The sequence below is a fragment of the Cobetia sp. 10Alg 146 genome (assembly GCF_029846385.1).
Classification (GTDB): domain Bacteria; phylum Pseudomonadota; class Gammaproteobacteria; order Pseudomonadales; family Halomonadaceae; genus Cobetia; species Cobetia marina.
On sequence record NZ_JARWKT010000007.1, the window covers coordinates 57672 to 227469 of the forward strand.

Consider the following 169798-nt stretch of genomic DNA (forward strand, 5'->3'; position numbering starts at 1 on the left):
TGGGCTGTGCCTTTCTGCTCTCGGCCTTCTTCGACCTGATTCATATCTTCAGCTATGACGGCATGCCGAACTTCGTCAGTGAGGCGTCGGTACAGAAAGCCATCCACTTCTGGCTGGCGGGGCGGACGGCCTTCGTCGTGGCGCTGCTGGCACCCTGCCTGATCACCTCACGCCCGATGACGCGCCGCCGGCTGCCACTGGCGTTCGTCTTGACGCTTGTCATTGGCCTGCTGGTCAGCTGGGTAGGGCTCTATCATCTTGACTACCTCCCCGCGACCTTCATCCCCGGAAGCGGCCTGACGGCGTGGAAGATCGGTTACGAATGGGTACTGGCGATCGGATCCCTGATCGCCGCGATCCTGCTGCTCAGCTCCCGACGTCTGCCCGAGGGCACCAACATCAGCTGGCTGGCCGTCGCCGCGCTTGCCACTGGCCTCTCGGAGCTCTGCTTCACCCTGTATGCCACTGCCCACGACGTCTTCAATCTCCTGGGGCACCTGTACAAGGTGGCCGCCTACGGCATGCTCTACCACGCCATCTATTCCTCACGCCTGGTCTACCCCTACCAGCGACTCAAGGACATGAGCAGTGCGCTGGCAGAAGCGGAACAGCGCTGGCAGTTCGCGCTGGAAGGTTCAGGCGCCGGTGTCTGGGACTGGAAGCAGGACAGCGATCAGGTCTTCTACTCTCCGCAGTGGAAAGCGACGCTGGGCTATGAAGAAGAGGACATTGGCAGCAGCTTCGACGAATGGAAATCGCGCATACACCCTGACGACATGCAGCGGACGCTGGAAGACCTCAAGCAACACTTCGAGGGGCACAGCGTCGAGTACCGCAACGAGCATCGCATGCTGACCCGCAGCGGCGAATGGAAGTGGATTCTGGATCAGGGAAGAGTCGTCGAACGCTCACCGGACGGTCGACCATTGCGCATGATCGGCACTCACAGCGATATCGACTGGATCAAGGAACAGCAGCAACGCCTGATCACCAGTCGGGCACGGCTGCGCTCCATCTACCATTCGGCCCCCGTGGGCATCATCGTGGCAGATTGCAGCGGCACCATCGTCGATGCCAACTCCGCCATGCACAACCTGCTGGGCAGAGGTGAAGCCGAGCTCTTCCAGCAGTCCCTCTGGGGGCTGTTCTCCCTCGAGGAAGTCAGTCGCCTGAAGCGTGCCTGGGGGCAGCTCCAGCGCGAGGGCGGCAACTTCCAGGACGAATACCACATGCAGACCGCGCGCGGGCATCTGTTCTGGGCGGAAGTCACCCTTACTCCGCTTGAAGGCGAGGATCGCACCCTGGTGCTGGTCAACAACATCGAGGACCGTCGCCGCGCCATCGAATTGCTGGAGGAGAACGCGACGCTCTACCAGGAAGTCTTCAGTACCGGCAACGCCATCAAGCTGCTGATCGACCCGGAACTGGCTGAAATCATCGATGCCAACCCGGTCGCCGCCGATTTCTACGGCTACAGCATCGGTGAGATGTGTGGCATGCCCCTGGGACGCATCAACGTGCTGGCAAGCCAGACGCTCTCGAAGCGCATCCGTTCGGTGGTCAACCGTACTGACAACCACTTTGAAGCCAGCCATCAGCTGGCCAACGGCGAACTGCGTGACGTCGAGATCTTCACAGGCCCGGTTGACCTCAATGGCCGCACGCTGCTGTTTTCGATCGTGCACGACATCACGGATCGCAAACGCGCGCAACGAGACCTCCAGATCGCCAATCTCAAGCTGTCGCGCCTCTCGGAGAGCCGCACCCAGATCCATCATCTTTCGGAACGCCTGCTGACCTGCTCACGACTGGACGAGATCGTCACCCAGCTCAATGTGCGCCTGCCCAGCCTGTTCGCCGGCTGCGAGGGCACGCTGCAACTGGCAGATCCGGCGGATCACCAGCAGAAGACACATATCCAGTGGGGGACGGCTCCCACGGAAGTCTGCGTACTCAATCACTCACTGAGCGTCGGGGATACGGTGATCGGCAACTTCACGCTGCAGATCCCTTCTGACAGCGAGAGTCAGGAACACCTCCGCCCGCTGGCAGAGGACGTCTGTCAATTGATCATGCTGGCGCTGGCTGACCTGCAACTGAAACAGGGGCTGGCCCATGAGGCACGTCGGGACACCCTCACTCGACTCTACAATCGCCGGCATCTAGATGAAGTGCTGCCACAGAAACTGGCAGAAGCCAGCATCGGCAACCCCCTTTCACTGGTAGTTCTGGATCTGGACAACTTCAAACAGGTCAACGATACCTACGGTCATGAGATGGGGGACCAGGTTCTGTCTCGCCTCGCCAGCATCATCCGCGAGTCGCTGCGCAGCTCGGATGAAGCCTGCCGTTATGGTGGGGAAGAGTTCGTCATTCTGATGCCGGGGGCCAGCGCTGCCGTGACACGCGCACGCGTCGAAGCCATCCTTGAAGCCTTCCGGGAAGAAAGTTTCGAGCATGACACCCTGGGACAGCTGACAGGGCTGAGCTTCTCCGCCGGCGTCGCCAATGCTCCCCACGACAGCCAATCGACCGACACGTTGTTCAGCATGGCCGACAACGCGCTCTATCAGGCCAAGCGCTCGGGCCGTCAACGCGTTCTGTGCTTCAACAATCTGCCCCCCACCGAAGACCGTCGAGTCACGTCCTCTCCCAGATGAGGCCTCGTGATATTGCAGCGCTCGAGTTCAGCCTCTTTCCGCTGACCCCGCACACGACACCGCCGGCCATGATGGCCGGCGGTGTCGTGTGCGGGGTCTTGTCACATTCCTGCATGGCTCTGGACAGGCGATGCTTCAAGTCGCCCCCCAGCGGGAGTCAGTCCCAGTCAACACGCGTCGTCTTGCAGCCAAGGCAGCGCGCGAAGGTTGCCTGCGCCGGTGTAGCCACCAGCACACGAGCAGTCTCATCGATATTCTGCCCCATGGCCGCGAACGGAGCCGAAACGACAAACAGCGCTGCCCCCACGACCGTCGTCGCCAACAGCAGAGGGCGCCCGACAAGCGCATCAGCCACCATCATGCCGGCACTCGGAGTATCATCCCCCTGCTCGCTGGGCAACTCGATGGCATAGGCGGGAGATGCCAGCATCAGTGTCATGCCCGCAGCCGCGATTCCGTTGCGCAGCCACATGCCCGACTGAAAAATCATGGATTTCATGCTCAGGTCCCTTGCGTATGGACGCTCCAAGCGTCCCTGTTATGAGTCTATACACTGGGGCAAGCACCACCAGCGCCTGACAAGCCGTGTCATCCATCTCACGTTCTCTAGATTAGCGCTCCGAAAGCCATACGCCCAGCTCTCTACCCTCATGCTGTGGTCAACGCCAACGGACTCACGCCGCGTCACCCGCGCTGCTCCTTTTACTGATTCAGCATCACCCACTACGGCAACGATCCCCAATGACCGATTCTTCACGACAAGCCGCCTCCTCTTCTCCATCGGCCGCTCGCACCGACCGCCATCTCTGGCAGCTCGCCTGGCCGATCATCCTTTCCAATATCTCGGTGCCGTTGCTCGGACTGGTGGATACCGCCGTGGTCGGGCATCTGGAAGATGCGATCTATCTGGGTGCCGTCACGCTGGGCGCGGTGCTGTTCAGCTTCCTTTACTGGGGCTTCGGCTTCCTGCGCATGGGCACGACCGGCATGACGGCCCAGGCACATGGCCGTGGCGATCACGACCGGCTGCGAACGCTGCTCGGACAGGGCATTCTGCTGGCACTGGCCATCAGCATGCTGCTGATGCTGCTCGGCTCGCCGCTCATTTCGCTGGGCCTGGGCTTGATGGAGGCCAGCGAGACCACTCGCGCACTGGCCCATGACTACGCCAGCATTCGCCTGTGGTCGGCACCCGCCGTACTGATCAATTACGTGATACTGGGCTGGTTTCTGGGCCTGGGGAATTCACGGGTGACGCTGGGTATCCTGGTGCTGACCAATGTGCTCAATATCGTGCTGGATCTCGCCTTCGTCCCAGGCCTGGGGATGACCAGTGATGGCGTGGCCCTGGCCAGTGTGATCGCGGATTACTGCGGGTTGGCGGCCGGCCTGTGGCTGGTGTCACGTCAACTCTCCCGCATGCCGGGTCACAGTGATCGCGCCGCCCTGTTATCACTGTCCGCCTGGAGCGTACTGATCCGCGTCAATCAGCACCTCTTCGTGCGCACCCTGTGTCTATTGGGCGCCACGGCCTATTTCACGTCCCAGGGAGCCAGCTTCGGGGACGAGACTCTGGCGGCCAATGCCGTGCTGCTGCAATTCGTGATGATCACGTCCTACGGGCTCGATGGTTTCGCGCAGGCTGCTGAATCCGAGGTCGGCCGCGCCGTGGGACAGGGAGACTGGCAGCGCTTCACCCGCAGCGTCAGGGCGGCTACACGCTTCTCGTTGGTCACTGCCGCCGCCGCAAGCCTGCTGCTATGGCTCCTTGGCCCGCAGATGATCGCCCTGCTGACGGACCTGCCCGAGGTACGACAACTGGCAATCACCTATCTGCCCTGGATGGTCGCCATGCCGTTGGTGGCCGTATGGAGCTACCTGCTGGACGGGATCTTCATCGGTGCCACGGCGACACGTGAAATGCGCAATACGCTGGTGGTCTCCCTGCTGGCATTCATCGGACTGTGGCCCCTGCTCGAGAGCTTCGGAAATCATGGCCTGTGGCTGGCGTTCCTGCTGTTTACCAGCGTTCGTTCTGTCGTGCTCGGCGGCTACTATCTGCATCATCGCCGTCACCACTGGCGCTGAACCCTACCGAGCAGAGCACGCCCTGTGTTGATCCAGCGATGAAGTGCTCGCCAGGCGCATCGGAGCCCTACCCCTCGACCATCGCGCGATACTCTACTGCTATCGGATAGACTAATGTGAGCATGCCAACCCAACTCCCATACCGATAAAAAGCCACAGGGAGCATCACATGCTGCAATCGCTATCCCGGCCAGCCGTCAAGCTGGTCGAGCGCTATCTACCTGACCCCTATATCTTCGTATTGCTGTTGACCGTCGTCGCGGCCGCAGCCGCCATGCTGATCGAGCAACGCTCCCCCGCCGAGGTAATGCGCTACTGGGGCGATGGCTTCTGGAATCTGCTGACCTTCTCCATGCAGATGCTGCTGGTATTGATCTCGGGGTTCATGCTCGCCAATACGCCGCCGGTGAAGAAGGGCCTGGCCAGCATCGCCTCGCTGGCCAGAACGCCTGGCAGTGCCATCATGCTGGTCACCTTCGTCTCGCTGATCGCCAGCTGGATCAACTGGGGCTTCGGACTAGTGATCGGTGCACTGTTCGCCAAGCAGCTGGCCAAGATGATCAAGGTGGATTACCGGCTGCTGATCGCCAGCGCCTACTCAGGTTTCGTGATCTGGCATGCGGGCATCTCGGGCTCGATTCCGCTGACCATCGCCACCGCGGGCCACTTCACCGAGGAGAGCATCGGCATCGTGCCCACCTCGGACACCATCTTTGCCTTCTTCAATATCGCCATCGTCGCGGCGCTGCTGATCATCATGCCGCTGGTCAATCGCGCCATGATGCCCTTCGAGAAGGAAAGCGTGTACGTGGATCCGGCCCTGCTGGAGGAAAAGCCCACCGAGATCAGCGACCAGCCTCGTCCCGCCGAGCGTCTCGAGAACTCACCGATCCTCGCCTGGGTCGTGGGGCTGTTCGGCCTCGCCTGGCTGGTGGATCACTTCGTGATTCGTGGCGGTGGCCTGAATCTCAACGTGATCAACTTCAGCTTCCTGTTCCTGGCCATCGTGCTGCATGGCACACCGCGCAAGCTGCTGGACAGTCTGAACGAGGCCATCAAGGGCGGCGCCGGTATCGTCATCCAGTTCCCCTTCTATGCCGGCATCATGGCCATCATGGTGCAGTCCGGACTGGCGACTACCCTCTCCGAGGGATTCGTGTCGATCGCCAGCGCCGAGAGCCTGCCGTTCTGGTCCTTCATCAGTGCCGGTATCGTCAATCTGTTCGTACCTTCCGGTGGTGGGCAGTGGGCGGTTCAGGCACCGGTCATGATTCCTGCCGCCCAGGCATTGGGTGCCGACCTGCCACGCGTCGCGATGGCCGTCGCCTGGGGCGATGCCTGGACCAACATGCTGCAGCCTTTCTGGGCACTGCCTGTCCTGGCCATCGCGGGCCTGAAGGCCAAGGACATCATGGGGTTCTGTCTGGTGCAGCTGCTGGTGACCGGTATCATCATCTCACTGGGGCTGACCCTTCTATGAGAAGGTCGCCGTGACGAAATATCTCTGACGAGACGTTCGAACGCCACGACTCCTGGCCCCTCGCAACGTCATGCCACCTGGCCCCCGGGGAGTGATTCTTCGGGGGCCAGGTCGTTCAGAGAGTGCTGATATGCCGCTCACAGGGTGCCAAGTGACGCCGAATCCCTCAGACTGTCAGGGACAAGAATCATCCCGCTCCGATACCCGTCCCCAGGGTCACTCGAGCCTTTCTGACCCTGACTCGCTCATCAAGGATTCCTGCATGAATGACACCCAACCTGATCAGGCCACCCTCAATGACGCCCTCCCCGGTCAGCACCAGTTGATCATGACCGAGTTGATGACACCGGACATGGCCAACTTCAGCGGCAAGGTGCACGGTGGCGCCATTCTCAAGAAGCTGGATGAAGTCGCCTACGCCTGTGCCAGCCGCTACAGCGGCAGCTACGTCGTCACTCTGTCGGTGGACCAGGTGCGCTTCAAGCAGCCGATTCACGTCGGCGAGCTGGTGACCTTCCTGGCCTCCGTCAATCATGTCGGCCGCTCCTCGATGGAAATTGGCATCAAGGTCGTCGCCGAGTCCATCCAGGGTCGCCTGATTCGTCATACCAACAGCTGCTACCTGACCATGGTCGCGGTGGATCCGGACGGCAATCCGGTTCCGGTGCCGCCACTGAACCTGGAAACCCAGGAGCAGAAACTGCGCTTCCACAAGGCCGCGATTCGCAAGAAGCTGCGCAAGCAGGCCGAGGAAGAGGAAAAGCGCCAGGAATCGATGGAATTCTGAGACACCGATCTCGAAAGCCAGTGCAAGATGCGGAGTGCGAGGTAGTCGCCACGTGGCGATACTGGGCGGAACTCCGTCACCGCGAGACGAACGATGACTCCTTCACGAGCGGCACAAGACGCCATCTGGCAACGCCTGCTGGCTCGCCAGTCGATTGCCGGTGAGTCACTGCGCTATGGCGTGATCACCACCGGCATCTTCTGCCGTATCGGCTGTCCCTCACCGCCTCCACGGCGTGACAATGTCAGGTTCTTCCCTGACACCCGCGCCGCGCATGCAGCCGGGCTACGCGCGTGCCGTCGCTGTCACCCAGAGACGGATTCATCCTCGGACAACCGCGAGATCCCCGACATGCCACACTGGCTCATCGCCGTCTGTCGGCAACTGGAAGCCGCCGTCGCCGAGAGCCGGCCGACACCGTCACTGAGCCGTCTGGCCATCCTCACGGGCCTTGGCAGCTCTCACCTTCAGCGCCGCTTCAAGGCCTGGCTCGGCCTGTCGCCCAGCGACTATGCCAGCGGACTGCGCCAGCTGCGCTTTCATGATCTGCTCGAACAAGGGCGCGGTGTCACCGACGCCATCCTCACGGCAGGCTATCGCTCCACCAGCCGTGCCCATGCACGCGCCGGTGGCATGACACCCAGCGCTCGTTCGAAAGGAGGCAGTGGCGAGACACTATTGGCGATGCACTGGCCATGCAGTTTCGGTATGCCCGAGCATCACTGCTGGCTGAGCGCCGCGCTCAGTGAACGTGGAGTGGTGGCCATCCAGCTGACGGATAGCCGTGATGCTGGGCAGAGTGCTCTGGAAGCTCGTCTGCCAGAGGCTGACTGGCAACAGGTGACACCCGACGACGAGGCAGGGCAATCACTGCATGCAATGCTCGGTGCACGCCTGCTGGCACTCTGCGAGACTCCACAGACGAGCCAGACGCTCTTCATCGAGCTGCCGCTGGATGTGCGCGGTACCGCATTTCAGCTGCGTGTCTGGCAGCAACTGAATACCACCCTGAGCGGCGAGACCCTGACCTACCGGCAACTGGCCGAAGCTCTGGGGCGACCCACTGCCAGCCGCGCCGTCGCCAATGCCTGCGGTGCCAACCCCCTCGCCCTGCTGACGCCCTGCCACCGCGTGGTGCGGGGTGATGGTGGTCTCGGTGGCTATCGCTGGGGAGTGGAACTCAAGCAGGCAAGGCTGGCTCAGGAGGCCGAATCCTCCGGCAGATCATGAGGCTCGCCAGCGCACAGCGGCTAGAGCGTCGTGCAACGCAACGGCGGCGGGGCATGCAGCACCTCACGGACGATCTCCAGGGCCCGCGTCAGGACCTCACGATTCTCGGCGGCACTCAGGCACAGCCGCAATGCCTGTGGTGGAGGTTCATTGCCGACACAGAAAGGCTCGGCACTGGTGACATGTACCCCGCGCCGAGCCAATGACTCGACCACAGCCTGGCTACGCTGCCCTTCGGGTAGCACCAGCCACAGATCGAACGATGAAGGCCGCGAAGAGAGCGTCCACTCCCCCAGCAGAGTACGTGCCAGTCGCTGGCGCGCCCGCATCTCCTCCACCTGCCAGTCCACCAGTTGTGTCGCATTGCCACTGGTCAGCCAGGCGCAGACCGTTTCCATCAACAGCGGTGCCACCATCCAGCTGTGACTGCGCAGCACCGCGCCAATCCGGGACAGCACTTCCACCGGGGCGCGCAATACGCCCAGACGCAGACCGCCAGCCAGCAGTTTGGAGGTACTGAAGACATACAGGGTGCGCTCAGGCGCCATCTGATAGAGACGAGTCCCGCACTCCTCCCTCGGCAGATACTGCACGCCGTCCTCCAGAATCCAGAAATCGTGCTGGCGCGCAAGGGCGACCAGGGCCTCGCGCCGTGCATGAGACAACTGCGCCGCGCCCGGATTGTTCTGCTCGGCCATCACGTAGACCATCCTGGGCACCTGCTGGCGACACAGCCGCGCCAGAGCCTCGACATCCATGCCCTCCTCATCCAGCGGTACTCGCAGCAGCTTCAGGCCCCGCTCAGCAGTCGCGGCGATCAGTCCGGGGTAAGTCAGCGCTCCCGTGACCACCGCCTCTCCGGGGGCCAGCAAGGCCGACAGCGCGAGAGTAATGCCATTCTGCCCTCCCTGCGTCAGCATCAGCTCCTCGGGCTCGACCGGCATGCCGAGCTCGCTCATCCAGCTCGCCAGCAATTGGCGATGACTGCCCACCCCGAATTCATTCTGGTATTCGACACTCCGCACCAATGCCTCGGGGGAGTGGCTGATCGCGGTCAGTGCCGCCGCCATCCCCTGCTGCCGCGCCGGATGCGGCGGTGGCAGGCTCATGGTGAGATCCATCACACCAGAGGATGCCGAAAGGGAGTCATCTGACTCCGCCGCGATCCCGAATGATGGCTTGGCATGCAAGGCATGTCCGAAGCGCCTGTCGGGCACAGGCCCCGCGCTGACCGGCGCATTGACGTAGGTTCCGCTCCCCACACGCGCCCTGACCAACCCATGTCGCTCGGCCTCGGCATAGCCGCGTGTCACGGTACCGATCGTCACGCCCAGCGCATCCGCAAGTCGGCGTTGCGGCGGCAGTCGCTCATCCTCCTTGAGCAGGCCTGAGGCGATATCGAGGCGGATGGCCTCCGCCAGCGCACGATAGCGCGGCAGGGTGGGATCAAGTGTCGGAGTCCATATTGTCATGGTGACAAAAAACCTGTTGACGGTAATTGTCATCAGATTATGCTCAAAACATGGCACCAACAAGCCATAAAATGCTGGAACGTGCCGACATCCATCACAATTGCACCCATACAATAATGCGGCATCACGCCAACGCCCCACACGCTGAAGGACACCCATGGAATCCCTCGCCTTTCTTGCCCCAGCCACGCTCTACATGCTGTCGATGACTCTGACACCGGGGCCCAACAACGTCATGCTGACGGCCTCCGGAGCCAATCATGGCTATTGGCGCACCCTGCCGCATATCTTCGGCATCATGATCGGCTGCCTAGTGCTGTTCATCGGCATCGCGCTGGGACTGGGACTGGTCTTCGAGCGCTACCCCATCGTGCAGACACTGCTCAAGGTGTTGGGGAGTGGCTATCTGCTCTATCTGGCCTGGAAGATTGCCATGGCCCCACCACCCGACCTGTCGAGCCGACAGGATGCACGGCCGATGAGCTTTCTGGCAGCCGCGCTGTTCCAGTTCGCCAACCCCAAGGCCTGGGTCATGGGTATCGCACTGATGGCGGGCTTTCTCCCGGAAGACGGGCCGGTGTGGCTCAACGCGATCCTGCTGGCGAGCTTCGCGGAACTGGTGGCGCTGCCCTGCATCTCCCTGTGGGCAGGCTTCGGCACCGCCATCGGGCGTCTGCTGAATACCGATCGCGCCTGGAGGATCTTCAACCGCGTGATGGGGGCACTGACGGCCTCCTGCGTCATCTTCATCCTGGGCTGATCGTCGCTGGCCTGCGAGGGACGGCAGTACATCACGGATATCGAACACTGTTCGCATCGCCACTGTTTTCCCTCGCGATGTTCGCTAGACTGTCAGGACGCTTTTTACACGCCTGCACAGGATGCTCCTCCATGCTGACGCTCTATGGTGATCGCCGCTCCGGTAACTGCTACAAGGTCGAGCTGCTGCTGCACCTTCTCGAACGCCATCACCATTACATCGAAGTCGACATTCTGGCCGGCGATACTCGCACGCCGGAATTCCTGACCCGCAACGTCAATGGCAAGATCCCGCTGCTGGAGCTGCATCGCGGTGAGACACTGTCAGAGTCCAACGCCATCCTGAACTACCTCGCCGATGGCAGCGATTATCTGCCGAGTGACCCCTTCCTGCGTGCCAAGGTGCTGCAGTGGCAGTTCTTCGAGCAATACAGCCATGAGCCCTACATCGCCACTGCCCGCTTCATCAATCGCTACCTCGGCCTGCCCGAGGAACGCCGTGACGAGTACGCCGCCAAGCAGGAGGGCGGCAAGCGTGCCCTGCGGGTGATGGAGCACCATCTCGCCGAACATGACTGGCTGGTAGGGGATCAGTTCACGATCGCCGACATTTCCCTTTATGCTTATACGCATGTCGCTGATGAAGGCGGTTTCGCGCTGGATGATTATCCTGCCATACAGGCGTGGCTGGCACGTGTCGCGGCGCGCCCGGGCCATTTCGATATCCCGCGCGACTGATATCCTCTCCAGCTGGCAGCCCCAGCGACCACCGGCTCACCTTCCATGACAGGCTCGTCGATGCTACCCGTCACCTATCGCCCCATGACACCCGCCGACCACTCGGCCTTCATGCACATGATGGAGGCCACCCCGGGGGTGGTGATCCGCAAGGCGGATGAGTATGCCGCCGTCGAGCGCTATCTGATCCGCAACCCCGGCATGAGCCACTTGGCCTTCTCCGGCGTGCGGCTGGTGGGATGTGCCATGTCCGGGCATGATGGCAAGCGCGGCTACCTGCAACATGTGATGACGGCCCCGGACATGCGAGGCCAGGGGATCGCGAGAACATTGGTCGAGCGCTGCCTGGACGCCCTGGCACAGGAAGGCATCGACAAGGTGCACCTGGATACCCTGCATGACAATCATGAGGCCCACCGCTTCTGGGAGCGTCTGGGCTGGGCAAATCGCAATGCCGAGATCGTGCGCTTCTCGCGCCTGCTGGTGGACGACCCCAACGCCTGACCTCTCTCGCTGATTTCCCGCAACCCTCGCTGAGCAAGGAGCTCTGACGTGCAATTTCTCGAAAATGATGACCTCGGCAAGTTGATCCTGCGCCTGACTCTGGGACTGCTGTTGCTGTTCCACGGCCTCTCGAAACTGCTCGGTGATGGCGGCACGTTGAGCTGGATCGCCGGCGAGCTGGAGAAGATGGGGATACCAGGCGTGGTGGCCTATGGGGTCTACATCGGCGAGATCATTGCGCCCATCATGCTCATCCTCGGCGTGCACGCCCGCATCGCCGGCCTGATCGTCGTCGCCAACATGCTGTTCGCCATTGCGGTGGCTCACATGGGGCAGCTGCTGAGCCTGTCATCGTCCGGTGGCTGGGCATTGGAACTGCAAGGCTTCTTCCTCGCCAGCGCACTGGCCGTCGTCTTTCTCGGCAGTGGCCGCTTCGCGGTGCAGGAGGACTGATGGCCGACGTCGTCACTGCCAGCACCTATTGCGAGAATGCTCCCCAGCACCCGATTCATGGTCCCTATCATGATCACGAATACGGCTTCCCGGTCAGCGATGACCGGGTACTGTTCGAGCGTTTCGTGCTGGAGATCAACCAGGCCGGCCTCTCCTGGCTGACGGTACTCAAGAAGCGCGAGGCCTTTCGCGAGGCCTACGAGAATTACGATATCGCGCGTATCGCCGCCTATGGAGATGAAGAGCGCGCGCGCCTGTTGAGCGATGCCGGCATCATCCGCAACCGCCTCAAGGTCAATGCCGTGATCCACAACGCGGGCGTGGTACTGCAGATGAAGGACTCGCACGGCAGCTTTCTCCAATGGCTGGATGCCCATCATCCGCAACCCTTGTCCGCCTGGGTCAAGCTGTTCAAGAAGACCTTCCGCTTCACTGGTCCCGAGATCGTCAACGAGCTGCTGATGAGCTGCGGCTATCTGCCGGGCTGTCATCGTGACGACTGTCCGGTACAGGCTCGCGTGCTGGACGCCGGCCCGCGCTGGGCCGAGCCGGGTGCTCTGGAGGCGATCCATGCGGATGCCTGACACCAGCTCGTCCTCTTCACTCCCCCTTCCCTCTCGCAGGTAGCCCGCCGATGGACTCCCTTACCCAGATCTGCCTCGGAGCCGCCGTGGGCGGTGCCGTCATGGCGCCCGCCATCCGACGCTTGCCCGTCGAAAGCCGCGGCGCTGCCATCCGTTATGCATTACTCGGTGGAGCGGCACTCGGCACCCTGCCCGATCTCGACGTGATGATCGACTACGGTGACGCCGTCGCCAATTACACCCATCATCGCGGCTTCAGCCATTCCCTGCCGGTACTGGGGCTGCTGGGCATTCTGCTCGGCTGGTTGCTCGCCCATCTTCCACGCCTGGCACCATTGGGGCGTGGCCGCCTGATCGCCTACTGCCTGCTGTGCCTGATCACGCACCCGCTGCTGGATGCCTTCACCACCTATGGCACCCAGCTGCTGTGGCCATGGCCAAGCCGACCGGTGAGCCTGGCCAGCATCTTCATCATCGACCCGCTCTACACCCTGCCGCTGCTGATCACCGGCCTGTGGGTCGCCATACGCGGCCACGCAGGACGATTGCTGGTCTCTGGCCTGATGCTCTCGAGCCTCTATCTCGGCTGGGGGCTGGCCGCCAAGAGCTGGGTGGAACATCGCATGGCGCCGGTATTGGCCAGTCAGGGATTCGCGGACGCCCCACGCATGGTGCAGCCCACGCCCTTCAACAGCCTGCTATGGCGGGTCAGCGTGGTCACGCCGCTGGCGGATCACGAGTGGATGGTCGGTGTCTTCGATTCCGACGAGCAATTGATGGCACTGGCGCGACGGGATTTCCCGCGCCAGCCAGCGCTGGATGCCGAGGTCGGGAAGCTTGAGGATGGACAGCGTCTGCGCTGGTTCGCCGCGCCCTACCTGCGGGCGAGCCGCGAGCGGACATCAGAGGGTGAGACGCTGCTGGCGGTGACCGATACCCGCCTGGGCTCGCCCGGCTACCACCCCTTCCGTTTCGCGCTGGCCCGCCAGACCAGCACACGTGAATGGCATTCTCTGGACGACAGCCAGCGACTGCCCAGTCAGCGTGTCGATCGCACTGCCTTGCTGAGCCTCTGGCAAGCCATCCATGACCCGGCATCCCGCATGCAGCCAGGCCAGCGCACCGTCTCAGCCACGCCCTCCAGCCCCTCGACCGAGACAAGATAAAGCGCCGCTGATGAAGGCCCGAGAGACGACAACGCCCGCCATGGAAGCCATGGCGGGCGTTGTCGTATCAGTACTGCGGACAGGATCAGCCGAGGTACTTGATCATCACCCCAGCGGCCACCGCCGAGCCGATCACACCGGCCACGTTCGGCCCCATCGCATGCATCAGCAGGAAGTTGTGCGGGTTGTACTCAAGCCCGACCTTGTTGGAGACACGTGCCGCCATCGGTACCGCCGAGACACCGGCCGACCCGATCAGCGGATTGATCGGCGTCTTCGAGACCTTGTTCATTAGCTTGGCCATCAAGACACCGCAGGCCGTGCCGATGCCGAAGGCGACCACGCCGAGGGCCAGAATGCCCAGCGTCTCCACCGCCAGAAACTTGTCGGCCTGCAGCTTGGAGCCCACCGACAGTCCCAGGAAGATGGTAGTGATGTTGATCAGCGCGTTCTGGGCGGTATCCGACAGACGCTCCACCACACCGCACTCGCGCATCAGGTTACCGAAGCAGAACATGCCCAGCAGCGGTGCGGCGTCCGGCAGCAGCATCGCCACCATGATCAACAGCACCAGCGGGAACAGGATCTTCTCGGTCTTGGAGACCGGACGCAGCTGCGTCATCACCAGGCTGCGTTCCTTGGCGGTGGTCAGCGCGCGCATGATCGGCGGCTGGATCATCGGCACCAGTGCCATGTAGGAGTAGGACGCCACGGCGATCGCCCCCAGCAGCTCCGGTGCCAGCAGACTGGCGACGTAGATGGAGGTCGGGCCGTCCGCACCGCCGATGATGCCGATGGCCGCCGATTGCTGCAGGCTGAAGTCCATCAGTCCCATCGAGGTCAACGCCACCGCGCCCAACAGCGTCGCGAAGATGCCGAACTGCGCCGCCGCCCCGAGGAACAGGGTCTTGGGGTTGGCCAGCAACGGACCGAAATCCGTCATCGCCCCAACGCCCATGAAGATCACCAACGGCGCGATGCCGGAAGCGATCGCCACGCTGTAGAAGCTGTACAGCATGCCGTTGGAGAAGCCACCATCCAGCGCCATGTTGCTGGCCTGCTGCTTGAGCACTGCGGGAATCTCGCCATGCAGTGCCTGCTCCACCGCGTGGCGCGCCTCATCCAGCGGCAGGCTGGCGATGTTGACGTTGAGCAGATTGGCCATCGAAGCCAGCAGCTCCGGCTTGCCGAGATGCGCCGCCTGCTCGGCAGCAGACAGCGCCAGTCCGGCTTCCGGAATGTTGGCCAGAATGCCGCCGAAGCCGATCGGTACCAGCAGCAGGGGTTCGAAGTTCTTGCGGATCGCCAGATAAAGCAGGCCAAGGCCGATGACGATCATCGCCAGCTGGCCGAAGCTCATGTTGTAGAGCCCCGAGCCGTGCCAGAGGTTGAGTATCTTGTCCATGTCGTGTCGCCTTGCAGAGGAGCATCACCGACCGGCCCGTCGTGCATGCCGACGGGCCGGACACACCGGCTCAGAGGGTGATCAGAACGTCGCCGACACTGACACTGTCGCCTTCCTTGACCTTCACCGCGGAGACGGTACCGGCCTGGTGGGCACGGATCTCGGTCTCCATCTTCATGGCCTCGAGAATGATCACGACATCTCCTTCCGCCACGCTGTCACCGACGGCGACATTGACCTTGAAGATGTTGCCCGCCAACGGCGCATTCACCGGCTCACCGGAGGCGGCCTGGGCGGCAGATGCCGCGGCTGCCGGAGCCGATGCCGCAGGCTCGCTGGCCTGCACCTGGGTGATGTCTCCGCCTTCGGCAACCTCGACGACATACTGCTTGCCGTTGACGTTCAGGGTGTAGGTCTGCGGGCCGCTCGACGCGCCTTGAGCACTGACGGCCGGAGCACCAGAGACCGGCGCTGCGGCGGCCTTGGATGCCTTGTCATCGACAGCCTGCGGGGCGGGCTCAAAGGCATCCGGGTTGCCACGGTTGCGCAGGAACTTGAGGCCGATCTGCGGGAACAGCGCGTAGGTCAGCACGTCATCGGTCTCGCGCTCGCCGCTCTCCAGCGCGATACCTTCCTCCCTGGCCTTGGCCTTGAGCTCCTCACGCAGACGCTCCATCTCCGGCGTCAGGTTGTCTGCCGGGCGGCAGGTGATCGGCTCGGCGCCTTCCAGCACGCGGGACTGAAGTTCGCTGTCGAAGGGTGCCGGCGCCGCGCCATATTCACCCTTGAGCAGCGCCTGCACTTCCTTGGAGATCGACTTGTAGCGCTCGCCCATCATCACGTTCATCACCGACTGGGTGCCGACGATCTGTGAGGTCGGGGTCACCAGCGGGATGTAGCCCAGGTCCTTGCGTACGCGCGGAATCTCGGCGAGCACGTCATCCAGCTTGTCACCGGCGCCCTGCTCCTTGAGCTGGCCTTCCATGTTGGTGAGCATGCCACCCGGCACCTGGGCGACCAGAATGCGCGAGTCGATACCGCGCAGGCTGCCCTCGAATGCCGCGTATTTCTTGCGCACTTCGCGGAAGTAGGCCGCGATATCCTCGAGCTTCTCGAGGTCCAGTCCGGTATCGCGCTCGGTGCCTGCCAGCATCGCGACGACCGATTCGGTCGGGCTGTGGCCGTAGGTCATCGACATCGAGGAGATGGAGGTGTCGACGTTGTCGATGCCCGCCTCGATGGCCTTGAGAGCCGTGGCGGTGGAAAGCCCGGTGGTGGCATGGCACTGCATGTGGATCGGGATCGACAGGCTCGCCTTGAGGCGCGAGACCAGCTCGAAGGCGGTATACGGCGTCAGCAGGCCCGCCATGTCCTTGATCGCCAGCGACTGAGCCCCCATGGACTCGATCTTCTGCGCCAGCTCCACCCACATCTCCAGCGTGTGCACGGGGCTCACGGTGTAGGAGATGGTGCCCTGGGCATGCTTGCCCTGATCCAGCACCGCCTTGAGCGGACGCTCGAGGTTGCGCGGGTCATTCATCGCGTCGAAGACACGGAAGACATCGACACCGCTGGTCGCGGCACGCTTGACGAAGGCATCCACCACGTCATCGGCGTAATGACGATAGCCGAGCAGGTTCTGGGCGCGCAGCAGCATCTGCTGCTGAGTCTTGGGCATCGCTTCCTTCAAGGCACGAATGCGCGCCCAGGGGTCTTCGCCCAGGTAGCGGATGCAGGCGTCGAAGGTCGCGCCGCCCCAGCTCTCCAGCGACCAGAAGCCGATGTCGTCCAGCTTGGCGGCGATCGGCAGCATGTCATCGAGGCGCATGCGCGTGGCCAGCAATGACTGATGCGCGTCGCGCAGTACCACATCCGTGATGCCCAGCGGTTGCTTGTCCATGAGTGATCCCTTGTTCTTTATAATGTGGATATCGGGTTCTGCCGTGGCGGCAGGCTTGCCTTTCACTGCGCCTGCCACACAGAATATTGCACTCGAGAGGTGGTCTCCCCACCGGACGGCTCATGATAGAATCGCCGCTTTCTCGCTGCGGTGTCGCTCCGGCGCTCCGAGAGTACCAGCAGCACCGACGACTTCCGCGACATCTCAGTGCTTGTGATGATCCTGGCGAAAGCGGTGAATCGCCGCCGCCATGACAGCCGTCAGTTCGCTGTCATCCTCTGCTGCAGGTGCCGCCGAGACAGGCGCGCGCGTCGTGCGCGGTGCAGCCGGTAGCGGCGCGGGCGCAAAACGGTCCACCAGCTTGGCCATCGCCATCATGGCGACTACCAGCAGACTTAGAAACACGAACACGAACCCCATCCCGAACACCATCAGGTTCAAGCCTTCACCGAGCAGATCATTCTCTTGCATGCCAGTGTCCTCGAGTCATTCTCGTCATCGCGCCAATCAGGGTGCGGCATGAGCGATGATTGCCCATGCCTTCGATGATGCTCGACACGTCCAAGCGTTCACGCCGTTGCGTCGCTGGCCACTGTCGACACCCCATGCAGCGGCATTCAGTGCTTGTTGATCGCTTTAAAGTGCCTGATTCCACGGCAATTGCAATGACACCATCGTTGACCCCACAAGCCCTCGCGCGGGCTGGCCGCATCGGCATCGCGCCGATGGAAGGCGTGATTGATGACATCACGCGCGAATGTCTCACCGGCCTTGGCGGCTATGACTGGTGTGTGACGGAATTCGTGCGCGTGACGCATGTCAAGCTACCGCCTCGCGTCTTCAAGCGTATCTGCCCGGAGCTGCTGGAAGCCTCCCCGACACGGACGGCACGCACACGACACGACACACCGGTCGCATTGCAGCTGTTGGGTGCCGACCCCGAGGCGCTGGGCATCAACGCTCGCGTCGCGGCACGCCTGGGGGCACCCAGCGTCGACATCAACTTCGGCTGCCCGGCCAAGACCGTCAACCGTCACGACGGAGGCGCAGCCCTGCTGCGCTCGCCGGACCGCGTCTTTCGTGCGGTGGAGGGCGTGCGCGATGCCCTCAAGGGCATCGGGGTACCCGTCACGGCCAAGATTCGCCTCGGCTTCAACGACCGTCGCCTGGCACTGGCATGCGCTCAGGCAGCCCAGGCCGGGGGCGCCACGCAGCTGGTCGTGCATGGGCGCACCAAACAGGAAGGCTATCGTCCGCCAGCGCACTGGGAATGGATCGGCAAGATCACGTCCGAACTCTCCATTCCGGTCGTTGCCAATGGGGACATCTGGGACATGCCCTGCTACTGGCGGGCTCGCTCACTGTCCGGCTGTCGCGATGTGATGCTGGGGCGTGCCGCCCTGGCCGACCCCTTCCTCGCGGCGCGCATCAAGCACTGGCAGATGACCGGGGAGTTGCTGCCCGAGACGGACTGGACACAGCGTGCACAGGTGCTGCTCTCCCACGCCGAACGCTGCGCCCATCTGCCTGACAAGGTGATGGTGCCGCTGCTCAAGCAGTGGATGAACATGATGCGCCAGAGCGGCAACGAGGAAGCGGAACGTCGCTTCCAGGCCATCAAGCGCCACAAGGGGCGCGCCGAATTCTTCACCGGTCTGGTTGCAGGTACCTCGCTGGCATTGGCGCCGAGTCTGTTGACATCGGTGACCCACATGCCGGAATCCGCCGACTTGCCCGCCCTCGCCTGATCCGTCCGAAACAAAAAAAGGCGCCCCTCGCGAAAAGGGCGCCCTAGCGATCGTCCGCCTGAAGGCGTGACATCACAGTCAAGGAAAACGGGGAACTGTCAGACATGACATGAAGGCAAGGATCGAGGCCATGCCGGCTGAGATCGCAGATGCCTGACTTTTCTTCAGACGAAGAAAAACCCGCTTCAGTGAAGCGGGTTTTTCAATTGGCGCGCCCTGGAGGATTCGAACCTCCGACCGCCTGATTCGTAGTCAGGTACTCTATCCAGCTGAGCTAAGGGCGCATAAACCTTGAAATCTGTGGCCTGAGCATTTCAAATGTCTTCAGGACTTGACTTGCGAGTGTTGTGTCTTTCCAACACCGTCTTGCATTGCAGTGGCGCGCCCTGGAGGATTCGAACCTCCGACCGCCTGATTCGTAGTCAGGTACTCTATCCAGCTGAGCTAAGGGCGCATCTTACTGCATTTGTACCTAATGGCGGAGAGAGAGGGATTCGAACCCTCGATAGGGCTATAAACCCTATACTCCCTTAGCAGGGGAGCGCCTTCAGCCACTCGGCCACCTCTCCTCATCAGGTACGGCGCATATCTTACTCATTTGATTGGGCTTTGTCTAGCCCCTGTGTCGATTTTTTGGCTTCGATGCAGAGCATCTCATCACCATTCGACAACAGGCTCGAGGCTGCGCGCCCCCAAGCAATCTCCCCGCATGAACCAGAACATGACGATGGCTAGCCTGTCGTCGCGTCTCGTTCGAGGGAGCGGGAATAATACCCAAGAAGAAGTCGTCTGTCTCCCCCTTTCCAGGAAAAAAGTGAATTTTTTCCTTATGGAACACTGACTTGACGCTCAGCCGCCCATTCAGCTCTGTCTGATGCCTCCGACGCATGCATCTGAGCCTGAACGGATCGAGTCACTCAGGCCGCCAGGACCGGGCAACGCCCAGACCGCCCAGACCATATCCCAGAAACACGAACGCCAACCAGGTGGACAGCGTGGTTGGCGTTCGTGTGGTGCTCTCGAGAGTATCCGGAGCCATCTGGTGGGCATGACATGCCATCAGGCGATGGCATCACCATTGTCTTCCTTCTCGCGCTGGATACGCTGATAGATCTCTTCACGATGGACGGCGACGTCCTTGGGTGCGTTGACACCGATTCGCACCTGATTTCCCTTCACACCGAGCACGGTGACGGTGATGTCATCACCAATCATCAGCGTTTCACCTACTCTACGGGTCAGGATGAGCATGACTGATCTCCTTGTCAGTAATTCATACAGCCGGGACGGCAACAGGATTCGAAGTCAGCGACCGGCAGGGACGAGCCGGCCACCGAGGTGCATGAGGCCTGGAGATTATGCGTCATGCATGCTCCGACGGCCAACATCACCCCTTCATATCAACTGAATGACTCGTTGAATGAAAGCACCCGACACACCGGCTCTCCCCCAGAAGGTGCGATCGCCAATGTATCGGGTGCATGAGGCAGGGCCCCTGGCGCTCCTTGCCGGGCCTCACTTCCATGCAGTGCAGTCCCTGGCGGAAGGACGAGCCACCCACGGGTGGCAAGTCACTTCATCTGAGCACCATTGTGCTGATCATTCAATGCAAATCAGGCAGTCTCGTCGCTGACGGCTTCCGCATCCAGGCCGAAGGCGGTGTGCAGTGCACGCACGGCCAGCTCCATGAACTTCTCGTCGATCAGAACGGAGATCTTGATCTCGGACGTGGACACCATGCGGATGTTGATGCCCTCTTCCGCCAGCACGCGGAACATCTTGGAGGCGACACCGGCATGGGAACGCATGCCGACACCGACCAGCGAGACCTTGGCGATATTGTCATCGCCTCTGAGCTCACCGCCGCCGACGGACGGAATGACCGTCTCGTTGAGGATACGCTGGGTCGCCTTGAAGTCGCTCTTGGCCACCGTGAAGGAGAAGTCGGTCGTATTGCCGTCCGGGGAGACGTTCTGGACGATCATGTCGATCTCGATGTTGGAATCGGCGATCGGGCCCAGAATCTTGGAGGCGACACCCGGAATGTCCGGCGTGTTGAGCAGGGTCAGCTTGGCTTCGTTGACATTGAAGGCAATGCCGGAGATCAGCGGTTCTTCCATGTTGTCTTCTTCCTCAGCGACGATCAGGGTACCCGGGCCATCCTCGAAGGAAGACAGCACACGCAGGGGAACATTGTACTTGCCGGCGAATTCCACCGAACGGATCTGCAGGATCTTGGAGCCAAGGCTCGCCATTTCCAGCATTTCCTCGACGGTCACCGTTTCCAGACGACGTGCCTTGGAGCACACACGTGGATCAGTGGTGTAGACACCATCGACATCGGTATAGATCTGACACTCGTCCGCCTTGAGGGCTGCCGCCAGGGCGACGCCGGTGGTGTCCGAGCCACCGCGCCCCAGTGTCGTGATATTGCCTTCATCATCGACCCCCTGGAAGCCAGCGACCACCACGACCTTGCCAGCATCGAGGTCTTCGCGCAGGTCATCGGTGTCGATGCGCTGGATACGCGCCTTGGTGTGCGCGCTATCGGTACGAATGCCTACCTGAGCGCCGGTATAGGAGGTCGCGTCGACACCGATCTTCTGCAGTGCCATGGCCAGCAGGGAGATGGTCACCTGCTCACCGGTAGAGACCAGCATGTCCATTTCGCGCGGCGTCGGGTCATCGTTGATCTCGCTGGCGAGACCGATCAGTCGGTTCGTCTCGCCACTCATGGCTGAGACGACCACGACAACCTGATGTCCTTCGTCGCGGAATCGCTTGACCTTCTCGGCGACGGCCTTGATCCGCTCCACCGAGCCGACCGAAGTGCCTCCGAACTTCTGAACGTATAGCGCCATGTGCGTTTCCGTTATCCGTGTCCGTTTGCGTTGTCCCCACATGAGACTCATGCGGGCCCAAAAAGAGGCCGGGTCTCCTCACGAGAAGCCCGGCCTTCATCTTGTCTTCTTACCCCAGCTGGGCGTCTACCCAGGCTGGCACGCCGGCCAGTGCCCCGGGAAGCGATGCGGCATCACTGCCACCGGCCTGCGCCATGTCAGCACGACCACCGCCCTTGCCACCGACCTGCTCAGCCACGTGACGCACCAGATCACCCGCCTTGATGCGCGAGGTCAGATCATCGGTGACGCCTGCAATCAGGCTGACCTTGTCACCATCCGCGACGCCAAGCACCAGAATGCCGGAACCCAGCTTGGATTTCAGGTCATCCATCAGGCCACGCAACTCCTTGCCGGAGACGCCTTCGACCTGCTTGGCCAGCACCTTGAGCCCCTGGACATCCGCGATGTCGCTCAGCATGTCACTGGCAGAAGCGGACGCCAGCTTGGCCTTCAGACGCTCAAGCTCCTTCTCGAGACCGCGGTTGCGCTCAAGCAGACTGGTGACACGCTCCTCGACCTGCTCCGGCTTGGCCTTGAGGCGCTCGCCCAGACGAGTCAGGGTCGCTTCCTGCGCCAGCAGGAAATCACGTGCCGCACGGCCAGTGATGGCTTCGATGCGGCGCACGCCGGAGGCGATGCCAGTCTCGGCGATGATGTGCATCTGACCGATATCACCACTGCGCTTGACGTGAGTCCCGCCACACAGCTCGATGGAGAAGGCATCCTGACCGATGGTCAGCACGCGGACCTGCTCACCATACTTGGCATCGAAGAGTGCCGCCGCGCCGCGCGCCTTGGCTTCATCGAGAGTCATGAACTCGATGGTGGTCTCGGCGTTGGCGAGAATCTGCACATTGACGATGCGCTCGACTTCGGAGAGCTGTTCTGCGGTCATCGCCTCAAAGTGACTGAAGTCGAAGCGCAGGCGCTCGGCCGTGACCAGCGAGCCCTTCTGCTGGACGTGCTCACCCAGCACCTGGCGCAGCGCTTCATGCAGCAGGTGCGTGGCGGAGTGGTTGCGCACGGAGGCAGCACGCAGATCTGCATCGACCTGCGGACGCACCGCGTCGCCCACCGCGAGCGAACCTTCGATCAGCACACCGTGATGCAGATGATGTCCGGCCTGCTTCTGGGTATCGCTGACCTGGAAACGGCCGCCCTCCAGATGCAGATAACCGGTATCGCCCGCCTGACCACCGGACTCGCCATAGAACGGCGTGGTATCGAGTACCACGATGCCCTTGGTATCGGCCTCGAGACGCTCGAGCGCATTGCCTTCGCTGTCGAACAGCGCGGTGACGGTCGCCTCACCCTCGAGGTGATCATAGCCGGTGAATTGCGTCTCGCCTTCCAGCGTCAGGTTGGCGGAATAGTCGCCCCCGAAATTGCTGGCAGCACGTGCACGCTCACGCTGAGCTTCCAGCGCGGCCTCGAAACCGGCCTCATCGAGGATCAGTTCGCGCTCGCGGCAGATGTCGGCGGTCAGGTCGTAGGGGAAGCCGTAGGTATCGTAGAGCTTGAAGATGGTTTCGCCGTCGAGGGTATTGCCATCCAGCTCGGCGATGGCCTCCTCGAGCAGCTTCATGCCGTGCTCCAGCGTACGCGCGAACTGCTCCTCTTCCTTGAGCAGCACACGCTCGATCTGCTCACGCGCAGAGCGCAGTTCCGGATAGGCATCGCCCATCTCGGCATCCAGCGCCGCGACCAGCTTGTAGAAGAAGCTGCCGCGCGCGCCCAGCTTGTGACCATGACGCACGGCACGGCGAATGATGCGGCGCAGCACGTAGCCACGCCCTTCGTTGGACGGCAGCACGCCATCGGCGATCAGGAAGGCACACGAACGGATGTGATCCGCCACCACGCGCAGCGAGGGAGTGGTGATGTTGTCGTGACCGATGATCTCGGCCGCCGCCGCCAGCAGATTCTGGAACAGGTCGATCTCGTAGTTGGAGTGCACGCCCTGCATCACGGCCGCGACGCGCTCCAGCCCCATGCCGGTATCGATGGACGGCTTGGGCAGCGGGTTCAGCGTGCCTTCGGCATCACGATCGAACTGCATGAAGACCAGGTTCCAGATCTCGATGTAGCGATCGCCATCTTCGTCCGGGCTGCCCGGCGGGCCACCGGCGACGTCTTCACCGTGATCATAGAAGATCTCGGAAGACGGGCCACAGGGGCCGGTGTCGCCCATCTGCCAGAAATTGTCCTCGTCGAGACGCGAGAAGCGGTTCTGATCGATGCCGACCTCGTTGAACCAGATGTCACGGGCTTCGTCATCGCTGACGTGCACGGTGACCCACAGCTTCTCCTTCGGCAGGCCCAGCTCTTCGGTCAGGAACTTCCAGGCGAACTGGATGGCTTCGCGCTTGAAGTAGTCACCGAAGCTGAAGTTGCCCAGCATCTCGAAGAAAGTGTGGTGACGTGCGGTGTAACCGACGTTGTCCAGGTCATTGTGCTTGCCGCCGGCGCGCACGCAGCGCTGTGCGGAGGTGGCACGGCTGTAGCCACGCGGATCACGGCCCAGGAAGACATCCTTGAAGGGCACCATGCCGGCGTTGGTGAACAGCAGGGTCGGGTCGTTGTTCGGCACCAGAGAACTGGTGGGAACGATGGTATGCCCCTGCTTCTCGAAATAGGTCAGGAAGGCGTTTCTGATTTCTGCGCTTTTCATAGATGTTCCGTAGCGATGTGCGTAAAGACGCTCCGGGGGTCTTCTTCTGCATGACTTCCGCATGGTTTCTGCATATTCATCCATGTGGGAATGCATGGAGGTGCAATGAAAAGCATGAAAGAAGGCGCCTGCCCCGTGCCGTCGCAAGACGACCTAGTATAACGCCTGTTCGCGCAAGCTAAAGGGGGGGAAATGGCTTGAGTGACCGGTTTGCGCGTTCCGAGCCATTGCCCGGGCAATGGCTGGCCTCACGCCTCGTCTTCCGTCCAGGCGGACTCCATGGCGTAGCGCAACTGCTCGTAGTCGAAGCCGCGCTGGAGCAGGAAGCGCTCTCGGCGCGCACGCTCCTTGTGACCCTCGCCCGCTGAGGAAAAGCGCCTTGCCAACGTCTCGCGCGCCAGCTCGAAGAAGTCCACCGCATCAACATGTCCAAAGGCATCAGGCACCGGATCACAGGCAGCACGCATCACGGCACCTGACGTCTCGTTGTCGATGCCACGCTGGCGCAACTCCTGCTGGATACGCCTGGGGCCCTGCCCCCTCAGCACCCGTGTCCGCAGGAAGCTGGCGGCGAAGCGCTCATCGGATTGCAGGCCTTCCTCGACCAGACGCTCCAGCACTTCCTCGATCAGCAGCTCGACCTCATCACGACTCAAGCGCGTCTCGGCGCCCTCCTCGCCACTCGCGGACTGCTCCGCCAGCGCATCATCGCTGACGGTCTGCAGGTAGTCGCGCTCCTTGAGATAGTCGTGCAGCTCGCGACGGCTGTGCTCGCGGCGTGCCAGACGTGCGATGGCGTCATTGCGGGCACGCCGTTGCGGCGTCATCGCGCCGACATCGAGGGGCTGATAGTCCGGCCCGACGGTCTCTCTTTCCTGATCGTGCATGTTGGCGCTCCTTTCTGGAGAGGCACCCAAGATGGCGAAATCCCCGGTGCAAAACGCACAGCGCCCGCCACCGAAAACGGGGCGGGCGCTGCAGATCACTGAAAGGCGCTGAAATCAGCGCTCAATGAACACGTTCTCGAGCAGGTCTCAATCGAGATCCAGATCATCTTCATTTTCGGCGACCACTTCTTCCTTGGCCTCTTCCTTGGTTTCCGGAGAAGCCAGCAGCTGGGCGCGAATCTGGCTCTCGATCTCTTCCATGATCGCGGGGTTATCCTCCAGATACTGGGCGGAGTTGGCCTTGCCCTGACCGATCTTGCTGCCCTGGTAGCTGTACCAGGCACCTGCCTTGCCGACCAGACCACACTGCACGCCCAGATCAATGACCTCACCGGCGTGGTAGATGCCCTTGCCGTAGAGAATCTGGAACTCGGCCTGGCGGAACGGCGGCGCGACCTTGTTCTTCACGACCTTGACGCGAGTCTCGTTACCGGTGACTTCATCGCCGGACTTCACGGAGCCGGTACGACGGATGTCGAGACGGACACTCGAGTAGAACTTCAGCGCGTTACCACCGGTGGTGGTTTCCGGGCTACCGAACATCACCCCGATCTTCATGCGGATCTGGTTGATGAACACCACCATGCAGTTGGCATTCTTGATGTGACCCGTCACCTTGCGCAGCGCCTGGGACATCAGACGCGCCTGCAGGCCGACGTGGGAGTCACCCATCTCACCCTCGATCTCGGCACGCGGCGTCAGGGCTGCCACAGAATCGACGATGATGACGTCGACACCACCGGAACGCACCAGCATGTCGACGATCTCGAGTGCCTGCTCACCGGTATCCGGCTGGGAGACCAGCATCTCGTCCAGATTGACGCCGAGCTTCTCGGCGTAGGACGGATCCAGCGCGTGCTCGGCATCGATGAAGGCACACACCTTGCCCTGCTTCTGGGCCTGGGCGATGACCGAGAGCGTCAGTGTCGTCTTGCCCGAGGATTCCGGACCGTAGATCTCGACCACTCGACCGAAAGGCAGGCCACCGATGCCGAGCGCGATATCCAGGCCCAGAGACCCGGTGGATACCGACGGGATGGCCACACGCGGGGCATCGCCCATGCGCATGACGGCGCCCTTGCCGAACTGGCGCTCGATCTGGGACAGCGCCGCGTTCAGCGCCTTGGTACGATTGTCGTCCTGTGCCATGTGGCCTCCTGTCGAACGGCGGCGCCGCATGGGCAACCACCTGAAATAGGAAATTCTCAAGCTTCGGGTGATGCAGAGACTGTCAGCCTAGCGGCTGGGCTGTCATGGCAAAACCCTGTATACATGGACAGTATGATGCCGCATGTTTCATCGTTCTGCCAGTCCGGTGATGCGCTTTTTCAGGCAGCAGTCTCAACGCAGAGGGTTGCATGCGTCTCGAGCCTCACCAGTTCAGCCCTGCCAGGCTTCCACGCATTCGATCAAGCCTTGCAATGCCACCCTCACGGCAGCGTCGCGCACGACCTGCCGGTCTCCCGGAAAGTGGAAACACCGCGCCTGCTGTCGCGCCTCACTGCCCCATGCCAGCCACACCGTCCCCACGGGCTTTTCTTCACTGCCGCCTCCCGGACCCGCCACCCCACTGATTGCCACCCCCAGTTCGGCACCGCTGTCACGACACGCTCCCCTGACCATCTCGCGCACGACGGCCTCGGAGACTGCCCCGAAGTCCGCGAGCGATGCTTCGCTGACGCCGAGCAGACGCCGCTTGGCCGCATTCGAGTAGGTCACATAGCCCGCCTCGAAATAGCCGGAGCTACCGGAAATCGCCGTGATCGCGGCACTCACGCCGCCCCCGGTGCATGACTCTGCAGCAGTGATCTGGACTCCGCGCGCCAATGCCAGCGCCTGCAGCTGCTCGGCCAGTGCATTCGCATCCGGTGCCTCGGACGTCGTATCCGTCAATCGGGCCATGAACGAACTCCTTTCTAGAAGTGGTCTGAGGAAAAGGGAAGCGAGCAGGAGGCATCACAGGCATTGGAGCCGGCCGCGCCAGTCCGTAGAATATCGCGCATCCCGCATGCCGTGTTCTCGCATGTGCGTCTTTTTCCCATTGCAGTGCAGTCAAGGAAGTCCATGGCCATGGCCAAGAACAGCGCGCCCCAGATGACGCCGATGATGGCGCAGTACATGAAGATCAAACGCGAGCACCCCGGTGTGCTGCTGTTCTATCGCATGGGCGACTTCTATGAGCTGTTCCATGAGGACGCCAAGCGAGCCGCGCAACTGCTCGATATCACCCTGACGGCACGTGGCAGCTCCGGCGGCTCCCCCATTCCCATGGCAGGGGTGCCTTATCACAGCGCCGAGGGTTACCTGGCACGCCTGGTGAAAATGGGCGAATCCGTGGCCATCTGCGAGCAGATCGGCGATCCCGCGACCACCAAGGGCCCCGTCGAGCGCAAGGTGGTGCGCATCGTCACACCGGGCACCCTGCATGACGAGGCGCTTCTGGATGCCAGCCGTGACAATCTGCTGGTGGCGCTGCATCGAGACGGTGAGACCTGGGGCCTGGCGGCACTGGAGCTTTCCTCAGGACGCTTCAGCGTACTGGAAGTCAATGGCGATGAAGAACTGCTGGCCGAGATCCAGCGTCTGTCACCCGCCGAGCTGATGGTCGGCGAGAGTCGTGAACTGCCAAGCAGTCTTGCCTCACGCCCGGGCCTGACCCGTCAGAGCGACTGGCATTTCGACCATGAGACCGCGTTGCGCCTGCTCTGCGATCAGTTCGGCGTTCAGGACCTCAATGGTTTCGGTTGCAGTCATCTGACCTGCGCGGTCACCGCTGCTGGTGCCCTGCTCGACTACGCGCGTGACACGCAGCGCACCGGTCTGCCCCACGTGACGGCGCTGGCCGTCGAGAGTCGCGACGATTCGGTCGTGATCGATGCCGCCAGCCGTCGCAACCTCGAGATCGACACCAATCTTGGCGGCAGCAGCGACAACACGCTGGCCAGCGTATTGGACGTGACTGCTACCGCGATGGGCTCACGCCTGCTCAAGCGCTGGCTCAACCGCCCGCTGCGCGATCAGACCCAGATCGGCCAGCGCCAGGCGGCAGTGCAGCGCTTGATTGAGGGTGACTACCCCTTCGAACTGCAAGGCCTGCTCAAGCGGATCGGCGATGTGGAGCGCATCCTGGCGCGTGTTGCACTGCGCAGCGCCCGCCCGCGAGACATGGCGCGCCTGCGTGATGGCCTCAATACACTGCCAGAGCTGCGTGCCGTGCTCGCCAGCGTCGAGAAAGGCAGTGCCATCGATGACCTGCGCGATGGCATCCGCCTGTTCCCCGCCCTCTCGGCCATGCTCAGCGAAGCGCTGATCGAGAATCCGCCGGTCGTGCTGCGCGATGGCGGGGTGATCGCCGATGGCTACGACGATGAGCTGGACGAGTATCGCGGCCTCTCCGAGAACGCCGGTCAGTATCTGGTGGCCCTCGAGACTCGTGAGCGTGAGCGCACCGGCATCAGCAACCTCAAGGTCGGCTACAACCGCGTGCATGGTTACTTCATCGAGCTGCCGCGCTCCCAGTCAGCGGAAGCTCCGCCGGAATACATCCGCCGCCAGACGCTCAAGAATGCCGAGCGCTTCATCATCCCGGAACTCAAGGAATTCGAGGACAAGGCGCTGTCGGCCAAGTCCAAGTCGCTGGCCCGCGAGAAGCTGCTGTATGAGCACCTTCTGGATGACCTGAATACCGAACTGGATGGCCTGCAGCAGACGGCACGCGCCCTGGCGTCACTGGATGTGCTCACCGCCTTCGCTGATCGCGCCGCCGCACTGGACTTCGTCCGCCCACAGCTCAGCGACACGCCGGGAATCGACATCGAAGGCGGCCGCCACCCGGTGGTGGAACATGTCAGCGACCACCCCTTCGTGCCCAACGACGTGCGCTTTGACGATGCGCGCCGCATGCTGGTGATCACCGGCCCCAACATGGGCGGTAAATCCACCTACATGCGTCAGACTGCGCTGATCGCACTGCTCGCGCATACCGGCAGCTTCGTACCCGCCGCTCGCGCCTGCATCGGCCCGCTGGATCGCATCTTCACGCGTATCGGCTCCTCGGATGACCTGGCCGGTGGCCGCTCGACCTTCATGGTCGAGATGACCGAGACTGCCAGCATCCTGCACAACGCCACCGACGAGAGTCTGGTGCTGATGGATGAGATCGGTCGCGGCACCTCGACCTTCGATGGCCTGTCATTGGCCTGGGCAAGCGCCGAGCACCTGGCCCGCACGCGCGCCTTCACGCTGTTCGCGACCCATTATTTCGAGATGACGGCACTCCCCGAGCACGTCGATGGCGTGGCCAACGTTCACCTGACCGCCGCAGAGCATGGCGATGGCATCGTCTTCATGCACCGTGTCGAGGAGGGGCCGGCAAGCCAGAGTTATGGCCTGCAGGTTGCCCAGCTGGCCGGGGTCCCGCAGAACGTCATCCTGCGTGCACGTGAGAAATTGACCAGTCTCGAGCAGCAGGAGGTCGATCGTCCGCAGGTTGCCCGTGAAGATGCACTCGGCCAGCCAGTACCGCAGCAGAATGATCTCTTCGCGGCACCGCCTCACCCGATCGTCGAAGCCTTGACCCAGCTGGACCCGGATGACCTGAGCCCCAAGCGGGCACTGGAACTCATCTATGAATGGCGCAAGATCCAGTAAGCGGCGGAGTGAGTCGACTGACAAGTCGCATGACACCATGCGCCTGCCGACACTCGACAGTGCGCGATGGGCATAGCACCATTCCAAAACGATCCGCCCACGCTGATTGCGAGGGCGGCAGAGCGCCACTAGAATAACGCCTTATAACACTCGCGCCGCTTATAACCTGAAACTCAAGATGCCGCTCAGACGGCACAGAGTGGCGCTGGACCACGACCTACGAGAGACGCCGACCCGCGTCAGGAGACCCAGATGGCATTCATCGTCACCGAGAACTGCATCCGCTGCAAATACACTGACTGCGTGGAGGTCTGCCCGGTCGATTGCTTCTATGAAGGCCCCAACTTCCTGGTCATCAACCCGGACGAGTGCATCGACTGCGCTCTGTGCGAGCCGGAGTGTCCCGCGGAAGCCATCTTCTCCGAGGACGAAGTGCCGGAGAATCAGAAGGAATTCATCGAGCTGAATGCCGATCTGGCCGAAGTGTGGCCGAACATCAGCGAGAAGAAGGACGCCATGGAAGACGCTGAGAAGTGGGATGGTGTCGAAGGCAAGCTCGAATACCTGGAGCAGTAAATGCCCTGCCCGACCTGACCGGGCAAGCACCAGGTTCTCATCAAGACGGCAGCCACTCCCTCAGGGGTGGCTGCCGTCTTCGTCTTGAGCGCTCATGGTCAGCCATCCCGGCGGGTGGGGCCGAAAAAAGGCACAAAAAAGGGCAACCCCGAAAGGTCGCCCGCTCCAAGCGTGTCCCTGTCGATCCGTCCTGGATCGTGTTCCTGGGTGCTGTCCCTGCCCGTCATGGCATCCTGCCATTCAGAGCGCACCGTCACGCATGGGGCATTGTGGCACTGCTTGCGCAGCTGTCCCACCACAATGCCCGTTTCTGCTTATTGCCTGCCCTGCTGTCCTGCTCATGCAACTGCATCGCAGATGCATTGCCCGGCATCCTGCCCGTGCCGCTCCTGACCTGCCTCAGCTGACAGTCTCATGATGTTCCGTGATCTGACATCCTTGCCTCGGCATCCTGCCGTCGAGATTCTGCCGCTGATTGCCTCGTCTGCCTGACACGGATGATGTCCCGTCATCCGTCACTCCTGTGAAGGCGAGCTTCCTGACTGCATATCGGGTCGAGACCCATCAACCATCCCTGTCATGATTGCGCGTCCGCTGCCAATGACGATACCGTCACTATGGATCTTCCTGATCCGGTACTTCCTGTACCTGGCCATTCATCCGTGGTCCCTGGCCAATTCCTGCCCGCTCCTCGGGCAAGATGCCATGCAGTGCTGCTGCTTCCGTCATCCTTGACTGTTCCTGTTCGCTGAACATCCTGTTCAGACGAGTCGGGCATCCTGCCCGACGTACTCCCTGGAAGATCATCAAGAGCATCCTGCTCAAGGGTGCGGTGTCCCGCCGCATCCCGCTTCCATGACGCTATTCTGGTCAGCAAGCCGTCATCAGGCAACTAGCCAAACCGCTCAGACGAATCGGGACAAACAAGGAAGCTTTTAGATAAAACTGTTGTAAAACAGTTATCTATAGAAAAACATACGATTGAACACGTATCCGGAGTGCAGCAGTTATCCTCTATGTCCTGCATATCTTGTAGGAAAAGGCTTACATGAACTGACTGCAGAGATGGGGAAAGTCCACGTACTTGAGACGCAACCTGCGCGGACAGCACGTGTAACGCACGACGGGGCCGTACCCGAAGGTACGACCCCGTCATGTGGAAGCGTTGTGGATGCCGACGACCAAGACGGCATCCACAAGCCTGTCGCCTACTTACTGGCCCTTGATCTCTTTCAGGCCATTGTAGGCGACATCGCCCAGCTGCTGCTCGATCACCAGCAGGCGGTTGTACTTGGCGACACGGTCAGAGCGGCACAGAGAACCGGTCTTGATCTGCCCGGCACAGGTACCCACGGCGAGGTCGGCGATGGTGGTGTCTTCGGTCTCGCCACTGCGGTGGGAGATGACCGCAGTGAAGCCAGCGGCCTGCGCCATCTTGATCGCATCCAGGGTCTCGGACAGTGAACCGATCTGGTTGAACTTGATCAGGATGGAGTTGCCGATGCCTTCATCGATACCACGGCTCAGGATGCGCGTGTTGGTGACGAACAGGTCATCACCGACCAGCTGCACCTTGTCGCCGAGCTTGTCGGTCAGCAGTTTCCAGCCTTCCCAGTCAGACTCGTCCATGCCGTCTTCGATGGACACGATGGGGTATTCGTCCGCCAGCTCGGCCAGGTAGTCGACGAAACCACGTGCATCGAAGCTCTTGCCTTCACCAGACAGATTGTACTGGCCATCCTTGTAGAACTCGGAGGAGGCACAATCCAGCGCCAGGGTCACGTCAGTGCCCAGCGTGTAGCCCGCATCGCTGACCGCCTGCTTGATGACCGCCAGCGCTTCGGCATTGGAGGCAAGGTTCGGTGCGAAACCACCTTCGTCGCCCACGGAAGTGCTCAGATCGCGGCCCTGCAGGACCTTCTTGAGCGCGTGGAAGATCTCGGCGCCGGTGCGCAGCGCTTCACGGAAGGTCGGCGCGCCGACCGGCTGGACCATGAACTCCTGGATGTCGACATTGTTGTCGGCATGCTCGCCGCCATTGATGATGTTCATCATCGGCACCGGCATGGAGTACTTGCCCGGCTGACCGTAGAGCTCGGCGATGTGAGCGTAGAGCTCGATGCCCTTGGCCTGGGCGGCCGCCTTGGCTGCGGCCAGGGAGACCGCGAGGATCGCATTGGCACCCAGCGATTCCTTGTTCTCGGTGCCATCCAGCGCCAGCATGGCGTCATCCAGCGCACGCTGGTCCAGTGCATCCATGCCCACGAGACGCTCGCGGATCGGGCCATTGACGGCTTCGACTGCCTTCAGCACACCCTTGCCCAGATAACGGCTCTTGTCGCCATCACGCAATTCCAGCGCTTCGCGCGAACCGGTGGAGGCACCGGAAGGCGCGCAGGCGCTGGCACGTTGTCCACCTTCCAGCACGACCTCGGCCTGTACGGTCGGGTTACCACGGGAATCGAGCACCTCAAGGGCGCGGATTTCGACGATATTGGCCATCTTGTGTCGTCCTCTACACGGGGGATTGAAACACCACGACGGGCATCTTGCCCATAGCGTAAAAAGGCCGCTCACAGGGTAGTGAACGGCCAGTAGTCATGTTCAGCGAATATCCAGCGGCGCAAAGCCCTTCACCAGCGAATCCAGCGATTGCAGCTGGCGCAGGAAGGGTTCGAGCTGATCCAGCGGCAATGCGCAGGGGCCGTCACACTTGGCATTGTCCGGGTCCGGATGTGCCTCGAGGAACAGGCCTGCCAGCCCCAGCGCCACGCCGGAACGGGCCAGATCGAAGACCTGCTCACGACGACCACCGGCAGAATCGGCCCGCCCACCCGGGCGTTGCAGCGAGTGGGTGACATCGAACAGCACCGGCAGCCCCGTATCCTTCATCTCGGCCATGCCGAGCATGTCGACCACCAGATTGTTGTAGCCGAAGCTGGAGCCGCGCTCGCACAGCAGAATCCGGTCATTGCCCGCTTCACCGCACTTGGCGACGATATGGCGCATTTCGTGCGGGGCCAGGAACTGCGGCTTCTTGACGTTGATGACGGCACCGGTGCGCGCCATGGCCACGACCAGATCCGTCTGGCGCGCCAGGAAGGCGGGCAGCTGGATGACATCGGCCACTTCGGCCACGGCAGCTGCCTGATGAGGCTCGTGGACGTCAGTGATGATCGGCACGCCAAAGCGCGACTTGATCTCGGCGAGGATCTCGAGACCCTTCTCCATCCCCGGCCCGCGATAGGAGTGCATGGAGCTGCGATTGGCCTTGTCGAAGCTGGCCTTGAAGACGTACGGCATGCCGAGGCGCGATGTCACCTCGACGTATTGCTCGGCGACCTCCAGTGCCAGCTCACGCGATTCCAGCACGTTCATGCCACCGAAAAGCGTCATCGGCCGATCATTGGCGACTTGCAGGCCTGCAAATTCGATCACGCGTTGTTCGTTGCTCATCACTGCACCGTCCATCAAAAACGTTGCCCACCGGCGGCTCAGCCGCGATGCCCTTGCCTGCCGGACATTCTTGATGAGCCGCCGCGGAAAAGACCCACGGGCGCCACTCTGGCGTGACGCCCGGCGATCACCCTATCACTCGCCGCGAGTCCGCGCCGCCTTGTGATTGAGCGCCGCATTCACGAAGCCGGAGAACAGCGGGTGACCATCACGCGGGGTGGAAGTGAACTCCGGGTGGAACTGACACGCCACGAACCACGGGTGGTCCGGCAGCTCGACCATCTCGACCAGCGAGTTGTCGACGCTGCGGCCCGAGAAGATCAGACCGGCCTCTTCCAGCGCCGGCACGAACTGGTCGTTGACCTCATAGCGGTGGCGGTGACGCTCGACGATCTCATCGCTGCCATAGGCCTGATGCGCCTTGGAGCCGTTGAGCAGACGACAGGCCTGACCGCCCAGACGCATGGTGCCGCCCAGGTCGGATGCCGCGTCACGGGTCTCGATCTTGCCTTCCGGCGTCAGCCATTCAGTGATCAGACCGACCACCGGGTGCTGGGTGTCGTGAGTGAACTCGGTGGAGTTCGCATCAGTCCAGCCTGCCACGTTGCGGGCAAACTCGATGACCGCGACCTGCATGCCCAGACAGATACCCAGATACGGCACCTTGTTCTCACGTGCGAAGCGTGCGGTGGCGATCTTGCCTTCCACACCACGCTCGCCGAAACCGCCCGGCACCAGCACCGCGTCCTTGCCGATTAGACGATCGGTACCGTTGCGCTCGATCTCTTCGGAATCGATGAAGTCGACGTTGACCTTCACACGCCCCTGGATACCGGCATGAATCAGTGCCTCGTTCAGGGACTTGTAGGCGTCCAGCAGCTCCATGTACTTGCCGACCATCGCGATGTTGATGGTCTTGAGCGGGTTGAGCTTGGCATCCAGTACCGACACCCACTCGGACATGTCGGCCTCTTTGGCCTCCAGGCGCAGCTTGTCGCAGACAATCTCATCGAGACCGGCTTCATGCAACATCAGCGGGATACGATAGATGGTGTCGGCATCCTGCAGCGACACGACAGCACGTTCCTCGACATTGGTGAACAGCGAGATCTTGCGACGCTCGCTTTCCTCGATCTCGACTTCGCTGCGGCAGATCAGGATATCCGGCTGGATACCGATGGAGCGCAGCTCCTTGACGCTGTGCTGGGTCGGCTTGGTCTTGGTCTCACCAGCCGTCTTGATGTACGGCACCAGCGTGAGGTGCATGAAGATGGCACGCTCGCTACCCAGCTGGGCGCGCAACTGACGGATCGACTCCAGGAATGGCAGGGACTCGATGTCACCGACGGTGCCACCGATCTCGACCAGCGCGACGTCATAGCCTTCACCGCCAGCGATCACGCGACGCTTGATCTCGTCGGTGATGTGCGGGATGACCTGAACCGTTCCACCCAGGTAGTCGCCGCGGCGCTCCTTGCGCAGCACGTGCTCGTAGACACGGCCGGTGGTGAAGTTGTTGCCCTGGGTCATGCGCGAGCGGATGAAACGCTCGTAGTGACCGAGGTCCAGATCGGTTTCCGCGCCATCTTCAGTGACAAAGACTTCGCCGTGCTGGAACGGGCTCATGGTGCCCGGATCGACGTTGATGTACGGATCCAGCTTGAGAATGGTGACCTTGAGGCCACGGGCCTCGAGAATAGCCGCCAGCGAAGCGGATGCGATGCCCTTGCCAAGCGAGGACACAACGCCGCCCGTCACGAAGATAAATCGTGTCATGGAAACCTGCCGAAAACGTGAGCTGTAGGAGAGATCCGGGGGAACGGATCAGGATGGGTCGCCAGTCTAGCGGAAAGGCTGCTCCGGCTCAATTTGATTGCCACTCCATCCATCCTTGGTGACGCCGCCACGGGCACCCGCCCAACGTATCAGGCCCGCCGTGGCGGGCCTGATACGTGATACTGCGATCTCCTTACACTTCCAGGAAATCGAGAATCCCTTCTGCGGCCCGGCGACCTTCATCAATGGCGGTCACCACCAGATCGGAACCGCGCACCATGTCACCACCGGCGAACACCTTGGGATTGGTGGTCTGGAAGGCGAGTCGCTCGGCACTGGTCGCGATGCGCCCACGCTCATCGACCCCGATATCGAAATCGGTGAACCACGGTGCAGGACTGGCCTGGAAGCCGAAGGCGACGATGACGGCATCCGCCGGCAGGATCTCTTCGGAACCCGGCACCACTTCCGGGCGCTGGCGCCCGTTGGCGTCCGGTTCACCCATGCGGGTACGCACGACCTTGACGCCCTCGACCTTGCCCTCACCGACCACCGCCACCGGCTGGCGATTGAACAGGAAGTCGACGCCTTCCTCACGAGCATTGGTCACCTCACGACGCGAGCCCGGCATGTTGGCCTCGTCGCGACGGTAGGCACAGGTCACGGTATCGGCGCCCTGACGGATGGAGGTGCGGTTGCAGTCCATCGCGGTATCACCACCGCCGAGCACCACGACCTTCTTGCCTTCCATCGAGACGTAATCGGCCGGGTCCTTCTCGAAGCCCAGGCAGTGATTGACGTTGGCGATCAGGAAGTCGAGCGCCTTGTGAACTCCCGGAAGATCCTCGCCCGGGAAACCGCCGCTCATGGCGTTGTAGGTGCCCATGCCCAGGAAGACGGCATCGTATTCCTCGAGCAGGGCATCGAAGCCGATGTCACGACCGACCTCGACATTGAGACGGAACTCCATGCCCATCTCTTCGAAGATCTCGCGGCGGCGCGTCATCACGCCCTTCTCGAGCTTGAACTCCGGGATACCGAAGGTCAGCAACCCACCGATCTCCGGATGGCGATCATAGATCACCGGACGCACACCGTTGCGCACCAGGATATCGGCGGCACCCAGACCCGCCGGGCCGGCACCGATGATGGCGACGCGCTTGTCCGTCCAGCTGACCTTGGACATGTCGGGGCGCCAACCCATCGCGAAGGCGGTGTCGGTGATGTACTTCTCGACCGAACCGATGGTGACGGCACCGAAGCCATCATTCAGGGTGCAGTCGCCTTCACAGAGACGATCCTGCGGGCAGACGCGCCCACAGACTTCGGGCAGCGAGTTGGTCTGGTGCGAAAGCTCCGCAGCCTCGAGGATGTTGCCCTCGGAGACCAGCTTCAGCCAGTTGGGGATGTAGTTGTGTACCGGACACTTCCACTCGCAGTAGGGGTTGCCGCAACCCAGGCAGCGATGCGCCTGACTGGCCGCTTCCACCGGCTTGAACTCGGCGTATATCTCGTTGAACTCGCGGGCACGCACGCGAGCATCTTTCTTCTGCGGGTCCTGACGACCCACATCGATGAACTGGAAGTCGTTGGCGAGCTGATTGGCCATGATGAATCCTCTCTCAAAATCCGGGCACCGTCGCGGTGCGGGCCCTCACCCGGGGCTTGCCAGGGTGAGGGATGCGGTCACTCCGGCTGACGCCGGGACTGATCGAGCAATCCACCCAGGCTTGCCGCCTTGGGCTTGACCAACCAGAAGTGACGCACGAAGTCAGGGAAATCACGCAGGATGTTGCGACCGCGCTCGGAGCCGGTCTCGGCCACGTATTCCTCGATCACTTCGCGCAGATGGCGACGATAGGCCTCCATGGCTTCGGTATTGATACGGTGGATTTCCACCAGCTCGTGGTTGTACTTGTCGACGAAGTCTCGACTCTCGTCCAGTACATAGGCGAAGCCGCCGGTCATGCCTGCACCGAAGTTGACGCCGGTTTCGCCCAGCACGCAGACCAGCCCGCCGGTCATGTACTCACAGCAGTGATCGCCCGCCCCTTCGATGACGGCATGCGCACCGGAGTTGCGCACCGCGAAGCGCTCGCCGGCAGTTCCCGCGGCGTACAACTTGCCGCCGGTCGCCCCATACAGGCAGGTGTTGCCGATGATGGCCGTCTTGTGGCTCTCGAAGCGCGAGCCGCGCGGCGGCACGATGGTCAGCTTGCCGCCATTCATGCCCTTGCCGACGTAATCGTTGGCATCGCCTTCCAGATGCATCTCGAGGCCATGCGCATTCCAGACCCCGAAGCTTTGCCCTGCCACGCCGGTCAGGCTGACCTTGAGCGGCGAGCCCGCCAGTCCTGCCTCGCCATACCGCTTGGCGATCTCACCGGAGACGCGCGCCCCGATGGAGCGATCGCAGTTGGTGACATGGAAGCTGAACTCGCCACCGCTGCGGCTGTCGATCGCCGACTCCATCGCCGCCAGCATCTCGATGTTCTTGGCGCCGGGGTCATGCGGCTCGTTGCGGCTGACCTGGCAGAACTGCGGCGCGTCCTCGGGCACGAAGTCATTGCCCAGCAACGGCGTCAGGTCGAGACGACGCTGCGCGTTGGTCTCGCCTTCCAGCACTTCGAGCAGATCGGTACGACCGATCAGGTCGGTGATCTGGCGCACGCCCAGCAGCGCCATCAGCTCGCGCACCTCTTCAGCGATGAAGCGGAAGTAGTGCTTGACCATCTCGACGGTGCCGCGGAAATGCTCATCACGCAGCGCCTGGTGCTGGGTCGCGACACCGGTGGCACAGTTGTTCAGGTGACAGATACGCAGGTACTTGCAGCCCAGCGCCACCATCGGTGCCGTCCCGAAGCCGAAGCTCTCGGCCCCCAGAATCGCCGCCTTGACCACATCCAGACCGGTCTTGAGACCGCCATCCGTCTGCAGACGAATCTTGTGACGCAACTGATTGATGCGCAGCGCCTGGTGCACCTCGGGCAGCCCCAGCTCCCACGGGGAACCGGCATGCTTGATCGAGGTGATCGGGCTGGCCGCGGTGCCACCGTCGTAGCCGGAGACGGTGATCAGGTCGGCATAGGCCTTGGCGACACCGGTGGCGATGGTGCCGATACCGGGCTCGGAGACCAGCTTGACCGAGACCTGCGCTGACGGATTGACCTGTTTCAGGTCAAAGATCAGCTGTGCCAGATCCTCGATGGAATAGATGTCATGGTGCGGCGGCGGCGAGATCAGTGTCACCCCCGGCACGGCGTAGCGCAGACGTGCGATCAGGTCGTTGACCTTGCCGCCCGGCAGCTGACCGCCCTCACCGGGCTTGGCGCCCTGTGCGACCTTGATCTGCAGTACCTCGGCATTGACCAGGTACGCCGGCGTGACACCGAAACGCCCGGACGCGATCTGCTTGATCTTGGAGGAGCGCACGGTGCCGTAGCGTGCCGGGTCTTCGCCGCCCTCACCGGAGTTGGAGCGCCCGCCGGCCTCGTTCATGGCCTGCGCCAGCGCCTCATGTGCCTCGGGAGACAGCGCGCCGAGAGACATGCCGGCGCTGTCGAAGCGCGGCAGCAGTGATTCGACGGACTCGACTTCCTCAAGCGGCAGCGGCTCGGCCACGGGCTTGAGGCTCAACAGATCGCGAATGGTCGCGACCGGACGCTCGTTGACCAGGCGCGCGAATTCCTTCCACTTGCCGTAGTCCCCCTGCTGGACGGCCTGCTGCAGCTTCATCACCACGTCAGGGTTGTAGGCGTGGTACTCGCCGCCGTGCACGTACTTGACCAGACCGCCCTGCTTGATGCGCTTGCGCGGCAGCCAGGCTTCACGCGCCAGCAGCTCCTGCTGGAACTGCAGCTCGGCGAAGCCGGCGCCTTCGATGCGCGAGGCCATGCCGGTGAAGCACATGTCCATGACTTCACTGTTGAGCCCTACGGCCTCGAACAGCTGCGAGCCACGGTAGGAGCCGATGTGCGAGATGCCCATCTTGGACAGAATCTTGTAGAGGCCCTTCTGCATGCCCTTGCGATAGTTCTCGCGGGCATCGGCCGGGTTGCCGGACAGCTCGCCGGTGCGATGCATGTCGGCCATCACCTGATAGGCAAGGTAGGGGTAGACCGCCGTGGCGCCCACCCCGAACAGCACTGCCATCTGGTGTGCATCACGCGCATAGCCGGTCTCGATGACCAGATTGACGCGCGGACGCAGTGCCAGTGCTCCGAGGTGATGGTGAATGGCACCGGTCGCCAGCGCCGCGTGAATCGGCAATTGTCCCTTGGCGAGCCCGCAGTCGCTGAGCACCAGGATCACCTTGCCATTGCGCGCCGCTTCCTCGGCCTGCTGACAGATGCCCTGAAGCGCCTGCTTCAAAGAGTCCTGACTCGGGTCATAGTGCAGCTTGAGCGTCTGGGAGGTGAACGCCGGGTCCTCATGATTGACCAGCGCATTGAACTTGCGCGGTGACAGCACCGGCGTGGTCAGGATCAGACGATGCGCGTGTTCCGGCGTCGCGTCGAAGATGTTGAGCTCGGCGCCACAGCAGGTCTCCAGCGACATCACGATCGCTTCGCGCAGCGGATCGATCGGCGGATTGGTGACCTGGGCGAACTTCTGACGGAAATAGTCGGTCAGTACGCGGTTCTGGCGCGACAGCACGGCCATCGGGGTGTCATCCCCCATGGAGCCGACCGCCTCCTGACCGCTCTCGGCCAGCGGGCGCAGCAGCTGATCACGCTCTTCAAAGCTGACCTGGAACATCTTCTGATAGACGTCCAGCGTGTCCGCTTCCATCGGCTGGAAACGCGCCAGCTCGGTCAGCGCGGACTCGAGGTAATTGGCATTTTCACGCAACCAGCGCTTGTAGGGATGGGCCCCCTTGAGGCGCTCGCTGACCTGATCGGTGTGCAGCACTTCACCGGTCTCGGTATCGACACCCAGCACCTGCCCCGGCCCGACACGCCCCTTGGCGACGACATCTTCCGGCTTGTAATCGTAGGTACCGATCTCGGAGGCCAGCGTGATGAAGCCATTGCGGGTGATGACCCAACGCGCCGGACGCAGACCGTTGCGGTCCAGCATGCACACGGCGTGGCGACCGTCGGTGAGCACGATGCCCGCCGGACCATCCCAGGCTTCCATGTGCATGGAATTGTATTCGTAGAAGGCCCGCAGGTCGGAATCCATCTGCTCGACGTTCTGCCAGGCCGGCGGCACCATCATGCGGATGGCGCGATAGATATCCATGCCACCGGTCAGCAGCACTTCCAGCATGTTGTCCATGCTGGAGGAATCGGAGCCGACCGTGTTGACGATCTCGTCCAGCTCGGCGATCTCGGGCAGCTGCTCGGAGACGAAGTTCTCCTTGCGCGCGTTTGCCCAGCCACGGTTGGCCTCGATGGTGTTGATCTCGCCGTTGTGGGCGAGGAAGCGGAACGGCTGGGCCAGCGGCCAGCGCGGCGCGGTGTTGGTCGAGAAGCGCTGGTGGAAGACACAGATCGCGGTCTCGAGGCGCGGGTCGCCCAGGTCCTTGTAGAAGCGCGGAAGGTCTTCCGGCATCACCAGACCCTTGAAGGAGATGACCTTGCCGGACAGCGAGCAGACGTAGAAGTCCTCTTCGCCCTTCAGCGCCTGCTCGGCGTATCTGCGCGCCATGAACAGGTCGACATTGAAGGCGATATCGGTACGTTCACTGGAAGCTGCAACGAAGACCTGACGAATGCGCGGCAGGCAGTCGCGGGCCATCGGGCCGCACACGCTGTCATCCACCGGCATGTCACGCCAGCCGAGCACCTCGAGGTTGCGTGCCGTCAGAGCGGACTCGAAAGCATCACGCGCGGCCTGTTCACGCGCGTCATCATTCGGCAGGAAGAGCGTACCGACGGCATAGCGCTCGCCCAGCTCGAGCCCGAGCGTCTCTCGGGCGATCTGGCGCATGAAGCCATCCGGCATCTTGAGCAGCAGGCCGCAGCCATCACCGGTCTTGCCGTCGGCAGCGATACCACCGCGGTGAGTCATGCACGTCAGGGATTCAATGGCAGTCTGCAGCAGCTCATGGCTTGCCTGCCCTTCCATATGGGCGATCAAGCCGAAGCCGCAGTTGTCGCGGAACTCTCCCGGTTGGTGGAGACCTTTATTCATGGGCGTGCCTCACGGAGAAATCATGTGTCCAGATGCTTTTCAACAAGCATTTTCGAGGTTATAGTTATCGGTTATCTTTATTTTTATGCCTGCCGATAGTGGCGCCATCAGTGTCGCAACACGACGCCAGATTTCCCTCGAGCATATCCCCGCGCTTCCCCACCGCGCAATTCTCCACAGGTCGCCCATCGGGCAAAAAAACCTGACAAAACCGAAGGTTAGAGACACCTCATTCCAAAAAACCCTGTAGGCTCAAGCGCTTAGCGGGTAGACATGCCTCGCGGGTTTCGCCTTGCAACTTTAGTCTTGGATGAATAAAAAACAGCGTTTTTATTCAATTCTCCCCATACCGATTACGCATACGGCATACCAATTAAGGAATCACGCCCCGCTAATGCACTTGTCCTGCACACTCACCGGCACACCCGACCCGTACATCGGACATGCGCCCTGGGCACGTCCACCTGAAGTGCCCACTGACGCTCGACAAAAAGAAAAGCCGCCACCCTGAGGTGACGGCTTTTCTTCTGCAGCAGATTCCGTGCACCAGCCAACGGCTGGTCGAGGGATCAGTGGCTGCTGCGCGGCCAGTGCTCCAGCATGTCCGCCAGCAGGCCGGCAGGCGCCTCTTCGGTAATCACCGCACGCCCGATACGCTCGAGCAGGATCAGACGCAGACGACCATCGACATTCTTCTTGTCCAGCTGCATGTGACGCAGGAAGTCCTCGACCCCCATGTCCTCCGGCGCTTGCAGCGGCAGACCGGCCTTGCCGATTACCTTGGCGATACGCTCGACATCGGCACTCGACAGCCACCCCATGCGCGCCGAAAGCTCAGCGGCCATCAGCATGCCGGTGCCGACGGCTTCACCGTGCAGCCAGACGCCATAGCCCTGGTCCGTTTCGATGGCATGCCCGAAGGTGTGGCCGAGGTTGAGCAGTGCGCGCACGCCCTGCTCGGTCTCATCCTGCGCCACGACATCCGCCTTGATCGCACAACTGCGGCGGATGGCCTCTCCGAGCAAGGTTTCATCCAGCGCCATCAAGGCCTGCATGTTGTCTTCCAGCCAGCTCAGGAAGCTTTCATCCCACAGCAGGCCATACTTGATGACCTCGGCCATGCCCGCCGACAGCTCACGCTGCGGCAATGTCCTGAGGCTTGAGGTATCGATCAACACCAGTCTCGGCTGCCAGAAGGCGCCCAGCATGTTCTTGCCGCGCGGATGATTGACGCCGGTCTTGCCACCCACCGAGGAATCCACCTGCGACAGCAGCGTGGTCGGCACCTGGATGAAGGCCGCCCCCCGCTGATAACAGGCGGCGGCAAAACCGGTCATGTCGCCGATAACTCCCCCACCGAGGGCGATCAAGGTGCAACGACGATTGAAGCCGGCCTCGAGCAGGGCATCCCAGATCAGACCGATACTGGCCATGTGCTTTGTCTGTTCGCCATCCTCGAGAATCACCTCTCGGATATCCAGACCATCGCCAAGTGATGCCTTGAGCGCCTCCAGATACAGTGGCGCCACCACGGTGTTGGTGACGATCATCACCTGACGACCGGCGAGATGCTCACGAATGAGGTCTCCTCGCGCCGTCAGGCCCGGGCCGATATGAATGGGGTAACTACGCTCGCCAAGTGCGACATCGAGACGATGAGCGGGAGCCAGGGACATGATGATTCTCCTTGCGGCGAAACGAATGACGGCGCCTGAATGTAAGCGAGTGCCAGACTCCCCAGGGGAGTCTAGCCATGCACGTGGAGCGGGTCTGACAATGCCTTGAGCCGGCGCCGGATCTCGTTGGTGACCGCACGCGGGCTGCGTCGATCGGTACGCACGATGATATCCGCGGTGTCGCGATAGAGAGGGTCTCGCAGCTCGAAGAGACGCTTGAGCACCCGCCCCGGGTCATCCTGCTGGAGCAGAGGACGATTGCGGTCACGTCCGGCACGCTTGAGCTGCTGCTCGACCGGAGCATAGAGATAGACCACCGTGCCGCGCTCTCGCAGCACACGCCGGTTGGCTTCGGCCATGATGGCACCACCACCGGTGGCCATCACGACATCGGACAGCGAGGTCAGCTCGTCAATCACGGCCTGCTCGCGCCCGCGAAAGCCTGCCTCGCCCTCGACATCGAAGATCCAGGGGATGCTGGCACCGCAGCGATCTTCGATCACGTGGTCGCTATCGCAAAATTCACGATGCAAGTCGGCCGCCAGCAGGCGGCCGATAGTGCTCTTGCCGGCCCCCATGGGGCCGACAAGGAATACGTTGGGAATCACATGCATCAGCGCACCGCCAGGCCGTCCTCGATGATCTTCGGGGTAATGAATACCAGCAATTCTACCTTCTCGTTGGACTCTTCGGTATAGCGGAAGAGATTCCCGATCACCGGCAGATCCCCCAGGAAAGGTGTCTTGAAGACGCTGCGTATCTGTTCAGAGGTCAGAATACCGCCCAGCACCACCGTCTCGCCATCATTGACCAGCACCTGAGTCTCGATTTCATTGGTATCGATGGCCGGCTCGCCATTGAAGCTGTCATCGGACACGTCGTCATTGTTGATCAACAGATCCATGATGATGCGGTTGTCCGGGGTGATCTGCGGCGTGACCTCCAGCGCCAGCACCGCCTCCTTGAACTCGATGTTGGTCGCGCCGCTGGAGGTCGCCTCCTCGTAGGGAATTTCTTGACCCTGCTTGATGACGGCCTTCTTCTGGTTCGCCGTGATGATCTTGGGCTGGGAGATGGTCTGGCTCTTGCCTTCGCTTTCCAGCGCCGAAAGCTCCAGATCCAGCAGGATGTCGCCGGACAGATAACCGAAGCTGAAGGTGCTGCCCGGATCACTGTCGTCACCCAGATTGACGCTCAGGCCACCATCACTGGTCGTGCCGGTCGAGGCGCCTTCCAGACCGAACTTGCCGTTGCTGCTATTGGAAAGCCCCCAGTTGACACCGATTTCACTCGACACGCTGCTGCGCGCGATCACGATGCGCGCCTCGATCTGGACCTGACGCACCGGAATGTCGAGATACTCGAGGGTACCGCGAATGGACTCCAGAGTGTCGCGCGTGTCCTGGATCAACATGGTGTTGGTACGCTCATCCACCATGACACGACCGCGCTCGGAGAGCAGGCCGATACCGCCTTCCCCGCGCAGCAATGCCGCCAGGTCCGCCGCCTTGGCATAACGCACCTGAATGTACTCCGTCGTCAGGGGCGCCAGCTCCTTGACCTGCTGATTGGCTTCCAGCTCCTTGCGCTCAAGTGCCGCCAGCTCTTCCGCCGGCGCGACCATCAGCACGTTGCCCATGCGGCGACTGGCCAGGCCATTCGACTTGAGCACCAGGTCCAGCGCCTGATCCCAGGGCACTTCCTTGAGGTTCAGGGTCACGTTGCCGGTGACGTTGTCACTGGCCACCAGATTGAGCCCAGTGAAGTCCGCGATGATCTGCAGCACCGAGCGCACTTCGATATTCTGGAAGTTCAGCGAGATCTTCTTGCCGGTGTACGGGAACTTGTCCTTGATCCGCTCCGCCTGCTCTTCCCGTGTCAGCGGCTTGACCTCAAGCACCAGCTCGTTGCCGGCCTGGGTGGCCAACTGGGTGTAGTAGCCATTGGCATCCACCACCAGGCGCACACCATCACGAGTACGCTGCGGGTCGATCCTCGAGACCGGAGTCGCGAAATCACCGACATCCAGCACCTGATTCAGCTCTGGCGGCAGGGCGACACCCTTGAGATCGATATAGATCTTGCGGCCACGCTCGGTCACACGAGACTCGACATTGGCGCGATTGAAGTTGACCACGACACGCCCTTCCCCCTCGCTGCCCCGACGGAAATCGATACCACTGACGGAAGGCTCCGCCGCGACTTCCAGTCCGCCACCCTGCTGCTGCGGCTGCGCGGACTGGCCTGACGCGGCGGCGGCCACCGGACCGCCCTGCTCACCGACGATGACATAGAGGCTATTGCCTTCGGTACGCGTCACATAGGGACGGGTCTGGCTGAGCTTCATGACCAGGCGCGTACGCGAGCCGGCCTCCAGCGCCACCAGCTCCTCGACCCCATTGAGGCCGAGCTCGAAGCGGCGCTTGTCCAGCTGACTGCTGGTATCCATGAGATCGATGGTGATACGCGGCGGTGTCTCGATCCGGTATCCCTTGACCTCAGGCACCCCGCCGGCGAAATCGAGCTTGAGCTCCATCCGATCGCCACCCAGCGAAGTGAATTCCAGATCCTGCAGCGTGGAGGCCGCCTGCGCCACACTCGCCATCAGGCTGCCGAAAGCCGCCAACCCCAGCAGACTCATTCGTTGCAATCGCGTCATGTTCCCTTGTCCCCTGTCTCGCTGCGGCTCCGCCCAGCCATTGAAGCTGATCGCGCCTTATTCTTGTCGAAGCATTATGGTGTCGGTCATCGACCGCTCATCTTCCGTGACGATTCTGCAGACAGCGCCGCCAGCACGCGCTAACCGCTGGCATCTGCCGGTTGAGTCAATGCCATGGCGCGGGTTCGTTCAATCCAACCGCCCTGACCGTTGGGCACGATTTCCACCAGGTCCAGCTGAGTATCACCGATGCGAATGATGCGGCCGAAATTGCTCCCCATGTGTCCGCCGACACTCACACGCTGCACCTCCTGCTCCGGCGTCAAGATCAACGCCGAGCGACTGCCGTCCACATCCAGGGTCCCCACCATGCTGAGCTGCTCCATCGGCCAGGCCTCAAGAGGCTCGCGGGGGCGATCCAGATCCGGCCGCACGCCATTATCCACCATGGCGAGCTCCTCCTCCGGCTCCGGCAGTCGCGACTGGAAAGGACTGCGAGCATCTGCCATGTCGTACGTCACGGGATGATACTCGGGCTGAGGCGGCAGGTCCTTAACCTGCCCCGTCGGCCGCCCTCTGAGCGACTCGAGCTCGCTCTCCAGCGCAGGCAGCTGCGGGTCACCACAACCGGCCAGCAGTGTCAGCAACACCGCACCACCCAGCACGACATGCTTGCGACGTGTCGTCAGACTCATCATTTACCTCCCGATGGCAACGGTGCGCCTTGGCGGTAGTTGTAAGTCTTGGCCAGCAGCGACAACTCCAGGTCTTCACCCTGCGAGACCGGTGTCAGCACGAAGTCATGCAACGTCACGATACGCGAAAGCCCGGCGACCCCTGACACGAAGGCGGCAATGCGGTGGTAATCGCCGCGCACCTTGATATCGAAGGGCTGTTCGACGTAGAAATCGCGATTCTGGGCCGGCTTGAGGCGAATATATTCCACCTCCAGCTGGTTGTTGATGGCCGTCTCGCTGATGTCATCGAGCAGAGCCGGCACTTCGGCATCGGTCGGGAGCATCTCGAGCAGCTGTTCCATGCGCGTCTCCAGCTCGGCCATCTGCTCACGCATCACGGGCAGATTGGCCGCCTTGAAGGCCTTGGTCTCGAACTGGCTCAGCAGCTGACGTTCCTTGGCTTGCAGGCGCTCAAGATCCTCGGCCTTGGGCGCCGCAAGGAACCAGTGGGACGCCCAGAACAGGGCACCAAAGACGATCAGCACCAACACCACCTGCAAGGTGACGGGCCAGATACCCGCCTCCTTGAGGTCGAGATCCTGGAAGTCCGTCGACTTGAGACGACGCACTTCGGCATTGAGGAAACTCATTTCCGACCTCCCTGCCTGGCGGCCTTCGTATCGGCAGCACTGGAAGCGACAGCCGTCGGTGTCTCGGGAATCATGATATTGAAGCTGCGACGATCATCGTCGCTGCTCTGTACGTCAGACAGTGTCGGCGTACCGAAGACATCCGATGCCGCAAGCGTGCGCATCAGACCGGACACCTGACGCGTATTCTCCGCGATGCCGTTGGCCTTGATCTGACGTCCGCTGCGACTGATGCTCTGGTACCAGGCACCCTCGACCAGCGTCGCAACGAGCTGATTGAAGACACGTACCGTTTCCGGGCGCGAGAACTGCAGACTGCGAATCAGCTCGATCTGCGCCAGCATCTGGTCACGCCGACTCTCGATATCCTCGACTTCCTTGATATCGCGATTCAGCCGCGCCATTTCCTTCTCGATGAAGGCATGTCGCTGCTTCTGCGCCTCGAGCTGGCTCTGGTAATACTCGCTCATGCCAAACCCGGCTCCCACCCCCACCACGGCGGCCAGCGCCAGAATGCCGAAGAAGCGCTTGCTGCGCTTCTCGCGACGCTCCTCACGCCACGACAGCAGATTGATCTCGATGGTCATGAGCGCTTCCTCATCGCAAGCCCGCAGGCCGTCAACATCGCAGGGGCATCACCGGCCAGCGCCTGGATGTCGACTCGAGGGTTGACGCTCATGTGCGTGAAGGGATTGGCCATGATCACTTCCAGTCCGGTGTGCCCTGCCAGCGACTCACGTAATCCGGGAATGGCGGCGGTCCCTCCTCCCAGCAGAATGCGCTGGACCTCACGACGCTTGCCGGCGGTGTAATAGAGCTGCAGGGAGCGCGCGATCTGCTGCACGAGCGTGTCACGGAACGGATCCAGCACTTCACTGTCATAGGTGTCCGGCAGACCACCACGCTTCTTGGCCAGGCCCGCTTCGTCATTGGAAAGATCGAAACGGTTCATGATCTCGTCGGTCAGCTGACGCCCCCCGAACACGGCATCCCGGCTGTAGACGATGCGACCGTTCTGGATGACATGAAAAGCCGTCATGGTGGCACCGATATCGACGACCGCGACGCACTCTTCATTGTCGTAGGTAGGGGGGAGCTGATGGCGCAATTCACCGAAGGCACGCTCCAGCGAAAAGGTCTCGACATCGACCGCTGACGGCTCAAGGCCGGCCTGCTCGAGCGCGGAGGTGAGCTGATCGACATCCAGGCTGCGACAGGCCACCAGCAGCAGATCCTGCTGATCAGGATTGCGGGCATTGACCCCCAGATGCTGGAAGTCGAACGCCACGTCATTGAGCGGGAAGGGAAAATGCTTCTCGGATTCGAGCGCGATGCGCTGCTCGATCTCGTCATCGGCCAGATTGGTCGGAAAGCTCAACGTCTTGGTGATGGCGGCACTGGCCGGCACCGCCACGACGGCTCGTCGCGAGCGCGGCTGGGCCTGCTCGACCGCGCGCTTGATCGCCAGCACGACTTCATCCATGTCGCGGATGCGCCGCTCGACGACTGCGCCTTCCTTCAAGGGGCGCACCGCGTAGCTATCGATCTGGTATCGATTTCCGTGTCTGGACAGCTCCAGGAGCTTGACGGTCGCCGATGTGATATCGACGCCAATCAGTCCCTTGCCGGCGGATTTGAGTCCCAGCAATTGGCATTCCCCTGCTCTGATGACGACCCCGTCTGACTGGCGGGCCGCCGCTTCCCGTGCGGCACCGCCGCGGCACCCTCTTCTGCTGAGAGGTTACATTATGTTTCGCAGAATAACACAACAGACGCGCAAGACAGGGTTCAACGCTGGCCGCATCTGGACCCGCTACTTATAATGCCCCAGCAATGGAATTGCCAATCCCCCCGCAGCCACCCGCCTTTCATTACCCACGGACCCTGTCTTGCCCATGAAGCTATTGAGACGACTACTTTCGCCAGTGTTCTGGCTGCTGCTGTCACTGTGTGCTGCGGGATTGCTGGCCATCGTCGGCGCCTCCCTGTATTTCGCACCTGGCCTGCCCGATGTTCATCAATTGCAGGATACCAAGCTGCAGACGCCGCTGCGCATCTACACCCGTGACGGCAAGCTGATCGGCGAATACGGTGACCAGCGCCGCATCCCGGTCACCTTCGACGAGATCCCCGAGACGTTTGTGGACGCCCTGCTCGCGGCCGAGGACAGCAATTTCTTCTCGCACCCGGGCATCGACCCCAAGGGCCTCGCACGTGCCGCCGTCCAGCTGGCTTCCAGCGGCAGCATCCAATCGGGCGGCAGCACCATCACCATGCAGGTCGCGCGCAACTACCTGCTGACGCTGGATCAGACGTTCACGCGCAAGATTCGCGAAATCCTGCTGTCACTGCAGATGGAGCAGATCCTCTCCAAGCAGGAGATCCTCGAGCTCTACGTCAACAAGATCTTCCTGGGCCATCGCGCCTACGGGATCGCGGCTGCGGCACGCACCTACTATGACAAGTCTCTCGATGAACTGACCCTGGCCGAGCAGGCCATGCTGGCAGGCCTGCCCAAGGCCCCCTCCAGCTTCAACCCGCTCACCAACCCTCAGCGCGCCCTGATCCGTCGCAACTGGATCCTGCTGCGCATGAAGGAACTGGGCTATATCGAGCCTCAGGCCTATGACGAGGCCGTCAAGGCACCGATCACCGCGGCACGCCATTACACGCGCCCGGAAGTCGAGGCGCCCTATGTCGCAGAGATGGCCAGAAGCTTCGCGGTCGATCGTTTCGGTGACAAGGCATATACCGACAATGTGCGCATCACCACGACGCTGGACAGCAAGCTGCAGCCGCAGGCTCGCGATGCCTTGATCAAGGGCCTGATCGACTATGACACCCGCCATGGCTGGCGTGGCGTGGAGGAATCCGGTATCGCGGCGTCACTGGCGGAAGCTCAGGACCAGACCGATCAGGCCGGCCTCGAAGAAGAGATCTCTCGCTCTCCCGAAGTGCTGGAAACGGCCAGACAGGCCGCCCAGAAGAGCGAGAAGCGCATCGAGGGCATCGACCGCGATGTCTCCAACTGGCTGAAAGTGCTGGATCGCACGCCGGACTATGGCCCGCTCGAAGCCGCCATCGTGGTGGAAAATGATGGCAAGCAGATGAAGGTCCTGCTGGCAGACGCCAACCTGGCCACGATTGGCTGGGACGGCCTGAAATGGGCTCGCGAGTACAAGAGCTCCCGCTGGCGCGGTGGTGTACCCGGCTCTGCCGCCGAGATCGCCCAGGTCGGCGATCTGGTACGCGTCATCAAGGAAGATGATGGCTATCGCTTGGGTCAGCTGCCGGATGCCCAGTCGGCCATCGTTTCACTGGACCCGGAAAGTGGCGCCATCCTCGCACTCCAGGGCGGCTTCAGCTATTCCGCCAGCAAGTTCAATCGAGCGATACAGGCACGTCGTCAGGCCGGCTCCATCTTCAAGCCGTTCATCTACCTCTCGGGGCTCGAGCAGGGCGGCATGTCACCGGCGACCATCATCAACAATGCTCCGGTGGTCATGCAGGATGGCAACAAGGTATGGCGCCCGGAGAACGCCGGCGGCAAGTTCACTGGCCCGACCCGGATCCGCGTTGGTCTCTATCGCTCCCTGAACCTGGTGTCCGTGCGACTGCTGCAGACCGTCGGTCTCGAGAAGACGCTCGACTTCCTCGTCAAGGTGGGCTTCAAGCGCGAAGAGCTGCCCAACGGTCTGTCACTGGCACTGGGCAGCGCCTCGCTGACACCGCTGGAAATGGCCCGTGCCTACGCCGTACTCTCGAACGGCGGCTTCCGTGTCGAACCCTGGTACATCGACACCGTCACGCGCGGTGACGACGAGACCGACTACGAAGCTCATCCGGCCGTCGCCTGCGCCAACTGCACGCCGGGCATGGTGACCGTCAATCGTGATGGCCGTCAGTATCCGCTGGCCGAGCGCATCGCCTCGCCGGAATCCATGTACCTGATCCGTGACATGATGGAAGACGTCATCAAGCGCGGCACCGGCCGTGGGGCCCTGACGCTTGGTCGCGATGACCTGGCCGGCAAGACAGGGACCACCAATGACCAGCGTGACGCCTGGTTCTCGGGCTTCAACAGCAAGCTGGTCGCGACCGTCTGGGTCGGCAAGGACTCCAATGACACCCTCGCCGAGTACGGTGCCCAGGCCGCGCTGCCCATCTGGGTCGACTACATGCGTGGCGCCCTCAAGGGCATGCCATCCGCCAGGATGGAGCGCCCCGATGACATCGTGAGCGCGACCATCGACCCGGAGTCCGGCAAGCGCCTGCACAGTGGTCAATCCGGCGGCGTCAGCGAGCTGTTCCGCAAGGACAATCTGCCGCCCTACAAGGAACGCACCATCCGCAAGGAGCTGGAGCAACAGAGCGGCTCAGAAGGCACCGGAACTTTCGAGGCCATCTTCTGATCTGAAGCAGGTCACCTGCGCCCGTCCACACCGCGCGCAGTGAGGTGAAAGAAGAGCGACCCATGGTCGCTCTTCTTTCATCCATCTGGCCTCGCTGTCCTTCAATGCCCCCTTTCACCATGCCCGGAGTCTGCATGCTTCACCCATTGCCCACACTGCGCATGACCCTGCTGCTGTGTCTGGCCCTGAGCCCGCTTCGCGAGGCCAGTGCCGATGATGACCTCTTCTACGCTCCCCCCGCCGCCAGCGAGGATTCCGAGCCATTCAGCGGTCAGGCCGAGCTGGGCTTTACCAAGCTCTCCGGCAACTCGAACAGCGAAACCTTGCTGGGCAAGGCCCGCCTGTCCTGGCACCTCAAGCCCTGGACCCACACCTTCCGCATGGAAGCCAAGCATGTGTCCAGCAGCGGCGAGACCACCACCGAGCAGTACCTGATCGGTCAGCGTGAGCGCTATGACCTGGGGCGTGATCGCTATGCCTTCGGGCTGCTGCGCTGGGAGAAGGAGCGCTTCTCCGGCTATGACGATCAAGTCACCTCCATCGGGGGGTACGGGATTCGCCTGCTGTCAGGCCCTGAGCACAACCTCTCTGTCGAGGCGGGCCCGGGCTATCGCTACGACAATATCACCGAGGGGGATCACGAGAACTATCTCCTCGGTTACACGGCCATGGACTATCGTTGGCAGCTGTCTGATACCTCGAATTTCGAGCAGCAGTTCTCGGTGGAAGGTACCCGGGACAACATCATCAGCCGCAGCTATACCGCACTGACCGTCTCCATCAACTCCAGCCTGGCCTTGAAGCTCTCCCACGAGATCAAGAACAACACCAGCCCGCCGGATGACACGGACGCCAAGACCGACACCACCACCGCCGCCTCGATTCTCTACAGCTTCTAGTGCGCCACTGAAAGTTGTTGGACAGACAGCAAAAAGCCCTCGCCGGACATCTCCGACGAGGGCTTTTTCTTCAGCACCCCGCAAGCGGGGCCCGATGACGCTTAGCCGTAGACCTGATCCGCATTGGTCAGCGGGTAATGCGCCGGATAGGGCTTGCGCGCGACACCGGAATCGATGGCGGCTTGCGCCACGGCAGCCGGCAGACGCTCGAGCAGACGCGCATCCATCGGCGTCGGGATGATGTACCCCGGACCGAATTCGAGGCTGTCGATCTCGTAGGCATCCAGCACGTCCTGGCTGACCGGCTCGCGAGCAAGGTCCTTCAGCGCGTGAACGGCCGCCAGCTTCATCTCTTCATTGATGCGTGTGGCTCGCACGTCCAGCGCACCGCGGAAGATGAACGGGAAGCCCAGCACGTTGTTGACCTGGTTCGGGTAATCGGAGCGACCCGTCGCCATGATGACGTCCGGACGCGCTTCGCGAGCGGTATCCGGATGGATTTCCGGATCCGGGTTGGAGCACGCGAACACGATCGGCGTGTCAGCCATCTTCTTGAGCTGCTCGGCCTTCAAGAGATTGGGGCCGGACAGGCCGACGAAGACATCCGCACCTTCGATGACATCATCCAGCGTACGCAGCTCGGTCTCGGTGGCGAACATCGCCTTGTACTGGTTCAGGTCATCACGGCCGCTGTGGATCACGCCCTTGCGATCGAGCATGAAGATGTTCTCGACCTTGGCACCACTGGAGACCAGCAGCTTCATGCAGGCAATCGCGGCAGCACCAGCGCCCAGGCAGACGATACGCGCGTCTTCCAGGGACTTGCCGGCGATATCGAGTGCGTTGAGCATGCCGGCAGCGGTGACGATGGCCGTGCCGTGCTGGTCATCATGGAAGACCGGGATGTTGCACTGTTCGATCAACGCCTGCTCGACTTCGAAGCACTCCGGTGCCTTGATGTCTTCCAGGTTGATGCCACCGTAGGTGGTGTGGATGCGACGCACGGTATCGATGAAGGCCTGCGGGCTTTCCGCATCGATCTCGACGTCGACGGAGTTGATGCCAGCGAAGCGCTTGAACAGCACGCCCTTGCCTTCCATGACCGGCTTGGAAGCCAGCGGCCCGAGATTGCCCAGCCCCAGGATGGCGGTGCCATCGGAGATGACGGCGACCAGGTTGCCCTTGCCGGTATACAGGTAGGCATTTTCCGGATCGGCAGCAATCTCGCGGCACGGCTCGGCTACACCCGGGCTGTAGGCCAGCGCGAGGTCCTTGGCAGTTTCTGTCGGCTTGGTCAGCTCGATGGACAGCTTTCCGGGAATCGGTTCGGCGTGATATTGCAGTGCTGCTTTCTTCATGGCATCAGACATGCGTGTCATCCGGTATTTTAGCGGGGGTTGGCTGTGACCAGAATATAGAAAAACCCCCTCGCGAACAACCAACGCAACTTGTTGTTATAAAAGGAATTAATACGGATGTTTAAAAACTGTTTTAGCCATTCGTCTAACGTTATGGATGCCCCACTCAGTCATAAACCTTTCCTTATCACTGACGGGTCGGCGTGGCGTTTCGCCCCGCGTATCTCATGAAAATCCGCGCAATGACCGCGCGCATCCGGCGCCGGAAATGAAATGCCTCCTGCGCAGAGGGTTGATGCGTTGGTGGCGCTGGAATAGTGCCAGCTCGGCACCAATCCCCTCACCTGCATCGAATGACAGGCACAAAAAAACCCGCTCGCAAGCGGGTTTTTTCGTTGATGGCGCTGCGCGATGCACAGCGCCATGCAAGCGACAAGCAGCTGAAGGTATCAGCGCTTGATGGCAGCACCGAAACGCTTGTTGAAGCGCTCGACGCGGCCACCGGTGGTAGCCTGCTTCTGCTTGCCGGTGTAGAACGGGTGGCACTCGGAGCACACGTCCAGCGCGAAGGTCTGCTTGGAAGTGGAACCGATTTCGTGCTGCGCGCCGCAGGAGCAGGTTGCGGTCTGGCGCTGGTAGTCCGGATGGATACCCTGTTTCATGGTGTGTAACCTCAGGTCGCTGTGCACCGCCACCTGATCGATTGCCAGGCACCGTACACGGGTTTTGGATGTAACCGGTCATTCCGCCGACTCCGACGGAAGGCGACGCATTTTACCAGCCATCTGCGACAAGACCAAACTTTGTGGCGTTTATTGCCGGCAACACTCTGTAGACTGCGTGGCGTTTTCCTCTCGTCTTCTCATTCTCTCTTCCTCGGATGCCTTGCGTGCCTGACACCAGCGACAAGACTGCGACTCACCTGCCCGGACGTGTACTGGGCATCGCGATTCCCGGCCCCCTGCGCGACCTGTTTGACTATCTGCCAGCACGCCAGCCACCTCGCCATGGCTGGCAGGTCGGTCTGCGCGTGCGCGTCGAGTTCGGCCGTCGCCAGCTGGTCGGGGTGATCGCGGAGCTGCGCAGCGACTCAGCCTTTCCCATCGAGAAGCTCAAGCCCGTCAGCGAGGTGATCGACGAAGCGCCATTGCCGGCCGACTGGCTGTGGATATGTCAGTTCACCGCACGCTATTACCAGCACTCACTCGGCGACACCTTCGCGCAGGCGATGCCATCGCTGCTGCGCCAGGGACGTGCCCTCGAGGCACGCACCCGTGAGCGCTGGTCACTCACCGACAAGGGGCGTATCACGGAGCCGGCCAGCCTCGGCCGCGCGACCCGCCAGATCGCACTGCTCGAGCTGCTCGCTCAGCACCGTCATGGCCTGGTACACAGCGCGATCACCGCCCAGGGCTTCACCCGCCAGCAGCTGGAAACCCTGCGCATTCGTGGCTTCATCGAGTCACGTGAAGAGCCTGTCACCGGCGCCACCCCGGAGCAGGCCAGCAAGGGCGTGTTGGCCGAGCCCAGCCTGGCACTCAATGACGAGCAGGGCCGCGCGCTCTCGCGCCTGCATGAAGGCCTGAGTCGCTTCTCCCCCACGCTGCTGGAGGGCGTGACCGGCTCCGGCAAGACCGAGGTCTACCTGCAACTGATCGAGGCGGTGCTGGATCGCGGCGGCCAGGCTCTGGTGCTGGTGCCCGAGATCGGCCTGACGCCCCAGACGCTGGAGCGCTTCCGCAGACGTTTCCGCGTCCCCCAGGTGATGCTGCATTCCGGCGTCAGCGATGGCGAGCGCCTCGATGGCTTCGAGGCGGCACGCAGCGGCCGCGCGCGCATCGTGATCGGCACGCGCTCTGCCATCTTCACGCCGATGGCAAAGCTCGGGGTGATCATCGTCGACGAGGAGCACGATGGCTCCTTCAAGCAGCAGGATGGCCTGCGCTATCACGCACGGGATCTGGCGCTGGTACGTGGCAAGCAGGAAGGCATCCCGGTGGTGCTCGGCAGCGCCACGCCGTCTCTGGAAAGCCTGCGCCATGCCCGCGAAGGGCGCTTCACTCACCTGCATCTGCATCAGCGTGCCGGGCGCAGCCAACCGGCACGCCTGCACCCGATCGACCTGCGCGGCCGCATGACGCTGGGCGGACTCTCCACCCAGAGCCTGGACGCCATCGAGAAGCGCCTCGCCCAGGGCGATCAGGTGCTGGTCTTTATCAATCGGCGCGGCTTCGCCCCGACGCTGACCTGCCATGCCTGCGGCTGGATCGCCGAATGTGACAACTGCGACGCACGCATGACCCTGCATCGCCATCCCCCGCAGCTGACCTGCCATCACTGCGAACGCACCCGCCCGCTACCGGATGCCTGTCCGGCCTGTGGCAGCGGCGATGTTCGTCCGCAAGGCGCGGGCACCGAGCGCACCGAAGAGCTGCTCGGCGAGAAATTCCCCGACGTGCCGGTGCTGCGCATCGACCGCGACAGCACCCAACGCAAGGACGCGATGAGTGAAGCGCTGGCAGTGATCCGCCGTGGCGAACCCTGCCTGCTGGTCGGCACCCAGATGCTGGCCAAGGGCCACCACTTCCCCCACGTCACGCTGGTGGTGGTGGTCAATGCCGACAGCGGACTCTACGCCGCCGACTTCCGTGCGCTGGAGCAATCCGCCCAGCTGCTGGTGCAGGTCGCGGGGCGTGCCGGACGCGCCGAGCGCCCCGGTGAGGTGCTGATCCAGACCCGCCACCCGGAAGACCCCAATCTGCTGACACTGATCCAGGCCGGCTATCCACTACTGGCCGGCGAGCTGCTGGAGGAGCGCCGCATCGCGCAGTTGCCGCCGTTCAGCCATCTGGCCTTGCTGCGCGCCGAAGCCACCGATCAGCAGCAGGTCGAGCAATGGCTGTTGAAGGTAGGAAGCGCCCTGCGTCAGCACATCGACAGCGCCGACCTCAAGGTGGACTGCCTCGGCCCGGTACCGGCGCCGATGGAGCGCCGCCAGAATCGCTATCACGCCCAATTGCTGTTGCGCGCGGCGAAACGCGGCCCGCTGCATGAAGCCGCCGCCTGGCTGGTGACGCTCTGCGAGCAGGATCGTGACGCGCGCCGCCTGCGCTGGTCACTGGATGTCGATCCCATCGGCATGGCCTGAGTCTGCCAGGGGGGCTCAGGCAGGTGTCGCCAGCTCCGATACTGAACTGACCACTATCCCGCCAGGACACGGATTGCGCCGTGATTGATCACGACGGTTTATGCAAGCCGCAGGATCGGTGATAATGCCCGCCATCGTGCAGCGACATCCGCACTCCCCCATTGCCCGCAGGCCTGATGCCTGCAACCGCCTGCTCCAGAGCACGCGGTGCGACCTGAGCCGTGAAGAGACCGATATTCCATGAAAGAGACGATCATCGAACTGCTGGGCCAGGCCCTGGATTCCCTCAAGGCCGACGGCACCCTGCCCGCCGACGCCAGCCCGCAGATCAAGGTCGACCCGACCAAGGACAAGACCCACGGCGACTACGCCAGCAATCTGGCGATGATGACGTCCAAGGCTGCCGGCATGAAGCCGCGTGAGCTGGCCGAGAAGCTGATCGCCGCCCTGCCGGCCTCCGACGCGGTCTCCAAGGTCGAGATCGCCGGCCCCGGCTTCCTGAACTTCTTCGCCGAGACCGGGGCGGTGGCCGACATCGTGCGCCGCGTCTTCAGCGAAGGCGACCGCTTCGGGCACAGCGACGTGGGCGCCGGCGAGAAGGTCCAGGTCGAGTTCGTCTCCGCCAATCCGACCGGGCCGCTGCATGTCGGTCACGGGCGTGGCGCCGCGGTCGGCGACGTGCTGTGCCGCCTGCTGGCCGCCACCGGCCACGACGTCACGCGCGAGTTCTACTACAACGACGCCGGCGCCCAGATCAACAATCTGGCGCTCTCCGTTCAGGCACGCGCCAAGGACCTGGGCCCGGATGACGCCAGCTGGCCGGCTGATGGCTATCGCGGTGACTACATCCGCGAACTGGCCGCCTCCTACATGGCCGGCGATACCGTCGAAGCCGATGGCAAGCAGGTCACGGGCGCCGCGGAACCTGACGATCTCGACGCCATCCGCGTCTTCGCCGTCGCCTACCTGCGCCATGAACAGGACTTGGACCTCAAGGCCTTCGGCGTCGAGTTCGACGTCTACTTCCTCGAATCCTCGCTCTACCGTGACGGCAAGGTCGAAGACACCGTCAAGCGCCTGGTCGACAACGGCTATACCTACGAAGACGATGGCGCCATGTGGCTGCGCACCACCGACTTCGGGGATGACAAGGACCGCGTGATGCGCAAGCGTGACGGCGGTTACACCTACTTCCTGCCGGACGTCGCCTACCACCTGGACAAATGGCAGCGCGGTTTCACCCAGGTCATCAATGAACAGGGTGCCGACCACCACTCCACCGTGACTCGCGTGCGTGCGGGCCTGCAGGCCCTCAAGGCCGGCATCCCGGAAGGCTGGCCGGACTACGTGCTGCACCAGATGGTCACCGTGATGCGCTCCGGTGAGGAAGTGAAGCTCTCCAAGCGTGCCGGCAGCTACGTGACCCTGCGTGACCTGATCGAGGAAGTCGGCCGCGACGCGACCCGCTACTTCCTGGCGGCGCGACGTGCCGACTCCCAGCTGACCTTCGACATTGACCTGGCCCGCTCCCAGTCCAACGACAACCCGGTCTACTACATCCAGTATGCCCACGCCCGCGTGCACAGCGTGCTGCGCAAGGCCAGCCGTGAAGACAAGGCCTTCGATGAATCTCTGGCCATGGCGCAACTGTCCTTGCTGACCAGCGATCAGGAAAAGGCCGTGATGAATCGCATGGCCCAGTTCCCGGACGTCGTCACCCACGCCGCCAAGGTGCGGGAACCGCAGCAGGTCGCTCAGTATCTGCAGGACCTCTCCTCTGACTTCCACACCTGCTACAACGCGGTGAAGGTGATGGTCGAGGACGACGCGACCCGCAACGCGCGCCTGGCGCTGGGTCTGGCGACCGCTCAGGTCATCCGCAACGGCCTGGCCCTGCTGGGTGTCAGCGCTCCCGAGGAGATGTAAGCCATGGCTGCTCGCCGCCCCGCCAGCAAGAAGCCCGCTTCCCGTCAGGGAGCCAGCCCCCGCCGGCAGCCCGCCGCCAGTCAGAGCCGCGGCTTCCCGGGGTGGCTGTGGGGGATCGTCGGTCTGGTCGCCGGCTTCGTGCTGGCTCAGTATTTCCAGCAACAGGCGCCGCGTCTGCCGGTGGCTGCCATCGTGCCCAAGGCCAACACTCAGCAGAATGGTCAGCAGGCCGCACAACAGGGTAGCCAGCAGGACAAGGCATCGCAGAAGGACACTCCCGAAGAGAGCGGCGGCAGCATGCCGACCTTCGAGTTCTACACCCTGTTGCCGGAAACCGAGGTGATCGCCCCCAAGGTGGATGAGTACAAGTCCACTCCGCGTCCGGGCAGCGCCGAGAGCACCAAGAAGTCCGAGGCTTCGCTGACCAACTACATGCTGCAGGCGGCCTCCTTCCGCGAGATGTCCGATGCCAGGAAACTGGCCGGCAAACTCAAGGATCTCGGCCTGCTGGCCAAGGTCAGTGACGTCAATGCTTCTGGCGGCACCGTCTGGCACCGCGTTCAGGTCGGCCCGTACAAGGACACCCGCGAGCTCAACCGCGCACAGGATCTGATGAACACCCAGGGCATCGAGCCTCTGCTGATCAAGCTGCAATGACCTCGGCATGACGCCACAGGCCAACGGGCCCGCTCACATGTTGAGCGGGCCCGTTGCGTAAAGGGCGCCAGCCCTCTGCACAACGGGCGTCAACGCTGAGTCGCCGATGACTTGAAACCCGCATCAGCGCCCCCATTTACAGCATTCCGGTGAGATATCAGACCGCGATCCGCCACGGTGGCAGTGACACGTCGCGGCAAGCAGTGGCAATTGCCAGACTGACGACCACCACCCGTTTTACGCGACGAGGCCCTGGCCTCGTCTGCCCCGAAATGCCATGCCCGGCCCCGTTCACCTTATTCCAATCGCCGGCATGCTCTCTCAGGAGTTATCCATGACCACGATCGTCTCCGTGCGTCGCAACGGCCAGGTCGCCCTGGCTGGTGACGGCCAGGTATCCCTTGGCAACACTGTCATGAAAGGCAATGCCGCCAAGGTGCGTCGCCTGTATCGCAATCAGGTACTGGCCGGCTTCGCTGGCGGTACCGCCGATGCCTTCACGCTGTTCGAACGCTTCGAAGCGCAGCTCGAGAAGTATCAGGGCCAGCTGGTGAAATCCGCCGTGGAACTGGCCAAGGAGTGGCGCTCCGACCGCGCCCTGCGCAAGCTGGAAGCCATGCTGGTGGTGGCCGACAAGCATGCCTCGCTGATCATCACCGGCAACGGTGACGTGGTCGAGCCCGAACACGGCGTGCTGGCCATCGGCTCCGGCGGCAACTTCGCCGAAGCCGCCGCCCGCGCCCTGATCGAGAACACCGAGCTGTCCGCCCGCGAGATCACCGAGAAGTCCATCTCCATCGCGGCCGACATCTGCGTCTTCACCAACCACAATGCCATCATCGAGGAGCTGTCCTGAGATGTCCCAGATGACCCCGAAGGAAATCGTCAACGCCCTCGATCAGCACATCGTCGGTCAGCCGGAAGCCAAGCGTGCCGTGGCCGTGGCCATGCGCAATCGCTGGCGTCGCATGCAGCTCAACGACGATCTGCGCCCGGAAGTCACCCCGAAGAACATCCTGATGATCGGCCCGACCGGTGTCGGCAAGACCGAGATCGCTCGTCGTCTGGCCAAGCTGGCCGGCGCGCCCTTCCTGAAGATCGAGGCGACCAAGTTCACCGAGGTCGGCTACGTCGGACGTGACGTGGAATCGATCATCCGTGACTTGGTCGAGGTCGCCATGAAGCTGGTGCGTGAAGAGGCCATGAAGGAAGTGCGCGACAAGGCCGAGGATGCCGCCGAGGATCGCATCCTCGATGCGCTGCTGCCGCGCGCCCGTGGCGAGGAATATGATGCGGCGGCCAACAACAGCAGCACGCGTCAGATGTTCCGAAAGAAGCTGCGCGAAGGTCAGCTGGATGACAAGGAAATCGACATCGAGCTGAGCCCGGCCAGCCAGAGCCTGGATTTCGCCACCCCGCCGGGGATGGAAGAGATGACCAGTCAGCTGCAGTCCATGTTCTCCAGCATGGGCAAGCAGCAGAAGGAAAGCCGTCGCATCAGCGTCAAGGAAGCCCTCAAGCTGGTTCACGAGGAAGAAGCGGCCAGAATGGTCAGCGATGAAGACCTCAAGAGCCGTGCCATCGAGGCCGTCGAACAGAACGGTATCGTCTTCCTCGACGAGATCGACAAGGTCGCCAAGCGTGGCGAGTCCGGCAGTGGTGGCGACGTGTCCCGTGAAGGCGTGCAGCGCGATCTGCTGCCGCTGATCGAGGGCTCCACCGTCTCCACCAAGCACGGCATGGTCAAGACGGACCACATCCTGTTCATCGCTTCCGGCGCCTTCCACCTGTCCAAGCCCTCGGACATGATTCCGGAGCTGCAGGGCCGTCTGCCGATCCGCGTCGAGCTCAATGCCCTGACCCCGGACGACTTCAAGCGCATCCTGACCGAGCCGTCCGCGGCATTGATCCGTCAGTACAAGGCGCTGCTGGCCACCGAAGGCGTCGAGCTGAGCTTCGCGGATGACGCCATCGAGCGTATCGCCCAGATCGCCTATCAGGTCAACGAAGGCACCGAGAACATCGGCGCGCGTCGCCTGCATACCGTGATGGAACGCCTGCTGGAAGAGATTTCCTACGAAGGTGCCGATCAGGCGGGTGAGCTCAAGGTCGATGCCGCCTATGTCGATGCTCGCTTGGGCGACCTAGCGTGTGACGAAGACCTGTCGCGCTACATTCTCTGACGTCTGGCGTCAGCGCCTGACCCGCGAGAAGCCCTCATGGCGGCAATCGCCACCCTGAGAGATGCCACTGACGCCCGATCCGGCTTGGCCCGGTTCGGGCGTCAGTGCATCATGCGACATAGATACGTCGACGCGCCCGAGATGTCGCTCGACGCCCCTGTTCCTTCGGTCGCCTTACAGCGTGGTGTCATGCTGGACGGCGGGCTGACACGAGGATGCCCTGATGAGCCACGACACTCCTGAAGACCACGCTGCCGAGCAGGACGAACCCCGCAGCCAGCAGCGCGACTACCGCCTCAATGAGCGCCACGCCCGTGACGCCGACGAGGCCCCGGTACCGACGCGCGTGCACTACCACAAGTCGGAGCGTGAACTGGAACTGGGCTATGCGGATGGCCAGACCTTCCGCCTCAGCACCGAATTCCTGCGCGTGATGTCCCCCTCCGCGGAAGTGCGCGGTCACGGTGTCGGCCAGGAAACGCTGCAGGTCGGCATGCGCCACGTCGGTCTGGCCAACATCACCCAGAGCGGTCGCTACGCACTGAAGCTGCATTTCGATGATGGCCACGACAGCGGCCTCTACACCTGGGAATACCTGTGGGAACTGGCCAACCGCCGCGATGCCATGTGGGCCTACTACCTGCGCCAGCTGGAAGAGGCCGGTGCCTCGCGTGAGCCGCTGGGCATTCCGCTCAATCAGCTGTAAGCCACTGATGCCAATGGGGCGCGGCAAGATGTCCGACTCGACGTCTTGTCAAAAGACAGCCCGCTGGCCAGCGGTTACAATCGAGCCACTGCGAAAGCTCACCATATTGCGCTGACGTCCCCCATGGGAGGCGTCACAACAGGGGAAGTCATGGACAAGCGTACGACTCACTTCGGTTATCAGGAAGTTGCCGTGGACGAGAAGGCAGGCCGCGTCGCGGATGTCTTCCACAGTGTCGCCGCCAAGTACGACGTGATGAATGACCTGATGTCCTTCGGCATCCACCGTCTGTGGAAGCGCATTACCCTGGAGCGTGCCGGTGCCCGTCCGGGCCAGACGGTGCTGGACATTGCCGGTGGCACCGGGGATCTGACGCTGAAGTTCTCGCGCCTGGTCGGCCCGAAGGGTCGCGTGGTGCTCGCCGACATCAACGCCTCGATGCTCAACGTCGGGCGTGACAAGCTGCTCGACCGCGGTGTGGGCGGCAATGTCGAGTATGTGCAGGCCAATGCCGAGGCGCTGCCCTTCCCTGACAACACCTTCGACATCATCACCATCGCCTTCGGGCTGCGCAACGTCACCGACCAGGCCAAGGCCCTGCGCTCCATGCAGCGCATCCTCAAGCCCGGAGGCCGTCTGCTGGTGCTGGAGTTCTCCAAGCCGGTCAATCCGCTGCTCTCCACCGCCTACGATCAGTACAGCTTCCGCCTGCTGCCGAAGATGGGCGAGATGGTCGCTGGCGACGCCGATTCCTACCGCTATCTGGCCGAATCCATTCGCATGCACCCCGACCAGAAGACCCTGGCCGGCATGATGGAAGAGGCAGGTCTCGAGCGTGTCGAGTTCACCAATCTCACCGGTGGCATCGTCGCGCTGCACCGTGGTATCAAGCTTTGAGGCTGTCATGGCATTGCTGACCCCCCTGCTGGTGGCGACGGCGGAACGCACGCTCAACCGCCTGCTCGCCCGTGACCCCGCCTCCGCCATGCGCCTGAATGCGCTTGCCGGCAGACGCCTGCTGCTGCGCCTGGAGCGCCCCGCCTTCGACCTGCTGGTGCACTTCGACCTGCAGGGGCTGCATCTGCTGCGCCTGCCCGAGGCCAACGAGAGCGACGGCGACGTGGTGGTGGAACTGGACATGGAAACTGCCGCGGCACTGCTGTCCGGTGAGCCCATCGAGCGCTTGATGTTCGAGGGCCGCCTGGCCGTGCGTGGCCGTCTGCACCTGCTGGAAAGCGCACGGGATCTGGTGATGGATCTCGATCTCGACTGGGAAGGGGCCTTGAGCGAATGGTTCGGCGAGACCCCCGGTCATAGTCTGGCCACCGGCCTGCGCAGCCTCGGTCGCTTCGGGCTGACCAGCCGTCGTGAGCTGGAGCTGGATCTGCGCGAGTATCTGACCGAGGAAGCACGCTGGCTGCCCGGCCATGCCCAGCTGCAGGTCGCGCGGGACGAGCTGACCGAGCTGACCCAGTGCCTTGATCGCACCGAGGCACGCCTGGCGCGCCTGCGACGCCATCTGGAGGCCGTCACCACGCCACAGTCCGCTGATCGGGAGTGCCAGCCGTCGTGAGACTCTATCGCCTGCTGAGCATCCTGTGGGTCATCGCCCGCTATCGACTGGATGATCTGATCCCGCTGTCTCGCGTACCTGCGCTGCTGCGGCCGCTGGTCAAGCTCTCACCGCTGCGCCTGCTGCCTGTCGGCAAGCGCTCGCGTGGTGAGCGCCTGCGGCTGGCACTCGAAGCGCTGGGCCCGATCTTCATCAAGTTCGGCCAGATGCTCTCGACTCGTCGTGACCTGCTGCCACCGGACGTCGCCGATGAGCTCAAGCGCCTGCAGGACCAGGTGCCGCCCTTCGAGAACGAGGTGGCGCGCGAACTGGTCGAGCAGGAGCTGGGCATGCCGGTCGAGGAAGCCTTCGCCGAATTCGAGGCGCAACCGCTGGCCTCGGCTTCCATCGCCCAGGTCCATGCGGCACGCCTGCACGATGGTGCCGACGTGGTGGTCAAGGTGATCCGCCCGCGCATCGAAGAGGTGATGCGCAAGGATATCGGCCTGCTGTATCTGCTCGCGCGTCTGCTGATGAAGCTCTCGCCGGAAGCACGGCGTCTGCGCCCCGTGGAAGTGGTCTCCGATTACGAGGCCACGCTGTTCGATGAGCTGGACATGCACAAGGAGGCCGCCAACACCTCCCAGCTCAAGCGCAACTTCCTCGATTCGCCCCTGCTCTACGTGCCGACCATCCACTGGCCGCTGACGCGGCGCCGGGTAATGGTGCAGGAGCGCATCCGCGGCATCCCGGTCGCCGACATCGACGAGCTGGAAGCCCAGGGCACCGACTTGAAGAAGCTGGCCGAGCGCGGCGTGGAGATCTTCTTCACCCAGGTGTTCCGCGACAACTTCTTCCACGCCGACATGCACCCCGGCAACATCTTCGTCTCGCGAGAGAACGCCCATGACCCGCAGTTCATCGCCATCGACTGCGGTATCGTCGGCAGCCTGACCCGCGAGGACCAGGACTATCTGGCGCGCAATCTGCTGGCCTTCTTCCGTCAGGATTACTACGAGGTCGCGGCGCTGCACATCGAGTCCGGCTGGGTCGGGGAAGGCACGCGCGCCAACGAGTTCGCCGCGGCCATCCGGGCCGTCTGCGAGCCGATTCTCGAGAAGCCGCTCAAGGACATCAGCTTCGGCCAGGTGCTGCTGGGCCTGTTCCAGACCGCGCGCCGCTTCAACATGGAAGTCCAGCCGCAGCTGGTCCTGCTGCAGAAGACGCTGCTCAACATCGAGGGCCTCGGCCGTCAGCTGTATCCGGATCTCGACCTGTGGGCCACCGCCCGCCCCTATCTGGAGCGCTGGATGAAGGAGCGCGCCGGCCCCAAGGCGTTCTGGGCCGAGATGGTCAAGCAGGCTCCGGAGCTGTCACATCAGCTGCCGCAGCTGCCGGTGATGGCCTTCCAGGCCATGCAGCGCATCGATGATGAACACCGCGCTCGACAGCGTCAGACCGAGGCACTCGCCACGCTGCGCGATCGTGTCAATCATGCGTCCAGCACCGGCTGGCGCTTGCGCGCAGGTGGACTGCTGATCGCCGTGGCCTTCGGCTGGCAACCGCTGATCGCCTGGGCCGAGACGCAACCGATGATGGTGCTGGTCGGCGCGGGCCTGGGCATCGTGCTGTTGCTGTGGCGCTAGCCGCGCCCCCGCTTCGCTCGCGGCGCTGACCGAAACTTGCCGCCCCTCGGGGCGCAGTGCAATATGATTGTCATGTAACCCTTGCATCCTGAGTCGCCGGGCCTTGCCTCGCGGCAGTGCTCGATGAGGCAGGAGCCTCGGGCTGGACTCGCTGCCTTCGCTCGGGCCCGGTTGTCCGGCTGGCCGCGACGCTCCTGCAACGGTTCTCATGCAACGGTTCTCATGCAACGGTTCTCATGCAGATAAGGTTTTCATGCCAGACCCCATGCTTTCAGGAATGATGATTCATGAGTGATATTCTCAACCGCCTGTCAGACGTACTGGCAGAGCGGCGCGACGCTGATCCGACGTCCTCCTATGTCGCGAGCCTGCATCACAAGGGCCTCAACAAGGTATTGGAGAAGATTGGCGAAGAGGCCACGGAAACGGTACTGGCCGCCAAGGATTTCACTCAGGACGACGTGGACTCCCACCGTGCAGTGATCGGTGAGACCGCCGACCTGTGGTTCCACTCGCTGGTGATGCTTTCTCACCTCGGGCTGGACCATCAGGACGTGCTGGATGAGCTGGCGCGACGCTTCGGCGTCTCCGGCCATGATGAAAAGGCCGCTCGCGGTCAGTGATGATCAAGCAGACGACTTGCAGCGCAAGCCGATTTCCCTGGCAGTGGTGCTCTCACCCTGCAAGACTCAAGGCCTCGTGACCTAGTCCCATCGGCCAAAATGGAGAACTTCCCATGTTAGGTGGCATCAGTATCTGGCAGCTCCTCATCGTGCTCGGCATCATCATCCTGATCTTCGGCACCAAGAAGCTCCGCAACGTCGGATCAGACCTCGGTGGCGCGGTCAAAGGCTTCAAGGGCGCCATGAAGGAAGAGGAAAAGGCCCCCGACGACACGGCTCCTCAGCAGAAGGTCTCCCACGGTGAATCCCGCGGCGATACCATCGATGTCGAGGCCGAGCGCCGCGATACCGCTGACAAGCGCTCGTAAGCCGCATGTTCGACATCGGCTTTTTTGAACTGGCACTGATCTCGCTGCTGGCATTGATCGTGCTCGGCCCGGAGCGTCTGCCCCGGGCGGCACGTACGGCGGGATTGTGGCTGGGGCGCATCAAGCGCAGCGTCTCGGGGATCCAGCAGGAAATCAGCGCCCAGCTGGAAGCCGAAGAACTGCGTCAGACGCTCAATGAGCAGAAGAAGCAGCTCGACGAGACCCTGGCACATGCCCGCAATGAGGCGCGTGAGGTGGAAACCACCATCACGCGTTCCTCGTCCGCGTCACAGGAGGATGCCAACGCCTCGCCTGCCGCCGACAGTGCTCGCTCGACGACGGAGACGACCTCAGGCGAGCAAGAGACCTCCGCCACCCCCACCAGTGAGTCACGGGAGCCGCGTTCCTGATGAGTGATCCGCATGACCCGCAGCCCTCCGCCTCCGGCGAGGCTGCCCACGCCCCGCTCATCGAGCATCTGATCGAACTGCGCTCCCGCCTGCTGCGTGCGACTGTCGTGGTCCTCGTGGTATTCGCGGCGCTGTATGGCTTCTCCAATCAGATCTATCTGTATGTGGCCGAGCCGCTGATGGCCCTGCTGCCTCCCGGTTCTCAGATGATCGCCACCGAGGTGGCCTCGCCCTTCCTGGCCCCCTTCAAGCTGACACTGGTGGTGGCGCTGTTCCTGGCGATTCCGGCGGTGCTCTATCAGGCCTGGGCCTTCATCGCGCCGGGACTCTACGAGAACGAGAAGGCGTTGGCGTTGCCGCTGCTGGCCTCCAGCATCCTGCTGTTCTATGCAGGCGCGGCGTTTGCCTACTATGTCGTCTTCCCGCTGCTGTTCCAGTTCTTCACCACCACGGGCCCCGAGAACGTGGCGATCATGACGGACATCAATCAGTACCTGAATTTTGTCCTCAAGCTGTTCTTCGCCTTCGGTGTGGCCTTCGAGATTCCCATCGCCACCTTCCTGCTGATCTGGACGGGGGCCACGTCCGTGGAGGTGCTGAGCAAGAAACGCCCCTACATCGTGATCGCCTGCTTCGTGGTCGGCATGCTGCTGACACCGCCTGACGTCATCTCGCAGTCATTGCTGGCGATTCCGATGTGGCTGCTGTTCGAGGTCGGGATTCTCGCCGCACGCGCCTTCAAGCGCCGCCGTCCGGCGAGCGATGATGAGGCCTCGCAGCAGGCCCCCTGACGCGAAGACTCGAGCAGACAGCGCCTGAACGATGACGCGCAAGAATCATGACGCAGGAAACGACGAAGCCCCCGCCAATGGCGGGGGCTTCGTCGTTTCCTGCTGGGTGCCGTGCGACCGTGTCAATCCTGTTGACTGGCCTTGGCCTGGTCTTCCTCGATCCAGCCGTTCAGACGCTCCACCAGCTTGAAGATGCCTTCGGCAGCCTCGGAGATGCGCTCTGCCTGCATGTAGGCTGGCGTCGTGATCACGCGATTGGCGGCATCAATCACGATATCCGTCACCTCACAGCTCTTGTGCAGACCGCCCTGGGCACTGATGGCGCCGGAGACTTCAGGGTCCGTGCCGATGGTGACCGAGATCCCCTCGCCCAGCAGCTTCGGCACCATCACCGGCGCGATGCACATCACGCCGATCGGCTTGCCGGCCGCATGGAAGGGCTGCACCACCTCGCGCAGACCATCCACCAGCGTCAGATCCGCGCCCTTGACGGCAAAGTTGCTGAGATTCTTGGCGGCACCGAAGCCACCGGGCAGAATCAGCGCGTCGAAGTCCTCGGCGGACAGCTCCGGCAACGGACGCACCTTGCCACGCGCCAGGCGAGCCGACTCGGTCAGCACATTGCGTGTCTCGTCCATTTCCTCGCCGGTGGCGTGGTTGAGCACATGATGCTGATCGATGTCCGGAGCGAAGCACTCGTAGCGGATGCCCAGCTGATCAAGCCGAAGCATGGTCAGGGTCGTTTCGTAGATCTCGGAGCCATCATAGACACCGCAACCGGATAGGATCAGGGCTACCTGCTTGGTCATGTGTTACTCCATTGACGGTGAACTGCTCGGCGGCTGCCGACAGGTCAGAAGTGACAGATTCGTACAGGAATCCGCTACAGGCAAGCACCATGTGAAGAGGTACCGGCTGGAAAGGACAGATGATGCCGGCGGCCTGCAGCACCTGGGTATTCGTCACTCCGATGCCCCAAGACTATGGGCGGCATGATCACATCTCAAGGGCGCCCCTCGCGGTTCGGCGGGCAGGATGACAGTGCACACGACGCGACACCCTGCCCCATGCCGCGCCCCTGTTCCGACCTGCATGCACTGATATACTCGAAAGCATCGTGCCGACAGCTTGCTCGGCCAATCCCATCTCCTTCGGTCGTATGGGCGCCGTCTGACCTGTAATATCATTGAAATATTATAGACCTAGACTTCCAGCGTCCCTCACGGAACCGGAGCCTTAGATCCGGAGAGCCTCTCTTGAGTCAACGTACCCCACGCCAGTTTCCTGCGATTCGCATGCGCCGCATGCGCAAGGATGATTTCTCTCGCCGCCTGATGCGCGAGAACCAGCTGACGGCCGATGATCTGATCCTGCCGGTCTTCGTGCTGGAAGGTTCGCAGCGTCGTGAAGCCGTGACCAGCATGCCCGGGGTCGAGCGCCTGTCCATCGACCTGCTGGTCGAGGAATGCCGTGAGGTCCATGCGCTGGGCGTGCCGGCCATCGCGCTGTTCCCGGTGATCGATGCCGAGGCCAAGAGCCTGCTGGCCGAGGAATCCTACAACGCCAATGGCCTGGTGCAGCGCGCGGTGCGTGCCCTCAAGGAAGCCATCCCGACGCTGGGCGTGATCACCGATGTGGCGCTGGATCCCTACACCGTGCATGGCCAGGACGGCATCCTCGATGATGACGGCTACGTGCTCAACGACCGCACCGTGGACACCCTGATCAAGCAGGCACTGTCACACGCGGAAGCGGGCGCCGATGTCGTGGCCCCTTCTGACATGATGGACGGCCGCATCGGCTCCATCCGTGCCATGCTGGAACAGGAAGGCCTGATCAATACCCGCATCATGGCCTATTCGGCCAAGTACGCCTCCAACTACTACGGCCCGTTCCGTGATGCGGTGGGCTCGAGCGGCAATCTGGGCAAGGCCGACAAGCAGACCTACCAGATGGATCCGGCCAACAGCGACGAAGCGCTGCATGAAGTGGCCATGGATCTTGCCGAGGGCGCCGACATGGTGATGGTCAAGCCGGGCATGCCCTACCTGGATGTGGTGTCCCGCGTGAAGCGTGAAATGGAAGTGCCGACCTTCGCCTACCAGGTCAGCGGCGAGTACGCCATGCACATGGCCGCCTTTCAGAACGGCTGGCTGGATGCCGACAAGGTCATTCTCGAATCATTGATGTGCTTCAAGCGTGCGGGTGCCGACGGCATTCTCACCTATTTTGCCCGCCGGGCCGCGGAACTGCTGGCGGAGAAGAATCGCCTTTGACTACCCCGGCGACCGTGTCTGACCGGGGTCATGGAGTTGATGATGGAACAGACCCACAAGAACGCCATAGATGACGCGTCAGACACCTCGCTGGACACCGCTCCCCAACCGCATCAGGACGCTGCCGCCCCGGCGGCGTCCCGGGGGAAAGAGGGCGACATGGAGCTGGTCACCGACGAGCCGCCAGCCCTTGAACCTCCGCCCCTGCGCGTCAATCGCACGCGCAAGGGCATTCACGCCAAGGTCACGCCCTCCCCCGAAGCCGACCTGGCCGACCCCGCCCTGTATTTCAACCGTGAGCTGTCGAATCTGCAGTTCAACATCCGGGTACTGGAGCAGGCGCAGGACACTTCGCATCCGCTGCTCAACCGGCTGATGTTCCTGCTGATCTTCACGTCCAACATGGACGAGTTCTTCGAGATCCGCGTGGCGGGTCTCAAGCATCAGATCGCCTTCGACCGCACCGAGCCCGGCCCGGATGGCATGCTGCCCGGCAAGGTGCTCGACGAGATCTCGCGCATCACCCACGAGCAGGTGGAGCGCCAGTACCGCATCCTCAACGAAGAACTGATTCCGGCGCTTGAAGAGCAACACATCCGCTTCCGTCGCCGCAATCAGTGGAACGATGCCCAGAAAGCCTGGGTTCGCGAATACTTCGAGGAAGAGATTCAGCCGGTCATCAGCCCGATCGGGCTTGATCCATCACATCCCTTCCCGCGCCTGGTCAACAAGAGCCTCAACTTCATCGTCGAGCTGGAAGGCAAGGACGCCTTCGGGCGCGAGGGCGGCCTGGCCATTCTTCCGGCTCCGCGCTCGCTGCCGCGCTTGATTCGCGTGCCGGAAGCGCTCGCAGAGAGCGGCTATACCGAGTACGTCTTCCTGTCCTCGATGATTCATGCCCATGCCCAGGAGCTGTTCCCGGGGATGAAGATCAAGGGCTGCTACCAGTTCCGGCTGACGCGCAACGCCGACCTCTCGGTGGATGCCGAGGATGTCTCGGATCTGGCCTCGGCGCTGCGCGGCGAGCTGCTGGCGCGGCGTTACGGCGATGGCGTGCGCCTGGAAGTGGCGGACAACTGTCCGGAGGCGCTCTACACCTTTCTGCTCAAGCAGTTCGAGCTGGAGAAGCGAGACCTGTATCAGGTGAAGGGACCGGTCAATCTCAATCGCCTGATGGAAGTCATCGGCGACGTGGGCCGCGAGGACCTGCTCTACGCACCGTTCACTCCCGGCACGCCCAAGGCACTCAAGAGTGACAACAGCCTGTTCGATGCCATTCGCCGCGAGGACATCCTGCTGCATCACCCCTTCCAGTCGTTCTCGCCGGTCGAGAGTCTGCTGGCCGAGGCAGCGCGCGACCCGAACGTGCTGGCCATCAAGCAGACGCTCTATCGCACCGGAGCCGATTCCAACATCGTCTCCTCGCTGGTGGAAGCTGCACGCCAGGGCAAGGAGATCACCGTGGTGATCGAGCTGCGTGCCCGCTTCGATGAAGCCGACAACCTGCAGCTGGCCTCCCGCCTTCAGGAGGCAGGCGCCATCGTCATCTACGGGGTGATGGCCTACAAGACCCACGCCAAGATGCTGCACATCGTGCGGCGAGAAAATGGCGAGCTGCGCCACTATGCGCACCTCGGCACCGGCAACTACCACGCCAAGACGGCGCGCCTGTACACCGATTACAGCCTGCTGACGTCCAACGAGACCTTGTGCGAGGACGTGCACAAGGTCTTCCAGCAGCTGACCGGCATGGGCAAGCAACGCAATATCGAGAAGTTGCTGCATGCCCCCTTCACGCTGCATGAGCGGCTGGTGGAGATGATCGACCGGGAAGCGCGCAACGCCGAGAAGGGCAAGCGCGCCCACATCATAATCAAGTGCAACTCACTGACCGAACCCAAGCTGATCCGCGCGCTGTATCGCGCCTCACGCGCGGGCGTGCAGTGCGATCTGATCATCCGCGGGGTCTGCTGTCTGCGTCCGGGCGTTCCGGGCATCTCCGACAATATCCGCGTCCGCTCGGTGATCGGTCGCTTCCTGGAACATACTCGCACCTTCCACTTCCACAATGCCGGCCAGCCGGAGACCTGGTGTTCCAGCGCGGACTTCATGGAGCGCAACATGTTCCACCGCGTCGAGACCTGCTTCCCGTTGCTCGACAAGAAGCTGGCGCAGCGCATCCGCAAGGACCTGGACACCTATCTGGTCGACAACTGCCAGAGCTGGCGCCTGGAAAGCGATGGTCACTACACCCAGCTGGATGCCGGCGATGCAGAGCCGATCAGCGTGCAGGAAACCCTGCTGTTCGCCTACGCTGCCAAGGCCTGATCGCGCCCCGCTCGGGCCCGCCTCATCCGGCGAAGTCCAGATCACCTGACTCTCGGCCCTCACGCTTGCGTGGGGGCCGTCTGCGTTGAGCAGACAAGCCTTGTCCCAGCCCTCCTGTCCCGATCCTTCTGCCCCCACCAGACAATGAAAAGGCCCCCGCATCATGGATGCGGGGGCCTGGCAGCTGACGATCGGATCAAGCGCTCAACGGATCAGACACCGATCTGACCACCATCTTCACGCTGGATGACGACGGTCGCGGCGCGCGGGCGCACACTGCCGTCAGTTTCGGCAGTCGCATCCACACTCTGCGGCCAGTTGCCGGGATGCTGGATATTGACGAACAACGCCGTCCTGTCAGGTGTCGCGAAGATGCCGGTCACTTCACAGCCGTTCGGGCCAACCGCGAAGCGCTTGAGCTGTGCCTGGTTATCGGCACCGATCACGGCAGCATCCCCTTCGGCCTGCTGAAGCGCGGCCGGCACGACAGCCAGTAGCTGGTCATTGGTGACGTCCGCCACACCGGCGTAGCCGTTGTCCGTCTGGATCCACAGGATCCCCTGCTCGTCCTCACGTTCGTCGAAGTAGAGGCCATCCGGACTGGCGAATTCATTCATCTCAGTCAGGCCGGACAGGTTGTCGGCATCACTGGCCGCCGCGCCGAACACGAAGATCTCCCAATCGAAGGAGGTGTGATCCCCTGCCTCACGCCAGCGGATGATCTGTCCTGCCTCGTTGTCACCGCGCGGGTTGGCGGCATTGGTCGGCGCCGTCTTGTAACCGACTCCCGGCTCCTCGATGGCCTTGCCGTCATTGGTGAAGGCCGCCGCGGTACCCTCTTCGGTGCGCTTGGAGTTGTTGGTCAGTGTCATGTAGACCTCACCGGAAGCCGGGTCGACGGCACCCCACTCCGGGCGGTCCATCGGCGTGGCGCCCATCAGATCCGCCGCGTCCGCGGTATGGATGATGACACCGGCCAGATCATCGGCCGCCAGGCCCAGTGCAGCGGCCAGCGTCCGGCCATCCCTGGTCACGGCGTCCGGCGTCAGCTTCAGCCACTTGCCAGTGCCGTCGGCGGAGAACTGGGCAACATACAACGTGCCCTTGTCCAGATACTTGTCACCGATCGCCAGGCGATTCTTGTCGGCTCCCGGCACGTGCGCATCGGCGGCCTCCCATCTGGCATCGGAGACGAACTTGTAGATGTATTCGTTGCGCGAGTCATGGCCTGAATAGAACACCACCGGCTCGCCTTCGACCAGCTTGCCCGGCCAGCAACCTTCATGGCGGAAACGTCCCAGCGCGGTGCGCTTGACGGCCTTCTCACCGGTGTAGGGGTCGATCTCGACGATGTAGCCGAAGGTACGTGGCTCATTGCGATAATCCTTGTCGGCACTGTCCGCCGTCGGCGTATTGTCGAAGCGCGCGAATTCGCCATCGACTTCGCTGGCATCTCCCGCGGCGGTTTCCCAGCCGTAGCGGCCACGCTCGGTCTCGATGCCGATGCGATCATCATCGCTCTGACGATCACTGCGCTTGACGAAGTACCCCGGCCAGTTCTCCTCACAGGTCAGGTAGGTGCCCCAGGGGGTATAGCCGTTGGCGCAGTTGTTGTTGGTACCACGCGTGCGCGTGCCATCCGGAGAGAAGGCAGTCTTGACGTAATCACTGCCTGCCACCGGGCCACTCAACACCATCTCGCTGGCGCTGGTATAGCGACGGTTGTAGCCGGAGTTGCTCACCACATCCCACTTGCCGCCGGCATCCTTCTTGACTTCGACGACGGTCACGCCGTGGGCGTTGATCTCGGTACGCACTTCATCGGCCGGGCGCTTGCCGGACTCCGCATTGGTCGCGCCGCCCTTGGGCGCCCACAGGGCATCCTGATCGATGTACTCATTGTTCATCACCAGCAGGAAATTGCTGGAGGCGGTGTCTTCGCTCAGCGCGAAGTTGTGCATGCCGTCGTGATGCATGCCGATGCTGTTGAGCTGGGCCTCCGGCGTCATCGCCAGCGATTCACTCCACTGCGGTGCCTTGTCGTTGAGCGGAGTGCCCCACGGTGCCAGGACATGGGCGGTATACCCTGCAGGTACCACGAAGGCATCCGTGCGAGAGCCCTTGATGGACTCGAAGGCCAGCGCCAGCGGTGTCTTCGCCGGAGTCCCTGTGGTCTTGCCGCTGTCGGCATTGGCCGCACCGCTCAGGCCCGCCAGCCCGAAGCCGCCCAGCATGCTGGCAGCCGCCATGCCCAGACCACCCTGCAACACGCGACGACGGGAAAGGTGCTTGTCGATGATGGAAGAGAATGTCTCGTTGTGACTGGCATTCAGTAGGCGATGATCTTCAATTTCCTTGCTCATGCTGCTTCCCCGTAGTCAGGTTGCGGGTTGTTCTTTTCAGGCCTGGCCCCTGTGGGGCCGCCAAGGGCAACAAGAGTGATACGCGAACCAAATGACAGTCGTATGACGCGAACGATACGCCTCATGCAAACGACAGCGCCCGACGGTCGCATGACCATCGGACGCGGGGAATTCAAAAGCGCGAGACCTGCTCCGTCAGCCGTGAGGAAAGAGGGCTTCACCAGCAGGGTGGTGTCTGGGTCAGGCGTCTCGCAGACGCTCTGCCGCCAGACTCAGCAGATGCTCCGTCGTCTCCCACCCGAGACAGGCATCGGTCACGGAAACGCCATGGCGCAGCTGCGAGAGCTTGTCCGCTGCCGGCAATGCCTGCTTGCCCTCGTTGAGATGGCTTTCCAGCATCACGCCGATCAAGGCGTCATCACCGGCCAGACGCTGGGAGAGCACATCCAGCATCACTTCGCTCTGACGACGGTGGTCCTTGCGCGAGTTGGCATGACTGCAGTCGACCATCAGTCGCGGTGTCAGACCGGCCCCTTCCAGCTCTCGCCGGCAGGCGGCCACCGAGTCTGCATCGTAGTTGGGCTGACCATGGCCGCCCCGCAGCACCACGTGGGTGTGGGGATTGCCCGCGGTCTCGATCAGCGCCGGGCGCCCGCTGTCATCCATGCCGAAGTGACGATGCCCATGAGCTGCCGCACCGATCGCCTGCACGGCGACCTCGACCCCACCATCGGTTCCATTCTTGAAGCCTACGGCGCAGCCAAGGCCGGAGGCCATCTCGCGGTGGATCTGTGACTCGGTGGTGCGTGCCCCGATGGCCGCCCAGCCGAGCAGGTCTTCCAGGTAGGCGGCCGTCAGGGGCTGCAGCAGCTCCGTCGCCACCGGCAGGCCCAGCTGATTGATCTCGCGCATCAGCTCGCGCGCCTGACGCAGGCCGCTGGCCATGTCATCACTGCCATCCAGATGCGGATCATAGGCCAGTCCCTTCCAGCCCACCGTCGTGCGCGGCTTCTCGACATAGACGCGCATCACCAGCTTGAGGCGATCACTGACCTGCGGCTCGATCACCGCCAAGCGCTGGGCGTATTCACGCGCGGCCTTGAGATCATGGATGGAACACGGGCCGACTACCACCAGCAGACGATCATCCTCCCCGGCAAGAATCGCGTTGATCTCAGCGCGGTGCTGGCGAATCTGGCCGGCCAGGTCAGCATCCACCGGCAGCTGCGCGCGCAATTCGCTGGCGCTGGGCAGGGCTTCACGGCTGATGCGTCCGGGAGTGGTCGGTGTCTGGGCGGCATCGAAGCGGGTCACGGGGGTGGTCTCGGCGGTCATGGTGTCGACAGTGGTATCGGCTGTGTGCGGGTCATTCGTCAACACGCGTTCAAGGCTGGCGTTCATGGTCTTCTCTCCTGTGACGAAGCTTCGGCTTCATCACGCAATATTCACTCTGACAGACAGGGACTTCGCGAATCGTCACCCCGGTGTTGCTCGCCCTGCCCCGCGGTGACAGCGGAAAGAGGCAGGACGCCGCTAAATCGCCAGCGCCAATAACCATGCACGACCCGAGCGGAAGCGAAAGAGAAGCGGGTAGTCGGGATCGTGGTACGCATGGTCATTCCTCCAGTCATTCATGCTGCAATCATCGTTGGCACGTTAGGGTGGCACGCCTCTCTCGTCCTGAGAGATTGCCGGGCCCAAACGCAAGAACCCCCGGTCGTGGCTGCGACCGGGGGTTCTTCAAGGTGGTGGCAGCCCGTACGAGACAGGCACGCCGTAACCTCAGGCGCGCCCCTGTGTAAACCAATACCAATAGCCAGCCGCACACGCAGCCGACGCCAGCTGACCCGAAGGGCAGGCAGCGGCAGTGCGAAGGCGGGAGCTTGAGGATTGATTCATGGGTCGGGCCGGTGTCCAGTGATGACGATGAAGCGTCGATGACTCTATCCTTGCACTACGAAACGTCGCACGCAAGCGTGATCGGGCAACAAACCGTTGCCTGCACGTATAAAGAAGGACTATCAGCCCGGAGTGGCATCAGTATAACCTTTGGTTGTCGAACGACATGATCGGCAACGCGCATTCGTCCAGCGGTGCCTGACACCGCGCCCACAGCTTGGAATGCATACATGCAGGATTCCCGAAATGATGCACTGATAGAGTATCTGTCGGGATGTGCCCGGCAGGATGCCAAGGCACTGGATCGACTTTATCGCGCAACCAGTGCGCATCTATACGCTCAGTTGCTGCGTATCTTGAGACATGAGGCATCCGCGCAGGATTGTCTTCAGCAGGTCTACATCCGGGTATGGGCCGCCGCCGGCCAGTATGACGCCGGCCGCGCCCGCCCGATGACCTGGCTCGGCACCATGACCCGCAACATCGCCATCGACTGGATACGTCGACAGCGACCCAGCGAGCACGACAGCGACGAATTGATCGCTGCCATGCCCGGTCGAAGTGATATCGAGGCAGATGTCGACCTGGCCCAGCACAGTGGTGAACTCCACCAGTGTCTGGCCGAGCTGAATGACGATCAACGCCGCGCCCTGGAACTGGCCTACTTCGAAGGCCTCACCCACCAGGATCTGGCCAACCAACTGGACCAGCCCTTGGGCACCGTCAAGAGCTGGGTCCGACGTGGACTCGAGAGGTTAAAGACATGCATGAGTCATTTGATCTGAGCGATCCCGAACTGCGTGAAACCGCAGCGGGCGAGTACGCGCTCGGAACCCTGACACGCAGTGAGCGCGCCGCTTTCGAGTCGCTGCTCTCCGTGAGTCACGACCTGCAGCGCGATGTGGAGCGCTGGCGCGAACACCTGAACGTGTTCAATGAACAGCTTCCCCCTGTCGCGCCGCCCGCCGATGTCTGGCAAGGCATCGCCGAGGCGACGGGCACCGCCCGGCAGCCGTGGTGGCGTCGCCTGGGCCTGTGGCAAGGCATGACGGCCACGGCGTTCAGCCTCGCACTCGCCGTCAGCCTGACCTTCAGTCTGGGTCAGAACGAGAGCATGGAGAGCGACTACGTGTTCGTGGTCAGCAACCCTGACAGCAGCCCCGGCTGGATCGTCAATGCCTCCCACTCGGGTGAGATGATGGTCCAGGCCGTCAGCCCCAACGCCCCGGCCCCCGGCAAGGTCTGCGAGCTGTGGCTGATGGCCAAGGATGGCAAGGAGCCGATGTCACTGGGCATCCTGCCGCACTCCGGCACCATGAAGGTGGAGGTGCCGAAGGAATATCTGGCCGCCTTCCCCGACAGCGATCTGGTGATCACGCTGGAAAATCCGGGCGGCGCTCCCTCCGGTCAGAACATGGGCCCAACGCTCAAGAAAGGCCAGTTCACCGCCGTCGAAGGCCGCCACATTCTGTAGGCACTGCCTGCAAGCACTGACGGCAAACGCTGCGTCACCACACGACGTCGCATCAACGAAAAGCCCCCGCTTCTCAGCGGGGGCTTTTTTCATGCTGCTCTGCCGGGCCTCGATCCCTGGAGGCTACCCGGACACCGGCAGGAAGCACCCGTCACGTGAGATGACGTCCGCCATCCACCGGCAGTGTCGTGCCCGTGACATAGGGACTGTCCAGCAGATAACGCAGCGCCTGCCAGATCACCCCTGGGCCCGGCACACTCTGCATCGCAGACTTGGCCCGCGCTCGCTCGGCGTAGTCATCATCGTCGTCCGGGCGGAGCATGATCAGTGCCGGCGCGATGGTGTTGACCTGGATACGAGGGGCGAACAGCGCCGCGAATGACAAGGTCAGATTCTCGAGCCCCGCCTTGCTGGCCGCGTAGGCCGCATGCTTGCGCGAGCCTTTCTGGACCACGAAATCACTCATGTGGACGATGTCGGCCTGAGTCTCGATACCTGCCTCCAGCAGATCACGCAGCGCCAGATTGATCAGATACGGCGCCTGCATGTGGACGCGGAACAGATGCTCGAACATCTCGCCGCGCTCCTCCGCCCCACCATCCGGCGCCCAGTCGCTGGCATTGTGCACGATGGCCCTCAGCGTCGGCGTCATCTCACGAATCGTCGCGATGAAGGCCTGGATGCCCGCCTCACTGGAGAAATCCGCCTGGACGGTGCGGATACCCAACGCCCGCAGGGCATCGAGCTCTTCGCGCTCACGTCGGTAACTGATGATGACGGGATGGCCATCATCCACCAGACGTTCGGCGCAGTAGCGCCCCAGTCGCTGGGCGCCACCGGTGATCAGAATGGGGGACTGACTCATTCACTCGACTCCTTCAGGCAACGTCAGGCAGCTTCAGCCGGATACCAGCGCCGGATCCAGCAGCGGCTCGCGTGGTGCATAACTGAAGACATCGGAGCTCAGCGCGCTGGCCTCGACCCCCAACGGCGTCAGCGCATCGACACAGGCATAGACCATGCCGGGCGAGCCCGACAGATAGACGCGCTTGCCTGCCATGCTCTCCGCATGCGCTCGCAGCGCATCATCGATACGACCGATATGGCCATTGAAGCTTGCCTCGACCCCAGCCGCTTCCAGTGCCTGATGGTGAGCATCACCCGCCTCAGGCGCTTCTTCCAGTACCGGCACGTAGCGGAAATTGGGCTGACTGGCGGCCCAGTGGAGCGCGGCGCTTTCCAGATACAGATCCCGACGCTCACGCGCGGCCCACCACAGTTCGATGGGCTGATTGAGGCCGTGTGCAAACGCTGCCTGCAACATGGCATGCATCTGCGAGAATCCGGTACCGGCACAGATCAGCACGATGGGACTGGGGTCGTCGAGATCGAGCACGCATTCGCCATTCGGCAGGCGCAACTCCAGCTGATTGGCCGCGACCAGCAGGCTGCGCAGACGCGCCGAGTTGCTGCGCTCCGGCCAGTGCTGGATATGCAGCTCAAGCACGCCATCTCCCTTGGCAGCGTTGGCGATGGAGAACGGTACCCAGGTGGTGTCGTCGAGCTTCATCTCGAGATACTGGCCCGGCGCATGCGCCAGGGCCTCGGGACGTGCGGCAAAGCGCACACGAAACACGTCCGGGGTCAGGTCTTCCACACTCTCGACATGACAGGTCAGGGTCCGCGCCGTCATCGTATCCTCTTGTTGTCTGAAGCCTGCCGCGACGCCTGGCGCCGAGGCAGGGTAAATGCATGAGTGGTGATGGTCAGGTGAGACTCAATCCAGAATGCCCAGACTGTCCCAGCGCTCATCGACCCGCGAGACTATCTCGTCGCTCATCACGATGGGCTCGCCCCATTCGCGGTCGGTCTCGCCGGGCCACTTGTTGGTGGCATCCATGCCCATCTTGGAGCCGAGCCCCGCGGTTGGCGAGGCGAAATCGAGATAGTCGATCGGCGTATTGTCGACCAGAACGGTATCACGGCTCGGGTCCATCCGCGTGGTGATGGCCCAGATGACATCTTCCCACTTGCGGGCATCGACATCATCATCCAGCACGATCACGAACTTGGTATACATGAACTGGCGCAGGAAGCTCCAGACTCCCATCATCACGCGCTTGGCGTGGCCGGGGTACTGCTTCTTCATCGTCACCACCGCCATGCGGTAGGAGCATCCCTCCGGCGGCAGATAGAAGTCGACGATCTCCGGGAACTGCTTGCGCAGAATCGGCACGAAGACCTCATTGAGGGCCAGACCGAGAATCGCCGGCTCATCCGGTGGACGCCCGGTATAGGTCGAGTGATAGATCGGATCGCGACGATGGGTGATGCGCTCGATGGTGAAGACGGGGAAGCTCTCGACCTCGTTGTAATAGCCGGTGTGATCGCCGTAGGGGCCTTCCGGTGCCATGTCATCCGGATACAGGTAGCCCTCGAGGATGATCTCGGCGCTGGCCGGCACCTCGAGCTCCGACAGGCCACATTTGACCAGCTCGGTGCGCGAGCCGCGCAGCAGCCCCGCGAAGGCATACTCGGACAGCGTATCCGGCACCGGAGTGACAGCGCCCAGAATCGTCGCCGGGTCAGCCCCCAGCGCCACGGCGACCGGGAAGGGCTCACCCGGATGGGCCTTCTGCCACTCACGGAAATCCAGAGCCCCGCCACGGTGCGCCAGCCAGCGCATGATCAGCCGATTCTTGCCAAGCTTCTGCTGACGGTAGATGCCGAGGTTCTGACGCTCCTTGTGCGGCCCGCGGGTAATCACCAGCGGCCAGGTCACCAGCGGCGCGGCATCTCCGGGCCAGCAGTGCTGAATCGGAATCATGTCGAGATCGACATCATCCCCCTCCAGTACGACCTCCTGACAGGGCGCACGCTTGACCCGCTTGGGGCCCATGCTCATCACCTGCTTGAAGATCGGCAGCTTGTCCCAGGCATCACGGAAGCCTCTGGGCGGCTCCGGCTCCTTGAGGAAGGCGAGCAGCTCGCCGACTTCGCGCAGTGCCTCGACCGACTCCTGCCCCATGCCCAGCGCCACACGACGCGGCGTGCCGAACAGATTGCCCAGCACCGGCATGCTGTGGCCCTTGACGTTCTCGAACAGCAACGCCGGACCACCCGCCTTCAGGGTGCGATCGCAGATCTCGGTCATCTCCAGGTAAGGGTCCACCTCGGCACGAATGCGCTTGAGTTCGCCCTTCTCTTCCAGCGCCGCGATGAAATCGCGCAAGTCTCGATACTGCATGGGAGTTTCCGGTCGGCTTGATCAGGTTCCGAGCATACCATTGCCAGCCGATAGTCGGCAGGCCGACAACGCAAGACGCCCATCTCCTGATCAGGAGATGGGCGTCTCGGGAAGTGCGGATTCCCCATGTGATTCCGTCATTGAACGGAATCACATGGGGAATCCATGGCATTGCCTCGTCAACTCAGGACATCGGCTCAGCGGCGCTTCATGGCCTCGAAGAACTCGAGGTTGGTCTTGGTATCTTTCAGGCGGTCGATCAGGAATTCGGTCGCGGCCACGTCTTCCATCGGGTTGAGCAGCTTGCGCAGGATCCACATGCGCTGCATTTCATCTTCAGACGCGATCAGGTCTTCACGACGCGTACCGGAACGACGGATGTTGAGTGCCGGGAAGACACGACGCTCGGCCAGCTTGCGGTCGAGGTGCGCTTCCATGTTACCGGTGCCCTTGAACTCCTCGAAGATGACTTCGTCCATCTTGGAACCCGTGTCGACCAGTGCCGTGGCGAGGATGGTCAGACTGCCGCCTTCCTCGATGTTGCGCGCGGCACCGAAGAAGCGCTTCGGCTTCTCGAGGGCATGCGCATCGACACCACCGGTCAACACCTTGCCGGAGGACGGCACCACGGTGTTGTAGGCACGCGCCAGACGCGTGATGGAATCGAGCAGGATGACGACATCCTTCTTGTGCTCGACCAGACGCTTGGCCTTCTCGATCACCATCTCGGCGACCTGGACGTGACGGGCCGGCGGCTCATCGAAGGTGGAGGCCACGACTTCGCCGCGCACGGTGCGCGACATTTCGGTGACTTCCTCGGGACGCTCATCGATCAGCAGCACGATGAGGTGACATTCGGGGTTGTTGCGAGTGATGGAGGCGGCGATGTTCTGCAGCATCATCGTCTTACCCGCCTTGGGCGGTGACACGATCAGACCACGCTGTCCCTTGCCGATCGGGGCCGTGAGATCCAGGATGCGCGAGGTGATGTCCTCGGTGGAACCGTTGCCGATTTCCATCAGCAGACGCGATTGCGGGAACAGCGGCGTCAGGTTCTCGAACAGGATCTTGTGCTTGGCGTTCTCGGGACGGTCAAAGTTGATCTGATTGACCTTGAGTAGCGCGAAGTAACGTTCCCCTTCCTTCGGCGGACGAATCTTGCCGGAAATGGTATCGCCCTTGCGCAGATTGAAGCGGCGAATCTGGGACGGGGAAACGTAGATGTCGTCGGGGCCAGCAAGGTAGGAAGAATCCGCACTGCGCAGGAAGCCGAAGCCGTCCTGCAGGATTTCCAGCACACCATCACCATAGATATCCTCGCCGCTTTTCGCGTGCTTCTTGAGGATGGCGAAAATGATGTCCTGCTTGCGCGAACGTGCCAGGTTGTCGATCCCCATGGTCTGGGCGAGTTCCAGCAGTTCCGGGACGGTATTTTGCTTGAGTTGGGTAAGATTCATCGGCTTGTTTGAACGTAGCTCGTGTCAGCAGGGCTGAAGATAAGAAGGGAATCGAGAAGACGAGCAGGAGGCAGAGACTGACACTGTACTGTGTGAGTGCAGGCTGATCTCGACAGCATTCCCGGGGGCAAGCGCCTGAGTGGAAAGAATACAGGTGCCAAAGGTTCAGGAAAGATCACTCACCACGGCCGTACAACGGATTCGGCAACGGAGTGTCGAGCGACTGCAGCCCGTCCGCAAGGACATGGGGCGTCGTGCTTCCTGACGTAAAAGTCTTCTCGATATGGAATCTAGCGGTATGAATCGCCTGGTGGCTGACCTGTGAATAGAAGGACAGAATTACCAGAGGGCTGGCTGACAACTGGGGGACCGTGGGACGGTCGACATGACGCAATCAGAGAGCGTGTAATCAGGCGAACGCCTCGATGGTAGTCAAGCTTCACCTCGAACGCAAGTCCCGTGCTCAGAGGCCATGCCAGCGCAGCCCGGGGGACGGGGCCGCCGCTCAACTCACGGCGTCATCCCCTATCACAGGTTGGCATCCAGGAAGGCGGCCAATTGCGCACGAGGCATCGCCCCGACCTTGCTGGCCTCGACATTTCCGGACAGGAACAGCATCAGGGTCGGCACGCCACGAACGCCGAAACGGGACGCCAGTTCAGGGGCCTCATCGACATCGACCTTGACGATCTTCAACCGCCCTTCATATTCCTCCGCCAGCGACTCGAGTGTCGGGGCCACCGTCTTGCACGGCCCACACCAGGAGGCCCAGAAATCCACCAGTACCGGCTGCTCGCTCTCCAACACCACGGATTCAAAGTCTCTTTCTGAAATCGGTGCCACACGTTCGCTCATCGCGACGTTATCTCCCAGGCCACATCGGCCTTGCTGATCTTCCTGCAGGTAAATGATGATGCTTCAGCGTGACGACGATGACGGCAAGCCCCGGGACGGGCGGTGTCACGCGAGCGCCTTGCACGAGAGGCATCGCTCTCTGGCGCTTCGCACGACTGTCATGTCGCACCAGTAGACTACCACGCCCTGTCTCTGACATGCCCCACTCTCGACCGATCCTGCCGACGACATGCCATGAGGTTTGACACCTCACACAAGTCGCCGCAACCTTGATCCAGACTGACATTGCATTCTTTACCGTGATACTCCGCAGCGTGGACGGCTTGGCACATGGCGCCCTGCCCTCGAGGACAGCGCATGTAGCAGCGCCCGTTCGCGCAAGGCCTGCCAGCAGGACCTGCCACAAGGACCATGCATTTGAGTGATTCAGCCTCCTCTCTACCTGACAGCTCCCCCGCTGCCACGGACACCAGTGACGATGCACCACTGTTGAAGCTGGCCGCCATCGATCTCGGCTCCAACAGTTTCCATCTGCTGCTGGCCAATCATCAGGCCGGGCAATTGCAGGTCGTGGCCAAGCAGGGCGAGAAGATCCAGCTGGCAGCTGGCCTGGATGAAGACGGCATGCTCAGTGAAGATGCCATGGAGCGTGCGCTCAACTGCCTCGCACAGTTCGCGCCCTTCCTGGATGGCATCGAGGCGGAGCATCTGCGCATCGTCGGCACCAACGCGCTGCGTGCCGCGCACAACAGCCAGACATTGATCGATCGCGCCGAGGAATTGCTGGGACATCCCATCGAGATCATCGCCGGCCGTGAAGAAGCGCGCCTGATCTATCTGGGGGCCGCCCATGCCCTGGCCGATGTGCATGGCAAGCGCCTGATCATCGACATCGGCGGCGGCTCGACGGAATTCATCATCGGTGAACAGTTCGAGCCGCTGTTGCTGGAAAGTCTGCACATGGGCTGCGTGGCCTATACCAAGGCATTCTTCTCTGACGGCGAGATCAGCGAGAAACGCATGCGCCGTGCCGAACTGGCCGCTCGCTCGGAGCTGGCCAGCATACAGCGCAGCTATCGCGAGCTGGGCTGGGACGACCCCGTCGGCTCCTCCGGCACCATCAAGGCAGCCGCCAGCGTGATGGAAGCCCATGGCTGGGCAGCACACGGCCTGGTGACTCGCGAGGGACTCCATCGTCTGCGCACCGCTCTCTTGGGATTCAAGCGTCTCGACAAGGTCAGCCTGCCAGGCCTGAAAAGTGACCGCGCCAGCGTCTTCCCGGCCGGGGTCGCGATCCTGTGCGGTATATTCGAAGCCCTGGAACTCGAGCAGATCCGCTACTCCGATGGCGCGTTGCGCGAAGGCGTGCTGTTTGATCTGATCGGTCGCAATACGGCGGAAGACTCGCGCATCGCGGCCATCGATCTGCTGCGCCGTCGCTATGGTATCGACACCCGCCATGCGGCCAACGTGCGCGATACCGCGCTGGCGCTGTTCGACCAGGTCGCGGATACGTGGTCACTGGGGGCAACCTCCCGCCAGATGCTGGCCTGGGGGGCCGAACTGCATGAAGTCGGGCTGGCCATCTCGCATAGCCAGTTCCATCGTCATGGCGCCTACCTGATCGAGCATTCCGACCTGCAGGGGTTCTCGCGACCGGAGCAGAAGGCGCTCGCCTTCCTGGTACGCGCCCATCGTCGCAAGTTCGCCAGCCGGGAGCTTGCCAATCTGCCGCTGACGCTCCAGCCACGCCTCGCCCGTCTGGCACGCCTGCTGCGCATCGCCGTGATGCTCAATCATTCACGCCCTGAACAGCCTGTCCTCGGCACGCAATTGAGCGCCAAGGGCGACGAATTGCGACTGAGCCTGGCAGAAGAATATCGGGATCACAGTCTGATCTGTGATGACCTGACCCAGGAAAGCAGTCTGCAGAAGGCCGCCGACATGACGCTCACCCTCGAAGACGTCGACTGAGAACGGACGCCGCCCTGGCCTCGTGCTGTCCCGCCACTACGCCCAGGGCCCCGTGAGACTCTCTGTCGAGACTGACTCCCGGGGCCGACTTCTGAGGCCCACAGTCAGCCACTCGGCTTCGCTCGCAACCACCACCCGCACGCGGGATGCCATAGCGCCACGATGGCTTGATCGCGGGCACGTCGCGCTACCCGCAGCTGGTGGCGCTGCCAGGGTGGGATGTCGGCTTCCTGCAGCAGGCGCTTGAGGTCCCGCCGGCCCCTGTCAGCCAGACGCATGACATCACCCGGCTGACGCTGACCGATCACGACTTCGTCCTCCTGCGCGGCCAATGCCTGCCAGCTCTGTCTCGCCCGATCATCCAGTTCACGCCGTTGGCAGTCACTGACCCCATCACCAAGACCATGCCTTGTAACGGTATCACTCGCCTGCCACCACAGCTGATCGCGCCAGAGGCGCACCACCAGACTTGAGACCGGACTGTGCCAGCGCACCTCCGCCACCGAGTCCGGCGGCGTGACGATCCACTGCTGCAGACTGGCCAGGCGCCCGCGCGGCGGCACCGGCCAGCCGCGTGATTGGCACAGGTGGCGCAGGACCAGACGCTGACGTGGCTCACTCAACTCGCCCAGACGTGCCAGCGACAGCTGCACCTCTTGCTCTTGCTCTTGCTCCTGCCCTTGCTCCAGCTCCTGCCCCGGCGTGACGCGCTCCGCGCCTGACAGCCGTACCTTCGCCAGCAGCTCGGCCGCCAGCTCATCCAGCAATGACTGCTCTTCCTGGAGCTGCTGCGCCGAGCGCGCAAGGCTGCCCGCAGCCTGTGGCCAACGCCCTTCGAGTGCCGGCAGCACCGTGTGACGCAGATAATTGCGATCGAAACGCTGACTGAGATTGCTGGGGTCCTCGCACCAGTCTCGTGAGACACATAGCCCTTGCTGACTCGCCAGAGTCTCGAGATCACGGCGAGAGACATCCAGCAGCGGGCGTACCAGTCGTGCACGCGCATGGGGGGGCAGATCTCGCCCAGTGGGCGAGTTGCCCACGGTCAGCGCCCGCTCAGGCGGCATGGCCGCCAGCCCGCGCCCGCCACTGCCGCGCAGCGCGTTGAGCAATAGTGTCTCGGCCTGATCATCCTGATGCTGCGCCAGCCACAGGCTATCGCCCGCCGCCAGACAGGCCGTCAGTGCCGCCAGCCGCGCCTCACGTGCGGCAGCCTCCACGCCTCGCGACTTGAATGCGGCCTCATCCAGCGCCAGATGGCGCACACTCAACGGCAGCCCCAACCGCGAGGCCAGCCTGCGCGCCAGACGCTCGAAATCATCATTGGCCGCCTGCAGGCCATGGTGCACATGCACCAGCCGCAGTCGCCGTGGGCACTCCTGCGCCGCTCGCGCCGCCAGCCTCGCCAGCATCACCGAATCCAGTCCGCCCGAGAGTGCGATCCATACCGTGTGCCGTGAATCCGTTGCTGCCAACGCCGCACGGACGGCAACGAGTGCGCGCGATTCCGCCATCTCGCCAAGAGACTGCGGAGACGAGGACATCGAGTCCAGTGAAGAAGACAGAGACATGCCGAGCTCCCGTCGCGAAAGCAGATGGATGGAGTGAGCGGAGAAAAAGCGGCCCTGAACGCAAGGACGCCCCCGGAAGATTCCGGAGGCGTCCTTGTCACTCAGGCGTGAACTGCATGCGCATCAAGCGTGATGTGCAGAGATCATGCCGGTGCGCCGTAGCTCATCAGGCGCTGGTAACGACGCTCCAGCAGGGCGTCGGCATCCAGCGCGCCAAGACGCTCCAGGCCTTCACCCAGCGCGGCCTTGATGCTGTCGGCAGCAGCTTGCGGGTTGCGGTGCGCGCCACCCAGCGGCTCCTTGATCAGGTTATCGACGAAGCCCAGCTCCTTGAGGCGCGAGGCCGTGATGCCCATGGCATCAGCGGCATCGGCGGCACGCTCTGCGCTCTTCCACAGGATGGAGGCACACCCTTCCGGCGAGATCACCGAGTAGGTGGAGTACTGCAGCATGTTGAGCTCGTCACACACGCCGATGGCCAGTGCACCACCGGAACCGCCCTCACCGATGACGGTGGAGATGATCGGGGTCTTGAGGCGCGACATCACTGCCAGATTGTAGGCGATGGCCTCGGACTGACCGCGCTCCTCGGCACCGATGCCCGGATAGGCACCCGGGGTGTCGATGAAGGTCAGGATCGGCATCTTGAAGCGCTCGGCCATCTCCATCAGACGGCAGGCCTTGCGGTAGCCTTCCGGACGCGGCATGCCGAAGTTGCGACGCACCTTTTCCTTCACGTCACGGCCTTTCTGGTGACCGATCACCATCACCGGCTTGTCGTCGAGACGCGCGATGCCACCGACCAGGGCTTCATCGTCCGCGTAGTGACGGTCGCCGTGCAGCTCATCGAAATCCGTGAACAGGTTCTCGAGGTAGTCGAGGGTATACGGACGCTGCGGATGACGCGCCAGCTGAGATACCTGCCAGGCACCGAGGTCCTTGAAGATGGACTCGGTGAGCTTGGTGCTCTTGTCCTGCAGACGAGCGATCTCGTCAGACAGGTTGACCTGGGAGTCGTTACCGACCAGACGGAGTTCCTCGATCTTGGCCTGCAGCTCGGCGATCGGCTGTTCAAAGTCCAGATAATTGGGATTCATAAGGCGTTTCGTTCGTCGTCTCGGGCAGCCAGGAAAGCGAGTCGGCCGGGTCACTCCCCCTGAGCAAGCGCTCAGGCGATCTGTGGCTCACGGCGGTCACAGTCGGCATGGAATTGGGTACGGAAAAGATAGGGGGGCATTATCGCACCCTGTTCGACAGGTGCAAACCTTGCCCGCCCGTTCGGCGAGGGATTGCCTCCCCCCCACGCCCTTCACCACCTGGTTTCACTTGCATCTTCAAGGGGAAGGGATGGCGTCCCTCCCCCTTGATCAACAATCACTCACGGTACTTGAGTCGCACGCCACGCTGGCCTTCCACCTCACCCAGCTGGATCAGCAGTTCATCGCTGGGGGCGACGCGCCATTGCTCACCAAGCTCCAGCCAGGCCTCCGCGGCGGCATTGCGATAGCGTAGCCGCATCGGCAGGCCTTCGCTGGCCAGGTGCGGCGTCAACAGCGTGGACAACTGCTGGGTGAAGCGTCCGCCGATATCCTCGGCGGCGATGCTCATCTCGACGGCCTCACCGAAGCGCGCCCGCGCATCGATGATCGGCGTGACATCCTTGCCACGCAGGCGCAGGCCGCCGGAATAATCATCCTGACTGACCTCCCCCTCGACGATCACCACGCTGTCAGGTACCAGCTTGTTGCGTACCTGATCGTAGAGTTCGCCGAACATCGAGGCCTCGATGCGTCCGGTGCGGTCATCCAGGGTCACGAAGGCCATGGTATCGCCACGCTTGGACTTCATGGTGCGCATGGCGATCACCAGCCCGGCGATGCGCTGCGGCTCCCGCGACGGCTTCAGGTCACTGATGCGCGCATTGATGAAGCGCTTGAGCTCACCTTCGTATTCATCGATGGGATGGCCGGTCAGATAGAGCCCCAGGGTGTCCTTCTCGCCGGTGAGGCGCTCCTTGTCGGTCCACTCGCGCGCCTTGCGATAGCCGGCGTAGACATCCGTTTCCGGCTCGCTGAAGGCATCGCCGAACATGTCGGTGATGCCGACATCGTTGTTGGCATGATTCTGGGAGGCGGCCTTGAGCGCATCCTCCACCGCCAGCATCAGCACCGCACGGGACGGGCCGATGTTGTCCAGCGCCCCGGAGCGGATCAACGCCTCCAGGGTGCGCTTGTTGATCTTCTTGGCATCGATGCGCTTGCAGAAGTCGAAGATGTCGCTGAACGGCCCACCCTCGGCACGTGCGCTGACGATCGCCTCGATCGGGCCCTCGCCCACGCCACGGATCGCGCCCAGCCCGTAGACGACGCGCCCTTCGAGGTCGACGGTGAACTTGTAGCCACCGATGTTGACGTCCGGTGGCGTGACCGTCAGGCCGATATGGCGGCATTCCTCGATCAGCGGTACCACCTTCTCGATGGTCTGCATCTCGGTCGAGATCACCGCGGCCATGAACGGCCCCGGATAGTGCGCCTTCAGCCAGCCCGTCTGGTAGGAGACGAGGCCATAGGCCGCCGAGTGGGACTTGTTGAAGCCGTAACCGGCGAACTTTTCCACCAGGTCGAAGATGTTGCCCGCCAGGTCCTTGTCGATGCCCTTCTCGGCACACCCTTCCATGAAGCCGGCACGCTGCTTGGCCATCTCTTCCGGCTTCTTCTTGCCCATCGCGCGGCGCAGCATGTCGGCCTGGCCCAGCGTGTAGCCGGCCAGCACCTGCGCGATCTGCATGACCTGCTCCTGGTACAGGATGATGCCGTAGGTCGGCTCCAGTACCGGCTTGAGCAGCTCGTGCTGATAATCCGGGTGTGGATAAGACACTTCTGAGCGACCGTGCTTGCGGTTGATGAAGTCATCCACCATGCCGGACTGCAGCGGGCCCGGGCGGAACAGGGCCACCAGGGCGATCATGTCTTCCAGGCAGTCGGGCTTGAGCTTCTTGATCAGCTCCTTCATGCCGCGGGATTCCAGCTGGAAGACCGCCGTCGTCTCCGCCTTCTGCAGCATGTCGAAGGTCTTGGCGTCATCCAGCGGAATGTCATCGATCTCAAGCGGCGGCAGCCCTTCACGCTCACGGACCTTGTCGACCATCTCGGTCGCCCAGTCGATGATGGTCAGGGTACGCAGCCCCAGGAAGTCGAACTTGACCAGCCCGGCTTCCTCGACATCGTTCTTGTCGAACTGCACCACCAGACCGCTGCCATCCTCTTCACACAGCAGCGGCGAGAAATCGGTCAGCTTGGTGGGAGCGATCACCACGCCCCCGGCGTGCTTGCCGGTACCGCGGGTGGTGCCCTCGAGCTTGAGCGCCATCTCCCAGATTTCCTGGGCCTCTTCATCGTTCTCGATGAATTCCTTGAGCTGAGGCTCCTGCTCGATGGCCTTCTCCAGCGTCATGCCGACTTCAAAGGGAATCAGCTTGGAGAGCTTGTCGCCCAGCGAGTAGGGACGCCCCTGGGCACGCGCCACGTCACGCACCACCGCCTTGGCGGCCATGGTGCCGAAGGTGACGATCTGCGAGACCGCATTGCGCCCGTAGCGCTCGGCCACGTAATCGATGACGCGATCGCGCTTCTCCATGCAGAAGTCGACGTCGAAGTCGGGCATGGAGACACGTTCCGGGTTCAGGAAGCGCTCGAACAGCAGGTCGTATTCCAGCGGATCCAGATCGGTGATCTTCTGGGCATAGGCCACCAGTGAGCCGGCACCGGAACCACGCCCCGGGCCGACCGGCACGCCGTTGTCCTTGCCCCACTGGATGAAGTCCATGACGATCAGGAAGTACCCGGGGAAGCCCATCTGCAGGATGATGTCGAGCTCGAAGTCCAGGCGGGAACGATAGCGCTGTTCGGTGTCAGCCCAGGCTTCGCTGTCGCGGGGATGCTTGTCGCGCGGATAGAGCTTCTCGAGGCGTTCCGTCAGGCCATCATGGGAAACCTTGCGGAAGAACTCATCCATCGTCATGCCTTCCGGCACCGGGAACTCGGGCAGGAAGTAGGTCCCCAGCTGAACCGTCACGGAACAGCGCGCCGCGATCAGCACGCTGTTCTCGAGCGCTTCGGGAATGTCGGCGAACAGCTCGTGCATTTCCTCGGCGGTCTTCAGGTACTGCTCATCGCTGTAGCGGGTCTCGCGGCGCGGGTCATCCAGCGCCTTGCCTTCCCCGATGGCCACGCGTGTCTCGTGGGCCCAGTAGTCCTCACGCTTGAGGAAGCGCACGTCATTGGTAGCGACCACCGGAGTATCGGTCGCCTCCGCCAGCGCCACCGACAGATGCAGGCACTCTTCCTCGTACTGGCGCTGGGTACGGGTCAGCTCCAGATAGAAGCGATCCCCGAAGACCGCCTTCCATTCGCTCAGCAGGGTCCGTGCGGTGTCTTCGTGATCCGAGAGCAGATGACGCCCGATCTCGCCCTCGCGACCCCCGGACAGCACGATCAGCCCATCGGCCTGCTCGAAGATCCACTGCTTCTCGAGATAGGCACGCCCCTGCTTCTGGCCGTCGGTCCAACCACGCGAGATCAGCTCGGTCAGATGGCGATAGCCGATGTCATTCATCGCCAGCAGCGTGATGCGGTAGGGGCGCGTGACGTCCTGCGGATTGGTCATCCACAGATCGGAACCGATGATCGGCTTGATCCCGGCCCCTCGGGCATTGGAGTAGAACTTTACCAGCCCGAACAGGTTGGCCTCGTCGGTGACCGCGACAGCCGGCTGGCCTGCCGTGGCGGTCGCCTTGATCAGCGGCTTGACGCCGGGCAGACCATCGACGAGAGAGAACTCGGTGTGAACGCGCAGGTGAACAAAGGGCGTGGTCATGGAATCGGCTCGTGAAGTCTGCGTGACGGTAAAGGATTCAGTCGCGGCGGGTGACGATGGCCGCGCTGACGCTGCCGGCGCCTCGGACGCTGAAGACGGGTACTCCGCTGCCAAGGATAGCGCGTCGGGGGCAGCGTCTGAAGGCGCCTCGCCTGTCAGGACGACCTCGACTGACGGGGATGCCGTGGTCTCACTGGCATCAGTCAGACCACGGCTGGCGGCTTTTTTGCAGCGGGAGACTGGCTCGGCTCACTCGTCGCCAGGGCCGCTTCCTGCTCTGACGGCCCCGACGATTGCCCTGATGACTCGACAGCCTTGTCCGGCTCAGCGGTTGGCTCAACCGGGGCCGGCAGCGCGATCAATGCATCTTCCGGCACGGCCTGCGGCACATGCCCGGCCATGTAAAGCCGCTTGACCGGCCCGAAGCTCTTGCGATGCAGGGTAAGGATGCCATGCGTCTCGATGGCAGCCTGATGCTCGCGGGTCGGGTAGCCCTTGTGACGCGCGAAACCGTAGGCGGGGAAGCAGGCATCCAGCGCTGCCATCTGGGCATCGCGGTATACCTTGGCCAGTATGGAAGCCGCGCCGATGGCGGCGTGGCGCAGGTCGCCCTTCACCACTGCCTTGCCGGGAATCTCGTGCCCCGGCAGACGATTGCCATCCACCAGCAGATATTCCGGGCGTACGCCCAGGGCATCGACAGCACGCCGCATCGCCAGGTGCGTGGCCTGATAGATGTTCAGCTCATCGATCTCTTCACTGGTGGCCTCGGCGATCGCCCAGGCCCAGGCACGCGCACGAATCTGCTCGTACAGTGCCAGGCGCTTCTTCTCGCTGAGTTTCTTGGAGTCGGTGATGCCCTCGATGGGGTCATTCGGGTCAAGAATCACCGCTGCCGCCACCACGGGCCCGACCAGCGGTCCACGCCCGACCTCATCGATACCTGCCAGCAGCTCCCCGTGATAGGGGATCACCAGCGCAGGGAAATCATCGGCAGGTTTGCGCTTGCGACTGGCGGGCAGAGTGGCGGGTCGATCGGCAGAATCGGTCATGGTATCTCGGGGCGTCAGACAACCGACAGACCACTGTTGCGGCCTGCCGATCAGGGGGTATCAGTCAGTAAAGGCATCACGGGCGGTCGTGATCAGCGCCCCGCCAGCTCACCGATGGCAATGGCGGCCGCGGCGCTGGCATCACAGGTCAACTCACGATGCATGGCGACGAAGCGCTCACGCAGCTCACGCTGGCGACAGACATCGCCGGCGGCTCGCGACAGCAAGGGAGCGAGGCTTTCCTCGATGGACTCCGGCGTGGCTGCGTCCTGGATCAGCTCCGGCACCAATGTCTCGCGGGCAATCAGGTTGGGCAGCGAAATCCACTCGGTCTTGACCATGTGCCGTGCGATGCGGTGGGTCATCGACGCCATGCGATAGGCCACCACCATCGGACGATGACACAGCAGACATTCGAGCGCTGCCGTACCGGAGGCCAGCAGCACGGCATCGGCGGCAGTCATCGCTTCACGCGACTGGCCATCGATGAGGTGAATGCGACTGCGATCCAGCGCCTCGCGCCCCTGCATCAGTGACTCAAGCTCGCTACGCCGCAGCGGCGTGGCGGCCGGAATCACCACTTCAAGCGCAGGGTAACGCTGGCAAAGGCGTTCAATGGCGGCCAGGAAGGTCTCGCCGAGGAAACGGATCTCGTTGCCACGGGATCCCGGCAACACCGCCAGCAACTGCACGTCGGGGGCAATCCCCAGCTGCAGGCGGGCAGCATCGCGATCATCCTCGAGCGGCAACTCATCCGCCAGCGGATGGCCGACGAAGGTCACCGGCACCTGATGTTCGCGATAGAAGGCCGCCTCGAAGGGCAGGAAGGTCAGCATGCGATCGACGGCACGGCGGATGGTCTTCACCCTGCCCTGACGCCAGGCCCAGACGGAGGGACTGACATAGTGCGCCGTGGTGATGCCCCGCTTGCGCAGGCGCAGCTCGAGCCCCAGATTGAAGTCGGGAGCATCGATACCGATCATCACGTCAGGCTGCCACTCAAGCGCGTCGCGCAACAGATGGCGACGCACCTTGATCAACTCCGGCAGATGCTTGAGCACCTCGACCAGCCCCATGATGGAGAGAGTTTCCAGCGGATAGAGGCTGTCGAAGCCTTCGGCCTGCATGCGCGGCCCCCCGATGCCACGAAACTCGACATCGGGATGACGCGCCTTGAGCGCGCGCATCAAGCTGGCACCGAGGATGTCACCGGAGAGCTCTCCGGCTACCAGGTAGATGCGCATGCTCAGCGTGTCAGGCCACGAGTGGACGCCTTGAGCGAGGCGATGAAGACATCGCGCTCGGCGAGAGGCGGCTCACCTTCCAGCTTCTCGAGTGCCTGCGCCAGTGTCAGCCCCTGACGGAAGACCGTCTTGTAGGCCGCGTTCAGGGCGGAGATGGTCTCGCGACTGAAACCACGGCGCTTGAGGCCGACGCTGTTGAGGCCATGCGCCTCGGCAGGGTGCCCATTGACCATCACGAAGGCCGCGATGTCCTTGGTGATGATGGAGCCACCGCCCGCCATGGCGTGCTCGCCGACATGACAGAACTGGTGCACCGCCGACAGTCCGCCAAGAATGACGTGATTGCCCAGATGGACATGCCCCCCCAGCGTCGCCTGATTGGCCATGATGCAGTCATCCCCGATGATGCAATCATGGCCCACGTGCGAGTAGGCCATGAACAGGTTGCGACTGCCGATGCGTGTCAGGCTGGCATCCTGGACGGTACCACGGTGCAGGGTCACACCCTCGCGAATGACGTTGTCATCCCCGATCTCCAGGCGTGTCGGCTCACCGGCGTACTTCTTGTCCTGGCAATCCTCACCGACCGAGGCGAACTGGAAGATGCGGTTACGCTCACCGATGACCGTCGTACCCTTGATGACGACGTGCGGCCCCACCACCGTGCCAGCGCCGATCTCGACGTCGGCACCGATCACGCAAAACGGACCGACCTCGACATCGTCGGCCAGGCGGGCGCCGGGATCGACAATGGCAGTAGGATGTATCAAGCGACCTTCCTCTCGGCACAGATGATTTCGGCTTCACAGACCACGTCACCGTCGACCTTGGCCTGACAGGCGAACTTCCAGATACCACGCTTCTCGCGCAGCACGCGGGCGCTGATCTCGAGCTGGTCGCCCGGCATGACCGGACGCTTGAAGCGCACGTTGTCACTGCCCACGAGGTAATAGATGTAACCATCGGCAGGACGCTTGTCGACCGTCTTGAAACCCAGAATACCTGCCGCCTGAGCCATGGCCTCAACGATCAGCACACCCGGCATGATCGGGTGTCCCGGGAAGTGGCCATTGAAGAACGGCTCATTGATGCTCACATTCTTGCGCGCGACGATGAACTCGCCAAGGGACAGTTCCATGACCCGATCGATCAGCAGGAAAGGATAGCGGTGCGGGAGATACTCACGGATCTCGTTGACGTCCATAACCATTGGCTTGCAACCTCTGAAATAACGAAATGCCTGCCGCACTCGGGCAGGCATGTAATGACGGTCCGGACCGCCGTTCTGGCAATGGCGCGCATTATAGCGTCCTTGCGCGCGACTGGCAGCCGCTCATTGCCCAGAGTCGCCGGGCTGACGAGATGACCTGCCTGGACAGGCGCTCGGCACAAGGCACAAAACCAGCGACCACTGCCTCATGGACAACGCCTGCTGGCACCTGCCGCGGTGCCAGAGCAGCGCTACCTGTCCTTCAAGTCCTTCTCGACCTGGTTCAGACGTCGTGCGAGCTGATCCAGCTGCTTGAAACGCACGGCATTGCGGCGCCACAGGCCATTGTCCATCGCCCCGGTACCCGACGAGTACACGCCCGGCTTGGTGATGGAATTGGTCACCAGACTCATGCCGGTGACCTGCACGCCATCACAGATTTCCAGATGCCCGGCAAGCCCCACGCCACCGCCCATCAGACAGTAGCGACCCACCTTGGTGGAACCGGCGATGCCGACACAGCCGGCCAGCGCCGAGTGATCTCCGATCTGCACGTTGTGCGCGATCTGGACCTGGGAGTCGATCTTGACGTCATTGCCGATGATGGTGTCGCCGAGTGCTCCTCGGTCAATGCTGGTGCAGCTGCCGACCTCGACATCATCACCGATCATCACGCCACCCAGCTGGGCGATCTTGTGCCAGCCCTTGCCGTCGTGGGCGAAACCGAAGCCGTCGGCACCGATCACGCAGCCACTGTGCAGGACTGCCCGCGCCCCGATGACCACCCCGTGATAGAGCGTGACATTGGGATGCAGCAGACACCCTTCGCCCAGCACGCTGTCAGCGCCAATGACGCACCCGGCCTGGAGACGGGAGCCATCCCCGATACTGACACCGGGGCCGACCACCACCTGCGGGCCGATCTCGACATTCGCGCCCAGCGTGGCCGTCTCATCGACGACCGCACTGGGATGCACGCTGGCCTGCGGTGCCTGTGCCATGGGATCGAACAACCGTGACAGCTCGGCATAGGCCAGGTAAGGATTGTCCAGCACCAGCGCATGGCTCTTGCACTCGTCGAGATGACTCTCGTGCAGCAGCACCGCCGTGGCCTGAGAGTCCGCGAGATACTTGAGGTAGGCGCGATTGGCGAGGAAGGCGATATCGCCTGGCGCCGCGTCCACCAGCGTCGACAGACCAGAGACCCGAACGTTCGGGTCGCCAACGAGTCGAGCACCCAGCCGCTGAGCCAGATCCTCGAGAGTGTAGGAGAATTGTTGCTTTTTCATGCTGTCTCTAGGCGTCGGGCGCCGCTGGCTCGCATTCGCGTAGGCATGCTCAATGCTGGCATCGCGCGCCGTGACGCGCGACGACATCAGTTGAGCGAGTTGAAGACCTGGGTGACCTCATCGGTCAGGTCGAGACCATCCTTGCTGTAGACCGTGGCACTGCGGTCCACCAGCAGCTCGACACCGTGCTTGTCGACGACCTGCTGAATGGCCTTGTCCAGCTTGGGCTTGGATTGCTTGAGGAATGCCTGCTCGGCCTGCTGCTGCTGCTGCTGGACCTGGCCGCGCAGCTGCTGGAACTGCCCGCCCTTCTGGCGCAGTTGCTGCTGCAGTGACTGGCGCTCGGAATCCGACATCACCGCACCATCCTTCTGCAGCTTGTTCTGCATGGTCTCAAGCTCCTTGGCCAGCGCCTTGGCCTGATCCTGCTTGCCAGCCAGCTGATTCTTGAGCTGATTCATGGAACGCTGGGCAGCATCGGAGCTCAACAGCGCCTGGCGCCAGTCCATGACCGCCACTTCCGTGGCCTGGGCCATCATCGGGGTCGCAAAGGCTGCGAGGCCGCCTGCCAGACACAGTGCGCGGGTCAATTTACGCATCATAAAACTCCTTGTAGGCCTGTTGTTCGGTGACCGACGCCAGAACAGGAACGGCGGCGCCGGCAGCGGGGACATGACGCCACATCGGTTGCCCACCGGTGTGGCGTCATGTCCGCCTTAGAAGGTCTGGCCCAGTGAGAACTGGAAGATCTCGGTGTCGTCATCATCATCGTCACCGATGGGCTGCGCGACACTGAAGGTCAGCGGGCCAACCGGCGTGATCCATGACAGGCCGATACCGGCGCTGTAATTCAGATCGCCGAGGTCCACGCCACTCTCGCAGGAACTGGAATAGCTGGAGCCGACATCGTAGCAGGACGTCAGATAGGTATTCCCCGCATCCACGAAGAACGACGGCTGGACGCTGCGCTTGTCCTTGACGAAGGGCATCGGGAAGATCAGATCGATCCCGCCCTCGACCAGGATGTTGCCGCCCAGGGTATCGTCATCACCGTCATCGACCTCGGTGGATGCCTGACCCAGGGTGTTGGAGCTGTAACCACGCACGCTGCCCAGACCACCCGCATAGAAGTTCTTGAAGAACGGGTAGGTATCGCCGGAGAACGAATTGGCATAGCCAAGTTCGGTCCGGAACTTGAGCGACCAGTCATCATGCAGTTCGAACAGCTTCTGCCCCTTGTAGCGGAACTTGTAATAGTCCGCATCGGAGCCGGGCACTGCCACTTCCAGTGACAGCAGCTGCGAGCTGCCCGCCGTGGGCAGGATGCCGCGGTTGAGATTGTTGCGCGACCAGCTGGCGGTCAGCTTGTAGAGGTTGAAATCCTCGCCCTCATCACTGATGTACTGCGTGACCTCGGCGGGGCTGTCATCGAAGTCCTTGACGCGCACGAACTCGTAACCGGCACCGAAATTCAGGCGCGACAGTTCGTTGATCGGGTAACCGAAGTTGATGCCACCGCCGAAGCTGTCGGTCGCGTAGCTGGCGACATCGTCATCATCGTCGTAATCCACCTTGCGGTAGAACAGGTTGTAGCCACGCGAGATGCCATCCAGTGTCCAGTACGGGTCGGTATAGCCGAAGCTGACATTGGTGTAGTCATCGGACTTCTGGGCATTGATGTTGACTTCGTTGCCGGTGCCCAGGAAGTTCTTCTGCGACAGCCCCACCCCGTAGATGACCCCGTCACCCTGAGAGAAGCCGACCGACGCCGAGATCGAGCCCGACGGCTGTTCCTCGACGTTGTAGTTGACGTCCAGCTGATCCGGCTCGCCGGCGACCGGACGCGTGTCCACATCGACCTGCTTGAAGAAGCCGAGACGCTCGAGCTTCTGCTTGGATTGCTTGATCTTGTCCGTCGAGGCAGGCGCACCCTCGAGCTGGGTCATCTCACGACGCAGCACCTCGTCCGCCGTCGTGGTATTGCCCTTGAAGTTGATGCGACGCACGTAGGCGCGCTTGCCGGGGTCGACCGCAAAGGTCAGATCCACCGTCTCGCTCTCTTCATTGACCTCAGGCACGGCGTTGACCTTGGCGAAGGCGAAGCCGTCGGCTCCCAATGCCTGACGCAGGGCCTCGCTGGAAGCCGTCACATCACGCTGGGAATAGAGGGCATCCGGAGCGAGCTTGACCAGATCACGCGCCCGCTCTTCCTTCATCTTGATGTCGCCGGCGAAACCGATCTCACCGATCTTGTACGGCTTGCCTTCGTCGACATTGATGGTGACGAAGATCTCGGACTTGTCCGGCGAGATGGACACCTGGGTCGAGCGCACCTGGAAGTTCACGTAACCACGATCCAGATACCAGGACTTGAGCGTCTCGATGTCCCCGGTCAGCTTCTCGCGCGAGTATTCGTCGTCGGAGAACCAGCCGAAGAACCAGCTCGGGCGGTCTTCCAGCTCGAGCTGTTCACGCAGGGTCTCGTCATCGAAGGCGGAGTTGCCGACGATGTTGATCTGGTGGATCTTGGCGACCGCACCTTCCTTGACGTCGATATTGACCTGAACACGGTTGCGCTCGAGGGTTTCCACCGAGGTCTCGATGCGAGCGCTGTAGCGGCCCTGCGCCTGGTAGACGCGCTCCAGCTCACGCTGCATCTCTTCCAGGGTGGAGCGCTGCAACACCTGACCTTCGGCCAGCCCGGCTTCCTTGAGGCCCTTGCGCAGGTCCTCGTCGGGAATCTGAGAGTTGCCGTCGATCTCGATCTTGGAGATCGTCGGGCGCTCGACCACGTCGATGATCAACACATCGCCATCACGCTTGAGGCGGATATCATCAAACAGGCCAGTGTCGAACAGCTGGCGCGCCGCGGAGGACAGATCATCATCCTCGACGGTCTGATCAGCGGAGACGGGGAAGGCGTTGAACACGGTGCCCGCAGACACGCGCTGAAGGCCTTCTACCCGGATGTCGGATACTTTGAAAGACGCGGCCAAGGCGCCTTGACTGGCCCCGAGCAGCGCAGCTGCCAATCCAATGGTCTTGAGTTTCATGCAGTCGCTTCGCTTCTCTGGATTCCGCCCGCTTGGATAAACAGGCACCTTATACACAACCCCTGGCTACTGACAAGACAGCACCCCTGGGGGTCGGCAATCGGGGCCGAAGTCGTGTGGGCATGATGACGGGAGTTGGCCATGTTGGCCAGCCCGTGCAATGAATTGACCCTCATGAGGGGCGACAGTTCAGCTCTGGTTCATCTTGCAGGAAACGCGAGGCAATCCTGAGGCACCCCGTCTTCGCCATCCTGGTGGTTACCACAGACGCATGAGGTCGAAATAGATCGCCATGAACATCAACGACCCGACCAGCGCCATGCCGATCCTGAGCCCGGCATTCTGCACCTTCTCGGACAGTGGCTTGCCGCGCACCGCCTCGACCAGATAGAACAGCAGATGCCCGCCATCCAGCACCGGAATAGGCAGCAGATTCAATACCCCGAGACTGATGGACAGATACGCCATGAAGCCCAGGAAGGCTTCAAGCCCGGAGCGAGCCGTATCACCGGCGATCCGCGCGATGGTGATCGGTCCGGACAGATTGGAGGGCGCGATCAGGCCCACCAGCATCTTGCGGATGGAGTCCAGCGTCAGCACCGTCATCTCGCCGGTCTTGCTCACCGCCTGCCCCACGGCAGCCAGGGGCCCATAGCTGAGCTCACGCTGATACTCTTCCGGCCAGCTGACATTCTCGACACCGGCGCCGACCTGCCCCACGACACGCCCGTCATCGAGCGCATTGCTCGCGGGCGTCAGTGACAGCGTCTCTTCCTTGCCATCACGCGCCACCAGCACGGACAGCGTCTCACCCGGCGCACCGCGCACACGCTCGACGAAGTCGATCCAGTCCACCACCAGCACGCCATCAATGCTGACGATACGGTCTCCTGCCTTCAAGCCGGCAGCCTGCGCCGCACCGTCCTCCAGCACTCGCCCCAGCACCGCCGGCAACTGGGGCCGCCATGCGGTGATGCCCAGCGTGACCAGCGGACGCGGCGGATCCTGATCCACCAGGAAGCGCTCGACATCCAGTGTCTGTTCACGCGAGGCACTGGCGCCCGGAGCACGGGTGGTGATCGTCAGCTGGTCGTCCCCTATCGCGCCGATGAGGCGCAGATTGATCGCCTCCCAGCTTGGTGTCGGCTGATCATTGATGGCGACGATTTCCGCATCGGGCGTCAGCCCGGCACGCCCTGCAGGAGAGTCCGGCGCCACCGCTCCGACCATCGGTACCACGGTCGTGGTACCGGCGACGAACAGCGCCCAGTACGCCAGAATCGCCAGCAGGAAATTGGCCAGCGGCCCTGCCGAGACGACGGCGATGCGCTTCCAGACGGACTTGGTATTGAAGGCCAGATGGCGCTCCGACGGGTCGACTGGCCCCTCGCGCTCATCCAGCATCTTGACGTAGCCGCCCAATGGAATGGCCGCGACACCGTATTCCGTGCCGTGGCGGTCCGTCCACGACCAGAACGGCTTGCCGAAACCGATGGAGAAGCGCAGCACCTTGATGCCGCAACGACGCGCGACCCAGAAATGACCGTACTCATGGATGGTGATCAACACCCCCAGCACGACGATCACGGCAAGAATATTCTGGATCACACCCATCACGCGCTCCTGGAAATTGGTGCCCGAGATGGGCAGCCTGCTCTGTCACGCCCACAAGGAAAGTGACAAGACAGTGCAAGATAGGATTTCAGGGCCCGACGAGGGCCAGTTGGGCGGCTGCCAACTCACGTGCCGCGGCATCTTCGGACAGGATCACCTCGAGACCATCCACCGCCAGGGGCGGGCGAGCCTGCATGACGGCTTCCACCACCACCGGGATACGATCGAAGGCCAGGCGGCCCTCGAGAAAGGCTGCCACTGCCACCTCATTGGCGGCATTCATCACTGCAGGCCAGGTACCGCCTGCCGCGATGGCTTCACGCGCCAGACGCAGACACGGGAAGCGCGTCTCATCAGCGGCACGGAAGTCGAGTCGCGCCACCTGGAAAAGATCCAGCGGCTCGACGCCGGCATCGATGCGCTCCGGCCAGGCCAGCGCGTAGGCGATGGGCGTGCGCATGTCGGGATTGCCCATCTGGGCCAGCACCGAACCATCACTGTAAGCCGCCATCGAGTGAATGACACTCTGGGGATGCACGACGACCTGGATGTCGTTGGGCCCACAAGCGAACAGCCAACAGGCCTCGATCAGTTCCAGCCCCTTATTCATCAGGGTGGCACTGTCGACGGAGATCTTGCGCCCCATCGACCAGTTGGGATGTGCGCAGGCCTCGTCCGGCGTCACCGTCGCCAGGCGCTCGGCAGGCCACTCGGCCTCGTCACGGAACGGGCCACCCGAGGCAGTCAACAGCAGCTTCTCGACCCCGATGGGGGCCAGCCCATCGCGATGCTCGGGCGGCAGGCACTGGAAGATGGCGTTGTGCTCGGAATCGATGGGCAGCAGCGTCGCACCGTGCTGCTTCACCGCATCCATGAACAACTGGCCGGCACACACCAGCGCCTCCTTGTTGGCCAGCAGGACGCGCTTTCCCGCACGCACCGCAGCCAGAGTCGGCAGCAGCCCGGCAGCACCCACGATGGCCGCCATCACGCTGTCGACCTCGGGGGCCTCGCTGATGTCCACCAGCGCCTGCTCACCGTGACGTACCTCGATGGGCGTGCCCTGGTAGCTCTCGACGCCCTCGAGCGCCTCACCGAGCCACAGCGCCGCCTCGGCGGAGGCGATCACCGCCACCTGAGGTCGATGGACCAGGCACAGCTCCAGCAATGCCTCATGGCGCGTGGCGGCACTCAATGCATGCACCACATAGCGCTCCGGATGGCGCGAGATCACATCCAGCGTGCTGGAGCCGATGGAGCCGGTGGCCCCCAGAATCGTGATGCGCTGCACCGGCGCATTGGAGGACATGTCACCCGCCATCACGCACCACCTCCCAACACCCAGGGCAACAGTAGCGCAAACAACGGCACGGCCGCCGTCAGACTATCGATGCGGTCCATGATGCCGCCGTGCCCCGGCAACAGCTGACTGGAGTCCTTCATCTCACGCTCGCGCTTGAACATGCTTTCCAGCAGGTCTCCCAGCACCGAGACGCCAGTGACGCCCAGTGTGACCAGCAGCAGCGGCAGCCAGTCGGCCTGCCCTGCCAGCGCATAGCCGGTGGCCAGCAATCCGGTGGCGACCAGCCCGCCGTAGACACCTTCCCAGGACTTGCCCGGGCTGACACGTGGCGCCAGCTTGCGCTTGCCGAATCGCTTGCCGGAGAAATAGGCACCGATATCCGCCGCCCACACCATCAGCAGCACGTACAGCAGCCACTCGCCACCGCTGGTCTTGAGCTGGAGAAAGCCGAACCAGGTCGGCAACAGCGCCAGGACCCCGACAGCCAGTCGCATGCCGGTGGCATGCCATTCCTGACGCTTTTCGGGGTAATGCATCACCCAGCGCAGATTGACGGCCCATGCCAGCGCCGCCAGATAGAGCGGCCAGCGAGCCTGGGAGGCATCCGCCCACCACACCAGCAGCATCGCCAGCGCCATGCAGGCAGGAAACAGCAGACGCGCCGCGCCGGCACGCACGCCGGCAAGATTGGCCCACTCCCAGGCGGCCAGTGCCACCACGCCCCCGGTCATGACCGCAAAGGCAGCACCGTCGAGGCCAAACAGCCCCCACAGCGCCAGCGGGGCGAGAATGAGCGCGGTGATGATTCGTTGTTTGAGCACTAGAGCCCCTCGGCGTCGAGTTGTTCGCTGGTCATGCCGTAGCGCCGTTGACGCTGGGCATAGGCATCGAGCGCCTCATCGAAGGCCGCCGAGTCGAAATCAGGCCACAGCACCGGCGAGAAGTAGAACTCGGCGTAGGCCAGCTGCCAGAGCAGGAAGTTGGAGATACGCTGCTCGCCACTGGTGCGAATGCACAGATCCACTTCCGGGAGCGAACTCAGACAGACCTCGGCCCCGAGGCGGGACTCGTCGATATCCGCGGCCTTGAGCTCGCCTCGCTCGACCTGCGTCGCCAGACGTCGGGCAGCCTCGGCAATGTCCCAGCGGCCACCGTAGTTGGCGCAGATGACCACATGCATGCCGCGATTGTCGCGCGTCATCTCTTCGGCACTGCGGATATGTTTCTGGATGGAGCTTGAGAAGCGGCTGCGCTCCCCGATCACGGAGAGGCGTATGTCGTGTCGATGAAGCTTCTTGACCTCACGCTTGAGCGCCATGAGGAACAGCTCCATCAGCGCACTGACCTCATTGGCCGGACGCTTCCAGTTCTCGCTGGAGAAAGCAAACAGGGTCAGTACCTCGACGCCCTGCTCGGCAGCGCGACGGATGGTACTGCGGACGGTCTCGGCACCGGCACGATGGCCACGGATACCAGCCCAGCCGCGGGATTTCGCCCAGCGGTTGTTGCCGTCCATGATGATCGCCACATGGCGTGGCGTGGAGAGGGAATTCGGTGACGTCATGGGGTCTCGCTACGAGCACCGGATGCCGCCGACAGGGTGCCGGCGGCAGACCCGATCAGACCTGCATCAGGTCAGTTTCCTTGTGCTCCAGAGCACTGTCGACTTCCGCCACATACTTGTCGGTCAGCTTCTGGATCTCGTCTTCTCCGCGACGTGCATCGTCTTCGGAGATGTCCTTGTCCTTGAGCAGGCTCTTGATGTCGCCATTGGCGTCACGACGCACATTGCGAAGCGCCACGCGGGCGTTTTCCGCTTCTGCACGCGCCTGCTTGGTGTAACCACGACGCGTCTCTTCCGTCAGCATCGGCATCGGCACGCGAATCACGTCACCGGCGGTGGACGGGTTGAGACCCAGGTCAGAAGTCATGATGGCCTTCTCGACCTTCGGCACCATGGGCTTTTCCCACGGCACGACAGTCAGGGTGCGCGCATCTTCGGTGGTGATGTTGGCCACCTGATTCAGCGGCACCTGGCTACCGTAGTAGTCGACCGTCACGGCATCGAGAATGCTCGGATGCGCACGACCGGTACGAATCTTGCTGAAGGCGGCACCGAGGGACTCGATGGTCTTCTTCATGCGTGCTTCGACGTCTTTCTTGATATCGTTGATCACAATCTTACCCTCTATCAATCAGCGTGCCTTCCTTGCCACCCACCACCAGGTTGAGCAGCGCGCCTACCTTGTTCATGTTGAACACCCGTACCGGCATGTCATGGTCACGCACCAGGCAGATGGCGGTCAAATCCATCACGCCGAGCTTCTGCTCCAGCGCGTCGTCATAACTGAGGCTCTCGTACTTCACGGCATCCGGGAACTTGACCGGGTCCTTGTCGTAGACACCATCCACCTTGGTCGCCTTGATGACGGCATCGGCATCGATCTCGATGCCACGCAGACAGGCGGCGGAATCCGTGGTGAAGAACGGGTTGCCGGTGCCGGCGGAGAAGATGACGACGTCACCCGAGGTCAGATAACGGATCGCGGTACGGCGGTCGTAATGTTCTACCACGCCACTCATCGGGATGGCAGACATGACGCGAGAGCGGATGTTGGAACGCTCCAGTGCATCACGCAGCGCCAGACCGTTCATGACGGTGGCCAGCATGCCCATGTGGTCGCCGGTCACGCGTTCCATGCCGGCTTCCTGCAGGGCCGCGCCACGGAACAGGTTACCGCCGCCGATCACGATGCCGACCTGGACACCGATGCCCACCAGCTGACCGATTTCCAGCGCCATGCGATCCAGCACCTTGGGGTCGATGCCGAACTCGCCATCGCCCATCAGGGCCTCACCGGAAAGCTTGAGCAGTATGCGCTTGTACTTGGCATTGCGTTCAGCGGAAATGGTGGCCATGCGAATTTCTCCTGATACTGACATACGGGGACGGGGCGGCCCGAAGGCGGGGGCCAGATACACGATGGCGTGCGACTAAGCGCACGCCATCGTGAGAAGCGAAAACAGTCAGCCCTTACGCGCGGCTGGCCTGTTCACGGACTTCAGCTGCGAAGTCCACTTCTTCCTTCTCGATACCTTCACCGACTTCCATGCGCACGAAGGATACCACTTCACCGCCGGCAGCCTTGACGAACTCGGCGACGGTCTGGTTCGGGTCCTTGACGAACGGCTGTTCGGTCAGGCTGTTTTCAGCCAGGTACTTCTTCAGACGGCCCTGGGACATCTTCTCGGCGATTTCCGCCGGCTTGCCAGCCATGTCCGGCTGAGCAAGGATGATGGCCTTCTCGGCGTCCATCTGTTCCTGCGGCATGTCTGCCGGACGTGCACAGACCGGGTTCACGGCTGCGACGTGCATGGAGACGTCCTTGGCCGCGTCAGCGGTGCCGCCCTGCAGCAGGGTCAGAGCCGCGATGCGACCGCCGTGGACGTAACCACCGACGACACCACCGGCCGGCGCTTCGACCAGCTCGGCGCGACGCACGGAGATGTTCTCACCGATCTTCTGAACCAGCTGACCACGAGTGTCTTCCAGCTCGCCTTCCATCAGGGAAGCGATATCGGTGTTCTTGGTCTCGAACACGCGGTCGGCGATCAGCTTGGTGAAGGCCTGGAAGTTGTCATCGCGAGCGACGAAGTCGGTCTCGGAGTTGACTTCGACCATCACGCCATAGCTGGCATCGTCGGCGACCTTGATGACGATGGCGCCTTCAGCGGCCACACGGCCAGCTTTCTTGGCGGCCTTCAGGCCGGAGTTCTTGCGCAGGTTCTCGATCGCGAGCTCGATGTCGCCACCGGCTTCGGTAAGAGCCTTCTTGCATTCCATCATGCCGAGCGCAGTACGCTCACGCAGTTCCTTGACCATAGATGCGCTGATAGCTGCCATGGGATGAAACCTCTGTCGTGTCGACGTCTTTGAATACGGGAATTCGGTCACGACCGCTTGAGCGGTCGCAAATGAGGGGGCCGTGGCCCCCTCATTGCCTGACCTGACTGCCGCTTGGCTAGGCCATGCCGCACTTAGTGTAGCGCAGCGTGTGTGACAGTCAGATCAAGCCGCCAGGATCACTCTGCTGCGTCTTCTTCAGCCGCAGTTTCGACGAACTCACCGGCCAGCTCTTCTTCCTTGTTCTTGCCACAGGCGCCTGCAATTGCCTGGACATAGATCTGGATGGCACGGATGGAGTCATCGTTACCCGGGATGACGTAGTCCACGCCGTCCGGGTTGGAGTTGGTATCGACGACGCCGATGACCGGGATGCCCAGCTTGTTGGCTTCGTTGATCGCGATGCGCTCGTGGTCAACGTCGATCACGAACATGGCGTCCGGCAGGCCGCCCATTTCCTTGATACCGCCGATGGAACGCTCGAGCTTGTCCTGCTCACGAGTGGCCATCAGGACTTCTTTCTTGGTCAGCTTCGCGAAGGTACCGTCTTCATGCATCTGCTCGATTTCGCGCAGGCGCTTGATGGACTGACGGATGGTCTTGAAGTTGGTCAGCATGCCGCCCAACCAGCGATGGTTGACGTACGGCTGGCCAGCCTTGCGAGCTTCTTCCTTGATGATCTTGCCGGCAGCGCGCTTGGTGCCCACGAACATGATCTTGTTGCCATTGGCAGCCATCTTCTCGACCACTGACACGGCTTCGTTCAGCGCCGGCAGGGTGTGCTCGAGGTTGATGATGTGGATCTTGTTGCGAGCGCCGAAGATGAACTTGGACATCTTCGGGTTCCAGTACTTGGTCTGGTGACCGAAGTGTGCGCCTGCCTTGAGCAGATCGCGCATGTTGACTTGCGCCATGTGAATATCTCCTGGATATCGGGTTGGGCCTCCACGTCCCCCATGGATCCGACCGCTTGCGCGGCACCCGGGACCATGTGACGGAACGTGTGTGGATTGGGGTTATGTACGTCAGTCCTTTCAATGTCGCCTCGGCCAGATGCCCGGAGGTGGCCGATCGAGGAGAATTTGCAGGAAAGCGCGCGGCTTTATACCATAGCTCGACCACGATATGAAGTCGCGACTGCCCGACACGGCACGCGATGCGTCGCGTCATTCCCCCGCCACGCGCGGCCTGGCGGCGTTTCATCCCTCTTATCTCCTGCCTCGAGTCCTCATGAACATTCCCATCAAGACAGCTGAAGAAATCGACAAGATGCGCGTCGCCGGCCGTCTGGCGGCTGAAGTGCTGGAGCTGCTCGACGAGCACGTCCGTCCCGGTGTCACCACGGGCGAGCTCAATCGCATCGCTCACCATCACATCACCGAGGTTCAGGGGTGCATTCCGGCACCGCTCAACTACCACGGCTTCCCGAAATCGATCTGCACCTCGATCAATCACGTGGTCTGTCACGGCATTCCCGATGACAACAAGAAGCTCAAGAAGGGTGACATCCTCAACATCGACATCACCGTGATCAAGGACGGCTATCACGGCGACACCTCGAAGATGTACATCGTCGGGGAACCGACCATCCAGGCGGAGCGCCTGTGCCGCATCACCCAGGAATGTCTCTACAAGGGCATCGAGCTGGTACGCCCGGGCGTGCGTCTTTCCGAGATCGGTCGCGCCATCCAGAAGCATGCCGAAGCGGCAGGTTACAGTGTCGTGCGTGACTTCTGCGGCCACGGTATCGGCGCCGGCTTCCATGAGGACCCGCAGGTGCTGCACTATGACGGCTACGAAGCCCGTGCCGACGCCGAGCTCCTGGAAGGCATGTGCCTGACCATCGAGCCGATGGTCAATGTCGGTGGTTACAAGGTGAAGGTACTCAAGGACGACTGGACAGCCGTGACCAAGGACAAGAGCCTGTCCGCGCAGTGGGAGCACACCCTGCTGGTCACCGCCACCGGCGTCGAGGTGCTGACACGTCGCACGGAAGAGGACCTCTCCTTCCTCGAGGGTTGATCACGATGCTCCTGCACCACTACCACTTCGTCGAGCGTGAAGCGCTCTACGATGCCGTCACCTTCGACGGCGAGCTGGCCACGACGAAGACGCCCATCCCGCTGTTCAAGCGGGCTCTGGCACAGGTACAGGAGCGTCTCGAGGCCCGCTTCAAGGCGGGTGCCGACATCCGCGACCTCATCCATGGCCGTGCCCGCGCCATCGATCGCCTGCTGGCCATCGCCTGGCAACGCCAGGCCTGGCCGGATGATGGCATCGCCCTGCTCGCCGTGGGCGGCTATGGCCGTGGTGAGCTGCACCCGCACTCCGACATCGACCTGCTGCTGTTGCTGGAGCAGGACGATGACATGCCCTACCGTGAGGCGCTGTCCGCCTTCATCACCTTCCTGTGGGACATCGGGCTCGAGATCGGCCAGTCGGTGCGCTCGCTGAGTGACTGCGAACGTGAGGCCCGTGCCGACGTCACCGTGATCACCAACCTGCTGGAATCCCGTGTCATCGCCGGCCCGCAGCGGCTGCGCGAGGCCATGCGCGAGCGCCTGGGTACCGACCGTCTGTGGCCGGCCGAGGCCTTCTTCGAGGCCAAGTGGCAGGAGCAGATCGCTCGCCACCACAAGTTCGCCAATACCGAATATCACCTCGAGCCCAACATCAAGTCATCCCCCGGTGGCCTGCGCGATATCCAGATGATCGGCTGGGTCGCCAAGCGTCACTTCGGGGTCGAGCGCTACGACAACCTCGTCGAGCTGGGCTTCATGAATGACGCCGAGCTGCGCATCCTCAGCCAGGGCCAGGCCTTCCTGTGGCAGGTGCGCTTCGCGCTGCACATGCTGGCCGGGCGCGCCGAGGACCGGCTGCTGTTCGACCACCAGCGCACCATCGCCGAGCTGTTCGGCTTCCAGGACACGCCCGAGCACCTGGCGGTCGAGCAGTTCATGAAGCGCTACTATCGTCACGTCACCGCCCTGGCGGGCCTCAACGACATGCTGCTGCAGCACTTCGATGAGGCCATCCTGCGCCATGACGAGCCGGTCAACATCGTGCCGCTCAATCCGCGCTTCGAGATTCGCAGCGGCTACATCAGCCTGCGCGAGGAAGGCGTGTTCCGCCGCCGCCCCGCCGCGCTGCTGGAGCTGTTCCTGCTCATGGCCCAGCACCCCGAGATCGAGGGCGTGCGCGCCGACACCATCCGCGCACTGCGTGACCATCGTCACCAGATCGATGACGCCTTCCGTGACGACGTCCGTCACCAGAGCCTGTTCATGGAGCTGATGCGCTCCGGCGGCAACGTGCCACGCGTCCTCAAGCGCATGGCGCGCTACGGCATCCTCGGCAAGTACCTGCCGGCCTTCGGTCGTGCCGTCGGCCTGATGCAGCATGACCTGTTCCACGTCTACACCGTCGATGCCCACACCCTGCGCCTGCTCAAGGTCGCCCAGGAATTCCGCGCCCCTGACGCGGAAGAGGAATTCCCCGTCGCCGCCGCCTTGATCCGTGAACTGCCCAAGCTGGAATTGCTGTGGATCGCGGGGCTCTATCATGACATCGGCAAGGGACGCGGCGGCGATCACTCCGAGATCGGCGCACTGGAAATCGAGGACTTCGCCCGCCGTCACGATCTCAGTCAGCGCGACACTCGCACCCTGAGCTGGCTGGTGCGTCACCATCTGCTGATGTCGATGACCGCGCAGAAGCAGGACATCGCCGACCCCGAGATCATCACGCGCTTCGCCGAGATCGTCGGCGACGAGACGCATCTCGACTACCTCTACGTGCTGACGGTGGCCGACATCAATGCCACCAACCCCTCGCTGTGGAATGGCTGGCGAGCGGCGCTGCTGCGTCAGCTGCACATGGAGACGCGCCGGGCGCTGCGACGGGGCCTGGAGCATCCGCCGGAACGCCACGAATGGATCGCCGAGACCCGCGAGGAAGCCCTGTCACTGCTGGCCGGCATGGGCACCTCACGCAGCGACGCCGAAGCGCTGTGGGCCAGCCTCGGTGACGACTACTTCGTACGCTACGCGCCCAGCGAGGTGGCCTGGCACACCCAGGGCATCCTGGCACGTCAGGCATCGCCCCAGCTGGACGAGCATGGCGAACCTCTGCCGCTGGTGCTGACCAGTGCACCCACCGAAGAGATGACCGAAGGCGGCACCAAGGTCTTCATCCATACCCGCTCGGTGGACAACCTGTTTGCCGCCACGGCGGCGGCACTGGAGCAGCTGGGGCTCTCGATCCACGATGCACGCATCGCCACCTCGAGCCACAACTGGACGCTCAACACCTTCATCCTGCTCGACGATGACGGTGAGCCGATCCGCGACGCCGCACGTCTCGCCGACATCCGCACCCATCTGGTCGAAGAGCTGGATGACCCGGATGACTACTCGGTGATCGTCAACCGTCACACACCGCGTCAGCTCAAGCATTTCCGCATCGCGCCACGCATCACGCTCAGCCAGGACTACACCAATGGCCGCAGCGTGCTGGAAGTGATCGCCTCTGACCGCCCGGGTCTGCTGGCGCGCATCGGCCGCGTGTTCATGGAGCACGAGATCGCCATCGATGCCGCCAAGATCGTCACCCTGGGCGAGCGCGTCGAGGATATCTTCTTCATCACCGACCGCGCCGGTGAGCCGATCACCGACCCAGAGCGCCAGACGCGCCTGCGTGACGCCCTGACCGAAGTGCTCCAGGTCGGCGAGCGCGGCTGACGCGTCGCGCAGGCATGAACAGTGAGAGGCCGCCGGCACCCCGCGATTGAGGGGACCGGCCGCCTTCCCTATAATCGCGAGTCGACCTGCATGGCGGTCCGGCGGACTCGCGGACGCCTTCCTTCCTGCTCGGCCGGCAACGGCCATCACCCATGGAACGTGCATGAACCCGGATCTCGACCAGCTCAAGCCCTACCCGTTTGAAACCCTGGCCAAGCTGCGCGAGGGCGTCGTCCCCAACCCCACTCTGGACCCGATTGCGCTGACCATCGGCGAGCCGCGTCACGCGCCCCCCGAGTTCGTGCTCGACACCCTGCGCGAGCACATCATGGGCGTGGCCAAGTACCCCGCCACCGGCGGCCTGCCGGAATTGCGCTCCGCGATCGCCAGCTGGCTGGAGAAGCGCTTCTCGCTCAACGCCACCCCGGATATCGACCAGCAGGTCCTGCCGGTCACCGGCACCCGCGAGGCACTGTTTGCCTTCATCCAGGCCTCGCTGGACAGCACGCGTCCGGCGCGCGTGCTGGTGCCGAACCCCTTCTATCAGATCTACGAAGGCGCGACGCTGCTGGCCGGCGGCGAGGTCACCTACCTGCCCTGCCCCGCCGAGAACGGCTTCCGCCCCGACTACGCCGCGGTGCCGGCCGAGGTATGGCGTGACACCCAGATCGTCTTCGTCTGCTCGCCGGGCAACCCCACTGGCGCGGTGACGCCGCTGGCCGACTTCCAGCAGCTGATTCGCCTCGCTGACGAGCACGACTTCCTGATCGCCTCCGACGAGTGCTATTCGGAGCTTTACCTCGACGAAGCCACACCGCCGCCGGGCCTGCTGCAAGCCTGTGCCGCCATGGGTCGTGATGACTACGCGCGCTGCGTGGTCTTCCACTCGCTGTCCAAGCGCTCCAACCTGCCGGGCCTGCGCTCCGGCTTCGTGGCCGGCGATGGCGAGGTGATCCGTCGCTTCCGTCACTACCGCACCTATCACGGCTGCGCGATGCCGCTGCACCACCAGCACGCCTCCATCGCCGCCTGGAACGATGAAGCCCACGTGCTGGCCAATCGCGACGCCTACCGCGAGAAGTTTGCCGCCGTGACCGAGATCCTCGCGCCGGTGATGGACTTCCCGACCCCGGAAGCCAGCTTCTATCTCTACCCGGCCGTGCCGGGCGGGGATGACGCCGCCTTCACCCGCGAGCTGCTGCGTGAAGAGGCCGTCGGCGTGCTGCCGGCAAGCTACATGGCGCGTGAGGTGGACGGTGTGAATCCGGGCGCCGGACGCATTCGTCTGGCGCTGGTGGCCGAACTGGAACAGACCGTCGAAGCCGCCAGGCGCCTGCGTCGCTTCGTCGAACGCCTGCGCTGAGCGCCAGGCCCGCACGGGCTGACAGCAGCCCAATACTGGATGACAGCCCCGCGCGGCGGGGTGGATTGGCTAAAGGAGACCGCCATGCACGTGCTCTACGGCATCAAGACCTGCGATACCTGCCGCAAGGCGCGCCGCGCCCTCGATGGCCGGGGCGTGCCCTACCGCTGGCATGACCTGCGTGAGGATGGCCTCTCCGCCAGCCTGCTGGAATCCTGGCTGGAGCAGACCGCCTGGAGCAACCTGCTCAACAAGCGCAGCACCAGCTGGCGCAACCTGAGCGATGAACAACGTGACAGCCTCGATGCCAACTCGGCACGCGCACTGATGCTGGAGCACCCGACCCTGATCAAGCGCCCTATCCTCGAACGCCATCCGGCCGAGGACGAGGTGGATCTGGTGATCGGCTATGACAAGGCGGTCTACGAACCGCAGGACTGAGTTACCTCTTACACCACTGGACACCCCGGAGATTGACACGATGTTGAGCCTTGCCCTCGGAATCGGCACCCAGAACACCACCGGCGACTGGCTGGAAGTCTACTATCCTGCCCCGCTGTTCAAGCCGACCGCTGCCGTTGCTGACGCCGCTCGCAAGGCACTGGACGCACCGGCCGGCACCACTGCCACCAGCTTCCTGCCGGAGCACTGTGCCGCCCTGGCAAGCGCCCTGCGCGACGCCGGCGACAGCGCCCAGGCCGAACTGGCCGAAAGCCTGGCCAGCTCCCAGCGCCCGCTGGTCGCCATGTTCCTCGAGGAAGATGCCGCGCCGCAGAGCGTGCCGGAGGTCTACCTCAAGCTGCACCTGCTGTCTCACCGCATGGTGCGTCCGCACGGCATCGATCTGACCGGCATGTTCGGTCTGCTCAAGAATGTCGCCTGGACCAGCGAAGGCGCCATCGACATCGAGGAGCTGCCGGCGCGTCGCCTCAAGGCCCGTCTGGAAGGTCGCACCCTGTCCGTGGACTGCGTCGACAAGTTCCCGAAGATGACCGACTACGTGGTGCCGACCGGCATTCGTATCGCCGATACCGCGCGTGTGCGTCTGGGCGCCTACCTGGGCGAAGGCACCACCGTGATGCACGAAGGCTTCTGCAACTTCAATGCCGGCACCGAAGGCCCGGGCATGATCGAAGGCCGCATCTCCGCAGGCGTCTTCGTCGGCAAGGGTTCTGATCTGGGCGGCGGTTGCTCCACCATGGGCACCCTGTCCGGTGGCGGCAACATCGTCATCAAGGTCGGTGAAGGCTGCCTGATCGGCGCCAATGCCGGTATCGGCATCCCGCTGGGCGATCGCTGCACCGTGGAAGCTGGCCTCTACATCACCGCCGGCACCAAGGTCATGGTCTTCGACAACGAAGGCCAGGAAGTCGAGACCGTCGCGGCCCGTGAGCTGGCGAGCCAGGACGACCTGCTGCTGCGTCGCAACTCCGTCACCGGCCGTGTCGAGTGCCGCACCAACAAGAGCGCCATCGCGCTCAATGATGCCCTGCACGCCCACAACTGAGGCGCGTGACGATGGCCTGTCAGAGACTGCATCTCTGGCAGGCCGTCGTGGCATTTCCCGGCTCGGGCAGCAGTGTCCGGGTCGGCGTGAAGACACTTCGTCTCTCCCCCCGAATTTCGCGCTGTCGCTCCTCGCGATGACGCCTGCAGCGATGGCCCATGATGACTGATTCAAACGCACCGCTTCCGCCACGCCCCGCCGATCTGTCTCCGACGCTGGAGCTGGCCTTCGATCTCATCTCACGCCCCTCGGTCACGCCGGACGACCTGGACTGCCAGGCCCTGATGATCGACCGTCTCGAGGCACTTGGCTTCACGATCACCCGCCTGCCCTTCGGTGATGTCGAGAATTTCTGGGCAGTACGCGGTCATCATGGTCCGGTGCTGGCCTTCGCCGGCCACACCGACGTCGTGCCCACCGGCCCGGAAGCCAACTGGCAGTACCCGCCATTCTCACCGTGCATCGATGACGCCGGCTTCCTGTGTGGCCGCGGTGCCGCCGACATGAAAGGCTCACTGGCGGCGATGCTGACCGCCACCGAGCGCTTCGTCACCGCCAACCCGGATCACGAAGGCCGCATCGCCTTCTTGATCACCTCCGACGAGGAAGGCCCGGCGGTTCACGGCACCCGCGCGGTGGTCGAGTATCTGCGCGAGCATCACGAGCGCCTCGATTACTGCATCGTCGGCGAGCCGTCCTCCACCGACTACGCCGGTGACGTGATCAAGAATGGCCGTCGCGGCTCGCTGGGTGCGGTCATGCACGTGAAAGGCGTGCAGGGCCACGTGGCCTATCCGCACCTGGCACGCAACCCGATCCACGAGGCCGCCCCGGCACTGGCCGCCATGGCCGCTGAACACTGGGACGACGGCAACGACTTCTTCCCGGCGACCAGCTTCCAGATTTCCAACATCCGTGGCGGTACCGGCGCGACCAACGTCATCCCCGGCGAGCTGGAAGTGGTGTTCAACTTCCGCTATTCCACCGAGCTGACCGCCGATGACCTCAAGCGTCGCACCTACGAGATCCTCGAGAAGCACGGTCTGGACGTCGAGATCGAGTGGAACCTGAGCGGCGAGCCCTTCCTGACACCGGAAGGCGCGCTGGTCGATGCCGCCGTGCACGGCGTGGAACGCGCGCTGGGCCGCAAGCCGGTACTGTCCACCTCCGGCGGCACCTCGGACGGGCGCTTCATCGCCACGCTCGGCACCCAGGTGGTAGAACTGGGGCCGGTCAACGCGACCATCCACAAGATCGATGAACGCGTCATGGCCAGCGACCTGGACCAGCTCTCCAGCGCCTATGAACACATCCTGGAATACCTGTTTGTCCCCGCGACCCGAGAGACCACGGCATGAGCGACACCCCGCACACTGACGCCGATGAGCAATACCCGGACATCGAGATCTACCTCAAGCCCTTGAGCCTGGAAGCGCTCGGTGCCTGGCTGGGCGAGCAGTTCGGGCAGGTCGTCGTCTTCCAGCCGGCCGGCAAGCTGCAGCACCGGACCCGCCTCACGCGTGACGGCGCCGAGATCGCGGTACTGGTCGTGGAGAAGGTCGCTGACGGGTTCGCCAGCCTGTGGTTCGACAGCGCCAGCACTCCCTGGGCACGTGATGTCGACTGTGCTCGTGCCGCCGCCCGAGGGCTGCAGGTCGAGGCGCGCTGCTCGCTGGGCAGCTGGCAGCCAGGCGATGAGCCGGACCGCTTCTTCCGCGTCATGGCCGATGGCAGCGAAGAGGCCTTCACCTGGCCAGACCAGGGCTGAGTGACGCGACGCTCGTCACCCCAATGTGCAGGCCATGAACGACAACGCCCCGCAGGCTAGCCTGCGGGGCGTTGTCGTCTTTCACTGAGCGAGTCAGCGATCAGGTGATGACCGTCACGTCATCCGCCTGCAGGCCACGCTCATTGCTGATGACGTGGTAACGCACCTTCTGACCTTCGGCCAGCGTGCGATGGCCCTTGCCACGGATGGCACGGAAGTGCACGAAGACATCTTCACCGCTCTCGCGGGTCACGAAGCCATAGCCCTTGTTGACGTTGAACCACTTGACCTCGCCGATCTCACGATCGTCGTCCTCGACTTCGGCCAGCGCCGCGGAACGCGGTGTCAGCACCGGAATGGCCAGGGTGGCGACCAACAGCAGAATGAAGACGGCGACGGCAGCAGCGGCGTAGGCCAGTTCAAAGCCCTCGACGCTGAGTGCAGTGGACAGCGTGTCGGCCAGCTCGCCGCCGGTCAGGGTGATGAAGACGGCAATCAGCAACGGTGCCGGCAATGCCAGCAACAGACTGATGATGAAACAACGGAAGAACGATTTGGAACTCATCAAGATAAACTCTCTAAGCAATGGATTAAGGTGGAACGCGACAAGGCAGAAGGGGGTACTTCAGATGATCCATATCAGAATGTTCTGCCAGACGCCGCAGCAAGGGCAGAATCCGGGAGGATGACGACACGTGATGCGACCGTCAGTCGTCGGACCTCTGCCTGAACGCAACGCCTCACGGCGATGCCCGTGGCTGTGACTGTCACTCGGTGTCAGCCTGGCCACGTCGTGGCTCGTGATGCGAGTCTCCCCACATCAGTCGATGGAACCGGCAGCCATGTCAGTGCCAGAGGCGAAACTGGCAGGTGCCGTCAACAGGTGCACTGCGCGAAAAGAAGGCAGAACACACCGATATCAGTCTAACACGCCTCACCAGAATGCGTCTGATGCCACCACGTGCCTCCCCTCAACCCTTGTCGGTCCGCTTGTGGCTGGTGATATCCTCACGCCACTGACTCGCCCACCGGGACTGACACCTCTCTTCAGGAGTTCATAGCGCATGTCGACCCCGACCGATCTTCCCGGCGATGCTCGGCTGGAAGCACGCCTGGAAGCGCTCGAAAGCCGCCTGGCCCACCAGGATGACTGGCTGGAGACGCTGGATCGCACCGTGATTGCCCAGCAACGCCAGATAGAGACGCTCGAGCGCCTCACCGCGCTGATGAGCGCGCAGCTGCGCCAATTGCGCGAATCTGGCAGTGAACGGACACAGACCGACTCACTGTCGCCTGCCGATGAGCTTCCTCCTCACTACTGAAGCGAGCACTGGCACCTGTGATCAAAACGCAGAACGGCCCCGCAGCGCATGCCACGGGGCCGTTCTTGTGCGTGCCTCCCTGACGGCTTGTCAGGAGACGCGAGCGCGGAGGGTCAGGCCATTCAGGCAGTCAGACCATCCAGATAGCGCTCGGCGTCCAGCGCCGCCATGCAGCCAGTACCGGCAGAGGTGATCGCCTGGCGATAGACGTGATCCATCACGTCACCACAGGCATAGACACCGGGGATGCTGGTCTGGGTGGCATTGCCTTCCAGGCCGGACTGGACCTTGAGATAGCCGCCCTGCATCTCCAGCTGGCCTTCGAACAGGCTGGTATTCGGACGATGGCCGATGGCGATGAACACGCCCATCGAGCTCAGCTCCTTGGTGGCGCCACTCTCGACATGACGCAGACGCACGCCGGTGACGCCGGAGTTGTCACCCAGCACCTCATCCAGCGTGTGGTGCCATTCCACCGCCATGTTGCCGTTCTCGACCTTGTCGAACAGCTTGTCCTGCAGAATCTTCTCGGCGCGCAGGCTGTCGCGACGGTGCACCAGGGTGACCTTGGAGGCGATGTTGGACAGGTACAGCGCTTCCTCGACCGCGGTGTTGCCGCCACCGACCACCACGACTTCCTGATTGCGATAGAAGAAGCCGTCACAGGTCGCGCAGGCCGAGACGCCCTGGCCCATGAACTGCTGCTCGCTCGGCAGTCCCAGATACTGTGCACTGGCACCAGTGGCGATGATCAGCGCATCACAGCTGTAGCTGCCGTTGTCACCCTTGAGCAGGAACGGACGCTCGCCGAGAGTCACTTCGTTGATGTGATCGAACAGGACTTCGGTCTCGAAGCGCTCGGCGTGACGGCGCATGCGCTCCATCAACTCCGGTCCCTGCACGCCGGAATCATCGCCCGGCCAGTTGTCGACATCGGTGGTGGTGGTCAGCTGGCCACCCATCTGCATGCCGGTGATCAGCAGTGGCTTGAGGTTGGCACGCGCGGCATAGACGGCAGCGGTGTAACCCGCCGGGCCGGAGCCGAGGATGATCAGACGTTCGTGACGGACATTGCTCATGGATGACCTCAGGACAGATGAAGGCGGAAAATTCACCAGACGCCGGGTGACGACTGATGATCTATGTACTGAGCGATGCGGACAGCGTCTGCGATCGGCATGGCTCAGGACACGGAGTGGATGGTGAACAGGGACTGCGCAGATTAGCGCAGACGCGCCGAGCTTTCAGCACTGCGCTCAGACCGGCATCGCAGAAGCTTATGACGCTAGCCTCAGATACACGGAAGCCGCCGCCAGGGGCGACGGCTTCCGGTTCGCCTGCCAGTCGAGCCACTCATGGGAGGGTGTCGAAAGGCGGACGCTCGATCAGTCAGCGATGACGCGGCTGATCGCGACCAGGCAGCGACTTACAGGCTGCTGGAGTGACCTGCCAGGTACTTGGCGACACCTTCAGCGGTGTCCTTCATGCCTTCCTGACCTTCTTCCCAGCCTGCCGGGCAGACTTCGCCGTTGGTCTGGTGGAACTGCAGGGCCTTGACCATGCGGACCATCTCGTCGACGTTGCGGCCCAGCGGCAGGTTGTTGACGACCTGGTGCTGAACGACACCGTCTTCGTCGATCAGGAAGGACGCGCGCAGTGCGACGCCAGCTTCCGGGTGCTCGACACCGAAGGCCTGCACGATTTCGTGCTTGACGTCAGCCACGATCGGGAAGCCGACTTCACCGATGCCGCCAGCGTCCGGAGAGGTCTTGCGCCATGCGTGGTGAGTGAACTGGGAATCGATGGAAACACCGATGACTTCAACGCCGAGTTCCTTGAACTTCGCCAGACGGTTGTCGTGGGCGATGATTTCAGACGGGCAAACGAAGGTGAAGTCCAGCGGCCAGAAGAACAGCACACGCAGCTTGCCGTTGGAATCAGACAGCTTGTAATTGTCGACGATGGTACCGTCGCCCAGCACAGCTGCGGCTTCGAAATCCGGGGCCTGACGTCCGACCAATACGCTCATGGTGATCTCCTGAGAAATGATGATGGAAGGCGCAAAGCCGCCTTCGTGATGAATCGCCACACAGACTAATCGCCTCAGGTGGCAGATGCCAAATGTTTGGCGCAATCACCATCATAGAGTTTGCCTATGAAAGCTCGATGACGATGCCTGCTACGCCGGAATCATAAGTGACCTCTGAAACAGAATACAGTATCTCCTGTGCGCTGCTCGGGATTCTCGCTCTTGCGGCGCGATTCGGGGCAGATGCGCTGAATCAGGGCACCTGAGATCGCGTCTGGAATCGCACCTGAGGTCAGAGCACGTCATCGTCCTGGCCGATATCCAGGCCGTCCAGCTCACCACTGACGGGGTCCACCTGCTGGCGCACCTGAATCGGCTGACAGCAGCGCTCGCAGTCGATGATGTTGGTCAGACTGCCCTCGTCCAGATCCAGGAACACCGTGAAGGGCGTGTCACAGTAGGGGCAGTTGATTTCCGCCTCATGCAGCGCCTCACTGGTCACGCCCTCATGCTTGTCCTCGAGCAGCTCATGCCCCGGCCACTCATCGGACTGCCCCGAGGAATGCTCCGCCAGCCACTGCTCGACGGCAGCATCCAGTACCTCGTCATCTTCCGGCAACTCACCCGGCTCACGCCCTTGATCACTCATGCCAACCTCCGTCATGTCATGTGAGAGATGCGATTGATCGCGGCGAAGGCCTTGCCAGCGGCTGACAGTCCACGAGCCATGAGCGCCATGCTCACCTCCCTCACGATGTCTCTCATCCGTCTCTATGGCAGCGAACGCGACGCGGGGTTCCTCACTGCGCACTATCCTCAAGCAAGCAGGCGCTTGAATTCCGGTCAGATGATGACCATAGCCTTATATAGGCAGTATCCCGCGATTTGGCAGTCGCTCTCAGGCGACGCGTCGCAGCCGGCCAAGGCACCTGACGCACCTGTTGGATGACACATCAGCAGTCTGGCCGGTGAAGACAACGACAAGGAGGAGAATCATGGGTTCCCAGCGCTCTCAGTCACTGGATTCGCTCAATACCCTCTCCGAACTGCAGGTCGGAGACAGGCAATATCACTACTACTCGCTCAAGAAGGCCGCCGAGTCGCTTGGCGACCTGACGCGACTGCCCTTCACGCTCAAGGTGTTGCTGGAGAACCAGCTGCGCTTCGAGGATGGTGACACTGCCACCAAGGACGACATCAAGGCGCTGGCCGACTGGCAGAAGACCGCCTCCAGCACTCATGAGATCGGCTATCGCCCGGCCCGGGTGCTGATGCAGGATTTCACCGGTGTGCCCGGGGTCGTCGACCTGGCCTCCATGCGTGACGCCGTCAAGACACTGGGCGCGAACCCCGAGAAGGTCAATCCGCTGACCCCGGTGGATCTGGTCATCGACCACTCGGTGATGGTGGATCACTACGGTGACCCGAGCGCCTTCAAGGACAACGTGCGCATCGAGATGGAGCGCAACCGCGAGCGCTACGAGTTTCTGCGCTGGGGCCAGCAGGCCTTCGACAACTTCTCCGTCGTCCCGCCGGGTACCGGCATTTGTCACCAGGTGAATCTCGAGTACCTGGGTCGCGCCGTCTTCACCCGCGAGGAAGATGGCAAGACGCTCGCCTACCCTGACACCCTGGTCGGCACCGACTCCCACACCACCATGATCAATGGCCTGGGCGTGCTGGGCTGGGGTGTCGGCGGGATCGAGGCGGAAGCCGCGATGCTCGGCCAGCCGGTCTCGATGCTGATTCCGGAAGTGGTCGGCTTCAAGCTGACCGGCAAGCTCAACGAAGGCATCACCGCGACGGACCTGGTGCTGACCGTCACCCAGATGCTGAGAAGCCGTGGCGTGGTCGGCAAGTTCGTCGAGTTCTACGGTGATGGCCTGGACGACCTGCCACTGGCGGACCGCGCGACCATCGCCAACATGGCACCGGAATATGGTGCCACCTGCGGCTTCTTCCCGCTGGATGACGAGACGCTCAACTACATGCGTCTGTCCGGCCGCTCCGATGAACAGGTCGCGCTGGTCGAAGCCTATGCCAAGGAGCAGGGTCTGTGGCGTGAGCCGGGCCATGAGCCGATCTTCTCCGACACCCTGGAGCTGGACATGGGTGAGGTCGTCGCCTCTCTGGCCGGCCCCAAGCGTCCGCAGGATCGCGTCGCGCTCACCGACATCAAGCAGACCTTCGAGAAGATCCTCGATGACCAGCTGGGTCAGATTCCCGCGGTCGAGGACGGCAAGTGGCTGTCCGAGGGTGGCCAGACCGCCGTCGATGTCGAGCAGAGCTACGAGAAGGATACCGACTACAGCGAGCTGGACGGCGAGACCTTCCGTCTCGATCACGGGGACGTGGTCATCGCCGCCATCACGTCCTGCACCAACACCTCCAACCCCAGCGTGATGCTGGCGGCAGGCCTGGTGGCCCGCAAGGCGCGCGAGAAAGGCCTGCGCACCAAGCCATGGGTCAAGACCTCTCTGGCACCGGGTTCCAAGGTCGTCACCGACTATCTCGCCTCGGCGGGGGTTCAGGATGACCTCAACGAGCTGGGCTTCAATCTGGTCGGCTATGGCTGCACGACCTGCATCGGCAACTCCGGCCCGCTGCCGGCCCCTGTCGAAGCCGCCATCAACGAGCGTGACCTGACGGTCGCCTCGGTGCTGTCGGGCAACCGCAACTTCGAGGGTCGCGTGCATCCCAACGTCCGCACCAACTGGCTGGCGTCACCGCCCCTGGTGGTGGCCTACGCCCTCGCCGGCACCGTGCGCACCGACCTCTCCAAGGAGCCGCTGGGCAAGGACAACGACGGCAACGATGTCTTCCTCAAGGACATCTGGCCCACCCAGGCGGAAATCGCCACGGCCGTCGAGCAGGTACGCACCGAGATGTACCGCAAGGAGTACGCCGAAGTCTTCGACGGCGACGAGACCTGGCAGGCCATCGAGGTACCGGAGGCCGAGGTGTATGAGTGGAAGGATTCCACCTACATCCAGCATCCGCCGTTCTTCGAAGGCATGGAGCGCGAGCCAAAGGCCGTGCAGGACGTCGAGAACGCTCGCGTGCTGGCCATGCTCGGCGACTCGGTGACCACTGACCACATCTCACCGGCCGGTGCCATCAAGCCGGACAGCCCGGCGGGTCGCTACCTCAAGGAGAACGGCGTCGAGGTCAAGGACTTCAACTCCTATGGCTCACGTCGCGGCAACCATGAGGTGATGATGCGCGGCACCTTCGCCAACGTGCGCATCCGCAACGAGATGCTCGATGGCGTCGAGGGCGGCGAGACACGCCACGTGCCCTCCGGCAAGCAGATGGCCATCTACGATGCCGCCATGAAGTATGCCGAGGAAGGCACGCCACTGGTGGTGGTCGCGGGCAAGGAGTACGGCACCGGTTCCTCACGTGACTGGGCCGCCAAGGGCACCCTGCTGCTGGGCGTCCGTGCGGTGATTGCCGAGTCCTATGAGCGCATCCACCGCTCCAACCTGATCGGCATGGGCGTGGTGCCGCTGCAGTTCCCCGAAGGCGAAAGCCGCCAGTCTCTCGGCCTGACCGGTGATGAGGAAATCAGCATCAGCGGTCTGAATGACCTGACGGCCGGTGGCAAGGTCCAGGTCACCTTCAAGAGCGACAAGGGTGAGCAGAAGATCGAGGCGCTGTGCCGCATCGATACCGACAACGAGCTGGAGTACTACCGCCACGGCGGCATTCTCCATTACGTGCTGCGCGGCATGCTGTAACCCACCAGCCGCTGATCGCAGCGCTGACCGCAATACAAAAGCCCCCGCAGGCATGGCCTGCGGGGGCTTCTTCATTTGCACACTCTGTTTCAGGCAATCTGCTTCATGCGCTCACTGACGGCGCAGGTGCGATCAGAACGCCTTGCGACGGTAGGCGCGGTAACGCGGCTGCCAGAAGTTCTTCTCGATGTTGGCTTGGATGATCTCGTCGCTGGAGGTCAGCGCCACGCCATCGGCCTGGGCCTGACGTGCCACGTCGAAGGCGATCTGACGGCTGATGTCCTGGATGTCGCCCAGCGACGGCAGCAGCGCGCCCTCGCCCTTCAGGACGATGGGAGCGTTGTTGGCCAGCGCATTGGCCGCGGCCATCAGCATGTTGTCGGTGATGCGTGAGGCGCTGGATGCCAGCACACCCAGACCGATGCCCGGGAAGATGTAGGCATTGTTGCACTGGGCAATCGCGTGGGTGTGGCCGTTGTGCTCGACCGGCGCGAACGGGCTGCCGGTGGCGACCAGTGCCTTGCCGTCGGTCCACTCGATGACTTCCGCCGGTGTCGCTTCGACGCGTGAGGTCGGGTTGGACAGCGGCATCACCAGCGGGCTCTCGCAACCGGCCTGCACGGCACGGATCACGTCTTCGCTGAACAGGCCACGCTGGCCGGATACACCGATCAGCACGCTCGGCCTGGCGGCCTTGACCACATCCAGCAGGCCACGGTCACCGAAGTCGGCCACGCTTTCGACGTCGTGAGCCAGACGGCTCTGGAAGTCGTAGAGGCCTTCCATGTCGCTGGTCAGCAGGCCGAAGCGATCGACCATGAAGACACGCTTGCGGGCCTCGGCCTCGTCCATGCCTTCCTTGACCATCGCCACCACGATCATCTCGGCGATGCCACAACCGGCGCTACCGGCACCCAGGAAGGTGACGCGCTGATCGGAGAGCTTCTCGCCCTTGGCCTTGCAGGCCGCCATCAGGGTCGCGACCACGACGGAGGCGGTGCCCTGGATGTCGTCATTGAAGCAGCAGACTTCATCGCGGTAACGCTCGAGCAGCGGCATGGCATTGGCCTGCGCGAAGTCCTCGAACTGGATCATGGCCTTCGGCCAGCGACGCTTCACGGCAGTGATGAACTCGGCCACGAAGGCGTTGTAGTCATCACCGGTGACACGCTCGTGACGCCAGCCCATGTAGCGCGGGTCGTCGAGCAGCTTCTGGTTGTTGGTACCCAGATCCAGCGAGATCGGCAGGGTGTAGGCCGGGCTGATGCCGCCACAGGCGGTGTACAGCGACAGCTTGCCGATGGGGATGCCCATACCGCCGATGCCCTGATCGCCCAGGCCCAGGATACGCTCACCATCGGTGACGACGATGACCTTGACGTTGTCCTTGGTCGCGGAGCGCAGGATGTCATCCATGTGCTCGCGGTCCGGGTAGGAGATGAACAGGCCGCGGTGGTTGCGATAGATGTTGGAGAACTCCTCGCACGCCTGACCGACGGTCGGGGTGTAGATGATCGGCATCATCTCCTCGAGGTGCTCCTCGATCACGCGGAAGAATAGGGTCTCGTTGTCGTCCTGCACCGAGCGCAACAGGATGTGCTTGTCGAGGTCGGTGGCGCACTGCTGATACTGGCTGTAGACGCGCGCGACCTGCTCTTCGATGCTCTCGACATTCTGCGGCAGCAGGCCCATCAGATTGAAGCTGACACGCTCCTCGAGGCTGAAGGCGCTGCCCTTGTTGAGCAGCGGCATCTCGAGCAGGCTCGGGCCGGCGTAGGGAACGTACAGGGCGCGCTTGGAAGTATCCGTCATGGCGAGACTCTTGAATCAGTGGGGACGACCTCACGCTCGGCAAGCTTCTCGGCATGCCGGCAGACACGCGCAGCATGCCCGCTGAAGCACCGCAGAAGACCTGCTGGCAACCGGGCGTCCGAGGGACCTTTCGACGTGCAGTTTCCACGTGCGAACAAGGCATGATGATAGCACGCGCAGTGCTATCTCCGGCAGCCTGTGCAGGGTCGGCGTGCGTTGCGCAGACAAGGGTGCTGCATGACGAGAAACGCCCCGCTCATCCCCCTGACGGGGAAGGAGCGAGGCGTTCGCGATCACGTGCGGGGAATGGCTCAGGCCAGATCGGCACGCGATGCCGGCTTGCGCGGCGCAAGCGCGAAGAACGGGCGCAGCTTCACGCCCAGCATGTTGCCGGCGAAGGCCATCACCAGCCACAGCCAGCCATGCAGGCTGCCGGAGGAGATGCCACCGAAGTAGGCACCGATGTTGCAGCCGAAGGCCAGGCGCGCACCATAGCCCAGCAGCAGACCACCCAGCACGGCAGCCACCACCGAGCGCAGCGGAATGTTCCACTTCGGCGCGAACTTGCCGGCCAGCAGCGCCGCCGCCAGCGCCCCCACCACGATACCGATGTTCATCACCGTGGTGATGTCTTGATAGAGCGGTGCGGCCAGCGCCTTGGCATTGCCCGCCGCCTGCCAGTAGCCCCAGTCACTGACATCGAAGCCCAGCGCGGTATAGGCCTTGGTGCCCCACAGCGCGAAGGCCGAGGTGATGCCCCACGGGCGACCGGCCAACGCCAGGGTGACGAAGTTGAGCAGCGCCAGCGCCACGGCACCCGCCAGCAGCGGCCAGGGACCCCGCAGAAAGCGTGACAGACCACGCGGCTGACTGTCGGTCACGGTGGCCTTCTCGAGCTCACCGTGACGGCGCTTCTCCAGCGTGCGTGTCACCACCACGATGATGGCGAACAGCACCAGGCTGACGATGATGCCACCCAGCGCGCCGAAGCTGTCCACCAGCGAGACGGCGGGCAGCGACGGCAGGCTCTGCCACCAGCTGAAGTGCGCGGTGCCGATCACCGAGCCGACGCAGAAGAAGATCAGGGTGATCACCATGCGCGCATTGCCGCCACCGACGGTGAACAGCGTGCCCGAGGCGCAGCCGCCGCCCAGCTGCATGCCGAGCCCGAACAGGAAGGCACCGACCACCACCGAGACACCCAGCGGCGAGACGAAGCCGGAGACCTCCTGCCCCCACAGGCTGCCCGAGGCCAGCACCGGGAAGAACAGCACCACGGCGATCGCCAGCATCAGCATCTGGGCACGCAGGCCGCGTCCTCGGCGCTCGGTGATGAAGACTCGCCAGGCGGAGGTGAAGCCGAAGGCCGCGTGGTAGAGCACCACGCCCAGCGCGCCCCCCACCAGCAGCAGCAAGCCCTGGCGCCAGCCGGACACCAGCCCCAGCAGGATGGCAGCCGCCACCAGCAAGCCTCCGGCCAGAATGGCCTTCGGGTTGATGGCGGTCGTCGGCAGGCCGGACTGGCTGGCCTTGCCGGGTATCGCATCGTGACTCATGTCTTGCTCCTTGAACGAAGTCGTCATGTCGCGTTCATCAATGCGGCAAGCCTAACGCGTTGCCTTATAGCTGTGAACGAATTTTCCGCACGCCATTCATTCCGCCATGGAATATAAGTCACCCCCGTCAGCTCACCTCCCAGACGACGACGCCCGCCATCGAAAGCGATGGCGGGCGTCTGGTGCCGGGCTGTGCGGGGTGTCCTCGAGATTACACGAAGTTGCCCAGACCGACGGCACGACGCAGGCGCTCCATCATCGGCGCGGCCTCATCGCGCGCACGCTCGGCACCGCGCTTGAGGATGGCTTCGACATGTGCCGGATCTTCCATCAGCTCGACGTAACGCTCACGCGGTGCCTTGAGGTGATCGTTCAGGTATTCGAACAGCTGATTCTTGGCATCGCCCCAGCCAATGCCGGCGGCGTACTGCTCACGCATGGCGGCGACTTCCGCCTCGGTGGCGAAGGCCGAATAGATCTGGAACAGTGAACAGGTATCCGGGTCCTTCGGCTCACCCGGCTCCAGCGAATTGGTCTTGATCTTGCGCACGCTCTTGAGCAGCTGCTTCTCGGTGCCGAACAGCGGAATGGTGTTGTTGTAGCTCTTGGACATCTTGCGGCCATCGAGGCCCAGCAGCAGCTGGGATTTCTCGTCGGTCACCGCCTCGGGCATGGTGAAGTAGTTGCCCTTGAAGAGGTGGTTGAAGCGCCCGGCCATGTCACGCGCCATCTCGATATGCTGGATCTGGTCACGCCCCACCGGCACCTTGTGGGCATTGAACATCAGGATGTCCGCTGCCATCAGCACCGGATAGCTGAACAGCCCCATGCTGATGCCACGATCCACGTCCTCGATGCCCGCTTCCTCGTTCTCGGCCACGGCGCCCTTGTAGGCATGCGCACGGTTCATCAGGCCCTTGGCGCAGACACAGTTGAGCAACCACATCAGCTCCGGAATCTCCGGCACATCCGACTGGCGATAGAAGATGGCGTTGTCGGTGTCCAGCCCCAGCGCCAGCCAGGTGGCAGCGATCTCACGGCGGGATTCCTGCACGCGCTTCGGGTCCTGACACTTGATCAGAGCATGGAAATCGGCGAGGAAATAGAAGGACTGGACCGTCGGGTCCTGGCTGGCCTCGATGGCGGGCTTGATGGCGCCGACATAGTTGCCGAGGTGAGGGGTGCCGGTGGTCGTGATGCCGGTAAGAACGCGGGTCTTGGTCATGGATGCACTTCTTGGGCGTCTGAGTCGGGGAGCGTGCCACTTGGCGGGACCTGCTCACAATGAATCACGACAGGGCACGACGGCGCGCATCACGATGCGATGAACCCGCCATGTCCTGCCGCTGCATTGCACTCATCTTACCCTGAGGGGCATGGCCTTCGTAAGGGCCGGACAGACGACCAGCGCCCCGTGCACGCCATGTACCCGCCGGCAGGCGTCAGCCCTTTGCCAGGGCATCTTCCAGCGAGATCACCGGCATGCCGAAGGCAGCGCCGACTTCCGCAATCGTCAGCTGGCCGGCATGCACGTTGAGGCCTGCCGCAAAGTGACGATCTTCCCGCAATACCTTGCGATAGCCGCCATTGGCGAGCTTCACCACATAAGGCAGCGTCGCGCTGGTGAGTGCCTGGGTCGAGGTACGTGCCACGGCCCCCGGCATGTTGGCCACGCAATAATGCACGACACCATCGACGAGATAGGTCGGTTCCGCGTGGGTCGTGGCGCGACTGGTCTCGAAACATCCGCCCTGGTCGATCGCGACATCCACCAGTACCGCACCGGGCATCATGTTGCGCAGATGCTCGCGACGGATCAGCTTGGGAGCCGCGGCACCGGGCACGAGCACGGCCCCGATGATCAATGCCGAATGGCGTACCGCCTCATCCAGCGCCTCGGACGTCGAGTAGACCGTACGAATCTGTCCCTGATAGCGGTGATCCAGCGTCTCGAGGCGGTTCAATGACGTATCGAGAATCACCACCTCGGCGCCCAGCCCCAGCGCCATGCGCGCCGCGTTCTCCCCGACCACACCGCCGCCGATCACCGTGACGCGCGCCGGTGGCACGCCAGGCACACCGGGCAACAGCACCCCCATCCCGCCTTGCGCCTTCTCCAGCGCATGCGCGCCGGCCTGGATCGCCATGCGCCCGGCAACGCGGCTCATGGGCGCCAGCAGCGGCAGACCACCGGCGGTGTCGGTGATGGTCTCGTAGGCAATCGCGGTCACCCCGCTATCCAGCAGGCTTTCGGTCAGCTCACGGGCGGCGGCCAGATGCAGGTAGGTGAACAATGTCTGGCCGCTGGTGAGACGCGCCACCTCAGCCGGCTGAGGCTCCTTGACCTTGAGTATCAGCTCGGCCTCACGAAAGACCTGCTCGACATCCGATTCAAGGCGAGCCCCGACCCCCTGGTACTCGGCGTCACTGAACCCACTGCCCTCACCCGCACCACGCTCGACGATGACGTCATGGCCATGGGCAATCAGCTCTCGCACCCCGGCGGGCGTCAGAGCGACACGGTATTCGTGGTTCTTGATTTCCTTCGGCACGGCGATCTGCATGACGAGCTCCTTGCACTGCTGGCGGAATACGGCGATGTCATCTCGACACCTCCTACAAGCACAGCAGACTCGTCAGCGTCGCGCCAATCAGATGCCAGCAAGATTCACCAAAACACGACAGCAATGCAGTGGAATGCAGGGAATCATCGTTGGCTGGCAGCATCCTCGCTCACCAGCGCCGCCGAATAGCATTCACGGTAAGCCTCGGGCATGCGTCTGGCTCGCCCACTCGAGAGTTCGATGCAGACGAAGCGCGTGCGCGCCTCCAACAGCGTCAGGCCATCCGAGCAACGACGCAGCTGAAAGCGGCGCGTCAGGCTCAGGCGGCCATCGCACGCCACCAGCCAGGTGGCCAGCATCAGTGAATCGCCAAGCCGTGCGCTGGCCAGATAGTCGATCTCGTGACGGTGCACCGCCATGCCACGATCCTGGGCACGATAGTGTTCAAGGCCCAGCCCCAACGCTTCGGAATGCGCCCAGCTGATTCTCTCCAGCCAGCGCACGTATTCGGCATTGTTGACATGGCCATAGCCATCCAGCGCCTCGACACTTACCGCGATCGGCAGCAGGAAGGGAGACGGCAGCGCCCACCCTTCACAGGTTTCCCGCAAGGGGGCCGGGTTGCCGATGACGGTCTCCGATGCCTGTACGTCCGTCATGCCACGAACTCCGTGTCGTCATCCTGCTCGCGGGGCCCTGCATCATCACGCATGGGTGCACTGGCACCGCAGGACCAGCATTCACTGAAGCTGCCTTCGAGGCGCTCCCCGCAGGCGCACTGCCAATCCGGCTGCGCAGGCGCGGCCTCGATATGCGCCAGCAGCTGGCGAGCGCGGGCGAGATTGTGCTCGGCAACCCACAATTGCGGCTCGCAATCGTTGACGGGCAACTCCCCGGCTGCCGAACCCAGCAGACGGTTGCGCAGCTCGCACGGGATACCCTCGCTTTCCAGAAGGTTGCGCCAGTGATCCAGCAGCACGAGATTGTGATGAGATGTCAGTCGTCGATACATGCCGTCAGACTATCAGAGTCCGGGCGCTACGGAAGCCATCAACGACAACGCCGCCCCGAAGGGCGGCGTTGTCGTTCGTGCCAAAGGACGCGTTCATCGCTCGCGATCCCGATCGCGCTCCTGGTCGCGACCCGAGACTCGATCTCAGTCGCGATAGACCCGCACACCGAGCGCCTTGAGGTAGGAGGTCTCGGGGATGGACGGGTGCACCGGGTGGTCGCTGGCCTGATGGCCCTGGAAGATGACCTGACCGTGGCGGTCCTGGTGACGCACGGCGCCGCGCACCACATCCATCAGGCGCTCCGGCGCGAGATGCATGGAGCAGGAGCCGGACATCAGCAGTCCATCGCGACCCAGCAGGCGCATGGCTTCACGGTTGAGGCGTGCATAGGCACGCTCACCATTGGTGATGTCCTTGCGCTTGCGGATGAAGGCGGGCGGATCCGCGATGATGACGTCGAACTGCTCGCCTTCCGCGCGCAGGGCCGTCAGTGCCTCGAAGACATCCGACTCCGCGATGGAGACGCGATCTTCGACACCGTTGAGCACGGCGTTGCCCGAGACTCGCTCAAGTGCCGCACCGGAGGCGTCGACACACAGCACTTCGCTGGCGCCATGCGCCGCCGCCTGCACCCCCCAGCCACCGACGTAGCTGAACAGGTCCAGCACGCGCTTGCCTGCCACCTGACGATTCAGCCAGGCACGGTTGTCGCGGTGATCATAGAACCAGCCGGTCTTCTGGCCATCCAGTACCGGCGCGCTGAACTGGACCCCATTCTCTTCCAGCAGCACGCTTTCCGGCAGCTCGCCATAGACGACTTCGACGTTGCGCTCGAGCTGTTCCTGACGGCGACCGCTGGAATCGTTCTTGAACACGATGGCGGTCGGCTTGACGACCTTCAAGAGCGCATCGACGATCACTTCCGCCAGTCGCTCCATGCCGAAGGTGTTGAGCTGGCAGACCAGCACGTCGCCGAAGCGATCGACGATCAGACCCGGCAGCAGGTCGCCCTCGCCGTGGACCAGACGGTAGAACGGCTTGTCATAGAGGCTCTCGCGCAGTGACAGCGCCTGGTTGAAGCGATGCACCAGCAGCGAGCGGTCCAGACGCTGTTCCGGGTTGCGCGAGACGATACGCGCGCAGATCAGCGAGTTCGGGTTGACGTAGGCAACGCCCATCGCGCGGCCGTTGCTGGCCTCGATGATCGCCTGGGCACCCGGCTCGAAGTTCTTGAGCGGCGTCGCGACGGTATCGACTTCATTGGAGTACAGCCACAGATGGCCAGCCTTGAGGCGGCGATCAGCATTCTTCTTCAGGCGCAGACGTTCAGTCACGGGAATCATCCATAAGACAGGGAAAGGGACAGGACGACGACAGGGCGCGCCCGAATGGGGCCATTCTAGTCGTCATGGCGGCCCCGGTCACGGAGCCTCCGGTCAAGTGATCATCAAGGGTCAGCGAGACATGTCTGACCCGTGCCGGCACGGACGGCACTAGCTCTGGCAATGAGGGCAGAAGCAACTGGCACGCTGCCCGAGCACCAGGCTCATGATCTCATGGCCACACTCGCGGCAGGGCTCGCCCCCTCGCCCATAGACGTTGAGGCGCTGGGCGAAGTAGCCGGGCTTGCCATCACCACCGACGAAATCACGCAAGGTGGTACCGCCTTGCTCGATGGCAGCCGCCAGCACGCTGCGCGAGGCCTCGGCGAGGCGCTCATATTCCTCCAGGGAGGTCTCCCCCGCCGGACGACGCGGGTCGATGCCGGCCATGAAGAGCGCCTCACTGGCGTAGATGTTGCCCACGCCGACCACATTGGCGTTGTCCATCAGGAAAGGCTTGATCGCCACGCGTCGCTTGCGCGAGCGCGCGAAGAGAAGCTCACCGGTGAAGGCGTCCGACAAGGGCTCCGGCCCGAGCCTCGCCAGACGTGTGTCAGCGTGCGGGTCACCGCGCACGAAGTCGACGAAACCGAAGCGACGCGGGTCGTGATAGCGCAACACCTGGCCATTGCCCAGCACCACATCGACATGGTCATGCGTACGGGGCGGCGTGCCGATGGGTACCAGCCTCAGACTGCCGGACATGCCCAGATGCCAGAGCAGGTGGCCATCGGCGATCGGCAACAGCAGGTACTTGGCACGGCGCGAGAGCTCACCGAAACGCTGCCCCACCAGCCACTCCGCCAGCTCACTCGGTACTGGCGTGCGCAGCCGTGGCTGACGCACGATCACCTCGGTGACCTCCTGGCCCTCGACCAATGGTGCGATACCACGGCGAGTCGTCTCGACTTCCGGTAATTCGGGCATGCTTCCTCCTCGACTGACCGCCAGACGCACAACAGGGTGACGACAGAAGCCGCCACCCTGTTGCAGGATGCCGGAACTCCGACATCCAGATACTCGAAAACCCGGTCAGGACCGGGTTTTCGAGGGTTCCGACAGCACGCTGGCGGGAGACAAGATCACTTGATCTTGGCTTCCTTGTACATCACGTGCTTGCGAACGACCGGATCGTACTTCTTGAATTCAAGCTTGTCCGGAGTGTTACGCTTGTTCTTGTCGGTGGTGTAGAAGTGGCCAGTACCGGCACTTGACACCAACTTGATCTTGTCACGCATTTTCAGTTTCCTTCCACAGTCGCATTCACCGAACGATTGAGAGCGTTGCCCTCGGCTCGGTTGCCATTGCTACAGGGGCTGTCTTCTAGTGTTTAGAAGCGCTCGCCACGTGCAGTGAGGTCCTTGAGGACTTCGTCGATACCCTTCTTGTCAATGATGCGCATGCCCTTGGTAGAGACGCGCAGCTTGACGAAGCGCTGCTGGGATTCAACCCAGAAACGGTGGGTGTGCAGGTTCGGCAGGAACCGGCGACGAGTCTTGCGCTGGGAGTGAGAAACGTTGTTACCAGTCACCGGGCGCTTGCCGGTAACCTGACATACTTTGGACATTGGAGCCTCCAACCGCTGCGTTGGCTAAGTTGTTCAAAACCTGTCGGGCAAACCGGAAGTGGCAGGCGCCGCCTCATGCCCTGATTTCAAAGTGTGTTACGTCCATTCCGGAAGACAAGCTTCAGGGTACTGGAACGTGCAGGCGCAGCATTTTACCCGAAGAGGAACGCGAAAGCACGCCCAAGACGGATTTTTTTCGCCAACACGCTTCGCCCGAGCTGTCACATCGGTACAGACGCTTGCTTAGCCAGACGCTTCACTCAGCCAATGTCGGCCAGAGTGGTCGCGAATTCTGTGGTGGGTGGTACGGGAGGCGCAACATTACCACAATCGACGCCCTGTTTTGCAATCCCTGTCACCCGGCAGGCCCGACAATTGACCAGACCGGACATCCGCAGGGCGCCTCCTTCCCATCCGCTCCTTCTTCTTCCTTCTCTTCCCCCCTGCTCTCGTCTCAGCGCCTTGTCGAAAGAGGTCGCACAAGACCGAGGCGATGCCTGGCTCACAACCAGCCACGCTCGGCGAAGGAGATCACCTCGCCGTCCCCCACCACGAAGTGATCCAGCACCCGGATATCGAAAAGTCCCAACGCCTCTTCCAGGCGCTGGGTGATACGACGATCGGCATCACTGGGCTCCGCCACTCCGGAGGGATGGTTGTGGGCGAGTATCAAGGCGCCCGCGTTGAGCGCCAGCGCCCGCTTGACCACTTCACGCGGATAGACGGCAGCAGCATCCAGCGTGCCGGTGAAGAGTGTCTCGAAGCGAATGACGCGATGCTGACTATCCAAGAAGAGTGCGGCGAAGACCTCATGTGGCAGATCACGCAGATGAGAGGAGAGGTAGCGCCGTACCAGCAGCGGTGAGGTCAATGCTGCCCCGCGCATCAACAGGCTTTCCAGGTGTCGACGGGACAGCTCCAGCGACGCCTGCAACTGTACGTACTTGGCATCTCCCAGGCCTCGCGCGGCACAGAAATCCTGCTGACTGGCTTCCAGCAGTGGGCGCAGCCCGCCGAAGGTGGTCAACAGGTCGCGCGCCAGGTCCACCGCCGAACGTCCCTTGATTCCCACTCGCAGGAAGATTGCCAGCAACTCGGCATCTGACAGCGCAGCAGCCCCCGATGACAGAAGCTTCTCACGGGGCCGCTCCCCGATTGGCCACTCCCTGATGCCCATGCACATTCTCCTCTCGTGACAGTGATGCTGACATCCGGCGCGCCACGAGAGTGGCCATGCCTGCCTCAGGGCAGGCCCACCGACACGCCAAGGAGCATGGCGCGACATCAGCATTTGGACTGAGAAGCGTGGTCTTCGCCCGTCACTGCCGCCAGCGTCACTCTCAACGCTTGCATGCCTGGCGCGCTTTCTGGCTGGCTGAGCCCTCCTGGCTCGCGGCTCGTCGTACCGCGACAGGTCAGTGTCCGCACCCGCGACAGACGGCGTGCCCGGCCAGCGACGCTACGCAAGGTTGCATCACGGTGATATGGTAGAGGCGAACGCGAGAGCTTTGACATTGACGGATCAGGGATGCAGGACACCATGCACTCACTCGCCGGACGGCGCATTCTGCTGGGCATCAGCGGCGGTATCGCAGCGTACAAGGCGGCGCTCATCACTCGTCTGCTGAAAAAGGCCGGGTGCGAGGTACGCGTCGCCATGACCGAAGGTGCCCAGGCCTTCATCACGCCGTTGACCCTGCAGGCGCTGTCGGGCAATCCCGTGCATACCTCGCTGCTCGATCCTGAGGCAGAGGCCGGCATGGGACATATCGAGCTGGCGCGCTGGGCGGAGGTCATTCTCATCGCCCCCGCCACTGCCGACCTCATGGCCCGCCTGGCCCATGGCCGTGCCGATGATCTGATCACTACCCTGTGCCTGGCCAACAACGCACGCTGGGTCGTGGCCCCGGCGATGAATCAGGCGATGTGGGCGCACCCTGCCACCCAGCGCAACGCCCGGCAGCTCAGTGCCGATGGCTGGACGCTGCTCGGCCCGGCCAGCGGCGAACAGGCGTGCGGCGACGTGGGAGCCGGGCGCATGCTCGAGCCAGAGGAGATCGTCGCCGGTCTGAGCGAGCTGCTCGACGAGGGCGAGCCGGCACCATTGCCGGCAGCGGGCCTGACCATCACCATCACCGCCGGTCCGACCCGGGAAGCGCTGGATCCGGTGCGCTATCTGAGCAATCACAGCTCCGGAAAGATGGGGTATGCCCTGGCCAGCGAAGCCGCGGCACTGGGCGCAAGAGTTCGCCTGATCAGTGGGCCTGTCGCCCTGCCCACACCGCCTGGCGTCGAGCGCATCGATGTCGAGTCAGCCTTGCAGATGCAAGGCGCTGCCGAAGCGGCGCTGCAGGATAGCCAGGTCTTCATCGGCTGCGCCGCCGTCGCCGACTTCCGACCTGCCGCTGTCGCCGAGCACAAGCTCAAGAAGCAGGTCGGCGAAGAACAGATGCAGGTCCATCTGATCCGCAATCCCGATATCATTGCCGGCATTGCCGAGCAGAGTCAGGCGCGGCGCGCCAACGGACAGCCCGCTCCGCTGGTGGTCGGCTTCGCCGCCGAGACTCGCGATGTCCTTCGCTATGCCCGCGACAAGCTGACCCGCAAGCGTCTCGACATGATCGTGGCCAATGACGTCAGCACCCCGGGACTGGGGTTCGGCAGTGACAGCAATGCCGCCACCCTGGTGTGGCGACGCCCCGGCCAGGCAAATGACAGACTGCATGAACAGGCCATCGCAGCCTGCCCCAAGATTGCGCTGGCGCGTGCGATTCTCGAGCGCGCACTGGCACTGCATCAAGACGGCGCCCTCCATGGTGCCGCCAATTTGAACATGGCGACCTCCGCCATCGATGACCAGGAAACACCTTAGATGACCCGCCCCCGGCTCGAACTCAAGATCCTCGACGAGCGCGTTCGCGATTACCCGCTACCCCACCATGCGACTCCCGGCAGTGCCGGCATGGACCTGCGCGCACTGCTGGATGCCCCGCTGACACTGGCCCCGGGCGCCTGTGAGCTGGTGCGTACCGGCCTGGCGATCCATATCGCCGACCCCGCGCTGGCCGGCATGATCCTGCCGCGCTCCGGCCTGGGGCATAAACACGGCATCGTGCTGGGCAATCTGGTCGGTCTGATCGATTCCGACTACCAGGGCGAACTGATGATCTCGGTCTGGAACCGCGGCGACAGCGAGTTCGTGCTGGAACCCGGTGAGCGACTGGCACAGTACGTGCTAGTCCCGGTAGTACAGGCCGAACTGGTCGAGGTCACGGAATTCGAGACCAGCCAGCGCGGTGAAGGCGGCTTTGGCCATTCTGGTCGTCATTGACGGGTCGTCACTGACAGCGCATTGCAGACGACTCGCCACCGAAACCCGACAGCGCTCCGTGACAGACGGAACCGCTTGCTAGCCGCACCCGTCGGCATGCCGCGATAGTGTTCGCACGGCATGCCGACCATGACTTCTCACGATTGATTCAACCGACAGGGATGCACCATGAGTCAGGTACCCGCTTCAATTTTTCGCGCCTACGACATCCGTGGCATCGTGGATGAGACCCTCACCGAAGACGGCGTGCGCGCCATCGGCCAATCCATCGGTAGCGAAGCCGCGGCACGCGGTGAGTCCACCGTCGTGGTCGCCCGCGATGGTCGCCTCTCCGGCCCGCGCCTGTCCAAGGCGCTGATTGCCGGCCTGCGCGATGCCGGCCGTGATGTCATCGACATCGGCATGGTGCCGACTCCGGTGCTCTACTACGCCACCAACATCCTGGAAGGCACCCGCTCCGGCGTGATGCTGACCGGCAGCCACAACCCGGCCAACTACAACGGTCTGAAGATCGTGCTGGCGGGTGAGACCCTGTCCGGCGACACCATCACCGACCTTTATCGCCGCCTGCAGGAAGGCGATCTGGCGCAAGGCGAAGGTAGCCTGCGTGAAGAAGACGTGCGCGAACGCTACCTGGATCAGATTACCGGCGACGTGGTCGTCAAGCGTCCGCTCAAGGCAGTGGTCGATTGCGGCAATGGCGTGGCCGGTGAGCTGGGCCCGGAGCTGATCCGTCGCCTCGGTGTCGAGACCATCCCGCTGTTCGAGGAGATCGATGGCAACTTCCCGAACCATCACCCGGACCCGGGCAAGCCGGAAAACCTGCAGGACCTGATCAGAACCATGCAGGAAACCGGCGCGGATATCGGTCTGGCCTTCGATGGCGACGGCGATCGCCTCGGCGTCGTCACGCCCAAGGGCGAGATCCTGTATCCCGACCGTCTGATGATGGCACTGTCGGAAGACCTCATCGAACGTGTACCGGGCGCGCGCATCATCTTCGACGTCAAGTGCACCGGCAACCTGGCCACCGTGATCGAGAAGGCGGGGGGCACACCGGAAATGTGGCGCACCGGCCACTCCCTGATCAAGGCGCGCATGAAGGAAACCGGCGCGGCCCTGGCCGGCGAGATGAGCGGCCATATCTTCTTCAAGGAGCGCTGGTTCGGCTTCGACGACGGCCTCTACGGCGCGGCGCGCCTGCTGGAAATCCTCGCCAAGCAGGATGTCGATGCCGACACCTTCTTCGCACGCTATCCGCAGGATCTGGGCACCCCCGAGATCAACGTGGAAGTGACCGATGAGACCAAGTTCGCTATCGTCGAGCGACTGGCCAGCGAAGGTGACTTCGGTGACGACGGCGTGAAGACCACGCTGGATGGCATTCGCGTCGACTACGCCGACGGCTGGGGCCTGTGCCGCGCCTCCAACACCACACCGGTGCTGGTACTGCGCTTCGAAGGCAAGTCAGAGGCGGCGCTGGAGCGCATCAAGGACAGCTTCCGTGCCGCACTGAAGCAGGCCGAGCCAAGCATCACCGCCCCGTTCTGATCGAGGCGTTCTGATCGGCCCGGGCAGGCGATCAACGACCGGCGCGGCAGCAGGATGATCGCCGTGCCGGTCCGCTGACTCCCCGGCCCGGGTGACTCTTTCCCATGGCAGCGCCGGTTGCCATCACCTCTTTCCATGACGTGGTGCGCGCAGGCGTAACGCAAGTGATAGTCTCGAGTGACAGTGTCCGAACTCTCCTTTCGGACCCAATTTCTGTGGAGTGATACGTTGATGAGCCACGCCAACCGCGACCCGCACCAGGTGGTCGAGGTCCTGTCCGAAGCCCTGCCCTATATCCAGCAGTTCTCGGGCAAGACCGTGGTGGTCAAATACGGCGGCAACGCCATGACCGAAGATACCCTGATCGACTCCTTTGCCCGCGACATGGTGCTGATGAAGGAAGTCGGCATCAATCCGGTGGTCGTGCACGGCGGCGGCCCTCAGATCGGCGCCCTGCTCAAGAAGCTGAACATCGAATCACGCTTCGTTGACGGCATGCGCGTGACCGACTCAGAGACCATGGATGTGGTCGAGATGGTACTGGGCGGCCTGGTCAACAAGGGCATCGTCAATCTGATCAACCAGTGCGGCGGCAAGGCCATCGGCGTCACCGGCAAGGACAGCGGCCAGATTCGCGCGCGCCAGCTCAAGGTCACCCGCCACATGCCGGGCATGAATGCCTCGGAAATCATCGATATCGGTCACGTCGGTGAAGTCGAGCATGTCTCGACGGATCTGATCGAGCTGCTGACCCGCAATGACTTCATTCCGGTGATCGCGCCGATCGGCGTCGACGATGAGGGACGCAGCTACAATATCAATGCCGACCTGGTCGCCGGCAAGGTCGCAGAAGCGCTGGGGGCGGAGAAGCTGATGCTGCTGACCAACGTCGCCGGCCTTCTGAACGCCGAGGGCGAAGTCATGACGGGGCTGACCACCGAAGCGGTGGATGGACTCATCGAGGACGGCACCATCTATGGCGGCATGCTGCCCAAGATCAGCTGCGCGCTGGATGCCGTCAAGCAGGGCGTGCGCAGTGCACACATCATCGATGGTCGCGTACCGCATGCCACCCTGCTGGAAATCTTCACCAATGCCGGTGTCGGCACCTTGATCAGCAATGCTGATCCGGACACCTCCAAGGCATGAAGAGCATAAAGCCGGGGCCAGACTTCCGGTGATTCGCGCGAGGCCAGCGACACGCCTCAGGACACGGACCCGCCCGCAGCACATCGCTGCAGGCCGCGAGAAATGACAAGATTCCATGACGCAGGCGAATCCAAAACAATCACGTCGCGAACAGATCCTCCAGGCACTTGCCTTGATGCTGGAAGAGGACAGCGGCAAACGTATCACCACCGCGGCATTGGCACGTCAGGTCGGCGTCTCCGAGGCTGCACTCTATCGTCACTTCCCCAGCAAGGCGCGCATGTTCGAAGGGCTGATCGAGTTCATCGAGAGCACCCTGTTCGAGCGCATCGCGCTGATTCTGCAGGACAACGATACGGCTCATGCCAGGGTGCACCATATCCTGAGCCTGCTGCTTGGCTTTGCCGAGAAGAATCCCGGACTGTGCCGCCTGCTCAACGGCGATGCCCTGACCGGGGAGACGGCTCGTCTGCGCGTGCGCATGGCGCAGCTGTTCGAACGTCTCGAGACCCAGCTCAAGCAGGTACTGCGCGAGGCCGAGCCTCGTGAAGGCCTGCGGCCTGCCATTACCGTGACAGCCGCAGCCAATCTCCTGCTGGCCAGTGCCGAAGGCCGCATCGGACAGTATGTCCGCAGCGACTATCGCAAGCGACCCACCGAGCACTGGGAAGAACAGTGGAGACTGTTGAGTCGCGACCTGCTGCTGAGCAGCCAGGAGCGGATTGCCGTCTGACGGCCCTCCGCTTGAGCAAAAGAAAAGCCCCCGCCTCGAAGAGACGGGGGCTTTTTCATGCCACCTTCACGTGCAGACTCAGTTGCCAGGCCCATAACGCTCGACGATGGCCATCGCCGTCATCGGGCGCGCCAGCAGGTAGCCCTGATAACTGTCGCAGCGCAATCGCTTGAGCCCCTCGAACTGGGCCTGTGTCTCGACACCTTCCGCCACGATCTCGTGCCCCATCGAATGCCCCAGACTGATGATGGCACCTACCAGCTGGATGGCCTGCTCATTGGCTCCCTGCTCGCTGGCCACCTGACCGCCGCGCCCTTGCTCGGACGCATCTTCCGCCAGGGCGTCCATCTTCATCACGAAGCTGCGGTCGACCTTGAGCACATCCAGCGGCAGGGAAGACAGATAGGACAGTGACGAGTATCCCTGCCCGAAGTCATCCAGCGCCACACGCACACCAAGCTCCCGCAGTGCTCTCAGCACGCTGAGCCCACCCTCCATGTCCTGGATCAACAGGGTCTCCGTGACCTCGACCTCCAGGCGCGTCGGCGCGAGATTCTGACTCTCGAGCACGCTGATCACTTCATGCTCATAGCCCGAGGTCAGCTGGCGCGCCGAGAGGTTGACGGCCATGCGCGGCATGTAAAGGCCGCTTTCCTGCCAGCGCACCATCTGGGCGCAGGCCTCTTCCAGCACGAAACGCCCCAGCCGGAAGATGAGTCCCGTCTCTTCCGCGAGCGGAATGAACTGGGCCGGAGAGATCATGCCCAGCTCAGGATGCTGCCAGCGCAGCAACGCCTCGACCCCCAGCAGCTCTCCCGCCGCGTTCAGCTGCGGCTGGTAGTGAAGGAAGAGCTGCTGGCGCTCGATGGCCTGACGCAGGTCCTGCTCCAGCGTCATGCGCGAGGCGACATGCTTGTCCAGCGAGGACTCCCAGCGCAGGGCATGATCGCCACGCGACTTGGCATGATAGAGCGCCACGTCCGCATTGAGCATCAACGCCTGGGCATCACCATCTGCCTCGGCCAGGGAGTAACCGGCCGTCAGGCTGATGATCAAGGGACGCCCGAGAATCGTGAAGGGGCGCTCCAGCTTCTGCTGGACATCGGCCACGATCTGCTCGGCTTGCTCGCCGACCTGAGGGAAGTAGAGGCCGAACTCATCCGCCCCGAGACGCGCGACCAGGCCACCGGGCGGCAGGATGCGCCGCAGGCGCTCACCGATCGAGACCAGCAGCTGATCCCCCGCCTCATGCCCCAGGCCATCGTTCACCGTCGAGAAGCGATCGATGTCGGCATAGATCATCACGCCTCCGATCGCGACCCGCTCATCCGCCGCCGCCATGAAGGCCTTGCGGTTGTAGAGCCCCGTCAAGGCATCGTGGCGCGCCAGGTAGTCGAGCTGACGCTCCGACTCCTTGTGGGCGCTGATGTCCAGCAGCAGGCCTTCCCAGTAACGTACGCCCTCCTCCCCCTCGATCATCACGCTGCGGTCCAGCACCCAGCGCTCGTGATCCGCGACGATTCTGAACACCTGTTCATGACGCATCTGAGCGCACATCGCCCAGTGACGCGCCGACGCGACGGACGGGCGATCCTCGGGATGGATCAGCTCATTGAGGGTGATGCCGGCCCCGACCAGAGACTCGGCCGAACGTCCGAACAATTCCGCGGCGCCACTGCTGATGAAGGTCAGCGTGCCGGTGTTGACCTCGATGCGATACACCACACCGGGCAGGTTATCCATCAAGGTCACCAGAGTACGCGAGCGCGCCGCCATCGATTCAAGCTCGCCCTCCAGCTCATCGTGGCGCTCACTGCGTTGCCGCTCGGCACGCGCGATCATCACGCCAAGCACCACCAGGAAGATGCCTCCCAGCAGCAGACCGAACCAGATACGCTGCCACCAGACCCACCACAGGCTCGAGACGGGCTGACTGACGACACTGAACAGCTTGAGTGGTGCGATAAAACTGCCCGCCGCCATGCGCGGACGGCCATCAAAGCCGTCCACGTGATAGCGCCGCACGCCACGCTCGGAGATGTACTTGCCCATGTTGGCCAGCGTCGGCAACGGCAACTTTCCCGTCACCCCCAGCGCGTGCTCCTGAGGGCTGGAAAACAGCAGCAGACCGTTGGTCGAGAACAGGCGCAGGCGCTGCCCGTCATCCGCCCCCGGATTGGCCAGCAGACTTCTGGACTCCGAGAAATCCAGGCACCCGATCAGCAGCCACGCCTTGTCCTCGAGCTGCATATGGCGATAGAAAGGCAAGCCGGGCTGGCCGGACCCGAGAGGCAGTGCCGAACCGAACAACAGATTGCTTCTGCCGGGCAGGGATTGCGCCTCGGCCTGCGAGAGCTGCCACTTGCAGCTGCGCCCGACACCGATCTGATTGAGGCTGCTGCCACGATAATCGGCGAACGGCACCATCATCAGGGAGACCAGCGCCGGATGACGCCCCAGCGCACTCTCGAGCGAGCCTCTCCACTGCCTTGGTGTCTCCTCGTGCAACACACGCTCGAGCACCATCATCTCGCGGGCGACATCCGCCACGAGCTGTTCAGTCGAGATGTGCAGTTGCGTATCGAGCGCTTCGAGGCGTTGCATCTCCTGTTCGCGGACATCAAACCATTGTCCCGCCAGAAACAGCCCGCCCAACACCACCAGCAAAGCGACATTGATGCCAAGGATGCGCCACAGTGAATGTGTGCCTGGTTGACGCGAGGTAATCGGGTCCACATAGCCACCAATGAGGAAGGGAAATGACCGCTTAGCGTAGTGCAACAGAATGAAACATTCTGTTGCACGATACAACTGTCTACTGCCATAGCCGGTCGTTTCACTGTCCCTCAACGACAGAAGCCCCGCCGGAACACCGGCGGGGCTTCATCTACTGCGGGAAGTCAGCGAGGGAGTGTCAGGCAGCGAACCCTTCGCTCATGTCACCCATCGATTCACGCAGCTTCTTCATGGCGTTCTTTTCCAGCTGACGGATACGTTCTGCCGAGACACTGTAGATGTCTGCCAGCTCGTGCAACGTCGCCTTGTTGTCGCTCAACCAGCGCTGCTGGAGGATATCGCGCGAACGCTCATCCAGTGCTGCCAGTGCCTTGAGCAGACGCCCGTGGGAGTCATCTTCCAGATCCTGCTGCTCGACCTGAGCCGCCGGATCGAGACTGTGGTCCTCGAGATAATTGACCGGCGCCTGGTAAGCGGAGCTCTCGTCATCACTGGGACCCGCATCGAAGCCGGCATCGTGAGCCGAGAGACGACTTTCCATCTCGCGTACCACCGATGGCTTGACGTCCAGGTCGCCTGCGATGGCGTCCACTTCTTCATTGTTCAGCCATGCCAGACGCTTCTTGGCACCGCGAAGGTTGAAGAACAGCTTGCGCTGGGCCTTGGTGGTCGCGACTTTCACGATGCGCCAGTTGCGCAGCACGAACTCGTGAATCTCGGCCTTGATCCAATGCACGGCAAAGGACACGAGGCGAACGCCCTGATGGGGGTCAAAGCGCTTGACCGCTTTCATCAGGCCGACATTGCCTTCCTGGATCAGGTCCGCCTGCTGCAAGCCATAGCCGCTGTAGCTGCGCGCGATATGTACCACGAAGCGCAGGTGCGACATGACGAGTCGACGGGCCGACTCCAGATGATTCTCTTCATGCAACCGCAGGGCAAGCTCATGCTCTTCTTCAGCAGTAAGCACAGCGATACGGTTCACCGACTGGATATAGCCGTTTAGATCTTGACCCGGTGACAGGTGGCCAAGTGGCTGAAGACTGGTGCTCATAATGCAGATGTCTCCATGGTTGCCTAACACGCATGCAAGTAGTGAGACTGTGAAGGTTGCGACAGGTTCCCGTCAATAGCTGTACATGACGTGTACAATTGTCATGACGAGTAGCGCTTCGTAACACCAGCGGGTGTGCGGTACGTTTAACCACCCACCAGCCCCTTCACTGACGCCCGGCGCAATTGTTTCCGGAGCGTAACTGATGACCTTTCTGGAGGGGAACACTGGCGGAAAACCGCGAAAAAAGATCGGCATCAGCGCGGAGAAATACTCGCCAGATGACGTCCGACCGCGATCCAGGCCCCCAACCAACCCAGTATTGTACTCGAAAACAGCAGCGTGGTACCCCCTGTGATGCCCAGTGCGGGCAACACATAGTTGCCGCCATAACTTTGTACAAGAGCCGTCACGGGTGCCGCCAACCAGTTACCGCCAAGCGCCAGAATGCCACACGCCAGCAACCCGCCGCCCAGGCCATACCAGGCACCGCTATAAAGGAAGGGACGCCGCACGAAGGCGTGGGTCGCACCGATCAGGGTCACGACCTCGATCTCCTGCCGGCGGCTCTCCACCGACAGCCGGATGGTATTGCCTACCACCAGCAGCACCCCCAGTCCGAAGAGTAGCGCAAGTCCCAGCGTCACTTTCTGACCCAGCTCACTCAATTGACGCAGACGCTCCAGCCACGCCAGATCCAGCCGTGCACTCTCGACGCCCGGCTCGCCCTCGAGGCGTGCGGCGAGATCGCGGACGGATTCCGGCGAGGTATCCAGCGGCGTGATGACGATGCTGGCCGGCAAGGGGTTGTCGTCCAGCAGGCTCAGTGAGCGCTTGAGATCGAGTGCCTGGGCGAATTCCTGCATGCCCTCGGCGGCAGTGATCAAACGTACGCCTCCGACGCCCGGGGCGCCGCGCAGCGAGTCCGACAGCGTCAGTGCCTGGCTCTCGTCGACCGACGTCTCGAGATAGAGGGTGAGCTGAGCGCTGTCATTGAGCTCATTGTCCAGCAGGCGCGCGCTGTCCAGCGCCAGCCACAGCGCGGCAGGCAGTGTCAGCGCGATGGCGATCGCCAGCATGGTCAGCAGGCTGGCGACCGGAGTGACCAGCAGACGGCGTGCGCTGTCACGCGCCATGGCGCCATGATGACGCAGCCAGCTGCGATAGCGACTCTCGACGGAAACCCGGCTGGAGCGCGCGCCCTTGCGCGCCTGACGCTCGACAGACTCCGTGGATTCGACAGCGTCCGAGGCGGCCTTGCCGGCACGACCTCTTCCCGCCTGGCGCTTGTCGGACGAGGACTCGTGGTGAGTGCGGGGAGGGCTCATCGGGCCTCCTTGTCGGCAATCAGGCGACCGTCGGAAAGCTCCAGCGTGCGATGGTGCAGACGCGCGATCAGCGCCAGATCATGACTGGCGATCATCACCGTGGTACCGATGCGATTGAAGTCCTCGAACAGACGCATGATATCGGTCGAGAGTTTCGGGTCCAGGTTGCCGGTCGGCTCATCCGCCAGCAGCAAGGCTGGCTTGTTGACCACCGCACGCGCGATGCCCACGCGCTGCTGCTCTCCCCCGGAGAGTTCGATGGGCAGCGCCTTCTCGCGATGCAGCAGGCCCACCTTGTCGAGAGCGGCACGCACGCGACGCGCCTGCTCGCGCGGCGTGACCCCCTGGATCATCAGGGGCAGCGCCACGTTGTGGAAGATGTTGCGATCGCTCAGCAGCTGATGGTCCTGAAAGACCACGCCGATCTGGCGGCGGTAGTAAGGCACCTGCGAGGCATGCAGGCGTCCGATATCGTGCCCGGCCACCAGGATACGGCCACGCGAGGGACGCTCGAGGAGCATGATCAGCTTGAGCAATGAGCTCTTCCCTGCCCCGGAATGCCCGGTCAGGAACGCCATCTCGCCACGCTCGATGCGAAAATCGAGCCCGGCGAGTGCATCGAAGCGCCCTCCATAGCGCTTGCCCACATGCTCGAAGGCAATCATGCCTCGCGTGTCTCCGCGCCATCCGCCGGACGTGCATCCTCTTCCTCTCCGGCACGCGCGAACAGGGCGTTGACGAAATCGTCCGCCGCGAAGGGCCGCAGATCATCCACTCCCTCCCCGACACCGATGTAGCGAATCGGCAGATTGAGCTGCTTGGCCAGCGCGAAGATGATGCCACCCTTGGCGGTACCATCCAGCTTGGTCAGCGTCAGGCCGGTGATGTTGACCGCTTCATGGAAGGTGGAGGCCTGTGACAGCGCGTTCTGGCCGGTCCCGGCATCCAGCACCAGCATCACTTCGTGGGGCGCGGCGACGTCCAGCTTGGCCATCACGCGCTGCACCTTCTTGAGCTCTTCCATCAGATGGCTCTTGTTGTGCAGACGGCCCGCGGTATCGGCGATCAGGATATCGACGTTACGCGCCTTGGCGGCTTCCAGGGCGTCATAGATGACCGAGGCGCTGTCAGCACCGGTGTGCTGCGCGATGACCGGCACCTTGTTGCGCTCGCCCCAAACCTTGAGCTGTTCCACCGCTGCGGCACGGAAGGTATCGCCCGCCGCCAGCATCACGCTGCGGCCCTGGCTCTGGTAGCGCTTGGCCAGCTTGCCGATGGTGGTGGTCTTGCCGACCCCGTTGACCCCGATCACCAGGATCACGAAGGGGCCATCGCCCTTGGCCGGCAGCTCGAGATCCTTCGCGACCGGCGCCAGCATCACGCGCAGCTCTTCCTGCAGCGCTTCATAGAGCGCCTGCGGCTCCTTCAATTCCTTGCGCGAGATACGCGCGGTCAGGTTGTCGATGATCTCGGTGGTGGCCTCGATGCCCACATCTGCCATCAGCAGCTGGGTCTCGAGGTCTTCCATCAGCTCATCGTCGATCTGCTTCTTGCCGAGGAACAGACTGGCGACACCCTCGGTCAGGTTGGCGCGCGTCTTGCCTAGACCTGCCTTGATGCGCGCGAAGAAGCCACGACGCGGCTTCTCACGTCCATCGCGCGCCGTATCGCGGGCATCCTCATCGTCTACCGTGGCATCAGCCTCCGCCACGGCGACTTCGGCAGCACGGGCCTCTTCTTCCAGGCGAGCCTGCTCCAGCGCGGCCTGTTCTTCGGCCTCGATGGCGGCCAGCTGCGCGGCAGCCAGGCGCTCTTCTTCTTCGCGGGCGGCGAGGCGCTCAGCTTCGGCCTTCTCAGCTTCAGCCTTCTCAGCTTCAGCTCGGGCGGCTTCCTCGGCGGCGAGACGCTCGGCTTCGGCCTTCTCAGCTGCCGCCTTTTCAGCCTCGACACGGGCGGCTTCCTCGGCGGCCAGGCGCTCGGCTTCGGCCTTCTCAGCTGCCGCCTTCTCAGCCTCGACACGGGCGGCTTCCTCGGCGGCGAGACGCTCGGCTTCGGCTTTCTCAGCTGCCGCTTTTTCAGCTGCAACCTTTTCAGCCTCGACACGGGCAGCTTCCTCGGCGGCCAGGCGCTCGGCTTCCGCCTTTTCGGCCTCTAGCCGGGCTGCCTGCTCGGCAGTGTCCTGCTTGCCTGAGTCCTGCTCGTGGGGCGTGGCATCTTGTGTCTGTTCAAGAGCCTGTTGCTCGAGGGCCTGCTGCTCGGAGGCTTGCTGCTCCTGAGCCTTGTGTTTCTTGCGCTTGAAAAAACCGAACATGGCGAGACAGTCCTGAACTCGTGAAAGTGGCGTCATCCTACCATCCCTTCAGGCCTTAAGGTACGCACCACGCGGCATCCGGCGTCGCACATGCTAGACTCGCGGCATGAAAAAACGCGCACCTCACAAAGGCCCCGCACGGGGCAAATCCTCAGCCCCCTCGCGCTCTGGCAAGGCAGGGCCAGCGGGGCGTCTGCGAATCATCGGCGGACGTTTCAAGCGCCGCCTGCTGACCGTGATCGAGGCGCCCGGCCTGCGGCCGACGCCAGACCGCGTTCGCGAGACACTCTACAACTGGCTCGGCTTTCATGTCGGTGGCGCCAGAGTACTGGATCTGTTCGCCGGCAGCGGCGCACTGGGACTCGAGGCGCTGTCACGGGAGGCAGCCCAGGTCACCTTCGTGGAACGCGAGAGCCGTGTCGCTCGGGCGCTGGCCGACAACATCACGACCCTGAGCAATGAAGGCCCGCTGCCGGCGACGGTCATCACCGCCGACGTGATCCACTGGCTACAGAGCGGCACCCCGCCCGAGGAGGGCGTGGATCTGGTCCTGCTCGACCCGCCCTTCCGGCTCGGACTCGCCGCCGAGAGCTGCGAGCTGCTCGAGTCGCGGGGCTGGTTGAAGGATGGCGCCATGATCTATCTGGAAGTCGAGGCGGAGCTGACGCCTCAGGTCCCCGCCAACTGGCAGCTGCATCGCGAGAGTCGCGCCGGCGACAGTCACGGACGCCTCTATCGACGCCAGCAACCGGCCTGAGCACCTTTCGCGCTTGTGTCGATAAAGGCAGCATCGTAGTCTGCCTGCAGGCGGGTATCGCTGCGCCGTTCCGGCAGGGACTGCCGGGGTGGCCGATCTTCATCGCACCAGCATTCACCGCATACTTTTACCGCCCTCAACGAACACCCTCGAGCCCTTGGGGCCCGACAAGGAGATAGCATGAGCACTGAACTCTTTACCCAGCTTGAGCAGAAAGTCGGCCAGGCGATCGACTCCATCGAGATGCTGAAGATGGAAGTCGATGAGCTGAAGGAAGAAAACCAGCGTCTGAGCGACGCCAAGCAAGGCCAGGGCGAGGAACTGGAGCAGCTGCGTCAGGCCAATGCGCGCCTGCAGGAAGAGCGCGACCAGTGGGCGAGCCGTCTGGAAGGCCTGATCGCCCGCTTCAGCGAGAACGAGAGCGAGACCCAGAGCGCCTGATCACTCTGGCCTTGCAGCACGACAACGCCGCCGACAGTCTCCTGTCGGCGGCGTTGTCGTCTCTGTCAGCAGTCGCTTGCGATGTGCCCCAGAAGGCCAGCCTCTGAAGAGATGTCCGGTCGGCACCTCACTCCAGTGGCAGCGACATCAGCAGCGCATCTTCGCGAGTTCCCGAGGGCGCAGGAGGCAAGGCCGGGTAGTAGCCGCGCCGCACGCCATCCACATGGAACCCGGCATGCGCATAGAGCGCACGCGCCGCGTCATTGCCTGCTCGCACCTCCAGCAACAGGCGCTCCAGCCCCGTGGCATGATGCCATTGTCTGGCGCGCTCGATCGCTGCCTGCAACAGGGCCCGCCCGATGCCCTGACCGCGCAGGTCAGCATGCACGGTGATCGCCTCGATCTCGGCCTCGAAAGGGCCGCGCGCCAGTACCACGAATCCCGCCAGCCGCTCAGGCGTGGCTGGCGCATGCCAGCCAAGAATGCAGCGTGAGGCATCGCTGAGCACATCCGTCAGCTGGCATCTGGAGAGCCCATGCGCCTGGGTGCTCTCGATGGCCTGCAATGCCGCCAGCGTCGCATCGTCCAGCACCAGCTTGCGCACCGCGCCCGTCTCGCCGTCAGCCCCGCTCATGACGACGTGCCTTCCGTCATCCCGCGAGACCACGCCTTTCCCCAGCGAATCAGCAGCGGCCACAGCTGGCGCTTGGCATCACTGGAGCGCGCCAGCGTGGCAAGCTCGGGCCCCTGCCAGACGGGAATGTCCAGCAGGCTTGAGGTTTCGGCGTCTCCCGAGGAGGAGGTGATGCCCAGCACCTCACGCAGGGTCGCGCAGTCTTCGCGATTGCCGAAGATCAGGACCCGCTCGGGCTGCCAATCACGGCGTGCGGGGCCATTCAGGAAGGCCCGCAATCCCTCCCGTGCCTCATCCAGCGGTGCACTGGCCTTGAGGTTCGCGAGCAATGGCCAGCGGAAGTGACTGAACGTCAGGTCTGTCGTCGGCGTGATGCCTGCCGCCCGCCACAATGCCTTCAGCAACGCCTCGCCTTCCAGATGCGGCGCCTCATCACCGGGCAACATGACCAACCAGCGTCCGTCGAGTGCTGCCAGCTGTACGCTGAATCGCAGCGGCGGCTGGTCGGCCGGAGGAGTGACCTGCGCCTCGACCACTGTCTCTGTCGTCGCCTGAGCAGGTGGCGTCCCCCAGGAGGCCGTGCTGCTTGACTCGCCCCCCGTCGCCTCGCGGGTCTGCACGGCCGTGGCCACGGAGGCCTCGGCCGGCGCCATGCCCAGAAGGGCGCGCGCACTGGCGGCAGGCGATGGTCCCGGTGCTCGCGCAGGAGCCGGCTCCGCCTGCGGCGAGCTCACCGTCGGTTGCGGCGCCTCTTCAATCAGCGCATGCAGACGTGCCTGAGGTGCCACCGGCTCAGCCACCACCGGTTCTGGCCATTCACAGGCCTCGGTGGGCAGCGCATTGGGCAGCTGATAGCGACCGACCCAGGCGGTCAGGCCCATGGCGTCCAGGTATTGCAGGCGTTGCGGTTCAGAGGTCATGGTCAGTGCTTGCCACCGCCCAGGCAGTTGGGGGATTCGGGAATCTCACCGCCGCGCGCCGTCCATTGCTGCGGGGTATACAGATGCAACGCCAGCGCGTGGACGGGGCCGGCGAGCTCTTCATCCAGCAGGGCGTACAACAGCTGGTGACGCTTGACCGGCATCAGGCCGTCAAAGCGCTCGCTGACCAGCGTGACCTTGAAGTGCGTCTCGGAATTGGCCGGCACGCTATGCATGTGGCTCTCGTTGACGACCTCGACCATCAGCGGGTCGAGCGTCGCTAGCTTGCTTTCTATCCGGGCCTGGACGCTCATGCGCGATCTCCTTGAATGGGGCAGCCGCCGAGCGGATGGACGGCAGGTGAAATGAAACGACATGTCGGGAAAAGGGCGCTCCACGTGACAGGTACCGCGTGGCAGATACCGGGTGACAGACACCACGGGGAAAGCCGCCACGGGGAAAGCCGCCACAGAACGCAAATGGCCCCGAGCACATTGCCCGAGGCCATTGTAACGCCTGTCGCGCTGACTGACAGCGCCGTCACGTCAACAGACGGCGCGCGACGGACTCAATCGAGATCCGCCAGCAGCTCGTCGTCCACTTCGCAGACTTCCAGCGGCGCCTCGTCATCCAGGTCAACGGCCAGGTAGCTGTGCTCGACGGTCAGGAAGCGCTCGAACAGCGCCTTGTCCATCGGCTCCGGCCAATGGCGGGTGTCTTCCTCCCAGGCGCGCAGCTCGCTTTCCAGCACGTCCAGCCAGCGCTCGGACACGAAGCCATCCAGCGCTTCGCGAGTGTCCATCTCGGGAATCAGGTAGACGGTACTCTCCTGATTGACATCCTCCAGCGCCAGATCCTCACCTCCCTCACCTTCGGATTCCAGCGAGTTGATCCAGTCGACAAACGCCTGGGTCGGCTTGACGCTCAGGGCGGAACGGTTAAGCAGCTTCATTCTGCACTCTCCAGGACATTCAGGGGACAATTCCCAAGGCAGGACACCGCCATCGTGGGTGGCTCGACACAGCCGGCACACGCTCTCGCACGGTAGACCTCGACGATACTGTCATCAGCTTCAGCACCATGAAACGGCTGACTGACAGGACGCCGACCATTATGGCCGCTCGCAGGCAACAAAGCCAAGCACCGCCTCGCCTCATCCGTGACGATTGCGCCTCGGCCACCGCTCGTCGTCAGCCAATGTCGCCCTGCAGAGACCACGACGCCCCCGATCGAGGATCGGAGGCGTCGCAAGTGCCATCAGCGTGGTTCGTCACGATGACTCACCACGGGAGGCGAGCAGCGCGATCAGCCCTGCTGCGGACGCATCGCCGGGAACAGCAGCACATCGCGGATGGAGGCGCTGTCGGTCAGCAGCATCACCAGACGGTCGATGCCGATGCCTTCACCCGCCGTCGGCGGCATGCCGTATTCCAGCGCGCGCACGTAGTCGGCGTCGTAGAACATGGCTTCGTCATCCCCGGCATCCTTCTCGGCCACCTGAGCCTGGAAGCGCTCGGCCTGATCTTCGGCGTCGTTGAGCTCCGAGAAGCCATTGGCGATCTCGCGGCCACCGACGAAGAACTCGAAGCGATCGGTCACGTGCGGGTTGGCATCGTTGCGACGCGCCAGCGGGCTGACTTCGGCCGGGTACTCGGTGATGAAGGTCGGCTGGTCGAGACGGTGCTCGGCGACGGCTTCGAAGATCTCGGTCTCGAGCTTGCCCAGCCCCCAGATCGGCTTGACCTGGATACCGAGACGCTCCGCCGTGGCACGCGCGGCGTCGTAATCGGCCAGGTCGGCTTCGGTGATGCCGTCGCCGTACTTGATGATCGACTCGCGCATGGTCATCTGGATGAACGGCTGGCTCAGGTCGTACTCGCTGCCCTGACAGGTGATCTGCGTAGTGCCGAGCACTTCCTGGGCTGCGGTGCGGATCATGTCTTCGGTCAGCGCGATCAGGTCACGGTAGTCCGCATAGGCCCAGTAGAACTCGAGCATGGTGAACTCGGGATTGTGACGCGTCGACAGCCCTTCGTTGCGGAAGTTGCGGTTGATCTCGAACACGCGCTCGAAGCCACCCACCACCAGACGCTTCAGGTACAGCTCCGGGGCGATACGCAGGTACATTTCCATGTCCAGCGCATTGTGGTGCGTGATGAACGGACGCGCGGTCGCACCACCCGGAATCTGCTGCAGCATCGGCGTCTCGACTTCCATGAAGCCGCGGTCGCTGAGGAAACGACGGATGGAGGCGACGATGCCGGCACGCAGCGCGAAGGTGCGACGTGACTGCTCGTTCATGATCAGATCGACATAGCGCTGGCGATAGCGCATTTCCTGGTCGGACAGACCGTGGAACTTGTCCGGCAGCGGACGCAGGTTCTTGGTCATCAGCTGGGCGCTTTCGATCATGACGTACAGATCGCCCTTGCCGGACTTGTGCACTGGGCCACTGGCACCGACGATGTCGCCGATGTCCCAGCCCTTGATGTCCTCGAGCAGCGCTTCCGGCAGGCCCTTCTTGTCGACATAGAGCTGAATCTGGCCGGAGACTTCCTGCAGCACGATGAAGGGGCCACGCTTGCGCATGATGCGCCCGGCGACGGCGGCCTTGCGGTCCAGCGTCTCCAGCTCGGCCTTGTCCTTCTCGCCCAGCTCCGCCTGCAGGTCAGCAGCGAGGCTGTCACGACGGAAGTCATTCGGGAAGGCGCTCTTGCCTTCGGCGGCGGCCTGCTCACGGCGGGCACTCAGCTTGGCGCGACGTTCGGCGATCAGGCGATTCTCTTCCTGAGCCTGTTCGGCGGCCTGCTGCTCATCAATGGCGGGGGTCTGCTCTGTCGACATGGAGGGGCCTGTCTCGTATCAAAGGGTCATGGCCAAAGCCACGACAGATCAAGATCAGCCTGGGGATAGCGCATCAGGACTGATCGCGATTCGGGAATTCGTGGCCTCCGCCGGCGATACCGGCGGAGGCGAATGGGCGCTGGTTCGCGAGTCTCCTCGCGATCAGAGCCCCATCTTGAGGCTGGCGACGATGAAGTCATCGAGATCGCCGTCGAGCACCTTGTCACAGTTGCTCGACTGGACACCGGTCCGCAGGTCCTTGATGCGCTGGTCATCGAGGACGTAGGAGCGGATCTGGCTGCCCCAACCGATGTCGGACTTGGAGTCCTCGAGTTCCTGCTTGGCGGCGTTGCGCTTCTGCATCTCGGCTTCGTAGATACGCGCCTTCAGCATCTTCATGGCGCGGTCACGGTTGGAGTGCTGGCTGCGCTCGGTCTGGCAGGCCGCCACGATCCCTGTCGGGATGTGGGTGATACGTACCGCGGAGTCGGTGGTGTTGACGTGCTGACCACCGGCACCGGAGGAGCGATAGGTATCGGTGCGCAGATCGGCCGGATTGATGTCGATCTCGATGTTGTCATCGATTTCCGGCGACACGAACACGGACGCGAACGAGGTGTGACGACGGCCGCCGGAGTCGAAGGGACTCTTGCGCACCAGACGGTGCACACCCAGCTCGGTGCGCAGCCAACCGAAGGCATAGTCGCCCTCGATGTGAATGGTGGCGGACTTGATGCCCGCGACTTCACCGGCACTCGCCTCGACGATCTCGGTCTTGAAGCCGTGATGCTCGGCCCAGCGCAGGTACATGCGCAGCAGCATGTTGCCCCAGTCCTGAGCTTCGGTACCACCGGAGCCGGCCTGGATGTCGAGGTAGGCGTTGTTGGCATCCATGTCACCGGAGAACATCCGGCGGAACTCGAGCTTCTCGAGACTGGCCTTGAGCTGATCCAGCTCGCGGACGACTTCGTCCACGGTGCCTTCATCCTCTTCCTCGACCGCCATCTCCAGCAGGTCAGCGCAGTCGGACAGGCCGTTGCTCATGTCGTCGAGGGTCTTGACGACCAGCTCCAGCGACGCACGCTCCTTGCCGAGTTTCTGCGCGTATTCCGGGTCATTCCAGACATCCGGATTCTCGAGTTCGCGAGTGACTTCCTCTAGCCGATCCTGCTTTTCGGCATAGTCAAAGATACCCCCTCAGGACTTCTGCCCTTTCGGACAGGTCCTTGATGAGGTTGGTGATCGGATTGATCTCTTGCATGGTCGTCCTGTCTTGAGGCGATGATGCGTGAATGGGGCGCGACAGCCCTGTCGAAGGGGACAGCCTGCGAGACGTTGTCCACTGGACACCTGCGCAGATCGACAGCGCGCGAAGCCCGATATTGTAGCCATTTCCCGGCGTGGCGACCATGCCCGCCCCATCATCCGTGGCCAGGTGGCCGAAGGACGCTCTCGGGTATCCGTCACGCTGCCCGCCAGCCGGCAGCTGCCTGCCTTCCATGCGACTGCGACCAAAGTCATTCAAACGGCTGTCAGCCCCGGAACGCCCGATTTTCCGTGCCTTGCATGGCGATCATCGAATGCATGCATGAGCTATCCATTTTTTAACATGGACAGCAGGCAGGAAAAGACTCGATGGTAGAAGGCATCACTCGTATTCCCCCTAACAACAATAGCGAGCCTCCCTACCATGGCACTACTGCACTCCTCGTCTCATGCGCCGGCCCTCCCCAAGCGCTTCGCGCTCAAGCGACTGGCAAGCTCCCTGCTGCTGGCCGGGAGCATCGCCGCTTCCCCGGGCATCATGGCCGACACCCTCAAGCTGGCGATCATGGGGGAACCGGCCTCGCTGGACCCACAGCAGATCTCCGGCACCTGGGAAAATGACGTGGTGGGCGATCTCTTCGAGGGGCTGGTCACCGAAGCCGCCGATGGCGAGCGCATCCCCGGCGCGGCCGAGTCATGGCAGATTTCCGATGACGGCAAGACCTATACCTTCACGCTGCGCCAGGACGGCAAGTGGTCCGACGGTGAGCCGGTGACCGCCGAGGACTTCGTGCACGCGCTCAAGCGCATCATGACACCCGAGAATGCCTCGGATTACGCCTACATCCTGTATCCGATCAAGAATGCCAAGGCCATCAACAGCGGCGAGGCCGAGCCGGATACCCTCGGCGTGCGAGCCGTGGATGACCACACTCTCGAGATCACCCTCGAGCGCCCGACGCCCTACTTCCTGGACCAGCTCTCGCATTACACCGCCTACCCGCTGCCGAAACATGTGGTGGAGAAGTACGGCAAGGACTGGACCGACCCCGGCAAGATGGTCTCCAACGGCGCCTTCGAGCTGAGCGAGTGGCAGCCGCAGACCCGCATCGTCGCGCTCAAGAATCCTGAATTCCACGATGCCAAGGAGGTCGCGCTGGATGAGGTGATCTACTACCCCATCGAGGAGCGCAACAGCGCCCTGAAGCGCTTCCGCGCCGGCGAGATCGACATCGCACGCGAATTCCCCACCCAGCAATACGGCTGGCTGAAGGATAACCTGCCGGACGCCACCCACGTCGCGCCCTACCTGGGCATCTACTACTACGTGCTCAATTCACGTGACGGCCATGCCACGGCAGACCCGCGGGTGCGCGAGGCGCTCAACCTCTCCATCCGCCGCAACATCATCACCGACAAGATTCTCGGCACCGGCGAAGTGCCGGCCTACAGCTTCGTGCCCACCGGCGTGAACCACTACGACATCCAGGAGATGCCCTTCAAGGACATGTCGATGGATGAACGCATGCAGAAGGCCAGGTCTCTGATGGAGGACGCCGGCTACGGCCCGGACAACCCGCTGGAGCTGACCCTGCGCTACAACACCAGCGAAGACCACAAGAAGGTGGCCATTGCCGCCGCCGCGATGTGGAAGCCGCTGGGCGTGAAGGTCAATTTGCTGAATGCCGAGGTCGCGGTGCACTACGAGGACATGCGCCAGGGCAAGTTCGATGTCGGTCGCGCCGGCTGGATAGGCGATTACAACGACGCCCAGAACTTCCTCAACCTGCTGGAAACCGGCGTGCCCAACAATTACGGCGCCTATTCCAACAAGGCGCTGGATGACGACATGCAACAGGCCGCCGATACCCTCGACATGGATGACCGAGAGGCCCTGATGCAGGACGCCGAGCGCAAGGCGCTGGATGACTACGCCGTGTTGCCGATCTACTACTACGTGTCACGCAACCTGGTGAATCCCAAGCTCAGCGGCTGGCAGGGCAACATCGAGGATATCCACCGCTCGCGCTGGGTCTCGTTCTCCGAGTGAGGCGAGCCTGCTGAGCCTCTGACCAGGCTCGCCGCTCTCTCGAATGTCATGGGTTCACGCGGCTGTCCACCAGGGCGGCCTCGTGGCATCTGCCAAGGATGGCACCAGAAGATGCCGTCGCGCCCCACGGGCGTGACAAGGAGTCGACGCATGTCCCCCACTTCCCCGATGCAATGCGCGGCAAGCCTCGGCGCAGGCCTGCTGCTGTCCGTACTCTCCGTGTCCATGAGCGCTTCCAGCAGCGCCATGGCCGCACAAGCCACAAGCTCCACCAGCTCCACAAGCTCCATAAGCCCCGCAAGCCAGGACGAACAGATCCTGCGTATCGCTAATGGCGCCGAACCCGGCTCGCTGGACCCGCAACAGACCAGCGGCACCTGGGAGACACGCATCGTGCGTGATCTGTTCGAGCCGCTGATCGCCTACTCCGCCGACGGCGAGCTGATTCCCGGGCTGGCAGAGCGCTGGGAGTCGTCCGCCGATGGACGGATCTGGACCTTCCATCTGCGCGCGGGGCTTGAGTGGTCAGACGGCACGCCGTTGACCGCCGAGGATGCGGTCTTTGCGCTGCGCCGCCTGCTGACACCGGCTACCGCGGCCCACAACGCGACCCTCTACTACCCGATCGTCAATGCCCGCGCGGTGAATACCGGCGCGCTGCCCCCGGATCAGCTCGGCGTGGCCGCGCCCGATGCGCAGACGCTCACCATCACGCTCAGTCATCCGTCGGCAACACTGGCGCAGACGCTGGCGATGAGCGAAGCCGCCCCGCTGCCACGCCATGTGATCGCGGCCAATGGCGCTGACTGGACGCGGCCGGCCAACATGGTCACCTCGGGCGCCTTCGTGCTCAAGGAATGGGCGCCGCAGTCGCATATCACGCTGACACCCAACGCGCGCTATCACGGCGCACAGAACGTCACCCTCGACGAGGTGGTCTACCTGCCCATCGAGGAGAGCCATGCCGCGCTCAATCGCTTCCGTGCGGGTGAAGTCGAGATCGCCTATGGCGTACCCGCCAGCCACTACGCGTGGATTCAGGACAATCTGGCCGAGGCCCTGCACACCTACCCGATCCTCGGCGAGTACTTCTATGTCTTCAATCTGCGCGAGGGCTCGCCCGTGGCGGACCGGCGCATTCGTCGCGCGCTGAATCTGGCCACGCGTCGTGAGGTGATCACCGAGCGCATTCTCGGCATGGGCCAGATCCCCTCCTGGCATTTCGTGCCCGAGGCGTTGAGTGAACATCAGGGCGCGCGCTTCGACTTCGCTGACTGGTGGATGGACCGGCGCATGGCGAAGGCCCGCGAGCTGATGGCAGACGCGGGCTACGGGCCAGACCACCCGCTTGAGCTGACCCTGCGCTACAACACCCTGGAAGACCACAAGAAGATCGCCGTGGCGCTCGGAGCGATGTGGAAGCCGCTGGGCGTGCACGTGACGCTGACCAATACCGAGGCCGCGGTGCATTACCGGGATCTGGCGCTGGGCGATTTCGAGGTCGGCCGTTACGGCATGATCGCGACCATCGCCGATGCCTACGACTTCCTTAACGCCTTCAGCAGCGACAACACCTCCAACGCACCCGGACTCAGCTCACCGGCCTACGATGCGCTGATCGAGGCGGCGGCCCGCGAGGGCGATGACGATGCTCGCCGGCAACAACTGCACGATGCCGAGCAGTATCTGCTCGACCACGATGTGGTGCTGCCGCTCTACGACTACGTCACCTCCAGTCTCGTGACCCCCGCCATCAGCGGCTGGGCCCCCAACGCGCTGGACGTTCACCCGAGTCGCTATCTGCATATCGACTCCTCGCACTGACCGATGACAGCCACCCATAACAACGACACACCCGGGCAGCGGCCCGAACGGAGCACTGGATGCTGAGCTACACCCTCAAACGGTTGCTGCAGGCGATTCCCACCCTGCTGATCGTGATCACCCTGTCGTTCTTCCTGATGCGGGTCGCCCCGGGCGGCCCCTTCGATGGCGAACGCCGCCTGCCGCCGGAAATCGAGCAGAACCTGCGCGCGGCCTATCACCTGGATGAACCGCTGCCGATGCAGTACATCCGCTATCTGGGTGATCTGGTACAGGGCGATCTCGGCCCGTCCTTCAAGTACAAGGACTTCGACGTCAGCGAGCTGATCAGCCAGGGCTTCCCGGCCAGCCTGGAGCTGGGCATGTGGGCGATTCTGGCCGCGCTGCTGATCGGGGTGCCGCTGGGGGTGATCGCGGCCATCCGGCGCAACTCGACGGCGGATTACGTGGTGATGAGTACTGCGCTGGCGGGGATCGCGGTGCCCAATTTCGTGATCGCCCCGCTGCTGGCGCTGGTGTTCGGCGTGCTGCTCGGCTGGCTGCCGGCCGGCGGCTGGAACGGCGGCGCCTGGCAGAACCTGCTGCTGCCGGTGGTGGCACTCTCCATCCAGCAGATCGCCTACATCGCCCGCATGATGCGCGCCAGCATGATCGAGGTACTGGGCAGTCACTACATCCGCACCGCCCGCGCCAAGGGGCTGAGCGAGTGGAAGGTGATTCTGCGCCATGCCTTGCGACCGGCGATGCTGCCGGTGGTCTCCTACCTCGGCCCGGCCATTGCCGGGATCATCACCGGCTCCGTGGTAATCGAGCAGATCTTCGGCATTCCCGGCATCGGGCGCTATTTCGTGCAGGGTGCGCTCAATCGTGACTACACCCTGGTGATGGGCACGGTGGTCTTCTATGGCGCCTTGATCCTGCTGCTCAACCTGATCGTCGATCTGCTCTACAGCATGCTCGACCCGCAGATCCGCTACGACGACTGACCCGAGGCCCTGACATGTCACAGACAACTCCCGCCCCCCACGGCACCGGCGCTGCCAGTGCCTTCGACGGCCAGCCCCCTGCGGCACCGGCAGGCGACAGCCTGACCCGCGATGCCTGGCGTCGTCTCAAGCAGAACCGCGCCGCCATGTGCAGCCTGGTGGTGATGACCCTCGTCGTGCTGGCCTGCCTGATCGGCCCATGGCTGACGCCCTTCGAACTCGACGAGGTCGACTGGAACGCCATCGGCACCGGCCCGGACCTGGCCTCCGGCCACATCTTCGGCACCGACGTCAACGGCCGTGACCTGCTGACCCGTACCCTGCATGGCGGCCAGATCTCGCTGTCGGTGGCGCTGGTCGCCACCTTCGTCAGCCTGGTGATCGGCGTGCTCTACGGCGCCGTCTCCGGCTACTTCGGCGGGCGCACCGACAATCTGATGATGCGCTTCGTCGACATCATGTATTCGCTGCCGTTCATGTTCCTGGTGATCCTGCTGATGGTGGTGTTCGGTCGCAACATCTTCCTGATCTACGCCGCCATCGGCGCGGTGGAGTGGCTGGACATGTCGCGGATCGTGCGCGGCCAGGTGCTGGCACTCAAGAAGCGCGAATTCGTCGAGGCGGCGCATGCACTCGGCGTGCGTGATCTGCAGGTCGTGACGCGTCACCTGATTCCGAACGCGCTGGGCCCGGTGATCGTCTACGTCACGCTGACGGTGCCCAAGGTCATCCTGCTGGAGAGCTTCCTGTCATTCCTCGGGCTTGGCGTGCAGGAACCGCTGACCTCCTGGGGCGTGTTGATCTCCGAAGGCAAGGACATGATGGAGACCGCGCCCTGGATGCTGCTGGTGCCCTCGGCCTTCCTCGCCGCGACCCTGTTCTGCCTCAACTTCCTCGGCGATGGCCTGCGTGACGCCCTCGACCCCAAGACTCGCTGAACCGGAGCGCTGATCATGACCTCTTCACCTTCACCCTCCGGCACCGCCTCCAGCCTGCCGCCAGCGCGCAACGCCGCCGACCAGGCCCGCGCCGACACCCTGACTCGCCTGGGACTGGCGGCCGAGGCGCCGGGCACGCCGCCGCTGATGGAAGTCGATGACCTCAAGGTCGACTTCCAGCTGCCGGACGGCGCGGTACCCGCCGTCAAGGGCGTCAGTTTCACCCTCAACAAGGGCGAGACGCTGGCGCTGGTCGGCGAGTCCGGTTCCGGCAAGTCGGTCACGTCCACCGCCATCCTGCGTCTGCTGCCGGAACTCGCCGAGATCAAGGGCGCCATCCGCCTGCGCGGCGAAGACCTGCTGAGTGCCTCGACGCGGCGCATGCGCGAGCTGCGCGGCAACCGCATCGCCACCGTCTTCCAGGAGCCGATGACCTCGCTCAACCCGCTGCATCGCATCGGACGGCAGATCATCGAGGTACTGGCACTGCATCGTGATCTCAAGGGCCGCGCGGCTCGTCACAAGGCGCTGGAACTGCTGGAGCAGGTCGGCATCCCGGAGCCGGCGCGGCGTATCGACAGCTATCCCCATGAGCTGTCCGGTGGTCAGCGTCAGCGCGTGATGATCGCCATCGCGCTGGCCTGCGAGCCGGACCTGCTGATCGCCGATGAGCCGACCACCGCGCTGGACGTCACGGTGCAGGCGCAGATCCTGCGGCTGCTCAAGTCGCTGCAGCAACGCTACGGCATGGCGATCCTGTTCATCACCCACGACCTGAGCATCGTGCGCCACTTCGCGGACCGTGTCTGCGTGATGCGCCACGGCGAGCTGCTGGAGACCGGCACCACCCACGAGGTCTTCGACAACCCGCAGCACGCCTACACCCGCATGCTGATCGATGCCGAACCGGCCGGCGAGAAAGCACCGGTGGCGGCGGATGCGCCGGTGCTGCTCTCGGCACGCGATGTGCGCGTCAGCTTCACCATCAAGCGGCCGCTGTTCGGCCCCAAGGTCGCCTTCGAGGCGGTGCGCGGCATCGATCTCGAGGTCCGACGCGGCCAGACCATCGGCATCGTCGGCGAGTCCGGTTCCGGCAAGTCCACGCTGGGTCGTGCCCTGCTGCGCCTGCTCAAGAGCCAGGGCAACATCGACTTCGATGGCGTGGACATCGCCGCGCTGGACAAGTCCGGCATGCGACCGCTGCGCTCACGCATGCAGGTCGTCTTCCAGGACCCCTTCGGCTCCCTGTCGCCGCGCCTGACCGTGGGCGAGATCATCAGCGAAGGCCTGCGCGTGCATCATCCGGAGCTCAATCGCGCCCAACGCGACGCACAGGTCTGTGAGGCACTCTGTGAGGTCAGCCTCGACCCCGGCATGCGCAATCGCTATCCGCATGAATTCTCCGGCGGCCAGCGCCAGCGTATCGCCATCGCTCGCGCCCTGGTGCTCAAGCCGGAATTCCTGCTGCTGGATGAGCCGACCTCGGCGCTGGATCGCTCGGTACAGGTCACGGTGATCGACCTGCTGCGCGACCTGCAGGCGCGTCATGGCCTGACGTACCTGTTCATCAGCCATGACCTGGCGGTCGTGCGTGCACTGTCAGACCACCTCATCGTGATGAAGGAAGGCGAGGTGGTGGAAAGCGGCAGTACCCACGCCATCTTCGAGGCGCCCCGTGAGCGTTACACCCGTGAATTGATGCAGGCTGCCTTCGCCCCGGACCTGGGCCAGGCGCACCACTGACACCCTGAACACGACGACATGCCTGATGGGCGCTTCGGCGCCCATCAAGACCCCGCTTTGCCTGAGAAAAGGCTCAGGCAAGGACAGCCGAGTCGGTCACGCGAATCGACATTGGCTGCCAACCGGGTGCGTGCACCCGACCGAGGCCGGAGCAGGATGCTCCGGCATTCCCCACACCGATGGAAAGACATGCACAGGATGACGATGCAACCTACAACAACAGCCAGCATCCCCCTTCTCACTCACCCTCGTCTGCGTCACGCGATTGGCGCAGCCCTGCTCGGCACGGGACTGCTGAGCATGAGCCCCATGGCTCAGGCCATCGAGGTCTACAAGACGGATACCGACCGCGTCGAGTTCAGTGGCCGCCTGGCGGCGTTTGCCGTGATCCAGGATGGCGCACACGATGAGATCTACAACGGTGGCTCGCGGATTCGCCTGATCCACGAGCATCAGTTCCAGCAAGGCTGGAGCTCGATCATCCGGGCCGAATGGGGCTTCGACCCCTGGTTCAAGGATGGCACCGATGCTCACTACAAGCGCATGCTCTACGCTGGGGCGGCACACGAGAAATGGGGCAGCTTCACGGTCGGCAAGCAGTATGGCCCCTGGTACGACATGGTGGCCGTCAACACCGACTGGTTCTGGATCAATGGTGGCGAGGCGTCCGGCACCTTCGAAGGCCGCAGCGGAGATGGTGGTCTGCATGGCACGGGACGCCCGGACAACTCGCTGTACTGGAAGAAGGGTTTCGGAGAGTTCACCGTCGGCCTGCTCTACCAGCTCAGTCATGATGGCCAGCACAGCAACGAGACCTCGCTCTTCGAGGACGGCGTCTTCACCACCGAGACCGAGTACTCAGGCTATGAGCGCGACTACAGCTATGAAGCCGCGCTCAACTGGCATCCGAACGAGGACGTCACGGTGGGCGGGGTCTTCCACCATACGGAGCTGAGCGACTACGAGAGCGGCAACAGCGAGAACGGCGATGTCGATGCCTGGTTGCTCGGCGGTCACTGGTCGCCGGGCAACTGGTACATCGCGCTCGTCGGCGGGGAATATCGCAACCACATCGCCGGCAGCACCCTGGACTCCTCGGAAGCCTTCGTCGACAAGGCGCGCGGCGCGGAATTCGTGGTCAATTACAAGTTCAAGGAGGTCATCTGGGGCGATGACAGCGTCGAGCTCTATGGCGGCCTGAACCACCTGGAAGACACCGACAGCGAAGCCCGCTACGCCTATCAGATCCTGGGCGCGGCCTGGCGAGTCAAGGACCTGACGCTGGCCACCGAGTACCGCTTCGACAACAGCCGCCAGTCAGACGGCAGCGAGTACAGCGCTGACCGGGACCAGCTGATGTTCCTGGCACGCTACGACTTCTGATCGTCATGTCAGACGCTGGTGACGGACCGCCGATGCTCGCGCTGAGGCGATGGTCCCGCCCCTGCCGGATGGCCTCCGGCAGGGGCAACAAAAAACGCCCGGTCATGTGACCGGGCGTTTCTGTATTGGTTGTCCTGAGATCCGCTCAGCGTTTCAGCCGCTTACGTACTCAGAAGCGATAGGTCGCGCCGAGACCGAATCCATGCGCTTCATTCTCGTAATCAGCTTCATAGGTCCCACGGTTGGGCTCGCTCAGGCTGACGGTGGCCGTCTCTTCCCACAGGTAGGTGTAGGCCATGTCGATGGTCAGCTCCGGCATCGGCGTCCAGCCGGCCCCCAGCGAGAAGATGGTGCGATCCCCGGACGGGATACGCGCGCTGCGATGCTCATCCACGGTCGGGCTGTCATCGAAGGCCATGCCGGTACGCAGCACCCACTGCGGATTGAGCTGATAGCTCAGACCGACCGCATACTGCCAGCTGTCCTCGTAGCCCTGCTCCTCGACGATGTCGTTCATGTTGTCGACTTCCACCGCGATCTCGTCGAAGCGGCTCCAGTGCACCCAGGTCACGCCCGCCATCAGCGTCCAGCGATCATCCAGCTTGTGCGTCACGGAGAAGTCGATGCTTTCCGGCAAGGTCACATCCAGCGATGCATCTTGCTCAGTGTTCACGAGACCCGGCGCGGTCATGCTGCCATTGAAGACATTGTTGTACTTGGCCTCACCTTCCAGGCTGTAGTCGACCTTGGAGCGATAGGACAGACCGAGACGGGTACTTTCCACCGGCTGGAAGATGACCCCGACGTTGTAGCCCCAGGCGGCATCATCGCCCTTGATCTTGACCTTGCCATCGCCTGCACCAAGGACATCGGCGGTGTTGGAGGTCAGCTCACCCTTGATGCTGTTGTAGGTCACACCGGCGCCGATGGCCCACTTGTCATTGATGCGGTAGGAGATGGTCGGCTGGGCGGTGACCACCTCGACTTCACTGTAATTGGCGAAATAACGGCCACGGAAATCAGAGCCATAATCGGTGATCACACCAAAGGGCGCATAGACCCCGAAGCCCAGCGCGACCTGATCGTTCATCGGTTGCACGTAATAGAAGGAAGGCACTGCCGCCCCCGGCACCATGTCGCCGTCATCTCCGCCAGAGACTGGCCGACCGAGTGCATCATTCGCGCTGGCGACATCAATATCGGTATTGACGTCCAGATAGGTCACCCCACCGGTGATCTGGGCGCGATCCAGGAAGGACATGCCAGCCGGGTTGCCGAAGACGGTGGAAGCATCGTTGGCATTCGAGGCGCGCCCGGCGAAGGACGTCCCCTGAGTGCTGACGCTCTGCTCGTTGAGCTGGAAGGCCCCCGCGTGAACGCCACCGGCATAAGCCGTGGCAGCCGCTGCCAGCGCGACCCCGAGGGTGAGTTTGTTCATCTTGTTTTTCATTATGGATGGCGTCCCATTGCAGGTGGCTTGGAGAGCTGCATGTTGTTGTTATCGTTCGTTGATGCATAGCCCTGACACCTACGTTTTGGGCGAGTCGCCCGTTCAAGTCAAGGGCGAACGTTTGTTTGAATAGGGAGATTTCTAGTATTTGGGGAACTTTCATTCATGTCTGCACTGTCATCGTGTTGCTAACCCCATGTCCTGGCGATCATTTAGCGTCTGTTCGCCAGCGTTTAAAACATGGCGGGGCTCTCGCCTTCCTCTCTAGCCTATTGGTCGAACATCAGGTTTTTCGTATGTAGTGGGTCGCTTGACCTATGTCCTGCACATAGGTCTTACACTGAGGATCATTCACGGAACATTGGCTGCCGACAGACCTTCAGGGCAGCCGAATGCTCTCTCCGCCACTCTTGATCACGAGGAGATGATGCAATGAAAGTCGCTGAACTGGCCCGCGAGGGAAACGTCACCGCCGAAACCGTTCGCCATTACACCCGCCAGGGCCTGATCACGGCCCGGCGCGATCCCGTCAACAACTACCAGCGCTTCGATGAGCAGGCGCTGGTACGTCTCAAGTTCATCAGCCAGGCACGCCAGTTGGGCTTCAGCCTTGCCGATATCAAGCAGATTCTGCAGCAGGCTGACCAGCATGACTCCCCCTGCCCCATGGTGAGAGACCTGCTCAAGGAACATCTGCCCCGAGTGCGTGAGCGCATCCGCGAGCTGGAAGCCCTGGCAGAGCGTATGGAGCATGCCATGGAGAGCTGGCAGGACATGCCGGACGGCGTGCCGGATGGCAACAGCGTGTGCTGCCTGATCGAGGGGCAATCATTCCCGCCCCCCTCAGAAGAGAACGGAACGTACACCCCTGACACAGGGAGGACCTCATGAGCCACGACCCCATTGCCACGATCAGCGTGATGAACACTGACGGCATCAGCTGCCAGGGGTGTGTCACCAGGATTCGCAAGGCCTTGCTGGCACAGGATGATCAGGCCGAACTGGTCGGCGCTCCCCAGGCCCAGCTGCTGCTGGTACACACGAGGCTGGGTGAGGAAGGAGTGGCGAAGGTGGCGCAGGACAGCGGCTATCCGCTCACCCCGGCAGCACCGGCCACCCCTGCGAACCTCGAGATCAACGTCTACGGTATGCACTGCCAGAAATGCGTCGCCAAGCTGCGCAATGCCATTCAACACTGGGATTCGGCCGCGACCGTCAGCGGTACGCCGGCAGACAACGTCCTGCAGGTCTCCAGCTGGCTGCCGGAAGCCTTGCTTGAGCGTCTTGTCGTCGAGGCGGGCTATGCATTGGAACCTCCTGCCGAGGGCGACACATCAGCGGATCTCACTGAGTCCGACGACACCACGGAGGATCACGCAACGGCGGCTCCATCGGCAGCAGAACCCTCTCCGGCCAGCCCGACGGATAGTGGAAGTCTTGAGCTCTCGCTGTCCGGCATTACCTGCGCCAGCTGTGTCGCCACTATCCAGAAGACACTGGATGGGCTGGATGGCGTGGAACATGCCGAGGTCAACTTCGCTTCGCGCACGGCACAGGTCAAAAGCCAGCTTGCGGCCACCGAGATCATCGCGGCCATCGAAGGGGTGGGATATGGGGCCAGCGTGGTGAAAGACCCGAGCGCCAATGACGCGCAACAGCAGGAAGAAGCTGACCAGGAATATCGCTCTCGCATCCGTGACAGCGCGCTGTCACTGGGCATCGGTATCCCGCTGATGATCAGCATGTTCTTCCATCATCCCGGCTTCGAAGGTCTCGAACGTGGAGTGTGGCTGGCCATCGGGGTCGCCGTGCTGGGTGTGCTCGCCACCGCAGGACGCAGCTTCTTCACCAGCGCCTGGAAGGCCTTCACCCATCATCAGGCCAACATGGACACGCTGGTGGCACTCGGTACCGGAGCAGCATGGCTCTATTCCATGGGCGTGCTGATCTTCCCCGAGACGGTGCCTCAGGCGGCTCGTGGCCTCTACTTCGAAGCCTCGACCATGATCATCGGCCTGATCAGTCTTGGTCAGGCACTGGAGGTCAGAGCCCGCGGGCGTACACAGAAAGCACTGCGCGCGCTGCTGGATCTGCAGACCCGTACCGCTCGGGTCATTCGCGAGGGCGAAGAGCGCGAGATCGATGTCAACGACGTACGCAGCGGTGACCACGTGCGCATTCGCCCCGGTGAGCGCATCCCGGTGGATGGCAAGGTGATCGAAGGACAGAGCCACATCGATGAATCGATGTTGAGCGGTGAGCCACTGGCTGTCTCACGTGGTGTCGGCGATGACGTGGCTGCCGGCACGCTCAACACGCGTGGCAGTCTGGTCTTCGAGGTCGAGCGCATCGGCAGCGAGACACGCCTGGGCCGCATCATCAGTCAGGTGCGTCAGGCGCAGAACTCGCGCCCCCCGATCGGACGGCTGGCCGATACCATCTCCGGCGTATTCGTGCCCAGCGTGATGATCATCGCCATCGTCGCGGCGCTTCTCTGGTTCAACGTCGGGCCCGCCCCGACTGGCGTGCATATGCTGGTGGTCGCGACGGCGGTTCTCGTCATCGCCTGCCCCTGTGCACTGGGTCTGGCGACGCCCATCTCGACCATGATCGGGGTCGGCAAGGCAGCGGAACATGGCGTGCTGGTCCGCAGCGGTGAGGCCCTGCAGACCGCCAGTCGCTTGACGGCACTCGTGGTCGACAAGACCGGTACCCTGACGCGCGGCAAGCCGGAAGTCACTGAAACGCATCGGGTCTCGGGGGAAAGCGAGCAGGAGGTGCTGGATGCCGCCCATGCCCTGGAGCGAGGCTCCGAGCACCCCCTGGCCACCGCGCTGCTGGCACATATCGACGCACAGCGTCCCGAGGCCTCGCGCAGCAAGGCCTTCAATGACTACCAGACCATCAGCGGGCGCGGCATTCAGGCTCAGGACGATGCAGGCCGCACCTGGCGCATGGGCAACGCTGCCATGCTGGAGGATGCAGGTATCAGCCTTGCACCGCTGAGTGAGCAGATCACGTCGCTGGAAGACAATGCCCGCACCGTGATCCTGATGGCACGTGACAATGCATTGATCGCCGTCTTCGGGCTGGCCGACCCGCTGCGTGACGATAGCCGCGACGCCATCGCTCGCCTGCATGCCGTTGGCCTCAAGGTGATCATGCTGACCGGTGACAATCAGCACACGGCCGCTGCCGTGGCCCGTGAGACCGGGATCGATGACTATCGCGCCGGCGTCTCACCGGATGACAAGCACGATGAGATCGCCCGCCTCCAACAGGAAGGCCATGTGGTGGGAATGGTCGGCGACGGCATCAATGATGCGCCGGCGCTGGCGCTGGCCGATGTCGGCTTCGCGATGGGTGAAGGTACTGATGTCGCCATCGAGACGGCCGGCATCACGCTGATGCAGCCCTCCCTGGCAGGGGTCGCGGACGCGATCGCGATCAGCCAGGCCACGCTGCGCAACATCAAGCAGAACCTGGTGGGTGCCTTCGGCTACAACCTGATCGGCATTCCGATTGCGGCAGGCATTCTCTATCCCTTCACCGGCATGCTGTTGTCGCCGGTGATCGCCGGGCTGGCCATGTCACTGTCTTCCGTGACGGTCGTGACGAACGCCAACCGCCTGCGGGGGTTCACTCCCCCGGGGGCAGCTCGGTCACGTACGGACAGCACAGGAAATTCTTCCACCATGCCACAAGGAGAGTCAGCATGATCTGCATACTCGTCAATCTGATAGGGCTTGGCCTGATCGCTGCCATCGTCTGGTGGTTCTGGCTGGCCAGGTCATGAACCACGGCTCTGCCACTGATCCGTAGCACCTTCATTTGATCAGTGAAGGCAACTCAAGACGCCCTGCCACGCACTGTGTGGCAGGGCGTCTTCGCGTCAGCCTCTAGCGGGTCCGATGTCCGCCAAGACCCTGTCGCTCTTCCGGGACAGCGCCATGTAACAGCGACAGTTGCCCCGTAAGTCGGGTCCCTCTCGCGCCGCCAGAGGGTGTGGACAACTTGTCTTCCTGGTTGGCGTCCACCTGTCCACACCCGCTCTCCCGGCGGTTCTGCATATCAGTGCGTCACTACCTCGACGAAGCGCCTCCCGCTTTACCGTACTCTGCCCACCTCGATGCCCCAACGCAGACCGCCCCTGCAGCTGGGCTGCAGGGGCGGTTTGGTACAAGTGCCTGACGAGCCTTGCATGACGGTCGTGGGGCGGCCACCCGCGACGCTTACAGGAAGAAACACCGTCCAGGCAGAGCTATCTCCTATCTCGCCCTTCTCACGCAGCGCGTGTACCTCTCCGAGCACGATTTTTCCTACGCACAAAGAGAACCGCCCCTGCAGCAAGGCTACAGGGGCGGTTCAGTATAAGTGCCTGACGAGCTTTTCATGACGGTCGTGGAGCGGCCATCCGTGGGGCGGCCGTCCGCGACGCTTACAGGGAGAAATACCGTCCAGGCAGAACTATCTCCTATCTCTCCCCTCTCACGCAGTGCGTGCACCTCTCCGAGCACGACTTTTTCCGCGCACAAAGAGAACCGCCCCTGCAGCTGGGCTGCAGGGGCGGTTCAGTATAAGTGCCTG

At 62.9% G+C, this 169798-nt stretch carries 135 protein-coding genes, 3 tRNA genes and 1 pseudogene (1 of these 139 running past the window's edge); 58 read left to right on the plus strand and 81 right to left on the minus strand.

Annotation, left to right across the window (positions count from 1 at the left end; translation table 11 throughout):
- Positions 1 to 2660 carry the 3' portion of an MASE3 domain-containing protein gene (locus tag QD172_RS13045; protein WP_167592960.1) on the plus strand. The gene continues 271 nt to the left of window position 1, outside the view, so 2660 of the gene's 2931 nt are visible here — the last part of the coding sequence; its start codon lies beyond the left edge, outside the window; the stop codon is at positions 2658 to 2660.
- A 157-nt stretch (positions 2661 to 2817) separates the two neighbouring features.
- On the opposite strand, the gene QD172_RS13050 is transcribed toward QD172_RS13045, so the two are convergent.
- Positions 2818 to 3159, minus strand: a complete 342-nt coding sequence (locus QD172_RS13050; RefSeq protein ID WP_205632724.1) for a hypothetical protein — start codon at positions 3157 to 3159, stop codon at positions 2818 to 2820.
- A 242-nt stretch (positions 3160 to 3401) separates the two neighbouring features.
- Here QD172_RS13050 and QD172_RS13055 point away from each other — a divergent pair, with 242 nt between their 5' ends.
- The 4 genes from QD172_RS13055 (at position 3402) to QD172_RS13070 (ending at position 8245) form a co-directional block, all read left to right on the plus strand.
- Positions 3402 to 4748, plus strand: coding sequence for an MATE family efflux transporter (locus QD172_RS13055; RefSeq protein ID WP_279855973.1), 1347 nt, complete (start codon positions 3402 to 3404; stop codon positions 4746 to 4748).
- A gap of 169 nt (positions 4749 to 4917) precedes the next feature.
- A complete protein-coding gene (locus QD172_RS13060; RefSeq protein WP_077378019.1) occupies positions 4918 to 6228 on the plus strand; it encodes a short-chain fatty acid transporter in 1311 nt (436 codons plus the stop codon).
- 262 nt (positions 6229 to 6490) lie between these two features.
- Positions 6491 to 7015: an acyl-CoA thioesterase gene (locus tag QD172_RS13065; protein ID WP_077378016.1), complete on the plus strand. Its 525-nt coding sequence runs from the start codon at positions 6491 to 6493 to the stop codon at positions 7013 to 7015.
- 93 nt (positions 7016 to 7108) lie between these two features.
- Positions 7109 to 8245, plus strand: a complete 1137-nt coding sequence (locus QD172_RS13070) for a methylated-DNA--[protein]-cysteine S-methyltransferase (RefSeq protein WP_279855974.1) — start codon at positions 7109 to 7111, stop codon at positions 8243 to 8245.
- A gap of 20 nt (positions 8246 to 8265) precedes the next feature.
- Here QD172_RS13070 and QD172_RS13075 read toward each other — a convergent pair whose 3' ends face one another.
- A complete protein-coding gene (locus QD172_RS13075) occupies positions 8266 to 9717 on the minus strand; it encodes a PLP-dependent aminotransferase family protein (protein ID WP_279855975.1) in 1452 nt (483 codons plus the stop codon).
- Between the two features lie 157 nt (positions 9718 to 9874).
- Here QD172_RS13075 and QD172_RS13080 point away from each other — a divergent pair, with 157 nt between their 5' ends.
- From QD172_RS13080 to QD172_RS13105, 6 genes are all read left to right on the plus strand, one after another.
- Positions 9875 to 10477 (plus strand): LysE family translocator, encoded by a 603-nt coding sequence (locus tag QD172_RS13080; protein ID WP_077378007.1) that lies wholly within the window; start codon positions 9875 to 9877, stop codon positions 10475 to 10477.
- A 131-nt stretch (positions 10478 to 10608) separates the two neighbouring features.
- Positions 10609 to 11214, plus strand: a complete 606-nt coding sequence (locus tag QD172_RS13085; protein ID WP_077378004.1) for a glutathione S-transferase family protein — start codon at positions 10609 to 10611, stop codon at positions 11212 to 11214.
- A 60-nt stretch (positions 11215 to 11274) separates the two neighbouring features.
- A complete protein-coding gene (locus QD172_RS13090; RefSeq protein WP_205632723.1) occupies positions 11275 to 11718 on the plus strand; it encodes a GNAT family N-acetyltransferase in 444 nt (147 codons plus the stop codon).
- 48 nt (positions 11719 to 11766) lie between these two features.
- On the plus strand, positions 11767 to 12171 hold the full coding sequence (locus QD172_RS13095) for a DoxX family protein (RefSeq protein WP_077378001.1): 405 nt from the start codon (positions 11767 to 11769) through the stop codon (positions 12169 to 12171).
- The gene (locus QD172_RS13100) at positions 12171 to 12755 is read left to right on the plus strand and encodes a DNA-3-methyladenine glycosylase I (protein ID WP_084207848.1); all 585 of its coding nucleotides are present in this window, start codon (positions 12171 to 12173) and stop codon (positions 12753 to 12755) included. Before QD172_RS13095 ends, QD172_RS13100 begins: the two co-directional genes overlap by 1 nt.
- A gap of 50 nt (positions 12756 to 12805) precedes the next feature.
- Positions 12806 to 13921, plus strand: a complete 1116-nt coding sequence (locus tag QD172_RS13105; RefSeq protein ID WP_279855976.1) for a metal-dependent hydrolase — start codon at positions 12806 to 12808, stop codon at positions 13919 to 13921.
- An 85-nt stretch (positions 13922 to 14006) separates the two neighbouring features.
- On the opposite strand, the gene QD172_RS13110 is transcribed toward QD172_RS13105, so the two are convergent.
- From QD172_RS13110 to QD172_RS13120, 3 genes are all read right to left on the minus strand, one after another.
- The gene (locus QD172_RS13110) at positions 14007 to 15326 is read right to left on the minus strand and encodes a sodium ion-translocating decarboxylase subunit beta (protein WP_077377992.1); all 1320 of its coding nucleotides are present in this window, start codon (positions 15324 to 15326) and stop codon (positions 14007 to 14009) included.
- 70 nt (positions 15327 to 15396) lie between these two features.
- Entirely contained in the window at positions 15397 to 17226 is a 1830-nt protein-coding gene (gene oadA, locus QD172_RS13115; protein ID WP_279855977.1) for a sodium-extruding oxaloacetate decarboxylase subunit alpha, read from the minus strand.
- Between the two features lie 204 nt (positions 17227 to 17430).
- Complete coding sequence (locus QD172_RS13120) at positions 17431 to 17697, minus strand: OadG family protein (RefSeq protein ID WP_084207845.1); 267 nt, start codon at positions 17695 to 17697, stop codon at positions 17431 to 17433.
- A gap of 254 nt (positions 17698 to 17951) precedes the next feature.
- Here QD172_RS13120 and QD172_RS13125 point away from each other — a divergent pair, with 254 nt between their 5' ends.
- Positions 17952 to 18974: a tRNA-dihydrouridine synthase family protein gene (locus tag QD172_RS13125; RefSeq protein ID WP_279856011.1), complete on the plus strand. Its 1023-nt coding sequence runs from the start codon at positions 17952 to 17954 to the stop codon at positions 18972 to 18974.
- Between the two features lie 207 nt (positions 18975 to 19181).
- Here QD172_RS13125 and QD172_RS13130 read toward each other — a convergent pair.
- The 9 genes from QD172_RS13130 to QD172_RS13170 all read right to left on the minus strand — a co-directional run bounded on the left by QD172_RS13130 (position 19182) and on the right by QD172_RS13170 (position 27397).
- Positions 19182 to 19258: transfer RNA gene (locus QD172_RS13130), tRNA-Arg, on the minus strand.
- Positions 19259 to 19351: 93 nt separating this feature from the next.
- Positions 19352 to 19428, minus strand: a tRNA-Arg gene (locus QD172_RS13135).
- A 22-nt stretch (positions 19429 to 19450) separates the two neighbouring features.
- Positions 19451 to 19543, minus strand: a tRNA-Ser gene (locus QD172_RS13140).
- 490 nt (positions 19544 to 20033) lie between these two features.
- Positions 20034 to 20225 (minus strand): carbon storage regulator CsrA, encoded by a 192-nt coding sequence (gene csrA, locus QD172_RS13145; protein ID WP_043332937.1) that lies wholly within the window; start codon positions 20223 to 20225, stop codon positions 20034 to 20036.
- Positions 20226 to 20587: 362 nt separating this feature from the next.
- Entirely contained in the window at positions 20588 to 21835 is a 1248-nt protein-coding gene (locus QD172_RS13150; RefSeq protein ID WP_077377982.1) for an aspartate kinase, read from the minus strand.
- Between the two features lie 109 nt (positions 21836 to 21944).
- Positions 21945 to 24548 (minus strand): alanine--tRNA ligase, encoded by a 2604-nt coding sequence (gene alaS, locus QD172_RS13155; RefSeq protein WP_279855978.1) that lies wholly within the window; start codon positions 24546 to 24548, stop codon positions 21945 to 21947.
- A gap of 248 nt (positions 24549 to 24796) precedes the next feature.
- Positions 24797 to 25435 carry a regulatory protein RecX gene (locus QD172_RS13160; RefSeq protein ID WP_255303222.1) on the minus strand — a complete coding sequence of 213 codons (639 nt, stop codon included), beginning with the start codon at positions 25433 to 25435 and terminating at the stop codon, positions 24797 to 24799.
- Between the two features lie 147 nt (positions 25436 to 25582).
- Complete coding sequence (gene recA / locus QD172_RS13165; RefSeq protein ID WP_077377977.1) at positions 25583 to 26644, minus strand: recombinase RecA; 1062 nt, start codon at positions 26642 to 26644, stop codon at positions 25583 to 25585.
- A gap of 231 nt (positions 26645 to 26875) precedes the next feature.
- Entirely contained in the window at positions 26876 to 27397 is a 522-nt protein-coding gene (locus QD172_RS13170; protein WP_279855980.1) for a CinA family protein, read from the minus strand.
- Positions 27398 to 27565: 168 nt separating this feature from the next.
- Here QD172_RS13170 and mutS point away from each other — a divergent pair, with 168 nt between their 5' ends.
- Positions 27566 to 30145 (plus strand): DNA mismatch repair protein MutS, encoded by a 2580-nt coding sequence (gene mutS, locus QD172_RS13175; RefSeq protein WP_084209581.1) that lies wholly within the window; start codon positions 27566 to 27568, stop codon positions 30143 to 30145.
- 252 nt (positions 30146 to 30397) lie between these two features.
- Complete coding sequence (fdxA, locus tag QD172_RS13180; RefSeq protein ID WP_077377971.1) at positions 30398 to 30721, plus strand: ferredoxin FdxA; 324 nt, start codon at positions 30398 to 30400, stop codon at positions 30719 to 30721.
- Positions 30722 to 31933: 1212 nt separating this feature from the next.
- Here the strand turns inward: fdxA and eno are convergent.
- The 12 genes from eno to pilM all read right to left on the minus strand — a co-directional run bounded on the left by eno (position 31934) and on the right by pilM (position 49401).
- Entirely contained in the window at positions 31934 to 33223 is a 1290-nt protein-coding gene (eno, locus tag QD172_RS13185) for a phosphopyruvate hydratase (protein ID WP_077377968.1), read from the minus strand.
- 102 nt (positions 33224 to 33325) lie between these two features.
- The gene (gene kdsA / locus QD172_RS13190) at positions 33326 to 34177 is read right to left on the minus strand and encodes a 3-deoxy-8-phosphooctulonate synthase (protein ID WP_077377966.1); all 852 of its coding nucleotides are present in this window, start codon (positions 34175 to 34177) and stop codon (positions 33326 to 33328) included.
- Between the two features lie 135 nt (positions 34178 to 34312).
- Positions 34313 to 35953: a CTP synthase gene (locus QD172_RS13195; protein WP_077377963.1), complete on the minus strand. Its 1641-nt coding sequence runs from the start codon at positions 35951 to 35953 to the stop codon at positions 34313 to 34315.
- A gap of 193 nt (positions 35954 to 36146) precedes the next feature.
- On the minus strand, positions 36147 to 37562 hold the full coding sequence (locus QD172_RS13200) for an FAD-dependent oxidoreductase (protein ID WP_084207840.1): 1416 nt from the start codon (positions 37560 to 37562) through the stop codon (positions 36147 to 36149).
- A gap of 77 nt (positions 37563 to 37639) precedes the next feature.
- The gene (gene gltB / locus QD172_RS13205) at positions 37640 to 42091 is read right to left on the minus strand and encodes a glutamate synthase large subunit (RefSeq protein ID WP_279855982.1); all 4452 of its coding nucleotides are present in this window, start codon (positions 42089 to 42091) and stop codon (positions 37640 to 37642) included.
- A gap of 569 nt (positions 42092 to 42660) precedes the next feature.
- Positions 42661 to 43767, minus strand: a complete 1107-nt coding sequence (aroB, locus tag QD172_RS13210; protein WP_084207838.1) for a 3-dehydroquinate synthase — start codon at positions 43765 to 43767, stop codon at positions 42661 to 42663.
- 71 nt (positions 43768 to 43838) lie between these two features.
- Entirely contained in the window at positions 43839 to 44381 is a 543-nt protein-coding gene (aroK, locus tag QD172_RS13215) for a shikimate kinase AroK (protein ID WP_077377951.1), read from the minus strand.
- The gene (locus tag QD172_RS13220; protein ID WP_077377948.1) at positions 44381 to 46426 is read right to left on the minus strand and encodes a type IV pilus secretin PilQ family protein; all 2046 of its coding nucleotides are present in this window, start codon (positions 46424 to 46426) and stop codon (positions 44381 to 44383) included. The genes aroK and QD172_RS13220 overlap by 1 nt, the downstream gene beginning before the upstream one ends.
- 140 nt (positions 46427 to 46566) lie before the next feature.
- Complete coding sequence (locus QD172_RS13225) at positions 46567 to 47121, minus strand: pilus assembly protein PilP (protein ID WP_170212622.1); 555 nt, start codon at positions 47119 to 47121, stop codon at positions 46567 to 46569.
- Complete coding sequence (locus QD172_RS13230; protein ID WP_077377942.1) at positions 47121 to 47753, minus strand: type 4a pilus biogenesis protein PilO; 633 nt, start codon at positions 47751 to 47753, stop codon at positions 47121 to 47123. Before QD172_RS13230 ends, QD172_RS13225 begins: the two co-directional genes overlap by 1 nt.
- Positions 47750 to 48340 (minus strand): PilN domain-containing protein, encoded by a 591-nt coding sequence (locus QD172_RS13235; RefSeq protein WP_077377939.1) that lies wholly within the window; start codon positions 48338 to 48340, stop codon positions 47750 to 47752. Before QD172_RS13235 ends, QD172_RS13230 begins: the two co-directional genes overlap by 4 nt.
- A complete protein-coding gene (pilM, locus tag QD172_RS13240; RefSeq protein WP_103751454.1) occupies positions 48337 to 49401 on the minus strand; it encodes a type IV pilus assembly protein PilM in 1065 nt (354 codons plus the stop codon). The genes QD172_RS13235 and pilM overlap by 4 nt, the downstream gene beginning before the upstream one ends.
- Positions 49402 to 49648: 247 nt before the next feature.
- On the opposite strand from pilM, the gene QD172_RS13245 reads away from it, so the two are divergent.
- Both QD172_RS13245 and QD172_RS13250 read left to right on the plus strand, forming a co-directional pair.
- Complete coding sequence (locus QD172_RS13245) at positions 49649 to 52165, plus strand: penicillin-binding protein 1A (protein ID WP_279855983.1); 2517 nt, start codon at positions 49649 to 49651, stop codon at positions 52163 to 52165.
- 134 nt (positions 52166 to 52299) lie between these two features.
- Positions 52300 to 53064: a DUF481 domain-containing protein gene (locus tag QD172_RS13250; protein WP_103751453.1), complete on the plus strand. Its 765-nt coding sequence runs from the start codon at positions 52300 to 52302 to the stop codon at positions 53062 to 53064.
- Between the two features lie 101 nt (positions 53065 to 53165).
- Here QD172_RS13250 and QD172_RS13255 read toward each other — a convergent pair whose 3' ends face one another.
- On the minus strand, positions 53166 to 54434 hold the full coding sequence (locus QD172_RS13255) for a malic enzyme-like NAD(P)-binding protein (RefSeq protein ID WP_077377933.1): 1269 nt from the start codon (positions 54432 to 54434) through the stop codon (positions 53166 to 53168).
- A gap of 437 nt (positions 54435 to 54871) precedes the next feature.
- Complete coding sequence (gene rpmE / locus QD172_RS13260) at positions 54872 to 55084, minus strand: 50S ribosomal protein L31 (RefSeq protein WP_077377930.1); 213 nt, start codon at positions 55082 to 55084, stop codon at positions 54872 to 54874.
- 227 nt (positions 55085 to 55311) lie between these two features.
- Here rpmE and QD172_RS13265 point away from each other — a divergent pair, with 227 nt between their 5' ends.
- From QD172_RS13265 to tatC, 13 genes are all read left to right on the plus strand, one after another.
- Positions 55312 to 57570: a primosomal protein N' gene (locus tag QD172_RS13265; RefSeq protein ID WP_279855984.1), complete on the plus strand. Its 2259-nt coding sequence runs from the start codon at positions 55312 to 55314 to the stop codon at positions 57568 to 57570.
- A 240-nt stretch (positions 57571 to 57810) separates the two neighbouring features.
- Complete coding sequence (argS, locus tag QD172_RS13270) at positions 57811 to 59496, plus strand: arginine--tRNA ligase (RefSeq protein WP_279855985.1); 1686 nt, start codon at positions 57811 to 57813, stop codon at positions 59494 to 59496.
- A gap of 3 nt (positions 59497 to 59499) precedes the next feature.
- Positions 59500 to 60153: an SPOR domain-containing protein gene (locus QD172_RS13275; RefSeq protein WP_077377921.1), complete on the plus strand. Its 654-nt coding sequence runs from the start codon at positions 59500 to 59502 to the stop codon at positions 60151 to 60153.
- A gap of 334 nt (positions 60154 to 60487) precedes the next feature.
- A complete protein-coding gene (hslV, locus tag QD172_RS13280) occupies positions 60488 to 61009 on the plus strand; it encodes an ATP-dependent protease subunit HslV (RefSeq protein WP_077377918.1) in 522 nt (173 codons plus the stop codon).
- A 1-nt stretch (position 61010) separates the two neighbouring features.
- A complete protein-coding gene (gene hslU, locus QD172_RS13285) occupies positions 61011 to 62336 on the plus strand; it encodes an ATP-dependent protease ATPase subunit HslU (protein WP_077377915.1) in 1326 nt (441 codons plus the stop codon).
- 346 nt (positions 62337 to 62682) lie between these two features.
- On the plus strand, positions 62683 to 63042 hold the full coding sequence (locus QD172_RS13290; RefSeq protein WP_240499733.1) for a DUF971 domain-containing protein: 360 nt from the start codon (positions 62683 to 62685) through the stop codon (positions 63040 to 63042).
- Between the two features lie 150 nt (positions 63043 to 63192).
- Positions 63193 to 63939: a bifunctional demethylmenaquinone methyltransferase/2-methoxy-6-polyprenyl-1,4-benzoquinol methylase UbiE gene (gene ubiE, locus QD172_RS13295; protein WP_077377909.1), complete on the plus strand. Its 747-nt coding sequence runs from the start codon at positions 63193 to 63195 to the stop codon at positions 63937 to 63939.
- Between the two features lie 7 nt (positions 63940 to 63946).
- Positions 63947 to 64615, plus strand: a complete 669-nt coding sequence (locus QD172_RS13300) for an SCP2 sterol-binding domain-containing protein (protein ID WP_077377906.1) — start codon at positions 63947 to 63949, stop codon at positions 64613 to 64615.
- Complete coding sequence (gene ubiB / locus QD172_RS13305) at positions 64612 to 66240, plus strand: ubiquinone biosynthesis regulatory protein kinase UbiB (RefSeq protein WP_084207832.1); 1629 nt, start codon at positions 64612 to 64614, stop codon at positions 66238 to 66240. Before QD172_RS13300 ends, ubiB begins: the two co-directional genes overlap by 4 nt.
- A gap of 287 nt (positions 66241 to 66527) precedes the next feature.
- Entirely contained in the window at positions 66528 to 66863 is a 336-nt protein-coding gene (locus tag QD172_RS13310) for a phosphoribosyl-ATP diphosphatase (protein ID WP_077377900.1), read from the plus strand.
- Positions 66864 to 66976: 113 nt separating this feature from the next.
- A complete protein-coding gene (gene tatA / locus QD172_RS13315; RefSeq protein ID WP_077377897.1) occupies positions 66977 to 67231 on the plus strand; it encodes a Sec-independent protein translocase subunit TatA in 255 nt (84 codons plus the stop codon).
- A 5-nt stretch (positions 67232 to 67236) separates the two neighbouring features.
- Positions 67237 to 67641: a Sec-independent protein translocase protein TatB gene (tatB, locus tag QD172_RS13320; RefSeq protein ID WP_279855986.1), complete on the plus strand. Its 405-nt coding sequence runs from the start codon at positions 67237 to 67239 to the stop codon at positions 67639 to 67641.
- Positions 67641 to 68432 (plus strand): twin-arginine translocase subunit TatC, encoded by a 792-nt coding sequence (gene tatC / locus QD172_RS13325; RefSeq protein WP_077377891.1) that lies wholly within the window; start codon positions 67641 to 67643, stop codon positions 68430 to 68432. Before tatB ends, tatC begins: the two co-directional genes overlap by 1 nt.
- 122 nt (positions 68433 to 68554) lie before the next feature.
- Here the strand turns inward: tatC and elbB are convergent, their stop codons facing one another.
- On the minus strand, positions 68555 to 69241 hold the full coding sequence (gene elbB / locus QD172_RS13330) for an isoprenoid biosynthesis glyoxalase ElbB (protein ID WP_077377888.1): 687 nt from the start codon (positions 69239 to 69241) through the stop codon (positions 68555 to 68557).
- A 447-nt stretch (positions 69242 to 69688) separates the two neighbouring features.
- On the opposite strand from elbB, the gene hemB reads away from it, so the two are divergent.
- Positions 69689 to 70708, plus strand: coding sequence for a porphobilinogen synthase (gene hemB, locus QD172_RS13335; protein WP_279855987.1), 1020 nt, complete (start codon positions 69689 to 69691; stop codon positions 70706 to 70708).
- Positions 70709 to 70867: 159 nt separating this feature from the next.
- Entirely contained in the window at positions 70868 to 73036 is a 2169-nt protein-coding gene (ppk1, locus tag QD172_RS13340; protein WP_077377882.1) for a polyphosphate kinase 1, read from the plus strand.
- Positions 73037 to 73248: 212 nt separating this feature from the next.
- On the opposite strand, the gene QD172_RS13345 is transcribed toward ppk1, so the two are convergent.
- Together QD172_RS13345 and QD172_RS13350 are read right to left on the minus strand one after the other, a co-directional pair.
- The gene (locus QD172_RS13345; protein WP_279855988.1) at positions 73249 to 75399 is read right to left on the minus strand and encodes a PhoX family phosphatase; all 2151 of its coding nucleotides are present in this window, start codon (positions 75397 to 75399) and stop codon (positions 73249 to 73251) included.
- Positions 75400 to 75639: 240 nt separating this feature from the next.
- Positions 75640 to 76800, minus strand: coding sequence for a 3-deoxy-7-phosphoheptulonate synthase (locus QD172_RS13350; RefSeq protein ID WP_271303226.1), 1161 nt, complete (start codon positions 76798 to 76800; stop codon positions 75640 to 75642).
- A gap of 728 nt (positions 76801 to 77528) precedes the next feature.
- Between QD172_RS13350 and QD172_RS13355 the strand changes: the two genes are divergently transcribed.
- Positions 77529 to 78083 carry a sigma-70 family RNA polymerase sigma factor gene (locus QD172_RS13355; protein ID WP_084207827.1) on the plus strand — a complete coding sequence of 185 codons (555 nt, stop codon included), beginning with the start codon at positions 77529 to 77531 and terminating at the stop codon, positions 78081 to 78083.
- Positions 78062 to 78772, plus strand: coding sequence for an anti-sigma factor (locus QD172_RS13360; RefSeq protein ID WP_077377873.1), 711 nt, complete (start codon positions 78062 to 78064; stop codon positions 78770 to 78772). The genes QD172_RS13355 and QD172_RS13360 overlap by 22 nt, the downstream gene beginning before the upstream one ends.
- Before the next feature lie 151 nt (positions 78773 to 78923).
- On the opposite strand, the gene folM is transcribed toward QD172_RS13360, so the two are convergent.
- The 5 genes from folM to trxA all read right to left on the minus strand — a co-directional run bounded on the left by folM (position 78924) and on the right by trxA (position 84331).
- Entirely contained in the window at positions 78924 to 79637 is a 714-nt protein-coding gene (gene folM, locus QD172_RS13365; RefSeq protein ID WP_136939604.1) for a dihydromonapterin reductase, read from the minus strand.
- A 33-nt stretch (positions 79638 to 79670) separates the two neighbouring features.
- A complete protein-coding gene (locus QD172_RS13370; RefSeq protein WP_176494248.1) occupies positions 79671 to 80465 on the minus strand; it encodes an FAD-binding oxidoreductase in 795 nt (264 codons plus the stop codon).
- Positions 80466 to 80549: 84 nt separating this feature from the next.
- Positions 80550 to 82019 carry a 4-hydroxy-3-polyprenylbenzoate decarboxylase gene (gene ubiD, locus QD172_RS13375; protein ID WP_077377865.1) on the minus strand — a complete coding sequence of 490 codons (1470 nt, stop codon included), beginning with the start codon at positions 82017 to 82019 and terminating at the stop codon, positions 80550 to 80552.
- Positions 82020 to 82216: 197 nt separating this feature from the next.
- Positions 82217 to 83476 carry a transcription termination factor Rho gene (rho, locus tag QD172_RS13380; RefSeq protein WP_077377862.1) on the minus strand — a complete coding sequence of 420 codons (1260 nt, stop codon included), beginning with the start codon at positions 83474 to 83476 and terminating at the stop codon, positions 82217 to 82219.
- Positions 83477 to 84004: 528 nt separating this feature from the next.
- A complete protein-coding gene (trxA, locus tag QD172_RS13385; protein ID WP_077377859.1) occupies positions 84005 to 84331 on the minus strand; it encodes a thioredoxin in 327 nt (108 codons plus the stop codon).
- Positions 84332 to 84820: 489 nt separating this feature from the next.
- On the opposite strand from trxA, the gene ppx reads away from it, so the two are divergent.
- On the plus strand, positions 84821 to 86305 hold the full coding sequence (ppx, locus tag QD172_RS13390) for an exopolyphosphatase (protein WP_279856012.1): 1485 nt from the start codon (positions 84821 to 84823) through the stop codon (positions 86303 to 86305).
- Between the two features lie 104 nt (positions 86306 to 86409).
- Here ppx and tilS read toward each other — a convergent pair whose 3' ends face one another.
- The 18 genes and pseudogenes from tilS to rpsB form a co-directional block, all read right to left on the minus strand.
- Positions 86410 to 87876 (minus strand): tRNA lysidine(34) synthetase TilS, encoded by a 1467-nt coding sequence (gene tilS, locus QD172_RS13395; RefSeq protein WP_279855989.1) that lies wholly within the window; start codon positions 87874 to 87876, stop codon positions 86410 to 86412.
- Between the two features lie 143 nt (positions 87877 to 88019).
- Positions 88020 to 88973 (minus strand): acetyl-CoA carboxylase carboxyl transferase subunit alpha, encoded by a 954-nt coding sequence (gene accA, locus QD172_RS13400; RefSeq protein WP_077377854.1) that lies wholly within the window; start codon positions 88971 to 88973, stop codon positions 88020 to 88022.
- A gap of 277 nt (positions 88974 to 89250) precedes the next feature.
- Positions 89251 to 92751, minus strand: coding sequence for a DNA polymerase III subunit alpha (gene dnaE / locus QD172_RS13405; protein ID WP_279855990.1), 3501 nt, complete (start codon positions 92749 to 92751; stop codon positions 89251 to 89253).
- Positions 92752 to 93158: 407 nt separating this feature from the next.
- Positions 93159 to 93803: pseudogene (rnhB, locus tag QD172_RS13410) on the minus strand (ribonuclease HII); the annotation flags it as partial.
- A 92-nt stretch (positions 93804 to 93895) separates the two neighbouring features.
- Entirely contained in the window at positions 93896 to 95047 is a 1152-nt protein-coding gene (gene lpxB / locus QD172_RS13415; protein WP_279855991.1) for a lipid-A-disaccharide synthase, read from the minus strand.
- Between the two features lie 2 nt (positions 95048 to 95049).
- Positions 95050 to 95817: an acyl-ACP--UDP-N-acetylglucosamine O-acyltransferase gene (gene lpxA / locus QD172_RS13420; protein WP_077377842.1), complete on the minus strand. Its 768-nt coding sequence runs from the start codon at positions 95815 to 95817 to the stop codon at positions 95050 to 95052.
- Complete coding sequence (fabZ, locus tag QD172_RS13425) at positions 95814 to 96257, minus strand: 3-hydroxyacyl-ACP dehydratase FabZ (RefSeq protein WP_077377839.1); 444 nt, start codon at positions 96255 to 96257, stop codon at positions 95814 to 95816. Before fabZ ends, lpxA begins: the two co-directional genes overlap by 4 nt.
- 251 nt (positions 96258 to 96508) lie before the next feature.
- Positions 96509 to 97546, minus strand: a complete 1038-nt coding sequence (gene lpxD, locus QD172_RS13430) for a UDP-3-O-(3-hydroxymyristoyl)glucosamine N-acyltransferase (RefSeq protein WP_077378183.1) — start codon at positions 97544 to 97546, stop codon at positions 96509 to 96511.
- Positions 97547 to 97632: 86 nt separating this feature from the next.
- Positions 97633 to 98145 (minus strand): OmpH family outer membrane protein, encoded by a 513-nt coding sequence (locus QD172_RS13435; protein ID WP_077377836.1) that lies wholly within the window; start codon positions 98143 to 98145, stop codon positions 97633 to 97635.
- A 117-nt stretch (positions 98146 to 98262) separates the two neighbouring features.
- Positions 98263 to 100599 carry an outer membrane protein assembly factor BamA gene (gene bamA / locus QD172_RS13440; protein ID WP_170877460.1) on the minus strand — a complete coding sequence of 779 codons (2337 nt, stop codon included), beginning with the start codon at positions 100597 to 100599 and terminating at the stop codon, positions 98263 to 98265.
- Between the two features lie 258 nt (positions 100600 to 100857).
- Entirely contained in the window at positions 100858 to 102213 is a 1356-nt protein-coding gene (gene rseP / locus QD172_RS13445) for a sigma E protease regulator RseP (RefSeq protein WP_084207818.1), read from the minus strand.
- A gap of 88 nt (positions 102214 to 102301) precedes the next feature.
- Positions 102302 to 103522 carry a 1-deoxy-D-xylulose-5-phosphate reductoisomerase gene (ispC, locus tag QD172_RS13450; RefSeq protein WP_279855992.1) on the minus strand — a complete coding sequence of 407 codons (1221 nt, stop codon included), beginning with the start codon at positions 103520 to 103522 and terminating at the stop codon, positions 102302 to 102304.
- Between the two features lie 11 nt (positions 103523 to 103533).
- The gene (locus QD172_RS13455; protein ID WP_279855993.1) at positions 103534 to 104337 is read right to left on the minus strand and encodes a phosphatidate cytidylyltransferase; all 804 of its coding nucleotides are present in this window, start codon (positions 104335 to 104337) and stop codon (positions 103534 to 103536) included.
- Complete coding sequence (gene uppS / locus QD172_RS13460; RefSeq protein WP_084207816.1) at positions 104337 to 105080, minus strand: polyprenyl diphosphate synthase; 744 nt, start codon at positions 105078 to 105080, stop codon at positions 104337 to 104339. The genes QD172_RS13455 and uppS overlap by 1 nt, the downstream gene beginning before the upstream one ends.
- Before the next feature lie 55 nt (positions 105081 to 105135).
- A complete protein-coding gene (gene frr, locus QD172_RS13465; RefSeq protein WP_077377825.1) occupies positions 105136 to 105693 on the minus strand; it encodes a ribosome recycling factor in 558 nt (185 codons plus the stop codon).
- Positions 105694 to 105697: 4 nt separating this feature from the next.
- Positions 105698 to 106435, minus strand: coding sequence for a UMP kinase (pyrH, locus tag QD172_RS13470; protein ID WP_240499639.1), 738 nt, complete (start codon positions 106433 to 106435; stop codon positions 105698 to 105700).
- Between the two features lie 115 nt (positions 106436 to 106550).
- Positions 106551 to 107420: a translation elongation factor Ts gene (gene tsf / locus QD172_RS13475; protein ID WP_065392492.1), complete on the minus strand. Its 870-nt coding sequence runs from the start codon at positions 107418 to 107420 to the stop codon at positions 106551 to 106553.
- A 179-nt stretch (positions 107421 to 107599) separates the two neighbouring features.
- Positions 107600 to 108334, minus strand: coding sequence for a 30S ribosomal protein S2 (gene rpsB / locus QD172_RS13480; protein WP_065392491.1), 735 nt, complete (start codon positions 108332 to 108334; stop codon positions 107600 to 107602).
- A gap of 316 nt (positions 108335 to 108650) precedes the next feature.
- Here rpsB and map point away from each other — a divergent pair, with 316 nt between their 5' ends.
- The 7 genes from map (at position 108651) to QD172_RS13515 (ending at position 116797) form a co-directional block, all read left to right on the plus strand.
- A complete protein-coding gene (map, locus tag QD172_RS13485; RefSeq protein ID WP_077378170.1) occupies positions 108651 to 109442 on the plus strand; it encodes a type I methionyl aminopeptidase in 792 nt (263 codons plus the stop codon).
- Between the two features lie 5 nt (positions 109443 to 109447).
- The gene (locus QD172_RS13490; protein ID WP_077377823.1) at positions 109448 to 112159 is read left to right on the plus strand and encodes a [protein-PII] uridylyltransferase; all 2712 of its coding nucleotides are present in this window, start codon (positions 109448 to 109450) and stop codon (positions 112157 to 112159) included.
- Between the two features lie 163 nt (positions 112160 to 112322).
- The gene (dapC, locus tag QD172_RS13495; protein WP_279855994.1) at positions 112323 to 113522 is read left to right on the plus strand and encodes a succinyldiaminopimelate transaminase; all 1200 of its coding nucleotides are present in this window, start codon (positions 112323 to 112325) and stop codon (positions 113520 to 113522) included.
- A gap of 84 nt (positions 113523 to 113606) precedes the next feature.
- Entirely contained in the window at positions 113607 to 113963 is a 357-nt protein-coding gene (locus QD172_RS13500) for an arsenate reductase (RefSeq protein ID WP_176494241.1), read from the plus strand.
- A gap of 40 nt (positions 113964 to 114003) precedes the next feature.
- The gene (dapD, locus tag QD172_RS13505) at positions 114004 to 115029 is read left to right on the plus strand and encodes a 2,3,4,5-tetrahydropyridine-2,6-dicarboxylate N-succinyltransferase (RefSeq protein ID WP_279855995.1); all 1026 of its coding nucleotides are present in this window, start codon (positions 114004 to 114006) and stop codon (positions 115027 to 115029) included.
- Positions 115030 to 115190: 161 nt separating this feature from the next.
- Positions 115191 to 116387 carry a succinyl-diaminopimelate desuccinylase gene (gene dapE, locus QD172_RS13510; protein ID WP_279855996.1) on the plus strand — a complete coding sequence of 399 codons (1197 nt, stop codon included), beginning with the start codon at positions 115191 to 115193 and terminating at the stop codon, positions 116385 to 116387.
- Positions 116384 to 116797 carry a hypothetical protein gene (locus QD172_RS13515; protein ID WP_084207814.1) on the plus strand — a complete coding sequence of 138 codons (414 nt, stop codon included), beginning with the start codon at positions 116384 to 116386 and terminating at the stop codon, positions 116795 to 116797. The genes dapE and QD172_RS13515 overlap by 4 nt, the downstream gene beginning before the upstream one ends.
- 100 nt (positions 116798 to 116897) lie before the next feature.
- Here QD172_RS13515 and QD172_RS13520 read toward each other — a convergent pair whose 3' ends face one another.
- Complete coding sequence (locus QD172_RS13520; RefSeq protein ID WP_077377808.1) at positions 116898 to 117362, minus strand: cold-shock protein; 465 nt, start codon at positions 117360 to 117362, stop codon at positions 116898 to 116900.
- Positions 117363 to 117861: 499 nt separating this feature from the next.
- Here QD172_RS13520 and QD172_RS13525 point away from each other — a divergent pair, with 499 nt between their 5' ends.
- Entirely contained in the window at positions 117862 to 118119 is a 258-nt protein-coding gene (locus tag QD172_RS13525) for a SlyX family protein (RefSeq protein WP_077377805.1), read from the plus strand.
- A gap of 122 nt (positions 118120 to 118241) precedes the next feature.
- On the opposite strand, the gene trxB is transcribed toward QD172_RS13525, so the two are convergent.
- The 3 genes from trxB to QD172_RS13540 all read right to left on the minus strand — a co-directional run bounded on the left by trxB (position 118242) and on the right by QD172_RS13540 (position 120797).
- Positions 118242 to 119198 carry a thioredoxin-disulfide reductase gene (gene trxB / locus QD172_RS13530; RefSeq protein ID WP_279855998.1) on the minus strand — a complete coding sequence of 319 codons (957 nt, stop codon included), beginning with the start codon at positions 119196 to 119198 and terminating at the stop codon, positions 118242 to 118244.
- 347 nt (positions 119199 to 119545) lie between these two features.
- Positions 119546 to 120148, minus strand: coding sequence for a peroxiredoxin (locus QD172_RS13535; RefSeq protein WP_065392448.1), 603 nt, complete (start codon positions 120146 to 120148; stop codon positions 119546 to 119548).
- A gap of 292 nt (positions 120149 to 120440) precedes the next feature.
- Positions 120441 to 120797: a CPXCG motif-containing cysteine-rich protein gene (locus QD172_RS13540; protein ID WP_084207812.1), complete on the minus strand. Its 357-nt coding sequence runs from the start codon at positions 120795 to 120797 to the stop codon at positions 120441 to 120443.
- Positions 120798 to 121143: 346 nt separating this feature from the next.
- Here QD172_RS13540 and acnA point away from each other — a divergent pair, with 346 nt between their 5' ends.
- A complete protein-coding gene (gene acnA, locus QD172_RS13545) occupies positions 121144 to 123888 on the plus strand; it encodes an aconitate hydratase AcnA (RefSeq protein ID WP_279855999.1) in 2745 nt (914 codons plus the stop codon).
- Positions 123889 to 124020: 132 nt separating this feature from the next.
- On the opposite strand, the gene QD172_RS13550 is transcribed toward acnA, so the two are convergent.
- The 11 genes from QD172_RS13550 to radC all read right to left on the minus strand — a co-directional run bounded on the left by QD172_RS13550 (position 124021) and on the right by radC (position 134959).
- On the minus strand, positions 124021 to 125700 hold the full coding sequence (locus QD172_RS13550; protein WP_077377790.1) for an NAD-dependent malic enzyme: 1680 nt from the start codon (positions 125698 to 125700) through the stop codon (positions 124021 to 124023).
- A gap of 311 nt (positions 125701 to 126011) precedes the next feature.
- Complete coding sequence (locus QD172_RS13555) at positions 126012 to 127256, minus strand: YeeE/YedE family protein (protein WP_279856000.1); 1245 nt, start codon at positions 127254 to 127256, stop codon at positions 126012 to 126014.
- A gap of 211 nt (positions 127257 to 127467) precedes the next feature.
- On the minus strand, positions 127468 to 128481 hold the full coding sequence (locus tag QD172_RS13560; RefSeq protein WP_084207810.1) for a tryptophan--tRNA ligase: 1014 nt from the start codon (positions 128479 to 128481) through the stop codon (positions 127468 to 127470).
- A gap of 217 nt (positions 128482 to 128698) precedes the next feature.
- On the minus strand, positions 128699 to 129820 hold the full coding sequence (ald, locus tag QD172_RS13565) for an alanine dehydrogenase (protein ID WP_077377781.1): 1122 nt from the start codon (positions 129818 to 129820) through the stop codon (positions 128699 to 128701).
- 143 nt (positions 129821 to 129963) lie between these two features.
- A complete protein-coding gene (locus QD172_RS13570; RefSeq protein ID WP_077377778.1) occupies positions 129964 to 130479 on the minus strand; it encodes a thioesterase family protein in 516 nt (171 codons plus the stop codon).
- Positions 130476 to 130832, minus strand: coding sequence for a DUF2007 domain-containing protein (locus QD172_RS13575; RefSeq protein ID WP_077377775.1), 357 nt, complete (start codon positions 130830 to 130832; stop codon positions 130476 to 130478). The genes QD172_RS13570 and QD172_RS13575 overlap by 4 nt, the downstream gene beginning before the upstream one ends.
- Before the next feature lie 144 nt (positions 130833 to 130976).
- Positions 130977 to 132176, minus strand: a complete 1200-nt coding sequence (locus QD172_RS13580) for a class I SAM-dependent rRNA methyltransferase (RefSeq protein WP_205700541.1) — start codon at positions 132174 to 132176, stop codon at positions 130977 to 130979.
- Between the two features lie 150 nt (positions 132177 to 132326).
- On the minus strand, positions 132327 to 133142 hold the full coding sequence (gene mutM / locus QD172_RS13585) for a bifunctional DNA-formamidopyrimidine glycosylase/DNA-(apurinic or apyrimidinic site) lyase (RefSeq protein WP_054556537.1): 816 nt from the start codon (positions 133140 to 133142) through the stop codon (positions 132327 to 132329).
- A 155-nt stretch (positions 133143 to 133297) separates the two neighbouring features.
- A complete protein-coding gene (rpmG, locus tag QD172_RS13590; protein ID WP_016417370.1) occupies positions 133298 to 133453 on the minus strand; it encodes a 50S ribosomal protein L33 in 156 nt (51 codons plus the stop codon).
- A 92-nt stretch (positions 133454 to 133545) separates the two neighbouring features.
- On the minus strand, positions 133546 to 133782 hold the full coding sequence (gene rpmB / locus QD172_RS13595; protein ID WP_043336270.1) for a 50S ribosomal protein L28: 237 nt from the start codon (positions 133780 to 133782) through the stop codon (positions 133546 to 133548).
- A 502-nt stretch (positions 133783 to 134284) separates the two neighbouring features.
- A complete protein-coding gene (gene radC, locus QD172_RS13600; protein ID WP_077377769.1) occupies positions 134285 to 134959 on the minus strand; it encodes a DNA repair protein RadC in 675 nt (224 codons plus the stop codon).
- Positions 134960 to 135322: 363 nt separating this feature from the next.
- On the opposite strand from radC, the gene coaBC reads away from it, so the two are divergent.
- The 5 genes from coaBC (at position 135323) to slmA (ending at position 140546) form a co-directional block, all read left to right on the plus strand.
- Positions 135323 to 136654, plus strand: a complete 1332-nt coding sequence (gene coaBC / locus QD172_RS13605; RefSeq protein ID WP_084209576.1) for a bifunctional phosphopantothenoylcysteine decarboxylase/phosphopantothenate--cysteine ligase CoaBC — start codon at positions 135323 to 135325, stop codon at positions 136652 to 136654.
- Positions 136655 to 137113, plus strand: coding sequence for a dUTP diphosphatase (dut, locus tag QD172_RS13610; RefSeq protein ID WP_136939620.1), 459 nt, complete (start codon positions 136655 to 136657; stop codon positions 137111 to 137113).
- Positions 137114 to 137281: 168 nt separating this feature from the next.
- The gene (locus QD172_RS13615) at positions 137282 to 138664 is read left to right on the plus strand and encodes a phosphomannomutase/phosphoglucomutase (RefSeq protein WP_084207806.1); all 1383 of its coding nucleotides are present in this window, start codon (positions 137282 to 137284) and stop codon (positions 138662 to 138664) included.
- 231 nt (positions 138665 to 138895) lie between these two features.
- The gene (argB, locus tag QD172_RS13620; RefSeq protein ID WP_084207805.1) at positions 138896 to 139813 is read left to right on the plus strand and encodes an acetylglutamate kinase; all 918 of its coding nucleotides are present in this window, start codon (positions 138896 to 138898) and stop codon (positions 139811 to 139813) included.
- A gap of 115 nt (positions 139814 to 139928) precedes the next feature.
- Positions 139929 to 140546 (plus strand): nucleoid occlusion factor SlmA, encoded by a 618-nt coding sequence (gene slmA / locus QD172_RS13625; RefSeq protein ID WP_077377757.1) that lies wholly within the window; start codon positions 139929 to 139931, stop codon positions 140544 to 140546.
- A gap of 78 nt (positions 140547 to 140624) precedes the next feature.
- Here slmA and QD172_RS13630 read toward each other — a convergent pair whose 3' ends face one another.
- From QD172_RS13630 to ftsY, 5 genes are all read right to left on the minus strand, one after another.
- A complete protein-coding gene (locus tag QD172_RS13630) occupies positions 140625 to 143327 on the minus strand; it encodes a GGDEF and EAL domain-containing protein (protein ID WP_279856002.1) in 2703 nt (900 codons plus the stop codon).
- Between the two features lie 133 nt (positions 143328 to 143460).
- Positions 143461 to 144336, minus strand: a complete 876-nt coding sequence (gene rpoH, locus QD172_RS13635; RefSeq protein WP_084207803.1) for an RNA polymerase sigma factor RpoH — start codon at positions 144334 to 144336, stop codon at positions 143461 to 143463.
- Positions 144337 to 144593: 257 nt separating this feature from the next.
- Positions 144594 to 145664 (minus strand): permease-like cell division protein FtsX, encoded by a 1071-nt coding sequence (gene ftsX, locus QD172_RS13640; protein WP_279856003.1) that lies wholly within the window; start codon positions 145662 to 145664, stop codon positions 144594 to 144596.
- A complete protein-coding gene (gene ftsE / locus QD172_RS13645; protein ID WP_077377747.1) occupies positions 145661 to 146329 on the minus strand; it encodes a cell division ATP-binding protein FtsE in 669 nt (222 codons plus the stop codon). Before ftsE ends, ftsX begins: the two co-directional genes overlap by 4 nt.
- Positions 146326 to 147975 (minus strand): signal recognition particle-docking protein FtsY, encoded by a 1650-nt coding sequence (gene ftsY, locus QD172_RS13650; RefSeq protein ID WP_279856004.1) that lies wholly within the window; start codon positions 147973 to 147975, stop codon positions 146326 to 146328. Before ftsY ends, ftsE begins: the two co-directional genes overlap by 4 nt.
- A 106-nt stretch (positions 147976 to 148081) precedes the next feature.
- Between ftsY and rsmD the strand changes: the two genes are divergently transcribed.
- Positions 148082 to 148732 (plus strand): 16S rRNA (guanine(966)-N(2))-methyltransferase RsmD, encoded by a 651-nt coding sequence (gene rsmD, locus QD172_RS13655; protein WP_136939625.1) that lies wholly within the window; start codon positions 148082 to 148084, stop codon positions 148730 to 148732.
- Positions 148733 to 148912: 180 nt separating this feature from the next.
- Complete coding sequence (locus QD172_RS13660; RefSeq protein ID WP_077377738.1) at positions 148913 to 149173, plus strand: cell division protein ZapB; 261 nt, start codon at positions 148913 to 148915, stop codon at positions 149171 to 149173.
- Between the two features lie 127 nt (positions 149174 to 149300).
- Here QD172_RS13660 and QD172_RS13665 read toward each other — a convergent pair whose 3' ends face one another.
- The 6 genes from QD172_RS13665 to prfB form a co-directional block, all read right to left on the minus strand.
- On the minus strand, positions 149301 to 149807 hold the full coding sequence (locus QD172_RS13665; RefSeq protein WP_279856005.1) for a GNAT family N-acetyltransferase: 507 nt from the start codon (positions 149805 to 149807) through the stop codon (positions 149301 to 149303).
- Positions 149804 to 150727: a hypothetical protein gene (locus tag QD172_RS13670; RefSeq protein ID WP_279856006.1), complete on the minus strand. Its 924-nt coding sequence runs from the start codon at positions 150725 to 150727 to the stop codon at positions 149804 to 149806. The genes QD172_RS13665 and QD172_RS13670 overlap by 4 nt, the downstream gene beginning before the upstream one ends.
- Before the next feature lie 2 nt (positions 150728 to 150729).
- Positions 150730 to 151041 (minus strand): BolA/IbaG family iron-sulfur metabolism protein, encoded by a 312-nt coding sequence (locus QD172_RS13675; RefSeq protein ID WP_077377728.1) that lies wholly within the window; start codon positions 151039 to 151041, stop codon positions 150730 to 150732.
- A gap of 254 nt (positions 151042 to 151295) precedes the next feature.
- Positions 151296 to 151679 carry a hypothetical protein gene (locus QD172_RS13680; RefSeq protein ID WP_084207797.1) on the minus strand — a complete coding sequence of 128 codons (384 nt, stop codon included), beginning with the start codon at positions 151677 to 151679 and terminating at the stop codon, positions 151296 to 151298.
- A gap of 353 nt (positions 151680 to 152032) precedes the next feature.
- Complete coding sequence (gene lysS, locus QD172_RS13685) at positions 152033 to 153571, minus strand: lysine--tRNA ligase (protein ID WP_176494232.1); 1539 nt, start codon at positions 153569 to 153571, stop codon at positions 152033 to 152035.
- Between the two features lie 162 nt (positions 153572 to 153733).
- Positions 153734 to 154832, minus strand: a protein-coding gene (gene prfB, locus QD172_RS13690) for a peptide chain release factor 2 (protein WP_103751451.1) whose coding sequence is annotated in 2 segments (ribosomal slippage) — positions 153734 to 154756 and positions 154758 to 154832 — 1098 coding nt in all. Because the reading frame shifts where the segments join, the coding sequence is not laid out codon by codon here.
- A gap of 429 nt (positions 154833 to 155261) precedes the next feature.
- On the opposite strand from prfB, the gene QD172_RS13695 reads away from it, so the two are divergent.
- The 6 genes from QD172_RS13695 (at position 155262) to QD172_RS13720 (ending at position 163761) form a co-directional block, all read left to right on the plus strand.
- Positions 155262 to 156887, plus strand: a complete 1626-nt coding sequence (locus QD172_RS13695) for a peptide ABC transporter substrate-binding protein (protein ID WP_279856007.1) — start codon at positions 155262 to 155264, stop codon at positions 156885 to 156887.
- Between the two features lie 150 nt (positions 156888 to 157037).
- Positions 157038 to 158711, plus strand: coding sequence for a peptide ABC transporter substrate-binding protein (locus QD172_RS13700; RefSeq protein ID WP_279856008.1), 1674 nt, complete (start codon positions 157038 to 157040; stop codon positions 158709 to 158711).
- A 59-nt stretch (positions 158712 to 158770) separates the two neighbouring features.
- Positions 158771 to 159697 (plus strand): oligopeptide ABC transporter permease OppB, encoded by a 927-nt coding sequence (oppB, locus tag QD172_RS13705; RefSeq protein ID WP_077377715.1) that lies wholly within the window; start codon positions 158771 to 158773, stop codon positions 159695 to 159697.
- Positions 159698 to 159711: 14 nt separating this feature from the next.
- Entirely contained in the window at positions 159712 to 160635 is a 924-nt protein-coding gene (locus QD172_RS13710; protein WP_084207794.1) for an ABC transporter permease subunit, read from the plus strand.
- A gap of 147 nt (positions 160636 to 160782) precedes the next feature.
- Positions 160783 to 162378, plus strand: coding sequence for an ABC transporter ATP-binding protein (locus QD172_RS13715; protein ID WP_191237856.1), 1596 nt, complete (start codon positions 160783 to 160785; stop codon positions 162376 to 162378).
- Between the two features lie 300 nt (positions 162379 to 162678).
- Positions 162679 to 163761 carry a porin gene (locus QD172_RS13720; protein WP_169477284.1) on the plus strand — a complete coding sequence of 361 codons (1083 nt, stop codon included), beginning with the start codon at positions 162679 to 162681 and terminating at the stop codon, positions 163759 to 163761.
- A gap of 169 nt (positions 163762 to 163930) precedes the next feature.
- Here the strand turns inward: QD172_RS13720 and QD172_RS13725 are convergent, their stop codons facing one another.
- Positions 163931 to 165199: an outer membrane protein transport protein gene (locus QD172_RS13725; RefSeq protein ID WP_254696571.1), complete on the minus strand. Its 1269-nt coding sequence runs from the start codon at positions 165197 to 165199 to the stop codon at positions 163931 to 163933.
- Between the two features lie 444 nt (positions 165200 to 165643).
- On the opposite strand from QD172_RS13725, the gene QD172_RS13730 reads away from it, so the two are divergent.
- Together QD172_RS13730 and QD172_RS13735 are read left to right on the plus strand one after the other, a co-directional pair.
- Entirely contained in the window at positions 165644 to 166102 is a 459-nt protein-coding gene (locus tag QD172_RS13730; protein WP_077377703.1) for a MerR family DNA-binding protein, read from the plus strand.
- Positions 166099 to 168930 carry a heavy metal translocating P-type ATPase gene (locus tag QD172_RS13735; RefSeq protein WP_347882034.1) on the plus strand — a complete coding sequence of 944 codons (2832 nt, stop codon included), beginning with the start codon at positions 166099 to 166101 and terminating at the stop codon, positions 168928 to 168930. Before QD172_RS13730 ends, QD172_RS13735 begins: the two co-directional genes overlap by 4 nt.
- Positions 168931 to 169798: the final 868 nt, after the last annotated feature.

Excerpts from the sequence above, each read along its gene's own strand:
- QD172_RS13200 (WP_084207840.1), bottom strand. The coding sequence starts at position 37,562 with ATGGCCAATCAGCTCGCCAACGACTTCCAGTTCATCGATGTGGGTCGT.
- QD172_RS13670 (WP_279856006.1), bottom strand. The coding sequence starts at position 150,727 with ATGACCTCTGAACCGCAACGCCTGCAATACCTGGACGCCATGGGCCTG.
- QD172_RS13500 (WP_176494241.1), top strand. The coding sequence starts at position 113,607 with ATGCACGTGCTCTACGGCATCAAGACCTGCGATACCTGCCGCAAGGCG.
- dapD (WP_279855995.1), top strand. The coding sequence starts at position 114,004 with ATGTTGAGCCTTGCCCTCGGAATCGGCACCCAGAACACCACCGGCGAC.
- rsmD (WP_136939625.1), top strand. The coding sequence starts at position 148,082 with ATGAAAAAACGCGCACCTCACAAAGGCCCCGCACGGGGCAAATCCTCA.
- dnaE (WP_279855990.1), bottom strand. The coding sequence starts at position 92,751 with ATGACCACGCCCTTTGTTCACCTGCGCGTTCACACCGAGTTCTCTCTC.
- eno (WP_077377968.1), bottom strand. The coding sequence starts at position 33,223 with ATGGCCAATATCGTCGAAATCCGCGCCCTTGAGGTGCTCGATTCCCGT.
- ftsE (WP_077377747.1), bottom strand. The coding sequence starts at position 146,329 with ATGATTGCCTTCGAGCATGTGGGCAAGCGCTATGGAGGGCGCTTCGAT.
- QD172_RS13250 (WP_103751453.1), top strand. The coding sequence starts at position 52,300 with ATGCTTCACCCATTGCCCACACTGCGCATGACCCTGCTGCTGTGTCTG.
- tatB (WP_279855986.1), top strand. The coding sequence starts at position 67,237 with ATGTTCGACATCGGCTTTTTTGAACTGGCACTGATCTCGCTGCTGGCA.
- QD172_RS13515 (WP_084207814.1), top strand. The coding sequence starts at position 116,384 with ATGAGCGACACCCCGCACACTGACGCCGATGAGCAATACCCGGACATC.
- ftsX (WP_279856003.1), bottom strand. The coding sequence starts at position 145,664 with ATGAGCCCTCCCCGCACTCACCACGAGTCCTCGTCCGACAAGCGCCAG.
- QD172_RS13695 (WP_279856007.1), top strand. The coding sequence starts at position 155,262 with ATGGCACTACTGCACTCCTCGTCTCATGCGCCGGCCCTCCCCAAGCGC.
- QD172_RS13125 (WP_279856011.1), top strand. The coding sequence starts at position 17,952 with ATGGAAGGCGTGATTGATGACATCACGCGCGAATGTCTCACCGGCCTT.
- ubiD (WP_077377865.1), bottom strand. The coding sequence starts at position 82,019 with ATGCAGTATCGAGACTTGCGCGATTTCATCGCGGCGCTGGAAGAGAAG.
- rseP (WP_084207818.1), bottom strand. The coding sequence starts at position 102,213 with ATGGGTGTGATCCAGAATATTCTTGCCGTGATCGTCGTGCTGGGGGTG.
- QD172_RS13580 (WP_205700541.1), bottom strand. The coding sequence starts at position 132,176 with ATGATTCCCGTGACTGAACGTCTGCGCCTGAAGAAGAATGCTGATCGC.
- oadA (WP_279855977.1), bottom strand. The coding sequence starts at position 17,226 with ATGGACAAGCAACCGCTGGGCATCACGGATGTGGTACTGCGCGACGCG.
- lpxD (WP_077378183.1), bottom strand. The coding sequence starts at position 97,546 with ATGAAAAAGCAACAATTCTCCTACACTCTCGAGGATCTGGCTCAGCGG.
- trxB (WP_279855998.1), bottom strand. The coding sequence starts at position 119,198 with ATGAGCAATGTCCGTCACGAACGTCTGATCATCCTCGGCTCCGGCCCG.
- lysS (WP_176494232.1), bottom strand. The coding sequence starts at position 153,571 with ATGTCGACAGAGCAGACCCCCGCCATTGATGAGCAGCAGGCCGCCGAA.
- kdsA (WP_077377966.1), bottom strand. The coding sequence starts at position 34,177 with ATGAGCAACGAACAACGCGTGATCGAATTTGCAGGCCTGCAAGTCGCC.
- QD172_RS13520 (WP_077377808.1), bottom strand. The coding sequence starts at position 117,362 with ATGAGTTCCAAATCGTTCTTCCGTTGTTTCATCATCAGTCTGTTGCTG.
- rpmG (WP_016417370.1), bottom strand. The coding sequence starts at position 133,453 with ATGCGTGACAAGATCAAGTTGGTGTCAAGTGCCGGTACTGGCCACTTC.
- QD172_RS13255 (WP_077377933.1), bottom strand. The coding sequence starts at position 54,434 with ATGTCTGATGCCATGAAGAAAGCAGCACTGCAATATCACGCCGAACCG.
- QD172_RS13160 (WP_255303222.1), bottom strand. The coding sequence starts at position 25,435 with ATGCACGATCAGGAAAGAGAGACCGTCGGGCCGGACTATCAGCCCCTC.
- QD172_RS13235 (WP_077377939.1), bottom strand. The coding sequence starts at position 48,340 with ATGACCATCGAGATCAATCTGCTGTCGTGGCGTGAGGAGCGTCGCGAG.
- QD172_RS13090 (WP_205632723.1), top strand. The coding sequence starts at position 11,275 with ATGCTACCCGTCACCTATCGCCCCATGACACCCGCCGACCACTCGGCC.
- pyrH (WP_240499639.1), bottom strand. The coding sequence starts at position 106,435 with ATGGCCACCATTTCCGCTGAACGCAATGCCAAGTACAAGCGCATACTG.
- QD172_RS13120 (WP_084207845.1), bottom strand. The coding sequence starts at position 17,697 with ATGCAAGAGAATGATCTGCTCGGTGAAGGCTTGAACCTGATGGTGTTC.
- QD172_RS13350 (WP_271303226.1), bottom strand. The coding sequence starts at position 76,800 with ATGAACGCCAGCCTTGAACGCGTGTTGACGAATGACCCGCACACAGCC.
- oppB (WP_077377715.1), top strand. The coding sequence starts at position 158,771 with ATGCTGAGCTACACCCTCAAACGGTTGCTGCAGGCGATTCCCACCCTG.
- hslV (WP_077377918.1), top strand. The coding sequence starts at position 60,488 with ATGACCACGATCGTCTCCGTGCGTCGCAACGGCCAGGTCGCCCTGGCT.
- QD172_RS13105 (WP_279855976.1), top strand. The coding sequence starts at position 12,806 with ATGGACTCCCTTACCCAGATCTGCCTCGGAGCCGCCGTGGGCGGTGCC.
- slmA (WP_077377757.1), top strand. The coding sequence starts at position 139,929 with ATGACGCAGGCGAATCCAAAACAATCACGTCGCGAACAGATCCTCCAG.
- QD172_RS13700 (WP_279856008.1), top strand. The coding sequence starts at position 157,038 with ATGTCCCCCACTTCCCCGATGCAATGCGCGGCAAGCCTCGGCGCAGGC.
- fdxA (WP_077377971.1), top strand. The coding sequence starts at position 30,398 with ATGGCATTCATCGTCACCGAGAACTGCATCCGCTGCAAATACACTGAC.
- dapE (WP_279855996.1), top strand. The coding sequence starts at position 115,191 with ATGACTGATTCAAACGCACCGCTTCCGCCACGCCCCGCCGATCTGTCT.
- alaS (WP_279855978.1), bottom strand. The coding sequence starts at position 24,548 with ATGAAAAGCGCAGAAATCAGAAACGCCTTCCTGACCTATTTCGAGAAG.
- QD172_RS13715 (WP_191237856.1), top strand. The coding sequence starts at position 160,783 with ATGGAAGTCGATGACCTCAAGGTCGACTTCCAGCTGCCGGACGGCGCG.
- coaBC (WP_084209576.1), top strand. The coding sequence starts at position 135,323 with ATGCACTCACTCGCCGGACGGCGCATTCTGCTGGGCATCAGCGGCGGT.
- hslU (WP_077377915.1), top strand. The coding sequence starts at position 61,011 with ATGTCCCAGATGACCCCGAAGGAAATCGTCAACGCCCTCGATCAGCAC.
- acnA (WP_279855999.1), top strand. The coding sequence starts at position 121,144 with ATGGGTTCCCAGCGCTCTCAGTCACTGGATTCGCTCAATACCCTCTCC.
- rpmE (WP_077377930.1), bottom strand. The coding sequence starts at position 55,084 with ATGAAACAGGGTATCCATCCGGACTACCAGCGCCAGACCGCAACCTGC.
- QD172_RS13195 (WP_077377963.1), bottom strand. The coding sequence starts at position 35,953 with ATGACACGATTTATCTTCGTGACGGGCGGCGTTGTGTCCTCGCTTGGC.
- ftsY (WP_279856004.1), bottom strand. The coding sequence starts at position 147,975 with ATGTTCGGTTTTTTCAAGCGCAAGAAACACAAGGCTCAGGAGCAGCAA.
- QD172_RS13360 (WP_077377873.1), top strand. The coding sequence starts at position 78,062 with ATGCATGAGTCATTTGATCTGAGCGATCCCGAACTGCGTGAAACCGCA.
- tilS (WP_279855989.1), bottom strand. The coding sequence starts at position 87,876 with ATGTCTCTGTCTTCTTCACTGGACTCGATGTCCTCGTCTCCGCAGTCT.
- ppk1 (WP_077377882.1), top strand. The coding sequence starts at position 70,868 with ATGGAGCTGGTCACCGACGAGCCGCCAGCCCTTGAACCTCCGCCCCTG.
- QD172_RS13275 (WP_077377921.1), top strand. The coding sequence starts at position 59,500 with ATGGCTGCTCGCCGCCCCGCCAGCAAGAAGCCCGCTTCCCGTCAGGGA.
- QD172_RS13560 (WP_084207810.1), bottom strand. The coding sequence starts at position 128,481 with ATGACCAAGACCCGCGTTCTTACCGGCATCACGACCACCGGCACCCCT.
- QD172_RS13710 (WP_084207794.1), top strand. The coding sequence starts at position 159,712 with ATGTCACAGACAACTCCCGCCCCCCACGGCACCGGCGCTGCCAGTGCC.
- argB (WP_084207805.1), top strand. The coding sequence starts at position 138,896 with ATGAGCCACGCCAACCGCGACCCGCACCAGGTGGTCGAGGTCCTGTCC.
- QD172_RS13550 (WP_077377790.1), bottom strand. The coding sequence starts at position 125,700 with ATGACGGATACTTCCAAGCGCGCCCTGTACGTTCCCTACGCCGGCCCG.
- QD172_RS13615 (WP_084207806.1), top strand. The coding sequence starts at position 137,282 with ATGAGTCAGGTACCCGCTTCAATTTTTCGCGCCTACGACATCCGTGGC.
- dapC (WP_279855994.1), top strand. The coding sequence starts at position 112,323 with ATGAACCCGGATCTCGACCAGCTCAAGCCCTACCCGTTTGAAACCCTG.
- QD172_RS13735 (WP_347882034.1), top strand. The coding sequence starts at position 166,099 with ATGAGCCACGACCCCATTGCCACGATCAGCGTGATGAACACTGACGGC.
- QD172_RS13730 (WP_077377703.1), top strand. The coding sequence starts at position 165,644 with ATGAAAGTCGCTGAACTGGCCCGCGAGGGAAACGTCACCGCCGAAACC.
- csrA (WP_043332937.1), bottom strand. The coding sequence starts at position 20,225 with ATGCTCATCCTGACCCGTAGAGTAGGTGAAACGCTGATGATTGGTGAT.
- QD172_RS13355 (WP_084207827.1), top strand. The coding sequence starts at position 77,529 with ATGCAGGATTCCCGAAATGATGCACTGATAGAGTATCTGTCGGGATGT.
- QD172_RS13540 (WP_084207812.1), bottom strand. The coding sequence starts at position 120,797 with ATGAGTGATCAAGGGCGTGAGCCGGGTGAGTTGCCGGAAGATGACGAG.
- QD172_RS13345 (WP_279855988.1), bottom strand. The coding sequence starts at position 75,399 with ATGAGCAAGGAAATTGAAGATCATCGCCTACTGAATGCCAGTCACAAC.
- QD172_RS13075 (WP_279855975.1), bottom strand. The coding sequence starts at position 9,717 with ATGACAATATGGACTCCGACACTTGATCCCACCCTGCCGCGCTATCGT.
- tatC (WP_077377891.1), top strand. The coding sequence starts at position 67,641 with ATGAGTGATCCGCATGACCCGCAGCCCTCCGCCTCCGGCGAGGCTGCC.
- elbB (WP_077377888.1), bottom strand. The coding sequence starts at position 69,241 with ATGACCAAGCAGGTAGCCCTGATCCTATCCGGTTGCGGTGTCTATGAT.
- QD172_RS13230 (WP_077377942.1), bottom strand. The coding sequence starts at position 47,753 with ATGAGTTTCCTCAATGCCGAAGTGCGTCGTCTCAAGTCGACGGACTTC.
- QD172_RS13080 (WP_077378007.1), top strand. The coding sequence starts at position 9,875 with ATGGAATCCCTCGCCTTTCTTGCCCCAGCCACGCTCTACATGCTGTCG.
- QD172_RS13300 (WP_077377906.1), top strand. The coding sequence starts at position 63,947 with ATGGCATTGCTGACCCCCCTGCTGGTGGCGACGGCGGAACGCACGCTC.
- tatA (WP_077377897.1), top strand. The coding sequence starts at position 66,977 with ATGTTAGGTGGCATCAGTATCTGGCAGCTCCTCATCGTGCTCGGCATC.
- QD172_RS13245 (WP_279855983.1), top strand. The coding sequence starts at position 49,649 with ATGAAGCTATTGAGACGACTACTTTCGCCAGTGTTCTGGCTGCTGCTG.
- ispC (WP_279855992.1), bottom strand. The coding sequence starts at position 103,522 with ATGTCCTCCAATGCGCCGGTGCAGCGCATCACGATTCTGGGGGCCACC.
- QD172_RS13675 (WP_077377728.1), bottom strand. The coding sequence starts at position 151,041 with ATGAGCGTCCAGGCCCGGATAGAAAGCAAGCTAGCGACGCTCGACCCG.
- mutS (WP_084209581.1), top strand. The coding sequence starts at position 27,566 with ATGGCCAAGAACAGCGCGCCCCAGATGACGCCGATGATGGCGCAGTAC.
- rpsB (WP_065392491.1), bottom strand. The coding sequence starts at position 108,334 with ATGGCGCAAGTCAACATGCGCGATCTGCTCAAGGCAGGCGCACACTTC.
- folM (WP_136939604.1), bottom strand. The coding sequence starts at position 79,637 with ATGAGTCAGTCCCCCATTCTGATCACCGGTGGCGCCCAGCGACTGGGG.
- QD172_RS13490 (WP_077377823.1), top strand. The coding sequence starts at position 109,448 with ATGCTCCTGCACCACTACCACTTCGTCGAGCGTGAAGCGCTCTACGAT.
- map (WP_077378170.1), top strand. The coding sequence starts at position 108,651 with ATGAACATTCCCATCAAGACAGCTGAAGAAATCGACAAGATGCGCGTC.
- accA (WP_077377854.1), bottom strand. The coding sequence starts at position 88,973 with ATGAATCCCAATTATCTGGACTTTGAACAGCCGATCGCCGAGCTGCAG.
- QD172_RS13060 (WP_077378019.1), top strand. The coding sequence starts at position 4,918 with ATGCTGCAATCGCTATCCCGGCCAGCCGTCAAGCTGGTCGAGCGCTAT.
- argS (WP_279855985.1), top strand. The coding sequence starts at position 57,811 with ATGAAAGAGACGATCATCGAACTGCTGGGCCAGGCCCTGGATTCCCTC.
- rpoH (WP_084207803.1), bottom strand. The coding sequence starts at position 144,336 with ATGAGCACCAGTCTTCAGCCACTTGGCCACCTGTCACCGGGTCAAGAT.
- mutM (WP_054556537.1), bottom strand. The coding sequence starts at position 133,142 with ATGCCCGAATTACCGGAAGTCGAGACGACTCGCCGTGGTATCGCACCA.
- QD172_RS13680 (WP_084207797.1), bottom strand. The coding sequence starts at position 151,679 with ATGAAGCTGCTTAACCGTTCCGCCCTGAGCGTCAAGCCGACCCAGGCG.
- QD172_RS13220 (WP_077377948.1), bottom strand. The coding sequence starts at position 46,426 with ATGACGCGATTGCAACGAATGAGTCTGCTGGGGTTGGCGGCTTTCGGC.
- QD172_RS13100 (WP_084207848.1), top strand. The coding sequence starts at position 12,171 with ATGGCCGACGTCGTCACTGCCAGCACCTATTGCGAGAATGCTCCCCAG.
- QD172_RS13720 (WP_169477284.1), top strand. The coding sequence starts at position 162,679 with ATGAGCCCCATGGCTCAGGCCATCGAGGTCTACAAGACGGATACCGAC.
- uppS (WP_084207816.1), bottom strand. The coding sequence starts at position 105,080 with ATGACGTCACCGAATTCCCTCTCCACGCCACGCCATGTGGCGATCATC.
- QD172_RS13525 (WP_077377805.1), top strand. The coding sequence starts at position 117,862 with ATGTCGACCCCGACCGATCTTCCCGGCGATGCTCGGCTGGAAGCACGC.
- QD172_RS13110 (WP_077377992.1), bottom strand. The coding sequence starts at position 15,326 with ATGGACAAGATACTCAACCTCTGGCACGGCTCGGGGCTCTACAACATG.
- QD172_RS13370 (WP_176494248.1), bottom strand. The coding sequence starts at position 80,465 with ATGACGGCGCGGACCCTGACCTGTCATGTCGAGAGTGTGGAAGACCTG.
- rpmB (WP_043336270.1), bottom strand. The coding sequence starts at position 133,782 with ATGTCCAAAGTATGTCAGGTTACCGGCAAGCGCCCGGTGACTGGTAAC.
- lpxB (WP_279855991.1), bottom strand. The coding sequence starts at position 95,047 with ATGCGCATCTACCTGGTAGCCGGAGAGCTCTCCGGTGACATCCTCGGT.
- QD172_RS13055 (WP_279855973.1), top strand. The coding sequence starts at position 3,402 with ATGACCGATTCTTCACGACAAGCCGCCTCCTCTTCTCCATCGGCCGCT.
- QD172_RS13660 (WP_077377738.1), top strand. The coding sequence starts at position 148,913 with ATGAGCACTGAACTCTTTACCCAGCTTGAGCAGAAAGTCGGCCAGGCG.
- QD172_RS13575 (WP_077377775.1), bottom strand. The coding sequence starts at position 130,832 with ATGTATCGACGACTGACATCTCATCACAATCTCGTGCTGCTGGATCAC.
- ubiE (WP_077377909.1), top strand. The coding sequence starts at position 63,193 with ATGGACAAGCGTACGACTCACTTCGGTTATCAGGAAGTTGCCGTGGAC.
- aroK (WP_077377951.1), bottom strand. The coding sequence starts at position 44,381 with ATGCATGTGATTCCCAACGTATTCCTTGTCGGCCCCATGGGGGCCGGC.
- QD172_RS13225 (WP_170212622.1), bottom strand. The coding sequence starts at position 47,121 with ATGAGTCTGACGACACGTCGCAAGCATGTCGTGCTGGGTGGTGCGGTG.
- QD172_RS13070 (WP_279855974.1), top strand. The coding sequence starts at position 7,109 with ATGACTCCTTCACGAGCGGCACAAGACGCCATCTGGCAACGCCTGCTG.
- QD172_RS13665 (WP_279856005.1), bottom strand. The coding sequence starts at position 149,807 with ATGAGCGGGGCTGACGGCGAGACGGGCGCGGTGCGCAAGCTGGTGCTG.
- QD172_RS13310 (WP_077377900.1), top strand. The coding sequence starts at position 66,528 with ATGAGTGATATTCTCAACCGCCTGTCAGACGTACTGGCAGAGCGGCGC.
- QD172_RS13570 (WP_077377778.1), bottom strand. The coding sequence starts at position 130,479 with ATGACGGACGTACAGGCATCGGAGACCGTCATCGGCAACCCGGCCCCC.
- QD172_RS13435 (WP_077377836.1), bottom strand. The coding sequence starts at position 98,145 with ATGCGTAAATTGACCCGCGCACTGTGTCTGGCAGGCGGCCTCGCAGCC.
- gltB (WP_279855982.1), bottom strand. The coding sequence starts at position 42,091 with ATGAATAAAGGTCTCCACCAACCGGGAGAGTTCCGCGACAACTGCGGC.
- QD172_RS13065 (WP_077378016.1), top strand. The coding sequence starts at position 6,491 with ATGAATGACACCCAACCTGATCAGGCCACCCTCAATGACGCCCTCCCC.
- aroB (WP_084207838.1), bottom strand. The coding sequence starts at position 43,767 with ATGTCCCTGGCTCCCGCTCATCGTCTCGATGTCGCACTTGGCGAGCGT.
- rho (WP_077377862.1), bottom strand. The coding sequence starts at position 83,476 with ATGAATCTTACCCAACTCAAGCAAAATACCGTCCCGGAACTGCTGGAA.
- fabZ (WP_077377839.1), bottom strand. The coding sequence starts at position 96,257 with ATGGTTATGGACGTCAACGAGATCCGTGAGTATCTCCCGCACCGCTAT.
- QD172_RS13535 (WP_065392448.1), bottom strand. The coding sequence starts at position 120,148 with ATGAGCGTATTGGTCGGACGTCAGGCCCCGGATTTCGAAGCCGCAGCT.
- QD172_RS13170 (WP_279855980.1), bottom strand. The coding sequence starts at position 27,397 with ATGGCCCGATTGACGGATACGACGTCCGAGGCACCGGATGCGAATGCA.
- trxA (WP_077377859.1), bottom strand. The coding sequence starts at position 84,331 with ATGAGCGAACGTGTGGCACCGATTTCAGAAAGAGACTTTGAATCCGTG.
- tsf (WP_065392492.1), bottom strand. The coding sequence starts at position 107,420 with ATGGCAGCTATCAGCGCATCTATGGTCAAGGAACTGCGTGAGCGTACT.
- ald (WP_077377781.1), bottom strand. The coding sequence starts at position 129,820 with ATGCAGATCGCCGTGCCGAAGGAAATCAAGAACCACGAATACCGTGTC.
- QD172_RS13725 (WP_254696571.1), bottom strand. The coding sequence starts at position 165,199 with ATGAACAAACTCACCCTCGGGGTCGCGCTGGCAGCGGCTGCCACGGCT.
- radC (WP_077377769.1), bottom strand. The coding sequence starts at position 134,959 with ATGGGCATCAGGGAGTGGCCAATCGGGGAGCGGCCCCGTGAGAAGCTT.
- QD172_RS13150 (WP_077377982.1), bottom strand. The coding sequence starts at position 21,835 with ATGGCGCTATACGTTCAGAAGTTCGGAGGCACTTCGGTCGGCTCGGTG.
- bamA (WP_170877460.1), bottom strand. The coding sequence starts at position 100,599 with ATGAAACTCAAGACCATTGGATTGGCAGCTGCGCTGCTCGGGGCCAGT.
- QD172_RS13085 (WP_077378004.1), top strand. The coding sequence starts at position 10,609 with ATGCTGACGCTCTATGGTGATCGCCGCTCCGGTAACTGCTACAAGGTC.
- recA (WP_077377977.1), bottom strand. The coding sequence starts at position 26,644 with ATGGCACAGGACGACAATCGTACCAAGGCGCTGAACGCGGCGCTGTCC.
- dut (WP_136939620.1), top strand. The coding sequence starts at position 136,655 with ATGACCCGCCCCCGGCTCGAACTCAAGATCCTCGACGAGCGCGTTCGC.
- QD172_RS13555 (WP_279856000.1), bottom strand. The coding sequence starts at position 127,256 with ATGAGTCACGATGCGATACCCGGCAAGGCCAGCCAGTCCGGCCTGCCG.
- QD172_RS13050 (WP_205632724.1), bottom strand. The coding sequence starts at position 3,159 with ATGAAATCCATGATTTTTCAGTCGGGCATGTGGCTGCGCAACGGAATC.